The organism is Mesorhizobium sp. WSM4871, from assembly GCF_055811295.1.
The window spans coordinates 1-219,761 of the sequence record NZ_JBVVPU010000001.1; the positions used below are offsets into that span (position 1 = coordinate 1).

Sequence of the window (219,761 nt, forward strand, 5' to 3'; positions counted from 1 at the left end):
TGGCGTCCCTCCCCCCCCCTTTTCACGCCCTCAAAAATTTTTTAATCCGCGGCTTGCTTCTCCCCCCCCCCCCCCCGCGGGGGGGGGGGGGGGCCCCCCCCCCCCCCGGAGCGGGGGTTTCGTAGGGCGATGCCGTATGAAAACTTGAGACCGCGGCGCCAATCCCCCGGATCTCAAGCCGCCTCTCGCCGCCGCGCCAGACCCTCGCGGATACAAGCCGCAAACTCCATTGCGGCAGGCTCGACACCATGCTTCGGCAGATGCAAATTGATCGCGAAATTCGGCAGGGCCGGCAGCTTCGGATCGGGCAGGATGTCGAGGTCGGCAGGCACCGTGGAGGCCAGCCAGGTGGTGACGGCAAGGTCCGAGCGCACCGTCGCCGTCGTGGCGTCGATATTGCCATTCTCGAACACGGTGCGCCATTCAAATCCGTTCTCGTCGAGCGCCGAAATCACCGCAGGGCGGAAGGCGCAAGTGTCGGCCACCATCGACACCGGCAACGGGCGCTTGGCGCGCGCGACGCCGCCCTTGGCGCCGACCCAGACGAGACGGTCGACCAACAGGCATTCGCCGGCGGACGGACCGACCCGCTCCTCGATCACGGCAAGGTCCATGGTTCCTGCGGCGAGTGCTGCTGCGAGCTCCGGCGAGGACGCGCAGATCAGTGAAATCTCCACTTGCGGATAGGTCTCGGCATAGGTCTTCAGCACCGGCGCCAAAAGGGTGCCGACGAGATCGTAGGGCACGCCGATCCGAACCTCGCCCGCAACCGCGTTGCCGTTCATCTCGGTCCAGATCTCGTCATTCAGCGCGAGCAGGCGCTTGGCCTTGCCTAGCAGCCGTTCGCCGGCGCGCGTCAATCGCAAGCCGCGCCGGTCGCGCTCGAACAGGCCGCAGCCCAAAACCTCCTCCAGCCGCTTGATCTGCTGGCTGACCGCGCCTTGCGTCAGGTGCAGCGCGTTCGCCGCCGCCGTCATGCTCGCCTTGTCGGCGACGGTGACAAAGGTTCGGATGAGGGCGGTGTCGAGATTGCGGATCATGCTGGCATTATAGATGCTAATGCCAAGCATATCAAACATTGCATTTACTGATGCCAATCGACGCCTACCATGGGGCTTCCGACAAAGGATGCCCCATGCTCCAGCCCATCCTGCCGCTCATCCTGTTCGCCTTCGTGGCCACCGCCACGCCCGGCATCGCCACGACCTTGTCCACCGCTTCGGGTGCGCAATTCGGCTTTCGCCGCTCCGTTCCGCTGATGGCCGGCAGTGCTGTCGGCCTTGCCACGGTGACCGGCGCTGCCGCCGCCGGGCTCGCCGGTCTGCTGCTTGCCATGCCCTCGCTGCAGCTGGCGATGAAGATCATCGGCTCGCTCTATCTCGTCTGGCTGGCGCTCAAGATCGGCCGCGCCGGGCCACCCAATCTCGATGTGACGATAGCCAAACCCAGAAGCTTCTTCGGCGGCGCCGGCATCCAGTGGATGAACCCGAAGGGGTGGGCTATGGGATTGGGTGCCGCGGCCTCGTTCGCCGCGCTGGCCGACGGGCCAGGACAACTTGCGCTGCTGCTCGGCTCGACCTTCGGCCTCACGGCAGCCGTGTCGCTGTCCATCTGGTGCGTGGCAGGCATGCTCTTGGCAAGGCTGCTCAAGACCGAATGGCAATGGCGCACCCTCAACATCGCACTGGCGCTCGCGCTGACCGCCTCGATCATTCCAATGTGGCGGACGGCGTAAAGCACAGACCTGGTTCCTCTCCCCACAGAGCGGGGCGAGGAACCCAAATCCTGCAGGGCAGGCGCTATCCTACCCTCAAGCCGCGTAGCGAGCCGCGGGCTTGTCGGCGTGCAGGCTGCCGTAGAAGCCCTGCCGGGCACTAAGGAACGCGTCCAGCTTGGCCGCATCGGCAAGCCCTGGCGCGGTGACGGCTTCGCCCTTGGCAAGGCCGACAAGCGCGGCATCGACCAGGTCATCGGCCGTCATGATGATTTCTTTGGGAAGCTTGTCGATATCGCTGCCCGCAAGTTCCCAGAAATCGGTCCGGGTCGCGCCCGGCAGCACGACCTGGGCCTTCACCCCGGTGCCGGCGACTTCGCGTTGCAGGGCCTCGGTGAAGTTGACGACATAGGCCTTGGTGCCGCTGTAGATGCCGCCGAACGAGGTGTCGAAGGCGAGCACCGAGGCGATGTTGACGATGGCGCCGCTCTTGCGCGCGATCAGGCCTGGCAGAACGGCGCGCGTCAGCCGCGTCAAGGCGACGATATTGACCTTGATCATCCGCTCGGCGAGGTCGGCGTCGGCTGTCGCCACCACTTGCGCCCCGCCGATGCCGGCATTGTTGACCAGCAGCGTGATGCTCTCGTCGGCCGATATCGCCTGCTCGACACGGCGGACATCATTGTCGGCGGCGAGATCGGCGCTGAGGATGCTGACCTTGCTTTTGTAGGCATGGCGCAGCTTTTCAGCCAATTCCTCGAGCCGGTCGGCGCGGCGCGCCACCAGCACCAGATCATAGCCCTGCCCTGCCAGCCGGTCCGCATAGACCGCACCGATGCCCGACGAGGCGCCAGTGACCACTGCCGTGCCCTTGTTGTCCTGTCTGCTCATTGTCTTGTTCCTTCATCTCGACCTTGGCTAGAGGTGCGGCGGGCAATGCCCTTACCTGTCTCAAGCCGTCATATTCTATTTAGTGGCATATGCCACTTTACGGGAAGTAGGTATATGCCACTATCTTGTCAATCGGACTGTCGAAGATTATTTCTGGGCAGAGTTAGCGAACACCGTTCGCCTCCAAGGAAGCGCGCCATGACCCAAACCGCCCTGCCCGGCCTGACCCTTTGCAACTACGCCTCGCTGCGTCGTTCGACACGAAAGCTCGGCCAGTTCTATGACGATATGATTGCCCCCTCGGGCCTCAAAGCCACGCAGCAGGGCCTGCTCTACCAGATCCATATCGGCGACGAGCCGGCGATGGGCGCCATTGCCGCCGCCTTGATCATGGACCTGTCGGCGCTCGGCCACACGCTGAAGCCGCTGATCCGCGACGGCTATGTCGAGACCTTTGCCGACAAGGACGACCGCCGCATCAAGCGCGTGCGGCTGACGCCGCAAGGCCTGATCAAGCTCGATGAAGCGATGAAATTGTGGAGCCTCGCCCAGCAGCGTTTCGAGGCGATGGTCGGCAACGACGAGGCGGCAAGGCTGCGCGCGGCGCTGGATGACATCGCCGCGCTGGATTTCGACATACCACCGGCCGCGCCATCGAAATGAGGCATCGGTCAGCGACTGGTCTTGGACCCTACTCCGCCGGCATGGCGACCGGCCGGGCCAGCATGCGTCCAGCCAGCACGACGCCCAATCCCACGATCGGGAACGCCGCCGCGACCAGCCCGAGATCGGCCGGCGCACCGAAGCGCAGCACCGCGCCGCCGACCACCGCGCCCAGCGCCACGCCGAGATAGAGCGCCGAAGCGTTGAGCGACAGCACGATCGGTGCGGCGTCGGGCGCGAGCTTGATGATGCGGCTGGCCTGCGCCGGCGGGAAGGCCCAGCCGACGATGCCCCACGGCACCATCATCGCCATCAGTGCCGGCCCGGCAATATGGTGCGGCAGGAATGTCGGGATGACCGAAAGCATGACCAGCATCGCGGCGCTGAGCGCCAGCGACCAGCTGACGGTGCGCGTCGCGCCAAAACGGTCGGCGGCCTGCCCGCCGGCAATGTTGCCGATAACGGCGCCGACACCAAAGGCCAGAAGCATGCCGGGCAGCGCGATCGCGCTCAAACCGCCGCCTTCGATGGCCAGCGGCGCGACAAAGGCAAAGACGGTGAAGGCGCCGGTAAGCGCCAGCAACGTGGTCAGGAGGATCGAGGGGACGCCGGGACGCAGTGCTGCTGCCAGCCGGCGCTTCAGCGGCAGCCTGGTGCCGACGATGCCGCGCGGCAGCCGGTACCACAGGATGGCGCCGGCGAGCGCGCCGAGCCCGGCAATGGCAAAGAACGTGCCGCGCCAGCCGGCGATCGCAGCGACAAGCGCGCCGAGCGGCGCGCCGACCGCCACCGCCACCGTGGTGCCGCCGACAACGACCGCTATGGCGCGGGCCCGGTGATGATCATCGACCAGCGCCACGGCGGTTCCTTGCGCGGTTGCCGCGAACAGGCCTGACGACAGCGCCATGACGATGCGCGCGATCAGCAGCACTTCGAATGAGGAACTCAACGCCGCCACCAGATTGCCGAGCACGAAGAACACCAGCGTCCACAGGATGACGCGGCGCCGGTCCCATTCGCCGGTCAGCGTCGCCAGGATCGGCGTGCCGACCGCATAGGCGAGCGCGAAGGCTGTGATCAGCGAGCCGGCGAGCGGAATGGAGATGCCGGCGTCCGCCGCGATATCCGGCAGCAGGCTGGAGATGACGAAGCCTTCGGTCGAAATCGTGAACGATCCGAGCGCAAGCCAGAAAAGGCGCTTGTCCATGGCGAAACCCTTAGTTCAAAAGTTATTGAACAATTGGACATAACAGGGCATGATGTCAATGAAGCCAGGGCAAAATAACTGAACCCTGCTGACAGCCCTGTGTCAGGACGGGCCGGAGAGCAGCATCAACGCCGGGTACCGGCGGAGGAGGAGACACGTTGAAATCGGCGCCGATTGTGCTTAATTCCTGGGCATGACCTTGCCCCATCCCAACGCCGACCAGATCAGCCTGCCGATCGTGCTTGCCGTGCTCGGCGATCCGACCAGGCTCGCCATCGTGCGCTATCTCGCCAGCAAGGAAGGCGTGCCGCTGAATTGCAGCCAGTTCCTCGATCTCGGCTCGAAGACCAATCTCAGTTATCACCTCGCCAAATTGCGCGAGGCCGGCGTCACCCGCGCCGAAGTGGTCGGCACCAGCCGCCTGATCACGCTGCGCCGCGACGATCTCGACGCTCGCTTCCCCGGCCTGCTCGACAGCGTGATTGCCGCTGCCACTGAGGATACCGCGCTGCCAATGGTCGGCGGCCACGAGGTCGAAGTGCCGGCCTAGCCGTGCAGGACTTGGGTTCCTCTCCCCCAACAATCGCATATGGGCAGCGGAGGCTTTCGCTCTACGAATACCCCCACTCCTAACCCTCCCCACAAGGGGGAGGGAGATTCTGGTAGACGCAGAACTTGGCAAATTACCGAAGTCCGACGCCAATATGATCGATTAGGCGCGCGGCAGCATTCCCTCCCCCTTGTGGGGAGGGTTAGGGTGGGGGTCCATCTGCGCAAGAATCAATATGTTGTCCCCTGCCCACAAGGTGGGGAAAGAACCTCACAACCGGAGCCTCCCATGCGCATCGCCGTCCTCGCCGACATCCACGGCAATGTGCTGGCGCTTGACGCTGTGCTCGACGATCTCAAGCACCGCGGCGCCGATCTCGTCGTCAATCTTGGCGATTGCGTTTCCGGTCCGCTGTGGCCGCGCGAAACCATGCAGCGGCTCGAAGCGCTCGACCTGCCGACGGTGCGCGGCAACCACGACCGCCGCGTCGCCGTCGACCCGGCCGACGGCCGGATGTGGCCATCCGACCGCTACGCGCAGGAGCGGCTGACGGCGGCGCAGCGCGAGGCGCTGTTTGCGCTTCCTCTCACCCTAGAGGTCGCGCCCGGCGTCATCGCCTTCCATGCACGTCCCGACCATGACGAAAAATACCTGGCCGACGCGATCTCGGACGGCCAGCTGGTGCGCGCGCCGCTGGCCGCCATCAAGCGACGGCTGAAGGGGCTCGACCCCTCTTGCCGCATCGTACTGTGCGGCCACAGCCATCGCGCCGAGCTGATCCGCATTCCCGACGGGCCTGTCATCTTCAACCCCGGCAGCATCGGCTGCCCCGCCTATTACGACGATACGCCACCGGCGCATGTCTCCGAGCAAGGCTCCCCGCATGCGCGCTATGGCATCGTCGAACTCGGCGAACACCGCGACCGCTTCGATTCCATCGCCGTCGACTACGATCACGAGGCGGCCGCGCGACAGGCCGAACAGGCGGGAAGGCCCGAATGGGCCCACGCGCTGCGCACCGGGTTAATGCCGGGTTGAGCGAAGCTCATACCCCATGCTGAGCGAAGCTCATGCCCCCGTTGAGCTTGCTCATACCCCCACTGAACTAGGTCCGTTTGCTCATGCCGTGGCCATATTTTCCGACTTACATGGCGCCATGTCGTCCCTTATAAATCGCTCGGCATGCGGCAGCACTTCCGTGCCTCGCCGCGCCTTCCATAATACAATCGCCCACGGCCAGGTGATGAGGCGCAAACCTACGCTCCCAACAATACTGCTGCTTACCGCGCTTTTGATGGCAATGCTGCCGACGGCGCTGCCGGCCGGAGCGCAGGAGGCTGAAGTCGTCTCCATCGTGACGGGTCTGGCCCCGGACGATCTCTTGAACATCCGCGCCAAACCCTCGCCAGGCGGCAAGATCCAGACCCGCCTGCCCAATGGGTCGAGCCTTAACAATCTCGGCTGCAACGACGTCAACGGTCATCAATGGTGCAAGGTCGCGGTGACCGAGAACCCGCAAATGATTGGATGGGCTCCCGCGCGCTACCTCAGTTCGACCAATCCCCAGCCAGTCACAGACATGGAAACGACCGGTGAAGGCGCGACTGTCTCTGCCGAGGCCGCAAACCCCGAGCCGGCCGCGCCCCTGCCCGACCTGACGGAACGCCTGGGCGGCACCGAAACCCCGCCGACTCCGGCCGAGGCAATCGGCAAGGCCGCCATCGAGGATGCTTACCGGCTCGCGCTTGCGGGCAACGGTGATCCGTCGACCGGCGAGACGGATGGGCAGGCGCCCACGGCGGACGCCGTCCAGAATTTCGCGGCCAATGCGGCGGCGCCGGCCGACGCACAAACGGTTGCGCGGCTGCAGCCACCGGGGCCGCCAGCCGCTGGCGCCAAAAACAGGATTCCCTGCGCGCGCTATGTCGGCCAGCCGATGACAAGTTGTGACGCCGATGTCGAGCGCCAGGGCGACAAAGCCGCCGTCACCGTGACCTGGCCCGACGGCGGCACGCGCGTCATCAGCTTCGCCGCCGGCCTGCCGGCCAAGTCCGATGCACCAGGCGAGTTCCGCTTCACCCGCGAAGGCACCCTGAACATGATCCGCGTCGGCGTTTCCGAACGGTTTGAGATTCCTGACGCTTTGGCGACCGGAGGTTAGGTAGATTCGAAACGCCGGAGGGACAGCACCCCCCTCTGTCCTGCCGGACATCTCCCCCTCAAGGGGGGAGATCAGCGCTTCGGCCTCTCGCCTTTTCTCCGCCGTTGAAAGTGGCGAAAGCAGTCGTGATATCCGATCTCCCCCCTTGAGGGGGAGATGCCCGGCAGGGCAGAGGGGGGCGCGACGGAACGAGGCGCCTGTTCACTTGACACGCAGCCCCGCACAACCCGCATTTTAGGGGGTTACATCCAGCAAAACTCTTCCCTATAAGGCCCTCCTAGCCTGATACCAGAATCGCGAGCACAACCGGCCGGGTCTTCCCGTCCGGTTTTTCGTGCAAGCCGCCTGCCGAACGGACCCTCGATATGCCAAGACGCACCGACATCAAGTCGATCCTGATCATCGGGGCCGGCCCCATCGTCATCGGCCAGGCCTGCGAGTTCGACTATTCCGGCACCCAGGCCTGCAAGGCGCTGAAGGAAGAGGGTTTCCGCGTCATCCTGGTCAATTCCAACCCGGCCACCATCATGACCGACCCGGAACTGGCCGACGCCACCTATATCGAGCCGATCACGCCCGAAGTCGTGGCCAAGATCATCGCCAAGGAGCGGCCGGACGCGCTGCTGCCGACCATGGGCGGCCAGACGGCGCTGAACACCGCGCTTTCGCTGCGCCGCATGGGCGTGCTCGAACGTTACAATGTCGAGATGATCGGCGCCGACGCCACGGCCATCGACAAGGCCGAGGACCGCGCGCTGTTTCGCGAGGCGATGAAGAAGATCGGCCTGGAAACGCCGAAGTCGATGCTGGCCAACGCCACCGACGTCAAGAACGCCGACCGCAAGACGCATGAGGCAGAGCGCGCCGCACTGAAGGCCGAGAAGCCCGCCGATCTCGACGCCGCGCTCGACGCGCTGGAGACGCGCTGGAACCTCGGCGAAGGCGACCGCAAGCAGCGCTATATCAGCCATGGCATGGCGATCGCGGCGCAAGCGCTCGACCATGTCGGCCTGCCCGCCATCATCCGCCCGTCCTTCACCATGGGCGGCACCGGCGGCGGCATCGCCTACAACCGCGCCGAATTCTACGAGATCGTCCAGTCCGGCCTCGACGCCTCGCCGACCACCGAAGTGCTGATCGAGGAGAGCGTGCTCGGCTGGAAGGAGTATGAGATGGAGGTTGTCCGCGACAAGGCCGACAATTGCATCATCGTCTGCTCGATCGAGAACATCGATCCGATGGGCGTGCACACCGGCGATTCGATCACCGTCGCCCCTGCCCTGACCCTGACCGACAAAGAATACCAGATGATGCGCAACGCCTCGATCGCGGTGCTGCGCGAGATCGGCGTCGAGACCGGCGGCTCCAATGTGCAGTTCGCCGTCAACCCGGCCGACGGGCGCCTGGTGGTGATCGAGATGAACCCGCGCGTCTCGCGCTCGTCCGCGCTCGCCTCCAAAGCGACCGGCTTCCCCATCGCCAAGATCGCCGCGAAGCTCGCCGTCGGCTACACGCTGGACGAGCTGGAGAACGACATCACCGGCGGCGCGACGCCGGCCTCGTTCGAGCCGAGCATCGACTATGTCGTGACCAAGATCCCGCGCTTTGCCTTCGAGAAATTCCCCGGCGCCGAACCGGTGCTGACGACGGCGATGAAGTCGGTCGGCGAAGTCATGGCCATCGGCCGCACCTTCCAGGAATCGCTGCAGAAGGCTTTGCGTGGGCTGGAAACCGGCCTGACGGGTCTGGACGAGATCGAAATCCCGGGCCTCGGCCACGGCAGCGCGCCGGCCAGCCATGTCGACGACCGCAACGCCATCCGCGCCGCATTGGGCACGCCGACGCCCGATCGGCTGCGCATGGTGGCGCAGGCGATCCGCATGGGCACCTCGCTGGAAGACGTGCACGCCATGTGCAAGATCGACCCGTGGTTCCTCGAACAGATCGCCGGCATCCTCGCCATGGAAGCCCGCATCCGCGAGCACGGCATCCCCGAGGACGCCGCCAATCTGCGCATGCTGAAGGCGATGGGTTTCTCCGACGCCCGCCTCGCCTCATTGACGAAGACCGACGCCGAAGTGATTCAGAAGACTCGCGAAAAGCTCGACGTTCATCCGGTTTACAAGCGCATCGACACCTGCGCCGCCGAGTTCGCCTCGCCCACCGCCTACATGTACTCGACATACGAGGTGCCGTTCGCCGGCGCGCTCGCCAACGAGGCGCAGGTCTCGTCGCGCAAGAAGGTCGTCATCCTCGGCGGCGGCCCCAACCGCATCGGCCAGGGCATCGAGTTCGACTATTGCTGCTGCCACGCGGCGTTCGCGCTGCGCGACGCCGGCTATGAAGCCATCATGGTCAACTGTAACCCCGAAACGGTCTCGACCGACTACGACACCTCCGACCGGCTCTATTTCGAGCCGCTCACGGCGGAGGACGTGCTGGAGATCCTGCGCGCCGAACAGGCGTCGGGCGAGCTGGTCGGCGTCATTGTCCAGTTCGGCGGCCAGACGCCGCTGAAGCTGGCGGATGCGCTGGAGAAGGCCGGCATCCCGATCCTCGGCACCTCGCCCGACATGATCGATCTCGCCGAGGACCGCGACCGCTTCCAGAAGCTGCTGCACAAGCTGAACCTCAGCCAGCCGAAGAACGGCATCGCCTATTCGGTCGAGCAGGCCCGCCTCGTCGCCGGCGAGCTCGGCTTCCCGCTGGTGGTGCGCCCCTCCTATGTGCTGGGCGGCCGCGCCATGCAGATCATCCACGACGAGGGCATGCTGCAGACCTATCTGCTCGACACCGTGCCCGGCCTGGTGCCGGAGGACATCAAGCAGAAATACCCCAACGACAAGACCGGCCAGATCAACACGCTGCTGGGCAAGAACCCGCTGCTGTTCGACACCTATCTCTCGGGCGCCATCGAGGTCGATGTCGATTGCCTGTGCGACGGCAAGTCGACCTTCGTCTCCGGCATTCTGGAACACATCGAGGAGGCCGGCATCCATTCGGGCGACAGTGCCTGCTCGCTGCCGGTGCACTCGCTGCCTTCCGAACTGGTCGACGAGCTGGAGCGCCAGACGGCGGCCCTTGCCCGCGCGCTCAATGTCGGCGGCCTGATGAACGTGCAATACGCGATCAAGGACGGCACGGTCTATGTGCTGGAGGTCAATCCGCGCGCGTCGCGCACCGTGCCCTTCGTCGCCAAGACCATCGGCCGTCCGATTGCCAAGATCGCCGCCCGCATCATGGCCGGCGAGAGCCTGGAAGACGCCTTCGCCCATTACGGCGCCATGCCCGACCCACGCAACCCCGGCCACATCGCGGTCAAGGAAGCCGTCTTCCCCTTCGCCCGCTTCCCCGGCGTCGACATCCTGCTCGGCCCGGAAATGCGCTCGACCGGCGAGGTCATGGGCCTCGACCGCGATTTCGCGCTCGCCTTCGCCAAGAGCCAGCTAGGGGCGGGTGTTGATCTCCCCCGCGCGGGCACGCTGTTCGTCTCGGTGCGCGACGAGGACAAGAAGGGCATATTGCCGGCGGTCAAACGCCTCGCCGGCCAGGGCTTCAAGGTGCTGGCGACATCAGGCACCCAGCGCTTCCTCGCCGAAAACGGCGTCGTCGCCGAAAAAATCAACAAGGTGCTGGAAGGCCGTCCCCACATCGAAGACGCCATCCGCAACCGCCAGGTGCAGATCGTCTTCAACACGACTGATGGCCAGAAGGCGGTGTCGGACTCGAAGTCGCTGCGCCGGGCGACGCTGATGCAGAAAGTGCCGTATTACACGACGCTTTCAGGCGCGGCGGCGGTGGCGGAGGCGATTGCGGCGCTGCGGGCGGGGAGTTTGGAAGTGAGGCCGCTGCAGGAGTATTTTGCGTGAGGAGATTAGCTAGTCCCCTATTGTAGGCGATGGCTAGGAGACCACAGGGAGGCAATCGCGCAAACGCGCCGATGTTGTACACCCTACTACGAGTTTATCGAGTGCTGTCTTGGCGGGCACGATTCTGAGACCGAGGCTTGGTGCTGGAAAAATCATGTTGACTACCAGTTCAAGACCACGTCATTAATAAGACATGATCCACATATCTTCGCATCGAACAAGTCAATGTTGAAGTATATCGCCTTAAGAAATTTTCGCGCGCACCGGGATCATCGATTCGAATTTAGACGTATTAATCTATTTATCGGAACAAATAATTCCGGAAAATCATCAATTTTAAGCGCAATAAATTTGATAGCTCAGACCTATCTAGCAAGTCGGGGAAACTCAAGCCCCCTTGTTCTAAATGGGCCATACGAGGAGCTTGGAACATTTCAAGATGTCGTTCATGGAAATAACGTAAGAACTCCTATAGGATTCGACATTGGGATCGATCGCTACGATATATCTTTCGACGTTAAATTTCGTCTTCAAAGGCGAGAACTGGAAATATCCCGGTTTACGCTGCATGAAGACCGGCAAGAGATATTTTCCTACCAGATAAGAGCCGATAAATCTGAAGTAAAACTTCAAAAACGCCCAATTGAAACGATCTTGGGCATAAAGGGAATACGAAGGCCTCATTTCATTGGCTTTTGGCCTTATCACCCAGAGCTTACTCCATTTTTTTCACATAAAGATTACCCGAAGGAATCCGCAACGATAATTGAAAAGGTATCGCGCGCTCTGCGCAGAGCCGACATGAGGCTTCGTGACTCCTTGAGACATTTTGACTCCCTCAGTCCGTTTCGCGCTCAACCACAACGAACATACCTGTACACCGGAGAAACCCCCAATGAGATTGGCCGCACCGGGTCAAACGGGATTAGCCTTCTAGTTAATGACACAGGCAGACGCGGCGCACTCAGGATAGGTATCGAAGATGAAATTTCAAATTGGTTGCGTGTAAATAAGATAGCTTCACACATCCGCGTGAAGAATTTAACTACACGCCACTTTGAGGTTTGCATCGTAGATTTCAAAGGAAAAGAACACAATATATGCGACGTTGGATTTGGATGCAGCCAAGTCCTTCCTGTATTGGTGGGAGGGTTGAACCTTTTTGGCGGGGTCGACCCGAGACGTAGACGCTCTCCTATTTTTGTAGTTCAAGAGCCGGAGATACACCTTCACCCTAATGCCCAGGCATCTCTGGGTTCATTTTTTGTTGGGTTGGCCAAATCGGGAGGCCAGCAATTCATCGAAACCCATAGTGACAATTTGGTCCTTCGGGTGGCTCGCCATGTTGCATTAGGAGAAATCTCCCCCTCTGACGTGAAGATTTTCTTCGTAGAGGATAACGAGGGAAATAAGATAATAACGGATTTGGATGTAAGGGCAGATGGGGTATTTAAACCTGATTGGCCAGGCGGCTTCTTTCCCCAGCGACAGATGGAATCCCTTCAACTTGCTAAGGCTAGGATGAACGTCGGGAAATCCGATTCTGACTTGCAACTTAGATTTACATATCCGGACTAAAATGCCAGTGTTTGTGGACGCCAATTGCTTCAAAGGTTACTTCGACGCATTCATCGAAGACCGGGAAGACGCCTATTTTGAAGCGTTTTCGTTGATAGAACAGAACGGGTGGATCGCACTCGACAAGGGAGGTTTGTTCGAGCAAGAGTGGCGGTCTTGTACAGGCGGATCTTCCAACATAGCTGCTGGGGATCTGATTGGCGACATGCTTGCTAAGGATATAATTAGAATTATTGAATTTAAGAAGGATTCGGCAGTTGGAAAATCCTTGCGGCTTGATGGCCTGAATGCGAAGGACCGAAGGATAGTAGAGTTTGCGGTCTCTTCCGGTCTCTATTCGGTCGTAAGCCACGATGTAGACCTATTTGATCCAGAATCAAAAGGATGTAACGCTAAGAAACGCCACAGGATAGTTCATGAAAGAAAGGGAAAGTTCTGCAAATTAGCTCAAAAGAAATACGGCGTTATAATTACTTGCTGCTTAAATTTTCATAAATTTGTGATAAATGAGAGGTCGCTGGCTGGCTAACGTATTCGGCCAATGGCGATTATCTATCGGTTGGTGCAATTTTTAACGTTCATCGCTCTATTTTTTTAAATTATTTTGAATATCAAATTAAGCGACTGGTTGATTTTCCTCCACGAGCACTAGGCAGACTATTTCACCCAACCGCCACGCATTCGATCTCGATATTGTTCATGACAATCTCCATGTGGTTGCGCCGAGCTTATCTGCCGGCCTGGAAAGGCCAGTGCCGACGCTCGCCTTGGTCAGAGAAAACCAATAAACCGTCCGGCGAACAGCACACACATCCACAACACCAAGGAAAGCCCCGCCAGCATGGTCGCGCCTCCACCGGCCGGCTCCTCACCGGCCTTTGCGCGGCACAATCGAATAAACGCGAGGAAGTTGCCCCCAGCGAGAACGATCAGCCCCATCTTGGCAAGGAAAACCGGCATCGCCGCATACTCCCTCGCCCTTACCGAAAACAGCAGCGCCCCAGTGACAAGCGCCCCAGTGAACGCGCCCAACGCCACGCGGCGCAGCAGCGCGACGAACGCCGCCTGCGGCAGCGCGCGGAAGGCGCCGATCACCCGGAGGTCCATTAGCATGACGCTAGTCAGCAGCGCGCCGATCGATAGGATGTGCAGCGCGTTGACGATGGGGTAGGCGACGAAGGAGGCCTTCAGCCCCTTGACGAGAGCCAGTTGCTCGATGCCGGCCAGCAGCCCGTCCATTCAGGCCGGCGGCACGCGGTCGGGATAGACATCGTAGGTCTTGCCGCCGACGATGACGCGCACTGCCTTCATGCGCTTTTCCTTCTCGTCGAGCGAGCGGTTGCCGATCGCGGTCACCTCGTCGCCGACCTTGGCCACCTCCTCGGTGAAGCCGGCGGCGATCGTACGCGACGGCGGCGCCATCTCCACCCGCCAGGCCTCGCCCTCCGCGTCGACATCCAGCGTGGCGTGCGGATTGCCAATGTAGATGGCCGTGATCTTGCCCCGGAGTTCGAAGAACCCGTCCTCGGTCCACGACCAGCCGTGATGGGCGTAAGCCGCGGTGCCGGCGGCAAGCATCACCGCCGCTGCCAGCGCGGCGCTCCGCATCCCGTTGAAAGGCGACTGCATCGCTCGTCTCCTCGGTTCATCCCGCCATTCGAGACTAGGTCACGGCGCGGCAACGTCAAATCACATCGGTGCGAAGGCGGCGGTCATGGCCCTTGCGTACCGTTTGCCCAGGCGCCGCCCGATCGATCGCCGACAGGGCAATCGCGTCAGGTTTGCGCTGCCCCTCATTGCCCTGCCGGGCATTTCTCCCCGTATAGGGACGGGGAGAAAGACGCCCGCACCGAGGATTTCGCCAATCTCCAGCGTTGCGGAATAGGTGCCGAGGTTGCGGTCAGCCCCTTCTCCCCGTCACTATACGGGGAGAAGGTGCCGGCAGGCGGATGAGGGGCAGCACCGACATCGACAATTGGCCAGTCGAGCGCCAGCTTTTGTCTGAAGCGATTGCCCTGCGGAATGAACGCTCCGGTCTTGCTTATGACGTATATGCACGCCATGTTCGGCACCCGCTCTTCCACCGGATGAAGGCCGCAGACTCAAACCCCCGAACGAGGCAGACCATGAGCAGCATGAGAGACCGTCAGGAAGGCTTCGAAAAGAAGTTCGCCATGGACGAGGAAACCAAGTTCAAGGCCATGGCGCGCCGCAACAAGCTGCTCGGCTTGTGGGCCGCCGAAAAGCTCGGCAAATCAGGTGCCGACGCTGACGCCTATGCCAAGGAGGTGGTGCGTTCGGACTTCGAAGAGGCCGGCGACGACGATGTGTTCCGCAAGGTGCGCGCCGATTTCGACGCGGCCGGCGTCGCCCTCACCGATATTCAGATTCGCGGCGCCATGGCCGAACTCCTGATAACAGCGGTCGAGCAGATCAAGACGGGCTGAGCACCGCTCGGTCCGACAGAAGCTGTCGACCCGCTTAGCCGTGGCTGGCGGCCAGATCCTTCGCGTGCTTCTCGTGCATCCGCAGGGTCGGCAGCGTCTTCTTGGCAAATTCCTTCAGCGCCGGGTCGTCGCCCGACTGCGCATAGGTGGAAAACAGCGCCACCGCCTGCTTGTGCGCCTCATTTTGCATGAGGATGTATTTGGCCTGGAACTCATCGCCGTCCAACGCCTTGAGCTGGTCGAGCATGGCCTGGTCCTTCGGCAACAGGGCCGGGCCGCTGGGCGCCACCGAGGCCGTGGTCTGGCTGAGGCTCAGCGCCGCCTTGAAGTCCTCGGCGGCCTGGGTGTGGTCCTTGATCATAAGTGCTGCAAAATCCTTCACATCGGCGGCGACATCCTTGCCCTGCGCCAGCTTGCTGCTTTCGATCTCGAACTGGCCGGCGCTGGCGACAGTCCTGGAAAAGGTCGCGGTGTCGACCTTGCTGTCGGCCGGCGCCGGAAGCTCGGCCGGCTGGGAGTTGGACTGAGCAAAAACCGGCGGCGTCGTGGCAAGCAGGGCAGCGATGGCGATGGCAAGATACGGTTTCATCGGAAACTCCGGGTTTTAGGGGTTCGGAGTTTCAACGCGCTGCCAGCGGCGAGGTTGCCCCCTCACCCGGATAGCCAACCGAATTGCGAAGAGCAATTCGGGGCAATCCGACCCTCTCCCCGAGGGGAGAGGAGGTCGCCGGCGTTGATGCCGGCCTCTTCTCCCCAGCGGGGAGAAGGTGGCCGCGAAGCGGCCGAATGAGGGGGCCTACGCGATCGCCAATCGGCCGAAACTACTGCGCCGCCGGTACCGGGCAACTGGTATCGCCCTCCTGGCAGTTGAGGTAGCCCTCGAAATCCTTCAGCCTGCTGTTGGTGAGTTGCTCCCGACAGCCGGCGACGACCATCGGATACATGCTGCCGGCATCGGCCGGCGGGCCGCCCTGGAAATTGCATTCGGCGTCGCGAAAAGCGACCCAGGCGCGCTGCGCGCCGACCAGCAGCTTCTTTGACGCCGCATCGTCCTTCAGCCGGCCCTCGATCTGCTTGTAGGCGTCGTTGAGCTTCTTGTCGGCCGCGGCGAACGACTTGCCGGCGCATTCGTTCATGGTCGCCTGATCCATCGCATTGGCGCAGTCGTCGGCCGCCCGCGCCGCATTCGTGAACAGCGGAACGGCGAGGATCAAGGTGGCGAGGCCGGTTTTGCAAAGCCGCATCGTATTTCTCCGATTTTCGAGAGCCCCCGCTGTAACAAAGCTTAACGATGGGGCGAACACAGGCAAGATGCGGCTTGTCGCCTTGGTGGACAGTTCCTTTCAACTCCGACGAGCGCGAAGCGGGGAAACTTCCTGCCGCATTCTTCGTTCAGGTCTATAGGTCCATGTCAGGGGGGAAACCATGCGCGAAGCCGACAACGACGAAATCGACCTGTGCTGCCCGCAGATCGTTGCCGACAATGCCGCCAGGGGCCTTAGGCTGCGCGGCATATTTGGCCGCGGCGGCACCGAGGTCGGCGTGGCGCGGGCCACCCAGCTCAAGAACCGCGACAAGCTTTCGCCTTCCACGATCCGGCGCATGGTCAGTTACTTCGCCCGCCACGAGGTCGACAAGAAGGGCCGCAACTACGGCAATGAGGCAAACCCGTCGGCCGGCTATATCGCCTGGCTTTTATGGGGCGGCGACGAAGGCCGCGCCTGGGCGCTCGACCTCAAGCAGAAGATCGGCAACGCGCCCGATATTTGAACGGCGTGCCCGATCTTTGAACGCGTGAATGACATTTGAACGACAGACACACAGGTTGGTCCGGGCAAACAGCGAGATACGAACAGGAAGATACAAGGTGGCGGATCCCGAACCCCGCCTCGGGAGAACCCCCCGCAAACTCTCGGGACCCGCCGTGGAGTGTGGCTGACACATGCCGGTGCAGCCCCTCCGACACCTTCCGCTCGTAACCCCGACCGACCGGCGTGGCAGGGTGTTAGCATTTGCCCTTGGCGATCTATGTGAAGCGGCTCACAAAGGATGCACTTTCCGCTGCGTCAGGGCGAGAAACGACTTGGGCCGAGCTAACCTTCCCAGGCAACCTCGAACATGCCCAGCCGTTCGTAGAGCCTGACGGCGGCGGGGTTCTCGACCGTATTGGTCTTGAGATCGACATGCGCGGCGCCGCGCTCGTGAAATTCGGCGAAGGCGTGCCACATCAGCGCCTCGGCGATGCCCCGGCCGCGCGCTTCGGGATGAACGGCAAGATCCCTAACGAAAGCACTCGTCCAGCACAACGCCGCGCCCACCAGCCGGCCTTTGCCGTTGATGACCAGGAAGCACAGAGCGGGATCGAATTCCGCGTCGCCCGAGATGCGCGGCCACCATTCGTCGAACGGCCCATCGGCGCCGTCGTCGAACACCTCGGTCAAAAGCGCGTGCAAGGCCGGTGCATCGGCGGGTTCGAAGCAGCGCATGATGAAGCCTTCCGGCCAGCGCGGCGGAACCAGCGTCTCGTCGAGGATCTTGCGCAGCCTGATGTCGTTTGGCGCCGGCGGGCGCGGCTCAGGCATATTATTCTATGCCTGTCGCGCAAAAGCATGCACTCGGGCTTGAACCGAGGGTGCGCAGCGGTTTTGCGATAACGACATGCATCAAGACAAGAACCTGAAGCGCAGCATCGACCCGTCCAAACGCGACGCGCTTTCAGGCATCGGGTTGCAGGCGACGCCGGCTGCGGTCGCGGCCGAGGCCGGTTTCCTCCAGCATGCCCTTGCGCTTGGCGTCGTAATAATAGCCGGTCTGGTAGAGCCGGTCGGCGCGCTTGGCGTTGCCATCGGACACCAGCCAGGCGCCGCGCAGATATTTCACCGCGTATTTCAAATTGGTCTCGGCATCGAACAGTCCGCGCGCCGGCCCGATATAGCCCATGCCGCGCGCCGTCGCGTGCTTGATCTGCATCAGCCCCCAATGACCGCGATTATAGGCTTTCGGGTTGAACGTGCTCTCGCGGTTGACGACATGGCGCACCAGGTCGACCGGCACCTGGTAAAGCGCGGCATATTTCTCGATCAGCCGCTCGATCTCGGCGCGCGGTCCGCTCGCGGGTGCTTCCGGCGAACCGACAGGGGCCAGGACGGCGGGATTCTGCGGCACGACATAGGCCACCTGCTGAACCCCCGGCATGCCGGCTTTCCCGGCGGTCGCCGGCACGACAAGCCCGGCGGTGGTGTAGACCGGCGCATTGACCGGCATGGCGGCGGCCTTGCTGGTCATGACGGCAGGCATGGCTGCGGCCCCTGGTGTCGACCCGGCGAAAGCCGCAGTGGGCTCGACTGGAGACGCGGCGGGATCGGCCAACAGCGCGGCCGTCTGAACCGGTTTGTTGCCTGAAGGCTCGGGCAGAACCGAAACCGTGTCCGGCAGCGCCAGCGCGAAACCTGCGTCGGCGCCGGCGGCAGCGGCCGGTTCGGTGAAGGAAGGCGCGGGCTTGACCTGCGAGGTCGACGTGCAGCCGGCCAGGGCGGCCGCCGCAACGACCACGCCGATCGCGATGAGATTGAATTTTGCTGGCAAGCCGCGCTCGGGTCCGGTTCGGTTGTTAAGAAATCCCTTACACCAGCGATTCCTGGGCCGCAATCGGGGCGGGCCGGTGGTTTTCGGGTGGCGGGACTCAGGTCCCGATGCCATATTGTTCTGGATATGTACCTGTTTTTCGTCGTTTTGCCTGGAGAACATGCCATGGAAACCCCCACTTCGATCACCGCCGGCCACGCAGTGTTAGAAACAGTGATCGGCTTCATGGGCATTGCCTGGAGCGAAGCCGGGCTGATCAGGCTTTGCCTGCCCGAACGCAGTCGCGAAGCGGTGGAGCGCCGGCTGCTGCGCCATCCCGGCGTTTCGCCCTCCACCGTCCAGCCGCCTTGGGTTGTCGAACTGATCGCCTCGATCAAGGCCTATGCATCAGGCGAAGACGTCGATTTCTCCGGCGTGCCGGTCGATCTCGCCGGCATCGACGATTTCCGCCTCGCCATCTATGACGCCGCCCGCAAGCTCGCCTTTGGCGAGACCACCACCTATGGCGAACTGGCCAAAAGCGCCGGCCATGCCGGGCTGGCGCGGGAAACGGGCGCCGCGCTTGGCGCCAACCCGGTGCCGCTGGTCATTCCGTGCCACCGCATTCTTGCCGCCGGCGGCAAGATCGGCGGTTTTTCCGCCCCCGGCGGCTCGACCACCAAGGAAAAGATGCTGGCAATGGAAGGCGTGCGCGTCGGCCCGCCGCCGTCGGCGCAGGTGTCGTTCGGTTTCTGATCGGGCGCCTTAGATTAGTTGTGCCTGAGGATGCGGCGGCGGAAATGCCGGTCGAAATCCGGCCGCTTGCACGTGTAGACGGGGCAGGATTTCGCATCGGCGCTCGGCACATAGGCCCGCGCCCTCACCTCGCCCATGTTGCAGAAGCGCTCGTCCCGCACATAACGGTCGTAGAGCGCCAGGCCCGGCACGCGCGGCGACTGGTAGCGCAGGATCACCGCACCCTGCCGCGCGATCGTCGCCCGCACCCTGTCGCAGCTCATGCGGGTCGGATCATAGCGCGAGATCGCCTGCGCCTCGGCGGCTATAAGCGTTAGGCAGGCGGCAAGCAGAACAGTTTTCATGGTTCCTCTCCCAAAACCGAACCGGCGCCCGAAGGTATGTTGCCCCCTTCCCGACGCGCAATTCCTCAACGCTTTCATGCGATTGGGGCGGCCGTTGGGCGGCGCCGCGTCAGCGCCATTCTCACGAAGACTTGTTTTTCGCGCAAAACCAGCCTATATGCGTTCCATTGATATTTCGGCCGATCGATCCGGGCCTCGCGATATTCGCGTTTGCTGACGTCTATCTCCAAAATCTCGATGCACACCGGCTGGACTTCGGTCTGGTCAAACTAAAGCAAATGTGAAGGACTATCGAAATGGCAACTGGTACGGTCAAGTGGTTCAATTCCACCAAGGGCTTCGGCTTCATCCAGCCTGACGCGGGCGGCGCGGACGTTTTCGTCCACATCTCCGCAGTCGAGCGCGCTGGACTGTCGACCCTGGTCGAAGGCCAGAAGATCAACTTCGAGATTGAGCAGGACCGCCGCACTGGCAAGTCGTCCGCTGGGTCTCTGAGCAAGGCAGCCTGATTTTGAAAATGGCGCGCGCCGGGCGAGAGCTCGGGGCGCGCGGCAAGTCACGGATGTACTGACGGTCGCGCGAAAAGCGCGCCGGAGCGGAAAGAACCCGACCAGCCGAAGCAGCAGATTGCTGACGGCCCGGCCAAAACGCTCCAGTCAGGCTACCAAGCATGGGAAGGCGGGATTTTGTCCCGCCTTTTTGTTTGCCTGGATTTCAAACGCTCACAATTGGCGAAACCCAGCAATTCAGCGTCCTTCTCCCCGTCTCTATACGGGGAGAAGATGGCGGCAGCCAGATGAGGGGCGGCGCCAGCTTTTCAGGGTAGCTATCGAGAGGTAGTTCTGAGGTGTCGCGCTGCCCCTCATCGCCCTACCGGGCACTTCTCCCCGTATAGTGACGGGGAGAAGGAAGCTGTGTCACAGCTTTCGCCAATCGCCGACGTCACCTACCCCACCCACTCCATCGGCACATGCCCCGGATCGGCCTCGACCCTTTTCAGCCAGGCCGCCACCGCCGGATAGGCGTCGAGCTGGAAGCCGCCCATCTCGGCCGTATGCGTATAGGCGTAGAGCGCGATATCGGCGACGCTCAGCGCCGCACCGGCGAAGAACATATTGCCTTCCAGATATTTGTTCATCACGCCGAGCGCCTTGTTGCCGCGCTCCAGCGTTACCGCCAGCCGTTCGGGTGTCGCATCCTTGGCCCGCTCTGGAAAGGTAAGCAGCGCCTTGCGCACCGCGATGTAGGGCTCGTGGCTGTATTGCTCGAAGAACAGCCATTGATAGGCCAGCCCGCGCTCGTATTTGTCGGTCGGCAGGAAGCGCGTGCCTTCGGCGAGATAGAGCAGGATGGCGTTGGATTCGGCGAGCCGCCTGCCGTCGTCGAGTTCCAGCAGCGGCACCATGGCATTGGGGTTCTTGGCGAGATAATCGGGCTTGCGCGTCTCGCCGGTATGCGAACTCACCTCGACATTGGTGAAGGCCATGCCCAGCTTCGCCATCAAAAGGCGCGGCTTGTAGCAATTGCCGCTGTCGATCATTCCATAGAGTATGGTCATTTTGTTCCCCTGCGGCCACTCCGACGCAATTATCGTCGCAGCCGCGGTCCGATCCAGTGATTTGTTTTGGCGCGACCATCAGCGCCGCTGATGCATCACCCAAACAACGGGATGACCTTGTTATCCATGCCGAGCAGCCTGTCGATGGACAGCGGCTCCTCGTCGAAGACCGTGCCGGCCAATGCCGGCCGCCCCAGATGAAAACCCTGCAAGAGATCGACGCCGCCATCGAGGGCCACGCGCAGATGGGTGGCCCGCTCGATCCCTTCGACCAGCACCTTGGTGCCGCGGTCGTGCAACGCCGAAACCAGCGGCCGGAAAAATCGTTCGGCGGCGGCATGGCGGCAGAATTCCGCGAACCATGCGCCGTCGATCTTGACGATATCGGGCTGGACCAGTGCGACCCGCTCCTCCGTCGAATGCCCGGTACCGAAATCGTCGATGGCGATGCGGACGCCGTCGCGCCGCATCTCGCGCACCAGGCTGACGAGCAGCGCGTCGTCGGCCGCCTGTTCGGTGATCTCGCAGACCAGCATGCCCGGATGCAGGCCGAAATCGGCGAGATGCCTGGTCATCAGCCTGATCTCGGCCAGCGCCCGCCCGGGATGATCGTTGATCAGCGGATTGTAGTTGAAGAACAGATCGAGCCCGTCGACGCCGATGTTGCGGAAGTTCCTGAGGTGCAGCACCCGGCACATCGTTTCGACGAACAGTCGATCGGCCGCGGGCAGGCTTTCAAAAAACACCGGTGGCGCAACCGGCCTGCCGGCACGGTGCGGCTCGATCAGGCCTTCGACCGCAACGGCCTGCAAAAACCTGCCGCGCGGCGCGAAAATCGGCTGATAGGCGCTCCTCAGCCGGAATGCGCCATAGACGCCATATTCGATCCCGACCTCGTCGGCAAAGATCGCCTCGCCGACATTGCGCCGCCTGTCGGGCCGCCCTGTCACTGCGCCACCCGGCGCCCGAAAGCCCGCGCCGGCCGCGGCGAAGACCGCACGGGCGCAGGCGCCGCTCCGACAGTGGCGACAGCCGCAGGCGTCTGACTGTCCTTGCCGAAGACACGAAAGCTGGTCGGCGCCAGTTCGGGACGCGCCAGCGTGAACCCCTGCACCATCGAGGCGCCCGACTTCTCGGCCAGTTCAAGCTGCCAGCCCTCCTCGATGCCCTCGAATACGGTGCGGATGCCTTGTTCCTCGAAGCTTGCAACCATCGACGTCAGCAGCGCGAAACCCGCGCCGGACTCCATCAACTGCGTGATCCACCGAGCATCGAATTTGACGATATCCGGTTTGAGCTCCTTGACGCGGCTGATGTCGGATTCGTCGGCGCCATAATCGTCGACAGCGATGCGAAAACCGTTGGCCCTGAGCGCTTCGACGAAATTGTAGAGGGTTTCCTGCGACGCCGATTTCTGCTCGGTCACCTCGCATACGACGCGGTGCGGATCGATGCCCGCTTCGTGCAGCACCAGCCGCATCTCGCGCAGCGCCTTGTCGACGATGCCGCGGTCGGTGAAAACCGACGGGTCGAAATTGATGAAGATGGACGCCTCCTGCGGCAGGCAGGCACCGGCGTTCAAGAGGTGCAGCGTCCTTGTCAGCGCCTCGATATGCAGGCGGTCGGCCGCCGGGCACGTGCTGAAAAAGCTCATCGGCGGCTGCGGCTCGCCATCGCGAGACGGCCGGATCAGCCCCTCGAAGGCAACGACCGAAAGCTTGCCCTCCGCGAAGGCAAAGATCGGCTGGAAGGCGCTTTGCAGCGTATAGATGCCCCAGACACCGCTGGCGGTGCCGTCATCATGGCGGATGATATGGGCAAGCCCGATGCTGCGCGACAAGGGTTCCTCGCTCCGCGAGACTGGCAAGATTGGATTGCGATCCTGCCACTCAAGGGTTTACCGGCCGTTGATGAATTTATTGTTGCCGAGGATTTGAGCACTGGCTCATCCGACTGCGCTTGCACTTCGGGGAATGATGCGACATGAGAAGCGCCGCGGCCATTCTCGGCCGCGCCGACGCTCTCTGGAGACACGCTACCATGGCCTTTCTTGCCGACGCCCTTTCCCGCGTAAAGCCTTCCGCAACCATCGCGGTGACGCAGAAAGCGCGCGAGCTGAAAAACGCCGGCCGTGACGTGATCGGGCTGGGCGCCGGCGAACCGGACTTCGATACTCCCGACAACATCAAGGAGGCCGCCATCGAGGCGATCCGGCGCGGCGAGACAAAATATCCGCCGGTTTCAGGCATCGTGCCGCTGCGCGAGGCGATCGCCAAGAAATTCAAGCGCGAGAACAATCTCGACTACCGGCCGGAGCAGACCATCGTCGGCACCGGCGGCAAGCAGATCCTGTTCAACGCCTTCATGGCGACGCTCAATCCAGGCGACGAGGTGATCATCCCGCGGCCCTACTGGGTCAGCTATCCCGAGATGGTGGCAATCTGCGGCGGCACCTCGGTCTTCGCCGATACCTCCATCGACAGCGGCTTCAAGCTGACGGCGGCGGCGCTGGAAAAGGCGATCACGCAGCGCACCAAATGGCTGTTGATGAACTCGCCGTCCAATCCGTCCGGCGCTGCCTACACCGGGGCGGAGCTCAAGAGCCTGGCCGACGTGCTTATAAAGCATCCGCATGTCTGGGTGCTGACCGACGACATGTACGAGCACCTGATCTATGGCGACTTCGTTTTCAAGACACTCGCCGAGGTCGAGCCCAGGCTCTACGAGCGCACGCTGACTATGAACGGCGTGTCGAAAGCCTATGCGATGACCGGCTGGCGCATTGGCTATGCGGCTGGCCCGGTGCCGCTGATCAAGGCGATGGACATGATCCAGGGCCAGCAGACCTCCGGCGCCTGCACCATCGCCCAATGGGCGTCGGTCGAGGCGCTGAATGGTCCACAGGATTTCGTCGCCAGGAACAAGGCGATCTTCCAGGCCAGGCGCGATCTTGTCGTGTCGATGCTCAACCAGGCGCGCGGCATTTCCTGCCCCTCGCCGGAGGGCGCTTTCTACGTCTATCCGTCCTGCGCCCAGTTGATCGGCAAGAAGACCAAAGCCGGCAAGGTGATCGACAACGACGAGACCTTCTGCTCGGAACTGCTCGAGGCCGAGGGCGTCGCGGTCGTGTTCGGCTCGGCCTTCGGCCTCGGCCCCAACTTCCGCATCTCCTACGCCACGTCGGAGGCGTTGCTCGAAGAGGCCTGTACGCGGATCCAGCGCTTTACGGCGTCGCTGACCTGATCGATACAAAATGAAAATCCGGCCGCCCGGCCGGATTTTTTATATCTGTTCAAGAAGGCTCAACCGCCATACTGCGCGTCGGTCACCTGCTCCAGCCAGTCGGCGTGGACGCCGTCGAGCGCCTCTTGCATGGCGATATGCGCCATTGCCGATTTCGGACCGGCGCCATGCCAGTGCTTTTCATCCGCTGCGAACGAGATCACGTCGCCAGCCCTGATCTCCCGTATCGGTTCGCCCCAGCTTTGCGCGAGGCCGGCGCCTGATATGACATAGAGCGTCTGGCCGAGCGGATGCGTGTGCCAGTGGGTCCGCGCACCGGGCTCGAAACTGACCATCACGGCCCTGAGCCGCGCCGGCGCTTCCTTCTCGATGATCGGCGTCTGCAACACACGGCCGGTGAAATATTTCTCCGGCGCAAGTATGGTCGGCACGCTGCCGCAGGCAATGATCTTCATCGTCGATAATCCTCAGGCTGACGGCAGTTTCGTCCGATACCCGCCATGGCGCAACCGGCTGTTCAAGCCCGCATCCAGAGGCTTCGCCAATCACGGTTGAGGCGCGGCCAGAACAGGCCTGTGCGTGCGCGGTAGGCCTCATAGGCGCCGGCCAGCGCCGTGCGCGAAAACTTCCTCTCTTCGTCCAGCGCGGCGATCGTGTAGATCGCGACGATCCCGGCGACGGGCACCACCGCCCAGATCGACCAGGTCGCGATGCCCCATCCGATCCAGAAGATGATGTAGGAGGCATAGAACGGGTGGCGGACATAGAAGTAAGGCCCGTCGGTCACCAGACTGTCGGGATTGTCGGCATCGAACGCGAAGCGCAGCCGCGCTTTGCGGGAAATGACAATCGCCCACCAGAACAGGGCCGCGCTTGCCAGTTCGATGGCGAGCCCGCCGAGCTTCGCCGCCACCGGCTGCCGTTCGATCCACAGGATTGCCAGAAAGAACACCGCCACACCGATCACCACGGCGGAAATGATCATCGCGCCTGGAGGCATGGTCGGCGACTGGAAATGGGCGCGCATGGACCAGGCATATTGGCCGAGCGTCGCGATGCTGCTGATCGAGACAAGAAGATCGAGCACGCCTTCCATCATCGCAATCCCTGATTATCGCATCGGCCTCGAAAAATCAGAAGCGATTTCGCAAGGCGCGATGCGCGGATTCTAAAGTGCCGGAGCGGATTTTTTACAATGGATGCATGTCGCTCAAGCCGTGGATTCGTTCATCATACCCTGTTGCCGCGGAGAAATCCTTTCTTAACCACAAACCTAAACAAGATAGTGACTGTGGGATGCGATGTTGGCCATCGGGCAATCTGAGGGTCTAATCCAGCATGGTCGTTTCCCAACGGACGGTCCGCACCGAGCAAGCGGATTTGCGCCTCAGCCAGTCGTCGGGCTCCGGCCTTCCCATTGTGTTGATCCATGGCTCGGGCAGTTCGCGGGCCGTGTTCGCCCGCCAGTTCGACAGCCCCCTGGCTGTGGCCCACCGCTTGATCGCCTTCGATCTGCCCGGCCATGGCGAATCGTCCGACGCCCGCGATCCGGCAAACGCCTATACGATTTCCGGCCTTGCCCAATCGGCGGCTCAGCTCCTCGACATCATGGGGATCGGCCGCGCCGTCGTCTTCGGCTGGTCGCTTGGCGGGCATGTCGCCATCGAGCTCGCGAGTTTTCACCAGGCGGTCGCCGGGCTGATGCTGACCGGCGCGCCACCGGTATCGAAAGGGCCGTTCGGCATGCTGCGTGGCTTCCATGCCCATTGGGACATGCTGCTGGCGTCCAAGAAGACCTACTCCGAACGCGATGCCGAGCGCTTCGAAACGCTATGCTTCGGCGACACTGCCGATCCATCGTTCCGCCAGACCATCCTGCGCACCGACGGCCGGTTGCGCGCTGCTATGACGCGCGGCATGTTCACCGGCAAAGGCGCCGACCAGAAGCAGGTGGTCGAGCAGGCCGCATTTCCAGTCGCGATCGTCAACGGCGAGAACGACCCGTTCGTCCGCCTCGGCTATTTCGAAACCTTGGCCTACGCTTCGCTGTGGGAGCATTGCCACGTTGTCCCCGGCGCCGGGCATGCTCCTTTCTGGGAGCGTCCGGACCTGTTCAATCCGCTGCTGGCGCGCTTTGTCGAGACAGTGGCGATGCGGGGCGCGGACGAGACCACGCTGGCGCCGCGCCGGACGAAGGCCGGCTGATTTCTCGCCGAAGCACTTTAGCCGCCTGCATCCGCGGATGCAGGGTCAGGACGCGTCGAGTCCTCCCTCAAATCCCTCTTCCTCAAACCCCCTTCCCTCAAATCCCTTGCCCTCCCGGCTAACCCGTGGGACGATGCGCTCGGGTAGGTGGCGAACTAAAAAAGCCCCGCCCGCGACGGTCGACAGGCCGGCCGCCGCTCCCAGGGAAACGCCTGAGTGGAGGTCAGTCATGGGAACTCGCGCCGGAGGACGACGCACGGGACCGAAATGCATTGCCATAGTCGGTCCCTTCGCAAGCGGTAAGACGACACTTCTCGAAGCAATACTCGCCCGCACGGGCGCCATTCCCCGCCAGAATCCCGTTTCGTCGGGAAGCACCGTTTCCGATCATTCGCCCGAGGCGCGCGCCCACGCCATGAGTGTCGAGGCCACCGTCGCCACCACCGAATTCATGGGCGAGCAGCTCACCTTCGTCGATTGTCCCGGCTCCATCGAATTCTCCTTCGAGGCCGAGCCGGTGCTGGCCGCCTGCGACATCGCCGTGGTCGTCGCCGAAGCCGACGAAAAGAAAATCCCTGCCCTGCAGCTCATCATGCGCAAACTCGACGATCTTGGCGTGCCGCGTATCCTGTTCCTGAACAAGGTCGACAAGGCGATAGCAGGCGTGCGCGACACGCTGAAGATGCTGCAGCCGGCAAGCTCGATGCCTTTGCTGCTGCGCCAGATTCCGCTGCGCAAGAACGGCGTCGTCATCGGCTCGATCGATCTCGCGCTGGAGCGCGCCTACATCTATCGCGAATATGCCGAGAGCGAAGTCGCCGAGATTCCGGGTGACGACAAGGCACGCGAACTGGAGGCACGCTTCTCCATGCTGGAGACGCTCGCCGACCATGACGACCAGTTGATGGAACAGCTTCTCGAAGAGATCGAGCCGCCGAAGGACGCGATCTTCGACGACCTTGCCGCCGACCTGCGCACCGGCGCGGTGACGCCGGTGCTGATCGGCACCGCCGAGAAGGGCAATGGCGTTCTGCGCCTGTTGAAGACGATCCGCCATGACGCACCCGACATGGAGGCAACCCGCAAGCGTCTCGGCGCGCCCGATGGCAATGCCACCGTGGTCCAGGTGATGAAGACCATCCACACCCCGCATGGCGGCAAGCTGTCGGTCTCGCGCATCCTCTCCGGACAGCTCGCCGACGCCTCCGAGCTTTACCTCTCGAATGGCGACACGACAAAAGTGTCCGGCATCTACAGAATGCTCGGCAAGGACCAGACCAAGCTCACCGTGGCCAAGGCCGGCGACACGGTGGCGCTCGGCAAGTTGGACGACGTCAAGACCGGCCAGACACTGAGCTCGGCCAAGGGCGGCATCAGGCCGCTGGTGGCGCTGACGCCGCCGCAACCGGTCTTCGCGTTCGCGCTGCGGCCGAAGGAACGCAAGGATGAGGTCAAGATGTCGGCAGCCATCCAGCGTCTTGCCGAGGAAGATCCCTCGCTCAGCCTGCGCCACAATCAGGATTCGGCCGAGACGGTGCTGTCGGGCCATGGCGAGATGCATCTGCGCGTCGTACGCGAGCGGCTGGAAGGCAAGAACCAGATCCCGGTCGAGGGCCATACGCCGGCCGTGCCCTATCGCGAGACGATCCGCAAATCGGCGCAGCAACGCGGCCGCCACAAGAAGCAGTCGGGCGGCCATGGCCAGTTCGGCGACGTGGTGATCGAGATCAAGCCGCTGCCGCGCGGCTCCGGCTTTCAGTTCACCGACACCATCACCGGCGGCGTCGTGCCGAAGACCTATATCCAGTCGGTCGAGACCGGCGTGCGCGACTATCTGAAGTCGGGCCCGCTCGGCTTCCCCGTGGTCGATGTCGCCGTCAACCTGTCCGACGGCTCCTACCATGCGGTGGATTCGTCGGACATGGCGTTTCAGATGGCGGCGAAGCTGGCGATGAAGGAGGGCATGGCCGCCTGCTCGCCAGTGCTTCTGGAGCCGATCATGAAAGTCGAGATCGTCACGCCCTCCGATGCGACTTCGAGGATCATTGCGCTCATCCCGCAACGGCGCGGCCAGATCCTCGGCTATGACGCGAGGCCCGATTGGCCGGGATGGGACGTTGTCGAGGCGACCATGCCGCAGGCAGAGATCGGCGACCTGATCATCGAGCTGCGTTCGGCTACCGCGGGCGTCGCCAGCTATCGCGCCGCCTTCGACCATATGGCCGAACTCACCGGCCGCCTGGCCGATGAGGCGATGAATGCCAACGGCAAGGCCGCCTGACACTTAATGCATGTCGCGCAAAACTGTGCAGCGGTTTTGCGATGACGACATGCATGAAAACAAGGATTTAAATTAAGCGTGTCGGGCATCAAATCGTACCCGAGCATAAGAAAGCGGCGTCCGGGTGATCCGGACGCCGCTCTCTTGCGGACCGTCTTCGTGGGAGGCGAAACGGCAGGTCCGCCGCACATGCCGCCAGCGCCTGATGGCGTCGACGGTGGAATTGGTTCGGACGCGGTAGCCGCCTGAGCCCGGATCGCCCGAGTGATGCCCCCATCTCCCGCACGACCACACCGCGTCCTACGATCTGCTTACCCGATACCGGGTGTCTGCAACATGTTACCTGGGGTTACATGTCACCGTTACGCGACAATTTCGGTCGGTTTTTCGGAGCACTGCAGATTTTGGGCAACAAAAAAGCCGGATCAACGAAGATCCGGCTGAGTTTGATTGGAAGTGCCTGTTAAGGCTAACCTCCAGAGGGGAACACTCGAGGGCGCTAATGGGAGGAGAACGCGCCCAGGAGATGAACTATATATCTGCTCATCATGCCCAAGAAACAAGCATCTATTTTGCAACACTCGCATGCAAAAAGAGGTAGGCTGTGGTTTAACCCATTCCTGGGGCTCGTAGGACCAGCGGAATCGTCGAAATGTAACGTGTCGCGAGCTAGAATGGCAGCGGGAGAAGCGAATCGGACTTGATTCCCGCCGAAAACGCGGAAAACTCTGAATGACGTGGAATCGGGCAGTCCGCGTTCATTTTTACGGCAATCCGGCAAGGAGGCATTCGTGCGGACAGCTTCGGCGATCGCCGGCAGCGCGCTGTTCTTCATTGCAGCACCCGGCGTGGTTGCGGGACTGGTGCCCTGGCTGCTGACCGCCCGTTATCGCCCGCCATGGTCGACCGTGCCCGGCTTCGTGCCGGTCGGCTGGGTCGTGATCGTCGCTGCCGCGGCCTTGCTGCTGCATGCTTTTGCCCGTTTTGCCCTGGAGGGCCTGGGCACGCCGGCCCCCGTAGCGCCAACCGAAAGACTGGTCGTCGGCGGCATCTACCGCCATGTTCGCAATCCGATGTATGTGGCGGTGCTGTCGATAATCCTCGGCCAGGCACTGCTGTTTTCGAGTTGGGCTCTCGTCGCTTACGCCGTCATTGCCGCCGCCGCCATGGTCTCATTCGCCAGGCTTCATGAGGAGCCGACGCTGGCCCGCCGCTACGGCGCCGAGTACGAGGCCTACCGGCGCGCCGTGCCCAGCTGGCTGCCCCGCCTGACACCGTGGCGCGGGTAAGCCGGGAGTTGCGCCGATTCAGGGTGCGTTGAGATTTATATCAGGTCGGCATCGCCTGAACATCGACACGCCTTTAGAACGACCAGCTTCGTGCCTTGGCAATAATGAAATCGCGAAAAACATGCAGCTTCGCCTGGTTCTTCATCGCATCGGGATAGGCGAAGTAGGTGTCGAAGGACGGCACTTCGGTCTCCGGCAGCAATTGCACCAGGCCTGAATCCTTGGAGATGACATAGTCGGGAAGCATGGCGATGCCGGCGCCGCCCTGCACCGCGCGCTTGATCGACAAGATGTCGTTGATCTGCAGCGTCGGTACCCTTTGCCCGCCTTCGAAATCACCGACCGTCTCCAGCCAGTTCAATTCCGACAGATGTGCCGGCACCGGCACGCCGAAGGTGACGATGCGATGGCTCTTCAGCTCGGAGATCGACGCCGGCTTGCCAAATTTGTTGATATAGGACGGTGCCGCGTAGAGATGGAAATGCACCGTGAAAAGCCGGCGTTGGATAAGGTCCGGCTGCTGCGGCTGGCGCAGCCGGATGGCGCAATCGGCCTGGCGCATGGTCAGGTCGAGCTCCTCGTTCGCCAGGATGAGCTGCAGGCTGACCTCGGGATAGAGCTCGATGAATTCCTGCACGCGTTCGGTCAGCCAGCCGGCGCCCAGCCCCACCGTGGTCGTCACCCTGAGCACACCCGAAGGCCTGTCCTTGGTCTCGGTCAGCCGCGACTTGATCGTCTCCAGCTTCATCAGCACGTCATGCGCCGTGCGAAACAGCATCTCGCCCTGCTCGGTCAGCACCAGGCCGCGGGCGTGACGGTTGAACAGCGGCACGCCGACGTCATGTTCAAGCGCACTGACCTGCCGCGAGATCGCCGATTGCGACAAATGCAGGGTCTCGGCCGCATGGGTGAACGACCCAGCTTCCGCCGCAGCGTGAAACACCCGCAGCTTGTCCCAGTCCAGCGCCATGATTCCCCTCGTGCTTTCTTTGGCGTCTGCCCGTTCTTAGCGTCTGCCCCGCTCTTAGCGTTTGGAAGTAAAATCAGGCTTTTGAACGGCTTTTCTCAGCCGCCTCTTGAACTTTTACTCCGCGGCTTCGCGGTGAACCTCTATACCGGCGAGATATTTTTCCGCCTCGAGCGCGGCCATGCAGCCAAGCCCTGCGGCGGTCACCGCCTGGCGGTAGATGTCGTCGGTCACGTCGCCGGCGGCGAACACGCCCGGCACATCGGTACGGGTCGAATCCGGCGCCGTCCACAGATAGCCATTCGGCTTCTGCTTCAGCTTGCCGGCGAACAGCTCGACCGCCGGCGCATGGCCGATCGCCACGAACACGCCATCGACCTTGAGATGCGTCACCTCGCCGGTCGCCGCATTGCGCAGCGTCAGCCCTTCGACCGACGGCGGCAGCGGCATCTTGCCGGGCTGGCCGGTGATCTCGTCGACGATGGTGTCCCAGATGACGCGGACATTGTCCTTCTTGAACAGCCGCTCGCGCAGGATGCGCTCGGCGCGGAAATCGCTGCGCCGGTGAATGACCGTCACGCTCTTGACCAGGTTGGAAAGGTAGAGCGCCTCCTCCACCGCCGAATTGCCGCCGCCGATCACCGCGACATCCTTGCCGCGATAGAAGAAACCGTCGCAGGTAGCGCAGGCCGACACACCGAAGCCCATGAAGGTCTGTTCGCTCGGAATCCCCAGCCATTTCGCCTGCGCGCCGGTGGCGATGATCAAGGCGTCAGCGGTATAAAGGGTGCCGGAATCGCCCTTCGCGCGGAACGGCCGTACATTGAGGTCGACCTCGGTGATGATGTCGTTGATGATGTCGGTGCCGACATGCTCGGCCTGTTTCAGCATTTGTTCCATCAGCCACGGACCCTGGATCGGATCGGCAAAGCCCGGATAATTTTCGACATCGGTGGTGATCATCAACTGGCCACCCTGCTGCAGGCCGGCGACCAGCATTGGCTTCAGCATGGCCCGGGCGGCGTAGATCGCTGCCGTATAGCCGGCCGGGCCGGAGCCGATGATGAGAACGGGTGCGTGCTTGGTAGTCATGGCAGGGCTTTCACAACAACCGGACGCAATCCGGCACAGGGAGCGATATCGCGCCTAATCTAGGTGTTGCGGACGACGCCAGCAAGACGAGCTGCGCTTCGTCCCCGGAAAGCTTCGGCGCCAACAGGCGATCCATGAACATCTTGCGCGGTGACTGTCAGAAAATCGCCGATTGAAGCGAGACGCGTAAGTCGTTTAATTGCAAAATCACGAAAGATTCTTGCGCGAAGCGCCGAAGGGTATCCATGCCGCTCAAAGCCGATCTCGACGCCATCGACTGGAAGATCCTGCGCGAGCTTCAACAGGACGGGCGCATGACCAATGTCGAACTGTCCAGCCGCGTCGGCATTTCGGCGCCGCCATGCCTGCGCCGCGTCAGGCGGCTTGAAGAGGCCGGCATCATCCGCGGCTATCGCGCGCTGCTCAATGCGCCGGCGCTTGGCATGGACGTCGTCGCCTTCTGCCTTATCGGCCTGCATCACCAGGCCGACGCCGAGCTCAAGACCTTCGCCGAACGCACGCGCGGTTGGCCGATCGTGCGCGACGCCTGGATGGTGTCGGGCGAATCCGACTTCCTGCTGCATTGCGTGGCAAGCGACCTCGGCGCCTTCCAGACCTTCGTCATCGAGGAACTGGCCTCGGCGCCGAATGTCGACACGGTGCGCACCGCGCTGACCATCCGCCGGGTCAAGGATGAAGGTCTGGTGGCGTTTCCGGCTTGAGTGCAATGCCCAAAGCAAGAACGCTCAAAACCACCAGAAAACAATGACCTATGGTGAAAGCCTGACTCTATCTGACCAGACCGGCCTACAGCACCTCGACCGCCGCCAGCAGGCCGGCCAGGTCGCCGCGATTGCGCAGGCGCATGGTGCTGAATCCGCCTTGACTGGACGCCTCGCCGTCGACCAGCCAGCCTTGCGACAGGCCAGCGCGCCGCCCCGCCTCCATATCCGCCAGTTTGTCGCCAACGATGAGCGAGCGCTTGAGATCGAGGCCGAGGCGCTTTGCCGCCTCAAGCAGCATACCTGGATTGGGCTTGCGCATCGGGTGGTCGGCGATCGCCAGCGCCCCTGTGCCGGCCTCGTGATAAGCGCAGGCGACAACCATATCGACAAACCCGTTGCTGCCCCGCAGCAAGTCGAGCACGCGAGCGTTGACAGCAGCGAAAACGTCCCAGCCGAAATAGCCGCGCGCGATGCCGGACTGGTTGGTCACCACGACGATCGGAATTCCGGCCCTATTGGCGGCAGCGATCGCTGGCGCGATATCTTCGCGCAGGACGATATCAGCCGGATCGCTGGGATAGTCGGTATCGACATTGATGGTGCCGTCCCGGTCGAGGAAGAGTGCCGGCCTGCCGACTGGAAAAATTCTGTCGCCAATCCGCTCGACCCATAGGCCCGGTTCCTCGAGCGGGTGGCGGCTCGACGCCTCGGCCGCGCCCATGTCAGCCATCGCTGAGCCGCGCTTCGACCATTTCGCACAGATGATGATAGAGGCACAGATGCCCCTGCTGGATGATCGGCGTCGACGTCGAAGGCACGTTGAGCAGGATGTCGGAAAGCGGCTTGAGCTTGCCGCCGGTATCGCCTGTCAGACTGATCACCGTCATGTCCATCATGCGCGCCTGTTCGGCGGCGGCCAGGATGCTCGGTGAATTGCCGCTGGTCGAGATGGCGAGCAGCACGGCACCCGCCGCGCCATGCGCCTCGACCTGGCGCGAAAACACCGTATCGAAGCCGTAGTCGTTGCCCCAGGCGGTCAGCACCGCCGCATTGGCCGGCAGCGCGATGACGTTATAGGCCTTGCGCTCCTTCAGGAAACGGCCGACGAGTTCGCCGGCAATGTGGATGGCGTCGCTGGCGGAGCCGCCATTGCCGCAGATCAGCAGCGCCTTCCCAGACGAGAGTGCGGCGACGACAGCGGTCACAGCCCGCTCCATCTCGCCGGTGAGGTCACGCTCGACCATCGCATTGATCGCGGCCGCCGAGCGGACCAGATAATCGTTCAGTTCGGACATGAAACCCTCAGTTGGTGGCGCGCAATTTGCCGATGGTGCCGGTCGTGCTCTTGCCGGCGACGAGGTCGACCAGCACCACCCGCCCGCCGGCCTTCTGCACCACATCGGCGCCAACCACGGTGTCGACGGTATAGTCCGCACCCTTGACCAATATGTCGGGCAGCAAAGCCTCGATCAGGGCGAGTGGTGTGTCCTCCTCGAAGACGACGACGGCATCGACCGAGGCAAGCGCGGCCAGCACGCAGGCGCGGTCATGCTCATCGTTGACCGGACGCCCCGGCCCCTTCAGCCGGCGCACCGAGGCGTCGCTGTTGAGGCCCAGAACCAGCCGGTCGCACTGGCTGCGCGCGGCGTGCAACAGACTGACATGGCCGGCATGAAGGATGTCGAAGCAGCCATTGGTGAAGCCAACGGAAAGCCCCTCGTTCTTCCACGTCGCCGCCAGCCTTGCGGCGGCGGCGGCATCGAGGATCGCGCTGTGATGGGCGACCGGTCCGTGCGAGCGAAACAGCGCGCCGGTCAGTTCCTCGACCGTCAACCGCGCGGTACCGCGCTTTCCCACCACCACGCCGCCGGCCGCATTAGCGAGGGAAGCGGCCATGACGCGGTCGGCGCCTGCCGCAAGCGCCAACGCAAACGTCGCGATGACGGTGTCGCCGGCGCCGGACACGTCGAACACTTCGCGTGCCTGCGTGGCGATGTGCCGGGCATCTTCCGCCCCGACGACGCTCATGCCCTTCTCGCTGCGCGTCGCGACGACGAAGTCGAAGCCATGCGCCGAGATCAGCTCACGCGCCGCAGCGACGATCTCGTCGTCGGCGAAAACCACACGTCCGACCGCTTCGCCGAGCTCCTTGCGATTGGGCGTGATCGCCGTCGCCCCGGCATAGCGCGCATAGTCACGCCCCTTCGGATCGACCAGAACCGGCTTGCCCGCCTCACGGCAGATCGAGATCAGCTCGCCAGCGACGCCATCGAGCAATATGCCCTTGCCGTAATCCGACAGGATGACGATGTCGGCTTGCGCAAGCGCTGCGCGGAAATGCCGGATCAGCATCGCTCGCTCCGCGTCGCCCAACGGCTTGATTTCCTCCTCGTCGAAACGCAGCACCTGCTGGTTGAGCGCGCTGAAGCGGCTTTTCGACGAGGTCATGCGTTCGTGGTCCCGCGCGAGGCCATCGGTCCCGACGCCCAGTTCTCCCAGCATGCCTATCAGATTGCTGCCCGCATGGTCGTCGCCGATCACCGAAACCGGTATGGCGGCAGCGCCGAGCGAAACGATGTTGGAGACGACATTGCCGGCGCCGCCCATCGCCAGCATCTCGCCACGCCCATGCAGCACGGGGATCGGCGCTTCGGGTGAAATCCGCTCGATCACGCCGTTGACGAAACGGTCGAGGATGAAGTCGCCGACCACCAGCACGGTGACGTCGCCGAACCGCGAAATGGCGCGGTGTAAGGGTTCGGGAGAAGGCGGATTGTGCTTGATCATGTCATTTGCAACGCGCGGGAAAAGCCGATCTCAATGCTCTTGGAACCAGTCTCCGAGAAAATGAACCGGCTGGCCGGTCTTTTGTGGCGAAGCCGATATACCCCAATTCGCGCCAGCGCAACGGCGGCGCGCTTTGTCAACTTTTCTGCAAGGCGACGTGCACGCCGAGCCCGACCAGCACTGCGCCTCCGGCCCGCTGCAACAGGCGCTGCGCGCGGCTCGAACGCCGCAAGCGGCCGAGAACGGCGCCCGCCAGGAACACACAGACGATATCGGCGGAAGAGAACATCAGGTTGACGATGGTTCCAAGCACGACGAATTGCAGCCAGATCGGGAGTGCGGCCGATGCATCGATGAATTGCGGCAGGAAGGCCATGAAGAAGATCGCCGTCTTGGGGTTGAGCACCTCGACGGCGATGCTCTCGAAAAAGGCGCGGCGCGCCGATTTCTGCTCGATCGCGGGCAGTGCCGCGTCGCCGTCCGTCCGCTTGCGGAACAGGGAGACGCCGAGCCAGATCAGGTAGAGCGCGCCGATGAGCTTGACCGCCATGTAGAGCGGCGGCACGGCGTGGAACAGCACGGACAGCCCGGCAGCGGCCGCAAAGACATGCACATAGCCGCCAAGATGAATGCCGAACGCCGCCGTCAGCCCGGACCAGCGCCCACGCGCCATGGTCTGCGCGGCGGCGTAAAGCATGGCCGGACCAGGAATATAGGCGAAAATCGCGGTGGTGGCGAAGAAGGCGATAAGCAGTTCGGTCGACGGCATTTGCCTTGCTCCTCGGCGATTCCGGTTGCAGGCGGTTCAGTCCGCGCGCGGGATGGCTTTGGTCCGGCCTGTACGGACAGCTGCAATAAAAGCCGACATGACTTTCTTGTGGAATGACGAACTGAATGCGCCGATGCGCGAACCGGGTTCGAAGTAGGCTGAAGATTCCAGGATATCGTGGTTATATTCGTCGACTATGACCCAAAGGGGGATAGGGTCAAGCCCGGCGCGGTGACGTTCAATTTCCGGAACGCCAACAGCGACGCGATCGCGGCCCGGCGGCTTGGAGGTGATTGCTAGGATAAAGAGGTTCGTGCTGCCGGCTTTCCCCGGAAGGACGGCCACGAAGGCGACCGGTCGCGACTTGCGTCCTTCGGTCTCGCCGCCTCCATGTTGGCGATACCACAGATACGGATATCGCCAGACGTCGGCGGTATTGGGTTTAATCACGATCCAACTCGGCAGCGTATTCTTCAAGCATCTCGACATGTTCGGATGGGGCGTCCTTAGCCGCGTAGGCCCGGCGGCTATCATTGGCGAATTGAGCCTCGTAGGTCTCGATGCTCATCAGGACATATCTAGGCTTGTTGTGACGAGTGATGGAGACGGGCTGCTGGCTGGCAGCCGCAAGCACATCTCCAAGATTCTGTTTCAGATCGGTCGATGGATAGTGTTTCATGGCCACTCCGTTTTGTACATAATAGACAAAACAGACAAAATAGACAAGCGAGGAACGGCGACACAGAGCAATCGCCTGCTTTGTCGACAGCCCGGCTGGCCTCCCTTATAAGGACCGGAATCGCAAGCAGCCAGAGGCCTTCATGATCATCGTCACAGGCGGCGCCGGCATGATCGGCTCCAATATCGTCGCTGCGCTCAACGCCGAAGGCCTTAGCGACATTCTTGTCGTCGACGATCTCACCGACGGCCGCAAGATCGCCAACCTCGCCGATCTCCAGATCGCCGACTATCTCGACAAGGATGATTTCCTGGCCCGCCTGGAGGCGGGAGACCTGGGTCGCATCGAAGCCGTCTTCCACCAGGGCGCCTGCTCGACCACCACGGAGTGGAACGGCAAGTTCATGATGGAGGTGAACTACACCTTCTCGAAACGGCTGCTGCATGCCTGCCTGGCGCTGCGCGTGCCCTTCCTCTACGCCTCCTCCGCCTCCGTCTATGGCGGCGGCGCCGCGTTTCGCGAGGAACCGGAGCTTGAGCGGCCGCTCAACGTCTATGCCTATTCCAAGAAGCTGTTCGACGACTATGTCAGGCGCACCGTCTTCGATACCGATCATTCGCAGGTGGCAGGCCTGCGCTATTTCAACGTCTACGGACCGCGCGAGGCGCATAAGGGCGCGATGGCCTCGGTCGCCTACCATCTGTTCAACCAGGTCGAGCAAGGCCAGAACCCGAAGCTGTTCGGCGCCTATGACGGTTACGGCCCCGGCGAGCAGAGCCGCGACTTCATCCATGTCGGCGATGTCGCCGACGTCAATCTGTGGCTGTGGAAGCGCGGCTCGAGCGGCATCTTCAATTGCGGCACCGGCCGCGCCCAGCCTTTCCGCACCATCGCCGAAACGGTGATCGACACGCTGGGCCAGGGACAGATCGAATTCGTCGACTTCCCCGACCACCTCAAGGGCAGCTACCAGAGTTTCACGCAAGCTGATATGTCCCGGTTGCGCGCAGCCGGCTACAACGGCCAATTTCGCACAGTGGAAACCGGCGTCAGAGACTATGTCGAATGGCTGAAAGCCCAACGATCCTCGTGATCGGCCCACGCTGGGTGGGCGACATGGTGATGGCGCAGTGCCTGTTTTCGGCGCTGAGAGAGCTTCACCCGAACGCCGCGATCGACGTGCTGGCGCCGGCATGGGCGGCACCGCTGGTCGCACGCATGCCCGAGATACGCCAGCAGATCGACCTGCCGCTGAAATCCGGCGCGCTGGAGTTCCGCATCCGCCACCGCTTCGGCAGGTTGCTGCGCGGTCGCTACGATATCGCCTATGTCATGCCGGGAAGCTGGAAATCGGCGCTGATCCCGTATTTTGCCCGCATTCCGCGCCGTGTCGGCAACTTGCGCGAAATGCGCTACGGCCTGCTGACCGACATCGTGCCATTGCCCGACGCCGTGAAGCGGCGCACGGCACAGGCCTATTTCAACCTAGCCCAGGGGGGTACATTCCGCGCTCCGAGGCTAACCGTCGACGCAGCCAACCAGGCGGCATTGCTGACCCAATTCGGGTTGGAAGCAAAGAAATTCGCAGCACTGGTGCCCGGCGCCGAATTCGGTCCAGCCAAGCGCTGGCCGAGCGAACACTATGCCGGCCTTGCCCGTGATTTCATGGGCAGAGGTTTCAAGGTCGCGCTGTTCGGCTCGAAGAACGACGCCGGCGTGACGGCGGAAATCGCCGCGCTTGCGCCAGGCGTTGTCGATCTCGCCGGCAAGACGCGGCTGGAAGACGCCATCGACCTGATATCAGCCGCCAGGCTCGCCGTGTCGAACGACAGCGGGCTGATGCATGTCGCCGCCGCTGTCGGCACGCCGATCGTCGCGGTCTACGGCTCGACCTCGCCCGACAACACGCCGCCGCTCACCGAGCGTCGCGAACTTGTCTGGCTCGGCCTGTCCTGTTCGCCGTGCCACAAGAAAGTCTGCCCGCTCGGCCATCTCAACTGCCTGAAGACGCTTGAGGTCGCACGGGTCACGGCGGCGGCGGACCGGTTGCTGGAAATGCCGGCCGCCGCATGAAGGTGCTGATCGTCAAGACGTCCTCGATGGGCGATGTCATCCACACCTTTCCGGCCGTCGAGGATGCGCGCCGCAATCGGCCCGAAATCTCGTTCGACTGGTGCGTGGAAGAGGCTTTTGCCGGCATCGTCGCCTTGCACCCGGCGATCGGCAACATTCACACAGTGGCGATCCGGCGCTGGCGCAAGAACTTGCTCGGCCGCGACACCTGGCGCGAGGCGGCGGGCTTGCGACGCGCCTTGCGAGCCGGCCGCTATGACCTCGTCATCGATGCGCAAGGCCTGCTGAAATCGGCTCTGGTGGCGAAACAGGCAGCAGCGCCCGTTGCCGGCTTCGACCGGACGAGCGCGCGCGAACCGAAGGCCGCCCTGTTTTATGATCGCCGCTACGCCGTGCCGCGCGACCTGCACGCCATAGAGCGCACAAGGCGGCTGTTCGGGCTGGCGCTCGGCTACCAGCCTGATCTTTCCAACCTCGATTCCGGCATAGCGCCGCCAGCCGGAGGTCTGCCTCGCGTCGAAGGCAAAACCGCCTTCCTGCTGCATGGCACCAGCCGCGAGGACAAGAAATGGCCGGTCGGCGACTGGATCGAGACCGCCCGGCTCTTGGTCGAAAAAGGGATTACACCGATCACCACCTGGTCGAACCAGGCTGAAAAGGCGGTCGCCGAAGCGATCGCCAAGGCCGTTCCGCGGACCGAACTGGTGCCGAAATCACCGCTTGCCGAGATCGCCGCGCTGATCGGCCGGTCAACGCTGGTGATCGGCGCCGACACCGGCCTCACCCATCTGGCCAGCGCCTTCGGCCTGCCGACCGTCGCCGTGTTCCTGGCGACCGAACCCGGCCTGACCGGCCCGCGCGGGCCGTTCTCATCGACGCTTCTGGCCCAGCCGGGCGGACGCATTGCGCCGGCGGAAGTAATGGCAAAAGCCGAGAGATTGCTGTCGCTCAAATCGCAGGCCGCGACGTAGGGACTTTTCAGAATTCGCTCTGGCGAGTCGAATAGCGTGGGCTTCGAGAACCGGAGCGGAGCGGACATTTGGGTCCGTGAGCACCGAAAGCGCAGAAGGCTGCGCTAGTCGGCCGCCAGAGTAGAATTATCAAAAGTCCCTAGATGAACTGCACCTGGACGATCTCATATCCCCTTGCACCGCCGGGCGCGTTGACTTCGATCGCGTCGCCGACTTCCTTGCCGATCAGCGCGCGCGCGATCGGCGAGGAGATCGAGATGCGGCCGGACTTCACGTCCGCTTCCTGGTCGCCGACGATCTGGTAGGTCTTCTTCTCTTCCGTGTCCTCGTCGACCAGCACAACCGTGGCGCCGAACTTGACCTTGTCGCCGCTGAGCTTGGTGACGTCGATCACCTCGGCCCGCGCGATCAGGTCCTCGAGTTCGTTGACGCGGCCTTCATTGAGGCTCTGCGCCTCTTTCGCCGCGTGGTATTCGGCATTTTCGGACAGGTCGCCATGCGAGCGCGCTTCGGAGATCGCCTCGATGATGCGCGGGCGCTCTTCCTGCTGACGCCAACGCAGTTCTTCCTTCAATGACGCGAACCCCTCGCCTGTCATCGGGACCTTGTTCATGATGCCTGACCTTTCCTGCCGCCACCCCCGCATTTTCGGGGATAACCTTGTCGATGGGTAAAAAAGAAAACGGTCCGGCAGCCTCGGGCTAACGGAACCGTTTCACCACAATTTCCCAAGATATAGCAATCTTTGCGCGGTTTTCACGTCCAAAAAGTCGGTTTTCAAAAATTCTCCGCCCTTTCTGGAAATGCCGTAGCGGCAGACGACAAAAACCGGCCGTGATCGCTCGCGGCCGGTTGAGGAGTATCGGGGATAGATCAGCTCCTCATGAAATGGTCGATCTGCTCGGACAGCATGCCGTATTCGCGCGATCCCTTGCCGGTGCGCTTTTCGATCTCGCGGAGCTGTTCCTGGGCGCCGGCGAGGTCGCCGATCTGCAGATGCGCTTCGCCGAGATATTCGCGCACCAGCGTGTAATCGGGATCGATGCGCAGCGCTTCCTCGTAATAGCCGAGGCCGACGATGACGCGGCCGGAATGGCGATGCGAATAACCGAGGTAGTTGAGGATGCGCGGATCCTGCTTGTTGGCGGCCAGGCTGAGCACGGCGATCGCCTCGTCATAGCGCCCGGCCATCGCCAGGTCGTGGCCCGCCTCATAGATATTGTCGTCGTCCAGCATACTCTGTTGTGGCGGCGCACATTTCTGCTTCTTCTTGTCCCAAACCTCACCCTTCTTGCATTTCGTGGTCTGGCCACCTCCACCACCTTCACCGGCCGAAAACGCCGGAGCCACAAACAGCGGCAGGGCGGCAACCGCCAGAACCTGGATCAGCAATCGTCTGCGCATCGAAGCCTCCTTGAGAAGAACAATGCCACATTAACGCCGGGCGAAAGCCGTTTCATCCCGCAAATGCCAGAAACCGACACTCAACCGCCCGCTCTTCGATCTTCGATCCAAGCAGAATGCGCGCAGGTCCGCCGGAATTTGCCAAAGATAAAGGCTGCAAGCCGAACGTGACGTGACGCGCGCTGCAAATTCGCTATCATCCGGCAAACGGAGCATGCGGAGAAAGGCCAGTGCAGCAGCGCCTTGAAAAGGAGTGGGAGCTTTCGATCGGTCCCGATACCGTGCGCCTATTCATTCTCAAGGCAAAGGCGCTGAGCGCCGCCGTCAACGAAGATTATGCCGACGGCGCCGAGCACGAGATAGAACTCGACGGGCAGGCGCACGACAACCACCATCATGACGGCCTGGCCGAGGAAAGCTCGGAAAACCTCACCGAGGAAGAACTGCGCGAACTGATCAACGACCTCAATGTGGACGAGGCGGCCGAACTCGTGGCACTCGCCTGGGTCGGCCGCGGCGACTATGACGCTTCCGAATGGGCGGACGCGTTGGCGGCCGCGCGCGAGCGCGCCAACAAGCGCACCGCCAAATATCTGCTCGGCATGCCGCTGCTCGCCGACTGGCTGGAGGAAGGACTGGAAGCCATCGGTGCGTAAGAGACCGTTTCGAAATTCGCTCTGGCGAGTCATATGATGGTGGTTTCGGAGAACCGGCCTACGCCGGCCGTAGCCTTCATAGGGCGAAGGCACCTATGAGTGCTTCGGCCGGCGAAGGCCGGAGCGCAGCGGACATTTGGGTCCGTGAGCACCGGAAGCGCAGAAAACGCCATCAGATGGCCGCCGGAGCAGAATTTCCAAACGGTCTCTAACGCTGCCGTCACTCATCGTGATCGGCCCACACGCTCATTTCGGGCAACTTCCCCGGTCGCCCGCCGTTAGGGACGGATGGCGGCGCTGACCCTTTTGAGATTGGCCGGATTGAGCAGTGCAGCGCTGCCTTTGGCCGTGGCAACGCTGCTTGCCGGTACGGCCCTGGCCAAGTCGCCGAAATTGCCTGAAACCGCACCTGTCCCGGTGCTCAATCAAACACAGCCTGCCCAAAAAGACGCGCCGGCCAATGTGCCGGTACCTGAGCCCCGCCCCGCCGACACGCCAAAGCCCGGCCGGCCCGCGACAAACGAACCCGAGCCACCGGCGAACGCTCCAAAGCCAACCGAAAAGCCGGGCCCGATCGAGAAGCCGGCTGAAGCGGAGCCCGAGGCACAACCGCCCACCATCGCCCCGCAACCACCAGAGAAGCCGGCCGAGGCGCAAGAAAAGCAAGACAAAAAAATGCTGCCCGATCCGCGTTCGGCCGACGTGCCTGAGGAAAGAATGCCGGACGACGAGCTTGCCTGTCGGCGGCGGCTGAAATCGATGGGTGTCGACTTCGAGGAACACAAGCCTGAGCACAATCTCGAAATCGGCTGTTCGATCCCCTATCCGATCACGCTGAAAACGCTCGGGACATCGATCGCCATCGGCCCGGAGACCGAGCTCAACTGCGAGATGGCCGAGGCGGCCGCGCGCTTTGCCGCCGATGTCATCCAGCCGGCGGCCAAGGCGGAATTCGGCGCTGACCTCAAATCGATCAGCCAGGCATCAGCCTTTGTCTGCCGGCCGCGCCATGCCGGAGGAAAATTGTCCGAACACGCCTTCGGCAACGCGCTCGACATATCAAGCTTCACGCTTTCGGACGGCAAGAAGATCGAAATTGGCCCGGCGCCGCCGGAGAAGGACGCGAAATTCCTCAATGCCGTGCGCAAGGCGGCCTGCGGGCCGTTCAAGACCGTGCTTGGCCCGGGCGCCGATCCCGACCATGCGCTGCATTTCCATCTCGACCTGGAACCGCGCCGCAACGGCGGCACGTTCTGTCAGTGAGCGATGCCGCAATTCGGCCGCAGGCGTGAACGCCGCCGCTGAGTTTTCCTTTACCCTTGATCGTTAAAATGCCTGACATCTGGGAACAGGACTCCGCCGATGGCCGGGACATTTCGCGCCGTGTTTTTCGCCGCCGCGCGCCAATCGAAACGTGCCGCGATGACGGTCGCCGGGCTTGCCCTTGTCGCGGTTTCGGCCTGCAATACCGGCAGCGTGCTGTCGCTGCAGCCGGCCGTCGATGTCGGCTCGCAGACGGCCGCCGTGCCGCAATATTCCGGCATGCAGAGGCTTGTCCCCTCCAATCCCGAGATGATGACGGCCGCCTACCCGCGCATGGACGATCCGATGTCACAGCCTGAGCAGATGCCGGCCAGCGAGACCGACTGCCGTAGGGAATTGCAGCGTCTCGGCGTCGTCTATACCGATCTGGCACCCATCCATGAAGGCCAGTGCGGCATCGACTATCCGGTCAAGGTCTCCGCCATCGGCAGCATCCAGATGAAACCGGCCGCGACGCTGACCTGCGACATGGCCGCCACATTCGCCGGCTGGACGAAGCACGAACTCGTCCCGTCGGCGCGCTGGCGCTATTTCTCCGGCGTCAAGACTATCCACCAGGGCTCGAGCTATTCCTGCCGCCGGATCGCCGGCGAAGGCGTCTTGTCCGAGCACGGCAAGGGCAATGCCCTCGACGTCATGAGCATCGAGCTCAACAATGGCGACGATATCGATGTGCGCAAACCCGGACTGTTCGCCTTCCGAACGCGCGGCTTCCTCAACAATGTGCGCGCCGACGGCTGCCAGTATTTCACCACCGTGCTCGGCCCCGGCTACAATTACGACCACCGCAACCATTTCCATTTCGACATCAAGAACCGCAGGAACGGCTACCGCGCCTGCCGCTAAGGCGTGCCGGACCCAAAAGTGGATGGATGCCCCTGCCCAAGGTCTGCTGCGCCGCGTAAGGTGACGCCATATCGCTGGGGCGGCAATCATGGGCCAACGAAGCCTTAAACGACGTGCAACGACCTGGCTGGTGGCGTTCCTGGCCTTCTATCTCGCCTTCGCCTATTTCGCCGCGCCTGAGTTCTGGACGTTTCGAGACCGCAACTTCCGCTCGCACAGCTTCGAGATGGTGACGCACACGCCGCAAGGCATTCCGGGCGACCCGATCAATGTCGGCCTTGTCGGCACCGAAAAGGAACTCGTCCACGCCTTCGCCGTTGCCGGCTGGGACACCGCCGACGCCATTACGCTGAAGACCGCGATCGAGATCGGCGAAAGCGTGCTGTTTGGCCGTCCCTATCCCGACGCGCCGGTCAGCCGTCTGCTGTTCGAAGGCCGCGCCCAGGATCTGGCCTTCGAAAAACCGGTCGGCAACAGCGCCGACCGGCGTCATCACGTCCGCTTCTGGCATACCGATACGACCGGCGACGATGGCCGGCCGCTGTGGCTGGGTTCAGCAAGCTTCGACCGCGGCGTCGGCCTTAGCCACGACACCGGCGCGATCACCCACCATATCGGTCCCGACATCGACGCCGAGCGCGACTTCCTGATCCACGACCTTACCGCCGCCGGCATGCTGATCTCGACCAGCGACATCCCTGGCATCGGCGCGACCAGGACCGGACGCAACGGCGGCGGCGATCCCTATTTCACCGACGGCAAGGCGGTGATCGGCGTGCTCAGGCAATTGCCCTAGGCGCGATCGTCGGCGAAGATTGGACACAGGCTTTTCTAAAACCACGCCGCAATGCTATTGACCCCTCATGCTTTACGCTGAAATCGCTATCGTGGTCGTCCTCATCTGCGTGAACGGCCTTCTGGCAATGTCCGAACTTGCCATCGTCTCGTCGCGGCCCGCCCGCCTCAAGGCGATGATCGACCGCAACGTCACAGGTGCCGGCCGCGCCCTGGCGCTCGGCTCCAATCCAGGCAAATTCCTGTCGTCGGTGCAGATCGGCATCACCCTGGTCGGCGTTCTGTCCGGCGCCGTTTCAGGCGCCACGCTCGGCGAACGGCTGTCCGTGTTCCTGGCGTCGACCGGCATCCGCGAAAGCGTCGCCGACCCGCTTGGCGTCGGCATCGTCGTCGCCGTTATCACCTACTTCTCGCTGATCGTCGGCGAACTTGTGCCCAAGCAGATCGCGCTGCGCGATCCCGAACGCGTCGCCGCCAAGGTCGCTCCGGCGATGACCATCCTCGCCACCGTAGCCGCGCCCCTGGTCTTCCTGCTCGACATTTCCGGCCGCGCCATCCTGTGGCTGCTTGGCCAGCGCGGCGAAAGCGAGGAGAAGGTCACCGACGAAGAGATCAAGATGCTGGTCGCCGAGGCTGAGCATCACGGCACCATCGAATCCGACGAGCGGCGTATGATCGCCGGCGTCATGCGGCTCGGCGACCGCGCCGTGCGCGCGGTGATGACGCCGCGCACCGAGGTCGATTGGATCAATTTGCAGTCCGACGATGCTGCGATCCGCAGGCTGTTGATGGAGACCCAGCATTCGCGCCTTCCGGCCGGCGATGGCGGCGTCGACGCCATGATCGGCGTCGTCCAGACCCGCGACGTGCTGGCTGCCATGCTTGGCGGTCGCGCGCTCGACCCGCGCAGGCATGTGCGCGCCGCCCCCATCGTTCATGATCAGGCCGACGCGCTGGATGTGCTTTCGAAACTCAAGGAATCCGACGTGCCGATGGCGCTGGTGCACGACGAATACGGCCATTTCGAAGGCATCGTCACGCCCGCCGACATACTTGAAGCCATCACCGGCGTCTTCCGCGCGGATCTCGACGCCGGCGACGATGAAAACGCCGTCAAGCGCGAGGATGGCTCATGGCTGCTCGCCGGCTACATGCAGGCTGACGAGATGGCGGATGTCCTTGGCATCGACCTGCCGGAGAACCGCGATTACGAGACCGTCGCCGGCTATGTGCTGTCGCACATGCACCATCTGCCGGCGACCGGCGAATGCGTCGACGCGCAAGGCTGGCGCTTCGAAGTGGTCGATCTCGACGGCCGCCGCATCGACAAGCTCATTGCCACGCGCCTGCCAAGCGGCCACCGCGAAGTCGTGCGGTGACTTTGCACGAGCCGCGCGATCAGCTGCGTCGTGCAAACGCGCTGATGCTGTCGAGCAGCGGCTGTTGGTCGCCGACCCAAAACCAGTGGTCGTCACCCTCGACCTCGATGAACCGCGCGCCCGGGATCTGGGCCGCGAGGAAGCGCCCCGCCTCGACGCGCACGGCGCGGTCTCCGGAGCGGTGCAGAACCATCGTCCGGGCCGAAACCTTTGCAAGCAGATGACGCACATCGGTATCACGCAGCGCTTCGAGCAGGCCTGCGACAGCGCCGGGGCTGGAGGCTGCCCTGAGCAGTCCGGCCCACCAGTTCTGCGCCTGACGGTCGCCGGCGAGGCTCGGCGCGAAGGTTCCGATTTCCGCCGGGCCACCCCAGCCGGCGATCAGCCGTTGCGTCCACAGCTCGTATTGCGCGACGGTCAGGGCGAAAGGATAGTCGGGCGCGTGGCTGCCTTTGGCCAGGGATCCCCACAGAACAAGGCCGCTCAGGCGATCGGGGTGATCCGCGGCAAAACGGATGCAGCCCGGCCCGCCCTCTGACGCGCCGATAAGCAGGGCTCGGCGGCTGCCGGCCGCATTCATGACCGCCAGAATATCCTGCGCCGTCGCTTCGACGGTGGGGCGGGCGCCGACGCGGTCGGAAAGCCCCATGCCGCGCCGGTCGAAGAGGATCAGGCGGCCCAGGCGCGAAACCGCCGATATCCAGGCGCGGCAGCGTCTGTCTTCCCAGACGCGCTCGACATGCGAAATGAACCCCGGGACAAGCACGATGTCCAGCGGGCCGCTGCCAGCGGTCTGGAACGCGATGTGGATGCCGTCCACTTCGACGTAGCGCGTTCTGGGCACGTCCAAAGTGGCTAGCTTGGTTGGCTCACCCAAGGCAAGCGTGGTGGGATCAGGCTCTACACCGAGTTCCTCTCGCAGCAGCCGGACGCAAGCTTCGATCTGGCGCTCTGCCGCCGCCCTGTCCCCAGCCGCCAGATGGGCACGGATCAGGTGACGGTGTGCGCTTTCGCTCAAAGGGTCCAGCCCCGCCAGGCGTGTCGCATGCACGACCGCGGCGCGAGGCTCCCCGCCGGCGATCTTTGCTTCGACCAGCCGCTCCAGTGCCTGCACCAGTCGGCTGCGCAAAGCTTCGCGCCTGAAAAACACCCATTCCTCGAATTCCGGACAGTCCGGCAGTGAGAAGCCTGCGAGATAGTCGCCCTTGTAGATGTCGACTGCCGCGTCGAGAGGACCGACATCGCAGGCATGCTCGAAGGCCCGGGAGTCGACTTCGACGGCGAGCGCCAAGTGTAGACTAAGCGATGCTCCGGTGGCGGCGATGACCTCGCTGCCGAACGCGATGCGGATTTTATACAATGTGCGCCGAAGGCGCGCCCGTGCGGCTTCCTCGTCGGTTTCGGGCCATAGAAGCGTGGCGGCGACCTCGCGCGCCACGGGCCGGCCGGCTTCGGCGAGGTAGATGAGGAGCGCTGCCGCCTTGCGCAAGCCGAGTTCCACCCGCTTCCCGTTCTGACGGAACTCCGGAAAACCCAGAAATTGGAACTCCAATCGTTCCATCGGTCCGTTTGCGGCCGAGCGGGGACGTTGAGGGGACGCCGGCCTTTTATCTACCCCACGACGTCGGGCCGATCGGGCCCGATAGGAACACTCCCTTGGAGCGAGAAATGCCACTGGTCAATACTCCCACCCGCCATCGCGCTTCCGAGGCTGTTGCCGAGGATGGCGTCCCTGTCGCCCACAACGACTACCCAGGTCACGGCGAGCCGCTCTTGGTCTCGGCGGTCGGCGCATTGCTGCGCCCTGCCGGTGCTCCGAACACGGGGCAAGGAGGCTGAGCCATGTGCCAATCCTGTCTCTCCTGGTACGCACGCTGCATTGCTCCCTATCTCGTCCACGCCGGCTGTTCGGCCAACGCATTCGCGCACATGCGAAAGCGCATGATCCCGCGGGCAGAAGGCATAGTCGTCGAAGTCGGCTTCGGGTCCGGCCTGAACCTTCCCTACTACGACCCCGCCAGAGTAGAACGACTGGTCGGCATCGATCCCGACGGCACGATGCTCGGCCTGGCCGGACCGAAGAGCCGTTCCTTGCCGTTCGATGTCGAATGCCTCCGGGCCAGCGGCGAAAGCCTGCCCTTGACCGATGATTTCGCCGACACGGTCGTCGTCACCTATGCCTTCTGCACCATTCTGGATCCTGAAGCGGCGCTGACCGAAATCCGGCGCATACTGAGGCCAACGGGCCGGCTGATCTTCATCGAGCATGGCCAGGCCGAGGGGCCGCGTTGCCGCAGGTGGCAGGAGCGCCTGAACCGGCCGTGGGGATCGCTCGCTGGCGGCTGCCACCTCAACCGCGATCCGTTGCGCCTGATCCGCGGGGCGGGCTTCCACCTCGTTGAAGAAGAGCGCGGGCGGTTCCCGCTGCCCTTCTGGCAATTGGGAAGCCACTACGCTGGAGTCGCGGCACCCCCCACAAGTTGACGGCCTCCCCCGTCGAAACCTGCATTCCGAAAACAGACGGTCGCACATGCACCATCTACCGGTGCCCGGCGTGGGCCGGCAGAGGTTATTTGCCCTAAGACTTCATCTCAACGCGGATGCCATGCAGTGTCTTGCCTGAGGAGTTCAGCACACGACCTGCCGGCTGGGGCGCCATGTGGACGATGAGGCAGCCCTGACCATCCCAAGCCTGGATCGCCTGTATGACATCTCGATTGGGCGGCATCATGGTCCCATCCGGCGCGAAGTCATGGATCGGTCCTTCCACCTGATCGAATACGAAGACCGAAGGCCAGCGGTGGTGGTGCGTCGGCTCTTCTTCATCGGGCTCGAGGATCACTTCGAGTACGCGCAGCCGGTCGTTCTCAAACACGACCTTATGGTTGGCGGGAGCCGCGATCACAGCGTCAAGCTCAGGGTCCCATTGTGCCGGGTCGGTCTGGTCGATGATATCGGTGGTGATCGCCATGGTGTCCTCCATTGATTACAGCGACGGCCTCGGCGCCGATGTGCGAGGGTCGCGCAGCTCCGAATCCGGCGGCTTTCAGGCCGCCGGCACCGATTGAATTACACCTTGCGCGCAGAACAGCTGCCCGTCCGCCAGCCGTGCGTAATTGTGGACGACCTCGTTCTCGTGATCCTGAATCTGAACGATGAAGTTGCCGCTCTGCTCGATCCAGCTCATGATGAACAGGCCAGGACGGACGCCTGTCAGATCGCTCTGAACCACCTCGTCGATCTCGGTGGCACCGATCGTAGCCTGCACGCGCAATTCCGTCAGCGACAGGACCGTCAGCCTCGGCACGAACGAGCCGAACGCGCAATCGAAAGTCTTTCCGACGAGCGAGGTCGGAGCACCATTGGTCGCAGCCATCCTAATCCTCCTTCATGAATATTTATGATTTGGCGAACATTTCCAGCGTCAGGCAATACCTTCGCAAATACCGCGAAAATCTGCATATTTGCCGTTTTGGAGCGCTCCAAAGATAAATTCCGACTTTTTACGCGCAGAGTCAAGAAAAAACTTGGAGCGCTCCAAAAAATTGTCTAACTGAGGGAAATGTATGTTTCCAAGATGCCAACCCTCGCTGACGTCGGCCGGCTCGCAGGGGTCTCTCGCGGCACTGTTTCCAACGTATTCAACCATCCGGACCTAGTGCGGGCCGACGTGCGCCGGCGCGTCGAGGCTGCGGCCCGCCAGCTTGGGTACGATGGACCCGACCCAAGAGGGCGAGTACTACGTGACGGCAAGTTCAATGCCATCGGTTTCATGCCGCCAGGGGCGTACGCCATTGCCGACGTCATCAGAAGCCCATACACGCGGGAACTGGTGCTTGGCGTGTCGATTGCATGCGATGCGGCCGGAGCGACACTGAGCCTGATCAATGGTAGAGACGAAACGCGTATCTCCAGCATAAGAGAGGCGCTGGTCGACGGCTTCATCCTGGGCCACAGCGCAGACATCGATCTGATCACATCGGCGCAGCGTCGGCGCTTGCCTTTTGTCATCCTGGAAAGCGACGCCGGTCCGGATGTCAATTCGATCCGAATCGACGGCAGGAGCGGTGCGTTGGCGGCTGTCAGGCACCTGGCTGCGCTTGGACATCGGCGTTTTGCGATCCTATCCGTCCGGCGCACATCCGGACCCCCGATCATCCATCTTCCAGGCAGCGGCAAGGGCGCTATTAGCGCGGGATTTCAGCTCGACCACGAAAGGCTCCTGGGCTTCGCCCAAGGCCTGGCGGAGGTCAATCTACCGATCGACGATGTCCCGATAATCGAGACTACTCCGGGAGAACCCTCCGCCGGAGCTGTCGTGCTCGATCGAGTTCCGGAAGCAACGGCAATTCTGACCATGTCGGACTGGCAAGCAATCACCGTGATCGATGAAGCAACTCGTCGTGGCATAAACATACCCGAGCAGCTGTCGGTGGTGGGTTTCGATGGCACCGCTGAATCTGCTCGCACCACGCCCCCCCTCACGACCGTAGCGCAGGATATCGCCGGGAAGGGGCGGCTTGCCGCCGACATGGTGTTCGCGAACGCAGCCCCGAAGCAAATCGTCATGCCAGTCGAATTGGTGGTCCGTGGCTCGACTGCCCGACCGCGTCGCTAAACCTCCTCCTTGGCACGGAAGGCGAAACGCTTCGTAATCCGCTTGAACATGACCTACGAGGCCGCTGCGATAACAAAGCTGCGCCAGCCACCGAATGACGAGATATCGGAGGCGTCTGTCAGGCCAGCGGCTTCGACCAGAAAACCCTTGGCCGCGCTGCCGTCCTCCAACTCGATCGTGCCAATGCCAAGCGGCGGCGGAATGGCCGCAACGAAACGGCCGAACGCGTCGGCACAAAGCCTCCAGACCTCGACTTCGACCGCGGTGCCGCCATCGCCAACCCGGATCAGGCCGGGTTTGGGCACCGACTGACCCGCCAGTGCGTAAAGCTTGTAGGATGCGACGGTCTTGGTGGCGCGCAGGAATTGCGCGCCAAGTTGATTGAGCTGGCCGTTGAGCGGCATTCCCGACAGATGCGCCCCGACCACCACCAGGTCGAACATCCCGTCGCAGGGCGGCAGGGTGGCGGGCGGCAGGCCGGGCTGCGACCAGCCGGTGGCGCCGAGCGAAAGGCCGCTCGCCGCATGCAGGTCGCGGGCGAGCGCCGCCGTCAGCGCATCGCGGCCGGCCGGCGCCAGCAAGGTGACGCTCATCGGCAGGCCGTCACCGCGCCTGCCGCTCGGTACGGCGATGCCGCACATGTCGAGCAGGTTGACGAAGTTGGTGTAGGTGCCGAGCCGGCTGTTGGTCTCGACCGGGTCGGCGAGCACGGCCGCGGTGGTGTAATGTGTCGGCGCGGTCGGCACGCAGAACAGGTCGACCGAGGCAATGACCGGGGCGAGCTTCGCCTTGTAGGCCTGCAAGGCATAGAGGCCGCGAAAGGCGTCCGCTGCCGACAGGTTCCTGGCGCCGCCGATGATTTTCCGCGTTACCGGATGCAGGGCCGCTTCATTGGCCTCCATGAAATCGCGGATCGCCGCATAGCGCTCGGCCACCCAGGCGCCCTCGTAGAGAAGATTGGCGGTGGCATAGAAATCGCCGAAGGGGGCTTCGACCAGCCGACAGCCGAGCCGCGACAGCATGGCAAGCGAGGCCTCGAAGCCGGCCTGCATCGCCGCATCGCCGAAGAACTTCAGGTCGGCCTTTGCCGGGATACCGACGCTCAGCACCGGCGGGCGGGCGGCGAGCGGCTGGACGGCGATGTCGCGCGAATAGGGATCGGCCGCGTCGCGCGCCGCAGCGACGGAGAATACCCTGTAGGCGTCGTCGACGGTCAGCGCGAACACCGAGACGCAGTCGAGCGTTCGGCAGGCCGGCACGACGCCGGCGGCCGACAGCGCGCCGACCGTCGGCTTCAGCCCGACGATGTTGTTGAGGCCGGCGGGAATGCGGCCGGAGCCGGCGGTGTCGGTGCCGAGCGCGAAGGAGACGATGCCGCGCGCCGTCGCCACCGCCGAACCGGAGGAAGAGCCGCCCGGCACCAGTTCGGGATCGATGGCGTTGCGCGGGATCGGCCAGGGCGTGCGCACGCCGACGAGGCCGGTGGCGAACTGGTCGAGATTGGTCTTGCCGACGACCAGCGCGCCTGCCGCCCTCAGCCGCGCCACCACGGTAGCGTCCTTGTCGGGCCAGTAGGTGTATTCGGCGCAGCCCGCCGTCGTCGGCATGCCGGCGACGTCGATGTTGTCCTTGGCGGCGAAGGGAATGCCCCAGAGTGGCCTGGCGACGGGATCGAACTGGCCGAGGTCCGCGGCCGCAGCCAGCAGTGCGGCCTTGTCGGCCAGATAGATGAAGATGCCGGGATCGTCGGCGGCCGCGAGGCGTGCATAGACGGCGTCGATCACCTCTGCGACGCCGGTGCCAGCCTGAAAGGCGCCATGCAGGCTGCCGATGTCGAAGTGGATGTCGCTCATTTGGCCTCCCCCAGAATGATCACCGGCAGGTCCCACTGGATCAGCACGACGCAGCCGTCTTTCGTCCACACCGAATGCTCGGTCCCGACGGGGTTCAGGACGACACTGCCAGCCGGATAGTCGCCGTTCTCGTCGCTCTGGGTGCCGTCTAGCACGACGATGGTCTCCAGCCCGGCATGGCGGTGGCGTGGCACACCGGCGCCGGGCCGGTAGCTGAGGATGGCGACCGACGGCTCGACCGGCCCGCCCTTCAGCAGCCAGTGCACACTGATACCATCGCGGAACGGCTCGAATACGAGATCGCGCCAGCCGTCGTCGAGCAGGCCGGCAAAACTCAGATTAGGCATTGGCAATTCCCTCGAGCACCTGGTCGGTGGTCGCCGTCCAGCCGACGATGGCGCCCTGCGCCCTTATCATGGCGATCGCCGCCGCCTTGAACTCGGGGAAATAGCTTTCCGTCGCGTCCTCGGCGAGCAGGCAATCATAGCCGCGGTCGTTGGCCTCGCGCATCGTCGTCTGCACGCAGACTTCGGTCGTCACCCCGGCAAATACCAGCTGCTGCGCGCCCAGTTTCTTGAGGTCGTCCCCAAAGCTTGTGGCGTAGAAAGCGCCCTTGCCGGGCTTCTCGATGACGATCTCGCCGGGCAGCGGCGCAAGCTCGTCGAGGATCGCCGTGCCCGGCTCGCCGGCGATCAGCACGCGGCCCATCGGGCCGGCGTCACCGATGCGGATCGACGGATTGCCGCGATTACGCTTGGCCGGCGGCAGGTCCGAAAGGTCGGGCCTGTGGCATTCCATGGTGTGGATCACCGGCAGTCCGGCGGCGCGGAAGCCTTCGATCAGTCTCTTCACCGTCGGCACGATTGCCACCACCCGGCTGACGTCGTTGCCGAGGCTGGCGCCGAAGCCGCCGGGCTCGGCGAAATCGCGCTGCATGTCGATGACGACCAGCGCCATGGTCGGCAGCTTGAAGGCGAATGGAAATGGCTGCGCTGCGATTTCAACCATCAATGATGTCCCGCCATGTGCTCACCGATGGTCTGCACACTCGCCAGCGCGATCGGCGTCTCGTAGACGAGCGCGCCGTCGGACATGACGAAGATGCGGTCGGAGAGCTCGAGCAGTTCGTCCAGATCCTCCGACATCAGGAGCACAGCCGCGCCGGCATTGCGCGCCTTCATGATGCGGGTGCGGATTTCGGCCACGGCCGAAAAGTCGAGGCCGAAGCACGGGTTGGAGACGATCAGAAGGTCGACCTCGCCGGTCAGTTCGCGGGCAAGCACGGCGCGTTGCACATTGCCGCCCGACAGCGAGGCGATCGGCGAGGAGAGCGATGCGGTCTTGACCTTGAACTGCTCGACCAGCCTGGCGCTGAACGCGCGGATGGCGCCAGCGCTGATCCAGTTCACCGGCTTGCCGTTGCCGTCGATGTCGAAGGTACGGAAGGAGATGTTCTCGGCCACCGTCATCTTCGGCGCGCAGGCGTTCTTCAGCGGCTCCTCGGGGATGAGGCGGACATTGAGCGCGCGCGCCTCGGCGCGCGTCGCCGCATAGGCGGTGCCGCGCACCATGACTTCGCCGGTATCGCGCGGGCGCTGCCCGGCCAGCACTTCCAGGAACTCCTTCTGGCCGTTGCCGGAAATGCCGGCGATGCCGACGATCTCGCCCGAGCGCACGCCAAGATCCTCGATCCGGATCGACTTCAGCCCGGTGCGGTCCGGTGCTTTCAATGCTTTCACCTTGAGCACGATCTCGGCGTCGAGCTTTGGCTCGGCACGGCTGTCGAGCGCCGCGATCGGCTGGTCGCCGATCATCATCGCCGCCATCGCCTTGTGGTCGAGATCGGTAACACGGCCGGTTCCCGTAAGCTTGCCCTTGCGCAGCACGCTGACATCGTCGGCGAACGCCGTCACCTCGTGGAACTTGTGCGAGATCATCAGCACGGTGAGGTCGCCCGCCCTGGTCATGGCGCGCACCAAGCCAAGCACTTCCTGTGCCTCGCCGGGGGTGAGCACCGAAGTCGGCTCGTCCAGCACCAGGAAGGAGCGGCCAAGATAGAGCTGCTTGACGATCTCCAGCTTCTGCTTTTCGCCGGCGGCAAGCTCGGCCACCTTGACATCGAGCGGCAGCTTGAACGGCATCCGCTCCATGAATTGGGCAAGGCCGGAGCGTTCCTTGCGCCAGTCGATGACGCCGGGCACCTTCTCGCGCGAAATGACCAGGTTCTCGGCGCCGGTCAGCGACGGCACGAGGGTAAAATGCTGGTAGACCATGCCGAGGCCGAGCGCCGAGGCATCCTTGGGGCTGGCGATCGTAACCTCGCGGCCGTCGACCAGCATGTCGCCGGAAGTCGGGTGATAAAAGCCCATCATGCATTTGACCAGCGTCGACTTGCCGGCGCCGTTCTCGCCGAGCAGCGCGTGGAAGGAGCCGGCCGGCACCTTGACCGAGACATCGTCGAGCGCGGTGAAGGCGCCAAAGCGCATGGTCATGCCGATGGCCTCGACGCCGACCGCCTTGCTGTTGGTGGTTGCGCTCATCGCGGTATCCTCACGGCAGCTGGGCAACGAGCGCGGCGGCGTTCGACACCGCGCCGAACACGCCGCCTTGCATCTTGATCATCTTGATGGCGGCGAGATGATTGCCGTAGTCGGTGGCGCCGCAGCAATCCTCCAGCATCACGCATTCGAAGCCGCGGTCGTTGGCCTCGCGCATCGTGGTGTGGACGCAGACATCGGTGGTGATGCCGGTGAGCACGATGTTTTCGATGCCGCGCTGGTTGAGGATCAGGTCAAGGTCGGTGGCGCAGAACGAGCCCTTGCCCGGCTTGTCGATGATCGGTTCGCCCTCGGCCGGATAGAGGTCGGGGATGATGTCCCAGCCCGGCTCGCCGCGCACCAGGATGCGCCCGCAAGGACCGGGATCGCCGATGCCGGCATTGATGCGGCGCGAGCGCCAGCGCTTGTTGGCCGGCAGGTCGGCGAGGTCGGGCCGGTGGCCCTCGCGGGTGTGGATGATGGTGTAGCCCTTGGCGCGCATCGCCGACAGCACCGACTTGATCGGCTCGATCGGGGCGCGCACCAGCGACAGATCGTAGCCCATATGGTCGACATAGCCGCCCGGCCCGCAGAAATCGGTCTGCATGTCGATTATGATCAGCGCCGTGTTGTCGGGCCTCAGATCACCATTGTAGGGCCAAGGATAGGGTTCGGCGTCGATGTAGCGCTGGGCGATCCCGGCTCTGGCGTTCATGGCAAACTCCGGTTCATTTGGTGATCGACAACTCGCCCGGCGCGCCGGCGAGCGAACGGCTGGGCGAGGAGGTGGCGATCATGATGATCAGGGTGAGAATGTAAGGGGCGGCGTAGAAGAGATAGTACCCTTGCGTGACGCCGACCGATTGCAGCGCAGGGCCGAGCGCGCCGGCGCCGCCGAACAGAAGGGCTGCGGCAAAGCAGCCGAGCGGGTTCCAGCGGGCGAAGATGACCAGCGCCACCGCCATCAGCCCCTGCCCCGACGAGATGCCTTCGGTCCAGCTGCCGGGATAATAGAGCGACAGATAAGCGCCGCCGATGCCGGCCAGCGCGCCGCCGAGGCCGATGGCGATGAGACGCACCGTGTCCGGGTTGAGACCCATGGCGCGCGCTGCATCGGAACTGTCGCCGACGACGCGCACGATGAGGCCGGCGCGGGTGTTGCGGAAGGCCCACCACAGGAATACCGCCAGTGCCGCGCCGATCAGGAACAGCACGTTGACGTCGAGTGCGGCTTGCACCTGCGGAATGTCCGACCAGGCGCCGAGGGGAATGGCCGGCAGGTCGGGCGCGGAAGGCTGGATGAACGGCTTGCCGAAGAAGAAGGCGAGGCCCGAGCCGAACAGCATCAGCGCAATGCCGATGGCGATGTCGTTGACCCCGCGGAATTTGCAGATCCAGCCGTGGAACAGGCCGAAGCAGAGCCCGGCGATGGCTGCGGCGACGAGGCCGAGCCAGGGCGAGCCGGTCATCACCGCCACCGCATAGGCGGTCATGGCGCCGAACACCAGCGTGCCTTCGAGACCGAGGTTGATGCGCCCCGAACGCTCCGTGATGGCTTCGCCGAGCGAGACGAAGATGAAGGGGGTGGAAACGCGGATGGCGCCGCCGAGGATGGCGAGCGGCACGCCCCAGAGGCCGATCCCGGTGGCGTCCATCAGCTGCTCCTTTGCCATAGGTCCGGATTGAAGGCCTTGAAGCGGCCGTAAAAGGTTTCGCTGAACAGGATGACGATGAACAGCATGCCCTGCAGCACCAGCACGGTGGCGTCGGGCAGGTCCATGCGGCGCTGGATCAGCCCGCCGGAGGCATCGATGCCGCCAAGCAGGAAGGCGACCGGAATGATGGCCAGCGGATTGTGCCGCGCGAGGAAGGCGACGAGGATGCCGGTATAGCCATAGCCGGCGGCGAGCGAGGCGTTGGCGCTGCCCTGCACCGCCGCGACCTCCAGCATGCCGGCCAGGCCGGCGAAGGCGCCAGCCAGCCCGGTGAAGCCGACGATCAGCGAACCGACGGCAAGCCCCTGCACCTGGGCGGCCCTGACATTGCCGCCGGCGATGCGGGCGGCAAAGCCCCAGCGGGTCTTTTCGATCAGCACCCAGGACAGCACGCAGGCGACGACACCGACGGCCAGGCCCCAATGCACCTCCATGCCCGGCATGTTGCCGATGCGGTAGATATCGGCCAGCGGCTGGGTCGAGGGCTTGTTGAGCGAGGCCGGATCGCGCAGCGGCCCTTCGACCAGCTGGTTCATCAGGGCAATCGCGATATAGGCCATCAGCAGGCTGGAGATGGTCTCGTTGACGGCGCGGTAATGGCGGAGCGCGCCGACGGCACCGATCCAGATGCCGCCGGCGGCCATGCCCGCCACGCCCATGACGAGAACCACAATGAAGAAGGGAGCGCCGGTGAGCGCCACCCCGACGGCAGCGGCGGCGACGCCACCCAGCACGATGGCGCCCTCGCCGCCGATGACGACGAGGCCGAGCCGGGCCGGCAGCGCCACGCAGAGCGCTGCCAGCAGCAGGGGAGAGGCGCGCGACAGCGAGTTCTGGACCGAGAACCATGAGCCGAAGCCGCCGCGCCACATCGTTTCATAGAGCTGGACCGGCGACTTGCCGACAGCCAGGATGAACAGGCTGAACAGGGCCATGCCGACGACCAGCGCCGCCAGCGGAATGACGACGGCCTCGGCGCGCCGGGCGATCCATTCCAGCGCGGCCGGATAACCCCTGGCGCCGAATGTCGCCGGCGCGCCGGCCCCTGCCACCGTGTCTGTCATGTTGCCGCCTCCGTCCGGTTCAGGCGGTCGAGCCGACGACGCCCTCGACGAGATAATCCATGCTTTCGAGCTCGATGGCGGTCTCGGCGAAGGTCTGGCCTTCGGTCGCGATGACGGTGCCCTTGTTGCTCTTCAGCGGACCCTTAATGACGGAGAAGCCACCCTTCATCATTTCGGCCAGCGTGGCGTCGAACTGCTTGCGGGCCGGCTCGGAGACAGCGGGGCCGAGCGGGCTCATCTTGACGAAGCCGTCGGCCAGTCCGCCGCGGGTGAAATTGGGCAGAGGCGTTCCGGCGACGAGGTCGTCGACGAACATCTTGTAGACCTTGGCCCAGTTCCACTCGGCGCCGGTCAGGTATTTCTCGGGCGCCAGCGGGCTCTGGTTGGCATGGTAGCCGCACACGAAGGCGCCACGGCCGGCGGCCGTCTCGACCACGACCTTGGGGCTGTCGACATGACAGGTGACGACATCGATGCCTTGATCGACCAGCGCGTTGGTGGCTTCCGCCTCCTTGACCGCCAGCGACCATTCGCCGGTGAAGATCACCTGGCAGGTGATCGTCGGGTCGACCGAACGCGCGCCAAGCAGGAAGGAGTTGATGTTGAGCAACACCTGCGGGATCGGCTTGGCGGCGATAAAGCCGAGCTTCTTGGTTTTGCTGGTATGGCCGGCGACGACGCCGTTGAGGTATTGGCCCATGCCGATATAGCCGAAATAGGAACCGGCATTCATCGGATGCTTGTCCTTGTTCCACATGCCGCCACAATGGCGGAACTGCACGTCGGGGAATTTCGCGCACATGGCCAGCATGTGCGGATCGAAATAGCCGAATGAGGTCGGGAAAATCAGCGAGGCGCCGTCGAGATTGATCATCGATTCCATCGTCTTCTGGACGTCGACCGTCTCGGGCACGTTCTCCTCTTCGACAATGGAGATGCCCTCCATGCCCTTCAGCGCCGCGGCGCCTTCGGCATGCGCCTGGTTGTAGCCATAGTCGTCCTTCGGCCCGACATAGATAAAGCCGACGGTGGTGGCGGCAGCAAAAGCCCTTGTGATGGGAAAGGATGCCGAGGCCAGCCCAAGTGCGGCTCCGGCGGCGGAGGTCTTGAGCAATTGGCGGCGGCTAAGCATGAATCTGTCGGTCATCTCTTATGCTCCCCTATGGACCCTTTTCCAGGTCGGTTAACGCCTTCTCGAAAAAGTGCATGCAATCGCTGTGCCAATTCCAAAACATAAATTTATCAAATGAAATCAATCATAGATTCAAAAGCATCTGCTCATGTATCAGGCAATTGCATGCACTTTTTGCCTCGAAAACAGCCAGTTTGACAGGCAGATTAAAATAGAGGCATAGAGTGGTATATCGAGTCGACAGGCCTTGTGCGCTGACTGACTCTACAGAAGACCGGACGGAGGAGATTTGTCGGGGAAGCGCAGCTTGATCAGGTCGGGCACGACCGTGGATCAGATGGTGAGGGCGATCGGCGACCGGATCGTCACCGGTTTCCTGCGCCCCGGCGAAAAGCTCGACGAGACCTCGCTCGCCGCCCGCTTCGACGTGTCACGAACCCCGGTCCGGGAGGCGCTCGGCCAGCTCAGCGCCATGGGCCTGGTCGAAAGGCGACCGAACCGGGGCGCCATCGTCGCCGTGGTGACGCAAGAGCATCTCGCCTCGATGTTCGAGAGCATGGCCGAACTGGAGGCGATCTGCGCCCGCTTCTCGGCCGAGCGCATGACCAGCGGCGAACGCCGCTCGCTCGAGATCGAGCATCAGGCCTCGGCGCGGCTGGTGCGGCTGCGCGCCGAGGAGGACTACGAGTATTTCAACACCGAGTTCCACACCCGGCTCTATCGCGGCGCCCACAACGCCCATATCTACGAAATGACCGTGATGACACGGAGCCGGCTGGCGCCGTTCCGCCGCGCGCAATTCATGCTGCCGGGACGGCTCGCCAAATCCTGGCAGGAGCACGACGCGATCGTTACGGCAATCATGCGGGGCGATGGCAATGCTGCCGGCAAGGCCGCGCGGGACCACGTTTCCATCGTCAGCGAGGCGAGCGCCGTCTTTGCGGCCGGCGACCAGCCGAAAGTCGCAAACACGCTGCCGGTCACCGCCGGGTGACAGGGACTTCAGCTGGTTCGGCGAAGCGCCTGGCCCAAGAGCGAGAGTTATTGCCAAGCGCGCAAAATGGACGGGACGATCGGCTCAGGGCACTACCAAGGCACCAGCACGCCCTTGCCCAACGCGAGCGCGGTGAGCGCTGCCGCCGTCGTCAGGCAACGCCGGTTGGCCTCGGCCTCGAAGGGCGGCGCAAGCGCCGCCCCACATCCCTTGGGAGGACAATTCAAACAGGCGATCAGGCCGCCCTGGCTTCCTCGGCGATCGCATCGGCCTTGCGCGCTGCCTTCAGCACCTTGGCCCACCAGGCGACATCGTTGACCAGCGCGGTGGCAGCTTGGTTCAGATGCTCGATCTCTTCGAGCTTCTTCTCACCCTGGCGGACGGCAAGGAAATCGCCCCAGGCGATATGGACGGCCGACTTGACCGGCGCCATCTGCAACTCGACGGCGTAAAGGCGCAGCTGTTCGACGGCGCGCGAGCCACCGACGCTGCCATAGCCGACGAAGCCGGCCGGCTTCTTGTTCCATTCGTTGGCGGCGTAGTCGATGGCGTTCTTCAGCACGGCGGTCGGGCCGTGATTGTACTCGGCGGCGGTGAAGATGAAGCCGTCGAACTCGGCGACCTTCTTCTGCCAGCGCTGCGCCACTTCGTTCTGCGACGGCGCCCAGGCGGAGGATGCGACCTCGTCGAAGAACGGCAGCGGCCAGTCGCGCAAATCGACGACTTCGACGTCGATATCGGCATGCGACCTGGCGATCTTGGCGATCCACTCGGTGGGGACGTCGGCGAAGCGCGCGGCGCGCGTCGAACCGACGACAATGGCGATTTTGGGCTTGGACATAGAGGGGCTCTCCTTGCGGGAAATTGTGGTATCGTTTGGATACCGGCGCTATATGAGATACCGCAAACTTGAAGTGCAAGGAGGCACGTTTTTGTTACTGAGGCACCCGCATGTCACCGAGGACTGCCGCGCCATCTCGGAAATCCTGCAGCGCGTCGGCGACAAATGGACTGTTCTGGTCGTCGGCAAGCTCGGCGACGGGCCGCTGCGCTTCAACGAATTGCGCGCCGCCGTCGGCGGCATTTCGCAAAAGATGCTGACTACCACCTTACGCGGGCTGGAGCGCGACGGCTTCGTCACGCGCACGGTGTTTCCGACCATCCCGCCACGCGTCGACTACGAGTTGACCGATCTCGGCCGCGAATTGCTGGTGCCGGTCGCCGCACTCGGCGAATGGGCGCGCAGGAACACCGCGCGTGTCAAGGCGGCGCGGGCGAAGTTCGACGGCATGCACGCCTGAAACCCTTGCAATGGAAGGGTTTTCGCGCCGCGCAGCGTCGGCGTATCCTACGGCTGCATCGGCATCCCGGCCCGCGGACGGCTTCCGATCCGCGTCGATCTCGGCGCCTGATCGACCGCCTTGCCGTCGATGGCGCAGCCCGCCCCTTCACCGCAATTGCGCGCAGTCGTCGCCCCGGTGCCGCACGCCGCCAAAGCGCAGTTTCCACACCTGGCCGCCTGTCTCCCGAGCGTGTGGTTTTCGAAGGCGCAGCCGGCTTCCGCCCTGCCCTGTTTGACCTCCGTATAGGCGGTTGCGGCCAACAGGCAGAACAGGGCTGCAAGCGCGCCCGCCAAAGCGCCGTTCAGCAATCGTTGACGCATTGTCTTCCCCCCTGCCCCGCCGGACATGGTCATGGAAATGTGCAAACGGGACTGTGAAAAGCTTCACGCGGAATCGACCTGCGGGATCCGTGTCGGTCCTGCCGGCGATGTCGAAACTGGAAATCTGGCCGGTCAACCTTCCGCCGGAACCGCCTTCGGCTTGCCTTCGCCGTCCAGCGCCACCATGACGAAATCGGCATGAGTGACCTTTTCCATCAGATCGGAGAGATAGCGTTGCGCCCAGGCCTCGACCTTGAGCGTCATCGAGGTGCGGCCGACGCGTTCGACATGGGTGTAGATGCACAGCGTGTCGCCGATCTGTCATCGCCTTGGCGAACGACATCTCCTTCACCGCCGCCGTCACCACCCGGCCCTTGGCGCGCTCGGCGGCGCGGATGCCGCAGGCAAGGTCCATCTGCGCCATCACCCAGCCGCCAAAAATGTCGCCCGCCGCATTGGCATCGGATGGCATCGCCAGGGTTCTCAGCGTAAGGTCGCCGATCGGCCGCCCTTCAGCGTAGTGCACCATGCGAAAATCCCCGAGATCGATGGATCGATCTCGTATCGTTACGGCACCCATGCGTCAACGCGGACCGGCAAGTGCTAGACTGCGCAGAGTTGGTTGAAGACATGAAACTTACCTCTCGCCCTCTGACATCGGATCTTTGGCCCGCACTCGAAGACCTGTTCAGTGAGAGCGCCGTCTGCAGTCGCTGTTGGTGTATGTACGGACGTATCGGCAGTTCTTATCGAAAGCGACCAGGTGAGGAAAACAAGGCCGCGTTCCGGCAAGCCGTCGAGCATGGTCCGCCTCCAGGCGTGCTTGCTCTCTACGGCGAGACTGCGGTCGGCTGGTGCCGGGTGACACCACGGGATGCCGTGCCCTGGCTCGATCGGCTGTGGCAGCTCAAGCGTGTGGATGACGCGCCGGTCTGGTCGTTGTCCTGCCTCTACGTGCGAAAGGGATATCGCCGGCAGGGCGTCACGTCTCATTTGATCGCAGCGGGGCTGGAGACGGCAAGGCGCGCAAACGCCCCTGCGCTTGAGGCCTATCCTTTTGACGCCGATGTGTCGCCGAGCGCTTCCGGCAGTGGATACGCCTCCACCTTCGCCCGCGCCGGGTTCAGGGTCGTCGCTCGCAGGATGCCAGCCCGCCCGATCATGCGTTATGATTTCAAGCAAAATGCTGACGATGACGTATGATGCCCGGACCGCTTGTCAACGAAGGCAAAGGCCGCTTCGGACGGGATACCTGGTGCAAACGAAGGCCGGTCGCTTTTTTCACAAGCCATGCCGGATGGTCCGGCGACGCGGCGCAGGCCCCAAGTCTAGGGTAGAGCCAGATTTCCGGAGCCCGCCGCATCCATCATGCAGACCTATGACTTCATCATCGTCGGCTCCGGCTCGGCCGGCTCGGTCTTGGCCGACAAACTGTCGGCCTCCGGCCGCTTCTCCGTCCTGGTGCTGGAGGCCGGCGGCACCGACCGCCGCTTCTACGTGCAGATGCCGCTCGGCTACGGCAAGACTTTCTTCGATCCGGCGGTCAACTGGAACTACAAGGCCGAGCCGGACCCCGGCCTTGGCGGCAATGCCGACCACTGGCCGCGTGGCAAATTGCTTGGCGGCTCGAGCTCGATCAACGCCATGGTGTGGATCAGGGGGGCGCGCGAGGATTTCGACGCCTGGGCGGCCGCCGGCAATCCCGGCTGGGGCTACGACGATCTGCTGCCCGCCTTCAAGGCGCTGGAAGACAATGAAGCCGGCGCCGACCGCTGGCGCGGCGCCGGCGGGCCGCTGCACATCACCGACTGCTCGAATTCAGTCCATCCGCTGACCAGGCGCTATCTTGCCGCTGGTCAGCAAGCCGGACTGCCGCTCAATCCCGATTTCAACGGCGCCTCGCAGGAAGGCGTCGGCGTCTACCAGATCTCCACTAGGAACGGCCGCCGCATGTCGGCCGCCCGCGCTTTCCTGCGCCCGGCGATGAAGCGCAAAAACGTCCGCGTCGAGATGAATGCGCTGGCGACCCGGATCCTGTTCGAGGGCAAGCGCGCCGTCGGCGTCGAATATCTGCAGAACGGCGAGACAAGAACCGCCCGCGCCGGACGCGAAGTGATCCTGTCCTGCGGTTCGGTCAACTCGCCGCAACTGCTGCAACTGTCCGGCATCGGACCGTCGGCGCTGCTCAAGGGGCTGGGCATTCCGATCGTTGATGCCAACGAGAATGTCGGGGCAAACCTGCAGGACCATGTCGGCATCAACTATACATTCAAGGGCAGGCTGCCGACGCTCAACCAGATCCTGCGCCCATGGTGGGGCAAGTTGCTGGTCGGCATGCAATACATCCTCATGCGCTCCGGCCCATTGTCGCTGTCGATGAACAATGCCGGCGGCTTCTTCCGCACCGACCCGGCCGCCAGCCGGCCCAACATGCAGCTCTATTTCCAGGCCTTCTCGACCGTCATTCCGAAAAGCGGCGAGCGCCCGATCCTGACGCCGGATCCCTGGCCGGGCTTTTCCATCGGCCTGTCCAATTGCCGCCCGTCGAGCCGTGGCGAGATCATGATCCGCTCCAGCAACCCGCGCGACTATCCCAGGATCACGGCCAACGCGTACTCAACGAACGCCGATGTCGACGAGATGCTGGCGGCGGTGAAATTCGTGCGCAAAATCGCCTCGATGCCTGATATGGCCGAAATCATCGAGGGAGAGGTTCTGCCGGGTCCCTCGATCCAGTCCGACGCCGACCTGATCGCCGATTTCAGGAAGCGCTCGGGCACGGTCTACCACCCGGTCTCGACCTGCCGCATGGGGCCGGACCCTTCGCGCGCCGTCGTCGATCCGCGTCTGAAAGTGCACGGCCTCGAAGGTTTGCGCGTCATCGACGCCTCGATCTTTCCCGACAACATCACCGGCAACACCAACGCCGCCTCGATCATGACCGGATGGAAGGGCGCCGAACTGGTTCTGGAGGACCAAAAATGAAAATCACCGACGTCAAGACCTGGGTTGTCGGCAACCCGCCGCCGGGCATCGGCGGCAAGTATTTCATCTTCGTCAAGCTCACCACCGATGGCGGCGTCGCCGGCTATGGCGAAGCCTACAACGCCACCTTCTCCGGCCACGTCACCGCGAAAATGATCGAGGACATGGCCGAGCGCTACCTCATCGGCCGCGACCCCCACGATATCGAGAGCTTCTTCCGCCGCGCCTATTCCTCCGGCTTTACCCAGCGCCCCGACGTTTCCGGCATGGGCTGCTTCTCCGCGCTCGAAATCGCCTGCTGGGATATCATCGGCAAGGAGGCCGACAAGCCGGTATACAAGCTGCTCGGCGGCCAGGTGCACGAGACGCTACGCTCCTACACCTACCTTTATCCGCACACCGGCAGCGTCCACTCCGAGGACGCGCCGGACGGCAGGAACGTCTACAATGACCCTGAGATGGCCGCGGCCTGCGCGCTCGAATATGTCGAGCAGGGTTTCAATGCCGTGAAGCTCGACCCGGCTGGCCCCTACACCGCCTTCGACGGCCACCAGCCGCGGCTCATCGACATCGATGTCTCCACCCGCATGGTCAAGGCGATCCGCGAAGCAGTCGGAAACAGGGCGGACATCCTGTTTGGCACCCATGGCCAGTTCACCGCGTCGGGCGCGCTGCGCCTGGCGCGCGCCATCGAACCCTACGATCCCTTGTGGTTCGAGGAGCCGGTACCGCCAGACATGCCCGAAGTGATGGCGCAGGTCGCCCGCGCGACCTCGATCCCGATCGCCACCGGTGAGCGGCTGACGACCAAGTTCGAGTTCGCCCGTGTCATCGAGAACCGCGCCGCGACCATCCTGCAGCCGGACCTCGGACGCTCCGGCGGCATTCTCGAAACCAAGAAGATCGCCGCCATGGCCGAGGCCTACCACATCCAGGTCGCGCCGCACTGCTATTGCGGGCCGATCGTCGGCGCCGCCAACATCCAGCTCGCGGTGACGCTGCCCAACTTCCTCATCCTGGAATCCCTCAAGCAGTGGGACGGTTTCCACGAGAAGCTTCTGAAGAAGAAGATCGAGTGGCAGGACGGCAATGTCATCCCGTCGAAGGAGCCCGGCCTTGGCGTCGAGCTCGACGAGGCCGTCTGCGAGGCGCATCCCTGGACCGGCAAGGACCTGCATCTGCAGATGATGCAGACGCCGTTGATGCCGTGAGCGAACGCTACGCCTTCATCGGCCTTGGCCATCTCGGCGGCAACCTTGCCGCCAGCCTGGTCCGCAACGGCTTTGCCGTCACCGTCTTCGATCGCGACCCTGCCGCCGTCGAACGACTGGTGGCGCTCGGCGCCACCGCCGCGAACAGCCCCGCCGAAGCCGCGGCGCGGGCCGGCGACGCCATAACCTGCCTGCCCTCGCCCAAGGTCAGCGAAGCGGTGCTGGCCGGCCCCGGCGGATTGCTGGAGGGCCTGCCCAAGGGCGGCGCCTGGATCGAAATGTCGACCAACGGCCGCGACGAGATTATCCGTCTGGCCGCTCTCGCTTCGGCAAAAGGTATCGAGACATTGGAATGTCCGGTCACCGGCGGCGTGCATCTGGCCGCGGTCGGAAAAATCACCGCGTTGGTCGGTGGCGATGCCGCCCTCTACGAACGCCACCGCCCGGCCATCGAAGCGATGTGCGAAAAATCGTTCCTGATGGGTCCGGTCGGCTCGGCGGCGGTGATCAAGGTGATCACCAACATGCTGGCCTTCATCCATCTCGTCGCCGCCGGCGAAGCTCTGATGCTGGCCAGGCGGGGCGGGCTCGACCTCGCCCAGTCCTATCACGCGATCGCCGCCTCCTCCGGCAACAGCTTCGTCCACGAGACCGAAAGCCAGCTCGTGCTGAACGGCTCCTACGATATCGGCTTCACCATGGACCTGGCGCTGAAAGACCTCGGCTTCGCGCTTCGTATGGGCGAGGATTTCGGCGTGCCGCTCGATCTGGCGTCACGCGTCAACGCGATCTTTGAGCAGGGCAAGACCGCCTATGGCGGCGGCGCCTGGTCAACCCAGATCGTCAAACTGCTGGAAGATGCAGTCGGAACGGAGCTGCGCGCGCCCGGTTTCCCGGCAAAACTGGAAATCTGACGTTACGGAATTATCAAGCGATTTCAGTGGATTGAATGGGCCGCTGGAATCACGGCCACAACGACCTGAATCAATCTCTCAACGCGTTGAATCAACATCTGAGCGTCAGCGCGCCCGGCAGGATTTCGAATGTCGCCGGTATGCGCCCTGGCGACTCACCGTCGATGTCGACCAGCGCGCCGTTCTTATCCACATCGCCGAGCGGTTCGACAACCACTTTCTTGCCGCGCAGGATGGTGATCGACGGATGGTTGCGATGCCGCCCGCCATAGAGCAGGCGGATGTCCCAGATCAGCTTCAGCTTGCCGGCAGCGCGCAGAATGACGATGTCGAACTGACCGTCGTCAAGCTCCGCATCCGGTGCGATCATCATGCCGCCGCCGAAGAATTTTCCGTTGGCCACCGCCACCAGCGCCATGCGCGCCTCAACCGGGGCGCCGTCATCGACGGTGATCCTGACGTCCTGGAACCGGTAGCGCATGAATTCCCAAACGGTGCGCCAGTAGAACAGCGCCTTGGCCGAAACCTTGCCCTTGCGCTTGTCGGCATTGACCGCGCGGTCGGTGGCGCCTGAAAGGCCGAGGCTGGCGATGTTGATGAAATGGCGGCTGGCCAGCGCGCCATGGTCGTCGATATAGCAGATGCGCCCGGCATCGACCTTGCGGGGCTCGGCGCCGGCGATGCGCTTCAGCGTCAGGTCGACTTCACCGGAGAGGCCGAGCCCACGGGCGAAATCGATGCCGGTGCCGCAAGGCAAAACACCGAGCGCGGCCGTCCGGCCGTGCTCCTGAAAGGCCTGCAGCAGTCCGTCGGCCGTTTCGCTGGCCGTGCCGTCGCCGCCCGCCGCGATCACCAGCTCGAAACCGCTGGCCGCGAGATCGAGCGCCAGCCTTTCGGCATCGCCTTCGGCTTGCGTCTCGCGTAGTTCGAAATCGCCGAAATGCTTTTTCAGCAAGCCACTGACCTCGGGCCAATGCTGTTTCAGCCGGCCGCCACCTGCAATCGGATTGAGCACCACCCCGACCTTCAAGCAACCTCCCCCAAAGGACATCGAGGGCGACTCCCAGAATCCTTTGCCGGCATTGAAGCCCGCAGCGGCCGGCGGAGCAAGCGCCGAATATTTGACGATGCTCATTCGCCCTGGATGCCCTCGCCGCACTCCCGGAGTCGGGTCCGGTCGCGAAAAACGCAATGGTCCCCGATAATCCCGCTATCCACAGGCTCGGGCCGGTTCCCCAAGACACTTATCCGGCGTACATTGAACCCATCTCAGGCGGCTACCGATCGCCACGCCGAAAGGCAAAGCGGAACGGCGGATTTCCTGAGGCCCGTACGGCCCGAAACGAGAGCAGGCTTGCCTGTTGGAGGGACGGATGCCGAGACCTACGGGGCCGCGGAAAGCGTGCGAACGCCAACGGCGGACCGATGCTGCCATGAAGGACGGCAAAAACCTTCGATGGCGCGCTGGACGAAGCTCGCAAGGGTGAAGACCGGCGTGGTCCCGAACGGACGCTGCTCTCGGGCAGCGGACTGGCAGGACCGTCAAAATCAAGGCCGGCATGGCGCGACGTCTTTACGGAAGTTGCTGCCGCGACCGTGTCCTGATCTGACAGGGAGGCGCTGGGAGAAATCCCGGCGCCGACTGTCTTTGGCCGGGCACCCACGACCTGGCATCCCCCACAATTTTTACGGTCTTTTTGGCTGGGGCTGCAACTGGCGGCAAAATCAGCTAACGTTTAGCGTCACTTGGAGGGGGATACTTCATGACGTTGATCCAGAAGCTTGCCGTTGCCTACGCCTTCCTGTTCTTCGGCGTTGTCGCCATCGGCTACATACCGGCGTTCAACGACGACAATGGCAATCTGTTCGGACTGTTCTCGCTGCAATGGTATGACGATCTTCTGCACGCCTTTTCCGGCGTCTGGGCGCTGGCCGCCGCCTTGATCTCGCATCGCCAGACGGTGTTCTATTTCAAACTGTTCGGCTCGGTCTATCTGTTCGACGGGCTGCTCGGCCTGATCACCGGTTCCGGCTGCCTCGACGCCGGCATCTTCATCAATGGCTTCCGCTCCCTGAACGACGTTGAATTCCCGGCCCGTTTCTTCGCCAACCTGCCGCACCTCGTCATCGGCGGCTTTGCCGTCTATGTCGGCTTCCGGCTGTCGAAGCGCGTGTACGATCATTTCGCCACGGCCTGAGCGGCCATGTTCCTGCTCCGCTGGCTGAAACGCATCATCAAGATGATCCTCTGGCTGGTCGTCATCGTCGTGCTCATCCCGATCGTCGGGCTGTCCTATGGTTTCCTGACCACGCCGTCGCTCGACAGCGCACCTCTGCCGGGCGTCGCCGACGGTGCCCCGCCCAAGCCGTTGGCCGACAAGGTGCGCGCCGAAATCCCCGGTTATCAATGGCCGAAGGAATCGACCTTCCTCACCTATCCGGAATGGGCGATCGTCTACGCCGCCCGCGACTATGCCGGCTTCGTCGACAAGAACCAGCCGAGCGGCTTTCCCTATTGGTCCTATATCGGCCGCTTCTGGCAGGACTACGCGATGGTCATCCGCGCCAGCTCCGACTACAAGTTCAACCTCGCCAACCACCAGATGCTGGTGATCATCGGCACCAGCCATACGATCGAGCATGCAATCCAATGGGCCTATGAGAACACGGTCGGCCGCATCACCGAGGCGACATCAGGCAAGCGGACCGCCGCCGACATCTACCAGGCCAAGGTGGCGGCCGAGTATGCAGGCTTTCTCGATCAGGTGCCGTGGTATCAATTCCCCTATGCCGAAAAGCGCGCCGGCCTGTTTGCCGTCGAGCCGGCGCCGGATGATGGCGCCATCCGCACCAGCGAACGCAAGCTCGCCTTCGGCCTCGCCGATACCATCAAGCAGTTCTATGCCGACCTGATCAGCCAGGCGGTCGCCGCCACGTCCGACCCGGCCATGCTCGATATCCATGTCTGGGCCAAGGGCCCGGTCGGCGAAGCGACACGCAACGAGCCGGACACCTTGCTCGAGCGCGACTATGGCGCCGACGGCACGATCTTCGTCACCAGGCGCTACCAGGTGTTCACCGACATGATCCCACGTCTGATCGACAAGGGCATCTCCTTCGCCGAGATCGGCGGCAATGACGAGATCATGGTCACCATGCTTTCCAATGACGAGGTCACCGTTCCCGATGGCGCCCGCACGCTGTTCAGCTATCAGATCCCGGCGGAGCCGGCCACGCGCCGCACCGGGCTGACCGTCGCCGTGCGCAAGCTGCACATCGTGCTGCCGGCGCTGATGAAGGCAGGCGCCAGGCTGGAGCATGTCTACGACTACTGAGGTTTTTCGGTCACAGTCGCCATTCCGTGAAACGTTGCGTAACACTTCGCCTTGCACATTCCGTGATCGCGGCCAAATCCTGCCTTTTTCTACCCCGACTGGTAAGGGTGAAACCCGAAGGGATAATGCCGTGATCAAGACCGCCCTTGTCGCCATGACCATCGTCGGCTGCGACTGCGACGCCAAGCTTTGCGAATATATCGGCGAGACGCCGGCCAAGTGGTCGACCGTCGCCGAATGCGAAGCGGCGATGAAAAGCCAGATGCTGCACGAGCGCAATTTCAATTACCCGCTGGTCTCCGGCATCTGCCGCGCGAAAGGCTCGTCGCCCGCCTCGCAATTGGCCGCGACGGCCTCGCGCCCGGAACTGAAACCCGCCAGCCGGACCGTTCAACCCGAAAGCCCGCTGCCGCCGGAATTGAGCCACCGGCCGAGCGTCCCGGTCGGCTCGCCGACGACGGCCATGGAGGCCGCCGCCGCCCGGCCCGTCGCCTATGAACAGATGGTCGATGCCGGCGTGCTCTATCGCACGAAGAATGGCTATGCCGTGATCAAGACCGATCTTGGCCGCGCAGCCTCGGCGACCGTCGACATGGCCAAACGCTCCGCCAACTGGCTGGCGGCGAAAATGCCGAGCGGCTTGTAAGCTATCAGGCGATCCCGCTCAGCGCCTTCAGTGCCCGGTAAAAGGTCGAGGAGAACAGCTCGGCCGGATCGTATTGCCGCTTCTTCGCCAGGAAGTCAGGCAGCTCCGGATAGGACGCAAGCAGCTGCTTGCCGGTGTAATGCAGCTGGTAGGGCAGGAAGAACCGCCCGCCATGCCTGATCGTCAGGTCGATCAGCGCCCGCGTCAGCTCGCGCATCCTGGCATTGCCGTCTGCATCCGTCGGCTGGTTGATGTAGAGCACCAGCGAATAGGCCAGCTCCGGCGCATAGTTCAGCGCCACATCTTCCCCATGCACGATCCGCACCGAGGCATTGAGCACCGGCAGGCTCTGGTTGCGCAGGATTTCGCGCGCCTCGGCGATGAACGGATTGTAGGCCCCGCGCGGGATGAAATATTCGTGCAATATGTCGGTTTCGCCCAGCAGGCCGTTGAACAGATAGGGCACCGAATCGTGCATCGGATTGTTGCGCGTGACGAGGCAGGCCTCGCCTTCGGCCATTGCCGCCGTGCGCGCCACCGTGCAGCTCTCGAATTTCGGCTCCAGCGTCTTTTCGGCGAACCATTTCAGCTCCTGGAACAGGCCGCCCCATTTCGCCATGTTCATGATCACCCGCTTCAGGCCGACGCCGTCGGGTTCGCCGATATCGGGCTGGTCGGCCGGCGGCTGGGCGGCGACCTCATCGTAACGGTAGACGATCATGTCCTCGAGGAAATTGCCCGGCGCCGTCGACAGATGCCCATAAAACAGACCGATCGTCCTGTTTGGTTCCAGCACCTCGGCGAAGAACGTCGGAAAGTCGTCCGATTTGATGATCTCGCGCGAGGTCCGGTAGACGGCGTTGTCGACTATATCCAGCGTCGCCTCCAGCACCACGCCGAACAGGCCGTAGCCGCCGACGACATGGCGGAACAATTCGGCATTTTCGCTCAGGGAGCAGGTCGTCACCGAACCGTCGGCCAGCATCACCCGCATCGAGCGGATCGAACCGGCCACCGAGCCGGCTTGATGGTCCATGCCATGCGCATTGACCGACAGCGAGCCGCCGACCGAAAAGATGTCGGTCGACTGCATCGCCTTCACCGCGAAGCGCGGATGCAGCAGGTTCTGGATATCGTGCCAGCAAGCGCCGGGCTGTAGGGTCATCCTCCTGGCCGCCGCATCGACGCTGACCCTGTTGAACTTCCTGAGGTTGAGCACCAGCGCATTGTCGTCGAAGGCGTGACCACCCATCGAATGGCGCACCGCGGCGACCGAGACTTTCAGCCCGTTGGCGCGAGCGAAGGCCAGCGCCCTGGCGATGTCGTCCTCCTGGCGCACCTCGACCACGCCATAGATTGGCGTCATCGACAGGCCGCTGGCATCGTTGATTGCGCCGCCCTTGGCGGACCATGGCAGCGACGGGTCGAAGGCCGGTGCGGTGTTCAGGGGTTTCAGCGGCAGGGAGATACCGTCTATATCGGCGATGCGCCCTGCATTCTTCTGTCCCGACGGCCCGCGCGCCAGCCGCGCCACCGTCGTCCCGCCCCACAGCACGGCGCCACCGACGACCGCCGCACCCAGCAGCAGCCGCCGCGGCAGGCGAAACCCCTCGCGTTGCTCGACCATCATGTACCCCCGCCCCATCGATAGCGCGAGGCTTCGGCAAAAACCATAGCGGCGCGTGGCGGAACCGGACTACGGCTGCGGCATCAATGATGCATTTTTGTGGTTGCAATATCAAAAGACTTCGCGTTATAGTTGAAATATCTAACGAAATGCGCGACGATGTCGGCTGTTATAAGGTTCCCATCCCATGAAGCATATATTCCGCGCGATATTGTCCCTGATGCTAGCGCTTGCTCCGATATCGGCCGAAGCGCAGGACTCTACTCAGAATGACGACGGCGTCGTCGCAGTGGCGCCTGACGATCCGGATATGGCGGCGGCGACTGCGCAGGCGCGCGCCAGCCTGGATGAATTCCTGGCATTATCCCAGACACCGCCACCTGGAACGGACACATTCAAACTGAAGGTGATGATTAAGGACGGAAACGTGACCGAACATTTCTGGGTCATCCCGTTCCAGCGGACCGAAACCGGATTCGGGGGGATATTGGCCAACGAGCCACAGGCTGTACACAACGTCGTGGCCGGCCAGTATATCGAATTCAACCGGCACGATATTTCCGATTGGGGGTACACCAGAAACGGCCATCAGGTTGGCAGTTTCACCGTTTGCGTGATGTTCAAGTCGATGTCGAAGCAAGAAGTCGACTATATGCGTAGCCAACGCGGCTTCGATTGCTGACCGTCCAGCCGGATTAGGGTGTGTTGAGATTCAGGTCAGGACGAGCCGAAAATGGTGGTTTTCGAGAACCGGCCTACGCCGGCCGTAGCCTTCATAGAACGGAGCCGCCTATGAGGGCTTCGGCCGGCGAAGGCCGGAGCGGAGCGGACATTTGGGTCCGTGAGCACCGGAGGCGCAGAAAATCGCCGTTTGCAGGCCGGCCTCACCTGAATATCAACACACCTTAGCCCGGCTCGTCCCTCGCCCCGATCTTGCGCACCAGCGCCGCCGTCGCCAGCATTGCGCCGATATCCGATATCATCGGCGCGACATGCGTCTGGTAATCGAGCGGCACCGAAATATCGGGCAGCTCGAAGAAATTCTTCGGCTGCGGCAGGAGCAGGAAACCGTCGCTGCCGTTGAGCGCGACGCGCGCCGGTTCGTCGGGCCATGTTTCGCCGAGCCATTTCAGCGCCTGCGCCAGCCGGCCGCTCACCAGCGGCTGGGCCGCCTGCGCATTGTCGGTGCGGAATTCGTAAGCGGCATCGAGTTCCGGCACGCCGCATGACAGTTCCTCCATCTTGCTGGCGAACATGCCGCGGAAAAAGCCGACGACCACATTGGCCCGGCGCGTCGCCACCAATATGCCGGGAAACGGCGCGATGGTCTCGAAGGCGACGATGACGCCCTTGAACGCGGTCGACGAACCCTTGCCCGTCCCTTCCCTCAATTCCGTCTCATAAAGCTCGAACGGAAACCCGTCATAGCGGCCGGAGACGATGTCGTCGAAAACCTGCCGGTTGAAGGAACCGACCACCCCGCGCGGCAGCCGGTCGAAGGAATTCGGCGTCACACCATGCTGGTAGCGCATCTCCGCGATGAAGCCGAAGATGATCGGCAGCAGCCTGTCGCGAAACGTTTGCTGCAATCTGCTCGCCGGCTTGATCGCCTGGAAATAGAGCAGGATCGCCGCCGCGAAACCCGCGACATAGAGGAACACATGCGGCGTCGAGACCCATTGCTCATTGGGATCGGCGATCTTGTTGAAGAGCCAGGCCACGAGCACCACGAACGCCAGCACCAAGCCGATGAACAGCGGCACCCGCCACCGGACCTGCCTGTAGGCCGAAGTTCTCTCGGCTTCATAGGCATCGAGATTTCTTTTGATGGCGGCGATGTCAGCCTCACCAGGCATGAAATCCGCTGTTTCCATCGCCACCCCCACCCGCCGAAAGCCTGCCTGTGCCTCGGCATGATAGCCACTTTTGCGGGAAAGTCGCCAGCGGGGTGGGCAGTCTCACTTTGCGGGAGAAGGAAAGATCGCGCTCAACCGGCCTTCGACCTTGCCGCGCATTCGACCTTCCAGCGCCTCGACCGCAACCAGCCGCTCGTGGTCGCCAGCCCGCAGCCGCATGAATGCGTGCAGCCGGTAGGCGACGATCGCCCCGCGCGTGCCTGCGTCGGTGCTGACATCGACGACAAGAATCGCACCGATGCGGCCGGGCCATGGCTGGCGCGAAAAGGCGGTGCCGAGAAAATCACCGAGCCCATAGGCTACGACCGCCTTGCCGATCCGCTCGACCGGCTGCACGACATGGGCATGGTGGCCGGCGATCAGCCCGACGCCGTGTCCGGCCAGCCGCCTGGCCAGCGCCCGCGTATCCGGTCTGGGGAAATGCCGGAACTCCCAATCCCAATGCGGCACCGCGCAGAGGAGATCGAGGCCGTCAGCGGCATCGGGCGGCCACCGTGCCGGATCGGCTTGCATCGAGACGCGGCTCGCGAACGAAGTCGCTCCGGCGTTACGCCACAGCGTGAAAGCGGCAAGGCCGATGCTGAGCGGCCCGATCGCAATGCGCTCGACCAGGCGCTTCGCCGCGGTCCCAATGGGGCGAATGCCGAGCCGCTCCAGCGCCGCAAGCGTTTCATCGAAGCCCGCTATACCCTGATCGAGCAAATGGTTGTTGGCGAGCGACAGCACCAGCCTTTCACGCGCTATGCCGACGGCCGCCAGCGCCTCGGCGAGAAACCGCTCGGTCATCGCATGATGGGTGCCAAGCCGCGTGCCCATCGCGGCGCTTGGCCGCTCCACGACGGGGCTTTCGCAATTGCCGATCACCAGATTGGCGGAACCGAGCAATGCCGCAATCGCTGGATCGCAGTTCGGCGCACTGCCATTGGCCACCGCCGAGATATCGCCGACGAAGGCCAGCCGGATTGTTTGCGCCGGCGGCGGCTCGATCAAGGTCGCGGCCGCCGGCGCAAAGCCTTCTCGATCGCCGCCAAGCGAAGGCCGAAGGAAGCGCGGCAGCCACGACAATTTGTAGGAAAGCGGATAGTTCGACACGCGACGTCCAATTGTTTGCCTTGTGTAGACTGTCTGCCGGACGGGTTGAAGCGTGTCCGCGTATATCAGGCAGTGAAACCGTGGACGCATTCCCTGGCATCGGGCGCGGCGCACCAAATGCGTGTATGGTCCATCAGAGATAGTGCAGCGGAGGAACGAGATGATACGAATTGCAGGCCTGGTGGCGTCGGCCCTCATCCTGTTCCTGCCACTGTCTTATGCGTCGGCCGCGACGCCGGAAGCGGGAGCCACTCTGTTCGCCGCGAAAACCGTGGCGGAACGCAATACCGCACTGGCAACGCTGGAAGCGGCGGCACCCGCTGATCCGGCAGCCGCCTACGCCGCCGGCGCCGGAGAATTCTTCACAGCGCTGGAGATCCTGGCGAGCGGCCTGCACCGCCATGGTTTCGAGAGCCCGCAATCCCTGATGCTGCCGTTGATGCGGCTGCCCGTGCCGGACAATCCCAATCCCCAGCCGCTGACTTACGAGCAATTCCGCACCATCCTGGTCGGCTTCCGCGACCGGCTGGAAAAATCCGCCGCGACGCTCGGTTCCGTGCCCGCCGGCGCCGATATCGGCATGGAGGTCGACCTCACCCGCCTCGGCATCGATCTCAACGAGGACGGCGCCATTGCGCCTGATGAAAGCGCCACCGCGATTATGGCGGCCCTGGCGCGAGGCAGCATCACGACGGGCGATACCGCACCCACGCTCGTCTTCCGTTTCGACCGCGCTGACGGCTACTGGCTGCAGGGCTATGCCGAGTTCCTGATGGCGCAGGCGGATTTCTGGCTGGCGCATGATTTCAGGACCATGTTCGACGGCTCCTTCCATATGCTGTTCCCGCGCGCCAAGCTGCCTCTGCAGGACACGCTCGTCCCGCCCGACGGCGGCATGAGCAGCAGCATCCTTTCCTCCGAATGGCGGATCGCCGACTTCATCTCGCTGGTGCATCTGGTCAACTGGCCGGTCGTCGAGCCGGAACGCCGGCAGGCGGCGCGCCGCCATCTCATGGAGATGATCCGGCTGTCGCGCGAGGACTGGAAGGCGATCCGCGCCGAGACCGACAATGATCGCGAATGGCTGCCCGGGCCGCAGCAGAAGGGCGCCAGCCCGCTCACCGGCCTCGATGTCGGCGAGGAGCAAGTGCAGGCCTGGCTGGCCGCGCTTGCTATGGCCGAGGACCTGCTTGAAGGCCGCGCCTTGCTGCCGCATTTCCGCATCGCCGACAAGGGCATCAACATGAAGCGCTTCTTCGACGAGCCGAAACCCTTCGACCTCGTGCTGTCGATCACCGGCCCGGCCATCGCGCCCTATCTCGAAAGCGGCAGGATGCTGACCAGCAGGGAGTTCGACCAGATCCAGCGCCAGTTCGGCGGCGCCGGATTCTTGACCTTCGCACTGTGGTTCAATTGACCGCTACGACACGCAGAACGGTTTAGAAAATCGCACCCTGATAGAGTACCGTCTCCGCCTCGTCCGGCGCAAAACGGCGCGCCAGCGTGCGCAAGGCGCTGTGAACGCCGTCGCGATCGATGTTGCAGCTTCTGAGATGCCGCACCGCCAGCGTCGGATCGAAAGCGCTGCGGCCATGCATGACGCGCTGATTGTCGAAAACCAGCACCTCGCCCGGCTGAAGCTGATGCTGGAACTGGTTTTGCGGATCGCAGATCAGCCGCGTCAGCTCGGCCAGCGCTTCGATCAGCCCGTCGATCTCGTCTTCAGGTGCAGTCTGCGGCGCAAGGCAGCGGTCATTGTAGCGGATGCCGGTCACCTGCCCGGTGGCATCGAGACTGATGACATGCGCCTCGGCGCTGAAGAACACCTCGCCGGCATGTTCGCGGTGGAAGGTCACGCCATGCCGCGTCAGCAACTTGAACAGCTTTGGCGTCCCAGTCCGCATCAGCTCGGCGACATGGAAGCCGTCGACCATCAGCGATGTACCACCGGCGCCGGCGCCGGTCCTGATGGCGTGGAAGAAGATGAAGCCTGGCGGCGAGTAGCGGAACGGCTCGTCCGTGTGCGGGATCTGCGCACGTGCCGTCTCACCCGCGACGCGCGCATCCGGCCGCGAAATCAGGTCGAACACCTTGCCATAGCTGGTCTCGCGGATTGGTCCGTAGCGGCCGGCCACGCGCGCCGTCGCTTCCGTTTCGGCGGGAACCCCGGTCAGCATGGCGATGCCATGGTCGCGCAGTGCGCGCAGCGAGTGAAACAACGTCTCGTCGTCCTCGACCACTGCATCGAAGGCAAAGCGGCCGAGGCGCGCGCCGAGATCGCTGTCCCATAGATCGGGCTGGAAACGGACTACTCCGCTCCCGGCACGATCTGCCAGGAACCGGGCAGCGTAGCGCGAAACATGGCCGTCTTCCCAGGTGACGGTCACTTCGCTAGCCGAGGCGTCGATCGAGGTGGGGCGGATCCCCGCGGGAACATCGGCCGGCGTCAACCACCTCTTGCCGGACGCGGTGTCGCCGCAAGCCTCGCACTCGCAGGCCAGCCGCAGCCAACGGCTGGAAAGCCGCGCCGCCTTGCCTCCGTCGAAATCGAGTGCGACGCGGTCGCCCTCGGCACGCATGGCGCGGAACGGTCGTGGATCGGAACTGGATTGCTTCGGGGTATCGAGCATGGTCGCCTCCTGGTTGGACTCGGAGTTGAACACTCCTCAATAATCGTAGCGGGCTGAAACTCTCGGAATCAAACGAGTTCCCTTCGAGTTATTTTGAGGTAATCTCAATCCATGACGACGCTGAGAGACCTTCCGCTATCGGCGCTGCGGGCGCTTGCGGCGGCGGCTCGGACCGGCAGCCTGACTCGCGCCGCCGAGGAGCTGGGCGTGACCCCCGGCGCGGTCGGCCATCAGCTTCGGCAGCTCGAGGACAGGCTGGGCGTCAAGCTGGTCCGGCGCGCCGGCAACGGTATCGTCCTGACGCGCGCCGCCGAAAGCGCGCTGCCCGACATTGACCGGGGCTTCGACGCGCTGGCCTCCGGCATGCGGCGGCTGCGCTTCGAGCGGCAGGCCGAGACCTTCACCATCTGCGCCGACCCATCGTTCGCCTCGCTGTGGCTCGCTCCGCGCCTCGACAAGGTACGCACGGCGCTTGCCGGGCTCGATGTCCGCATCGTCGCCTCGATCACTCTCGATGTGATGCTGGAAGAAGGCGTCGACCTTGCCATCAGCTACCGCAAGGCCTCCGCACAGGACCTCGCTTCGGTCGATCTGTTCACCGAACGGGTGATCCCGGCCTGCGCGCCGGCACTGATCCAGGGCATTGCCAGGCTGGACGCGGCGGACGCGCTCGACAGGCTGCCGCTGCTGCATATCGACCCGACGATGGGCGACGATGTCTATCCGGCCTGGCGGCACTGGTTCGCCGCCGCTGGACGGCAGCCGAAGGGCATCGACCAAGGTCCGCGCTTCGGACTGACGATCGTCGCGGCGCAGGCGGCCATTGCAGGCATGGGCGCGTTGCTGGCCAGCGAATTGGTTTTGCGCCGGCACCTGGAGCCCGGCCATCTCGTCGAGATCGCGCGCGACGTGCCGGCGTTGACGATCAAGCGCCGCCTCGTCTGGCCGCTGCACGGCCCGAAGGCACGCCGCGCGGCAGCCGTCGCCACCGGGCTTGCTGCGACCGCAGGGTTGGGGATCGACGGGGCATTGCCGCGGTGAAAGCAGCCGAGCGCGGTCCGACGGCGACATCGCTCCTGACAGCCTTCTGTCAGCAGCTTCGCCTGGCACTGTGCCCCTCTTCACTCCGCTCTTTCCATTTTGGCCGATACTTCCCATATTTGGGTCATGGCCAAACCCTCCGATAAGAAGACGCCCTCGCCGGCGCGTGATATCAGCGCTTCGCCGCCCAAGCGGCGCAGCCCGCTGACCGATTTCCTCGATGCGTCGGAGCCGCTGCACAAGGGCGGCTTTGCCGAAGCGCCGCAAGCGGAATTGTCCGGCACGCCGCTGACCGGCTCGATCGCCGACTGGGCCGAGCAGATCGAACAGGAAGCGGAGAAGGAAGGGCGGAGAATCTCCCCCCTTGAGGGGGAGATGTCGCCGAAGGGGACAGAGGGGGTCGGTAAAGGCAGCGCGCGGCACAAGGAAACGTCGAACCCGGCCGAACCGACCCCACCCGGCGGCTCAGCCGCCACCCTCCCCTCGAGGGGGAGGGAAGGCGCCAAGGCGAAAAAGATTCCCGAACGCTCCGCCTCCCCCGGCCGCACCGCACGCGGCACTTCGATGGGTGGCGCGGCCTCGGCAAGGGAGAGGACCGCGGCCGGCCTCAATCCGGTTGCCGGCCTCGACATTTCTCTCGAAGACGCCGAGACCATGACCTCCAGCGGCGTCACCGCCACTGTGGCCGCGTTGTCGGCGTTGATCGAATCCGGCAATCCGCTGCACAAGGACGGCGTGCTGTGGACGCCGCACCGCCCTGCCCGCCCGGAGAAATCCGAAGGCGGCATCGCCATCAAGATGGTCTCGGATTTCGAGCCGGCCGGCGACCAGCCGACGGCGATCAAGGATCTGGTCGAAGGCGTCAACGACAACGACCGCACCCAGGTGCTGCTTGGCGTCACCGGCTCCGGCAAGACCTTCACCATGGCCAAGGTGATCGAGGAGACGCAGCGCCCTGCCTTGATCCTCGCTCCCAACAAGACGCTGGCCGCGCAGCTCTATTCCGAGTTCAAGAAATTCTTCCCGGAAAACGCCGTGGAGTATTTCGTCTCCTACTACGACTACTATCAGCCGGAGGCCTACGTTCCGCGCACCGACACTTTCATCGAGAAGGAATCCTCGATCAACGAGCAGATCGACCGCATGCGCCACTCGGCGACGCGCTCGCTGCTCGAGCGCGACGACGTCATCATCGTCGCCTCGGTGTCCTGCATCTACGGTATCGGTTCGGTCGAGACCTATACGGCGATGACGTTCCAAATGCAGATCGGCGACCGGCTCGACCAGCGTGCGCTGCTCGCCGACCTCGTCGCCCAGCAATACAAGCGCCAGGACGTCAACTTCGTCCGCGGCTCGTTCCGCGTGCGCGGCGACACGATCGAGATCTTCCCGGCCCACCTTGAAGACCGCGCCTGGCGCATCTCGATGTTCGGCGACGAGATCGAGTCGATCACCGAGTTCGACCCCCTGACCGGACAGAAGACCGGCGAGTTGAAAAGCGTCAAGATCTACGCCAATTCGCACTATGTGACGCCGCGCCCGACCTTGAATCAAGCCATCAAGTCGATCAAGGAAGAACTGAGGCACCGGTTGCAAGAGCTTGAAAAGGCTGGCCGTCTTCTGGAAGCGCAGCGGCTGGAACAGCGCTGCCGCTTCGACCTGGAGATGCTGGAAGCCACTGGCTCCTGCGCCGGCATCGAGAACTATTCACGCTATCTCACCGGTCGCCAGCCCGGCGATCCGCCGCCGACACTGTTCGAATATATTCCCGACAACGCGCTGGTCTTCATCGACGAAAGCCACGTCACCGTGCCGCAGATCGGCGGCATGTACCGAGGCGACTTCCGCCGCAAGGCGACGCTGGCGGAGTACGGATTCCGCCTACCCTCCTGCATGGACAACCGTCCCTTGCGTTTCGAGGAGTGGGACGCCATGCGCCCGCTTTCCGTCGCGGTTTCGGCGACACCCGGCGGCTGGGAGATGGAGCAGTCCGGCGGCGTCTTCGCCGAGCAGGTCATTCGCCCGACCGGCCTCATCGATCCGCCGGTCGAGGTGCGTCCGGCCAAGAGCCAGGTCGACGATGTCGTCGGCGAGATCCGCGAGACCACCAAGGCCGGCTACCGCACGCTGGTGACCGTGCTGACCAAGCGCATGGCCGAGGACCTGACGGAGTATCTGCACGAGCAAGGCATCCGCGTCCGCTACATGCATTCCGACATTGACACGCTGGAGCGCATCGAGATCCTGCGCGACCTGCGTCTCGGCGCCTTCGACGTGCTGGTCGGCATCAACCTTTTGCGCGAGGGTCTCGACATTCCCGAATGCGGCTTCGTCGCCATTCTCGACGCCGACAAGGAAGGTTTCCTGCGCTCGGAAACCTCGCTGATCCAGACCATCGGCCGCGCCGCCCGCAACGTCGACGGCAAGGTCATTCTCTATGCCGACCAGGTCACCGGCTCGATGGAACGGGCGATGGCCGAGACCAACCGCCGCCGCGAAAAGCAGATGGAATGGAACGCGGCCAACGGCATCACTCCGGAATCGGTCAAGTCGCGCATCTCCGATATTCTCGATTCGGTCTACGAGAAGGACCACGTCCGCGCCGACATCTCGCAGTTCACCGACAGCGCCGGCGCGATGATGGGCAACAATCTGAAGGCCCATCTCGATGCGATGGAGAAGCAGATGCGCGACGCCGCCGCCAATCTCGATTTCGAGAAGGCGGCCCGCATCCGCGATGAGATCAAGCGGCTGCGCGAAATGGAACTGTCCATCTCGGAAGACCCATTGGCCAAATACGCCGACATGGAAAGCCCCGTCTCTGGCCGCGAAAAGGGCAAGCACAACAAGGGCGTGGCCAAGCATCGTACATCGGAGGAACAGGAGCGTTTCCGCAAGCTCGACGAGGCACGTGCCGCCGAAGAGGCCGCCAAGGCTGCCCGGCCCAATCTCTTCCGCAAGCCGGAGCTCGACGAAATGGGCGCCGACGGCGCCATCCCGGTGAAGAAGCCGCTGTTCGCCAAGCCGTCGCTGGACGATATGGGCCCTGGCACCGACATGCCGACGCCGTCAGGCGCGGTGTCCCGTTCGCTGTTCAAGAAACAGTCGGCGCAGGAGGCGCATGGCTCGGATTTCGGTATACCGGGTGAGCCGACCAAGCCGCTGTTCAAGAAGAATTCGCTCGACGAGATGACCGTGCGCCGCACGGAGAAGCCGATCGAGGGAAAGGTGCCGGCGAAGCCACAGCCGATCTCCCCCCTTGTGGGGGAGATGCCAAGTGGTGGCAAAGAGGGCAGGACAGAGGGGCGCGCGAAGGATCGCAACGATTCCGCCAAGCCAATCGTTCGCCAGCGCGCCGGCATCGGCTCTTACGAGGATCCGGGCGACGCCCGCCGCGAAAAGCGCCGGCCCGGTAAGACCGGTCGGCCGGGGCGGTAGAGCCCTAACGAAGCGACGTCGGGGCCACGACAGCGCAGAACCCTTGAGACGTCAGCGGGACAGCACCCCCCTCTGTCCTGCCGGACATCTCCCCCGCAAGGGGGGAGATTGGCAGCTTCAACGCTTCGCGTACTTTTGCGGCGGTGAAGATTGGCGAAAGCGAGCATGACGGCCAATCTCCCCCCTTGCGGGGGAGATGTCCGGCAGGACAGAGGGGGGTGGGAAGGATCGCGGCGGATTTCGTTCTGCACTGTTGCATCCCGAACCGCTGCGCTCCCCTTGCCACCAACCCCTCCCCTGGTGTAGCCAATTCCCCACCTCAACGTCTTGAAGGAGGGCTGCGTGACTTTCGACCACCACCGTCAGCGCGGCCCTGTCTGTGCCCTGCGAGCTAGCTTGCAGGGCTGACCAGGGACGGTCCGGGTTTCTCCCGCTTCGATTTTTTGGTCTGCCCTTCGTGGTGCCGCTAGCCTGATGGCCAGCACGCGCACCGTCAAAGTGCATTGAGCCGGCCTCCGGCAAGACCAGAGAAACCCCACATGGCCCTGATCAGCCTCAAATCCCTAGGCGTCACCATGAGTGCGCCGCTCTTTTCCAATCTCGACCTCACCATCGGCGCCGGCGACCGTCTCGGCATCGTCGCCGCCAACGGCCGCGGCAAGTCGACCTTGCTCAAATGCCTGACCGGCGAGATCGAGCCGACCACCGGCGACATCACCCGCACGCGCGGTTTGCGCATCGGCCAGGTCGAGCAATCCGTTCCGCCTGCCCTCTTCGATCGTACCTTTTATCAGGTGGTTGCCGAAGCCCTGCCGGCCGAGCAGGCCGAAAGCGAACTGTGGCGTGTCGACGTGGTTCTGGATTCTCTCGACGTGCCCGAACCCATGCGCGAGCGGCCGATGTGCCCTGAGCGGCGGCTGGCAAAGGCTGGCGCTGATCGCTCGTGTCTGGGTCACCGACCCCGACGTGCTGCTGCTCGATGAGCCGACCAACCATCTCGATCTCGCCAAAATCAGCCAGCTTGAGACCTGGCTGAACACACTGCCGCGCGAGGTGCCGGTGGTGATCGCCAGCCATGACCGGGCCTTCCTCGACGCCACCACCAACCGCACGCTGTTCCTGCGCCCGGAGCAATCGCCGGCATTTGCCCTGCCCTATTCCAAGGCAAGGCAGGCGCTCGACGAAGTCGATGCCTCGACCGAGCGCAAATTCCAACGCGACATGAAGGTGGCACAGCAATTGCGCCGGCAGGCGGCCAAGCTCAACAATATCGGCATCAATTCGGGCAGCGACCTGCTGACGGTCAAGACCAGGCAGCTCAACCAGCGCGCCGAACGCCTGGAAGATGCGGCAGCACCTGCGCATCGCGAGAAAACGGCGGGCGCGATAAAGCTCGCCAATCGCGGCACCCATGCCAAGGTGCTGATCACGCTCGATGATGCGGCGGTCGAGACACCCGACGGCACGCTGCTGTTCAGGACCGGCAAGCGCCATATCTGCCAGGGCGACCGCATCGTCCTGCTCGGCCGCAACGGCGTCGGCAAGTCGCGCTTCGTCACCCTGATCCGGAATGCCATCGCCGAACCGGAAACCGTGCAGAGCGTCAAGGTGACGCCGTCGACAGTGCTTGGCTACAGCGACCAGGCCCTGTCCGGGATGAGCGGCGACGACACGCCGCTGGCGATGGTCTCGCGAAAATTCGACGTCGGCGAACAGCGTGCCCGCTCGCTGCTGGCGGGCGCAGGCGTCAGCATCGACATGCAGGAGCGCAGGATCGGCGTTCTGTCGGGCGGGCAGAAGGCGCGCCTGATGATGCTGGCGCTCAGGCTCGCCAATCCCAACTTCTACCTGCTCGACGAGCCGACCAACCATCTCGACATCGACGGCCAGGAAGCGCTGGAAGCCGAACTGCTGGCGCATCAGGCAAGCTGCGTGCTGGCCTCGCACGACCGCTCCTTCATCAGGGCGATCGGCAACCGCATCTGGCTGATCGAGAAGCGGCGGCTGACCGAAATCGACAGCCCGGAAGACTTCTTTCGGGAGGTGGCGGAAACGGTGGGTTGAGGGGTTGGCGGCTGGATGTCTTTTCGTATCACGTTGTGAGACGTTTCCTTGATTTCCGAAACGTATCATGCAATGGTACGTCCGTCGGGGACAGCAGATGATCCGTTCGTTCAAGGACAAGACCAGCGAGGCGGTTTCGAAAGGCAAGGCTCCGAAAGGCTTCCCCTCTGATCTTGTTCGTTCGGCTCAGCGCAAGTTGTTCATGATCGACAACGCCGCCGAGCTGGCGGATTTGAAGACGCCGCCCGGCAACAGGCTTGAATCGCTGAAAGGCAATCGTGCCGGTCAGCATTCGATCCGCATTAACGACCAGTTTCGCGTCTGCTTTCGCTGGGTCGACGGGCAAGCAGAAGATGTCGAAATCACCGACTACCATTGAAAGAAAAACGCCCCATTACTTTCGTAGGTCTCAAAATGCTTGACATCAACCCACCCATCCATCCCGGAGAAGTCCTCCGCGAGGAGTATCTTGTACCGCTTGGCCTGAAGCCTTACACGCTGGCCAAAAAGCTGCATGTTCCGCGCACGCGCATCGAGCGTCTTGCCAGCGAGACAACACCGATAACTCCCGACACCGCGTTGCGCCTCGCGAAGTTCTTTGGAACCACACCGCAGTTCTGGATGAATATGCAGACGAGCTATGACTTGGCTGTGGAGGGAGAAGCCAAGAAGGCCGATCTCGAAACGATCGGACCGCTGGATGCTGCCTAAGCCAGGCGGCGCCAGCAACAACGGCCTCGAGCCGCCTGTCGGTGTTGCGGCAAAAAAATTCGTGCGATCTGTCGGATCATGACCGCACGCCACGTCCTTGGGACGCCGACACGATGATGCCGGCTTCAACCAGGGAGAGTGCATCATGTCAATTCTGTCATCCATGGGCCGCATCGCGACCCGTTACTCGGCGACCCGCGCCCGTTACCGCAGCGAGCGCGCGCTGCTTTCACTGCCGATCGAATTGCGCAAGGACATAGGCTGGCCCGAAATCCTCGACGCGCAAAACGAACGTCGCCTTGCCATGGCAACCGCGTTGACCAAGGTAATATGAAGGCGACCACCGGCCCGCGGCCGGAGCGTTTGATCGTGGCGTTCGAAAAAAATCCGGCGGCCATGTAGGATTGCCGCCGCCTCGTTCGTCCTTTGGTTGGCAAGGCCAACCAAACCCAAAGAGGAGCAAGACATGAACGATCAGCCCCAAACCCAGCCCGCGGCGAAAGTCCTCGGCGGCTTGACGCCCTATCTTCAGCTGGATGGCGCCTTCAAGGCCGCCGAATTCTATCAAAAGGCCTTTGGCGCGGAGCAGGTCTTCTTCTACCCGCCGGACGAGCAGGGCCGCACCATGCACATCCACCTGCACATCAACGGCTCGACGCTGATGATCTCCGACTTCTACCCTGAGCACGGCATGTCCGCCGTGAAGCCGCAGGGCTACACAATGCAGCTTCACCTCGGCAGCGACGATATCGACGCCTGGTGGCAGCGCGCTGTCGATGCCGGCTGCGAGGTCGTCATGCCGCTGCAGGTGATGTTCTGGGGCGACCAGTGGGGCAACATGCGCGATCCCTTCGGTGTTGAGTGGGCGATGAACGCGCCTGTGAAGAAAGCCTGAGGAGGAGACCAAAATGTCCTATGTCGATGGGTTCGTGCTTGCCGTGCCCAAGGCAAATCTCGATGCCTACAAGAAAATGGCGCAAATGGCCGGCATCGTCTGGAAAGAGCATGGCGCGCTCGCCTATGTCGAATGCATCGGCGACGACGTGCCCTATGGCGAGGTCACCTCGTTCCCGCGCGCCGTGCAGGCCAAGGATGACGAGATCGTCGTCTTTTCGTGGGTCGTCTATGAATCGCGGGAAAGCCGCGATGCGGTGATGGCCAAGGTGATGGCCGACCCGCGCCTGAATGGAGACCTATCGACGATGCCGTTCGACGGCAAGCGCATGATCTTCGGCGGCTTCCAGCCCTTCATGGAGCTTTGACCCATCGCTTCGTCATCCTATGGCAGAGCAAGGAGCGAAGCGACGCGGCGCAGACCATGGGATCCATGCCGTGACCTAGAGGCGTTGCAACGGCGGAGAATTCTGCGCCGCTGCGTCCTTCGATCGAGGGCACGGAATGGATCCCAGGGTCTTCGCGACGGAGCTGCGCTCCTGCTTCGCCCTGGGATGACGAAGCTGAGATGCTTCGGCCAGTGACCAGCATGTCAATCGAGCCTGTCCAGCAGCGGCTTGAGCCGCTCGCCATAGCGTTTCCACAGATCGACCGAGCCCTGGTACATCGGCTGGCGCACCTGCGCGGCCGAGGCCGTACGCACAGGTCGGTCGGTTTCGTGGAACGACAGCACCCTATCGTCCCAGGGCAGGCCGAGATGGGCGATCAATGCCCGCGACTGCCCTTGCTGGTCGGCGACGAAATCCTCGTAGCGCACATCGTGCACGACACCGGGCAGCACGCTGCGCCAATGCGCCATGATGTCGGTGTAGAGATTGTGGAAGTCGGCGAGCTCGCCGAGATCGTAGCCGTAGCGGTGGCTGTCGCCGCGGAAATGCACCTTGTAGATCGACAGGCAGGTCGCCGCCGCATCGCGGGCGCAATGGATGATCCTGGCCTTCGGCAGCATCATGTGGATGAAGCCGACAAGCAGAAAGTTGCCCGGCATCTTGTCGGTGACATGGCGGACATGCGGATAGCGGGCGTGCAGCGTGTCGAGATAGGCCTGCCCGGCCTCGGCAAAATCCGCGTCGGCCACATCGGATACCCCCCAGGGAAAGCCACCCGGCATGGTCGACGGAAACTGCTTGCCGACCACCGTCTTCAAGATACTGAGCTCGCCCGCGCCATAGACCTGGGGATGGCTGGCGATGATCTGCTCGACCAGCGTCGTGCCCGAACGCGGCATGCCGACGACAAAGATCGGCGCGTCGTCGGCGATTGAACTCGGTCGGTGCTTTTCGAAGAAGCCAGCGTCGAACACCGACTTCATCGCATCGAATTCGGCCCGCGTCCTCACCGGATCATAGTCGATGCCCTTGCGGCGGATGGCATTGCCTTCGGCGAAATAGTCAAAGGCTCGTGGATAATCTTTCAGATCGTCATTGGCCTTGCCGAGGCCGAAGGAGAGCTGCATGCGCGCCAGGCTGTCCTGCGGCGCCTTGGCATGCTGTGCTTCCATGCCGGCAAGCTCAGCGTCGCGCTCCTTCTGGCGCTTGACCTGCGTCAGCATCAGCCAGGCTCGGGCCATGCCGGGATTGACTGCCAGCGCCTGGCGGAAAAGATCGGTCGCTTCATCGAGCTTGCCCTTTTCCATCAGCCCGACGCCCAGCCCGTGCAGCAGGTCGGCATCCTTCGGCCGGATCGTCAGCGCCTCGTGGAACACGGCGAGCGCCTCGTCGAGCCGCCCGGCCTCCTGCAGCGTTTCGGCAAGCCCGATGCGGGCGCGGACATGGAACGGGTTGCGGCCGATCGTGCCGCGATAGATCTCTTCGGCCTCCTCGAACTGGCCGAGCTGCTTCAGCGACGAGCCGAGATTGTCGCGCGCCGCGAGCTGGTCCGGCCGGATATCCACCGCGCCGCGGAAGAAATCGACGGCCGCAGCTATGCGGCCGAGATCGCGCATCACCGTTCCGAGATTGTTGAGGAAATCGGGATTGGTCGGCTGCAACTGCACCGACTGTTCGAGAAGATCCATCCCCTCGGCGCTGCGCCCGGTCTGATGCAGCAGCAATCCGAGGAAGTGCGCAGCGGCGGCGTGATTGGCCTTGCGCGCCAGCACCTGCCGGTAAATCGCCTCGGCTTCTTGCCGGCGTCCGGCCTGGTGCAGTTGCAGCGCCTGCTGCACATACTGGTCGAAACCTGGCGGTGGCCGGCCTCCAGTGCCAGACCTCGCGCCCGCGCCCGCCGCTCTTCTTTGATCTCTGTTGATGGGAAACCTGCCGTGTTTGTGCGCCTGTGGCGATCTAGGCCATCGGCGCGGCAGGTTCAAGGGTTTGCGGGCAAGCCTACCGGAAATCTGCCTGGGTCAGCACATACATGTTCTTGCGACCATGCGAATAAGCTTCCCGCGCGACATCCTGGATCGAGGAGCGCTTCGCGTCGAACGCGCTGAGATATTCGGCTTCCGCCCCGGTCGTGGCCGGACCTGCCGCCGAAAGCGCGGCAACCTCGACGAAGAAGGGCACTTCGAACATGCCGTCATGGCCGGTGAAACGAATACGCTTCGCCGCCGCGTCATAGGAGCGGCTGGGATTGGGGAAATTGAGCGTCATCATCGACCTCCTTGGCGGACGTCAGATCAGCCGGTTGCTTTCGGCAAGCTGGCGCGCCCGCCGCAGCGTGCCGTCGGTGTCGGCGATCTTTCGCCGTGCCGCTTCATCGCTTCTTATCGTCAACCGTGCCGACATGAGTTTTGGGAACTTGACCATCGCCTTGATTTTTACGGCCGGACCATCAGGTGTTTTCATGACTCTCATGGATTTTTGTCCTTTCCGTGAAAAATAAGTCCAAGCGCCAGAATAGTTATCCTAGCGATCTGAATAAGAAATTTTTGATATTGTTTTTACTTTAGAAGAATTCCTGAAAATTTATATAGGGCAAATTTCCGAATTAGTCGAATTTTCCCGGGAACTTTCTTGAATAAAACACAATTTTGGATTAACGGTATAAGATCGTTTTTTGGGTCAAGCTTGGCATCTCGCGGCGTCAGAGGTTTCGACCCGACAGACTCAATCCAAATCGCCGACACCATAATTGCCAATTCAAGGCGCGTGGGCGCATTTGTTTCCAGCGTGGCAGAGCGGAACCGCTTTCCCCAAGACGCCCAGGATAGAAACGTCGAGACGCAAAATGTCTAGTCGCACCACCCATTCCATCGCGCATTTCGAGGCACCTTTCGTGCTCGGCGGGCTGGAAGGAAGATTGCCGGCGGGAGACTACGACATCGACCACGACGAAGAGCTGATCGACGGCATGTCGTGGCCTGCCTGGCGCCGCGTCGCCACCTTCATCCATCTGCCGGCAAGGACGGTGAAAAGCGCGACCAGCCAGCTTGTCGCCATCGACTACGCCGAACTCGAAACCGCGCTGAGACTCGATAGGGAGAACGCCGCATGATCCGCTTCCAGCAGAATGCGCGCCCGCGCACCGACACGCCGGCGCATCTTTTCACAATTGGCCAGACAGTCCGCATGAAGAGCCGTACCGGCCTTGTCCAGAAGGCTGCGGAACTGTTCCAGATCAAGAGCAAGCTGCCGGTCAAGGACGGCTCGCCGCAATACCGCATCCGCAGCGACCAGGAGACCCATGAGCGGGTGACCACGGAAGACAATCTCGAAGCGGCCGACAATCCGGTCACTTGAGCCAGCACAGCAGGATTGCGGCGCCGCAACATGGAGGCAGCTTGAACTTCGTCGTCGAGTTCTATCGTTCGCGCAACGCCGACGAAGCGATGCTCGACAGGGTGCCGCTCGAAGCACCGAACCTGCGTGCCGCCCTGCACGGCGCCAGCGCGCTGTTCCACACGCTGGCGATGCCGCAAATCCCCGACCGTCTGCGCATTTCCGATGAGGACGGCAGTGAGCTCTACGCCGGGCCAGCGGATGGGACGTATTCGACGCTGGGTGAGTAACACTGCGCTCACCCGACCACGACGCGGATCGCATTAAAGGTCACGTAACGTCGAAGCCATATAAAGGTACGCTGGAACGAGTCTCGGTGCCCGTTCGGCGGGATTGCGCGTGAACCCGGCAGGTCATCGCCGGCCGAAGGCAGGAGGCGCATATGGACAGGCCGCGCATCATCGTGACCGCGGTGGTGTTGGCCTTGCTCGGCGCCATCGTGCCCATCGTGGCGATGTTCCACTTTTCGTGGGTCCTGGCGGTTCAGGAAGAACACGACCGCCTGGCGCTGTTCGCCAATCGCGCGATCGCCAGAGCCGACATATCCCTCAGGGATGCGACCGGCGCGCTGCGCGAGATCGACCGCTTCACCGGCGACCGCTGCTCGGTTGGCCATATCGCCCGCATGCGGCAACTCATCATCAACACGCGCTCGATCGAGGAGATGGGCTATTTCGAAAATGGCCTGCTCAAATGCACGTCCTGGGGGCTGACCGAAGGAAGGGTCGCGCAAACCGCTCCGGATTTCATCACGCGGGACGGCGTTGCCGTCACGGCTCGCATGCAGCCCCTGGCCAACCGGGACCATCCGCTGATGGCGCTACGCTACAAGGACTACAATGTCCTTGTCGATCCCATGCGCTTTGTCGACGTCGTCGTCGACCCCGACATTCAGCTCGCTTTGGCGACGAACAAGGGCGTCCTGCTCGGCACGCTGAATGGGCCCGACTCCGCCCGCATCGGCAAGATCATCGCCGGCACCGGCAAGGGCCTGGAGGACGGCCATCTGTTCGCCACCGCACGCGGGGCAGACTGGATCGCCGTCGCAACCGAACCGGAAAGCCAGATCGTGGACAGTGTGCGCAGACAGCGATTGCTGCTGCTTCCGCTCGGCGCTTTTATCGCCGCGTTCGCCATCGGCACGGTCGTCTGGCTGTCGCGACGGCGGCTGTCGCCGCTGAGGGAATTGCAGATCGCCGTACGCAAGCGCGAATTCATCGTCCACTATCAGCCGATCGTCGAACTCAGGACCGGCAGATGCATCGGAGCGGAAGCTCTGGTGCGCTGGAGGCGCCCGGACGGCTCGCTGGTGCGGCCCGATCTCTTCATCCCGCTGGCCGAAGAGAGCGGCCTGATCGCGGCGATCACGGACCAGGTGGTAGCCCAGGTGGTTCTTGACCTGAACCGGCTCCTCGTGGCCAATCGTTCCCTCCACATCGCGATCAATCTCGGTCCCGCCGACGTCGAAACGGCAAGGAACCTTCCCGTCATCGAAAAGGCCCTGCAGCACACGGGAATTCGGCCTCGGCAGATCTGGCTGGAGGCGACGGAGCGCGGTTTCGTCAATATCGATTCAGCGCGCTCGACCCTCATCCGCGCTCGCGAGCTTGGTCATGCGGTGGCGATCGACGACTTCGGCACCGGCTATTCCAGCCTCTCGCATCTCGAAGGACTGCCGCTCGATGCGCTGAAGATCGACAAGTCCTTCATCGACACGATCGCCACGAATTCCGCCACCAGTTCCGTCACGCCGCATATCATCGACATGGCCAAGACGTTGAAGCTGAAGATCGTTGCCGAAGGCGTCGAGACGCAGGCGCAGGCCGATTATCTGCTGGAGCACGAGGTCGACTATGGCCAAGGCTGGCTGTTTGCCAAGCCGATGCCCGCGGCCGAGTTCATCGCCTATTGCCGCAAGATGGAACAGTCGGCGTAGAGCCAGCCACAAGGGTGCCCAGCCGATAGATGGGCAAGCCCTATCTCCAGATGGGCAAGCCCTATCTCCCCCAGCACGGGGGAGATAGGAGAGCCGTGCCCTCAGCAGGGGCCGTTGTCGACCACCCGGTAGTCGGCGGCGCGGGCCTCGCATGCATTGGGGAAGGTGCGCAGTTCGCCACGGCGGCGGGCGCAGACCGGGGCATATTCGCGCGTGCAGAATGTCTGCTCTTCGCCACCGCCACCACCACCGTCGCGGCACTGGCCGTCGCGGATGATGCGGTATCCGGCCCGCTCCGCAAGGCAGGCATTGGCAAAGGTCTGGCGGTCGCCGCCGCGCCGGGCGCAGACCGGGTCATACTGTTTGGTGCAGAATTGCGGTCCAGGCCTTGGCGGATGGTACCCCGGTCCTTCATCCACCACCACTGCGGTACAGGCTGCAAGAACGGCCGACAACAACAGTACGGCAAAACCCTGCCGCGAAAAGATTGCCGCAAGAAATCTCATGACCATACCTCCCTCGAGCCCCCGCTCCGCGCGCAAAACGCGCTCCGCTCTGGCGCATGACGCCGAAAATCTATCTTTTTCGGAAAGGAACATGCGCAAAAATCAAACTGCCAGCAGCGATCCTCGCCATTCCGCCGACAAATGCAATCCCCGTTTTTGGGCGGCTCCCGGAAACATCCGACACGTCGCGGATGCCGCCTGGACAGCTTTTCTGGACCATGCGTGGTCGGGTTCTGGCCGATGACCGCGCAAACACCCGGGTCTATCGATGCCATGCGTCGGGTCGCCGTCTGGGCGGCCCGCGGCGCTATCTTGCAACCATCACGTTTCCGTGCGATAAATTTTGTGTTCGGGCATTTGCGACCCGGAGAGCGGAACGTTTTGGACGACCTTTCCCCGATACTGTGAATCTCTGACGGCCCCGTTTTTCGGCGGGGGGTTTGACCATGCGCCAATGCATGACTGCCGAAAGCAACCACCGGGACTTGCCCACGGCGCCAGGCGGCGGGCAAACCACAAGACTGACACGGGTGAAGGAGTTTCCCCAATGGCCCAGACCGGCACCGTTAAATTCTTCAACGCTACCAAAGGCTTCGGCTTCATCACGCCAGACGGCGGCGCCAAGGACGTGTTCGTCCATATCTCGGCGATCGAGGCTTCGGGCCTGCGCACTCTCGTCGACGGCCAGAAGGTCACTTTCGACGTCGAGCCCGACCGCATGGGCAAGGGTCCGAAGGCGGTCAATCTCCGCGCGGCCTGAGCCGTCGGACGTCGCAACTCCGTTCGGACACGCGAAACGTCCATGAGCCTCTCCACGGGCTACGCCGGCTTCCAGAGCCGGATCCGAGTTTTCGAAGGCGCGACGGTCACCGTCGCGCCTTTTTCATATCGGGGACGGCAAGTTTCATATCGAGGACGGCGAGCCAAAATGCCCGCGAAAACTTTCTCTTGCCGATAGCGCTAAAATAAAGGACAAATTTCCAACCGGGCATTTGCCGGCCCGAGACTTGACTTGATGGGATCAAAGGAGCTTCCCATGCCGCAGACCGGCACCGTCAAATTCTTCAATCATGCCAAGGGCTTCGGCTTCATCACGCCGGATGATGGCGCAAAGGATGTCTTCGTCCATATTTCGGCCGTGCAGGCGTCGGGTCTTCCCGGTCTTGAGGATGGGCAGAAAGTGACATTCGACACCGAGCCGGACAAGCGCGGCAAGGGTCCGAAAGCCGTTAACCTGTCGGTCGGCTGAGCCGGCTCAAGACAGCCTAACGGCTCCCGCGCTAGAGGCTCGCTCCGCATGAGCGCGCGATATTTGTCGTCCGTGCCGCGGCCGATCGCCTGATTTCGGCCCGCCAACTTCGTTCAGCCCCCGTTCAGCCACGGTCTCCTATTAATCTTCGGTAAAGCCGGACCGCATCCCCACTGCCGGGCCGGCACGAAGGAGATCGACATGAACCGAATTTTCAAGACTGCCATCCTGTCCGCCGCCGTCGTAGCGACCACGTTGGCGACGTTGCCTGCGGCCAGCGCCGGTGATTGGCGTCACCAGCGCCACTATCGTAGCCATGGCCATGGCGATGCTGTCGCCGCTGGCGTCCTCGGCCTCGCGGCCGGCGCCCTGATCGGCGGCGCGCTCAGCAATCCGCAGCCCCGCTACTACGATCCCGGCTATGACGATTATGGTCGCTATCCGCGGCCGGCCCCGGTGCGCCGCTACTATGTGGAACCGCGGGTCGCCTACAATGAAGGCTACGCCGAGCCATGGACCCGTGGCTGGTACGAATACTGTTCGGATCGCTACCGGAGCTTCAACGCCCGCACGGGCACGTTCACCGGCTATGACGGCGAACAGCATTTCTGCACCGCAAACTGAGGCATGTCGCCCAAAAGTGCACAGCGGTTTTGGGATAACGACATGCACAACGACAAAGCCTTGAGACGCGAAGCGCCTCAAGGCTTCCCTGCCCCAAACAAAAGCGCTGACCGCAAGGCCAGCGCTTTTTTGTGTCCGGCTCTCCAACCAAGTTGGCCCGCCAGGGTGTGTTGAGATTCAGGTCAGGCTGAGTCGAAAATGGTGGGTTCCGAGAACCGGCCTACGCCGGCCGTAGCCTTCATAGCACGGAGGCGCCTATGAGGGCTTCGGCCGGCGAAGGCCGGAGCGGAGCGTACTTAAAGTACGTGAGCACCGGAAGCGCAGGAAGCCGCCGTTTGCAGGCCGGCCTCACCTGAATATCGGCACACCCTAGACCAGGAACGGGTTGCTCCGCCGCTCCTCGCCGAAGCGGCCGCCAGGCCCATGGCCGCAGATGAAGCCGATGTCGTCGCCAAGCGGCAAAAGCTTGTTTTTGATCGAGGCAATCAGTGCGGCATGGTCACCGCCCGGCAGGTCGGTTCGCCCGATGGAGCCGCGAAACAGGACATCGCCGACATGGGCGAATTTGGCCGCGCGGTTGTAGTAGACGACATGGCCCGGCGCGTGACCGGGGCAATGGAAGACCTCAAACGCGTGCTGGCCGAACGAGACGGTGTCGCCCTCGTTGAGAAAACGGTCGGGCACGCAATTGCGGACGGCATCGGTGATGCCGTAAAGTTTCGCCTGGCTCTCGAGATTGGCGAGCAGCGGACGGTCGGCCTCATGCGGGCCGACAATCTCTACCCCGAGCGCCTCCTTCAGTTCCATTGCACCACCCGCATGATCGATATGGCCATGGGTGATCCAGATCGCGCCGGCGGTGATGGCATTCTCCTTCAGCACTGCCAGCACCTTGTCGATGTCGCCGCCCGGATCGACGACGACGCCTTGTTTGTCGTCCATGTCGAAGAGGATGGTGCAGTTTTGCTGGAAGGGCGTGACCGGCACGATACCGGCATTGAGTTGACCCATGATCGTCCTTTCGCGGTGGCGTCCATGATGTAGTGCATGTCGCGCAAAAGTGTGCAGCGGTTTTGCGATTACGACATGTATAAAAACTAGAGCCTGAAGCGTGTCGCGTGAATTTCGTTCAAGCGGTGTGCTTTAGGGACACAAGTGACTGGCGCCCACCGTCATGACAAACCGGGCTGAAATGGAAATGGGCGGCCGAAGCCGCCCATTGAAAGCCCGAAACCGCCAAGCTTATTTCTTCATCGCATTCATGACCGCGCCGATGATGCCGGTCAGAATGGCGCCGCCACCGGCACCGCCGATGATGTTCTGCAGATTGAGCGCGCTGCCCAATCCGTCCGTCGCCGCTGCTGCCGCTGCCGGGTCGACTGCGCCGCCGCCGAGCAGGCTACCGAGGATGGCCGCGCCGCCGACGCCGCCAACGGCGCCACCAAGGATCTTGGGAAGCTGACCCATCGCCGCCGTCTTGATCGCCGCGCCCACCGCCTGACCACCGATGATACCCGTAATCACCTGAATAATGATCGGAAGAAGCGTGTTCATGTCCATAGTACCAGTCCCTCCATAGCTGCCAGCCTCCCGGGCCGACAGCATCATGAGACGCCGAATTGGACGAAAGTCAAATGCAGAAGTGCTTAAATAAAAGAGGCGGCCCGAAAACCGCCCCTACTTGTAAAAAAAGCTGTGACTTTCGTTATTCTGCGGCGATCGCATGCTTGGGTTGAACGGCAGCAGAATAGTCATTCATCAGCGTCTTGGCAATTTCGCCAACCTCGAATCGGTACGGACCGATCTCCGAAACCGGCGTCACCTCGGCTGCCGTCCCGGTCAGGAAACACTGCTCGAAGCCTTCCAGCTCTTCCGGCATGATGGCGCGCTCGATCACCTCGAGGCCGCGATCCCCGGCAAGGCCGACGACCGTACGACGGGTGATGCCGTCGAGGAAGCAATCGGGCTTCGGCGTGTGGATCTTGCCGTCCTTGACGAAGAAGATATTGGCGCCCGTTGCTTCGGCGACTTGCCCGCGCCAATCGAGCATCATGGCGTCGGCATAGCCCTTGGCTTCGGCGGCATGCTTGGACATGGTGCAGATCATGTAGAGACCGGCGGCTTTAGACTTCGACGGCGCGGTGCGCGGATCGGGGCGGCGCCACTCCGCCACATCGAGACGGATGCCTTTCAGCTTCTGCGCGGGGTCGAAATAGCTCGGCCACTGCCAGATGGCGATGGCGCAGTTGATGCGGCTGTTCTGCGCCGAAACCCCCATCTGTTCGCTGCCGCGCCAGGCGATCGGCCGCACATAGGCGTCCTGGAACCCTTGCTTCTTCAGCAGCGTGCGGCAGGCGTCGTCGATCTCGGCAACCGAATAGGGAATCTTGAAGCCGAGGAGGCGTGCCGATTCATGCAGGCGCTCGCTATGCTCGGTCAGCTTGAAAATCTCGCCGCCATAGGCGCGCTCGCCCTCGAACACCGCGCTGGCATAGTGCAGACCATGGGTCAGGACGTGGATCTTGGCGTCGGCCCATTTGACGAACTCGCCGTTGATCCAGATAAAGCCATCCATTTGGTCGAAAGGAACGGATGCCATGATAACCTCCCGCGGGCGACGGCCCGCATATCATTGTGTCGTTGCGTTTTTCGTGTCGGCCGCGCCGGGCGGCCCCATTTCTCAAAGCATAGAGTGCCTCGAAGCGTAAGCGGATATTTGAGGTCTGGCAAACTCAGGAAGTTCCGGAAAAACGGACCTCCCTTGCCTTTTCGTTCGCAATCCGCCGAAAAGCTTGTCAAAAATTACCATCGCCGGAAAATTACGTCAATAGTACTGACATAATTTCCTGTTTCCATCGGAGAAATGATGACGGATCGCAGCCACCCAGCCGGAAAACCGATAAGGACGGCGATCGCCGACGAGGACGGCATCGACTTCGCCATCATCGAATTGTTCTTCTTCGCCTATCGCGATTTCACCTCGGATCCTGACCAGATCCTCGCCGATTACGGGTTCGGCCGCGCTCATCACCGGGTCCTGCATTTCGTCAACCGCAGGCCGGGTCTGACGGTTGCCGAATTGCTCGATGTCTTGAAGATCACCAAGCAGAGCCTGGCGCGCGTGCTCAAGCAATTGATCGACACCGACCATGTCGTGCAATTGCAGGGTCCGCGCGACCGCCGGCAGCGCGAACTTTACCCCACCGCAAAGGGCCGCGCCCTGGCGCTGGCGCTGGCGCGGCCACAGTCGCGCCGCATCCGTGCTGCATTGGAAGATTCCGGAGCCAGCGAGCGCGCCTTGATCGAACGCTTCCTGGAGGCGATGGTCAATCCGGAACTAAGGGCGCAGATCGACATTGTGCCCGCAAAAATGTCAGGGAAAAGCCATGGAGACCATTGAAAAGGTTGATCAGCCGGCAGCACCGGACGACGATGCACCGCATCTGCTGGTGGTCGATGACGACACCCGTATCCGCAATCTTCTCAAGCAATATCTGACCGAGAACGGCTTTCGCGTCACCGTTGCCGGAAATTCCGGCGAGGCGCGGCGCAAGCTCGCCGGCCTCGATTTCGATCTGCTCGTGCTCGATGTCATGATGCCGGGCGAAACCGGCGTCGACCTTACCAAGGCGCTCAGAGCCGAAAAGAACGTGCCGATCCTCATGCTTACCGCGCTGTCGGAAACCGACAGCCGCATCACCGGGCTTGAGGCGGGCGCCGACGACTATCTGCCGAAGCCGTTCGATCCGCGCGAATTGATCCTGCGCATCAACAACATCCTGCGCCGCGGTGGCCCGGCGACGACGCCGAAGGTCGAGCAACTGGTCTTCGGCCCTTACACGTTCCAGATCGCCCGGCGGGAGCTCAAGCGCGGCGGCGAGGCCCTCAAGCTGACCGACCGCGAACAGGAGATCCTGGCGATCTTCGCGGCGCGAGCAGGCGAGACGATCCCGCGCCATGAACTTGTCGGCGATGATTCCGAAGTTGGCGAGCGCACGATCGACGTGCAGATCAACCGGCTGCGCCGCAAGATCGAACGCGACCCGTCCAATCCGGTCTGGCTGCAGACCGTGCGCGGTATTGGGTATCGGCTCAGCGTGGAATAGCCGTTCGTCGGGTATGCGTTATCAATAGCTTACGGGTAAAATTGTCAAACCAATGAGTTTGGTTTGACAATTTTTGTTCCCGCTCCGTGCTCGGCGATAGCATTCATCGCCTCGTGCGCCAGGCGTATCTGGTCGACCGCCTCGGTGTAGCGAACGATCTCATGGTTCCGGTCTATCGAGTTGCATCACCGCTGATCATTGGCATTGAAGAATCACTGACCGATATGGTCCTAAGGCGGGCTTATCGCGAAGAGGAGTCATCATCCGGTTGGCAGTCTCGCCGATAATGGCAACCGGCCGTGCGCCTGATGGAAGTGAGAGGTTCACCGCTGACGGCGTCAGATTTGCAACAAGGACACGGACATCGTCCTCACGACGATATCCTATGGCGGCTACGCCTGCGTGGTCGACCGAAATCTGGTAACGCTCAGCTCCAGCTGCTGCCGCCAGTTCAGCGTGCACTGCCTGGATAGGACGACGAGCTCCCGTCGGACCGAGCAAACCGAACCAACCGGTCGGGGACGCGATTGCAAGATGATCGACGCCCGCTGCAGAAGCCTGTGCCGCGGCGCCGACAGCAAAGGCCGCTCCGAATAAGGCGCCGTGCCGGGGGTCCTCGCCTGCAGCGGCCATTCGCACACGGGCAGGATTTGGAGCCACGCTCTGTCCGTAGGGATTGTGGCGCATGCCGATCGTGCAGGGTCCGAGCCAGATCGGCTTTCCCGGGCACAGGCGTCGCGCCGTGGCGACGACGGAGGGATAGACGCTCAGCGTCTCCATGACCGACAGATCGTCGGCCGCGTGCACGACGGCGGCATTGCCGAAGAAAATGAAATCAGCCTCGCCCGTCGGCGGATTGCGATTGAACTCGGTGAACAGGGACGGCGTGCCGGCGCCGATGGCGGCGGCGATCCCGCTCGCCCGGAGAGCAGTCACCAGATCGCTGATCGGGCGTTCGCCCGGAGGCACCAAATTGGAGGATCGTGTCTTGAACTCGCGTCGTGGCGAAACCAGCACGGCGCCAGGTTCGATTTCCGACGATCGGATCGCGTCGGCAACGGCCTTCGCTTCGATGCCGGGATCGATGGCGTCCAGGATTACCTCAATCGCGAGGCGCGCGCCTGTCGCGGCGGCAAGGCTGGCAGCCCTGCGCAAGACTTCCGCGTCATGGCCGCGCGCGCTGTCGAAGCGAATGATGACATCCTGCGCGGCACCGAGCAGCGCCGCGCCAGCCAGCGCCGATGGCAGATCGTCCGGATCGAGGAACAAGGCCATGGACGGCATCCGCCCGACTGGCCCGCCAAGCGTCAGGGTAGCGGTTCCGGCGATTTCAGGTCGGCTCACCAAGGCCTCGGCTTCGATGGAAACCGTGATGCGCTGGATGTCTTTTGCTCCCTTGGCGATGACATAGGGCCGCGGCTTCGACAGCGGACGGACATAGGTCTTGAAGGAGGCGTCGGTCCAGTTGCGTTGGTCTTCCATCTCGAAGGCGTCGCCTTCCATGGCGACGGTGCAGGTGATGCCGGGTGCCGGCTCATGCGTCAGCGCGTTGATGTCGAAGGCCGGCTGGTCGGGGCTGATCGCATCGGGAAAGACCGTCTCCTCGATCCGCCCGTCGCTATGTCGGATAATCAGCCGTCCGCCCGCGGCCTCCGAGGGATGCAGCACGACGAAACCGGTGCGATTGGTCGGGAAGTCGCTGAGCGCCACTCCTTCCGCCTCCAAAGTCAGCGCGCCGGACGCTTTGCCTGTTATCTTCATCCGGTAGGAGAAGCTGCCCTGCGGCCCGGCGCAGAGCCCGTCATAGGCGACCTCGAACGCCCCCTGGTCTTGCTCTATCGTGAGGTTCGTGAGCTCGGCCTTGTAGGTTCCCCATGAGGCATCGCGCGCCAGGTAGTTTATCGCGCGCACCACTTCGACGCCGGCGAAGGAGATCGTACGCAGATTGCCGTCTTCGAGGATCGCGGTCAGCGGTCCGGCGGTGAGCGTCCGGCGCTCGGCAACCGGCTCGTCGGTACCGAACAGGTCGAGGGTGGCGGCTTGCCCGCTCACATCGGTTCCCTGATCTTGGCGTTTTCCTGCACGGAATAGGCGAGCACAGTCTTGCTGATCACGAGTTCGCGCGAGCGTTGATCGAACTGGCGGAAATGCTCCGAGCCAAGATGGAGATCGAAGGCCGCGCGATCCTTATAGATTTCATAGAGGAAGACCTGCCTTGGACTTGCCGCATCCGCTGGTGTCAGCACATCGAAGCGCAGACAGTCCGGCTCCAGCTTTACGGAAAGAGCTGCGTTCTCGGCGACCAGCCGATGGAATTCTGAGAATGCCCCTTCAAGCAATTCGAACGCAACGGTGATCGCAAAGGCAGTGGCGCCCAAGCCTTCCTTTGCTCGTTTCGACGCCTTATCCGGACCCGATGTCATTGCGCCCTCCGGTCACTTGAGACAGCGGCGGCGCTTGCCTTCCGCTGCGCCGGAACAATCGCCCGGTGTTCTTCTGCCGCGCGGTATGCGGCGTCAACCAGTGCGTATGTCCTGAGATTGTCACTTCCCGAGGTCTCGGCGGACACGCCCCGCCGGAGACAGCCGAGAAAATGGCGGCAGGCAACGAACGCGCCCTCCTGGGTGACATGCCAGCGATCGCTGGTCCATGAGCGCAGCGGAGAGCCAATGTCTTCCTCGGTCGTTGCTCCATTGCTGGTAACCCGCATGCGCGAGCCAGGAAGAACGATGATCGACCCGTTGTCGCCTTCGATCTCCACCAGCGTTTCGGGGAACGGATCGGGGTCGCGTCTCGCCTCATATGTGCACTCGACGACGCTGACAGCGCCGCTGCGATGGCGCAGAAGCATCGTGGCTGTGTCCTCGGCCCGCACCTTGGGATTGCGGCGCTGCATTTCACAGGAGATGCGTTCGACTTCGCCCAGGAAGAAACGTGCGAGGTCGAGCACGTGGATGCCCACATCGGCGATCGCCAAACGTTCCTCGTCATAGAAATAGGGTTGCGTGCGATAAACATCGAAACCGGTGCGAAACATTATCCGAGCCCAACTCGGCGTGCCGATGGCGCCACTGTCAATGACACGGCGCACATGCCGCATTGGCGTCTGGAAGCGGAAATTTTCATGCACCGCCAACCACACTCCAGCCTTTTCGGCTGCGTCGACGATGGCGACGCAATCCTCCCAGGCTGGAGCAAAGGGCTTTTGCACTATGGCGGCGACGCCTTTGCCTATCGCCAACTCGCAAAGCGCCCGGTGCGTGTCGTGGCGGGTCACGATATCGACCGCATCGAGCCGCTCGGTCCCGAGCATGGTTGCGGCATCCGTATAGGAAGTAACGCCGAAAGTTCGACCGGCTGCTTGTGCCTTGCCTGGATCGACATCACAGACCGCGGCAAGCACGGCGCCTTCGCCGACAAGGTCTTCCCACGCATGCAGGTGGTTCTGTGCGTAGAAGCCGCAGCCGATGACCCCGATGCGGATCCCCCTCGCCATTTTCTATCCCGCAACGATCGGCGTTCTGAGAATGCCAATGCCCTCGGCTTCGATCTCGACGACATCGCCGGCCTTCATGAAGGTCGGCGGCTTCTGGAAGATGCCGACGCCAGCCGGCGTTCCCGTCGATACAATGTCACCGGGTTCGAGCGGGATGTATTGCGACAGGAAGGATATCAGCAGCGGCAGTGAAAACAGCCAGTCCGAGGTGCTGCCGTCCTGCAGCGTCTTGCCGTTCAGCCGCGTCTTCAGCGAAACATTGTCGGGATGCGGCATCGCGTCTGATGTGACGATGCAGGGGCCGATCGGTGCGAAGCCGGCAAAATTCTTGCCGATGGTGATCTGGTTGTCCTTGAACTGCACGTCGCGAGCCGAAATGTCGTTGAGCAGCGTATAGCCGAAGATCGCCGACATAACGTCTGCCTCATCCGCCTTATGCAGCTTCTGGCCGATGACGGCCGAGAACTCCACCTCGTAATCCATCTGCTCGGTTCTATCCGGCTTTTCGACCGGCTCGTCGGGTCCGACCACCGAGGTCGGCAGTTTGGTGAAGAAGAACGGCTCGGTCGGCATTTTCGCGTTCGGGTTCTCCTCGGCATGGCCCTTGTAGTTGATGCCGGAGCACAGCACCTTGCCCGGCCGGATCGGGGCTTCCAGCCTCACATCGGCGAGCGCGTAGCGCGGCGCCTTGGCTAAGCCAGCGCGGATGCGGCCAAGCATCTCTTTGCCGCCGAGCACGACCTCCATGACGCTCTGCGCAAGGCCGGCCTCGGTCAGGCAGGCGATTTGGTCGCCGTCGAGCACGCCGGCGTGGTGATCATGGCCTCCCTTGGGGTGGGAGAAGGTAACGAGCTTCATCTAGTCCTCCGAAACGAATACGGCCTTGTGCAAAGCCGTTGGATTGTCTGCGAGCTTCTGGAAGACGCCGGGTGCTTCGCCGAGCGCGAAGGAACTTGCAATCTTCGGATAGTGGATCTTGCCGGAGGCGAGCAGTTCAAGCGCCTCGGGAAAACAGTCGACCGAGGCGCGCGAACCAAGGATCGTCACCTCCTTGCGGGTGAAATCGAGGCCGGGGAAGGTGACGCCCTGGCCCTTCTTGACCAGGCCGAGAATGACGATACGTCCGCCGGCCGCGACGAGATCGATCGTTTGTTCCATCGCCGGCGCAGCGCCCGTGGCCTCCATGACCACCGGCATGCCTTCCCCATTGGTAAGTTCCATGGCGCGTTCGACCAGACCGGCTCCGCCTGCGACTGGTATCGCGCCGAGGTCGGCCGCGGTGGTCAAGCGCTCTGCTGACAGGTCCGTGGCGTAGACCTTTGCGCCATGCGCGCGCGCCACTTCGACGATGGCCAGTCCGATCGGCCCGGCGCCGAGCACCAGTATCGTGTCCTGCGCGCTGACCATGCCACGGCGGCAGCCCTGCACGCCAATGGCCACCGGCTCCGCGAATGCCGCCTCGAAGTCGGTCAGCCCATCCGGCACGACATTGAGGTTTCCGGCCGGAGCCGTTACGAAGTCGGCGAAGCCGCCCTCGCGATGCACGCCGACAATGGCCAGATTGGCGCAGCAATTGCGCTTGCCGACCCTGCAGGGATAACAGCGGCCGCAGCCGATGAACGGGTCGACAACGACGCGGGTGCCGATCGGCGGTCCACTGCTGCCGGGACCATAAGCTTCGACCACTCCAGATATCTCGTGGCAGCCGATCCGGGGATAGCTCACATAGGGGTTCTTGCCGGTGTAGATGTAGAGGTCGCCGGCGCAAAGCCCGGCAGCCTTGACGCGGACCAACACCTCTCCCGGCTGCGGCTCCGGCTTCGCCGCTTCGGCCATGCGGATCGAAAACGGCGCGTCGAAGATCGCTGCACGCATCGATCAGGCCGCCTTGGCAGGGCGCACGACCTTGCCGTCGCCGTCGAATTCGATCCAGTCGCCGGCGCGCAGCAGATAGGGGTCGGCGATCGCCTCGCCGCGCGCCCTGGCCTGCCGGTGGTGCTCCATATATTCGGCGACGTCCTTGTCGCCGTCGAGCTTGATGTAGTGGCAGGGCAGCACGGTCTCGAGGCCAAGCCATTGCGTGGCGAGAACGCCCTCGTAAGGGCTCATCTCGCCGGTCAGCATTTCGCCAGGCATTGGGTTGAGATGCAGGATCTCCTGCGGATTGGCGATGCCGATACAACCAACATTGGGCTTATAGAGCTCGGCCTGCAGCTTGAGGTCCGAGAAGATCGCGGTGTCGCCATAGTGGTAGAAGCGCAGATTGTCGTCGGCATAGACGATGAAGGCCATCGGCACGCCGGAAATGAAGGAATTGTCCTTCAGCCTGATCTGCGACCAGTGATGGCATTCGAGCGGCTGGATTTCTATACCCGCCACCTTGACGCGAATGCCCCAGGTCGTGGCGCGGATCTGGTTGGCCGGAATGCCGCGATCCATCAGCCAGGCCTTCACCTCGCCGCCGCAAACGACCGGGCAGCCATATTTCCACGCGATCTTGTCGGTGTCGCCGAGATGATCGAAGGCGGCGTGGCTGACGATGACCAGATCGACGTGATCGAATTCGGTCGACCTTGTGGCCGCGCCCGGATTCTGGTCGAGGAACGGATCGCACAGGATGCGCAAGCCGTCGCGCGTCAGGATCTCGTAAGCGGCGACGCCGTGAAAGCGCATGCGGGTGGTGGGGTGACGTGCCATTTTATGTCCTTGGCCATTTTGTGTGACTGGCCATCCGGCGGCGAGGGAGAGCGCGCCGCCGGAGGCTGCCTGGACCTTGGAATCAAGACTGAGCCTTGAACCAGGGCTTCGGCATGGTGCGGCCTATTTTACATTCAGCGCGGTCAGCACCTTGTCGACATTGTCCTTGGTGATCAGGATGACGCCGGTGTCGAGCGAATCCGGGATCGGGCGGCCGCCATCCTTCGAGGTGAGACCGGCCGACTTCAGCGTGTTGTGGTTATAGTCGTGCAGCAGCTTGACTGCGTAGTAGATGAACAGCTCGCGGTTCTGCACGACAATGCCGTCGACCCAGCCCTCCTTGGCCGACTTGAAGAAATCGGGCGTCTGCTCCATCGCGGTCACCTTGATATCGCCGGGATTCTTGCCGGCTTCCCGCAGCGCGGTGACGATGCCGGCGCCGGATTCGGAATCGAAACCTGCAAGACCGGCAATATCGGGATTGGCAGCCAGGATCGCCGCGGTCACCTGCGCCGCCTTCTGCGCGTCGCCGCCATCGTCCTCATTGGCGACGATGGTGTATTTGCCGCCGCCATTGGCCTCGATATAGGCTTTGAAGCCGGCCACTGCCTCGCGCATATTGCCGGCGTTGATGATCGACATCGACGCGAGCTTGCCGCCATTCGGCAGCATTTCCATCAGCTTCTTGGCCTGGGCGACGCCGACCTGCGTCCAGTTCGTGCCGATATAGGCAAGGCGGCCGGAGTCCGGTAGGTCGCCGTCATCGACCACGGTCGGCACGCCCTGTTCCATGCATTTCTTGACCGATTCGGTCAGCGACGGATCCCAGCCGCCGACCACCGAGACGCCGCTTGGCTTTTGCGCGCAGACCTGGTCGACGGCGGAGATGAAGCCCGGCACGTCGAAATCGGTCGGTCCGGCGACGATCACCTTGACGCCGAGCTCCTCGGCGATCCGCTTCATGCCGACATAGTCATATTGCACGAACAGCGGCAAATTGGCCTTGTTGGAGATCCAGTAATAGGTCTCCTTGGCATCGGCCGGCCCGAAGGATGATTCCTGCGCGCTAACCGGAAAAGTCTGCAGCAATGCCGTGGCGGCAAGCGCTGCGCCGGAGAGTATCGCTTTCACTATCGATTTCATGCCCGTTTCCTCCTGATGTTTTTGTCGTTCCAGTCTTCTGAAATCCAGTCTCCTGCATGCCGTCCGGTTGTTTGGACGCCTCCTCCCGCCCTCGCCTGAGATCAGGCGCGGCCGCTGGTCTTGAAACGATCGAGCGAGACGGCAAACAGCAGGACCAGGCCCACCACCAGCCCTTGCCAAAACACGCCGATCGCATTGATGATCATGGCGTTCTCGATCAGCGCGATGAACAGCACGCCGAGAATGCCGCCAAGGATCGTGCCCTCGCCGCCCTTCAGGCTCGCACCTCCGAGCACCGTGGCGGTGATGACCTTGAGCTCGATGCCAACGCCGGCATTGACGACGGCGCTGTTGAGACGAGCCGCGCCCAGCACGCCGGCGAGGCCCGCCAGCGCCCCCATGATGACGAAGCCGATCAGGATCAGCCGATCGACGCGGATGCCCGAAAGCTGGGCGGCGCGCGGATTGCCGCCGATGAAATAGAACTGCCGGAAGAAGCGCGTCCGCGCCACCAGCCAGCCGCCGACGAGCACCAGCACCAGCATTGCCCAGAACGGCGACTGGATCCTGAACAGCGGGTCGGCGGCGCGGCCATAGGCAGCGAAGGCGTCGCTGATCGGGGTGACGCCGGTGCCGGCGGTGACATAGGTCAGGCTGCGATAGATGGTGAGCGTGCCGAGAGTGGCGATCAGCGCATTGATGCCGATGCGCGTCACGATCAAGCCGTTGACCAGGCCGCACAATGCGCCGACCAGGATGCCGACAAGGACAGCGCTCTCTGCCGGCCAGCCCCACCATCCCGCCACGACGCCAGCCCAGACGCCGGAGAAGGCCAGCGTCGAGCCGACCGACAGGTCGAACGTGCCGCCGATCATCAGCAGCATCATGCCGCAGACGAGCATCCCGACCGGCGCCAGGTTGAGCAGCACGGCCCGCATGTTGGAGGCGGTCGGGAAATTGTTCGGGTAGACAATGCTCATCGCCAGCGCCAGCGCGACGACGAGCACGAAGAGCGTCAGTTCCCTGGAATCGGCAAGGCGCCGCACGACGCGCACCAAGAGGTTCTCTCGCCGGCGCTCGACAGTTTCTGCCAGGGGTTGCGTGATCTGCATCGCCATCATGCCTCTGCCATATCTGCCTGGTTGCGAACCTCGGCCACCGAGGCCGTGTATCTTGTGGCCAGCCGCAGCACCTGTTCCTCGCTCGCCCCGTCGCCCGGCAGTTCGCCGACCGTCCGGCCTTCCGCCATCACGACGATGCGATCGGCAAGCGCCAGCACCTCCGGCAGGTCCGAGGACACGACGAGCAGGGCGACGCCCTTGTCGGCGAGCGCCCTGAGAAGCCGGTAGATCTCGGAGCGCGCGCCGACATCGACGCCGCGTGTCGGCTCGTCGACGATCAGAAGGCGCGGCTCCATCGCCAGCCATTTGGCGAGAAGCACTTTCTGCTGATTGCCGCCGGAGAGATTGCCGACGATCTGGTGAACGTTCGGCGTCGCGATGCGCAGTTCGTCGACGAAATTCCTGGCCAGGGCCTCGGCCTTGCGGTTGGAAAAATTCGCACCCGACGAGACCCTGGACAGAACCGTCGCGGCGACATTGTTGACGATGTCCATGCCGAGGAACAGGCCGGCCGCCTTGCGGTCTTCCGGCACCATGCCGATGCCGGCATGCTTGCCGTCCCATGGGCCTTTCGGATCGATCGGCTTGCCGCCGATGCGGACCGAGCCGCCGTGCCGGCGGCGGGCACCGAAGATCGCCTCGCAGAACTCACTGCGGCCCGACCCGATGAGACCGGCAAGGCAGACGATCTCGCCGGCCCGAACGGTGATCGACGCCGAGCGCACCAAAGGCGGCGCGTCGACGTTTTGGGCCTGGAGCACGACATCACCGATTTTCCGTCCCGCGGGGGAGCGCGAGAAATGCACGTCGCGTCCGACCATCAGGCGGATCAGTTCGTCGGTCGAGGTCTCGGCGACCCGGCGTGTCCCGGCGAGCCTGCCGTCCTTGAGCACTGTTACAGAATGGCAAAGCGCGAATATCTCGGCGAGCCGATGCGAGACATAGATCACCGAAACGCCGTTGCCGGCCAGGCGGCGCACCACGTCGAACAGTTTTTCGGTTTCGGTCAGGGTGAGCGCCGCCGTCGGCTCGTCGAGGATGAGGATCCTGAGGTCCCGCGACAGCGCCTTGGCGATCTCGACGATCTGGGCCTGCGCCGGCGACAGCGCCGACACTTTCAGCGCCGGGTCGATGGCAACGCCAAGCTGCGCAATCAACGCTTTTGCCTGCTCGCGCATGGCGCGGACGTTCACCTGGCCAAGCCATTGCGTCGGCTGGCGGCCGGCGAAGATGTTCTCGGCGACCGAAAGCTGCGGCACCAGCGAGCCTTCCTGATGCACGATGCCGATGCCGAGATCGCCGGCGGCTTTTTCGTCCAGCGTGCCGATCTCGGCGCGGTCGACCAGCACCGTGCCTTGATCCCGCGAATAGACGCCGGCGACGATCTTGCCGAGGGTCGACTTGCCGGCACCGTTTTCGCCAAGCAATGCACGGATCTCACCGCCGTCGACGCTCATGGAGACATCGTCCAGCGCCCGCACGCCGGGGAAGAACTTGGAAAGGCCGTTGATTTCGAGCCGCGGCGCCATGGCCCGTTATGCCTTGGCCTGGAGATAGTGGGCCTGCTTGGCCTGAATCATCCAGACCATGGCTTCGTTGACGGGCGTTGCCACACCGGTGCGCTTGCCCGCGTCGACGATCGCTCCGTTGATCACCTCGATCTCGGTCTGCCGCTTGGCCTCGACATCCTGCAGCATCGACGCCTTGCCGCCGATCGCTTTCTCCAGCAGCCCGGTGATGGCGGCCCAGCGCTCATCATAATCGAGCGCGATGCCTTGCGCCTTCGCCACCGCCACGACCTCTTTGAGGATGGCGGCCATCAGGTGCTTGGTGCCGTCGAAGGCGACAAGCTCGTGCGACATGAACTGCAGCAATCCGGCGACCGGCAGCGTGCAGGCGTTCAGCGCCAGCTTTTTCCAGACTTCGTCCAGGATCCTGTCTGAGCGCGTCGTTTCGATCTCAGCCGCGCGGAACGCCTCGATCACCTTGCCGAGGCGCTCGGTCGGCTTGCCCGTGAGTTCGCCGATATAGGTCATGCCGGATCCCGGATGCTTGACCCGGCCCGGCGCCAGCAACGTACCGCCATGGTAGGTCAGGCCCACCAGCACGCGGTCTTCGCCGACGATCGAGGCGATGCGGGGCGCGTTGCCCCAGCCGTTCTGCAGGCTGAGCACGGCCGTCTCACCGGCAATCATCGGTGCGGCGGCGCGCACGGCGGCCTCGGTGTGATAACATTTGACGAAATTGATGATGAGATCGACCGGGCCGATGCTCGCCGGATCATCGCTTGCCGGCACCCTGATCACCGGCTGCGAACCATCCTTCTCCTCGATGGTCAGCCCGTTGTCGTTGATTGCCGTCACCGCCGCCTTGGAGACGTCGATCAAAGTCACGTCGTTGCCGGCGCGGGCCAGATAGCCCCCGAATATCCCGCCCATGGCTCCGCCGCCGCCCAGAATGGCGATTTTCATGCATCTTCCTCCCTGGGTGGCCGCAAACCGTTCGCGACCGCCATCATCGTCCCCAAGCGTGTTGATTTGCAGGCTTTGGAGCATGCCCCAAACCGGCACGGTCAATGCTCCAGGAGCTCAACCACATCTTCCCGCTTTTCAACCTTGTGATTTCAGCATTGCAAGCTGTTGCATAGTTGTCAAGCATGATGGTATGAAAGGTCTATGGTCGACCCACTTGTCATAGAACGAAAGAAGCTCTTCGAGCACGTTGCCACGCATCTCGAAGGGCAGATCCTCTCAGGCAAACTGAAGCCCGGAGACCAATTGCCGCCCGAACGCGACTTGCAGTCGCGCTTCGGCGTCGGGCGTCCGGCCATCCGAGAGGCCCTGATCGCATTGCAGAAGGCCGGCCTTGTCGAACTCACCAATGGCGCCCGCGCCAAGGTGCTGATGCCGACCGCCAGCCACATCTTCACCGGCATGGCGCCTGCCGTCAGGCAGATGCTGTCGACCGAGGAGGGGCAGCGCTCCTTTCAGGGCGCTCGCATGTTTTTCGAAGTCGGCCTCGCCCGCGAGGCAGCCCGCACGGCGACGCCCTCGGACCTGGAAGCGCTAGGCGAGGCGCTGGAAGCCAATCGTTTGGCAATCGGCGATCGTGACCGCTTCACCAGCACCGACATTGCTTTCCATTTCGAGTTGGCGCGCATCGCCCGCAATCTCGTCTTCGTCGCCCTGCATGACCAAATTTCGGAATGGCTCAAGGAGCAACGCATTGTCACGCTTGCCGCCGATGGCCAGGAGCAGACGGCGTATGAGGCACACCACGCCATCTACGACGGGATTGTCGCGCGCGATGCCGACCGGGCCGAAAAGGCGATGCGTGAGCATCTGGATCAGCTGACGACGATGTTCTGGCGCCAGCGGGCAAGTGACCAGAAAGCAGATGATCATAAAATGGGCGACCACGACGCATGAAGATCGGCGTCATCGGCGACGATTTCACCGGCTCCGGTGACATCGCCAACACGCTCGCCAAAGCAGGCGCGCGGACTGTCCAGTATGTCGGCACGCCGATTGGAAAACTGGCGGATGGAAGCATCGAAGCTGCGGTGATCGCACTCAAAACGCGCTCTGTTACGGCCGACGATGCCGTGGCTCAATCTCTGACAGCCTGCCGCTGGCTGGTTGCCAACGGCGCGGAGCAGATCGTCTTCAAGTATTGCTCGACCTTCGATTCGACGCCTGAAGGCAATATCGGACCCGTGGCCGAAGCGCTGCTGGCGGAACTGGACGCGCCGCTGGCACTTGTCTGTCCTGCTTTTCCCGCCAACGGTCGCATGCTCTATAACGGACACCTCTTTGTTGGCGACCGACTGCTCAGCGAGTCGGGCATGGAAAACCATCCTCTGACGCCGATGACCGATCCCGACATCAGGCGGTGGCTTTCACATCAGACACGGCTCAAGGTGGGACATCTTGCGCTGCAAAGCTTGCGGTCGGGTGACGCGGAAGCGGCCTTGAGACTTGCCAAACGCGACGGCGAAAAACTGATCGTCGCCGACGCGATCTCGAACGACGACCTGATGGCATTGGGCCGGATAGCCAAGACCCATCGGCTGGTCACCGGTGGCTCCGGTATTGCCATGGCCCTGCCTGGCAATTTCGGCATCCGCCCCGTAGTCGAAGGCCGACTGCAGTTCGATGGGGTTTGCGGTCCCGCATTTATTCTCTCCGGCAGCTGCTCGTCGGCGACACGCACGCAAATTGCCGCCTATTGCAGATGCCATCCCTCGATGCGTCTTGACGCCGAGGACGCACTCGACCCGGATGCTTTCGTCGCCAGCTGCCTTCATTTCCTGATCACCCATAAGGGCTCTGGCCCACTGGTCTACTCAACGGCAGAGCCTTCCGAAGTGTCGGCGTCACAGGCTCGGCACGGGCGCGAGCGGTTGGCAGCACTGTTCGAGACCATTTTCGCTGAACTCGCGGTAAAGGCGGTGATTGCTGGCTTCCGGCGTGTGATCGTTGCTGGTGGAGAGACCTCCGGCGCTGTCGCCTCGGCGTTCGGAGCGTCGGCGCTTGAAGTCGGTCCGGAGATCGACGCTGGGGTGCCGGTGCTCGTTCTCGACGGTGAGCCGAGGCTGGCCTTCGCGCTGAAATCAGGCAATTTCGGTGCATGCGATTTTTTCGAACGCGCGCTCCATGCTCTGAAAGGTGACGCCTCATGACCCTGGAAGAACAACAACTTCGCGACGAGTTCTGCCGTTGGGGCGAATCCCTCTTCATGCGTGGCTATACGGCCGGCTCGTCGGGCAATCTGTCGGCTCGGCTTGCCGACGGTTTCCTGGTCACGCCAACCAATTCCTGCCTGGGGTATCTCGAACCCGGCAGGCTGTCGAAGCTGGATACCCAAGGCATGGCCGTGTCCGGCGATGCCCCGACCAAGGAGATACCCTTCCACATGGCATTCTATGAGGCGCGGCCGCAGGCGGCAGGTGTCGTGCATCTTCACTCGACCTATGCCACGGCACTTTCGTGTCTCGAAGACACCGACCAGGATGACACCATCCCGCCGATTACGCCGTATGTGGTGATGCGCGTCGGGCGGGTGCCGCTTCTGCCCTACACCCATCCAGGGTCGGCTGACGTTAGGCCGTTGGTTTTAGCCAAGGCACAGAATCATGCTGCCGTCCTGCTGGCCAATCATGGGCCAGTGGTTTCCGGGCGCAGTTTCCACGATGCCGTCTTTGCCGCGGAGGAGTTGGAGGAAACGGCAAAACTGGTGTTCCTGACTAAGCGGCTACGTGTGCGACGACTGGATGAACGGGTGGTCGCGGAGCTGCAACAACGTCGACAAAGGTGAATGTCTATGTTGGCTCTTGCACGGGTCATTCGGGCCCAGGTGGGCTGCTCAGAGCAACGTCATCGTTGCCGGCGAGCCACCGCACCATGTTCGCCATCAGCTTGCCGTAGAACGGCCACCCGAGAAAATCCTGCGAGAGCCAGTGCGGGCCGATGTCGGTCGCCCAGGCGATTGTGCGGCCTCGGCCACGGTTGTGAACGGCAAGGAGCGGCCAGTCGGTGCCGCGATGGTGGGAAGTCGCGAGAAGCCGGGACGAACCGTCGCTCCTGAAATCCAGCTTGTTCATGCCGAGGATCGGCGGCAAAGGCACCTCCACCCCGGCAAAGATCGGGTGGGAGGACTGCAGGATGGACGCCTGCAATCCTTGCGGCACCTCCATGCCCGGAAAACGGAAAACAGCGCACCGGCAGCACGTCTTCAACCGGGGTGTCGTGAAACCGCGCCGTCCCGAACATGCCCTGAAAGCCCATATAGCCGCCGGCCAACATCAGCCCGCCGCCGTTTTCGATGTAGGCTTTTAGCACCTCGAGGCGGTTAACGCCAACACGCCCAGCGCGTGCATCAGGCGTGACCAGCAATGTCAGTGCGCCCACATCGGAAATCACTACCGCCTGATACCGGGCGAGCGTATCGAGGTCACAGGGAAACTCCGCGGCGCAGCGCTCGCCTCCGATGACAGAGATGCCCTCTATGGCCAGTGCGGCGTTGAAGGCCGTCGCACCATTTGTCGAGGTCGCGCTTGTCAGCACATCGCCGCCGGCAGCGACCGAGGTGGTAGCCGCGAAGGTTTCACCTGCAAGCAACATGTTCATCTTCGCACCTGCACCAATCGGTCGAGCGCAATCGCTGCGTTGGCTGGCGGCTTAGTCATGTGCAGGTGGCCATCGGAACAGCGCCATGCGGCCACGCTCATGTTATCGTCCTCGTCTTCGTCGCGATCAGGCTCAATGATGCGCGCATCGCAGGGCTCTTGGTCGACCTCGATCTTCCAGCTCTGAAGGGACTTCTGAGTGATGTCAGTTACCTCAGGCAAATTGCTGGTGAGATAGGGCAGGCCCAATTCGGCGGCCGCCTCCGGCGTCCCCGGTTCATTAACCCAACCCATGACGTAGCAGATGTCGATGTCGAGCTGCCGGTCAGGACCGGTAGCTGTTTCGATACGCTCGATGAGCTTGGGATACAGTCGCTTTCTCTCCGGCCAAGTTGCTAGGTTAGCGGTTTTTCACCTTCGGTTCCGTTGGCCCAATGCCCAAAGCCCTACGTCGAATGACCTCGTCTTGCGGCCATCCGGCACAACAGGCTTCGCAAGCAGCGCCCTCGGCCCAGACATTCGCCGCTATTTTCTCGTCGTCAATCGGTTCTGCGTCGTCGGGAAATCCTGCGATCACGCGACCGGTCGCTTTTGGCGGGACGTTATCCGCATCGATCATGAGGACAATGCGCCTGGAGTAACGATCGGGCATCATCTCGGCTTTGTTTGGCGCGGGTTCGGACGTCGCTATTGTCCTTGAAGATGGCATCTCAATCCGGTCGCACGTAGGGGTCAAAATCACAACCGCTCAAGTCGGATATCTAGGGAACCTGTCGACTGAAGCCTTCCTTGCCGCGATCGTTACATCGCCGTAGTTGTCGCCTGCTGTCTAGCCAGCATGGTGCTAAATCGCGTAAAGAACGCGGTCCGATATCCCCCGATCGCGTCGGACTGCCTTGAACCGATGGCGCCAGCAGTCGGTTCGCTTGACCCGTTTCGCCATTTCCGATGGAGCGCTGCAGGAAAAACGTGATCAACGGATCCGCTACGATCAGGTGCGTAACACGATGGGTCAGTATATTGGTCTTACTGAAACTTGCACGCAACCAACCAGCACCAGCCGGCGATCGTTCCATCGATGTTCAACGGCCGGCGCTGGTATCGAGCGGCACGATTCCCTGACGTGAATCTTCACCTGTAAGTTTGAGAAAATTGCGACGTGAGCCTACATGTTCATTTAGCGAGTCAGGGCCAGTCTCAAGCGAAACGCGAGTTGTTGGGTTTGACAATACGGGAATTAATCCTTTGTTATCAACGACAGTTATGGCCACGTTTGACAGCCTAACCACTTGAACACAAACGACTGTTCCAGAACGGCTCAGCGTGGAATAGACTGCCGCAATGCATGTCGCCCAAAAGTGCAAAGCGGTTTTGGGACAACGACATGCATCAAACGGAAAATGCATGTCGCCCAAAAGTGCAAAGCGGTTTTGGGACAACGACATGCGTAAAGTCAACAATTGCATGCGCGGCACTGCGCTTGCGGGCCCCTTGTTGAGTGGCCCGCGGATGAGCAAAAGGGCGAATGGCGACCACGGATCTGGAAAAGCCGGGAGATGACGGCTTGAGCGCCCGCACCGTGCGGGTGCTCAAGGCCATGCCGCGCGCCTGGAACCGGTTTTGGCGGTACGTCGCGCTTTATATGCCCAAGCGGCTCTATGCCCGCTCGCTGATCATCGTCATTGCACCGATGATCCTGCTGCAGTCTGTCGTCGCCTTTGTCTTCATGGAACGCCACTGGCAGACCGTTACCCAGCGCCTGTCGCAGGCCACGATCAGCGACATTGCCGCGATCATCGATCTGATCGAAACCTATCCGCACGACGCCGATTATGCCAACATCATCCGCATCGCTCAGGACCGCATGCAGTTGAAGGTCGACCTGCTGCCGCCCGACCCGTTGCCGCCGCCGGGCCCAAAACCTTTTTTCTCGATCCTCGATGAAATCCTCTCCTCCGAGATCACCCGCCAGATAAACCGTCCGTTCTGGATAGACACGGTCGGCAATTCCAACATCGTCGAGGTCCGCGTCCAGCTCGAGGGCAAGGTGCTGCGCGTTTTCGTGCGCCGCAGCCAGGCCTATGCGTCGAACACCCACATTTTCCTGATCTGGATGGTCGGCACGTCGCTGGTGCTGCTGATGATCGCCATCCCCTTCCTGCGCAACCAGATCCGGCCGATCCTGAACCTGGCCGAGGCCGCCGAGAGCTTCGGCAAGGGCCGGCCTATGCCGCGCGATTTCCGTCCGCGCGGCGCCGAGGAGGTGCGCCGTGCCGGCTTTGCCTTCATCCAGATGCGCGAGCGCATCGAACGCCAGCTCGAGCAGCGCACCGCCATGCTGACCGGCGTCAGCCACGATCTCAGAACCATCCTCACCCGCTTCAAGCTGCAGCTTGCGCTGACCGGGACCAAGGCCGACACCGAGGCGCTCGGCCAGGACATCGACGACATGCAGTCGATGCTGGAAGGCTACCTCGCCTTTGCCCGCGGCGAAGCGACGGAGGACACCGGCCGTTTCGACCTTGAGGCCTATTTCGAGAAGCTTGGCGAAGAGGCCACGCTGCGCGAGCGCAAACTGTCGACCACGCTTGCCGGCGATCCGCACGTGCAGGTGCGGCCCCGCGCCTTCGCCCGGTTGCTGTCCAATGTCGTCGGCAATGCCTTCCGCTATGCCAAGACGGTGGAGATCAAAGCCGACCATGGTCGCGGCTCGCTGCTCGTCACCATCGACGATGACGGGCCGGGCATCCCGGCTCAGAAGCGCGAGGAGGTTTTCAAGCCTTTCGTGCGGCTTGACGAGGCCCGCAACCTCGACGCCAGCGGCACCGGGCTCGGCCTCGCCATCGCACGCGACATTGTCCGCAGCCATGGCGGCGACATCATGCTGGACGACAGCCCGCTCGGCGGCTTGCGTGCCGTCATCAAGGTACCGGCCTGACCTGCATTCGGCATTCCCAAGTGCGCCCGCAGGCTATCCATTCATCGGCCCGTCATGAAACCATGCTGAAGAGCGCGCATGAAGCGCGCGACCTCTATCGATTCGGCCCCTCGGCATCGATTCGACCCCGTGCCCGCCAGGGTGCGCTGGAGCGAGGTGCGCTGGAGCGAAGCGAGAGCCGCGGCCCGGTCGCCATTCAGGCATCGCGGCAAGGCAACCGACGACTTCCTGGGCAAAGGACCGCCATGCGCATCCTGATGGTCACCGACGCCTGGCGCCCACAAGTAAACGGCGTCGTCCACACGCTGGAGCGGCTGTCCGAGACCCTGAAATCCTTCGACGTCGAAGCGGACTTCCTGACCCCGAACATTTTCCGCACCTTGCCCTTGCCGACCTATCCCGACATCAGGCTGGCGCTGACGACGCCGGGCCATGTCGCGCGGCTGATTGCCGAGCGCAAGGCGGATCATATCCACATCGTCACCGAAGGCCCGCTCGGCATCATGGCGCGGCGCTACTGCCGCAACACGGGCCGGCCGTTCACGACGAGCTATCACACGCGCTTTCCCGAATATCTGAGCGCGCGCTTGCCCGTGCCGGAAGCCTGGGCCTATCGCTGGCTTCGCGATTTCCACAATTCCGGGCAAGGCACGCTTGTCGCCACCCAGTCGCTGGCCGACGACCTCGCCGCACGCGGCTTCACCAAGCTCAGGCCATGGACGCGCGGCGTCGACACCGACCATTTCCGGCCGGACAAGCGGAAGGATCTGGGTCTCAAGGGACCGATCTTCCTCTGCGTCGGCCGCGTCGCGATCGAAAAGAATTTGAGCGCATTCCTCGACCTCGAATTGCCGGGCAGCAAGGTCATCGTCGGCGAAGGCCCGGAACTGGCCAGGCTCAAGGCGAAATATCCGCAGGCCCATTTCCTCGGCCATCGCCCCAACGACGAACTGGCCGAAATCTATGCCTCGGCCGATGTCTTCGTCTTCCCCAGCCGCACCGACACCTTCGGCAACGTCATCATCGAGGCGCTGGCCAGCGGCACGCCGGTCGCCGCCTATCCGGTGACCGGCCCGATCGACATTGTCGGCGACGGCGTTGGCGGCGCGGTGGCTGACGATTTGCGGCAGGCCGCACTTGCCGCCCTTCACCTCGACCGCGCCGAGGCACGCCAGCGCGCGATGCGCTACAGCTGGAAAGCCTGCGCGGAAATGTTTCTGGACACGGTCGAGGAAGCACTGGGCACGACGCGCAAGCTGACACCACCTGTCATCATCCGCGGGCGAAGCGGCGGCGAAGCCGGCGCGCAGACCCGTGGATGAGGAAGCTAGAACAGGCGGCCGCCGTCCGGCACCTTGCGCTCTATGGCGCCTAGCACGACAGCGCCCTCTTCGTCGGGAAAGCCAAGCGTCAGCACTTCCGACATGAACGGCCCGATTTGCCGCGGCGGGAAATTGACCACCGCGAACACCTGCCGGCCGATTAGCGTCTCTGGCGCATAATATTTGGTAATCTGCGCCGACGATTTCTTGACCCCGATGTGGGCGCCAAAATCGATCTTCAGCTTGAATGCCGGCTTGCGCGCTTCGGGGAACGGCTCGGCCTCGACGATCGTGCCGGCGCGGATATCGACACGGTCGAAATCGGCGAAGCTGATCTGGGGCTTGCGCTGGTTGCTGGAACTCATCGAGGATCAGGCGTTTCCGTAGGTCTCGAAGAGGACGCCGGCCAGCGCATCCTTGGCCGAGGTTCCCGACCAGACGACGAACTGGAAGGACTGGAAATAGCACTCGCAGGCCTCCAGCGCCGACGACAGCAGCACCTCGACCTGCTGGCTCGACGGCTCGACTCCGCCCGCAAGCAGCAGCGATTGGCGGAACATGATCGCGCCTTCCTGCTCCCAGAGGTCGAAATGGCCAAACAGCATCTGCTCGTTAATCAGCGACAAGAGCCGCATCACTTCGAGCGCACGGGCCTCCGGCACCTTGATGTCGAAGGCGCAGGCCAGATGCAGCGCCTCGAAATCCTCCATCCAGGAGAATGAGACGTGATAGTCGGTCCAGCTTCCGGCAACCGAGATCGAAATCTCGTCGTCGCCGGCCCGCTCGAAGGACCAGTCATTGTTGTGAGCCACCTGCTCGATGACATCCACCGGATGGATTTCGCGGGAAAATTCGAGTTCGAGAAGTTCCATGAAATGCTTCCTGTCGTTCCCTCGCATCGGCCCGAAAATCGGAACCGATTTTCGGAAAGCACGATGCGAACGTTCAAAAGTTCTAGAGCGTACTTTGTGCGTCCAAGTGGACCCACGTCGCTCTAGGGAGCGCCACACGCTCCGTGGGCACACACGACGAACAATCCTGTCTAGAACTCGGACGGCCAGGACTTCTCAACGCAAAGACCCCTGACCGGACCCCACCGCCCGGCGCATGACCCTGCTCCGAATCATGCAACAAATTCAGTCTATTGATCGGGAGTCGCGTGACCAGCCCAATTTTTCGCACTGCGTCATCAGCATGTGGATAGGCACTGTCACAAAGATTCACGCAATGCCGGTAAGCGATTCACGGCAAAGCACTTTTTGCGATTGCGCTTTGTGGAAAAGTTTAACGAATATTTTTTGGTTATTTTTTCGGACGCGGCTTGGCCGCGGTCGCAGGCGTCGCCTGTCCGGTCAATTCGGCCAGTTTGGCCTCGAGTGCTTCGATGCGGGCAGCGAGGCGGGTGTTCTCTTCCCTGGCCTTCGCCGCCATATCGCGGGCAGCCTCGAACTCCTCGCGCTGCACTACTTCCATGGAGTTGAGAATGCGCTCGGCCTGCCCCCTGAAGGCGGTTTCCACTTCGCGCCGCACCCCTTGCGCCGCACCCGCGGCGTCGGTCATCAGCTTGGCGAATTCATCGAGAATGCGGTTCGGTCCGGTCGACATGGCAAATCCTCGCTTGCTGGAATTGACGTAGTGGCGCACGGCACGGAATGCAAGAACGTTGAAACCCGTGGCATCCGCAGCCCATTCAATTTCGGTGCGCTAAGCTAGCGCGCCAAGTCAATGAGAAGCGCCTCGCCGTCCTCGATGCGGCCATCGCCAAAGGCATTTCGGATGCCGATGCCGGCCGGGTCAAGCCCGGCGACGAGGCTCTGGACCGGCTCGAGGCCAAATACGACGCTATGGCAGAGAACACCAAGTGAAGCGGCTGGTCTTCACAGGCCAGTCGCCTATTGTGGTGTTTTCGTCGCGACTGGCGTCAAGCACGAGTCGCTCTCAGTCAGGGTCACCCAATGGCAACGCCCCCGCGCAGACCGACAAATCCGATGGCAGCTGCCGAAGCTGCCTTCAAGCCGATCAAGAAACCGGCAGCCCCAATTCGCGAACCCTCGGCCGCGCCCAATGTCAGAGAGCTCGTTTCGATTAGGATCGATCGAGCCGTGCTGGACCATTTCCAGGAAGATGGTCCGGGCTGGCAGGACAGGATCAACGACGCTCTAAGGCAAATGGTCGACGGCAAGCGTCAGGGTTGAGCCCCTCCGTCCGTGGCGATGAAGGCAACCATCAACTTGCCTTGACCCTGCCAAAACCCTGCCGCATGGTCCGCGCCCGAACGCGATGGCTACCCGGAGATCCTTGTTGAGCCAACATCTTATGCTGCCGCTGGCCGCCCTGCCCTTCCCCAATATCGACCCGGTCATTGTCCAGATCGGGCCGTTGGCGGTGCATTGGTATGGCGTCGGCTACATCGTCGGCATTCTCTTTGCCTGGTGGTATGCCAAGCGGCTCGTCACCGACAAAAGGCTCTGGCCCGACGGCACCTTGCCGATGAAGCCCGAGGATCTCGACGACTTCATCGTCTGGGCGGCCATTGGCGTGGTGCTGGGCGGACGCACCGGCTACGTGCTGTTTTACGATCTGCCGCGCTACATTGCGCACCCGCTGGATATCTTTGCCGTCTGGCAGGGCGGCATGTCGTTTCACGGCGGCCTGCTCGGCGTCATTCTCGCCATGACGTTGTTCTCCTGGTCGCGCGGCATCCGCGCATGGTCGCTGTTCGACGTGGTGGCGGCCGGCGTCCCTGTCGGCCTCGGCCTTGTCCGCGTCGCAAATTTCATCAACTCCGAACTGTGGGGCAGGCCGACCGACGTGCCCTGGGCCGTCGAATTCCCCAATGGCGGCCCATTTTCGCGCCATCCGAGCCAGCTCTACGAGGCGCTGCTTGAAGGCCTGGTGCTGTTCCTGGTCCTGCGCGTCCTCACCCATTCCAGGCTCAAGCTGAAGACGCCGCGCTTCGTCGGCGGCGCCTTCATTTGCGGCTACGGTCTGTCGCGCATCTTCGTTGAATTCTTCCGCGAGCCCGATCAGCAGCTCGGCTATCTCCTCGGTACCAACTGGCTGACCATGGGCATGGTGCTGTCGCTACCGATGGTCCTTGCCGGCATCTGGGCTATGGCCACCGCTAAACCGGTGACACAGCCACAACCGGCATGACGCGGCTTAAAACCCGCATCGCCGAGCTGATCGATGCGGTAGGCCCCATTCCCGTCAGCGAATACATGGCGCTTTGCCTGTTCGACCCCGAGGACGGTTACTACACGACGCGCGAGCCTTTCGGCGCCGCCGGCGACTTCGTCACCGCACCGGAGATCAGCCAGATGTTCGGCGAGCTGGTCGCCATCTGGCTCTACGAGGCCTGGCGGGCGACGGGCCGGCCGCTGCCGGTCACCATCGCCGAGATCGGCCCCGGCCGTGGCACGCTGATGAAAGACATGCTGCGCACCTTTTCGCGGCTCGACGCGACGCTGACCGCCGGCGCCTCCTTCGCCATGATCGAGACCAGCCCACGGCTGACGGGAATCCAGCGGCAGACGCTTGCCGGCACATCGGTCACGATCGATTGGCATGAAACCATCGACACGCTGCCGCGGACCCCGCTTCTCATCGTCGGCAACGAATTGTTCGACGCGGTGCCCATCCGCCAGTTCGTTCGCGCCGGCGCGGACTGGCGCGAACGGGTGATCGGGCTCGACGACGCCGGCGGGTTGCGTTTTTTCGCCGGCGCCAGTTCGGTCGATCCGACGCTGCTGCCGGACGATGCCGAAGAGGCCCCGCAAGGCGCGATCGCCGAGATCGCGCCGGCCCGCACCGCCTTGATGGCGACCATCTCCGAGCGCATATCCAGCCGTGGCGGCGCCGGGCTATTCCCTGACTATGGCCATCTCCGGCCAGGGATTGGCGACACCTTGCAGGCCCTGCGCCGGCACGATCACGAAGATGTGCTGGCCAATCCCGGCGAGGCCGATCTTACCTCCCATGTCGATTTCGCCGCCCTCGCCGCCATTGTCCGGGCGCATGGCCTTGATGCCTATCTCGCCACGCAAGGCGAATTCCTGGTGAGGATGGGGCTTCTCGAACGCGCCGGCCGGCTCGGCGCCAATGCCGATGAGGCGGCCCGCGAAAAGATCGCGGGCGAGGTCGAACGCCTCGCCGGGCCGCAAGCCATGGGCGAACTCTTCAAGGTGATGGCCATCCTTCCCGCCGGCGTCGCGGTTCCACCATTTCCACCGGCGGATTGACTTTTCACTGTCTCGTCTCCCACTCTCCCGACGGTTGCCCTTCTTTTGACTGCCGCTTGACGAAATCGCCCGCACGGACAACAACGCCCGCATGTTGAATCAGACCAAACCGGATCCTGTTCGGTCGCCCTCGCTGGAAAAGGCGCGGGCGCAAGGCATTCGCCACGGCTATTTCACACGCATCGGCGGCGTCTCCAGCGGTATCTATCAAGGTCTTAACATCGGCACCGGCTCGAGCGACGACCAGACGCTGGTAGCCGAGAACCGTCGCCGCGTCGCTGACTGGATGGGCGTGCCCGCCAGCCATCTTTCGACCGCCCACCAGGTCCACTCGCCCGATGTCGTCGTCGCCCGGGAGCCCTTTTCCGGCGAGCGGCCAAGGGCCGACGCCCTTGTCACCGACCGGCCGGGTATCGCCATCGGCGCCTCGACCGCCGATTGCGGACCGGTCCTGTTCGCCGATGCCGAGGCGCGCATCATCGGCGCCGCGCACGCTGGCTGGAAGGGCGCCTTCACGGGCGTGCTGGAAAACACCATTGCCGCGATGGAAGGCCTCGGCGCCCGGCGCGAGCGCATCGTTGCGGTTCTCGGCCCTTCCATCGGCCCCTTGAATTACGAAGTTGGACCGGAATTCATCGCCCGCTTCATCGAGGCCGATGCCGGCAATGCCGGCTATTTCGCGCCCTCGGCGAAATCGGGACATGCAATGTTCGACCTCAATCGCTACACGGTCGATCGGCTCGCCAAGGCCGGCGTGATCGCCGAGGGGCTCGACCGCTGCACCTATGGCGAGGAGGATCTGTTCTATTCCTACCGGCGCACCACGCATCGCAAGGAACCGGATTACGGGCGACAGATTTCAGCAATTGTTTTGGAGAAAGAGTAATGGCGTTGCATTTCGAACGCTCGGAATTTGACGCGCGGCGCGACCGGCTGATGATCGAACTCGCCGAGAAGAAGCTCGACGCCGTCCTGTTGTTCGCGCAGGAGAGCATGTACTGGCTGACCGGCTACGACACGTTCGGTTTCTGCTTCTTCCAGTGCCTGGTGGTGAAGGCCGACGGTTCGATGGTCCTGCTCACCCGCTCGGCCGATCTGCGCCAGGCGCGCCACACCTCCATCATCGACAATATCGTGCTGTGGACGGATCGCGACGGCGCCAATCCGGCGATCGACCTGCGCAATCTGCTCAACGATCTCGACCTGCTCGGCGCCCGCATCGGCGTCGAATACGACACCCACGGCCTGACGGCCTACAATGGCCGGCGCCTCGACGAGCAATTGCAAACCTTTGGCCAGATCGCCGACGCGTCGGGCATCGTCAGCCGGCTGCGCCTGTTCAAGAGCCCGGCCGAAATCGCCAAGGCGGAGAAGGCGGCAAATCTCGCCGACGACGCGCTGGATGCTGCCTTGCCGCTGATCAAGCAGGGCGGCGACGAAGCCTTGATCCTTGCCGCAATGCAGGGCGCTGTCTTCACCGGCGGCGGTGATTATCCGGCCAACGAGTTCATCATCGGCTCCGGCGTGGACGCGCTGCTTTGCCGCTACAAGGCAGGACGCCGCAAACTGACCAAGAACGACCAGTTGACGCTCGAATGGGCCGGCGTCTTCCACCACTACCATGCCCCGATGATGCGCACCGTGCTGACCGGCAAGGCGTCGAAGCGTCACCAGGAGCTTTTCGATGCCGCGCGCGCGGCACTTTTAGCCGTCGAAAAGGCGATGACGCCGGGAAATATCTTCGGCGACGTGTTCGACGCCCATGCGCGCACGCTGGAAGCCCACAACCTGACCAAGCACAGGCTGAACGCCTGCGGCTATTCGGTCGGCGCCCGCTTCACCCCGTCCTGGATGGACATGCCGATGTTTTATCAGGGCAATCCCGAACCGATCGCCCCCAACATGACGCTGTTCGCCCACATGATCATCATGGATTCGGAAACGGAGACCGCGATGACGCTTGGCCGCACCTATCTGACCACTGAATCGCAGCCGAAGCCGCTGTCCCGCCATGATCTCGACTTGATCGTGCGGTGAATCCATAATGCATAATGGGGGCGGTCATCGGAGTTTCAGGCAAATGAGACGATCGCATGTGACGACCGTGTCATTGCTCGCGGCGCTGGCGCTGGCCGCGTGCACCAATGCCAAGGACGTTCTCGAGCCCTCGGCCATCGCTCCGCAATCGACACAGTCCGTGGCCGGAGCCGGCACGACGCCCGCTGCAACTGCCGCGCAGTCTTCCGCAACGGCACAGCCCCCTGCGCCAGCCGCCTCGGCGCAAGCCGCGGCATCGGCCGTACCGTCCGCCAAGAGCGCCTCCGCCATCGCGCGGACCCGGCTGCAGGTGGCGCCGATCGTCGGCGCTTCGGTGGAGGCGGCGACGCCGCTGACCGCTGAGCTCCAGACGCGCGCCAAGCAACGCGGCATCACGCTTGCCGGCAGCACCGACCAGGCCGCCACCCACGTGCTGAAGGGCTATTTCTCGACAATGTCGGAAGGCAAGGACACCACCGTCATCTATGTCTGGGACGTCTATGACCCCTCGGGAAACCGGCTGCACCGCATCAACGGCCAGCAGAAGGCGCCCTCCGCCAGCGGCGCCGAAGGCTGGGCGGCGGTCGCGCCGGCGACCATGCAGTCGATCGCCGACCAGACGATCGACCAGTTCGCCGCTTGGCTTGGCGGGCAAGCGGGCTGACGGGGTGCCGGCTTTGACGGCTGTAGACGTTTATTGAGATTAGCCGGCGGATTCCCGATCACGACGCTTGCAATACCGGCACGGGCCGCTAAAAGCCCGACTAAGAGGCTCAAGCGAGTCTGTCAGGGTCTCTCCATCCTTCGCCAGGAACGGTGCATGAAGCTCTTCGCGGGCAATTCCAACAGGGTGCTGGCCGAAGGGGTCGCCCGCTATCTCAACATTCCCCTGGGCAAGGCCAGCGTCAGACGCTTCGCCGATCAGGAAATCTTCGTCGAGATCCAGGAGAATGTGCGTGGCGAGGATGTCTTCATCCTGCAGTCCACCTCGTTCCCGACCAACGATCACCTGATGGAATTGCTCATCATGATCGATGCCTTCATGCGTTCCTCGGCCAAGCGCATCACGGCGGTCATTCCCTATTTCGGCTATGCCAGGCAGGACCGCCGCGCCTCCGGCCGCACGCCGATCTCGGCCAAGCTGGTCGCCAACATGATCACCCGGGCGGGCGTCGATCGCGTGTTGACGCTCGACCTCCATGCCGGTCAGATCCAGGGCTTTTTCGACATCCCGACCGACAATCTGTTCTCCGTGCCGGTCATGGCCCGCGACGTGAAGGCGAAATACAAGCAGCTTGGCAATGTCGTCGTCGTTTCGCCCGACATCGGCGGCGTGGTGCGGGCCCGCGCGTTGGCCAAGCGCTTCGACGCGCAACTCGCCATCGTCGACAAGCGCCGCGAACGTCCCGGCGAATCCGAAGTCATGAACATCATCGGCGCGGTTGCCGGCAAGGATTGCCTGTTGATCGACGACATCGTCGATTCCGGCGGCACGCTGTGCAATGCCGCCGATGCGCTGCTGGCCAATGGCGCTACCAGCGTCACCGCCTACATCACCCATGGCGTGTTGTCGGGCGGCGCCGTTGCCCGCATCAGCGGCTCGAAGCTGCAGGAACTGGTCATCACCGATTCCATCCAGCCGACGCAAGGCGTGCTCGACGCCCCCAACATCCGCGTCATCTCCATCGCCGACCTGATGGGCGAGGCGATCTCGCGCACCGCGACCGAGGAATCGGTATCGAGCCTGTTCGACTAATGCATGTCGCGCAAAAGTGTGTAGCGGTTTTGCGATGACGACATGCATGAAAACAAGAACTTAAAGCGCGTCGCATGAATCCGTTCAAGCGCGACGCGCTTTAAGCCGCCGCGCTCCTGCTCGGACCGCTTAGTCGCTTCATGCCTTCTCCGGCATCACGCGCGCCGCGCATATAGCCGCGCGGTGAGGCCCCCAGCATGCGCTTGAACATGGTGATGAAGGCCGGCACGCTGTCATAGCCGAGATCGAGCGCCACCCTGGTGATCGGCTCCCCATCGGCCAGCCGCGGCAATGCCGCGAACAGGCAGGCCTGCTGGCGCCAGGTCGACAGCGACAGCCCGGTCTGGCGGTGGAAGGCGCGGGTAAACGAGCGCCGGCTCATGCCGACGGCATCGGCCCATTCGTCGATCGTCGCATGCGGCGAAGGTGCCGCAACAAAGCGCCGGCACAGAGCCGCAAGCCTTGGATCCGAAGGAAAAGGCAGGCCGAGCGGCCGTTCCGGCAGGTTCGGGATCTCATGCAGCAACAGGTTCATGATCAGCCCGCCGCGCCCCTCCAGCTCGGCGCCTTGCGGCAGCTTTTCCGATTCCACGATCAGGCTGTGCATCAGGGCGGTGATGCCGACGACCCGCAAGCCGTCCGGCAATCCGGCAATGGCATCTGGCATGACATAGACCGAGCGCATGCTGACATCGCCCAGCATCTCGACGGAATGCTCGATGCCGGCGGGGATCCACATCGCGTGGTCGGGTGGCACCATCCAGCGCCCATGCCGCGTCGTCACCAGCACGACGCCGATAAGCGCATGCAGCAGCTGGCTGCGGCTATGGCGGTGCTGGGGCACGTGATAGCCGTCGGGATATTCGGTCGGCAGCGCCACCGCCGGCCCGACGGCCTCTTCCAGCCACTGCCAGCGGGACTGGTGCAGACGTCCGAGTTCGGCGACGTCACCTCTAGAAATTTCCCTGCCATGTGGCATTGGATGTGGCCCACTTGCGAAGCTATTGGACCAAACCACGAAAGAAGTCGTTTGGCAACCGTCCTATAAGGCTGCCTGCGGTTCGCCGCCAGAAAGACCTCGGAGCATTGCCTTGACCGACACCACAGCCACCACCGCCGCTACGCCAGCGACGGGCAGCCATACTTCGGCGCAAGCGACGGCCTTCACCGTCATCCTTGCGGTGAGCTTCTGCCACTGCGTCAACGATATCATGCAGTCGCTGCTGTCGGCCATCTACCCGCTGCTGAAGGACAATTACGGCCTCGATTTCTGGCAGATCGGCCTGTTGACCTTCACCTTCCAGGTGACGGCCTCGCTGCTGCAACCGGTCATCGGCGCAATCACCGACAAGCGGCCGATGCCCTATTCGCTGCCCTATGGCATGGCGTCCTCGTTGATCGGCCTGATCGTGCTCGCCCATGCCGGGCACTATTGGCTGCTGCTGCTCGGCGCATCGCTGATCGGCATCGGTTCGGCGATCTTCCATCCGGAATCCTCGCGCATCGCCCGCTTCGCCTCAGGCGGACGCTTCGGCCTGGCGCAGTCGCTGTTTCAGGTCGGCGGCAATTTCGGCCAGGCCATGGGGCCGCTGCTGGCGGCCTTCATCGTCGTGCCTTTCGGTCAGACCAGCATATCCTGGTTCGCCGTCGGCTCGCTGATCGGCATCATCGTGCTCTGGCAGGTCGGCGGCTGGTATAGCCGGCTGCGCGCTTCGCTCGCCAACCGCAAGGCGGCAAGCTTCGTCTCGCCCTTCCCTCGCCGCAAAGTCATGTGGGCATTGGCGGTGCTGACGCTGCTGGTGCTGACCAAGAACGCCTACATCGCCAGCCTCTCCAGCTACTACACCTTCTACGCCATCCACAAATTCGGCGTTTCGGTGCAGATGTCGCAGGTCATGCTGTTCCTGTTCCTCGGCGCGTCGGCGCTGGGCATCCTGCTCGGCGGCCCGTTCGGCGACCGCTATGGACAGAAGGCGATGATCTGGTTCTCGATCGTCGGCGTGCTGCCCTTCACGCTGGCCCTGCCCTACGCCAATTTCGAATGGACGATGGTGCTGACGGTGCTGATTGGGCTGATCCTGTCCTCGGCCTTCTCCAACATCGTCGTCTTTGCCCAGGAACTGGTGCCCGGCCGCGTCGGCATGATCGCCGGCATCTTCTTCGGCTTCGCCTTCGGCATGGGCGGCATCGCCGCTGCGGTGCTCGGCGTCGTCGCCGACATGAAGGGCATCGATTTCGTCTTCCAGGTTTGCTCGTATTTGCCGCTCCTCGGCCTGCTGACGGTGTTCCTGCCCAACATGAAGGAAGCCAGGGAGGCGCAGGCGGCGACTGGCTAGAATCAGTTCATCTTCCGGAATTGATACGAGGGCGCGGCAGTTGCCGCGTCCTCGCCGATTCTTTCATCATACGCCGGGTGAAAAGCCTGTTATGAGATAGTCGTCAACGAAGGCTTGGGGCCTTCGACGTCTCTGGAGAATGATATGCGCAAGATCGTGTTGGCCGTCTTGGGTGTGCTTCTTGTTACCTTGCCGGCTACGGCACGCATCGTTCCTTTTCCACCGAGCTTCAAGACGCAGTCCGTCAAAACCAACGGCACCAGCCTCTATGTGCGCGTCGGCGGAAAGGGGCCGGCCGTTGTGCTGCTGCACGGCTTTGCCGATACCGGAGACATGTGGGGCGCGGCAGCGGCGGCACTTGCGAAGGACCATACCGTCATCGTGCCGGACCTGCGCGGCATGGGTCTGTCCGCCCACCCGGAAACGGGCTACACCAAGAAGAACCAGGCCGTCGACATTGCCGGCGTGATGGACGCGCTGAAGATCGACAAGGCCGATTTGGTCACGCACGACATCGGCAACATGGTCGGCTATGCGCTTGCCGCGCAATATCCCAAGCGCATCACCAAATGGGTCATAATCGATGCGCCGCTGCCCGGCATCGGCGACTGGGAAAAGATCAAGCAAAGCCCTCTGCTTTGGCACTTCAACTTCCGCGGTCCGGATATGGAGCGGCTGGTCGCGGGCCGTGAGCGCATCTATCTCGACCGCTTCTACAACGAATTGTCGGCCGACCCCAAGAAGATCGACGAGGCAACGCGCGAGCACTACGCCAAGCTCTATGCCCGCCCGCATGCGATGCATGACGCTTTCGAGCAGTTCAAGGCCTTTGACCAGGACGCGATCGACAACCAGGCGATGCTCGCCGCCGGCGGCAAACTGACCATGCCGGTGCTGGCAGTTGGCGGTGAAAAATCCGCCGGCACCACGCAGGCCGATATTCTGCGGCTTGTTGCGACCGATGTCGCGGGCGGCATCGTGCCCGACTCCGGTCACTGGATCATGGAGGAAAACCCCGACGCCACCGTCAAGCTGATCACCGGTTTTCTCGCCGAATAGGCACTGCCCCGCAGGCATTTCGATGAAAAGCATAAAGGCACCCGCCTGACGGCGGATGCCTCCGTCTATCCAAGTGGTCGATCTTAGGCCCTGAAGAAGGCCAGCAGGTCGGCATTGATGACATCGGCATGGGTGGTCGCCATGCCATGCGGGAAGCCCTTGTAGACCTTGAGCTCGCCCTTCTTGAGCAGCTTGACCGACAGCAGCGCCGAATCGGCGATCGGAACGATCTGGTCGTCGTCGCCATGCATGACCAGCACCGGCACGTCGATTGCCTTCAGGTCGTCGGTGAAGTCGGTTTCCGAGAACGCCTTGATGCAATCATAATGCGCCTTGGTGCCGCCCATCATGCCCTGGCGCCACCAATTCTCGACGACCGCCTGCGAGACTTCGGCGCCGGGACGGTTGAAGCCGTAGAACGGGCCGGCCGCGACATCATGGAAGAACTGCGCGCGGTTGGCGGCCTGGGCGGAGCGGAAGCCGTCGAACACCTCGATCGGCAGGCCGCCGGGATTGGCCGGCGTCTTCAGCATGATCGGCGGCACCGCGCCGATCAGCACCGCCTTGGCGACACGGCCGCCTGAACCGTACTTCGCGACATAGCGCGCCACTTCGCCGCCACCGGTCGAATGGCCGACATGGATGGCGTCCTTGAGATCGAGGTGCGCCGCAAGTTCTGCGACATCGGCGGCATAGGTGTCCATCTCGTTGCCGGTATCGGTCTGTGTCGAGCGGCCGTGGCCGCGGCGATCATGGGCAATGACACGGTAGCCTTTCGACAGGAAGAACAGCATCTGGGCGTCCCAGTCGTCGCTGCTCAGCGGCCAGCCGTGATGGAAGACGATGGGCTGGCCGCTTCCCCAATCCTTGTAGAAAATCTCGGTTCCGTCCTTGGTGGTGATCGTGCTGCTGCCGGGCTTGGTCATCTCAATCTCCATTGATTTTTCCCGCGATAATCAGTATCGCGATAACAATACGACTAGCGCAAACTGGAACCCTTGTCCACAAAAATATATATCGCGATATTATTTTTCGTGGTACATATTGGAATGCTCAGTCGGCAAAAGGAATGCATCGTGCCTCTTCCCTTGGACAATCAGCTCTGTTTTACGCTCTACGCCACCAGCATGGCGATCAATCGCACCTACAAGCCGATGCTGGACGAGATGGGGATCACCTATCCGCAATATCTCGTGCTGAATGCGCTGGGAGAGGCCGACGGCATGTCGGTCGGGGCGATCGCGCACAGGCTTGCGCTGGAATCGAGCACCATCACGCCACTGGTGAAGCGCATGGAACAGGCAGGGCTGGTCACCCGCCAGCGCAGCCAGACCGACGAGCGCCAGGTACAGGTCGACCTGACCGCCGCCGGGCGCGCGCTGCTTGTCCAGTGCAACTGTCTGAACGAGACCCTGATCGAGCGCTCGGGCATGACGCTGGCACAGATTGATGCCCTGAACAGACAGGTCCAGGCGTTGCGCGACGCCTTGAGCAGCAATTAGGATTAGCCCTGCCCGCAATGACGCCTGGCTCTAATCCTTGCCGGCCAGCCAGCGCACGATGTTGCCCATCAGCTTGCCGTAAAGCGGCCAGCCGAGAAATTCCTGCGATAGCCAGTGCGGGCCGATATCGGTCGCCCAAGCGACGGTGCGGCCGCGGCCCTGCTCACGAACTGCAAGCAGCGGCCAGTCTGTGCCCCGATAGTGGCAGGTCGCCAGAAGCTGGGACGAGCCGTCGCGCCTGAAATCCAGCTTGTTCATGCCGAGGATCGGCGGCAGCGGACCCGCGACACCGGCAAGGATCGGATGCGACGACAGCAGGATCGACGGCTGCAGGCCTTGCGGCACTTCCAACCCGTCCGAGAATGGCAGGCACCGCACGGGCAGCACGTCTTCGACAGGCGTGTCATGGAACCGTGCCGTCCCGAACATGCCCTGAAACCCCATATAGCCGCCGGCCAGCATCAGCCCACCGCCGCCTTCGACATAGGTTTTGAGCACCTCAAGGCGGTTGACGCCGATGCGCCCTGCGCGGGCCTCCGGTGTCACCAGCAAGGTCAGCGCACCGACATCGGAGATCACCACCGCCTGATATTCAGCAAGCGCATCGAGGTCATAGGGAAATTCGGCCACACAGCGATCGCCACCGATCTGCGTCACCGCGATGCCCTCGGCGGCGAGCGCGGCGTTGAAAGCCGTCGCCCCGTTCACCCACGCAGCACTTGTCAGCACGTCGCCGCCAGCAGCGACCGAAGTCGTCGCCGCGAAGGTTTCGCCTGCCAGCAAGAGTTTCATCGTCGCCTTCGCACTGTTCGATCCAAAAACAAGGTTGGAAGGCGGCGCCGGCAGGAACCGGCACCGCCCAAGTCTAAAGGATCAGAACTTGAATTCGGCCAAGTTTTCCGGCGTCACGATCTTGGCCGGGCCAAGGATCAGTTCGCCGCTGGCCCCTATCGTGTATTCGCCGAGCCTGCCTGCCGTGAACTTCTCACCTTCCTTGCCGGTGATCTTGCATTGCGCGAGCGCCTGGGCAGCCTGATAGGTAAGATAGCCAAGATCGGTGACGTTCCACCAGATATCCTGGGCAGCGCCGTCCTTGATGTATTTCGAGATCAAAGTGGCCGGGGCCAGGCCGGTCAGCTTGACCTTGCCGATCATGCCGGCTTCCTCGAGTGCACGGGCGGCTGCCGGCAGGCCAATGCCGGCCGGAACGATGATCACCTTGAGATCCGGAAACGCCTGCACCAGCGCCAATGCCTGCTGCTGGTTGATCTGTTCGCTCTCTTCGCCATAGGCGACCTGCACCAGCTTCATCTTGGCGAATTTCGGCTCGGCCGCCATTCTCGCCTTCATGAAGTCGATCCAGGCGTTCTGGTTGGTGGCCGTCGGCGTCGACGACAGAATCGCGAATTCGCCTTCACCGCCGCTGAGATTGAATGCACTTTCCAGCATCATTTCGGCGAGGCTGTCGCCCTTAACTTGATTCACGAATACCGCGCGGGCGTCGGCCGCCACATCGGAGTCATACGAGATCACCCGGACACCCTGCTGGACAGCACGCTTCAGCGCAGGCGCAACAGCATTGGCGTCGTTGCCGGCAATTGCGATGACCCCGACCTTCTGCGACACGAGGCTGTTGATGAATTCGATCTGTGCCTCGGCCGTCGCCTGCGATGGGGCGACCTGCGTAGCGGTGCCGCCAATTTCCTTTGCCGCCTCTTCGGCGCCGCCAAAAGCCACCTTGAAGTAGGGATCGGTATCGAGCTTCGGCAGGAAGCCAACCGTTACCGGTTCCTTGGCGCATTCCTGGCTGAAGGCGAGCGCGGTCGGCGCGAGCAGGACCGCGGATGCGAGCAGGGCTAGTCTAAACGCTTTCATTGTATACTCCTCCGTCAAAGAATTCGGGCTTGAAGGAAGGGGCCCGAGATCACCCCTTGGTTTCGCGCAAAGCACGCGATCTTGAGAGCCGCTCCTCCAGGGAGCGCCAGCAATTGGAGATCAGCAGCGAGCCGATCAGAAGCAGGCCGATGATCATGCCTTGCGCGTCGCCGCCGATCTGGTTGAGCGCCAGCACATTGCGGATGATAGCGATCAGGAGCAGAGCCAGCATGACGCCGGTAAGCCGCCCCTTGCCGCCAAAGACGCTGACGCCGCCGAGCAGTACGATGGTGATGACGTCGAGCTCCATACCGAGCGCATTGTTGGCGCGGGCATTGGAAAGGCGTGCGGTGTAAACGATGCCGGCGATGGCCGCGACGATGCCCGAGAGGACGAACAGCTTCAGCACCATTTTGCGTGTGTCGATACCGGAATAACGGGCCACTTCCGGGCTGCCGCCCTGCGCATAGATGCGCTTGCCGGTCGGCGTCTTCTGCAGCACGACGGCAAAGATCGGCGCCAGCACCACGAAAGGGATGATGGTCCACGGTATCTGCGTGCCGGGCAGATTGTTGATACCGAAATCGACGACCGCCGGCGGCAGTATGTTGACCGACCCGGTGCCGAGCAGGATGTAGCCAATGCCGCGATAGAGCGCCATCGTGCCGAGCGTCACCACCAGCGACTGCAGCCCCAGGCCCGAGACCAGATAGCCGTTGAAGGCGCCGAGCAGCCCGCCGGCGACGAGCGTCAGCGGAATGGCCGCCAGCGTCGGCACGCCGGCCTGGACGAGCAAACCAAAGACCACGGATGTCAGCGCCAACGTCGAGGCGATCGACAGGTCGATCTCGCGGGTGATGATGAGCAGCGTCATCGGCAGGATCAGCAGCGCCTTTTCCGAGGCGCTCGCGGCCAGCTGCGATAGATTGAAGCCGGAGACGAAATTCGGCACGAAGACCGCCGCATAGAGGAATATGGCCAGACAGGAGATCGCCAGCAGTAGATCCCAGAAGTCGATCGAACGAAGGAACTTCCTCATCTCGCCCTTGCCTGCCTTGCCTGCTCCGCGCGCCGCACGATGAAGGTGTCGATGCCGATGGCGACCAGGATCACCAAACCGTAGACGCCCTGCAGCCAGAGCGGATCGACACGCACCAGCGTCAGCCCGTTCTTGATAACCAGCAAAGTGAGCGCGCCAAGGATGATGCCGAGCAGCGTGCCCGAACCGCCGCGGATGGCAACGCCACCGACCACCGCCGAGGCGATGACCGTGAGTTCGAAGCCGAGCGCAACACGAGCATCGATGGTGGCGTAGCGGGATGCCCAGAGCGCGCCGCACAGGCCGCCGAGCAGGCCGGCCATGCCAAATGCCAGAAGGATGCGCCGATCGACGGGGATGCCGATGAGCCGTGCGCCATCCGGATTGGAGCCGGTGGCAAACAGCTCGCGCCCAACGGCCGTGCGATAGAGCAGCAAATAGCCGGCGCACAGGATGACAATGGCGATGACGACGATCAGCGGCACACCGGCGATCTTCAGACCGGTCATGTCGAGCCAGGCCTGCGTGACCTCGTCGGCGCTGATCTGGTCGCCGGCCGCCCAGATCGAGTTGAAGCCGCGAAAAATTGACATCGAGGCCAGGGTGACGACGATGGCCGGGATCTTTCCCCTGGTGACGACGAGGCCGTTGAGCAACCCGGCAAGCCCGCCGACCGCGCAAGCAGTGATAAGCCCGATACCAATGTCGAGACCCGGATAGGCCTGAACCATGCTGGCCGCCATATAGGCGGAAAGACCGATCACCGCGGCGATCGACAGATCGATGTTGCGGGTGATCAGAACCAGCATCTGGGCGAGAGCCGCGACTATCAGAAGGGCCGCGTCCATCGACACGGCGGTGAGGTTTGCCGCACTCACCATGCGCGGGTTGACGATGGTGACCGGAATGGCGACGGCCAGCATGGCCGCAAGCAGGCCGAACTCGCGACGCTTCAGGAGATCGAACGGTCCTTTTGCCTTTTCTTCCTGGGCGGCGCGCTGTATCTGCAAGGCTTGGCCGGCGCGTTCATCGGTCTTGGTCGCCGCTTCCAGAACTTTTTCCTGGGTGGCTTGCCCGCGTGCGAACTCGGCGGTCTGGTGGCCTTCGCGCAGGACAACGATGCGGTCGCACATGCCGATCAGTTCGGGCATTTCGGACGAGATCAGCAGGATTGCCATGCCTTGCGCGGCAAGGTCGGCGATCATCGCATGCACTTCCGCCTTGGTGCCGACATCGATGCCTTGCGTGGGCTCGTCGAGAATGAGGACGCGGGGCTCGGTGCGCAGCCATTTGGCCAACACCACCTTCTGCTGGTTGCCGCCGGACAATTCCTTGACCGGTTGCCCGTAGCCGGCAAAGCGCAATTTCATGCGCTTAAGCCAGTCCGCCACCAGATCGATGGCGCGATCGGTGCCGTAGAGACCGCGAGGCGCGGCCTTGTCGAGGACCGGCAGCACCGCATTGTCGAGGATGGAGAAATCCATCACCAGGCTCTGGCCCATACGGTCTTCCGAGACATAGGCAATGCGCGCATCCATGGCGTCGCGCGCCGAGGCAAACTGCACCGGCCTGCCGTCGATCAAGATTTCTCCGGCGTCCGGCCGGTCGATGCCGAACAGCACGCGCGCGATCTCGGTCCGCCCGCTGCCGACCAGACCGCCAAGCCCCAGCACCTCTCCGGCGTGAAGCTTGAGGTTGATGCCGGTAAAGCCGCCGGCGCGCGAAAGTCCCTTCGCCTCCAGCACCAGCGCGCCGGAAGCGTGGCGCCGTTCAGGATAGAGATCGGTAACTTCACGTCCGACCATCATGCTGATGGCAGCGGCGCGGCCAAGCTCGGCCTTCGGCTTGACGCCGATCAGGCGGCCGTCGCGCAGCACCGCGATGCGGTCGGCGATGCGAAAGATTTCATCCATGCGGTGGCCGACGAACATCATCGCCACGCCGTGCAGCCTGAGATCGGCAACGACGCTGAACAGCCGCTCGACCTCGCGCTGCGACAGTGCGGCGGTCGGTTCGTCCATGATCAGCACGCGCGCATCCAGCGACAACGCACGGGCGATCTCGACCAGTTGCTGTTCGGAGGTGCGCAGTGTTCCCAGCCGCGTTGCCGCCGGCACGTCGAGACCGACGGTCGCCAGCACTCTGCGCGCGCCCGCCAGCATGGCGGCATTATCGATGCCGCCGAAGCGGTCGCGCGGCATGTGGCCGAGATAGATGTTCTCCGCCACCGAAAGATCGGGAAACAGGCCGGGATGCTGGTGCATGACCGCAATGCCGGCGGCTTGCGCGTCATGCGGCGAGTGGAAGACCGCCGGCTTGCCGTCAACCTCGACGTGACCACTGGTGGGGGAATGCACGCCGGCCAAAAGCTTCACGCAGGTGCTCTTGCCGGCACCGTTTTCGCCAAGCAGGGCCAGCACCTCACCGGAGCGCAATTCGAAGGACGCGTCCTTGAGCGCAATCGTGCCGCCGAAAGCCTTCGTCGCCTGGACTATAGCAACGGGAACAGCCCGCACCACCGCGGCGGCGGGGGCTTCGCTTTGGGCGCCCGAGTGCAGCACGTCTCCTCCCGGTCTGGTTATTTTTTTAATTTGCTATATTAAATAGCTCAAAGACGCAACGGCAAAATTGACTTCCATGGTTCCGGCGCGCACTGTCGCCGCCAACACAGGCACCGCAGGGTGTCCTCGGTCGCAGGACGATTTATGGCCTTGCGGCGGAACGGCGACATTTGGGAGATGCGGGATTTGTCAGGTAAAGGCAGCAATTCTGTCAAAGTTCGGCATTACAATGAGCGTTTCGTGCTCGACGCCATTCGTCGCCTGAAGGAAGCGTCCAAGTCCGATCTGGCGCGCGCGGCCAGCCTGACGCCTGCAGCGGTCGCTGCCATCGTCGACGGCCTGGAGTCGTCCGGTTTCGTAAAGCAAGTGGGGAAAAGGTTCGGACAGCGCGGTTCGCCGTCCACGCTTTACCGGCTGACACCGGAACGCATCTACAGCGTCGGCATCAAGATCGGCCGGCGTGCGCTCGAAGCCGTTCTGGTCGACTTCGCCGGTGAAATCCGAGCGCGCGAATCGCATGAATACCGCTTCCCCGATCCTGACATGGTGTTGAAGGCCGGCAACATGTCGCTGGCCACCTTCGAAAAACTGGTCGACGGGCTTGGCGACGCCAGCATCGTCGGCGTCGGCATTGCCTCGCCCTATTTCCTCGGCGGCTGGAGCGAGGAACTCGGCTTTCCCGACGATCTCGGCAGCCGCTGGGAAGCGATCGACCTGACGACATGCTTTGCCACACCGCCCAAGACGCCGGTATTCGTCGAAAACGACGCCACGTCGGCGGCACTGGCCGAACTCGTCCAGGGTGCCGGCGCCCGCTTCCGCGACTTCATGCACATCTCGATCGACACCTTCGTCGGCGGCGGCCTCGTGCAAGGCGGCAAGGTCCATACCGGCCCGCACGGCAACAGCGCAGCACTCGGGCCCTTGCCGGTGTCGCCCTCAAGCCTCGATTCGGTGGCGGCCAAGCCGGCGCGCTACCAGAGCCTGCTGCATCGCGCCTCGATCTATGTGCTGGTCAATCATTTGAGGTCACGCGGCGTGGTGATCAACCGGGTGCGGGAGCTCGACCCGCTGCCGCCGGAAGCACGGGCGCCATTGTTCGAATGGATCGACGATTGTGCAAGCGCGCTCGTCGAAGCGATTATCGCCATCACCTCCATCATCGACATCGAGGCCATCGTTCTCGACAGCATCCTGCCGCGGCAGATCCACCTCGAACTGCTGGCCAGAGTGCAGACCCAGTTCAACCAGATCAGCGCCATCGGAATCGTGGCGCCGGAGATCGTGCCCGGGCAATTCGGCCCCGAAGCCTCCTCGATCGGCGCCGCCATGTTGCCGTTCTCTGCGCTGCTGGCGCCCGACAGCGGCGTGCTCATGATCGGCAAGGACCGGACGAAACTGCTGAGCGCGCTGTCCACGCTGGCCGGCACCAAAGGCAACGGATCATCCGCCGACAGTGTCCCGGCCTGAGGCACAATGCGGCACGCTGGACGCAACCTATGGCCACCCTTGCACCCTTTCCCGCCTTCGGCTATAGAGCCGCCACCCGCGTAGACACCCTTGGAGGCAACGCGGCGGAAGGCTGCCTTCCCCTTGTGATCCCGAACAAAGGTCCGCTTGCTTATGCGGCTGCCGGCTTTCGGATATCCAGGCCCGGCGGCTTTCGACGTTTACGGCCCAGCCACGCTGGCCGTGAGCGCTCCAGAACAACGCGAAAGGAAATGCCATGAGCCACGATACTTACGAGCTCAAGGCCGAAGCGCGCGAACAGGTCGGTAAGGGGTCCGCCCGTGCAGTTCGCCGCAACGGTAAAGTGCCTGCAGTGATTTACGGCGACAAGCAGCCTCCCCTGGCGATTGCGCTGACCTACAAGGACATCTACTACAAGATCCATGGCGGCGGGTTCCTGACCACGATCGCCACGATCGATGTCGACGGCAAGAAGATCCAGGTCCTGCCCAAGGACTTCCAGCTCGACCCGGTCAAGGATTTCCCGGTCCATGTCGACTTCCTGCGCATCGGCAAGGACACCGAGGTCAATGTCGACGTGCCCGTCCACTTCATCAATGAGGACAAGTCGCCCGGCATCAAGCGCGGCGGCGTGCTCAACATCGTGCGTCACGAAGTCGAGTTCCACTGCCCGGCCAATGCGATCCCGGAATTCATCACCGTCGATCTCACCGGCGCCGATATCGGCGATTCGATCCACATCTCGGCGGTCAAGCTGCCGGCCGGCGTCAAGCCGGTCATCTCCGATCGCGACTTCACCATCGCGACCGTTGCCGGCTCGTCGGCGATGAAGCCGGAGACCGAAGAGACGGCCGAGGCGGCGGCACCCGAAGCGGCACCTGCCGCCGAAGAGAAGTAACTTCTTTCCGCCCGGAGGTGACGATGCTGCTGTTTGCAGGCCTCGGCAATCCGGGCGCGAAACACGCCAACAACCGGCACAATGTCGGCTTCATGGCGGCGGACGCGATTGCCCGCCGCCATTCCTTTTCGCCCTGGTCGAAGAAATTCCAGGGCCTGATCGCCGAAGGCACGCTTGCAGGCGAAAAGATCATCCTGATCAAGCCGCAGACCTTCATGAACCTGTCCGGCCAGGCGGTCGGCGAAGCACTGCGCTTCTACAAGCTCGCTCCGTCGGCACTCACCGTCTTCTATGACGAGATCGACCTTGCCGAGCGCAAGCTCCGCGTCAAGACCGGTGGCGGCTCCGGCGGCCACAATGGCATCCGTTCGATCGACGACCATGTCGGCAACGCCTATCGCCGCGTGCGCATCGGCATTGGCCATCCCGGCGTCAAGGAACTCGTGCATGGTCATGTGCTGGGCGATTTCGCCAAGGCCGACCGTGAATGGCTGGAGTTGATGCTCGATGCCATCGCCGCCAATGCCGAACTGATCGTCAGGGGGGACGAGCACGGCTTCATGAACAAGGTCAGCGTTGCCGTCCAGGGCAAGGCAGCGCCCGAAAAAGCCGGATCGAAGCAGGAAGGCCCGAAGCAGGAAGGCCCGAAACAGCAGAGCCACATCCGCCAGGCGCGACCGCAGCAGCCGGTGGCCAAGCTTCCCGAAACCGGCCCCATGGCCGCCATGCTGAAGAAGCTGTTCGGCGGCAAGGGCTAGGCCTCGCCCCTGATCGTGGCCGCGGGGCTTGACGTTCGTTACCCCTATCGCCCATAGCCCTCATCAAACTTCGATTTCCCGATAGGACCGGACAAAATGGGTTTCAAATGCGGCATCGTTGGCTTGCCCAACGTCGGCAAGTCAACGCTTTTCAACGCGCTGACCAGGACGGCCGCGGCGCAGGCCGCCAACTATCCCTTCTGCACCATCGAACCGAACACCGGCGAGGTGGCGGTGCCCGATCCGCGCCTGCAGAAGATCGCCGCCATCGGCAAGTCGAAGGAGATCATCCCAACCCGCATCTCCTTCGTCGACATCGCCGGCCTGGTGCGAGGCGCCTCGAAGGGCGAAGGGCTGGGCAATCAGTTCCTCGCCAACATTCGCGAGGTCGACGCCATCGTCCATGTGCTGCGCTGCTTCGAGGATGACGACATCACCCATGTCGAGGGCCGTATCGATCCCGTCGCCGACGCCGAGACGGTTGAAACGGAGCTGATGCTCGCCGACCTCGACAGCCTCGAACGCCGCATCGTGCAGTTCCGCAAGCGCGCGTCCGGCAAGGACAAGGAAGCGACCACCGTGCTGCCGATGATGGAGGCCGCACTTGAGCTTCTGCAGGCGGGCAAACCGACCCGCATCCTGCTCAAGGGGATTTCCGCCGAAGACCTGCGCATCCTGCAGGGACTGAACCTTCTGACCTCGCATCCCGTGCTCTATGTCTGCAATGTCGCCGAGGCCGACGCTGCCACCGGCAACGAGCACACCAGGGCGGTGGAAAAGATGGCCGCCGCCCAAGGCGCCCGCACGGTCGCCATCTCGGCTGCGATCGAGGCCGAGGTCGCCCAGCTCTCCGACGAGGAGGAGATGGAATTCCTGTCCTCGCTCGGGCTGGATGAGCCCGGCCTGAACAAGGTCATCCGCGCCGGCTACGAGCTTCTGCAGCTGATCACCTATTTCACCGTGGGCCCGAAGGAGACGCGCGCCTGGACCGTGCACAAGGGCGCCAAGGCGCCGCAGGCGGCCGGCGTCATCCACACCGATTTCGAGCGCGGCTTCATCCGCGCCCAGACCATCGCCTACAATGACTTCGTCACGCTGGGCGGCGAAGTGGCGGCCAAAGAGGCTGGCAAGGCGCGCGACGAAGGCAAGGAGTATGTCGTCCAGGACGGCGACATCATGCTGTTCAAGTTTAACACGTGACGCATTGAACCTCATTTGCTTGGAAGCGTCCCGCCTACCTGATCGCAGGGACCTTTGCGCAAACATCACGAACGAACGTACGGTAAACACCAAAAGCGCACGGGACAAAAAACGTCAGCAGGCATTACAAAAATTACATCGCGCACCACATATAGGCTAGCAGAACGTCTGCGAAGCAGTTAACGTTCAATAGGCAAACGCATCCGTTCGGAAGCAGCGCCGAAGCCATCATTGAATAATACAATGAGACACGCGCTGCGTTCCCTACCGGGAACGGTAGCGAACGTTAACTATTTCGTAGGTAAACTAGCACTGCCACAAGGGAGAACCGCAATGGCCGAACGCAAATCAGCTCTTAAACGGGCGCCAGAGCGCCCGGAACTCCAAGCGAAGCTTGAACGCGCCAAAACGATTGTTCTGACCGATGATCAACTCCAAGAACAGCGGGCCAGCTTTGCGTATGGGAATGCACCCAAAGGCTCGCGGATAACAAAAGAGTCGGCCTTGCGCGCGACAAAACACATGCGCGTTTCTGAGCCGCGAGCGGCATAACTAAAGGGAGCCCGGCCTAGCCGGGCTTTTTCTCATGCTCGTATTAGAACATGAAGATCAGGAATTGTACGACCGGGTACAGGAGCAAAACCTGATCCGACAGTACGATCTCATGACCAACTGCATAGAGATAGGCCTGAAGCAAGGGCCAACGGCCTTTGACAAGTACATGCTGTGGGCTCTCAACGCCGTAGCAGTGACGAATATTTCCGCCTTTGGTGGACGCTTTCGTGAGGAGCCTATCTATGTGGGTGACCACAAGCCGCCACATTTTAGAGAAGTGCGAGACTGGATGGATCGCTTTATCTCTAATGTTCATGAGAACTGGTACATTTGGACGCCAACGGAGTTGGCGGCTTATGGGCTCTGGCGCTTAAACTGGATCCACCCTTTCATTGAAGGAAACGGGCGAACAGCTCGAGCTGCGTGCTACTATCTTCTTTGCGTTCGCAACGGATCACTTCTCCCAGGTCGAAAGACCCTCCCGGAGAGGATCCGCGAAAACCGCGACGGCTACGAAAAAGCACTGATAGCAGCTGACGAAGCGTGGGAAGCTGGGCATCTCGATTTCACCGAGATGGAGGATTATCTCGCCGGTCTGGTTCAAGCTCAGCTTGACGATGACGGCCTTCCCTACAACGGCTAACAGAGCCACTTCTACCTGCCTTCCGCATCGCTTGACTGCCCCTGGCGACGGGTCTAAGGGGGCGTCTGCACCGGCCGGGCTTCGTCCATATGCCTGTCCCCGCCCGCATCCAAAACGACGCGTCGCTACGAACGAAAACCTCTTTGGCCCCAGCAAGGGAGACCGGCGATGATCAAGGCCTTCGTCGTGGAGAATGATCGCCTGCGCGTCGTCGACGATCTCCTGGCAAGCGGCGACAGGGTGGTCTGGGCCGATCTCCTCAGCCCGACAAAGGAAGAAGAGGCGACGATCGAAACCTGGCTCGGCGTCGCCATTCCGACGCGCGAGGAGATGGAGGAGATCGAGATTTCCAGCCGCCTCTATGTCGAGGACGGCGCCTATTTCATGACCGCCACGCTGCCCGCCCAGACCGAGGTCGACGATCCGCTGATGTCGCCGGTCACCTTTGTCTTGGCTGGCAACAGGCTGGTCACCGTGCGGTATCACGAGCCCAAGGCCTTCACGACCTTTCCGCTGCGCGCCGAGAAGGTGGCGACCGGGTGCAACAGCAGCGACACCATCCTGATCGGCCTGCTGGAGGCGATCGTCGATCGCCTGGCCGACATTCTGGAACGCGCCGGCCGCGACATCGAGTCGATCTCGCGCGATATCTTCGAGGCGAGCTCGACCAAGGTTTCCAAGCGCAATCGCGATTTCCAGGAGCTGCTGAAGGCCATCGGCCGCAAGGAGGACATCGCCTCCTCGATCCGCGACAGCCTGATTTCACTGCAGCGCCTCGCCGGCTTCCTCGCCCATGCCTCGACGCAGACCAAGATGAGCAAGGACATCCGGGCGCGCATCAAGACCTTGTCGCGCGACGTGCTGTCTCTGGCCGACCACGCCACCTTCCTGTCGCAGAAGATCTCCTTCCTGCTCGACGCGACACTCGGCATGATTTCGATCGAGCAGAACGCCATCATCAAGATCTTCTCCGTCGCCGCCGTCATCTTCCTGCCGCCGACGCTGGTCGCCTCGATCTACGGCATGAACTTCAATGTCATGCCCGAACTGACCTGGAGCTTCGGCTACCCCTTCGCCATCGGCTTGATGATCCTGTCGGCGATCCTGCCGTTCTGGTATTTCCGCCGCCGCGGCTGGCTCTGAGCAAGGCTTGGCTCACCAGAAATCACTTGACCAAAGCCTGTCCGGCCTGCATCCGGGAACGCCGATCCGTGGATCGTACAATCTTGAACCGGATTCCAGACCATGACCGGAAAGACTTGGGCCACCGAAAAGACCTGGGCCTATGAGGATTTCGTCGAAGGCGTGTCGCTCGACCTCGGTACCAAGCTGGTAAGCGCTGCCGAGATCATCGAATTCGCCACCGAATTCGATGCGCAGCCGATGCATCTCGACGAGGCGGCGGGCAAGGCCAGCATTCTTGGCGGACTGGCGGCCTCCGGCTGGCACACCTGCGCGATGTTCATGCGCATGCTGTGCGACGCCTTCCTGCTCGATTCGACCTGTCAGGGCGCCCCTGGGGTCGACCTGGTCCGGTGGAAGAAACCGGTTCTTGCCGGCGACATCCTGAGCGGCAACACCACCGTCCTTGCCAAGCGCTTGTCGAAGTCCAAGCCCCAGCTCGGCCTTGTCACCATGCGTAGCGAGCTTTTCAACCAGCGCGGCGAAAGCGTTTTCGATCTCGAAAACACCGTCATGTTCCTCGCGCGCGATGCCGCACAGGGCCGCTCATGACATTGGACGAGTTCTTCTGCATCGGCGTCACCATCACGCTCGGCTCGCATACGTTCGAACCCGAGGCGATCAAGGCGTTCGCCCGCAAATACGATCCGCAGGTCTTCCATCTCGACGAGGCGGCGGCGAGGAGGAGCGTGTTCGGCGGCCTGTGCGCATCGGGCTGGCACACCGCCGCCACCTGGATGAAACTGAACCTTGCGACGCTCATGGTGACCGAGAAGGATTGGACCGGCCCCGGGCCCTTGCCTGAATTCGGCCCTTCGCCCGGCTTCAAGAACCTCAAATGGCTGAAACCCGTCTATGCCGGGGAAACCGTCACCTTCACCCGCACGGCGCTCGGCCATCGTCCGATGGTCTCGCGGCCGGGCTGGCGGCTGCTCTCGCTACGCTGCGAGGCCTTCGATTCGACCGGCGACAAGGTCCTCGAGTTCGACAGCGCCGTGCTGGTGAAAGTGGGGTAAGCGGAGTTTTTCCCTCCCCCTGTGGGCGCGCCCAACAGGGGAAGAGGAAGAGTTGCACCTCTCAATGCCCTTCAAACCCGATCAGCGTTCTGACCGGCACGCCGAGCGCCTCGAGTTTCTCGCGGCCGCCGAGATCCGGCAGGTCGATGACGAAGCAGGCGGCGAGGATGTCGGCGCCGATTTGCCTGAGCAGCTTGACCGCCGCTTCCGCCGTGCCGCCGGTGGCGATCAGGTCGTCGACGAGGATCACCTTCTCGCCCGGAGAGACGCCGTCTTTGTGCATCTCCATCTCGTCCAGCCCGTATTCGAGGCTGTAGGCGACGCGCACCGTGTCGAACGGCAGCTTGCCCTTCTTGCGGATCGGCACGAAGCCGGCCGAAAGTTGATGGGCGATAGCACCGCCCAGGATGAAGCCCCGCGCCTCGATGCCGGCGATCTTGTCGATCTTCAGTCCGGCATAGGGATGCACCAGTTCGTCGATGGCGCGGCGGAAGGCGCGCGCATTGCCCAGAAGCGTGGTGATGTCGCGAAACAATATGCCCGGCTTGGGGTAGTCGGGAATGGTACGGATGGCGGAGAGCAGCGTCTCTTCGAGGGAGGATTTCATGGTTCGCACTCCACGCTGGCGCGTTTGCTGCCTCGCTGCGAAGAGCGAGACCCGTTGCTTGCTCGGACGTCCGCCCGTTTCAAGCGAGATTACCTGAAACGCAGATTTTCGCGCGTCAATTGTTCGATCGAAGTGCAACCCATCAGCTTCATGCCCCGCTCGATCTCGACACGCATCTGTTCGAGCGCGCGTTCGACGCCCGCCTGCCCGGCCGCCGCCAGCGGGAAGAGATAGTAGCGGCCGACACCGACGGCCTTGGCACCGAGCGAGAGCGCCTTCAGCACATGCGTGCCGCGCTGCACGCCGCCATCCATGATGACATCGATTCGGTCGCCGACGGCGTCGACAATCTCGGCAAGCTGGTCGAAGGCCGCCCGCGAGCCGTCCAGTTGCCGGCCGCCATGATTCGACAGGACAATGCCGCTGCAGCCGATCTCGACCGCACGCTTGGCATCCTCCACCGACATAATGCCCTTGAGGCAGAACGGACCAGACCAGAGCCTGACCATTTCGGCAACGTCGTCCCACGTCATCGACGGATCGAGCATTTCGGTGAAGTAGCGGCTGATCGACATGGTTCCGCCGCCCATGTCGACGTGCTCGTCCAGTTGCGGCAGCTTGAAGCCCTCATGCGTGAAATAGTTCAACGCCCAGCCCGGCTTGAGGGCGAACTGTAGCATTCCGGCCAGGTTGAGCTTGAAGGGAATGGCAAAACCCGTGCGCTTGTCGCGCTCGCGATTGCCGCCGGTGATGCTGTCGACGGTCAGCATCATCACTTCGACGCCAATGTCCTTTGCGCGTTGCATCATCGCTCGGTTGAGGCCGCGATCCCGATGGAAATAGAACTGATAGACTTGTGGTCCACTGCTGATCTGGCGCGCCTCCTCGAGGCTGACGGTACCAAGCGAGGAAACACCGAACATCGTCCCGTATTTGGCAGCGGCCTTGGCAACCGCGCGCTCTCCCTGATGGTGAAACAGGCGCTGCAAGGCGGTCGGCGAGCAATAGACGGGCATCGCCAATTTCTGGCCCATGACCGTCACCGACATGTCGATCTCGCTGACGCCGCGCAAGACGTTGGGAACCAGATCGCAAGTTTCGAAGCTTTCGGTGTTGCGGCGATAGGTGACCTCATCGTCCGCCGCACCGTCAATGTAGTTGAAGATCGGCCCCGGCAACCGCCGTTGCGCCATGCGCCGGAAATCGGAAAAATTGTGGCAATCCTGCAGCCGCATCAGCGAATTCCAAAGGCCATGGCGTCGACAATCCCTTCGTCGCCGTTCGTGCGTCGAATATCAATCACGTAGCTCCGTGCCAACGGACTATTTACGAAGCTGCCCTTGCTGATCACGGCCAATAGCAAAAGGGCGCCTCTCGGCGCCCCTGCCTTTCGGTGCGTCTGGACCGCTCAGTGCGCCACGCCGGCCCACACCTTGCGCTTCGTCAGATAGACCAGCGCACCGAAGAGCAACAGGAACACCAGCACGCGAAAGCCGGTCTTCTTGCGGTCTTCCAGATGCGGCTCGGCCGCCCACATCAGGAAGGCCGAGACGTCGCGGGAATACTGGTCGACCGTCTGCGGCGAGCCGTCATCATAGGTCACCTGGCCGTCAGAGAGCGGCTTGGGCATCTTCAGCGACACGCCGGACAAGAAGTACGGATTGTAGTGCGTGCCCTCCGGTATCACCATGCCCGCCGGCGGCGTCTCGTCATAGCCGGTCAGCAGCGAATGGATATAGTCGGGACCGCCTTGCGCATACTGTGTGAAGATGTCGAAGACGAAGCGCGGAAAGCCGCGCTCGACACCGCGCGCCTTGGCCAGCAGCGACATATCGGGCGGGGCGGCGCCGCCATTGGCCGAGGCTGCGGCCTCTTCGTTGGGGAACGGCGCCGGGAAATGGTCGGACGGCTTGCCCGGGCGATCGAACATGTCGCCGGCATCATTGGGACCATCGTTGATCGTGTACTCGGCCGCCAGCGCCTTGACCTGCGCCTCCGAATAGCCAAGGTCCTCCAGCGTGCGGAACGCCACCAGATTCATCGAATGGCAGGCAGCGCAGACTTCCTTGTAGACTTTCAGCCCGCGCTGCAACTGTGCCTTGTCGTAGGTGCCGAAAGGTCCGGCGAAGCTCCAGTCCATTTCCTTCGGCTCATCGATCGGGAAATGCGTCGGCGCGGCCGCGTTGTGTGCCTCCTCCGCGGCGATTGCCGCTGTGCCCGCAAAGACCAGGCCGAGCAACGCCAGCGAGGTGAGAATCTTCTTCATGCCAAATCCCCTTGAGATTCTCACGCTCAGCCCTTGGTTTCCGGCGCGGCCGTAGCCCCCGCGGGATGGTGACCGCCACCCTTGTTCTTTTCGAGCACCGCCTCGGTGATCGAATTAGGCAAGCGCCGCGGCGTCTCGATCAGGCCGAGCACCGGCAGTGCAACCAGGAAGAAGGCGAAGTAGAACAGCGTCGCCATCTGCGCCATGAACACATAGCTGCCTTCGGCCGGCTGTGAGCCCAGCCATCCCAGCAGGATGGCATCGGCCACGAACAGCCAGAAGAACAGCTTGTACCAGGGCCGGTAGACCGCCGAGCGCACCTTCGAGGTGTCGAGCCAGGGCACCAGGAACAGCATGACGATGGCGCCAAACATCGCGAGCACGCCACCGAGCTTGGAGTCGATCGGCCCGATATTGAAGGTGATGGCGCGCAGGATGGCATAGAAGGGCAGGAAGTACCATTCCGGCACGATATGGGCGGGCGTCTTCAGCGGATTGGCGACCGTGTAATTGTCCGGATGGCCGAGATAGTTCGGCAGGTAGAAGACGAAATAGGCAAAGACGAACAGGAAGACGATCATGCCGAACGCGTCCTTGATGGTCGCGTAAGGGGTGAAGGCGACGGTGTCGGTCTTCGACTTGACCTCAATGCCGGTCGGGTTCGACTGGCCGACCACATGCAGCGCCCAGACATGCAGCACGACGACGCCGGCGATCATGAACGGCAAGAGATAGTGGAGCGCAAAGAAGCGGTTCAGCGTCGGGTTGTCGACGGCGAAGCCGCCGAGCAAGAGCTGCTGGATCCAGTCGCCGACCAGCGGGATGGCGCTGAAGAAGCCGGTGATGACGGTGGCGCCCCAGAAGCTCATCTGGCCCCAGGGCAGCACATAGCCCATGAAGCCGGTCGCCATCATCAGGAGGTAGATGATGCAGCCGAGGATCCACAAGAGCTCGCGCGGTGCCTTGTAGGAGCCGTAATAGAGGCCGCGGAAGATGTGGATATAGACGGCGACGAAGAAGAACGAGGCGCCGTTCGAATGCAGGTAGCGCAAGAGCCAGCCCGAATTCACGTCGCGCATGATCTTCTCGACCGAATCGAAGGCGAGAATGCTGTCCGGCGTGTAGTGCATGGCCAGCACGATGCCGGTCAGGATCTGCGCCACCAGCATGATCGACAGGATGCCGCCGAAGGTCCAGGCATAGTTGAGGTTGCGCGGCACCGGATAGGCGACGAAGCTGTCATAGACCAACCGCGGCAGCGGCATGCGGGCGTCGAACCAGCGTTCGATACCGGTCTTGGGCGTATAGGTCGAGTGTCCCTCGCTCATCGAAATGTCCCCTAGCCTCAGCCGATACGGATCTTGGTGTCGGAAATGAACTGGAACACCGGCACCAGCATGTTCTCCGGCGCCGGCCCCTTCCGGATGCGGCCGGCGGTATCGTAAACCGAACCGTGGCATGGGCAGAACCAGCCGCCGAACTCGCCTTCCTGGCCGAGCGGAATGCAGCCGAGATGGGTGCAGACCTGGACCATCACCATCCAGGCTTCCTTGCCCGGCGTCGTGCGGTTGGCGTCGGTCGCCGGCGCGTCGGCCGGCAGATTTTCATTGCGGGCGATCGGGTCCTTGAGGTCGGCCAGATTGACCGCCTCGCCGTCCTTCATCTCCTGTTCGGTGCGGTTGCGCACGACCACCGGCTTGCCGCGCCATTTCACGACAAGCGACATGCCCGGCGTCAGTGAGGCGACGTCGACCTCGACCGAGGCCAGCGCCAGCGTCGAGGCGTCCGGGCGCATCTGGTCGATGAACGGCCATGCGACGGCGCCCGCGCCGACCACTGCGGCCATGCCGGTGGCGACGTAGAGAAAATCGCGACGGTTGGGATCGTGGATTTCGGTTGCGCTCACGGGTGCCTGATCCTTTCGCCTCTTCGATGCCGGTGGCCGAGCCTTGTTCCCCGCTCGTTTACGCCAACCCGACAGCGCATGGCGAACAGGCTAGCGAATTCCTCCGGCATTTGGACTTCGGTTTATGCGTGAAGCCCGTTTTTGTCCAGACGGGTGAAGGCACAAGGGCAGATTGTCGCGGGCGTCCTGCGCAGACATAAATTTGACCCCCGAACACGAATGTAGCAATATATCTACATCTTCTCGACAAAGGTGCCGAAATGAACATCGGGGCGAGGACGATCACCACCATTTCGAGCCGTGAATTCAATCAGGATACGGCTCGCGCCAAGCGCGCCGCCAGGAACGGCCCGGTCTTCATCACCGACCGTGGCAAGCCTTCCCATGTGCTGATGTCGGTGGAGGAGTATGCGAAATTGAAAGGCCCCGAGGGCGGGCCGGAGAAATTCAAAAGCCTTGCGGACCTTCTGGCGGATGATCGGCCGGAGGCGGATTTTGATTTCGACATCCCGGAACTCAAGAGCGTGTCCCTGCGGCCTCCCGAGTTCGACTGATGTACCTGCTCGATACGAACGTCATCTCCGAACTTAGGCGGAGAGACCGATGCGACCCGAACGTTCGCATTTGGGCAGAAAGTCGAAATCCGGCCGAGTTTTACGTTTCGGCCGTCAGCATTCTCGAGGCTCAGATCGGCGCGCTCAGAGCAGAACGAAAAGACATGGGGAAAGCAGCCGTTCTGCGCGCCTGGATCGACGGAATGATTGCCGAGATCGCAGAGCGCGTACTCCCCGTGGATCTTGCCGTGGCGCTGCGCTGCGCGCCTCTCCACGTTCCGGATCCTCGGCCTGACCGCGACGCCTACATCGCCGCCACCGCGCTGGTCAACAACATGACGGTCGTGACCCGCAATACGAAGGATTTCGAAGGCACCGGAGTGAAACTATTCAATCCCTGGATACCGGTGGCGAGTTAGATGGCCATGGCGCATGTCATCAACCCTGACCGCTGGGCGAACGCGCCCGACCGCTGGCAAGGCGAACTGGAGTGTGGTGCCTGGGGCTCCAACTGCTGCCTGATCTTCAACTACCTGCCCGGCATCGGCGGCGGCCCGCGCCTGCACCAGCATCCTTACAGCGAGATCTTCATCATCCGCGCCGGCACCGGCCTGTTCACCGTCGGCGATCAGGAAATCGAGGCCACCGCCGGCCAGATCCTGATCGTGCCGCCCAACACGCCGCACAAATTCACCAATCTGGGGCCCGGTCCGCTCGAAACCGCCGATATCCACGAGAACGGCAGCTTCATCACCGAATGGCTTGAGTAGACCATGATGGCGAACCGAAGGTCCGCGGCGAGAAGTGGAGCCGGTTTTCGAAAAGATCATGGTCAAACAAAAAGACAAATCTACTTCGCGCCGAGCCTGGCAAGCACGGCTTTCGGGATATCGTATTCGCGGATCACCGCGTCGTGCCTGCGAAGGCCGCACAGTTCGCGCTGGATGAAATAGCCGTGGACGGCCTCGGCCGCCTCCCTGAGCAGCCGGGGCCGCTGCTCGTCGCCGCCGTTTTCGCGCAACCTCGTCAGCGTTTCCTCGACGCGCTGGCCGGCGCGCCCGAGTGCCGCCGCCTTTTCGGCGAGGATTTCGTGGCCGAGCAGGTCGAGCGCGCTCTCCTGCACGCCCGTACGTCCAAAATTCGAAGGCATCCGGTTCGACATGGCTTGTCTTACTCCGCCGGTCTCGTCTCTTCCAGGGCGCTTTCCTCGTTGAACAGGAAGCCGCCGGATTGCCGCTTCCACAGCCGCGCATAGAGCCCGTCCCGCGCCACCAGTTCGTCATGCGTGCCCTGTTCGACGATGCGGCCGCCATCGAGCACCACCAGGCGATCGAGCGCCGCGATGGTCGACAGCCGGTGCGCGATGGCGATAACCGTCTTGTTCTCCATCAGCCTTGCCAGATTCTCCTGGATGGCCGCCTCGATGTCTGAATCGAGCGCCGAGGTCGCCTCGTCGAGGATCAGGATCGGCGCGTCCTTGAGGAAGACGCGGGCGATCGCCACGCGCTGGCGTTGGCCGCCCGAGAGCTTGACGCCGCGCTCGCCGACAAAGGCCTCGTAGCCCTGCCGGTCGCGATTGTCGCGCAAGGTCAGGATGAACTCGTGCGCCTCGGCCTTCTTCGCCGCCGCGATCACTTGCGCCTCGGTCGCGTCAGGCATGCCGAGCTTGATGTTGTCGCGCAGCGAGCGGTGGAACAATGCTGTATCCTGGCTGACGACACCGATATTGGCGCGCAGCGAGTTCTGCGTCACCTTCGAGATGTCCTGGCCGTCGATAAGTATCGTCCCGCCCTCGAGGTCATAGAGCCGCAGGATCAGGTTGGCGAGCGTCGTCTTGCCGGCGCCGGACGGTCCGACCAGCCCGACCTTTTCGCCCGGCCGCACCACGAGATCGATGCCATTGAGCACGCCGAAACCCTTGCCGTAGTGAAACTCGACATTTTTCACCTCGATCCGTCCGCCGGCTACGACCAGCTCTTTCGCGTCGGGCGCGTCGATCAGGCCGAGCGGCTGCGAGATCAGCGCCTTGGAGTTCTCCAACACGCCGAGATTCCTCAGGATGCCGTTGAGCTGCATCATCAAACGGCCGAGCAGCATGTTGAGCCGCAGCACCAGTGACAGCGTGAAGGCGACCGCGCCGACGGTGATCGAGCCTTCGACCCAGAGGTAGACGGCAAAACAGGCTATAGCAGTGATCATGATGCCCGACAGCGTCGTCAGCGCCATGCGCACGCCGGTCAGCCGGCGGGTGAACGGGCGAAGCGCGTCGAGATAGATGTCGAAACCGCTCCTGAGGTAGCGGTCGTCGCCATCGGCGGAGAACAGTTTCAGCGTCTGCACGTTCGAATAGGAATCGACGATGCGGCCGGTGATCATCGAACCGGCCTCGGCCGTTTCTTCGGCATGCTTACGGATCTCCGGCACATAGAGCCTGGCTAGGACGCCAAAGGCGGTGATCCAGATCACCACCAGGGCCGCCAACCTCAGATCGAGACCGGCGACCAGCGCCAGCGTCGTCACCGTATAGACGATCATGAACCAGACGACCTCGATGAAACTTTCCATCAGGTCGCCGGTCGCCTGTCCCGCCTGCCAGACCTTGGTGGCGATGCGGCCGGCGAAGTCGTTCTGGAAGAAAGCGTAGGACTGGCGCGAGACATGGCGGTGCGCCTGCCAGCGCACCAGATTGTAGAAGCCCGGCGTGATCGTCTGCTCGTCGACCAGCGCCGACAATCCGACGACGATGGTGCGGATGACCAGCACCACGGCTGCCATGAAAACCAGTTCGGGACCGGCGGCGGTCCACAGGGCGTGCCAGCTGCGTTCGGGAAGCTGGTCGAGTATGTCGACCAGCCTCCCGACGAAATAGAACAGTCCGGCTTCGACCAGCGGTGCGATGCCACCGATCACCAGCATGGCGAAGAAGGCGAATTTCGCCTGCCCGACATAGTGCCAGAGGAAGCCGCCGACGCTGAGGGGTGGCCGAAGATTCGCGGGCTCCAGGAATGGATAGACCCAGTTCTCGAACCAGCGGTAGACGGCAGTCATCATGCGGCGGCCATCATTCTGCGGCTTGACCCTTGGCAAGGGCATCGTTGGCGGCGGGGGCCGGACCGTCGTCGAGCAGGAAGCCGCCCGACTGACGTTGCCAGAGCTGCGCGTAGAGGCCGCCGCTGGCGACGAGTTCCTCATGCGAACCTTCCTCGATGACATGGCCCTTGTCCATGACGACGAGCCGGTCCATCGCCGCGATGGTCGACAGCCGGTGGGCAATGGCGATGACGGTCTTGCCTTGCATGAGCTTGTAAAGGTTCTCCTGGATGGCCGCCTCGGCCTCTGAATCGAGCGCGGACGTCGCCTCGTCGAGAATGAGGATCGGTGCGTCCTTCAGCATAACACGGGCGATGGCGATGCGTTGCCGCTGGCCGCCGGACAATTTGACGCCGCGGTCGCCGACATGAGCATCGAAACCCTTGCGGCCAGTAGCGTCGACAAGTGCCGATATGAAATCCAGCGCCTCGGCGCGGCGTGCCGCCTCGACAAGCTTCTCCTCGCTGGCGTCAGGCCGGCCGTAAAGGATGTTCTCGCGCACCGAGCGATGCAGCAGCGAGGTGTCCTGCGTGACCATGCCGATCTGGGCGCGCAGCGAATCCTGCGTCACCGAGGCGATCTCCTGGCCGTCGATCAGGATCCGGCCAGCTTCCAGGTCGTAGAAGCGCAGCAGCAGATTGACCAGCGTCGATTTGCCGGCGCCCGAACGGCCGACGATACCGACCTTTTCGCCGGGCTTCACCGTCAGCGACAGGGCCTCGATCACGCCCTTCTGCTTGCCATAGTGGAAGCGGATGTCCTCGAAGCGGATCTCGCCCTTGGTGACGGCAATGTCCTTGGCGCCGGGCCTGTCCTCGACCAGGCGCGGCAGCGAGATCGAACCGATACCGTCCTGGACCGTGCCGATGTTCTCGAACAGTCCGGACATCTCCCACATGATCCACTGCGACATGCCCCACAGCCTGAGCACCAGGCCGATGACGACTGCGACGGCGCCGATCGTCACCGCCTGACCGAGCCACAGCCACAGCGAGATCGCGGTGACCGAAAACAGGAGCAGCGAGTTGAGGACGTAGAGCAGGCCGTAAAGCACCGTCACCAGCCGCATCGACCGGTAGACCGTATCGAGGAAGCCCGCCATGCCTTCCCTGGCGAAGGACGCCTCGCGCCGCGCATGGCTGAACAGCTTGACCGTCTGGATGTTGGAGTAGCTGTCGACGACGCGGCCGGTCATGGTCGAGCGCGCATTGGCCTGCTCCTCGCCGACCTTGCCCAGCCGCGGGATGAAGAAGCGCAACAGCCCGATATAACCGGCAAGCCAGACGGCGAGCGGCGTCGCCAGCCGCCAGTCGGCCGAGCCGACGATGACCAGCATGCCGAGGAAATAGACGACGACATAGTTGAGCACGTCGATGAGCTTGATGACGCATTCGCGCACGGCGAGCGCCGTCTGCATCAGCTTGGTGGCGATGCGTCCGGCGAACTCGTCCTGGTAGAAGGTCATCGACTGCTTGAGCAGATAGCGATGCACCTGCCAGCGGATGCGCATCGGATAATTGCCCATCAGCGTCTGCTGATTGAGGAGCGAATGGAACCAGACGGTCGCCGGCAGTGCGAAGACCACGATGAAGGCCATGCCGGCGAGCTTCCAGCCCTCGGTCTGCAGGAACGTCTCGCGGTTCTGCGCCGACAGCCAGTCGACGATCCGGCCGAGGAAGCCGAACATCCACACCTCGGCCAGGGCGATAGCCGTCACCAGCACCGCATCGAGAATGATGTAGGGCCAGGCGCCGCGCGTATAGTGCACGCAGAAGGCGACCAGCGTCTTTGGGGGCTCGACCGGTTCCTCGGCAGGGAACGGATCGAGCCTTTTTTCAAACCAGCGGAACATTGTCTTGGTACTCATATGTCTGTTTTTGCGCTCACGCGGCGCGGGAATGGGTAGCGTCCCTGGATCGCATGGCGCCAAGGACCGACGGCCCGGAATCGCCCGGGCCATCGGTCCTGCTTCGCGCAATATAGGGTGTCGCGGACTTTTCGCCGACAGGCTCGTTTGACGATCCTGACGGCGCGGTGTCAACGACCCGGATCTTCGCGCCCGGCCTGATCAGCCTGATGATGCGGCGCACCAGCGAAGGACGACTGTGATCAGGAACCGCGCGCGAGAAGTCGACATCGGGCAGCATGCCGCGATGCGGACGCCGGCGCGTCTCGGCGTGGACAGCCGACGAATAGGTTTCGCCGATCAGCAGCGCCCAAGTCGCCATCTTGCGCTCGTGCAGGCTTCTTGAACCGGGTATTTTATAGGGATCGAACATTGGTCCGTCCTCCATGTGAAGATGCGATAAAAAGGGTGAAGCAAGCTCGACCGCCGGCATTCGGCCAAAGGCAGGGATAACGTCGGCGCGCATTGCGTCGGTCAGGACACGATGGCTAGCATCGGTCCGGATACGTTCAGGTGGGGCGCTCAGCCCCTTTTGCAGTTTGAAAAACATCGCAGGATTCCTTCGAGGGCCGAAAACTGGGTTCGGCGGGAATCGGTGCGATCAAATCTTAAAGTATCAGGAGAATCGTCGTGCCGAAACCGCCGTGGGGCGTACTAGGCCCCGAGAGGGGCGCTGGTTGTGCATGGTCATCATGAATTCCCCCTCCATCGGTTTGGGTTGACAATGAAGCTGACATACCCGACTTCGCAGAAAATGGCCACCCGCAGGTCCAGGAATTTCCAAAACCGCGAAATCCCTGTGGCGGATCTGCCACTTATCAGAGCGCCGCGCGTCCAGTGGACGCGCAAAGGACGCTCTGACACCTTGGATTGGTGCATGGTCCTTTCCGAAAACCGAAACCGGTTTTCGGGGCCATGCACTAGGAAGACGCGGAAATGAACGACCGTCTCCGCATCGCGCTCTACCAGCCGGATATCGCCGGCAATACCGGAACAATCCTGCGCTTCGCCGCCTGCCTCGGGCTCGATGTCGACATCATCGAACCGACCGGCTTCCCGATCTCCGATCGCTCGCTGAAACGGGCCGGCATGGATTATCTCGAAATGGCGCGGCTTTCCCGGCATGTCGACTGGCAGGCCTTCGAAAACTGGCGCAGAAGCGAAGCGCGGCGGCTGGTGCTGCTGTCGACCAAAGCCGCGACCGCCTACACGGACTTCGCCTTTGCGGCCAGCGACATAATCTTGTTCGGCCGCGAATCCGCAGGTGTGCCGGATTCTGTCCACGAGGCGGCTGATGCGCGATTGACGATCCCGATGCAGCCCGGCGCGCGCAGCATCAATGTCGCGCTTTCCGTCGCCATGGTGGCTGGCGAGGCGATCCGGCAGCTCCGATAGGATTCGCCGGCCATCAGCGGACGTGGCGGCCACGGCCGCTTTCTGGCCCCCGGCTGCTTCCCGGCCAATGACCGCGCCCTCTCTTGTCATTTTCACCCAGGCGCACATCGCCTTCTCCTGCGGTTTGCATATCCAGGGTTTCTTGGTTACAAGCTCAACTTAACTTGAGGTCAAGCGGAAAATTCGAATGGCTCCGGTAACGGAATTGACGGTCGGTCAAGTGGCGCAGCGCAGCGGGGTGGCGGTATCGGCGTTGCATTTCTACGAGACGCGCGGGCTGATCCGCAGCCACCGCACGCCAGGCAATCAGCGCCGCTATGGCCGCGACGTGCTGAGACGCGTGGCGATCATCAGGATCGCGCAGGAGGTTGGCATCTCGCTGGCCGAGATCGGTGCAGCGCTTCAATCCCTGCCCGAAGGCCGCACGCCGACGCGCGAGGATTGGTATCTGCTTTCAACGGCTTGGCGCGATGGGCTCGATCAAAAGATCAGCCAGTTGAAGAAGCTGCGCGACGGGCTGACCGACTGCATCGGCTGCGGCTGCATGTCGATCGACAAATGCCCGCTCAGGAACAAGGACGACCGGCTGGCAAGGGAAGGCACCGGGGCAAGGCGGCTGCTTGTCGCGCGCTAGCGCCTGTCGCCCAAAAGTGCGCAGCGGTTTTGGGATAACGACATTCGCCAACAACTTGAAGCGAGTCGCGGAACGCGGCGCGCTTCAATCCGCAGCCGGTAGCCGTCTGATAGTGAATTCGATGACGTCGCCCGGCCGTTCGAACCAACTCTCGATCTCGGTCCAGTAGGCCTGCTTGGGAAAGCGCTCGAACCATTCTTGCGCCTTGAGGCGCGCATCGGGGCGCGGCAGCACGAAGGTCTCGCGCAGGAAACCGTCGCGCGGCATGCGCTCGCGCTCGGCGCGCGAACGATCGAGCCTTTTCTTCAGCCCATCCAGCGGCGGTCTTGCCGGGGTGCGCACGAAAGAACTCCTTGCCCCTTGATCAGACTTGACGCTTCCACCCAAGAGATTAGGGATCGCGCCCGGAAAAGGCTAGTGGTCCGATTCCAACATTCGCCTCCCATGTCCACAAGCGCCGTTGCGAATGTTGGAATCACACGGACCACTGGCAAGTTTATGTTTCTAGTGGAGTTTTCGAATTTGACATTTGCATCGTGCCCTGTGCCATGCGGTGTGCAAATGTCAAATTCACTCCACTAGGTCTTTTGTCGGCTGCAACTGGAGACAGCATTTGGAACGACCTGAAATACCCGTGGGGCTGCCGGCCGACATAGAACAGAAGAAGATGAAGGCCAGGCTGTGGTTCGAGACGCTGCGCGAGCGCATTTGTGCAGCCTTCGAGCAGGTCGAGCAGGATCTGCAGGGACCGCTGGCCTCATGGTCGCCCGGCCGTTTCGCGAAGACGCCGTGGGAGCGCGACGAAGGCCGCGGCGGCGGCGGCACCATGTCGATGATGCATGGCCGTGTCTTCGAGAAGGTCGGCGTCCACACCTCGACCGTCCATGGCGAATTCTCGCCGGAATTCAGGAAGCAGATGCCGGGCGCCGAGGAAGACCCCAGCTTCTGGGCGAGCGGCATTTCGCTGATCGCCCATCCCTGGAACCCCAACGTGCCCGCGGTCCACATGAACACGCGCATGGTCGTCACCTCGCGCCATTGGTTCGGCGGCGGCGCCGACCTGACGCCGGTGCTCGACCGCCGCCGTGTCCAGGACGACCCCGATACACTGGCCTTCCATCGGGCCATGCAATTCGCCTGCGAGAAGAATGCCGGCGTCGCCGATTACGCGAAATTCAAGGCCTGGTGCGACGAGTATTTCTTCTTGCCGCATCGCAACGAGCCGCGCGGCACCGGCGGCATTTTTTTCGACTGGCTGCATTCGGGCGAGGACAAGGGCGGCTGGGACGCCGACTTCAACTTCGTCCAGGATGTCGGGCGATCTTTTCTCGTCGTCTACGGACATCTCGTTCGCGCCAACTTCAACGACAACTGGACCGACGGCGACCGCGACGAGCAACTCATTCGCCGTGGCCGCTATGTCGAATTCAACTTGCTTCACGATCGCGGCACCATCTTCGGACTGAAGACCGGCGGCAATGTCGCGTCGATCCTGTCCAGCCTGCCGCCGGAAGTAAGGTGGCCGTAAAAAAATGGTGAGCGGAGCGTGAAACCGCATTCATGTCCCATTCGCCTGATTTTGGCGGGGAATGTGGCGCCGCGAATATCTTTTTCGTCTAATACACAATTGAAATATTTGGATTATTTGTCGTTTCCGGGCCGGGAAACGCCGGCGGTTCTCTCCTCCTCTGGAACCGCGACCCGACGCGACCGGACGGCCCATGATTGAGTGGGCACCTGCCCAAACGGGTGCCCTCATTTTCCAGGAGAGCATGCCATGCGCAAGCTTATTATGACGGCCGCGGCTGCCGCCGTTCTCGCCTCTGGTGGCGCCGCCTTCGCCGCGGTCAAACACATCACGGGCACGGTCAAGACCTATGATGGAACGGCCATGAGCCTTGTTCTGGATGACGGATCTACCTTTACGCTGCCCAAGACCTTCAAGGATCCTGGCCTGAAGGCCGGCGAAAAGGTCCGCGTTTCCTGGGACATGAGCGGCAAGCACAAAGTTGCCGAGGCAGTCAAGATCGTGAAGTGATGGCCTGACCGCCGAGCAAGACGTGGTCTTGTCTCCGAGAGCAAGACACAGTCTTGTCTCCGGGGTAGCGTAAGGGGGCGGAGCAGCGCTGCTCCGCCCTTTCTTACTGATCCTTCGGATGCCCGGCGCTGCCATGCAACTGAATCCGCCGAGATGTGTTATGCTAGTCCTTCAACGAGAAGGGAGAGAGCCAATGAAGGAATTTCAATGCGGGTCGCTCGTTCCCGGCTGCGAATGGCACACACGCGCCGATGAAGAAGCCGAAGTCATGCGCCGCGCCGTCGAGCATATGCGCGAGACGCATGGCGAAACGACCATCCGCGAGACGATGATCGAGGCGATCCGTTCGCGCATCCAGAAGGTCCGCGACGCGGCTTGACCCAGCTTAGATCTCAAGCGCTTTCGCGGCACGCTTGAGCAGCGCGCCGCGGTCGAGCGCAAAGCCGGACTCGACCCATTCCTTTTCGAGGTTTTTCAGGGTCTCGCCGAGTTTCGGTCCCGGCGACGCGCCAAGTGCCGTCAGATCGGCGCCCTTGAGCGGAAAGTCCGGCTTTTGCCATTTTCCGGCGTAGGCAAGCAGGCGCGAAAAGCCACCGGCTTCGAGCAGCGCGTCATTGTCCTCGACCGCACGTACCCGAGCGGAAGCGAGCGACAGCCGCAGACGATCGACAAAACCTTGCCGGCCGCCACGGTAGAGTTTCTTGGCGAGTTCCGCTTCGCTGATCCTCGGCTCGATGGCGCCCGTCTGCGCCCACACCCTCAGGCGCTCAGCCTCGCCGCCGGAGAATTTCAGCCGTTCGGCGAGCGTCTTCATGCGCTGGGCGTCCGGCGGCACGATCGCTTCCAGCCTGAGCAGTGGATCTGGCACCCAACCCAGATCCTTTTCGGTCCTGGTCAGTCCGTGAATGGCGTCGATGCCCCATTTCTCGCTCTCCGGCAGGACGCTGGTCAACACGCTGGCCTGGCGCATCCACAGCAAGGCGCGAGACGGATCCGGCGCCGACAGGAACTTCTTCAGTTCGGACCAGATGCGCTCGGCCGAAAGCTGGCCGAGCCCTTCCTTGAGCCGGGCGCAGGCCTTCAGCCCTTCGGCATCCGGCCGGCCGTCGCCATACCAGGCGAAGAAGCGGAAGAAGCGCAGGATGCGCAGATAATCCTCGCGGATGCGGGCTTCCGGATCGCCGATGAAGCGCAGCCGGCGCCCTTCGATGTCGGCGATGCCGCCGACCAGATCGATGACCGTGCCGTTGGCTTCGGCATAGAGCGCGTTGATGGTGAAATCCCGCCGCTCCGCGTCGGCCTTCCAGTCGCGCCCGAACGAAACCTTGGCGCGCCGCCCGTCGGTCTCGATGTCGGCGCGCAAAGTGGTGACTTCATAAGGTTTCCCCCCAGCGACGACTGTTATGGTGCCGTGCTCGATGCCGGTCGGCACCGCCTTGTAGCCCGCCGCCTCGGCCCGGCGGATGGTCTCAGCCGGCAGGCAGGTGGTGGCAATGTCGATGTCGGCAACCGACTGGCCGATGAGCGTGTTGCGCACCGCGCCGCCCGCGACACGCGCCTCCTCGCCGCCCTCCGCCAATATAGCCAGCAGGCGCTGCAGATGCTTGTCGCCGAGCCAGTCGGCCCTGCCCGCGAGGGACACGCGGCCGCTCACGGATAGAGCCTCTCATAGAGCGTGCGGATGATGCCGGCGGTGACGCCCCAGATGCGCTGGCCGCCGTAGGGCATCTCGTAGAAGAACCATTCGAGATCGTTCCACATGCGGCTGTCCCTGGTATGGTTGGCCGGGTCCATCAGGAAGCGCAGCGGCACTTCGAAGGCGGCGTCGACCTCGTCGGAATTCAGGGTCAGGGAAAATCCCGGCCGCACCATTGCCAGCACCGGAGCGATGCGATAGCCACTGCCGGCGACATAATCGGGCATGCGGCCGATGATCTCTATCCAGTCCTGGCCGATGCCGATCTCCTCGAAGGTCTCGCGCAGGGCCGCCGCTTCCGGGCTAGGATCGGTCGCATCGATCGTGCCGCCGGGAAAGGCCACCTGCCCCGAATGATTGCGCAGCTTTTCGGCACGCTTGGTAAGCAGAACCGTGGCGTCGCGACCGTGATCGACCACCGGGATCAGCACGGCGGCATCGCGCAGCGCCTTGACCTGCTTCATCCTGGGATGACCAGGGTTGAAGCGATGGTCGCCGAAATCGTCGGAGGCATGAGCTTGCGGCTGTGCCGCAACGCGGGCTCGAAAATCCTCGGCGGAAAACGGCGTTGGCGTCACCTGGTCCATCACGCGCTCAACCGATTGAGTTTTTCGGCCGACATGATCGGGTAGACCTCGCCCTTCGAGCGCACGGCGAACATCGTCCTGCCGCCGATCTCGATCTCTTCGCCATGTTCGACCAGCTCATACATCACCGGCCGCGCCACCAGCGCTTCCAGACGCCCGCGCACCAGAACATAGGGTTTCAGGCCGCCGGTCGCATCCTCGTCGACGAAGCGCAGTGGATTGCCCGGACCGGCCTCGACCACATCGCCGACATTGGTGCGGAAAGTGATGATCCGTCCATCGCCGCTGCCGGAAACATCCATCTCCACGGCAATGAAGGGCGCATCGACGACACGGATCCCGACCCTTTCCACCGGCGTTACCAGATAGGTCCTGCCGTCTTCGTCCTTGCGCAGCACCGAGGAAAAAAGCTGCACCAGCGGCATGCGGCCGATCGGCGTACCCAGGTAAAACCAGGTGCCGTCCTGCCTGATCTCCATGTCGAGATCGCCGCAGAAGGCCGGATTCCAGCGCTCCACCGGTGCCGGACCCTTGCCGGCGCGGGTCGCGCGGGAGACGAGCGCTTCCAGCCCCCGCGCCTCGGTGGCGGCCGTCAGACTGTCCTGGCGAAGATCGATGCGTTCCGTCATGGTCACGAAATAGTCACTGTTGTTGCGCTTGTCAGCCTAAGTCTGTGATTTAAGTTCAAAGAGGCACGCCACGCGAGGCCGAATCGCGGCATTCTGCGGCACTGTGAGGTGCAAGCCGGTATTTCCAACCAGAAGGATCGATGCTGCATGAGCGTGATGATCAAGGAAAGCCCGATCAGCGAAAAGGACATGATCGCCGATGCCGAGAAGGCGCTGGCCGACATTTCCAGGGTTCGCGATGGCGTTGGCCGCGTCATCTTCGGCCAGGAAAGTGTCGTCGAGCGCACGCTGGTGGCGCTTCTGGCCGGCGGCCACGCCCTGCTGGTCGGCGTGCCTGGCCTCGCCAAGACCAAGCTGGTCGAGACGCTGGGCATCGTGCTCGGCCTCGATTCGCGCCGTATCCAGTTCACGCCCGATCTGATGCCGTCCGACATTCTCGGCTCCGAGGTGATGGAGCAGGATGAATTCGGCAAGCGCTCCTTCCGCTTCATCTCCGGACCGATCTTCGCGCAGCTTTTGATGGCCGACGAGATTAACCGCGCCTCGCCGCGCACCCAGTCGGCGCTGCTGCAGTCGATGCAGGAATACCATGTCACCATCGCCGGCGCCCGCTATGACCTGCCGGCGCCCTTCCACGTGCTGGCGACGCAGAACCCGCTGGAGCAGGAAGGCACCTACCCGCTGCCAGAGGCGCAACTCGACCGTTTCCTGATGCAGGTGGACATCCTCTATCCCGATATCGAAGCGGAGCGCCGCATCCTGCTTGAGACCACCGGCGTCGAGGATGCGAAGGCGCAGAACGTGCTGGAGCCGGCACGGCTGAAGGAGATCCAGACCCTGATCCGCCGCATGCCGGTGCCGGAAAGCGTCGTCGAGGCGATCCTCAAGCTGGTACGCTCGGCGCGTCCCGGCCAGGGCGATGCCGAAACCGACAAGCATGTCGCCTGGGGCCCAGGTCCGCGCGCCAGTCAGGCGCTGACCCTGTGCGCCCGCGCCCGCGCCCTGTATGATGGACGGTTGGCGCCGTCGGTCGACGATATCAGGGCGCTGGCCGAGCCGGTGCTGCAACACCGCATGGCGCTGACCTTCGCGGCTCGCGCCGAAGGCACCACTGTGCGCGACGTGGTGGCGAAACTGGCAAAAGGCATCTGATGGGGCGCATAGGCGAGGTCCAGGCACCGGCTGCGACGCGCGACGCGCTCGCCCGTGGCCGGTTGCGGGCCTCGCTGGTGCCGGACCTGCTGGTCGAGGCGCGCCGCATCGTCAACACGGTGATCGCCGGCTGGCACGGCCGTCGCAAGCGCGGCATCGGTGAGAATTTCTGGCAGTTCCGGCCCTATGTCGAAGGTGATTCCTCGCGCATCGACTGGCGCCGCTCGGCCCGTGACGACCACACCTATGTGCGCGACCGCGAATGGGAAGCCGCCCATACGGTGTGGCTGTGGGCCGACCCTTCGCCGTCCATGCTCTACAAATCGACCGGGGCGACCGTCTCGAAGGAATCGCGCGCGCTGGTGCTGACGCTGGCCATGGCCGAGCTCCTGTCGCGCAGCGGCGAGCGCATCGCCTGGCCTGGCCTGACCGACCCGTTCACCGCCCGCAACGGCGCCGAGCGTATTGCCACCCAACTCGCCCATGCGCCCAACCTGCCGGCAAAGCCGGATCTTTCCGGCATCCGCCGCTTTTGTGACATTGTCCTCGTCAGCGATTTCCTCGATCCGGTCGAGGACACCATGGCCTGGCTCGACGTGCTCGCCCGCCATGGCGTGCGCGCCCATCTGATCGAAGTCGCCGACCCGGCCGAAGAGACCTTCCCCTATGCCGGCCGCACCGAATTCACCGATCCCGAGACCGGCGAAAAGCTGACCGCCGGCCGCGCCGAAACGCTGGGCGATGAATACCGCCTGCTCTACAGCGCCCGCCGCCAGGAGCTGGCCGGCTGGTGCAAGCGGCTTGGCTGGAGCTTCACCGTCAACCACACCGACCGCCTCGCCTCCGAGGCGCTGGTGCGCATCCACATGGCGATGACCGCTGATGGCGGTCATGCCAGGCTGACCGCCGATGGTGGTCGTGCCGGACTGACCGCCGACGGTCGTGCCGGGAGGATCGGCGCATGAGCTGGCTGCCGCTCTCCTTCGGCGCGCCCATGGTGCTGTGGGGCCTCCTGGCATTGCCGGTGATCTGGTGGCTGTTGCGGCTTACGCCGCCCAAGCCGCAGACCGAAACCTTCCCGCCGCTGAAGATCCTGGCCCGCGTGCTGAAGCGCGAGGAAACGCCGCATCAGAGCCCGTGGTGGCTGACGCTGCTCCGGCTGTTGATGGCGGCCCTGGTCGTCGCGGCCCTTGCCGAACCGGTCTTCAATCCACGCGAAAAATTGCCGGCCGAAGGCGCTGCGCTGGCGCTGGTCATCGACAATGACTGGGCCAGTGCCGCCGACTGGGGCAAGCGCGTCGCCACCGCCGAGCGGCTGATCGCCGATGCCGGATCCAATGGCGTGCCGGTCATCATCGCCTTCACCGCCGAAAAGCCGAATGCCGAGATCGGCCCCTTCGACGCCGCTGCCGCCCTCGACAGGCTGCGTGCGGCCAAGCCGCGACCGATCCCGACCGACCGTCCGGCCGTCTATGCCCGCGTCGCGGCGACCCTGGAGAGCTTGCCGGGCACCAGCGTTGCCGTACTCGCCGACGGTCTGGCGGCGAAAGGCGACGAGGCCGCCTTCAACACGCTTCTGTCGAAGAACGCGGCCCGTGTCGTCTGGGCCGTATCCGACCGGCTGACATTGACCGGGCTGACCGGCGCCGACAACCAGGTCGACGGCTTTGCGCTGACCGCGATCCGCGCGCCGGGCGACCCGGCGCCGGCGCAGGTGACCGCAGGCGCCTTTGACGACAAGGGCCGCCGCATCGCCGACGCGACCTTGACCTTCGCGCCGGGCGAGGCCACCGCCACCGGCACGATGGCCGTGCCGTTCGAACTGCGCAACGACTTCGCCTCGATCGCGCTCGACGGCGAGCGCCAGGCCGGCGCCGTGCGCGTGCTCGACGAGAATTCCAAGCGCCGCCGTGTAGGGCTCCTGTCGCAGGCCGAGGCCGATCAGGCGCAGCCGCTTCTGTCGCCGCTCTACTACATCAGACGCGCGTTGCAGCCCTTCGCCGATCTGGTCGAACCATCGAGCGCCGACCTTGCCGACGCCATCCCGCAGCTCCTCGACCAGAAGCCGGCGATGATCGTCATGGCCGATATCGGCACCATTCCCGAGCAGGCGCGGCAAAGGCTAGTCGAGTGGGTCGACAATGGCGGCACGCTGGTGCGCTTCGCCGGCTCGCGGCTGGCCGCCGCCGGCAACGACGACGACCTGCTGCCGGTCCGCTTGCGCACCGGTGAACGCTCGCTCGGGGGCGCGCTGTCATGGACGACCCCGCAGCCGGTCACGGAATTTCCGAAGACCGGCCCCTTCGCCGACCTTGCGCCGCCCGCCGAGGTGACCGTCACCAGGCAAGTCCTGGCTGAGCCGACGCCCGACATCGTCGAGCGCAGCTGGGCGACACTGGCCGACGGCACGCCGTTGGTGACCGGGCTGAAAAAGGGCAAGGGCACGCTGGTCCTGTTCCATGTCACGCCGGAAGCGACGTGGTCGAGCCTGCCGATCTCCGGCAGCTTCGTCGAGATGCTGCGACGCATCGTGCAACTGTCGCGCAACCAGGGCGCGGCGGTCGCCAATGCCGAGGCCGCGGCCACATCGCTGACGCCCTACCGCATGATATCGGCCGACGGCACACTGGTGCCGCCAACGCCCGATGCACGGCCGCTGGTGCCGGGCGCCGGACCACTGCCGGTGACGTTCGAAAACCCGCCCGGCCTCTACGGTTCCGAAACCGGCGTCTTTGCCCACAATCTGCTAAATGCCGAAAGCACCTTCGCACCGCTGGTCCGCCCCGAGATCACCGTGCCGGTCACCACCATTCAGTACGCCGTCGACGAATCGCACGATCTGAAAGGTCCGCTGGTGGCGGCGGCCCTGGCTCTGATGGTGCTCGACACGCTGGCGGTGTTCTGGATGGGCGGCCTGTTTTCGCGCCGGCCGCGCCGTACGCGGGCCGCGGCAACCGCGGGCGCCCTGCTGATTGCGCTCGGCGCCTTGCTCGGCCACCCCGACGTCGCCCGCGCCGACGATGCCAAACCTGGCGACAGCCAGGCGATCGAGGACATTTCGAAGACCCGGATCGCCTATGTGCTGACCGGCGAGCCGGGTGTCGATTCGATCAGCCGCGCCGGGCTCGAAGGCCTGACCCGCTTCCTGATCGAGAAGACAGCGCTCGAACCCGGCGCGCCGGCCGGCGTCGACATCTCCAGGGACGAACTGTCCTTCTATCCGCTAATCTACTGGCCGATCGACCCCACCGCCGCGATGCCGAGCGAGGCGGCGATCGCCCGCATCGACGCCTATATGCAGCAGGGCGGCACGGTTTTGTTCGACACGCGCGACCAGTTCGCCAATGGCATCGGCGCCGATTCGACCAGCCCGGCGACGGAGCGGCTGCGCGACATCCTCGGCAATCTCAACGTGCCACCACTGGAGCCGGTGCCATCGGACCACGTGCTGACCAAATCCTTCTACATCCTGCCCGAGTTTCCCGGCCGCTTCGCCGGCAGCCCGCTCTGGGTCGCGGCCTCGCTCGAAGCCAGCAACACCGAGAACCGCCCGGTGCGTACCGGCGACGGCGTCTCGCCGATCATGATCACCGCCAATGACTTCGCCGGCGCCTGGGCGGTCGACGAGAATGGCGACCCGCTTTTGCCGACCGTGCCGTCGGACCCGATGCAGCGCATCTATGCGCTGCGCGCCGGCGTCAACATCATGATGTACATGCTGACCGGCAACTACAAATCCGACCAGGTGCATGTGCCGGTGCTGCTCGAACGGCTGGGGCAGTAAGATGACGCTCTTTGTTGCGCTCCCTACGCGGATCAACCCTCCCCAAATGGGGGACGGTAAGACATGAACTGGTCGCTCTCCCTCGAACCGCTCATCTCCTGGCCGCTGCTCGTTGCCGTGCTGGCGCCGCTGTTGCTGCTGGCGCTGGTCGGCTTGTGGTTTCGCCAGCGCGGCTCGGTCTTCCGTTTCGCCGCCCTGCTCGCATTGGGCGCTGCCCTCATCAACCCGGTGTTCCTCGACGAGGAGCGCGAGGCTCTGAAGAGCGTCGTCGCCGTCATCGTCGACCGCAGCCAGAGCCAGGACATCGGCGAGCGCACCAGGCAGACCGACGAGGCGCTTGCCGGGCTTCAACAGCGCCTCGCCCGCTTCAAGCAGTTCGACGTGCGCGTCGTCGAGGCCGGGAAGTCGGAAGCCGCCGACGAGCGCACCGAAACCAGGCTGTTCACAGCACTTGAAGGCGCTTTCCGCGACGTGCCGCCTTCGCGCATCGGCGGCTCCATCATGATCACCGACGGCGAGGTGCACGATGCGCCGGCCGGCGCCCCCGACTTCAACGCTCCGCTGCACGCGCTGATCACCGGCAACGACCACGAGAAGGATCGCCGCATCCGCTTCGAGAACGCGCCGCGCTTCGGCCTGGTCGGCAAGCCGCTCGACATGACCTATCGCGTCATCGCCACCGGTAACCAGGCCGGCCAGGTCGATGTCCGCGTCTCGGTCAATGGCGAGCAGGTTGCGGTCGAGCAAGCCACCATCGGCCAGGCCATGCCGTTGCAGGTGACCATCCCCGGCGCCGGCCGCAACATCATCGAACTCGCCATCGACCCCGAGCCGGGTGAACTGACCGACACCAACAACCGCGCCATCGCACTGGTCGACGGTATCCGCGAGAATTTGCGTGTGCTGCTCGTCTCCGGCGAGCCGCATGCCGGCGAGCGCACCTGGCGCAACCTCCTGAAATCCGACGCATCGGTCGATCTCGTTCACTTCACCATTCTGCGGCCGCCGGAAAAGCAGGACGGCACGCCGATCAATGAATTGTCGCTGATCGCCTTTCCGACGCGCGAACTTTTCGTCGAGAGGATCAAGGATTTCGACCTGATCATCTTCGACCGCTATCAGCACCGCGACGTGCTGCCGATCCTCTACTACGACTACATCGCCGAATATGTCGAAAAGGGCGGCGCGTTGCTGATCGCTGCCGGACCTGAATATGCCGGCGAAAGCTCCATTGCCCGCACGCCTCTAATGGCGGCGCTGCCGGCGATGCCGACCGGTGAGGTCGTCGACAAGGCCTTTTATCCGCGCCTCACCGACCTTGGCCAGCGCCATCCGGTGACGCGCGGGCTCGACGGCTCGGCAACCGACCCGCCGCACTGGAGCCGCTGGTTCCGCACCATCGGCGTCGAGAACCCGGAGGGCGAAGTGGTGATGAAGGGCGCCGACAACCGGCCGCTGCTTTTGCTCGACCGCAAAGGCGAAGGCCGCGTCGGCATGCTTCTGTCCGATCAGGGCTGGCTGTGGGCACGCGGCTACGAGGGCGGCGGCCCGCACGTCCAGCTCTACCGGCGCATCGCCCACTGGCTGATGAAGGAGCCTGAACTTGAGGAGGAGCGGCTGACCGCCGAAGGCCGCGGCATGGTGCTGGAAATCCGCCGCCAGACGATGAGCGACGACCCCGGCTCGGCGCAGGTCATCACGCCCTCCGGCAAGGCGCTGATCGTCAAGCTCGAAAAATCCGAGCCCGGCGTTTTCCTCGGCAGCATCGAAACCAACGAGATCGGCCTCTATCAGGTCGGCAACGGCAATTTGACCGCGCTTGCCCATGTCGGCCCGGTCAACGCGCCGGAATTCTCCGACGTCATCTCCACCGAGAACCGGCTGAAAGCGCCGGCGGAAGCCACCGGCGGCAGCGTGCGCCGGCTGGCTCAGCCATCGACGCTCGGCGGTCTCGCCAGCGGCGTGACGCTGCCTTCGATCGTCCCGGTCCGCTCCTCGGGCGCGGCGGCCGGCAACGACTGGATCGGCTTGCGCACCACCGACGACAGCGTGCTGAAGGCCGTCTCGCGTGTGCCGCTGTTCGGCGGCTTCCTCGGCCTCGGCCTGCTGCTGCTGGCCATGGGCTCGATGTGGTACCGCGAGGGAAGATAGCGCTCCCTTACTCTTCCGGCTCCGTCGTGAACATCAGCGGATAACCCTTGGCCTTGCCGGCATCGGTCGCCCGCGCCGCCTTGGTCTCGGCGACATCCCTGGTGAAGACGGCGACGACACAGACGCCGCGCTGGTGCGCGGTGATCATCACCCGCCGCGCCTGGTCTTCACTCAGCTTGAACTCACCCTTCAGCACCGTCACCACGAATTCGCGTGGGGTGAAATCGTCATTGACCAGGATGACCTTGTACAGCTTCGGCCGTTCGGTCTTCGGTTGCGTCTTGGTTCGGGGTTTTGTCGTGATTTCAGGCATCGGAACCGGCAGTTGCGTGCGAGAACGTCGCTGTCACTCTGGCATGGGCGAAAGCGATCGTCCATTTTGAACGACGCAAACCGCCCCTCCCGGCGGGGCGCGGCCATTCACAAGTCCGTGGGCTTTGTGGGAACTATCAGCCGCGGTTCAACGGCCCTGACGACCGAAGCTCCGGCGAACCGGAAATTGCCGCGCGGTCGGGACGGGCAAGGCGCTTTTTCTGGGCTCGGCCGCATCCGTCCGCCGTTCCAGCCAGGCAGCGACCGGCCACGCGACAAAGCAGATCAGCACCGTACTGGTGAGCACGATGAGCAGCACGGTCTGCCAGGCGGTGATGTAGTCCCAATCGGTGGAAATCGCTGGCGCGAACAAAGCCGGCTCAATGCGCCCGCTGGCCGGATCTGGGACCGGGCTGGCGGTCAACTGGATCAGCACCTTGGCCAAGGCGGTAACCACCAGCCCGCCAATGACCATCGAGCGCAGAATGGACGAAAGCCGCTTGTTCATGCGGATGTCCTACCGGGCCGGCATTGCGATCGGGTTAAAATCAACGGTTGCTAATGAACCGGTGCGGAGGGCCGGGGCTCGTCTCGGACCTTGGCTCCTCGCAAAAAAAGACGACCGCTCCAGGCAATTTGCAACTGGAGCGGTCCTCTCTCAAAAGATGGTCGGCCGAAATCAGGCCTTCGGAGCCGCCTTCGGAGCAACCTTCTTGTGCTTCTTGACCTTCTTGACGGTCTTCTTGGCAGAGACCTTCTTCGGGGCTGCCTTCATTGGCGTAGCAGTCGTGGTCGTCGCAGCCGCGGTCGTGGCAGCAGCGTTGGCGCTGGTCGTGCCGAGGACCGGCATCGAGAAGGCGAGCGCGATGGCGAGACCGAGGGCGGAGAGGAGGGACTTTTTCATGGCTTCACTTCCTTTTTGTTGCAGATCGAATTTGAGCGTCACTGAACGGGGTCGATCGGTGTCACTCCAAGCAGCTTCAAAGCGTTTGCGAGCATCCGGATTCCCTGTGCCTGTTTCTTGTTGGCGCAGTACCGGTTTCCCTTTCTTTGAAGTGCCTTCGCCGCGGCGACCTGCGTTGCCGTGGCATGGGTTTCGAGGGCTTGGTCGAATTGACGGCTCAGATCGCTGCAACGCTCGCTGCGGGTGATGGCCGCCTTTGTATTGGCCACCTTTGCATCGGCCACCTTTGCATCGGATTGTTCGACCACGGCCGTGACGAGCGAAATGCCGAGCAACGCACCCATCAGGCTGATCGAGAACCTTTGCATTGGTTTGTCCGTAATCCCGTAACGCGTGTCGCAGCCGGTAACCTGACCGCCACGGCACCACTTATGCCCTTGATTTTTTTCGGGAGTTTTTCCGAACTGTAGAATTTTGTTTCTGGATTGTTTCCGGCAGTCCGCCCCAAGCCCCATTATCGCCACTGGCCAACATCTGGCCTGAATTCTATCGTGAGGGTGGGATGGGCAAACGTCGGTTTCGGCCGCAATGACGACAGGGTTCCAGTGAAATCCGACGCACACATACTGATCGTCGACGACGACAAGGGCATCCGCGACCTGCTTCAGGAGTTTTTCCAGAAGCGGGGGCTGCACACCTCCGTCGCCGCCGACGGCACCGAGATGGAAACCATCCTGCGCCGGGCCCAGGTGGACCTTATCGTTCTCGACGTCATGCTGCCCGGAAAGAGCGGGCTGGAACTCTGCCGCGAACTTCGCGCCAATTATGCGACACCCATCATCATGCTGACCGCGGTGAACGAGACGACCGACCGGGTGGTCGGGTTGGAGATGGGCGCCGACGACTATGTGCCCAAACCCTTCGATCCGCGCGAGCTGCTGGCGCGGATCCGCGCCGTGCTGAGGCGCAACGGCGCCGCCGAGCCGCGCCGGCCTAGCTCGAAACAGATCTATCATTTCGCCGGCTGGACGATGGACTGTTCGCGCCGCCGGCTGATGGCACCGGGCGACGTCAGGGTCGAGCTGACGATGGCCGAGTTCAACCTGTTGCAGACTTTCGTCAGGAGCGCGCAGCGCGTGCTGAGCCGCGAGCAGCTCATCGAACTGTCGGGCGGCGACAGCGGCTACAGCTTCGACCGCAGCGTCGACATTCTGGTCAGCCGGCTGCGCCGCAAGATGGAGGACGACCCGAAAACGCCGAAGCTGATCCTGACGGTGCGCAGCGGCGGCTACCAGTTCCTGCCCGAAACGACCTCCGAATGAGACGCATCTTGCCGCAAACCCTGCCGGTCTGGGTTCTGCTCATCGTCATTGCCGGCCTGCTGATCAGCCAGGTCGCGACCCTCTACATCGTCTCGCGCGACCGCGCCGCCGCCAATGATGTGGTCGATCTCTACCGGCTCAACGACCGTGCCTTCTCGCTTGTCCAGCTGATGCATGACGCGGCGCCCGAAGAGCGCAAGTCCATCGCGTCGGGCCTGTCCAACGCAACCTATGCGCTCACCGTATCGGACACGCCCGCCGTCACCTCGTCGATCGCCGGCGATGACGAACTGGCCGAACTGGAAGACATATTGGTCGGGCGGCTGTCCAAATTCGGTGTCACCGATGCACGGGTCCGGCGCGACCCGGCGACGCGCGAAGCCGACGATGCCGGAGGCCAGGTCGAGCGTCGCGATATCGGCCAGGTCGAGCGCGACCTCCTGGTGCTGGCGGCCGATTTCGCCCAGAGTGAAAAGCTGACTGCCTCGCTGCGCTTTGCCGACGGCCAATGGCTGAACTTCACCGAGCCGAACACGCCGGTCGGCCCGATATTGAGCGTCGACAGCCTGCCTCTCTATGCCCTGATCGCCGGGCTGGTGGTGATCTCTTCAATCTGGTCGCTGCGCCGGCTGACCGCGCCCTACCGGACGATGGAAACCGCGGTGAAGCGGATCGGCTACGACCTCAAGAGCCCGCCGATCGCCGAGACCGGCAGCCGCGAGGTCCGTACCGCCGCCAGGGCGGTCAATGCCATGCAGGCAAGGCTGCGCGACTATGTCGAGGATCGCGAACATCTAGCCGCGGCGCTGGCGCATGATTTGCGCACGCCGCTGACCAGGATGCGGCTGCGCCTCGAACTGCTGAGGAAATCGACCGCGCGCGAGGCGCTGGCGCACGACCTTGCCGACATTGAAGAGATTGCCAGCTCCGTCATCGACTTCGCCACTTTCGAGGTGACCGAGGAAAAGAGTGAGAGGATCGATTTCTGGTCGCTGGTGGAATCGATCGCCGACGGCTTCGAGCAGGTTTCGTTCGACAATGAGGACACGCGCTCGCGCGGCCTGATCTGCATCGCGCGCCCGGTCGCGCTGCGGCGCTGCGTCACCAATCTCGTCCAGAACGCCGTCACTTACGGCAAGAAGGCGCATCTCAGCCTGCAACAATCAGGCAAGATCATCACGCTGGCGATCCGCGACGAGGGGCCAGGCATACCGCAGGCCGAGCTCGACGCCGTGTTCGGCTCGTTCGTGCGCCTGGAACAGTCGCGCAACCGCCAGACGGGCGGCCTTGGCCTCGGCCTGACCATCGCCCGCAACATCGCCCGCGCCGCCGGCGGCGAGGTCAGCCTGTCCAATCATCCTGGCGGCGGCCTGCTGACCGAGCTGAGATTGCCGCTGGCGGCGTAGGCCGAACTGGTGGAATACTACCTGCGCAAAACCGCGCTCAGCACGTCCCTGATGCCGATGGCGCCGACGAAGCGCGACTGGTCGTCGAACAGCGCCACCGGCGCCGTCTGCGAGCGGTGCATGGCCAGCATCACCGTCTTCAGCGAGGTGCCGGGGTTGGCCCAGAACACCTGGGCGGCCTCTTCCGGCTGGCCCTCGACATCGGCGCAGGAGACCCACACCGCCGGCTTGCCGTCGCGTTCTGCCGCCGCCACCAGCCCGTGCTCGTCGATCTTGAAGCGCGTCGTCTTGCGCCGGTCGAGCCACACCCAGCCATCCTTGCCGTGTTCGAGGTCGCGGCGGTCGCGCATTACGTTCCACGCCGTCAGGACGGAGAGCGGATTCACATTGGCGATGAAGTCGCGCACATAATCGTTGGCGGGCCTGAGCACGATGTCTTCCGGCGCGCCGGTCTGCACGATGCGCCCGCCCTCCATGATGGTGATGTGGCTGCCGATCTTCAGCGCCTCCTCGAGGTCGTGGCTGACGAAGATGATGGTCTTCTTCAGCTCGGCCTGAAGCTGCAGCAATTCGTCCTGCAGCTTGGTGCGGATCAGCGGATCGAGCGCCGAGAACGGCTCGTCCATCAACAGGATCGGCGCTTCGGTGGCAAAGGCGCGCGCCAGCCCGACACGCTGCTGCATGCCGCCGGAAAGCTCATGGGCGTATTTCTTCGCCCACTGATCGAGATTGACCAGCTTAAGCTGGCGCTGCACGCGCTCCTTGCGCTCGGCTTCCGGCATGCCGGCGAGTTCGAGACCGAGCCCGACATTCTCCTCCACCGTGCGCCACGGCAAAAGGCCGAACTGCTGGAAGACCATCGCCACCTGCTTTTGCCGCAGTCTTCTCAACGTCGCCTCGTCGCAGGTGACGACATCGACCGTGCCGTCGCCGTCCTTGACCAGAACCTGGCCGCGCGAAACCACGTTCAGCCGGTTGACGGCCCTGAGCAGCGTCGACTTGCCCGAGCCGGACAGGCCCATGAGCACGGAGATCTCGCCCTCATGCACGGTGAGGCTGGCGCCTGCGCAACCCAGCACATTGCCGGTCTTTTCGAGGATCTCGGCGCGGGTGGCGCCGCTGTCGATGAGCGCCAGCGACCCGGCCTGGTCGGCGCCGAAGACGATATCGACATTCCTGAAATCGACGGCGACGGTCATTTCTTGCCTCCAACGCCAATACGGGTCATCCGGTCGAGCACGATGGCGAGCACGACGATGGCCAGGCCGGCCTCGAGCCCGAGGTCGATCCTGCGCGAGCCGAGCGCCCGGTTGATTTCGGTGCCGAGGCCGCCCGCGCCGATCAGGGCGGCGAACACCACCATCGACAGCGACAGCATGATCGACTGCGTGAGCCCCGCCATGATGGTGGGCAGCGCAGAAGGCAGTTCGACCTTCCACAGCAGCTGTCTTTTGGTGGCACCGAAGGCCTCACCGGCCTCGACGATCGATTTCGGCACCGAAGTGACGCCGAGATGGGTGAGCCGGACCGAGGTCGGGATGACGAAGATGATGGTGACGATGAGGCCGGGCGCGTTGCCGAGCCCGAACAGGGTCAGCACCGGGATCAGGTAGACGAAGGTCGGCAGCGTCTGCATCAGGTCGAGCACCGGCAGCATGAAGCGGTAGACCTTCGGCTTGTGCGCGGCCCAGATGCCGAGCGGCACGCCGATGGCCATCGAGGCGGCGGCGGCGGCAACCACCAGCACCAGCGTCTCCACCGTCTGTTTCCAGAGGTTCTGGTTGAGGATGAACAGCAGGCCGAGGAAGACGGCGAGCGCCAGGCCCTTCGAGCGCTGCAGGAAATAGGCTAGCATAGCGATCAGAGCGATGAGCAGGACAGGCGGCAGCAGCAGTAGCCCGTCGACGATGCCGTCGAGCAGGACGTTGAGGCTGTTCGAAAAAGCCCTGAAGACGGTGTTGAAATTGTCGGTAAGGAAACCGAAGAAGGCCTTTCCCCAGGCTCCTATGGGGATCTTGTAACTGACCAGGAATTTGGAAATCGGATCCATCTCGCCCCTCTTCGCCGAGTGCCGCCCTTGCCGGACGGTCATCTTGTCACAGGCTATGAAAAAGGGCAGCCTTTTCTACAGCGGCTGCCCTTCTTGATCCGGTCATGCCGGATGCAGAGTCGGCTCAGCTTCCGAGCGCGGTCTTCACGGCCGCAGCCGCATCGCCGCCATCGAAAGTGGTCACGCCGGCAATCCAGGGGGTGACCGCGTCCGGGTTTTTCTTCAACCAGTCGGTCGCGACCGTGTTGGCGTCGCCACCCTTGAGGATGGCGTCCATCATCTCGCCTTCCATGTCCAGGTTGAACTTCAAATTGGCGATGAACTTGCCGGCATTCGGGCATTCGGTCATGTAGCCCTTGCGCACATTGGTGCTGACGGTGGCGGCGCCGAAGCCGCTGTCGCCCATGCCGTCGAGGTAGGTTATCTTCATGGCGCCCATCACCGGATGCGGCGTCCAGCCGAGGAAGGCGATCCATTCATTGTTCTTCATCGACTGCTCGGCCTGGGTGAGCATGCCGGCCTCCGAGGATTCGACCAGTTCAAAGCCTTCGAGATTGTCGGCCGGGTTCTTGATCATGTCGAGGATGATCCGGTTGCCGTCATTGCCGGCCTCGATGCCGTAGATCTTGCCGTCGAACTTGTCCTTGAACTTGCCGAGGTCGGTCAGCGTCTTGACGCCGGCATCCGCCACATAGGTCGGCACGACGATGCCGTAACCGGCGCCGCTGAGGTTTTCGCTGACGGTCTCGACCGAGCCGTCGGCGGTGTAGTCCTTGATGTCGTTGGTCATCGACGGCATCCAGTTGCCGAGGAAGACGTCAAGGTCCTTGTTCTTCAGCGACGCATAGGTCACCGGCACCGAAAGCTGAATCACCTGCGGCTCGTAGCCGAGCGCGGTGAGCAGCACCGAGGCGACGCCGGTCGTCGCCTGGATGTCGGTCCAGCCGACATCGGAAAGACGTACCGCCTTGCAGCTTTCCGGATCGCTGGCGAAAGCGGCACTGGTGGACAGGAAAGCCGCCAGGCCAAGACCGGCGACGAAGGAATTCATGCGCGACATGTTTATTTCTCCCATTTCGATTCTTTGACAAAGCGGATTTCTTGCGCCCACCTTTGTTTTATCAGCCAAACACCATTCTGGTGCAGTTTCAAGCACTAAGACAATCACGATCAACGGCGCTGGCTGGCCGATCAGCGACACGCTTGCCGCATTTTAGGCAGGGTTTCTCCGATGGATTGCTCTTTTCCGGTGGAATGCAGGGACGCCCCCTCCCCGCGCCAGGACAAGTCGGCTTAAAAGGGCGGCATGGCCAAGCTTTACTTCCACTATGCGACGATGAATGCCGGCAAGACGACGATGCTCCTGCAGGCCTCGTACAATTACCGTGAGCGCGGCATGAAGACGATGCTGTTCGTCGCCGGCCATTACCGCAAGGGCGATACCGGGCTGATCTCGTCGCGCATCGGCCTGGAGACCGAAGCCGAGATGTTCCGCGATGGCGACGATCTGTTCGCTCGCGTCGCCGAGCATAATGACCATACGAGGGTGCATTGCGTCTTCGTCGACGAGGCGCAATTCCTTGAGGAGGAGCAGGTGTGGCAGCTAGCCCGCATCACCGACCGGTTGAACATCCCGGTCATGTGCTACGGCCTGCGCACCGATTTCCAGGGCAGGCTGTTTTCCGGTTCGAGCGCGCTGCTCGCCATCGCGGACGAATTGCGCGAGGTGCGCACCATCTGCCGCTGCGGCCGCAAGGCAACGATGGTGGTGCGCCTCGGCCCGGACGGCAAGGTGGCAAGGCAGGGCGAACAGGTGGCGATCGGCAAGGACGTCTATGTCTCGCTCTGCCGCCGCCATTGGGAAGAGGAAATGGGCCGCGCCGCGCCCGGCGACTTCATCGGTTTCACCAAGGGCTGAAAGCCTGACCGCTACCTATTCCGGTTTCATTCGTCTCCGATTACGATGCGTGCGGGGGCGGCATGAAAATTCTGCAATTCACGGTCGATTGTCCGTTTCCGCCGGTCTCCGGCGGCGAGATCCGGAACGCCGCCAATGCGCGGGCGCTGGCAACACTGGGCGAGGTCCTGACCGTGAGCTTCACCGGCGCGCCGGCGCCCGCGACGCCGCCAAATATCCGGCACCGGATCATCGAGGCGGCCCGTGGCCGCGGCCCCTGGCACAGACGCAGCCCGCACCCGACCGTGCATATAGTCCCGGCCGATGAACTGACCGAAGCAGCCTCGATCTGGAAAGCGTTCGCGCCCGACCTCGTGGTGATCGAAGACATCGCGCTTTCGCAATTGCTGGCGCTGGCGCATGAGCACGGCGGACAGACCGTCATCGATCTGCACAATGTCGATTCGCGCACGGTGGCGGAACGCATCGGATCGCTGTACCTGTGGCAGCGCTGGTGGCGCTTTCGCCAGCACCGCCGCAAGATCGTCCAGGCACGCGAAGCGGATATCTTGGCCGCAAGCACTGCCGACCAGGTCTGGGTCTGCTCGGAAGCGGACCGGGCGACGCTGCTGGCGCTGGGACCGGCCGGCAGCGGCAAGCCGCCGGGCAACAAGATGATCGACATCAAGGTGATCGCCAATCCCATCCCCGACGAAACAGTGCTCTCCCTGCCGATTGCCACCCGGCGCTACGAAGAGCTCCGCCTCTGCTTCATCGGCCATCTCGGCTATTTCCCCAACATCGACGCGGTCAAGCAGATCGGCCGCGAGATGGCGCCGCGCCTGGCGGCATCCGGTCAGCCATGGTCGATCATCGTAGCCGGCAGGAATGCGCGCGATATCGTGCGCCATGTCTGCGCAACGCACGGGCTGCATCTCATCGAAAACCCGCCGCAGGTGCCGGATCTGCTTGGCCGTGCCGGTTATGCGCCGATGCCGCTCAGGTTCGGCGGTGGAACCCGCATCAAGGTGCTGGAAGCGATGGCCGCGGGACTGGTCGTCTGCGCAACGGAAAAGGCTGTCGAGGGGCTCGGGCTCGAAGCCGGCACGCACTTCCTGTCCGGCCGCGACACCGGCGAGCTGGCCGCGAAGATCACGGCACTCGCCGCGGAGCCGCAACGGGCCGCCGCGATGGCCGACGCCGGCCGGGCCTTCGTACGCGACAGGCATTCACTGGCCGCGATCGAACAGACGATCCAGCAGGCCGTCAAAGGTCTACCGGGTTGAGCCTGTCTACCGCAATCCCGCCATCATGCGGCGTTTGTTAAGGGCCTCGGCCTAACTAGGTCTTCAGCCAGAACTTGTCGGGATCAGCGATGTTTCGAGCCATTTCGTCCGCCGGTGTCTTTCTCCTTGCCGGCATTCTTGCCGCGCATGCCGGCGGCGACGCCGCACTCGGCAAGAAGGTCTTCAACCGGTGCCTGGCCTGCCACGAGGCAGCGACCGACCGCGACAAGGTCGGCCCGCATCTGATGGGCGTCGTCGGCCGCACCGCCGGCACGGCGCAGAGCTTCCTCAGCCGCTATTCGCAGGCGATGAAGGATGCGGGCGCCGCCGGCATGGTCTGGGACGAGGCGAACCTTGCCGAATATCTGCGCGCGCCACGGCAAAAGGTCCCCGGCAACAAGATGGGCTTCACCGGCCTGACCAGCGACGACGATATCGCCAATGTCATTGCCTATCTCAAGGCCGATCCCAAGCCCTGATCCGTCCTGAGACACGCGATGGTCGCCTTTGACGATCAAGCAATCGCCGGCCCACTACTTTGAATTTCCTGACGTCTTGTCTCTTGCGCCTTCCCTTCCCCCCATGCCGCACATATATTCGCGGCGGGTTGCGACACGAAACTGATGCCGAAGCGGGAGGCCTCCATGGCGACATTGCAGAATTTCGATGCCGAAATTGCCAAGACCAAGCAGGTCGTGCAGGACATGCGCACCAAGATCGAGCAATCCGGCACCGTGCTCGACACGCTCGCCAAGGCCGACAAGAAGATCGGCGACGCCGATTTCGACATCGAGAATGCCCGCATCGAGGATGTGCTGAAGCAGCAGAAGGTGATGGAAGGCAACATCGCCGACCTGATCATCGGGCTGGAGGACGCCACCAACGTCTTCGGCGCTGAATTCGAGAGCATGAAGAACTACACCGGCTGGGAGAACTTCATCGGCATCTTTTCCAGCCAGAGCAAGCAGCGCATGCGCACCGACCGTGTCCGCAACATGTCGCTGGCCGGCAATCTGCAGGAGCTGTTGGCGAAATCCGACACCATCGTTGGCATCCTCAAGGCGCAGAAGGACGTTCTCGACCAGCGCTACAAGACCTCCGAGGCCAGCCTCGCGCAGGTGATCGAGCGCCGCAAGACCACCATGTCCAATCTCGAGGCCGTCCAGAAGCGCATCGAGGAATTGAACCCGATGCTGCTCGATATCGAGAACAAGATCGCCGCCTCGACCAGTCAGAAGGAGCGCACGCAGCTTGAAGGCGAGCGCTCGAAAATGGCTACGGAATACAATGAGAAGCAGGCCAAGGAGCAGGAGCTGCTGGCCGAGAGCCAGACGCTGGAACGCTATACCTCGATGTTCCAGACCTTCGTCGATTCGCTCAACAACCAGATCGCGGCGCAGTCGACGCTGATCAACAAGCTGACCATCGATACCGAGCAGCGCATCGTGCTCTACAAGGCGCTGGAAGATTCGCTGAAGACCGCCGCCCAGCAGGACGTCGCGCACAAGATCAACACGCTGGGCAGCCAGGTCGACAACACCGCCGAAGAAACCATGGCCGGCATCGGGGCTGCCTCGCAGAAGCACATTGGCGATCTCCTCGAAATGCACGAGAAGAATATGGTGGCGACCGCCGACATCCAGCGCCGCAAGAAGCTCGCCGACGATGCCTTCGCCCGCCGCTTCGACGACGTGATGAAGAAGCACAATTCGGCCAACTACGTGCAGTCGTAATTGCTGCACGCGGATCGCACTCTAAGGCTGGCTGCATGACCCCCGAAAACGAAGCCGCGGCGCGCTATTTCTCGGCGATCACGGCGGCGCTCAGCGGCCTCGAAGTGTTCATGCGCGACGACCGCTCGCCGCTCTACCGGCACGGCATCGTCGCCAGGATCGTCGCCGAATACATTGCGCGGCTCGACAAGTCCTTTTCCTGCTGGCGCAACCGGCTGGGTTTCATGGACACGTTCCGCATTTCGCGTGCCGAAAGCGGCTTTCCGGTCTTCCAGAACCTGCTCGAGCTGGAGAATGACCGTCGCCAGGCCGATGCGCGGCTTGCCAACATCCCGCTGGCCGGCGAGTTGCGCGAGGAAATGGCCGACTTCATCCTGCGCCACAAGGAATTCCCCGCAGCGCTGCAGAAGTCGATGGCGGAACGGCTCTATCTTGAGGACGTGAAGAGCGAGACCACCTTCGGCCCGTTTACATTGGCGCAGACAGCCAAGGTCTCGGTCAATCCGAAAACGGGGCGGCCCTATTATCTCGTCCATTGGGCTGCCTTCGACGGCAGCGCCAACCTGCCGCTGGTCTACATGGTGACGGTCGAGGATTCCTCCGAGACGATGATCCGCCAACTCGTCGACGACACCGGCAAGCTCAACGACAAGGTGGACATCCCACTGCCGGTCGACGGCCTGCTCAACCCCGAGCTTGCCCATCGCTTCGACGACTTCACCGAAAAGAACTCGGCCTATACGCTGTCGCCGGCGACAATCGCCGTCAATCTCGACAAGGATTTCGAACCGCTCCACCCCAAGCAGCTGCGCCGTGTCGTGCTCGGCCCCTTCTATTCGGCGGGGATCACCGACAACAATTCGACGGTCACCGAGGTGCTGGCCAAGGTGCGCAAGCCGGAAAACGCCTGGCTGCTTACCTGGACCATCCAGGAAGTCTATTCGAAAGCCGAGAAACCCGGTCGCAAGGGCCTGTTTTCGAGCGAGAAGACGACGCAGGAATTCTTCATCAACACCGACGATCTGGAGGCCGCACGCCAGGGCGTGTCGAGCTACGAGAACCATGCGCTGATCCCGCACGAGGCCTATCAGGCGCTCTACGCCGCCGGCGAGGCGCAGAAGATCTTTTCCGGCTACAAGGTCCACATCCTGTCGAAGGGACAGGTCATCAGCGACGTCTGACCGTCGAACCGCGGAGCATCCTTCATGGACACCGGCCTGACCACGATTTCGGAAGCGGCAATCGAAAAGCACCGCGCCACCGCGCAGAGCTTCATCACCCGCATCGTCGTGCTGGAGGATCCGTCGCGCGAATCCGGCACCGCGCTGGCCGGCACCAACCGCCGCTTCGTCTCGACCGTCTCGGTCGGCTCGGTACGGCGCACGCGCGAGGTCGAACTCACCAAGACCGTCGCCGCCGTCCACCCCGACGACCAGTTGCTGAGCATCGCGCAGCATACGCTTTTGTTTCGCGCCCGGCGCGGCGCTGCCATAGCGCTGGCCATATCGGACGTCTTCGCCGAAGGTTCCGACCTCGAAAGTCTGCAGGCGAAAAACGCCCGCGCCCCGCTCGAAGGCGACGAAGCCGCCACTTTCAAGAGACTTCTGTCGGCCTCGGCCTATATTGCCGCCTTCAGCCTCGCTTCCTATCTGTTCCAGCTCATCGACAGCGACGGCGAAGCGCCCAACGATACATCCGAGCCGGACTTCCTGTTCGACACGCCGCAGGATGCGGTGAAGTCGATCCTGGCCGGCCTCGACAGAGCGATTGCGGGCGCCAAGGACGACGCCGATCTGATGACGCGCGCGCGTGCCTTTGCCCGCGTCGCCATCGACGGCCTTTTGGCGCGAAAGAGCCGTTTCGACGGCATCGGCCCGTTCGAAAACGCCCATATCCGCATCGACATCGACGACTTCACCCTCGACGGCTTCGACGTGGCGCCCGGCAAGCGTTCGAAACCGCTGGTGATGACCTTCAAGAAACCGGAAGAGGTCGTGGGCAACCACATCGCCAAATACCAGTCGGTCAAGCTCGCCAAGATGCTGATGGCCTATGATTTCGAGCGCGAGCTGAACCCGTTCGTCGAGCTTGGCGGCTTCCTCTTCACCTTCATCGGCGACGGCGCGCCCGGCACCGGCAAGACGACGCTGATCCAGATGATCGCCGGCCTCGTCAGCGGCTACTGCCAGGTCGCCGGCTATCCCTTCGCCTACGAGAATTTCGGCGTCGACCAGATCTCCTCCTACCAGGGCAAGTCGGGTCAGAATTGCCGCCAGTTCATCAACAACGTGCTGAACCCGCGCGTCATCGGCTTCGGCACCATCGACGACATCGACCAGGTGGCGGCGCGCCGATCCGACGACCGCGCCTCGGCCGGCCAGCAGGAAATCACCGGTGTCCTGATGGACGCCTTTGCCGGTGCGTCGACGGTCGTGCGCGGCAACTGTTCCTTCGGCATGTTTTCCAACTATCCCGAAAACGTCGACGATGCGCTGCGCCAGCGCGCCGGCGCCCGCTGGCTGGTCGACGGGCCGCAGAGCCGCGACGACTACATCGACATCTTCGTCCTGCTCGCCGGCAAGAACCACAAGATCCCGCTCGGCGACCACAAGCTCTATGCCGCCCAGGAAATCCAGCGCGCCGTGATGGAAGCCTATGAGGAGCACGAGAAGCCCAGGGAAGACGGGCTGATGAAGGTCTATGAGCGCTACATGAAGGAAAATGGCGCGCCGAAGTCGATGGCCGATATCGGCACCTATCTGCACATGATCAAGGACGCCGAGCCGCGTTTCACCGGCCGCGCCATCAAGAACGTCACCGATGCGATCAAGATGCGCGCCATGGACATCGAACTGCCGGACGAGTGGTTCGAGAAGCCGGAAGCCTTCATGCACAAGGGCTATGACGATAAGAAAGCGATGATCGAGGAACTGCGCGGGCCGTTCTCAATGGACATGGTCATGCAGGAGATCAACCGCTACGCCGATAGCGAGTTCCGCTACTCCGACAAGTCCGACGATGCCGCGGTGACCAAGATGATTCGCGACACCCGTCTGCGCGACCGCGCGCTGCGCGAAATCGAGGAGATGAAGAAGAAGGGAAGCTGGAATGCGTAATTTGCGCCAGCGCCCCCTTCTCCCCGTGAACGGGGAGAAGGAATAGTGAGCAAGAAACCCGACCTTTTGCGCGACAACGAGTTGATCTATGGCCGGCTGCTGACGATCGACGAGCCGCACCTCATCCAGCGCTACAACAAGGCGCTTGCTGCCTTCGGCCTGAAGCCGACCAGGCTCAAGAGCTTCGACATCGACCGCACCGGCTTTTCGCCTGAAGTGGCCGAGGAATGCGGCGACTATGGCTATCTCGACCCCAATGAGGTCAACCGCCGCTTCATCATCCTGACGCCGTCGCAGATCGACCTGCCGGTGGTGCACACCGCCTTTTCCAACACCTCGCAACTGATGTTCGAGTTCATGTCGAAGAACCAGCGCGCCATCGACGCGCTGACCATCAAGGATGTCATCTATGGCGAGATCGAGGACTCGGTCCCCAAGGTCAACGACATCGAGGATCTGCTGTCGATCAACCAGGTCGAGTTCAAGGTGCTGTCGGCCGAGGACGTGCTGGGCAAGGCGGCCGAACTCGGCAAGCTCGTCGACCGGCTGAAACAGGAGCCGGAGGCCTGGCGCGACGATGCCATGCTCACCCGCATGGTCGAGCTGGCCAAGATCTGCGGCGACATCCGCGAGAACGCGCTGGTGCCCGACCAGGTGATCTTCCGCCACAACGCCTACTGGACCAGCCATTTCGGCGGGCTCTATGTGTTCGTCGATCCGGACATGACCACTGTCATCAGCGACCCAGCCGCACCCGGTTTCCGCCGCTCGCGGCCATGGCAAGTGAGCTATCTCTCAATCAACGATGCCGACAAGGTGTTCAAATTCCTTGCCGCGACCGGCCGCATCGAACTGCCCCGCGCCTCATGGATCGAAACCTCGGGCTATCTCGAACATCGCGCAGAAATGGTGGTGCGGGCGCTGATCCGCGATACCGAGCCCGACCGCAACCTGAGCGACGTCGACAAGGTCTGGCTGCAGACATGGATCCACGGCCACACCGATCTGATCACCAAGGACGGCAATTTTCCCTTCCTCAACGCCGCCAAGCGCGAAATCGCCCATCTCGGCCACCTCAAGATCGAGGACGTGTTCCCGCAGCAGCGTTTCCTGGTGGTCCGGGCCAAGCCCGACCATCCCGACGCCTGGCTGACCAACCAGCTGATCTCCGACTTCGTGCCGCAGGACTTCGTTTCGCGCTACGTCTTCAACAAGCCGGGCTTCTACAAGGACTTCGACGGCTACACCGACGCCTGGCGATCGCATGTTGTGGACGTTTTGAAAACCACATATCTGAAAGACAAGGTGGCGTTTCGCACACGCCTCTACGGCCTGACTGATTGAATTGAACGTTTGACAGACTGAGGGGTGACATCGCTATGCTTGACCCGATCGTGAACTTCTTCACCTGGATTTTCCAGTGGATCGGCCGCGGCATCGGTGTCGTCATCGGTGTGATCCTGTGGCCGTTCCTATGGGCCGGACGCTGGTACACGCAGCGCGGCTGGATCCTGAAGGCGGTGCTCGGCCTGGCCCTGGCGGTGCTAATCGGCCTCTATGCCAACTTCTTCTACGCCACCCAGTGGTGGAACAATTTCAACCCGAGCTACCCCAACACCTATACGTTCGAGAAGCGCAACATCTCGGCCGGCGAGCAGACGACGGCCGGCGCCGGCACCGACACCGCCAGAACCTGCGGAAACTCGGGTATAGCCCAGGTGGCGGCCGATCTGACCGACTTTAACGTCAACCAGAATGCCTGGGTCTCGTCGATGATCCTTTACAAGCTCGGCCTGTTCGGCATCGACTGGGATCACACGCCGTGGATGGACAACAAGGCTTCGTTCCAGCGTGGCATCAACCAGGCGGTCCGGCGCACGGCGACCGAGCTTGCCGACAATCTCGGCCGCGTCCGCACCACATCGCAGATCGACGCCGACCTGCAGGAGGCGCGCGGCAATCTGCAGTTCGATGAAGAGACCTGGTATTTCGGCATCAGTCCGTTCGGCCCCAAGACACCGACGCCGAGCTATTATCGCGATGCGGTGCGCAAACTGCGCGCCTTCAATGCCCGGCTGGCGACCTGCCAGGCAACGTTCGATGCCCGCGCCGACAATCTGAAGCAGTATATCGACCGCATCGCCAGCGACATCGGCTCGACCTCGGCCATCCTCAAGGAGCGCGCCGAAAACCACAACAATGGCTGGTTCGACTTCCGCGCCGACGACCGCTACTGGTTCGCGTATGGCCAGCTTTATGCCTATTACGGCCTGATGAAGGGCGCCCAGGCCGACTTCGAGGACGTGATCAAGGAAAAGCACCTGCAGAATCTGTGGGACACTATGGACGCCCAGTTCGTCTCGGCGCTGAAGATCCAACCCTTCATCATCGCCAATGGCCGCGAGGACGGCTGGCTGTTGCCGACACATCTGACGACGATGGGGTTTTACATCCTGCGGGTGCGTTCCAATATGGTCGAGATCAGCAACGTGCTCGCGCAGTAGCACGTTTGCCCATGGCGACGGCGATGGCGAATTTGCGCCGTCGCCTCTGTCGCATTCCGTGCATTGTGCGGCTGTTTTGAGACGGCAGGACGGCGCGTCCTCTGGCTTCTATACGGCGCGACAATCGGGCGCTAAGACCCGACATAAAGGTCGGCCCGAGAGTGGAAGCACTTTCTTCATAGGAAATATAGTTGCATGGAAGTTGACGCCGCGGCAGCGACAGGGTTAGAACAAGCCCCCACGCGCCTGCGGGCCGTTTCGAACATCCATCAGTGATCGAACCCGTCCCCTCCACCGTCCAATCCAGAGGAAAGCCGTCATGGCCGAAGTGAAGTCCGACATCGAGATCGCGCGCGCCGCCAAGAAGAAGCAGATCCAGGAGATCGGCCAGAAGATCGGCATCCCGACCGAACACCTGCTGCCCTATGGCCACGACAAGGCCAAGATCTCCGCCGAATTCATCAAGTCGGTGAAGGGCAACAAGGACGGCAAGCTGATCCTCGTCACCGCCATCAATCCGACGCCCGCCGGCGAAGGCAAGACGACGACGACGGTGGGCCTCGGCGACGGTTTGAACCGCATCGGCAAAAAAGCCATCGTCTGCATCCGCGAAGCCTCGCTCGGGCCGAATTTCGGCGTCAAGGGTGGTGCGGCCGGCGGCGGCTATGCCCAGGTCGTGCCGATGGAGGACATGAACCTCCACTTCACCGGCGATTTCCACGCCATCACCACCGCGCACAATCTTCTGTCGGCGTTGATCGACAACCACATCTACTGGGGCAACGAGCTCGGCATCGACACCCGCCGCGTCGTCTGGCGCCGCGTCATGGACATGAACGACCGGGCGCTGCGCGAGATCATCTGTTCGCTCGGCGGCGTCGCCAACGGTTTTCCACGTGAAGGCGGCTTCGACATCACCGTCGCTTCCGAAGTCATGGCGATCCTGTGCCTCGCCACCGACCTGAAGGACCTGGAGAAGCGCCTCGGCGACATCATAGTCGCCTATCGCCGCGACAAGTCGCCGGTCTATGCCCGCGACCTCAAGGCTGACGGCGCCATGGCCGTGCTGCTCAAGGACGCCATGCAGCCCAACCTCGTGCAGACGCTGGAGAACAACCCGGCCTTCGTCCATGGCGGCCCCTTCGCCAACATCGCCCATGGCTGCAACTCGGTCGTCGCCACCACGACGGCGCTGAAACTCGCCGACTACGTCGTTACCGAGGCCGGCTTCGGCGCCGATCTCGGCGCCGAAAAGTTCTTCGACATCAAGTGCCGCAAGGCCGGCCTCAAGCCGGCAGCGGCAGTCATCGTCGCCACCGTGCGCGCCATGAAGATGAATGGCGGCGTCAAGAAGGAAGACCTCGGCAAGGAGAACGTCGAGGCGGTGAAGAAGGGCTGCGCCAATCTCGGCCGCCACATCGAGAACATCAGGCAGTTCGGCGTGCCGGCGGTGGTCGCCATCAACCATTTCTATTCCGACACCGACGCCGAGATCCAGGCGATGAAGGACTACGTCGCCTCGATGGGCGAAGAAGCGATTCTGTGCAAGCATTGGGCCAAGGGCTCGGCTGGCATCGAGGACCTCGCCAACAAGGTGGTCGCGCTGGCCGAATCCGGCGCGTCGCAGTTTGCGCCGCTCTATCCCGACGCCATGCCGCTGTTCGAGAAGATCAACACGATCGTCCAGCGCATCTATCGCGGTTCCGAAGCGATCGCCGACAAATCGGTGCGCGACCAGCTCAGGGCCTGGGAAGAGGCCGGCTACGGCAACCTGCCGGTCTGCATGGCCAAGACCCAGTACTCCTTCTCGACCGACCCGAACCTGCGCGGCGCGCCTACCGGCCATACCGTGCCGGTGCGCGAGGTCAGGCTGTCGGCAGGCGCCGGCTTCGTCGTCATCATCTGCGGCGAGGTCATGACCATGCCCGGCCTGCCCAAGGCGCCGTCCTCGGAAAAGATCTTCCTCAATGAAGCGGGCCAGATCGAGGGTCTGTTCTAAAGCATCCAAACCACAGACTGCTAGAGCATGATGCCGAAAAGTGTGAAGCGGTTTTCGGACGACATCATGCTCTATCTCTTTGATTTAGAATCAGATTCAGACTTCAGGTCGACTTGACCTGAAATCATCCGGCTCTAAGGGCGCCGTATCACCCGGCGCCCATTCCGGTTCAGGATCTTCCCACGAATCGACGGCGCAGCCGATGGATGCTGTCGCCTTTGAGACGGGCTTCGGGCAGCCCCACTTCCTGTCGGCATAGGTCTGTCGGTGCAAATGAGGTCAGAGGGCAAGGGCGCCGCAACGATGCGACGCCCTTGATGTTCGAGGTGATCAGGTCACATCGTCCGCTGATGGCGCGCGCTTGCGGCCATTGACCATCGCGCGGACAAGGTTCTCATGATGGCGCAGACCCGCCAGCACTACGCCTCCAACGTGGAGTCCGACGAGCACCAACAGGCTGTTGCCCAGTATCTCGTGTACATCCTCCAGCCACTCCACGCCCCACCAGGCGTCAGTGGTCTGCATCCAACCGGTAAGCGCAATTGCCGCCACGCAAAGCAGCAACGCCAGCACCATGGCGCCACCAGCGGGGTTGTGGCCGAGATAGCGTCTCTCGCGATTGCGCATCACGTCGGCAAGATACTTGGTGACGGCGCCAGGGCTGCGCACGAACTGCCGGAAGCGTGCATATTTCGATCCGGCCAATCCGGCGATCAGTCGCGAGGCGATCAGGCCTCCCGCACAGTAGCCGGCCAGCTCATGCACTTTCATGATTTCCCCGGAGGACAGCCATGCCACCGCAACGCACAGGGCCAACGACCAGTGAAAGAGGCGGATGTACGGGCTCCAGACCTTGACCGAGGTTTCTCGTGTCGAAACGGTGGCGTTCATGATGATCAGCCGTCGTCGGAATCGGCGCCGACCGATCCGAGCGTCTTGGGATTGAACACGGCCTCCAGCCTCTTGCCGTTGGCGTCGAGCGCCTTGGCTTCGTAGCAGCCGTTTTCCGTCTTGATGCTGCGAACCTTCCAGCCCTGACTTTCAAGCTTCTTTTGCAGCGCTTCGCGCGGCTGCCACTGGTCGGTTGGCACATTGCATGTGTCGTCGGCGAAGGCCGGGCCGACAACGGCCAGGACCAATGCGGTCAGGATCAAAGTCTTCATGTCGCTTCTCCATCGGCCAATTCCGATGCCTCTGACCCTGACCGGGAAACCTGACAGCAGCCTGAACGCGGCTCACGCCGCCCAAATGCCGCAGTTGGCTTGCATTCAGGCTACTGTCAGCCTCGTGCCGTATAGCGCTGGTCACCAGTTGGCGGAGACAAAATGCGGGTTCTGTTGATCGAAGATGATCAGGTGCTGGGCGAGGCGGTGCGCGATCATGTCGCCGCCGACAGCCATGCCGTGGACTGGAGCAGCACCCTCGCTGAGGCTCGCGATCACCTTGATGTTGCATCCTATGAGCTGTTGCTGCTCGATCTGCATCTGCCTGACGGCAAGGGCCTCGAGTTCCTGAAGACGCTTCGCCGTGAAGGCAGCGATACGCCGGTTATTATCCTGACCGCGCGCGACCAGCTCTCCGATCGGATAGAGGGACTGAATTCCGGAGCCGACGACTATCTGGTCAAGCCATTTGATCTCGGCGAATTGTCCGCGCGCCTCGCCGCGGTCGCGCGCCGCTACGCTGGAAGTCCCAATCCCCTGATCCGTATCGGACCGGTCGAAATCGACCAGGCCGCTCGCCGTGTTGTCGTGGACGGCACGGAAACCATGCTGACGGCACGCGAATGGGCGGTGCTGGAGCAGTTCCTGCGCCGGCCCGGCGTAACAGTTGGCAAAGGCCAGATCGAGGACGCGCTTTATGCCTTCGGTTCCGAGATCGAGAGCAACACCGTCGAGGTCTATGTGAGCCGCTTGCGCAGGAAGATCGGGCGCGAGGCGATCGCGACCGTGAGAGGGCTGGGCTACCGGCTGGCATCCCAATGAGAGCGCTCGACAGCCTTGTCGGCCGGGTCGTCCTGTCGCTGATTGCGCTTACGGTCGCATTCGGATTGGTTGCCGCGGCTACCGGCAGCTACACTATGCATCGCGAAATCAACGAAGCCATGGACAGCTCGATGCGGGAGGCCGCGCGCAGGCTGCTGCCGCTTGTCATCGACGACCTTTTCGCGCGCGACACATTGCAGTCGCCGAGAAGGCTGGCGGAAGCCGTTTCCGAAGACGATGGTGGCCGGCTGGTCTTCCAGGTGCGTGATGGCCACGGGCGCATCCTCATGGGCTCCCACAGCGCCCCGGTCGAACCGCTGACAGCCAGGCTGGTACAGGGATTCACGGAAGAAGCCGGTTGGCGCATCTACACCGAACCGGCAGTCAGCGGCTCGGTTTTCGTCCAGGTTGCCGAACTCGATGCACGTCGCAATGAGGAAACAATCGAGGCCGCTATCGGTTTCCTGGTGCCGATGATCATCCTTATCCCGCTGAGTGCGATCGTCGCCTGGCTGACCATGGCACGTTCGCTCAAGCCGATTGCTTCGCTGCGCAGGGAGATCAGCGCCCGGCACGGTGACAACCTCGCTTCCATTCGAACCGAGGAATTCCCTGCCGAGCTTGCCGCCATCGCCAAGTCGGTCAACAGTCTGATGCAGCGCCTTCACATGGCGCTCGATGCCGAAAAGGAATTCACTGCGAATGCGGCTCACGAGTTGCGCACGCCAATTGCCGGCGCGCTGGCACAGACCGAGCGCATGATAGCCGAAGCGGCGAATGAGGCGGCAAGGAAGCGGCCACGCCAGATCAAGGCAGCCCTGTCCGGCCTCGCCAGCGTGTCCGAAAAGCTGATGCAACTGGCGCGCGCCGACGCCGGCATAGCGGTTGCCGCCAAGCCTCTCGATCTCGCCACGGTCGCGGCTTTGGTGGTCGCGGACTTCGAACAGCACGGCGAGAGCAAAGGCCGCATCCGCCTCGAAGCGCCGGCAAAAGGCACGGCGTTTGCCACAATCGACGCCGATGCATTGGCCATTGTCCTGCGCAATCTTGTCGAGAATGCCTTGCGGCACGGTGCAAAGAGCGGCACGGTGCTCGTACGCGTCGGCGATGATGCCAGGCTGAGCGTGATCAACACGGGTCCGGTCGTTCCAGCCCCGGGCGGCCTGGTCAAGCGGTTCGAGCGCGGCGCAACGCGCGCCGAAGGCTCGGGTCTCGGGTTGGCGATTGTCGCCCGGATCCTGCAGCAGACGGGAGCAACGCTTGTTCTGAATTCACCGGCGACCAACCGGCCGGACGGTTTCGAGGCGACGATCCAGTTTCCCGCCGCATGACCGTCAACCGCGCCCGGCCGGCCGGGCCGGGTTGCCGACCACGGTCGTGTTCGCGGCTACATCGCGCGTCACCACGCTACCGGCGCCGACGATTGCCCCCTCGCCGATGCTGACGCCAGCGAGGATGATGGCGCTGCCGCCGATCCAGGCATTATCGCCGATCTCGACCGGCCTGGCGATTTCCAGACCTGCCTGCCGACCCGCGACCTCCTTGTGATGCTCGGCGCAATAGATCTGCACGCTGGGGCCGAGCAACGTCCGCTTGCCGATGCGGACCGTTGCCGTATCGAGGATGGTGCAGCCGGCGTTGAGAAAGACGCTGTCGCCGAGGAAGATGTTAAAGCCATAGGCGCAATGGAACGGCGCCTCGATGCGGGCGCCCTCGCCCACCGCGCCGAGCAGCGATTTCAAGGCGGGTCCGATGTTGCCGCGGCGGCCAGGCGGCAGGCTGTTATGCTCGAACACCGCATCGCGCGCGATGACACGCAACGCCTCCAGTTCGTCATCGAGGCATGTGTACCACTCGCCGGCCGCCATTTTTGTACGTTCGCTTCCAGCCATGGCGGTGCCTCCTGTCTCGAGATCGTTCCAAAGCACAGTCGATCCAAACTGGAAAGCACCAGCGTCGCCACTGGTCAAATGCCAAGCCTATGCTAGCCTGCGCTTGCCGGACTGGTCCTGGCCCGGTGATCGAGGGGATCAATCATGCTGTACATTCTCGCACTGCTGATCGGCGTCATTGCCGGCCTGCGCGCCATGACCGCACCTGCAGCGGTCGCCTGGGGCGCCTATCTCGGCTGGCTGCCAGTTGCCGGCACCTGGGCCAGTTTCATGAGCCATTGGGCCGCCGTCGGCATCTTCACCATCCTGGCCATCGTAGAGCTGGTCACAGACCAGTTGCCGTCGACGCCGAGCCGGAAAGTGCCGCAGCAGTTCGGCGCGCGCATCATCCTGGGCGCCTTCACCGGCGCGGTCATCGGCGCGACCGGCGGCGCCACCATCGGTGGGCTCATCGCCGGCGCCATCGGCGCGGTCATCGGCACTTATGGTGGCGCCGAAGTGCGTGGCCGGCTTGCTGCCGCTTTCGGCAAGGACCCGCCCGCCGCCTTCATCGAGGACGCCGTGGCGATCATCGGCGGCCTGCTGATCGTGGCGGCCGTGGCATGACGGCCAAAACTTTCGACGCCATCGTCATCGGCGCCGGACAGGCCGGCACTCCCCTCGCCGGCCGTCTGAACACGGCCGGCATGAGCGTAGCGCTGATCGAACGAAAACTGGTCGGCGGCACCTGCGTCAACACCGGCTGCATGCCGACCAAGGCCATGGTGGCGAGCGCCTATGCGGCACACCTTGCCCGCCGCGCCGCCGACTATGGCGTGACGCTCTCCGGTTCGGTCGGCGTCGACTATCACGCCATCAAGGCGCGCAAGGACAAGGTTTCGAACGACGCCCGCGGCAATCTCGAAAGCTGGATTGCCGGCATGGACAAGTGCACTCTCTATCGCGGCCACGCACGTTTCGTTACCGCCAACACCGTCCGCGTCGGCGACGACCTTTTGACCGCCGAGAAGATCTTCCTCAACACTGGCGGCCGCGCCTCGGTGCCTGACCTGCCCGGCATCCACGACATCGACTACCTGACCAATTCGTCGATGATGGATCTCGACGTGCTGCCACGCCATCTGGTGGTGGTCGGCGGCAGCTACATCGCCCTCGAATTCGCGCAGATGTTCCGCCGCTTCGGCTCGGAGGTCACGGTGATCGAAAAGAGCCCGCGGCTGATCGGCCGCGAGGACGAGGACGTATCCGACGCCATTCTGTCCATCCTCGAAAACGAAGACATCGCGGTGCATGTCGGCGCCGACGAGATAGCGTTCGCCAGACGAGGCAACGAGATCGCCGTGACCTTCTCCGCCGACAAGCCGCCTGCCATAGGCTCGCATGTGCTGCTGGCCCTGGGCCGGACGCCCAACACCGATGATCTCGGCCTCGACAAGGCCGGTATCGAGGTCGACAAACGCGGTTTTGTTGTCGTCGATGACCAGTTGCGCACCAATGTGCCTGGCATCTGGGCAATGGGCGATTGCAACGGCAGAGGCGCCTTCACTCACACCTCCTACAATGACTATGAGATCGTCGCCGCCAATCTGCTCGACAACGACCCACGCAAGGTCAGCGATCGCATCGAGGCGTATGCGCTCTATATCGACCCGCCGCTCGGCCGCTGCGGCATGACCGAGACGGCGGTGAGAAAGTCGGGCCGTCGCGCACTGGTCGGCCAGCGGCCGATGACCCGCGTCGGTCGCGCCGTCGAAAAAGGCGAGACGCAAGGCTTCATGAAGATCCTGGTCGACGCCGACAGCAGGGAGATTCTCGGCTGCTCGGTGCTCGGGCCGGGAGGCGACGAGGCGGTGCACTGCGTGCTCGACCTTATGTATGCCAAGGCGCCGGTCGACACGCTGGCGCGGGCCATGCATATCCACCCGAACGTCTCGGAGCTTCTGCCCACCATCGCCCAGGAGCTGAAGCCGCTGGCATAGGCCGCGCTCGCGAACTGCTCTCCGCTTTCTGCATTGCTGCGATGCAGCAATCGCGCTTGTGCGGCCGCCCTATCTCCAGGCAGTCTGGGGCTTGAACCGATTCAGTCCGGACGCCCCATGCCCTTGCCGATCCTAGCGCTCGCCATTGCGTCCTTCTGCATCGGCACCACCGAATTCGTCATCATGGGCCTGCTGCCGGAGGTCGCCGCCGATCTCGGCGTTTCCATTCCCTCGGCCGGCCTTCTGGTCACCGGCTATGCGCTGGGTGTCGTCTTCGGTGCGCCGGTGATCGCGTTGGCCACCGCCCATCTGCCGCGCAAGCCGGTGCTGGTCGGACTGGCCTCGCTGTTCGTCATCGGCAATCTTTTCTGCGCCATCGCACCCAACTACTGGCTGCTGATGGCCGCCCGTGTCTTCACCGCCTTTGGCCATGGCGCCTTCTTCGGCATCGGCTCGGTTGTTGCCGCGAGCCTCGTGCCACGCAACAAGCGGGCGAGCGCCATCGCGCTGATGTTTGCCGGGCTGACGCTCTCCAACATCCTCGGCGTTCCCGGCGGCACCGCGCTTGGCGAGGCCTTCGGCTGGCGCGCCACTTTCGTGGCCGTCGTCGGTATCGGCCTCATCTCGGTTGCGGCCATCGCCTGGCTGGTGCCATCAAATGTCGCTGAATCGAGCGGCGGCGGCCTGCTCGGTGAAGTGCGCGTGCTCGGCAAGCTGCAGGTGTGGCTCTCCATGCTGATCTCGGCGCTGGCTTCCGCCAGCCTGTTTGCCGTCTTCACCTACATCAAGCCCTACCTCACCGACGTATCCGGCCTTTCAACGGGGGCGGTCACCTGGGTACTGCTCTTATTCGGCGGCGGCATGACCATCGGCAACATCATCGGCGGCAGGCTGGCCGACTGGAAACTGATGCCGACGGTGATCGGCACGCTGTTGATGCTGGCGTTGCTATTGCTCGCCTTCGCCCAATTCGGCGCCGTCGCAGTGGCAGCCATCTCCATGGTTTTCCTGTGGGGCCTGCTCATCTTCGTCGTCGTGCCGCCATTGCAGATCCGCGTTGTCGAGGCGGCGTCAGAGGCGCCGAACCTTGCCGCCACGCTGAACCAGGGCGCCTTCAATGTCGGCAATGCGGGCGGCGCCTGGATCGGCGGGCTGGCGCTCTCCTTCGGCGTATCCTATGCCAATCTTCCGCTGGTCGGCGCGGCACTCGCGCTGCTGGCCGTCGTCGTCGCGGTGATGTCGCAGACGATGGATCGGCCTGCGCCTGTCGTCTCTCTCGGGGCGCCTGCGGAATAGCCCTTGCGCCCATAGCGCGGCAGGCTGGACCAATCGACATCGGCACCTCCGATGGGCATGTCTTCTCGCTCTTGATGGAGCAAATCATGCAGAAATCGATCGAGCGCATCGCCGGTGACAGCGAAGGCGTTTCCTACGAATTCCCGGTCTTCCGCTTCGAAGGCAGCGACAAGGCAGCTCCCTCTGCCTATCTGCAAGCCGCCCTTCACGCCGGCGAACTGCCGGGCGTGGTCGCCATCGATGCACTGATGCCGATACTGGCCAAGGCCGAGGCTGAAGGCCGCATCCAGGGCGACGTCACCATCGTGCCCCAGGCCAATCCGGTCGGCCGCGCCCAGTATCATTTCGGCGAGCATCAGGGCCGCTTCCATCTGGGCACCCGCAACAATTTCAACCGCGGCTTTCCACTGCTGGCGGCGCCCGACACCAAATTGCTGCCGAACACAGCGCTCGGCACGGCCGACCAGCGGCTGAAAACGCGGCTATTGCAGCTTTCGATCGGCCACGACATCGTGCTCGACCTGCATTGCGACGACGAGGGCCTCGCCTATCTCTACGTCCACACCAGCCTGTGGCCTGATATGGCGGATTGCGCGGCCGCCATGGGCGTCGACGCGGTGGTGTTGTGGGATGAGGACACGGACGGCACCTTCGAAGGCGCCTCGATCATGCCCTATCAGAACGCTCCCGCCGATGTGCCGCGCTTCGACCGGCGCGTCGCCACCACGGTCGAATATCGCGGCATACTCGATGTCGACGGCGCCCTGGCCGCCTCCGATGCCGAGGGGCTCTATCGGCTGCTGGTGGCGCGCGGCGCGATCGTCGATACGGCGCTGCCCGCGCCCGGTCCTTTCACCGGTGCTGTCGCGCCGCTCGAAAATATCGACATGATGCCTGCGCCCCGGGCCGGCGCGGTACTCTACGACGTAAAGCCCGGCGACCGCGTGACCAAAGGCGCACGCCTCGCCACCATCGTCCATGCCCCGGGCGAAGCCGACGGCCGCACCGAGGTGTTCGCGCCGCAAGCGGGTCTCATACTGACCCGGCGATCGCGGCGTATCATCCGCTCCGGCGAAGACCTGCTGAAGCTGGTCGGCGATAGCAAGAGCGCCGACGCCAGGTCGGGAACGCTGGAGGATTGAGGGCTCAGGCCCTCCACTGAATCCAGTTGCGCGGCCGTTCATTCGCCGCTATGGGACTCTCATGAACATGCGTTCGATCAAGACCGTTTGGTGGTGGGCTCGCTGACAGCGGCCTGTTCGAACGCGTTCGCGTGAAAATAGAGGGTGGCCGCAACGGAATGTCCGGGCGGCCATTTGTTTTTTACGCCATTTCCGGGTCCGTTGCCCCAAGAAGCTGAACAGCAAGACGCTGATGGAGACGGCAATGACGACGCAAATTCTCGAAAACGGGGCGGAGCGCTTTGACACCGCGGGTGGCGTAACCATCACCCGCGAGCGCCACGACCGGCCCTATGAAGGCGCGATCGACGCCTATGTCGACGGGCTGAATGCGCGCCGCGGTGCCGTGTTTTCCTCGAATTACGAATATCCCGGCCGCTACACGCGCTGGGACACCGCCATCATCGACCCGCCGCTGGTGATCTCGGCGCGTGGCCGTGCCATGCGTATTGAGGCGCTGAACAGCCGTGGCCAGGTGCTTTTGCCTGTCATCGGCAAGGCGCTTGCCGGCCTTGCCGAGGTGACGATCGCCGAGACGTCGAAGAAGCTGATCCGCCTCGACGTGGCGAAGCCCGGCCGCGTCTTCACCGAGGAAGAACGCAGCCGCGTCCCCTCGGTGTTTACGGTCCTGCGCGCCCTCACCGCTCTGTTCAAGACGGAGGAAGACGCCAATCTTGGCCTTTACGGCGCCTTCGGCTACGATCTCGCCTTCCAGTTCGATCCGGTCGACTACAAGCTCGAGCGCAAAGAGAGCCAGCGCGACCTGGTGTTGTTCCTGCCCGATGAGATCCTCGTCGTCGACCATTATTCGACCAAGGCCTGGACCGACCGCTACGACTATTCCGGCGAGGGATTTTCGACGGAGGGCCTGCCGCGCGACGCCGTCGTCGATCCGTTCCAGACCGCCGACCGCATCCCGCCGCGGGGCGACCACGAGCCCGGCGAATATGCCGATCTGGTGCGCAAGGCGATGGAGAGCTTCAAGCGCGGCGACCTGTTCGAAGTGGTGCCCGGCCAGATGTTCTACGAACGCTGCGAGACCCAGCCCTCCGACATCTCCCGCAAGCTGAAGTCGATCAACCCTTCGCCCTATTCCTTTTTCATCAATCTCGGTGAAGGCGAATATCTGATCGGCGCCTCGCCCGAAATGTTCGTGCGCGTCAACGGCCGCCGCGTCGAGACCTGCCCGATCTCGGGCACGATCAAGCGCGGCGACGACGCTATTTCCGATAGTGAGCAGATCCTGAAACTGCTCAATTCGAAGAAGGACGAATCCGAACTGACCATGTGCTCGGATGTCGACCGCAACGACAAGTCCAGGGTCTGTGAGCCCGGCTCGGTGCGCGTCATCGGCCGCCGCCAGATCGAGATGTATTCGCGCCTGATCCACACCGTCGACCATATCGAGGGGCGGCTGCGCGAAGGCATGGACGCCTTCGACGCGTTCCTGTCGCATGCCTGGGCGGTCACCGTCACCGGCGCGCCGAAATTGTGGGCCATGCGCTTCATCGAGCAGAACGAGAAGAGCCCGCGCGCCTGGTATGGCGGGGCGATCGGCATGGTCAATTTCAACGGCGACATGAACACCGGCCTGACGCTGCGCACCATCCGCATCAAGGACGGCATCGCCGAGGTGCGCGCCGGCGCCACGCTGCTCTTCGACAGCATCCCCGAGGAAGAAGAAGCCGAAACCGAATTGAAGGCATCCGCCATGCTCTCCGCCATCCGCGACGCCAAATCAGGCAATGCCGCCAGCACCGAGCGCAGCACCGCGCGCGTCGGCGACGGCGTCAACATCCTGCTCGTCGACCACGAGGACAGCTTTGTCCACACGCTCGCCAATTATTTCCGCCAGACCGGCGCCAATGTCTCGACCGTGCGCACGCCGGTACCGGACGAGGTCTTCGACCGGCTGAAGCCCAATCTGGTCGTGCTGTCTCCCGGCCCCGGCACGCCCAAGGACTTCGACTGCGCCGCCACCATCAAGCGGGCCCGGGCGCGCGAGCTGCCGATCTTCGGCGTCTGCCTCGGCCTGCAGGCGCTGGCCGAGGCCTATGGCGGCGAGTTGCGGCAACTGCATGTGCCGATGCACGGCAAGCCGTCGCGCATCCGCGTTTCGAAGCCGGGCATCATCTTCTCCGGCCTGCCTAAGGAGGTGACGGTCGGCCGCTATCACTCGATCTTCGCCGACCCGGTGCGCCTGCCCGACGGCTTCATCGTCACGGCCGAGACGGAGGACGGCGTCATCATGGCGTTCGAACATCGCAAGGAGCCGATCGCCGCGGTGCAGTTCCACCCCGAGTCGATCATGACGCTCGGCCACAATGCCGGCATGCGCATCATCGAGAACATCGTTGCGCACCTGCCGCGCAAGGCCCGGGAAAAGGCCGCCTAGGACTACGGATGAACGCGGCTTCCCCAGTCATCGCAGCAGACGCAAAAGCCGCCGCCAGGCGCAAGGTCGCCAGCCTTGCCTTCTGGTCAATCGTCGTCGCCTGCCTGGTGCTCGGCCTGAAACTGGCGGCCTGGTATGTCACCGGCTCCGTGGCGCTGTATTCGGACGCGCTGGAATCGATCGTCAACGTCATTGCCTCGGCCGCCGCCTACTGGGCGATCCGGGTCAGCTACAAGCCGGCCGACCAGGATCATCCCTTCGGCCATCACAAGGCCGAGTATTTCTCGGCCGTTCTGGAAGGCGTGCTGATCGTGCTGGCGGCACTGTTGATCCTCAACGAGGTCTGGTGGTCCTGGCGCCATCCCGCCCCGCTCGAACAACCCTGGACCGGCCTTGCCATCAATGGCATCGCGACGGTCATCAACGCCTTCTGGGCCTGGACGCTGATCCGAGCTGGTCGCGCCGAGAAATCGCCGGCGCTGGTCGCCGATGGCAGGCATATCATGACCGACGTGGTGACGTCGGTCGGCGTCTTCGCCGGCCTGGTCGGCGTCGTGCTGACCGGCTGGCAGATTCTCGACCCGGCACTTGCCGTCATCGTCGCGCTCAACATCCTATGGCAGGGCTGGCACGTCATCGGCTCGTCGATGAACGGGTTGATGGACCGCGCCGTCGACACGGCCGAACACATGCGCATCCGCGACCTCATCTCGGCCAATTGCAAGGGCGCGCTGGAAGTCCATGATCTGAAGACGCGCATTGCCGGCCGCGCCACCTTCATCGAATTCCATCTGGTCGTCGATGCCGACATGTCGGTGGGCGCCAGCCACGTCATCTGCGACCGCATCGAGGACGCGCTGAAGGCGGAAATCCCCTCGGTCCGCGTCACCATCCATGTCGAGCCGGACGACGAGGCGAAGCTACCCAAGGGCACGACGGCCGTGCCGTTTGCGTAGAGCGATTCACGACGTCTCTGCCGGCCGCTCCAAAACTGCCTCGACGAAGTCGTCGTCAAGCGGCCTGATCACATGATCGAGCCACGCCCAATCCTGCACGAGCGGCTCAAGGATGACCGCTCGACCTTGGCGGCGGATCGAAACTTCCTCGGTTTCGAAACGAAATTCCTTGGGCAAACGCACTGCTTGCGAGCGGCCTGACCAGAACACCTTTGCCTTATTCATTGCGCTATCTCCTCAATGAGAATGTTTCAAATCTCACGGCGCGCAGGCGGATTGCGGCATCGGCTCCAGGCGATAGACCTTGTCGTCGGACATGGTCTTGCCGTCGGCCGCCTTCGAGCACAAATCGACGATCGGCAGGCTGTTATTGGGATTGGCCAGCATCATCGTGCCGTAGACGCCGCGGCGCAGGTAGATCTCCTTGGCGCCGATATCGCAGGAAAAGGCGCTCATCTTCGCGCTTGGCGTACAGCGCCACTGGTCCGCTTCGCCTTCGCAGCTATAGATCTGCGTCACCTCAGCCGATTTCTGTCGCGTGGTGACGGACACGGCAATGTCGGCGCCGCTAGGCCAATTGGCCGGATCGCCGCCCTTGGCGAAGGAGGCGAGCTCCACCGGCCCCCGGAAAACCCGGATGGTCCGGGTGGACTGATCGGGATGCGAGGCAAGATGCGCAGTATCGTAGTCGCGCCCGTAGCAGAAGGGCTGGTCCGGCTTCAGCCGCTCGCGCAGCGGCAGGCCCAGTGCCGGGTCGACAGGATCGATGCGCGCGAACTCGGCCTTGCAGGTCTCTGTCGGCATGCGGTCCAGCCGGAAGCCGTCGTCCTCGGTGCCAAGCGCCTGCCTGGCATATTCCTTTTCGCCCAGTTCGTCCTCGGCGCCGACATCGAGATAGAGGTCGCGGCCCACGTCGGAGACGATCAGCCGGCCTTTTTCATCGACCTTGAGCGTTGCCATGGTCCGGTCGCATTCCATGCCGCAGTGAATTTCGCCCGATTGCGGATCGTCCTTGCCGCACCAGCCGCCGACCCATTCGGGCTTCTTGGCGTCGCGCACCGTCGTCGCCATGAAGCCGGTGTAGTCGGACGGACCACTGCTCGGCTCCTCGTTCGGATGGCTGACCGGGTCATGGCCGTAGTGGAAGAAAATCCGTCCCACCTTCTGGTTCGGATGGGCCTTGAGATGAGCCGCATCGTAGACACGCCCGAAACAGGCATCCTTGCCGTCAGGGCTGAGTTCGGAGAGCTTGAGCGCATCCTCGGCGAAGGCCGCACCGGCCAGTGTCGCGAGCAGGGCAGCACCCAATCCGGCGCCCAAAATGGTCTGCAACGTCATAGGACCCTCCTCGCCCGACAGGACGTGTCTGCAATTTATGCTAGGATAGAGGTGGAGGCCACGCAATTTGCGGCCCACGATTGGAGGATGAAACCATGCGACGCCGCGACATGTTCCGCGTGGGTCTGGCCGGAACCGCTGGCCTTTTCGGGCTGCGCCAGGTCAAGGCGGCGGCCGTGGAAGAGGAAAGGCCAAAGGCCGCGTATCACCTCAGCGATCTCGACAAGGTCGGCTTCGTGCTCGGCAACATCAAGAACCACTATGACGGCACCGGTGGCAAAGTCGATATCGTGCTGGTCGTGCATGGACCGGCACTCGCCGCTTTCAAATCGAAGAGCGCATCCGCCGCGATTTCCAGCCGTTTTTCGGGTCTGGTCCGCGACGGACTTTCCCCGCATGCCTGCGCCAACACCATGCAAGGCATGGATATTGCGCTCTCGGACCTGCTCGACGGCTTCCACGCCGCCGAAACCGGCGGTGTCGTCAAGCTCGCGGAACTGCAACGCCAGGGCTACGCCTATCTCCGGCCTTGAAGGGCTTGAACACAGAGGCGGCAAGGGCCTACGAAGGACGGGCAGAATCCGGAGGATAGACGTGCCAGGCACCGTGACCGCCCCAATCATTCCCGGCCTGGCCATCCCCGATCTCGCCGGGAAGGCAGTGCTGGTCACCGGTGCGTCGACTGGCATCGGGGCAGCACTCGCGCTGGCCTATGCCGCGCAGAAATGCCTTGTGGCGCTCCATTACAATTCGAGCAGGCAAGCGGCTGAAAAGCTTGGCCGGACAATCCAGGACGGCGGCGGGAAGGTGTTCCTCGTCCAGGGCGATTTCTCGGTCCCCGCCGATGTCGAGCGCGTGGTCGAGGATAGTGCGCAACATCTCGGCCGGCTCGACGGGCTGGTCAACAATGCCGGCGGCATGCTCGGCCGCGTGCCCTATGCCGAGCTGACCGAGGCGCATTACGACGCGGTGATGGACCTCAACGCACGGTCCGTGCTCACCGCCTCGCGCAAGGCGATCCCATGGCTGAAGCGCCAGGGCGGCTTCATCGTCAACACCTCATCGATCGCCGCGCGCAATGGCGCCGGCGGCGGCGCCGGCCTCTATGGCTCGTCCAAGGCCTTCGTCTCCAATGTGACGCGCGGCATGGCCAAGGAACTGATCGGCTTTGGCATCCGCGTCAACGCCGTGGCGCCCGGCACCATCGCGACGGCCTTCCATGAGCGCTATTCGACCGACGAGCAGATGAAGGGCATGGTGGCCACCATCCCTCAGGGACGCGCCGGCACGCCGCAGGATTGCGTCGGCGCCTATCTGTTCCTCTCCTCCGATCTGCTGAGCGGCTACATCACCGGCCAGGTGATCGAGGTGAATGGCGGACAGTTGATGCCTTGATGCGCGATCTGCATACTTCAGTCGCGAAATCCAAATGGAGACAAAGGCGATGTATGGACTGATCGGCAAGATGCGGGCGGCGCGCGGCCAACGTGACGCGGTCATGGACGTTCTGCGCGCCAGCACCGGCGCCCTGCCCGGCTGTCTGAGCTACATCATCGCCACCGACCCGGCCGACGCCGACGCGATCTGGGTGACCGAGGTGTGGACCGATCAAGCAAGCCACAAGGCATCCCTGCAACTGCCGGAAGTCCAGGCGGCGATTACCAAGGCGCGCCCCTTCATCGCCGGCTTCGAATTCCAGGTCGAAACTCACCCCGTCGGCGGTTTCGGCCTGACCGACGGCAAAACCGGCTGACGGTCGGGGGCGGGCCGACGGCAAGACACCAGCCGTTTGCACGCCTATGCGCGCATTACGACGATTGCAAACAACCAGGGCTACGGCACTTGCGTTATACTACCGCTGCCTCTCACCTGCGAACGTCGCATGGTCGGATGCCCGTACAGCTCGACATCGCCGCTGCCGGAAATCGAGACATCCGCATCCGCCTGTGCGGTAATTTGCGCGTCGCCGCTGCCGCGAATCTCGATCCGTGCGGATTGCGCGACCAGGTTTTTGAGCAGCCCTGAGCCCGAACCGGAGATATCCAGGCCGACCGTCTGTGCCACGCCAGTGGCGGCGACACTGCCGCTTCCCCGGATGCTCAGCCGCAGCTCAGGCTGATTGATCTGCGACAGAGCAAGATCTCCGCTGCCGAGCACTTTCCATTCTGAAATCGCCGGTCCCGACAGGCTGACATCGAGCCGGGACGCAAACCAGCCCGGCTCGCAATCGAGACTGAGCCTGCCGCCTTCCATCCGCACATGGTCAAGCAGGGCTGAGTCACCGCTCACGACCGCCTCGGCCTTGTCTCCCGGCTGGTAGTGGACCGAAGCCGGCAGATCGATCGTCAGACTGTCGCCGGCGCTGAAGGGCAAGGTAACCTCTTGTCTGGTAGAGGTGGCCGCTCCGCAGGTGGACTGCCCAGCAATCCACCACCCTCCGGCATTGGCCCAACCTGGCCCGGAAAGTCCGATGCCCAGAGCCAGAAAGACGACGGCGCCGATCAGTCCCGTCGTTGCGATGAATGCCAGTTTTCCAGTCATTGTCCGTTTCCTTCAACGTGATGACGAATTGCTCGAGCTTGGCAACGCTCAAACCCGGTCATGGTCCGGTTGAGCCAGACGGGAATGCAGCCGGGCATAACGCCCGAGCCCGCGTATCCCGGCGCCCAGCGCCAGCAGCAACAAGGCGCCGCCACCGAGGAAGAAGCTTGCCAGCCCAGCGCCGATGAACAGATGGCCTAAAGTCACCGTGATTGTGCCACCGATGTCGAACAGCAGTGTGGTGAGAATGATCTTGATGCCGAGTGCGCCGATGGCCACGAGCGCGATGCCGAGGCCAAGCGCAAGGACGATCGCGGTGATCAGCAGCGGCAGCAGGAAGACGATGTCGACGAAGGCAAGCCCGGCAAGCGCCAGCATCGCCGCCAACATGTTCGACACGCTCCAATGGGCCTCGAAACGACGCAAGCCTGCCTCGGCCCGCAACTCGCGGGCAAGCCTGGCCGGGTCGCCCAAGGCAGCCGCGACCTCGGCTTCGCCACGACCCGACGCGTCGGACTCGGCGAAATGGGCTGAGTAGTCGCCAACGATGTCCTCGATCTCCCGAGCCGGCAGACCAGCTAACCCCAGTCTCAGTGTGCGCAAGAAAGCATCCCTGGTCATGGCAAATCCTCAAGAAGTTTATCGACTGCGCCCGCGAAGGAGCGCCAGTCGCGGCGGTAGGCTTCGAAAGCCTGCTGGCCGAGCGGCGTGAGCCGGTAATATTTACGCGGCGGCCCGCTGCTGGACTCGACGATGCGGGTGGCGACCAGACCGTCATTCTGCATCCGGCGCATCAGCGGATAGATCGTACCCTCCCCCATGCTCACCGCGGCGACAAGCGTGCTGGCAATTTCATAACCGTAGCTTTCACCTCGCGACAGCACGGCCAGGACGCACAGATCCAGGGCGCCTTTTCGCAATTGCACTTGGATTGAGTCGGTCATGCAAGCCTCGAATTCGAGATGTGTATATAGCACGCTACCTGTTTATGCAAGGTAGTGAATTCTGGTGCAGCGCTCACGCAATCCTGGTGCGGTACCCGCTTGTCGCAGAATCCCAAAACCCGCGACGAGCGAGCCTTGGAATTTCTCTGCTAACGGGCTTCGCAATCTTCCTGCATGGGTCTAAGAGCGAATATGGATTTCTCGCCAGACCAACCGCCCGTCGAGCGCATGGCGCGAATGCACAAGGGCTGGCAGTGGCTGGTCCTCCTGGTGCTCTCGATCCTTTTCGCCGGCGCGCTGGAACTCGCCGCCTTGCCGGCGGCGCTGCTGATCGGCCCTATGCTGGCGGCGATCGTGGCCGGCACCAATGGCGCCACGGTGCGCGTCCCGCGCCCCCTGTTCGGCTCCGCGCAGGCGATCGTCGGCTGCCTTGTCGCCAGTTCGATCTCGGCCGACATCTTTGCGGTCTTCTACAGGGAATGGCCACTCTTCCTGGGCGTGGTGATGGCGACCGTCGCGGCCTCCAGCCTGCTCGGCTGGCTGATCAGCCGCTGGCGCATCCTGCCCGGCACCACCGCCGTTTGGGGTTCGTCGCCGGGCGCGGCCACCGCCATGGTGCTGATGGCCGGCGCTTTCGGCGCAGATCAACGCCTCGTCGCCTTCATGCAGTATCTGCGCGTCATCTTCGTCTCGATGACGGCTGCCCTGATCGCACGCATGTGGGTCGACACATCGGGTATCGAGATCCCGCCCATCATCTGGTTTCCACCGATCGAGCCGCAAGCCTTCGCCGCCACCATCGGCATCGCGCTCGTCGGCGGCCTGATGGGAAAGCTGTTCAGGCTGCCATCGCCTTTCTTTCTCGGCACCTTCATCTTCGGCGCAGTGATTCACCTCGGCCTCGGCGTGCCGATGCAATTGCCGAACTGGCTGCTGGCCCTCAGTTACGCGATGGTGGGATGGTCGATCGGACTGAACTTCACCCGCCCGATCCTGCGTCACGCGGCGCGGGCGCTGCCGCAGATCGTCGGCTCCATCATCGTGCTGATCGCCTTTTGCGGCGGTCTCGGCTTCATGATCAGCCATTTGCTCGGCGTCGATCCGCTGACCGCCTATCTGGCGACCAGCCCCGGCGGCATGGACAGTGTCGCCATCATCGCCGCCGCAGCGCAGAACGTCGACATCTCCTTCGTCATGGCGCTGCAGTCGGCCCGGTTCCTGGTCGTTCTGCTGGTCGGGCCGAGCGTGGCGCGCCTGGTGGCAAGGAGCCTGAAGGAATGACCCGCACGACACGTTCCGCGCGCACCGTTACGGTGCGGACCGTCAGGCGATCACCAAGCTCGAAATGCGATCGCCGTCCAGCGTGAAGGTCATGTCGCCCTCACCATTGAAGCCATTGCCCTTCACGGCAATGCGGGCCTGATAGGTGCCGCCGACCGGTGCGACGCGGACGATGCTGAGATGGGATTGCACGCCGATATTGTCCGACTGGTTCCAGCGCGCGATCTCATCGCGCCCCCTGAACGACCGGCCCCAGTCGCTCAGAAAAGCGTCGGCCGTGAAATTATCCAGAAAGGCTTCGATATCGCCGGCATTGGTGGCCTCGACAAAGCGGCGGATGGGATTGGGCGTGGTCATTCGTCTGTGCGCTAAGGTGTGTTGAGATTCAGGTCAGGCCGAGTCGAAAACGAAAGTTTCCGAGAACCGGAGCGGAGCGTACTTGAAGTACGTGAGCACCGGAAGCGCAGGAAACTTTCGTTTGCAGGCCGGCATCACCTGAATATCGACACACCTTAATCCAGCCTGTGCATCAGGTCGTCATCCAGCCAGCGGGCGAAGAAATAGACCAGTTGCTTGTGCCACCATGGCCAGTCATGGCTGACATCGCCTCCCCAATAATCGACCCAGGCGGGAATGGACTTTTCGCGCAGCACCTGTTCCAGCGCCCGCGTCTCGACCAGCATCCGTTCTTCCCATGCCCCCTGCCCGCAACAGAAGATCAGCCTCAGCGCCTTTAGCCGGCCGAGCAGTTTCTGGTCGACGATGCTGGGCAGGTAGTCGAGCGGCGAGTTGAAGAAGATGTTGCCGTCGAGCGCCTCCCCGAAGAAGTCGCGGGTCGAATAGACGCCCGACAGCGCAATCACACCGCTGCCCAGTTCCGGAAAGCGGAAGACGAAGTTCGAGGCATGGTAGCCGCCCATCGAACAGCCTGAAAACAAGGGCTTCAGGCTGCGCCCGCCATTGGCCTCGGTCGCCGTGGAGAGAAGTTCCGGGAGCGCCTCTTCGCGCACATAGCGGAAATAGGCCTCGTGGCGGGCGATGCGCTCGGCCGGGTCGGCATGCTTGGCGAAGAAGGATTCCGAATCGATGCTGTCGAGGGTGAAAAGCTGGATGCGGCCGGTGTCGATGAACTCCGAAAGCGCTGCGACCCCACCGGACTCCTCGAACTGGTAGAACCGTCCTTGCGAGGTCGGGAACACCACCACCGGCCGGCCGGCATGGCCGTAGCGCTTGTATTCCATGTCGCGGCCAAGGTTGCGGGCAAAACCCTTGTGATAAGAGATGTCCATCGGCCTTACGCCCTTTCCGCGTGGATGTAGCCAACCGCCTGGCGCAGCGCCTGGGCGTCTTTGGAGCGCATCTGATAGGCGTAGTGTCCCATGGCGCGGCTGAAAACCTCTTCGATGGCCTGATGGTGGACGATCTTGTCGCCATGAGCGGCTAGCACGTCGGCATGGCTATGCAAATAGTCGAGGTGCCGCTTGCGGCTGGCATAGGCGGTGAAGTACTCGCCCTTGTAGGGCCCGCCGGCGGCATCCCTGACCACCATTTCGGCCCACGCCGCATAGACGTCGATGTCGAACGTGTAGTTGATGGCGTCGGTCATCCAGGCGCCGGGCGGCCGCATGTTGACCTCCAGCGCGATAATGCGGTCGTCCTTGGTCTCGAACAGCTCGATATGGAAGAAGCGCTCGCGCACGTCGAATGCCCGCAGGATCTTCCGGCCCGCCTCTTCCACCGCCGGACTGATCTCGGGAAAGCAGGTATAGCTCATATGGCGGTCGCGGTTGACCACCTCCATGACGCTCTGGTCGTAGCGGTGGCTGGCGGCAAGCACCACCTCGCCGTCGCGGTTGACCAGCCCGTCGAAGGTCACCACCAGCCCCTCGATGAACTGCTCCATGACGAAGCTGACATCTTCCGGCTTGTCCTTGAAAAATTGGTCGAGTTCCCTCGTATTGGAAATCTTGAATGTGTTCGAGGCGCCGGAGCCGGAATCCGGCTTGACCACCACGGGATAGCCGACACGGCGGATGAAGGTCATGGCGCCGGCCCGGTCGGAGCATTTGCGCTGCGGTATGGTCTCGACGCCGCTCTTGCGGAAGAAGGCGCGCATGCGGCTCTTGCGCTTCAAATTCTTGACGAAATCGAGTTTGGTGCCAAAGATGTTGAAGTCGGTGCGGATGTTGGCTTCCAACTCCAGCCAATGCTCGTTGAGCGACTCGAAGCGGTCGATGCGGCCCCATTTGTGGATGAAATGGCCCATCGCCCGGAACACCGGATCGTAGTCTTCCATGTCGGCGACGCGGTAATATTCCGACAACGCCGTCTTCAGTTTTCCGTTCAGCGCTTCATAGGGCGCGTCGCCGATGCCGAGCACGGTCGCGCCGGCCTTCTTCAGCCGGTCGCAGAAATCGGCGCCGTTGGCGGGAAAATGCGGTGAGAAGAACACGAAGTTCATGGACGGCCTCCCCGGCGTCGCTGTATTGTTAAGTGCATGCGCCCAAAGTGCGAAGCGGTTTTGGGACAACGATACGCACCGAACAAAGTTTGGCGCATTTGCACCGTGTGGGGAAGAGCGAGCGCTCCGCGCCGTCAGGCAACCCACTTGCCTCCCACAGCCTGCTCCTGTATGAGAGCCGCCATGAACACGCGCGTTCCCTTCGTTGCTTCCCGTCGGACCGGCTTTGCCGGCGAGACCGTGCGCGCGCTTGCTTCGACCCTGCTGCTTCTCGGCCTTATTGGCGATCGCCGGGTTCGCTGAAGGAGCGCCCGGCGGTCGAACCGCCGCTCACGCGCACGCTCCTTGGCCAGTCAAATTGGCAAGTCACATCAAGCGAACGAAACTTTGGTAAGGCGCCGCTCGGCACCAATTCCGTCTGAAGGCGGATCCGCGAGCCGCCGGGAGAAACGATGATGAACGCACGAGAAGATGTCCGCGATGGCGGGGAACCCATGGCAAAGGACGCTGCCCAGGGCATGCCAGAGGCAGCCCGGGGCATGCCGGACGCTGCCCGCAAATATCAGCCCTATCCGACCGTTGGCCTCACCGATCGCACCTGGCCTTCGAAAATCATCGACAAGGCTCCGATCTGGTGCTCGGTCGACCTGCGCGACGGCAACCAGGCGCTGATCGACCCGATGGGCCACGAGCGCAAGGCGCGCATGTTCGGCCTGCTGCTCGACATGGGTTTCAAGGAGATCGAGATCGGTTTTCCCTCGGCCTCGCAGACCGACTTCGACTTCGCCCGCTGGTGCATCGAGGAAGGCAATGTGCCGGCCGATGTCTCGCTGCAGGTGCTGGTGCAGTGCCGGCCGGAACTGATCACCCGCACCTTCGAGGCGCTGAAGGGCGCCACCAACCCGATCGTGCATTTCTACAACTCGACCAGCGAATTGCAGCGCCGCGTCGTCTTCGAGAAGGACGTTGCCGGCATCAAGCGCATCGCTACCGACGCGGCCAAGATGATCACCGACATGGCGGCCAAGGCCGGCGGCGGTTATCGGTTCGAATACTCGCCTGAGAGCTTTACCGGCACCGAGCTCGAAGTGGCGCTGGAAATCTGCAATGCCGTCACCGAGATCGTGAGGCCGACCGCGGACAACAAGCTGATCATCAACCTGCCGTCCACGGTCGAGATGTCGACGCCCAACATCTATGCCGACCGCATCGAATGGATGTGCCGTAACCTGGATATCAGAGAGAACCTGCTCATTTCATTGCACCCGCACAATGATCGCGGCACCGGCATCGCCACCACCGAGCTCGGCCTGATGGCAGGCGCCGATCGCGTCGAAGGCACTCTGTTCGGCAATGGCGAGCGCACCGGCAATGTCGATATCGTCACCCTGGCGCTCAACATGTATACGCAAGGCGTCGATCCCGAACTCGATTGCTCCGACATCAACCGGATGAAGGACGTCTACGAATATTCAAACCAGTTGAAGATCCCGGAGCGCCATCCCTATGTCGGCGAGCTCGTCTACACCGCCTTTTCCGGCTCGCATCAGGATGCCATCAACAAGGGCATGAAGGCGCTGCGCAAGGCCAACACGCCGCACTGGGAAGTGCCCTATCTGCCGATCGATCCTGCCGATGTCGGCCGCAACTACGAGGCGATCATCCGCATCAATTCGCAATCCGGCAAGGGCGGCATCGCCTATGTGCTGCAGGCGGACTACGGCCTCCATTTGCCGCGCAACCTGCAGATCGAATTCAGCCAGGCAATCCAGGCGATCACCGATGCCGAAGGCAAGGAGGTGCCGGTCAAGCGCATCCACGAGCGCTTTCTCGACACCTATATCGACCAGCCCGGCGCGCGGCTGAAATTCCTGGACCATCAGACCTATCCGGATACCGAAACCAAGGGCCGGCGCGTGGTGGAGGCGGTCATCCTCGACGGGGGCAAGGAAGTGACGATATCCGGCTCCGGCACCGGCCCGATCGACGGTTTCGTCGATGCGCTGTCGCGCCATATCGGCGTCGAGATGTCGGTGCTCGACTATTCCGAGCATTCCATGCAGCGCGGCTCCAATGCCTCGGCCATTTCCTATGTCGAGATGGAACATCCAGGCGGCAAGCTGTTCGGCGCCGGCATCAACACCAACATCGTGGCCGCTTCATTGGAAGCCGTGGTTTCCGCTGCCAACCGCATCATCGGCCGCAAGGCGGGCTGAAAAACCCCGACAAGAGCAAGATGAGCCCGAATGGGAACATCTTGCTCCAATCTCAACGCCATTAACCACCGGGGGATTATCCGGTGGGGTACGCGATCGCATAATGGATGCATGCTTGTGTGGCAGTGTAGGCGCTATATGATCGCGCGCATAACCTGTGCCGACTTCGAAAGGATCGACACTTGCAGCATGCCACGCCTGCCGCCCCCGCAGTGCGCGAGACGTTGGAGCGATTGCTAGCCAGCGAGACGTTCGGGCGATCCGAGCGCGCGCGTAAATTGCTTCGCTACCTGGTCGAACGCGAGCAGGCAGGCGAAGCCGACAAGCTCAAGGGCTTTTCCATCGCGATGGATGTTTTCGGCAAGGACGGCGATTTCGATCCGTCGACCGATGCCGTGGTGCGGGTCCAGGCAGGCAGGCTGCGCGAGCTTCTTCAGCACTACTTCGCCAATGAGGGCATTGCAGAACCGATCCGCATCGCCATTCCGCGTGGCGGCTATGTCCCATCCTATGAACTCAACGCGATCCGTCTCCTCGTCGAGCCCGAGCCGGCGGAACATGTCGAGACGGTCGCCACCGTGCCGGAACCGCTCGAAGGCGCCGGCATGGTCGCGCGCCCTGCATCGTTCATGTCCTCTGTCGTCCCCGAGCCGGGACACGCGCTGCGGCGCCATCTCCAGTTCTTCTGGGCGGCGATCGCTCTGGTCATCGTCATGCTGGGCGTGTTGATCCTTCGTCAGGGAAGCAGCGCATTGCTGGCCGGAGGCGATGCCGCATCGACGGTCGAGAATGCGGTGGCGACCGGCAGCATCGCGCCATTGCCTCCGATCGAAGCCCTTCCGCTCGTCTACATTGCCGTGAAAGCCAACAGCGCCGAGGCGCGGCGCGTCGCCGCGTCGTTGCGCGCCGGCCTCAGCGGTTTCGATACAGTCAACTTCATCGGTCGCGATGCCGACAGCCCACCCGATCCGGTCGCGGACGCAACCAGTTTCATATTCGATGTCTTGCCGGGACCGACGACGGGCGATGTCACTCTCGAGTTGCAAAGCGTGGCGACCGGGCGGGTCCTGCTGTCGCGCAACCTCCTTGCCGCGGACAACACCCCCTCCGCCGTCGAGGATAGTGTCGCCGACATTTTGAGCTCGGCCGTTCCGGCCTCGGGCACGATCTACAACTACATCGAACAGAGCGGCATTCAGAACGGCCTGACGGAATGTCTGCGGCTCAACGACAAATACTATCTCGACCAGAGCGCCAGGACCCATGAGGCTGCGTATCGTTGTCTCGAAAACCTGGCCAATCTGGATGCGAAGTCGTCGCTCGTCTATTCCGAGCTTGCCTCCTTGCACCTCGAGGCGGTCACCGATCACTACGCCTATCCCCCCGGCGCAACAATTGAACAGGCGATGTTGTTTGCCCATCGCGCCGCACAGATGGGACCGACCAGCCCCTATGCGCACCGCGCCTACGGCTACCTCTACGCGCGCCTCGGCAACTCGGATGAATCGATCCGCTGGATGCGCAAGGCCCACGAGCTCAATCCTTATGACCTCAGCATGGCGGCGGCCTACGGCTACGTGCTGATCTTCGCCGGCAAGTACAGCCAGGGCACGCCAATTCTTGCTCACGCCGTCGAAATCTCCAGCGCTCATCCGACATGGTGGGACTACGGGCTTTTCGTCGGTGCGTTCATGCTGGGCGACATGAACAGGGCCACGATCGCCAGCGATGCGCTGCGGCCGACGGCGACGAAATCGCACTATCTGGCCGCGCGGCTGATCGCGGCGAAGGCCGCCGGCCGCGATCAACTGGCGCTAAATCTCGCGGACGAACTGGCCGCCAAGTTCCCGAAATTCGCGGCCGATCCGCGCGCGACATTCGCCGACAGACGATATCCCGCCGATCTGACCGACCGGCTGGTCGAGGCCCTGCATGCCGCCGGGATCGGCAGCGGTAGCTGACCATTTCCAGACTGGCGCCTGATCGCGAAGATTTTATTGGCCGTGGCTCTGGACAAAGAGCAATCCAGCCACGATTTCAGATCCGTTGTCCCGCCCGTCTTGCAATGCACCATAAATTTTCATGATTTCATCCCTTTACGCTGTCGAACGGGGCACCGGCTCGGAGACGATCGTCTTCCTGCATGGCTTCGGCGGTTGCCACGATGATTGGCGCGAGGTGATTTCGACACTGGCACCTGGAGCACGCACGCTGGCCTATGATCTCCCGGGCCACGGGCTGTCGCTCGATTTCCCCGAGGGCGGTTCGGCCAAGACGGCCGCCCGCGCCCTTCTTGTCGATCTCGGCGCGCGCACAATCAGCAGAGTGCATCTCGTCGGTCATTCGATGGGCGGGGCGGTAGCGGTGCTGATGGCATTGGCCGAGCCCGAAAAAATAGCGTCGCTCACACTTCTGGCCCCGGGCGGCTTTGGCACGGAGATCAACGGGCCGCTGTTGCGCCGCCATGCCGCTGCTGCCGACAGAAACGAAATTCGTGCCTGCCTCGCCGCCATGTCCGGACCGCAAAGTCCGCCCTCGGAGCGTATCGTGGATGTCCATGGCGATATGCGCGCGCGTCCTGGCCAGTTGCAGAAACTGGTCGAGATGGCGGCTGCCATGACCAGGGATGATCGGCAAGGTGTCATCCCGCGCGAACGGCTCGAGACGCTGACGATGCCGGTGATGGTGGTTTGGGGAACCGACGACACGGTGCTGCCCTTTACTCAGGCCGACGGCTTGCCGGCGCATTTTCACCTGCACCATGTGCTGGAGACCGGCCATATGCTGGTCGAGGAGGCGCCCGGCCTGGTCGCGGAGATAATTCGCCGCAACATGAAACGTCGCAGCCGCCGTCTTCGGCCAAAATTCGCCGCCGCGGCCAACTGATCCCTTCACTGCAAAGATTTGCGGCCGCCTGGACGCGTCAGGCAACCTTCGGCACCTACGCGAAGGCCGGTCCAGCGTGCAATTTGCCGGCGATTGTGTTAACTCGCTGTTAACCAACCACGAGGCAGACGCCGATGAAGGACGCAGGCGAGAACATCACCCAGATCGATCAGTCGCGAAGATTGTCCGATGCCATTCGCGACGTGAAAAACGCCTTCGCCGACCGCGACGACGTCGTGGTCGACATGCGCGAGGCGCATCGCATGCGGCTCGACTTGCTTGCCGCCGAACTCGCACCCGTCTTTGCCGACGTGCCCGCCGACATGGACAATTTCGACTTCGCCGTATCGTCCGGGCTGCAGCCACGTCTGTGGATCGACGCCGTCAGCCACATCGCCATGGGACGCGACCGCCGCACCTATCGTTTCCTCCGGGATACGCGCATCGGTCGTGTGGTGCTCGCCGAATCGACCGACATGAAACCCATAGCCGACCAGGTGACGCGCTACGTGGCGGAGCGCGTCGTTGAACGCCAGAGAATGCTGGAAGGTGGCGTCGAGCAGGCTATCGCCGGCCTGAAACGCGCTGCCGTGGCGGAAGCCGAGCCACCGTTGCAGGCCGCCCCGCGCGGCAAGGCCTGGTCGGCCTTCCTCTCCGGCCTTGGATTGATCGTGGCGGGCGCCCTGGTCGGGCTGGTTGTCTCGGTCATATTGTTCTGGGACCGCATCGTTGCGATGGGATGGGGCTTCAAGCCATAGCTTCGGCGTTCGCGCCAAGCTCCAGCGTCTCCAGGTCGGATGGCGCTATGGCTGGTCCGGTCAGGCCGCGCCGTGTCAGCTTGATGCGCCAATTGCCTTTTTCGCCATCGATATCGAGCAGATTGTACTGTGCGGCCGGGCGCCTGCCGCCGGGCGACTGTCCCGCGGCAGCCACGCCGACCACGGGAATCCTGCTGCCTCGCCCGCCGATGAAGAACAGCGACGGCTCATGCGAATGGCCGTGCAGGATGAGTTCGGCGCCATGCTTGTGAACGACCTTGTTGAAGCGGGCGATGCCGAACAGCCGCTTGGGCTGTGACACCGCGCCGCGCACCGGCGGGTGGTGGATCATGATCACCCGGAACAGCCCGCGCCTGGCGGTCGCATCGAGAATACCGCGCAGCCTTTCGGCCTGGCCTTCCAGAAAGAAGCCGTTGGCCATGAACGGAGCCGTGGCACGCGCCGTCGTGACACCGATCAGCGCGATGTCGCCGCGCACGCGCAGATAGGGAAAGGCATTGCGGTCGACAGGCGAATTGACGCCGTCGCCGGTCATCCACGCTGCCCATGACCGGCAGGCCTTGTCGAAGGCGCCCGGCACATAGGCGTCGTGGTTGCCGGGTACGACCGACACGTCATCCGGCGAACCCAGCGTCTCCAGCCAATGCTTGGCCATCTCGATCTCACCGTCGAGCGCCAGGTTGACCAGATCGCCGGTGACGGCGATGTGACCGGCACCACTGGCCTGCATGTCGGTGACGATCGTGTCGATGACGGCATCGTGCATGTGGCGGCGGCGGTTGCGCTGCCAGTTGACGTAGCCGACCACGCGCTTGGAGGCGAGATCGCGATAGGTTACATCGGGGAGCGGTCCCAGGTGGATATCGGAAATATGCGCGAGCCTGAACATCCTTCCTTCATAAGCGACGCGCGTCCCGCTTTCCACCCACGGTTTCGTGGTTGATGAAGCGGTCCGATCCGCAACAGGCCTTTCGCCAGACCGGCTGGCCGGGTTTCAGGGCAAGGCTGTTCCACCTGTACTTCGTGCTGCGGCGGCCAATGACGCTCGGCGTGCGCGGCCTGGTCCACGATCGCGCCTCCAATTCCGTCTTTCTCATCCGCCACACCTATGTCCCGGGCTGGCAGCTTCCGGGCGGCGGCGTGGAGCTCGGCGAGACGCTGGTTGAAGCGCTTGTGCGCGAACTCGCCGAGGAGGGCAACATTGCGCTCAGCGCGCCGCCGCTGCTGAAGTCGATGCATTTCAACCACAGGGCCAGCCGCCGCGATCACGTCGGCCTGTATCTGATCGAAGAGTTCAGCCAGACCGCGCCAAAGCTGCCGGACCATGAGATCGCCGAAGCCGGTTTCTTCCCGCTCGACCGCCTGCCCCAGGGAACCACGCCGGCCACGTTGCGGCGCATCGCCGAGATTTTTGGCGGCGAACAGCCGTCGCCCTACTGGTAGATCACGCCGCCTTCCTGAACCGCGCGCGATCATGCGGCGCGCCATGGTCGAGCTCCGGTCCGACCGGCACGATCCGCGCCGGATTGATGGTTTCATGGCTGCCGTAGTAGTGCGCCTTGATGTGGTGCAGGTTCACCGTGCCCGAGACGCCGTGCACCTGATAGAGGTCGCGCAGATAGTTCGACAGGTTCGGATAGTCGGCGATGCGGCGCAGATTGCACTTGAAATGGCCGACATAGACCGGATCGAAGCGGACCAGCGTCGTGAACAGCCGCCAGTCGGCCTCGGTGATGCGGTCGCCGGCGAGGTATCGCTGTTGCGACAGGCGGTCCTCCAGCGTGTCGAGCGCCGAGAACAGGTCGCCAAACGCCTCCTCATAGGCTGCTTGCGTGGTGGCGAAGCCGGCGCGATAGACGCCGTTGTTGATTGAGGGATAGACCAGCGCATTGATCTTGTCGATCTCGCCGCGCAACGCCTGCGGATAGAAATCGAGGCTGGCGTCGCCCCATGCGTCGAACGCGGAATTGAGCATCCGGATGATTTCAGAGGATTCGTTGGAAACGATGGCCTGCTCTTTTTTGTCCCACAGCACCGGCACCGTCACCCGGCCGGAATAGGCTGGATCGGCCCTGGTATAGATCTGATGCAGGAAATCGAGGCCGTAGAGCGTGTCGCCGGTGGCGCCGTCCTCGGCCAGGAAAGTCCAGCCATCCGCGCCCATGAAGTGATGGACGACCGAGACGGAAATCGCGTCCTTGAGCCGCTTCAGCTCGCGAAAGATAAGCGTCCGGTGCGCCCAGGGACAGGCAAGCGAGACATAGAGATGGTAGCGGCCGGGCTCGGCCTTGAAACCACGCTGGCGGCCCTCGGCCGGCGCGCCGTCGCGAGTGACCCAGTCGCGCCATTGCGACTGCGCCCGCACGAACCTGCCGCCACTGCCCGCGGTGTCGTAACCGCGATCATGCCACCTGCCCTCGACCAGCAATCCCATGCGAAATCTCCTTGCGTCCTCAACAGCCATTTAGGCGCAAGGCGGCACCGCCGAAGCCGTCATGTGCTGAACAGACCGTCACCTGGGCGAAGCGGTGGACGAAAACGGCGGATTGCGGCGGCCGAAAATTGATGCTAGCGGACAATCCGCATGTTCCACTTTGCTTTGATCCGGTCCGACCGACGACGAAAGGGCGCCCGCGCTTGATGCAGCGCTGACTGGCGAACGCTGCCGTTTGCAGCAAACCTTTCCCCGTACCGGAACGCAAAGACCATGAGCCTTGCCGACGTGAGATACCTGCCGGAAACTCCGGCGCATGACCCCGAAATCGAAGCCATCAACGACGAGGCCTTCGGGCCCGGCCGTTTCGTGCTGGCCGCCTACAAGATCCGCGAGGGCGGCCCGCATGAGCGGGCGCTGTCCTTTGTCGCCGTCGATGACAATACCGTCGTCGCCTCGGTGCGCATGACGCGCATCGCCGCCGGCGCCGGTCGTGCGCTGATGCTCGGGCCGCTCGCGGTGCGGCCAGCCTTCAAGAATCTCGGCATCGGCCGCCGGCTGGTGGCGATCGCATTGGAGGCCGCCACCAAGGCCGGCATGGCAGCCGTCATGCTTGTCGGAGACGAGCCTTATTATGGCCCGCTTGGCTTCAAGAGAATCCCGCGCGGGCAGATCTCCATGCCGCGCCCGGTCGATCTCGACCGGCTTTTAGCACATGAGATCGTGCCTGGCGCGGTGGCAAGGCTGGCGGGGGAGGTCTGCCATGCCGATCAGGCGAAGATCGCTGAGCCCATCGCCGTGATGGCATGATGCGCTTTAGGCGGAGGACACCGAGATGAACCCGAACGGCCAGATTGCGATCGTCACCGGAGGCGGATCCGGCCTTGGCGAGGCGACGGCGCGAGCGCTGGCCGCGAAGGGCGCCAGCGTTGCCATCCTCGACCTCGACATCGAGCGGGCGGCGAAGGTAGCGGCCGACATTGGCGGCCTCGCTATCCAATGCGATGTGAGCAGCGCCGACAGTGGCGCTGCTTCCGTCGCGGAGGTGGCAGGAAAGCTCGGCGAGCCGCGCATCCTGGTCAACTGCGCCGGCATCGCCATTGGCATCAAGACGATCGGCAAGGATGGTCCGCATCCGCTCGACCAGTACCGCAAGGTGATCGAGGTCAATTTGATCGGCACCTTCAACATGATCCGCCTCGTCGCCGACCGGGCTGCCAAACTCGAACCGTTGCAAGGCGGCGAGCGTGGCGTCATCGTCAATACGGCATCGGTCGCCGCCTATGACGGTCAGATCGGCCAGGCAGCCTATTCCGCTTCCAAGGGTGGTGTCGTCGGCATGACGCTGCCTGTGGCGCGGGACCTTGCCCGCTCAGGCATCCGCGTCTGCACCATCGCGCCCGGCATCTTCAAGACGCCGATGATGGCCGGCATGCCGCAGGAGGTGCAGGATTCGCTGGGCGCCGCGGTGCCCTTCCCGTCTCGTCTGGGCGAACCTTCCGAATATGCGGCACTTGCGCTGCACATCGTCGAAAACCAGATGCTGAACGGCGAGACCATCCGCCTCGACGGCGCCATCCGCATGGCGCCGAAATAGTACCGCTCTTGTCAAATCAGGCCTTGTCGTCCGATAAGTGGATCATGAAAATCAACTTGTCGCGGTGAGCACCTTGGACGACCGGAAGAAGGACGTGATCCGTGAGACGGACGCCGAGGCGATCAGGCTGGCCAAGACGCTGATCCGCGGCGCGCGCTTCGGTGCGCTTGCGGTGATCGAGCCCGGAACCGGTTCGCCGCTGGCCAGCAGGGTTGGCGTGGCGACCGACATCGACGGCACGCCGCTGATCCTCGTCTCGACGCTGTCCGCCCATACTGGCGCGATCCTTGCCGACCCGCGCTGTTCTCTGCTCGTGGGCCAACCCGGCAAGGGCGATCCGCTGGCGCACCCGCGCATCACCCTGGTTTGCCGGGCAGTGCCGCTCGAGCGCGGATCAGGCGCACATGCCCGCGCCGAACGGCGCTACCTCAATCGCAACCCCAAGGCAAAGCTCTATGCCGGGCTTGGCGACTTCTCGATCTTCCGTCTCGACCTCGAGCGAGCCAGTCTGAATGGCGGCTTCGGCAAGGCATATTCGCTCAACCGTGCCGACCTTGTCGCCACCGCACCCCTCGTCGACGAGCTCGCCGCCGCCGAACAATCCGCCCTCGACCACATGAATGCCGACCATCGCGGTGCAATTGCCATCTATGCCAGCCATTTCGCCAAGGCCGCGGGCGACGATTGGATCGTCACCGGCTTCGACGCCGATGGCATGGATCTGGCGTCGGGCGACGATGTCTGCCGGATCTTCTTTCCCGAGCCGTTGCAGGCCGCGCGGGATCTGCGCCATGTCTTGGTCGACATGGCAAAGATCGGTCGAGCGGCGAATTAGACACAGCTTCACAGTTAATCGAGTAGGGTCGAAAGCAAGCCTTGAGATTTGAGCGAAATGTTCTACCTTTCGCGCTAGCGTTGAATCGCCAACGCATATTCAGTGAGTCTATGGAATCAGATGCTACTGCCCCCATAGCGTCGGATGAGCAGGAAGGCATGGGGGATCGATGGTCTCGACAAAACTAATCGCCAACGCCGAATCGGCGGCCACGTTTCTGACGTTGATGGGCAACGAGAAACGGCTGTTGATCATGAGCTATTTGGCTGACGGTGAAATGTCGGTCGGCGCCATCGCCGAGAAGGTCCTGCTCAGCCAATCCGCCCTGTCGCAGCATCTGGCTAAATTGCGGGCGCTCGATCTGGTCGAGACCCGCCGCGACCGCCAGATGATCTACTATTCCTGCAAATCAGAGGCCGTGCGCGAACTTCTTACCATGCTGGACGGGATTTTCGGCGAAGGCGAGCTGTCGCAGATGGCCTATCGCCTGCGCCGCGCCGGGACTTGACCTGAAAGTCCGACCGTTCCTGCGTCGCTGATGTTTTTAGAGCGACGTGCGTCCGCTGGACGCACTAAGTACGCTCCAAGACAACGTGCGCTCTAAGACTGGGACAGAGTGCGCGTCTCAAGACTTTGAGGCCTCGCTTCGTGCTTTCCGAAAATCGATTCCGATTTTCCGGCCGATGCGAGTCCGCCGAGGAACGTATGGACCCTATCCGCATCGATGACCCGCTGGACCCGCGCGTCTCTGCCTATCTGGACATACGCGAGCGCGATCTTGCCGGCCGGCAAGGCCGCTTCGTTGCCGAGGGCAAGGTCGTATTGGACATGCTGCTCTCAACCGGGCGCTTCAAGGCCGAATCGGTGCTGGTGCTCGAAAACCGGCTGGCCGGTCTTGACGAAATCCTGCGCAAGGCGCCCGTGGACCTGCCGGTCTACGTCACGGCCGGCGAGATCATGGACAGGATTGCCGGCTTCCACATGCATCGCGGCATATTGGCGATCGGCCGCAAGGCCACGGCACAACCCGCGGAGGCCCTACTTGACGCTCTGCCGGCCCGCGCGCTGATCGTCGTGCTGGTCGGCATCGCCAATCATGACAATATCGGCTCCGTCTTTCGCAACGCCGCTGCCTTCGGCGCCGATGCCGTGTTTCTGGACGCGACCTGCTGCGATCCGCTGTACCGCAAGGCGATCCGCGTCTCCGTCGGCGCCGCGCTGAAAGTGCCCTTCGCCACCTTCGCCGATACCGTCGGCTTCATTGCCGCGCTCGACCGGCAAGGCTTCGACCAGTTCGCTCTGTCACCGCGCGGGCAAGCCGAAATCCGTGATGCAACAAGGGCAGAGCGGCTGGCGCTTTATCTCGGCACCGAGGGCGAAGGCCTGCCCGGGAGCCTGCTTGACCGTCTGCGGACTGTACGGATCGACATGGCCGAGGGGTTCGATAGCCTGAATGTCGCTGCGGCGTCAGCCATCGCGCTGCATCATTTTTCCGCAAGCAGGAGATGAACCGCGGAAGGCGGCCTCCATCTTGTCTGGCTTCAATTCGTCAAAGCGGCCTTCTGCAATGCTCGTACGCGGTCGGCAAGGCTGCGTTCGCCGCTTGCCGACTGCTTGGATGCGGCAAGCACCTTGGTGATCGGCGACTCCGGCCCGTCGAGCCGCGCCGTCAGGGCGACGACTTGCGCCGCCAGATCGCTCATCTGTTCGCGCAATGCCGCGCTGGCGTTGCGCGCATCGTTCCCGCCCTCTGACCTGACGGATTCGAAGGCGGCAAGGTCGGTCTTCAGCCGCTTGTTC

Annotated in this window: 229 protein-coding genes and 3 pseudogenes (1 of these 232 running past the window's edge); 126 read left to right on the plus strand and 106 right to left on the minus strand. The window is 63.1% G+C overall.

Annotated elements, in window-relative coordinates; translation table 11 throughout:
* Positions 1–173 precede the first annotated feature (173 nt).
* Positions 174–1,079, minus strand: a complete 906-nt coding sequence (locus AC0L2H_RS00005; RefSeq protein WP_473588276.1) for a LysR family transcriptional regulator — start codon at positions 1,077–1,079, stop codon at positions 174–176.
* A 56-nt stretch (positions 1,080–1,135) separates the two neighbouring features.
* On the opposite strand from AC0L2H_RS00005, the gene AC0L2H_RS00010 reads away from it, so the two are divergent.
* Positions 1,136–1,735: a LysE family translocator gene (locus AC0L2H_RS00010; protein WP_473588277.1), complete on the plus strand. Its 600-nt coding sequence runs from the start codon at positions 1,136–1,138 to the stop codon at positions 1,733–1,735.
* Between the two features lie 75 nt (positions 1,736–1,810).
* On the opposite strand, the gene AC0L2H_RS00015 is transcribed toward AC0L2H_RS00010, so the two are convergent.
* Entirely contained in the window at positions 1,811–2,605 is a 795-nt protein-coding gene (locus AC0L2H_RS00015) for an SDR family NAD(P)-dependent oxidoreductase (protein ID WP_473588278.1), read from the minus strand.
* Positions 2,606–2,803: 198 nt separating this feature from the next.
* Between AC0L2H_RS00015 and AC0L2H_RS00020 the strand changes: the two genes are divergently transcribed.
* Positions 2,804–3,268, plus strand: a complete 465-nt coding sequence (locus AC0L2H_RS00020; protein ID WP_473588279.1) for a MarR family winged helix-turn-helix transcriptional regulator — start codon at positions 2,804–2,806, stop codon at positions 3,266–3,268.
* Between the two features lie 28 nt (positions 3,269–3,296).
* Here AC0L2H_RS00020 and AC0L2H_RS00025 read toward each other — a convergent pair whose 3' ends face one another.
* Complete coding sequence (locus tag AC0L2H_RS00025; RefSeq protein WP_473588280.1) at positions 3,297–4,475, minus strand: MFS transporter; 1,179 nt, start codon at positions 4,473–4,475, stop codon at positions 3,297–3,299.
* A 193-nt stretch (positions 4,476–4,668) separates the two neighbouring features.
* Between AC0L2H_RS00025 and AC0L2H_RS00030 the strand changes: the two genes are divergently transcribed.
* From AC0L2H_RS00030 to AC0L2H_RS00055, 6 genes are all read left to right on the plus strand, one after another.
* Complete coding sequence (locus AC0L2H_RS00030; RefSeq protein ID WP_473588281.1) at positions 4,669–5,025, plus strand: ArsR/SmtB family transcription factor; 357 nt, start codon at positions 4,669–4,671, stop codon at positions 5,023–5,025.
* 288 nt (positions 5,026–5,313) lie between these two features.
* Positions 5,314–6,063, plus strand: coding sequence for a metallophosphoesterase family protein (locus AC0L2H_RS00035; protein ID WP_473588282.1), 750 nt, complete (start codon positions 5,314–5,316; stop codon positions 6,061–6,063).
* Positions 6,064–6,268: 205 nt separating this feature from the next.
* Positions 6,269–7,186, plus strand: coding sequence for an SH3 domain-containing protein (locus tag AC0L2H_RS00040; RefSeq protein WP_473588283.1), 918 nt, complete (start codon positions 6,269–6,271; stop codon positions 7,184–7,186).
* A gap of 365 nt (positions 7,187–7,551) precedes the next feature.
* Complete coding sequence (gene carB / locus AC0L2H_RS00045) at positions 7,552–11,055, plus strand: carbamoyl-phosphate synthase large subunit (RefSeq protein ID WP_473588284.1); 3,504 nt, start codon at positions 7,552–7,554, stop codon at positions 11,053–11,055.
* 225 nt (positions 11,056–11,280) lie between these two features.
* A complete protein-coding gene (locus AC0L2H_RS00050) occupies positions 11,281–12,633 on the plus strand; it encodes an AAA family ATPase (RefSeq protein WP_473588285.1) in 1,353 nt (450 codons plus the stop codon).
* Between the two features lies 1 nt (position 12,634).
* Positions 12,635–13,162, plus strand: a complete 528-nt coding sequence (locus AC0L2H_RS00055; protein ID WP_473588286.1) for a hypothetical protein — start codon at positions 12,635–12,637, stop codon at positions 13,160–13,162.
* Positions 13,163–13,404: 242 nt separating this feature from the next.
* Here AC0L2H_RS00055 and AC0L2H_RS00060 read toward each other — a convergent pair whose 3' ends face one another.
* Positions 13,405–13,872, minus strand: a complete 468-nt coding sequence (locus AC0L2H_RS00060) for a hypothetical protein (protein ID WP_473588287.1) — start codon at positions 13,870–13,872, stop codon at positions 13,405–13,407.
* Positions 13,873–14,262, minus strand: a complete 390-nt coding sequence (locus AC0L2H_RS00065; protein WP_473588288.1) for a DUF6152 family protein — start codon at positions 14,260–14,262, stop codon at positions 13,873–13,875.
* 497 nt (positions 14,263–14,759) lie between these two features.
* Between AC0L2H_RS00065 and AC0L2H_RS00070 the strand changes: the two genes are divergently transcribed.
* Positions 14,760–15,080, plus strand: coding sequence for a DUF1476 domain-containing protein (locus AC0L2H_RS00070; RefSeq protein WP_473588289.1), 321 nt, complete (start codon positions 14,760–14,762; stop codon positions 15,078–15,080).
* Between the two features lie 34 nt (positions 15,081–15,114).
* On the opposite strand, the gene AC0L2H_RS00075 is transcribed toward AC0L2H_RS00070, so the two are convergent.
* Complete coding sequence (locus tag AC0L2H_RS00075; RefSeq protein ID WP_473588290.1) at positions 15,115–15,669, minus strand: DUF4142 domain-containing protein; 555 nt, start codon at positions 15,667–15,669, stop codon at positions 15,115–15,117.
* Positions 15,670–15,901: 232 nt separating this feature from the next.
* On the minus strand, positions 15,902–16,324 hold the full coding sequence (locus AC0L2H_RS00080; RefSeq protein WP_473588291.1) for a lysozyme inhibitor LprI family protein: 423 nt from the start codon (positions 16,322–16,324) through the stop codon (positions 15,902–15,904).
* Between the two features lie 181 nt (positions 16,325–16,505).
* On the opposite strand from AC0L2H_RS00080, the gene AC0L2H_RS00085 reads away from it, so the two are divergent.
* Positions 16,506–16,850, plus strand: coding sequence for a hypothetical protein (locus tag AC0L2H_RS00085; protein WP_473588292.1), 345 nt, complete (start codon positions 16,506–16,508; stop codon positions 16,848–16,850).
* A 323-nt stretch (positions 16,851–17,173) separates the two neighbouring features.
* On the opposite strand, the gene AC0L2H_RS00090 is transcribed toward AC0L2H_RS00085, so the two are convergent.
* Both AC0L2H_RS00090 and AC0L2H_RS00095 read right to left on the minus strand, forming a co-directional pair.
* Positions 17,174–17,662 (minus strand): GNAT family N-acetyltransferase, encoded by a 489-nt coding sequence (locus AC0L2H_RS00090; RefSeq protein WP_473588293.1) that lies wholly within the window; start codon positions 17,660–17,662, stop codon positions 17,174–17,176.
* A gap of 133 nt (positions 17,663–17,795) precedes the next feature.
* Positions 17,796–18,665: a transglycosylase SLT domain-containing protein gene (locus AC0L2H_RS00095; RefSeq protein WP_473588294.1), complete on the minus strand. Its 870-nt coding sequence runs from the start codon at positions 18,663–18,665 to the stop codon at positions 17,796–17,798.
* Positions 18,666–18,830: 165 nt separating this feature from the next.
* Here AC0L2H_RS00095 and AC0L2H_RS00100 point away from each other — a divergent pair, with 165 nt between their 5' ends.
* Complete coding sequence (locus AC0L2H_RS00100) at positions 18,831–19,400, plus strand: methylated-DNA--[protein]-cysteine S-methyltransferase (protein ID WP_473588295.1); 570 nt, start codon at positions 18,831–18,833, stop codon at positions 19,398–19,400.
* Positions 19,401–19,414: 14 nt separating this feature from the next.
* Here the strand turns inward: AC0L2H_RS00100 and AC0L2H_RS00105 are convergent, their stop codons facing one another.
* The gene (locus AC0L2H_RS00105) at positions 19,415–19,744 is read right to left on the minus strand and encodes a hypothetical protein (RefSeq protein ID WP_097572848.1); all 330 of its coding nucleotides are present in this window, start codon (positions 19,742–19,744) and stop codon (positions 19,415–19,417) included.
* A 296-nt stretch (positions 19,745–20,040) separates the two neighbouring features.
* On the opposite strand from AC0L2H_RS00105, the gene AC0L2H_RS00110 reads away from it, so the two are divergent.
* Complete coding sequence (locus AC0L2H_RS00110; RefSeq protein WP_006338270.1) at positions 20,041–20,253, plus strand: cold-shock protein; 213 nt, start codon at positions 20,041–20,043, stop codon at positions 20,251–20,253.
* Positions 20,254–20,690: 437 nt separating this feature from the next.
* Here AC0L2H_RS00110 and AC0L2H_RS00115 read toward each other — a convergent pair whose 3' ends face one another.
* From AC0L2H_RS00115 to AC0L2H_RS00125, 3 genes are all read right to left on the minus strand, one after another.
* Positions 20,691–21,302: a glutathione S-transferase family protein gene (locus AC0L2H_RS00115; RefSeq protein ID WP_473588296.1), complete on the minus strand. Its 612-nt coding sequence runs from the start codon at positions 21,300–21,302 to the stop codon at positions 20,691–20,693.
* 95 nt (positions 21,303–21,397) lie between these two features.
* The gene (locus AC0L2H_RS00120; RefSeq protein ID WP_473588297.1) at positions 21,398–22,252 is read right to left on the minus strand and encodes an EAL domain-containing protein; all 855 of its coding nucleotides are present in this window, start codon (positions 22,250–22,252) and stop codon (positions 21,398–21,400) included.
* Entirely contained in the window at positions 22,249–23,142 is an 894-nt protein-coding gene (locus AC0L2H_RS00125; protein WP_473588298.1) for an EAL domain-containing protein, read from the minus strand. The genes AC0L2H_RS00120 and AC0L2H_RS00125 overlap by 4 nt, the downstream gene beginning before the upstream one ends.
* A 200-nt stretch (positions 23,143–23,342) precedes the next feature.
* Here AC0L2H_RS00125 and AC0L2H_RS00130 point away from each other — a divergent pair, with 200 nt between their 5' ends.
* Positions 23,343–24,545, plus strand: coding sequence for a pyridoxal phosphate-dependent aminotransferase (locus AC0L2H_RS00130; protein WP_473588299.1), 1,203 nt, complete (start codon positions 23,343–23,345; stop codon positions 24,543–24,545).
* 59 nt (positions 24,546–24,604) lie between these two features.
* On the opposite strand, the gene AC0L2H_RS00135 is transcribed toward AC0L2H_RS00130, so the two are convergent.
* Both AC0L2H_RS00135 and AC0L2H_RS00140 read right to left on the minus strand, forming a co-directional pair.
* Positions 24,605–25,000, minus strand: coding sequence for a (R)-mandelonitrile lyase (locus AC0L2H_RS00135; protein WP_473588300.1), 396 nt, complete (start codon positions 24,998–25,000; stop codon positions 24,605–24,607).
* A 62-nt stretch (positions 25,001–25,062) separates the two neighbouring features.
* Positions 25,063–25,641 carry a methyltransferase family protein gene (locus AC0L2H_RS00140; protein ID WP_473588301.1) on the minus strand — a complete coding sequence of 193 codons (579 nt, stop codon included), beginning with the start codon at positions 25,639–25,641 and terminating at the stop codon, positions 25,063–25,065.
* Between the two features lie 242 nt (positions 25,642–25,883).
* Between AC0L2H_RS00140 and AC0L2H_RS00145 the strand changes: the two genes are divergently transcribed.
* From AC0L2H_RS00145 to AC0L2H_RS00155, 3 genes are all read left to right on the plus strand, one after another.
* Positions 25,884–26,750, plus strand: a complete 867-nt coding sequence (locus tag AC0L2H_RS00145; RefSeq protein ID WP_473588302.1) for an alpha/beta fold hydrolase — start codon at positions 25,884–25,886, stop codon at positions 26,748–26,750.
* Between the two features lie 229 nt (positions 26,751–26,979).
* Positions 26,980–29,031 carry an elongation factor G gene (locus tag AC0L2H_RS00150; protein WP_473588303.1) on the plus strand — a complete coding sequence of 684 codons (2,052 nt, stop codon included), beginning with the start codon at positions 26,980–26,982 and terminating at the stop codon, positions 29,029–29,031.
* A gap of 791 nt (positions 29,032–29,822) precedes the next feature.
* A complete protein-coding gene (locus AC0L2H_RS00155; RefSeq protein ID WP_473588304.1) occupies positions 29,823–30,320 on the plus strand; it encodes a methyltransferase family protein in 498 nt (165 codons plus the stop codon).
* Positions 30,321–30,393: 73 nt separating this feature from the next.
* On the opposite strand, the gene AC0L2H_RS00160 is transcribed toward AC0L2H_RS00155, so the two are convergent.
* Both AC0L2H_RS00160 and trxB read right to left on the minus strand, forming a co-directional pair.
* The gene (locus tag AC0L2H_RS00160; protein WP_097572801.1) at positions 30,394–31,290 is read right to left on the minus strand and encodes a LysR family transcriptional regulator; all 897 of its coding nucleotides are present in this window, start codon (positions 31,288–31,290) and stop codon (positions 30,394–30,396) included.
* 114 nt (positions 31,291–31,404) lie between these two features.
* A complete protein-coding gene (gene trxB / locus AC0L2H_RS00165) occupies positions 31,405–32,379 on the minus strand; it encodes a thioredoxin-disulfide reductase (RefSeq protein WP_473588305.1) in 975 nt (324 codons plus the stop codon).
* Between the two features lie 245 nt (positions 32,380–32,624).
* Here trxB and AC0L2H_RS00170 point away from each other — a divergent pair, with 245 nt between their 5' ends.
* Positions 32,625–33,101 (plus strand): Lrp/AsnC family transcriptional regulator, encoded by a 477-nt coding sequence (locus AC0L2H_RS00170; protein WP_008877604.1) that lies wholly within the window; start codon positions 32,625–32,627, stop codon positions 33,099–33,101.
* A gap of 85 nt (positions 33,102–33,186) precedes the next feature.
* On the opposite strand, the gene AC0L2H_RS00175 is transcribed toward AC0L2H_RS00170, so the two are convergent.
* From AC0L2H_RS00175 to AC0L2H_RS00200, 6 genes are all read right to left on the minus strand, one after another.
* Positions 33,187–33,825, minus strand: a complete 639-nt coding sequence (locus AC0L2H_RS00175) for an HAD-IIIA family hydrolase (RefSeq protein ID WP_473588857.1) — start codon at positions 33,823–33,825, stop codon at positions 33,187–33,189.
* Between the two features lies 1 nt (position 33,826).
* Complete coding sequence (locus AC0L2H_RS00180; RefSeq protein ID WP_473588306.1) at positions 33,827–34,399, minus strand: D-sedoheptulose-7-phosphate isomerase; 573 nt, start codon at positions 34,397–34,399, stop codon at positions 33,827–33,829.
* 7 nt (positions 34,400–34,406) lie between these two features.
* Positions 34,407–35,891 carry a D-glycero-beta-D-manno-heptose-7-phosphate kinase gene (gene rfaE1 / locus AC0L2H_RS00185; protein WP_473588307.1) on the minus strand — a complete coding sequence of 495 codons (1,485 nt, stop codon included), beginning with the start codon at positions 35,889–35,891 and terminating at the stop codon, positions 34,407–34,409.
* Between the two features lie 136 nt (positions 35,892–36,027).
* Positions 36,028–36,660 carry a LysE family translocator gene (locus AC0L2H_RS00190; protein ID WP_473588308.1) on the minus strand — a complete coding sequence of 211 codons (633 nt, stop codon included), beginning with the start codon at positions 36,658–36,660 and terminating at the stop codon, positions 36,028–36,030.
* 36 nt (positions 36,661–36,696) lie between these two features.
* Positions 36,697–37,137: a hypothetical protein gene (locus AC0L2H_RS00195; RefSeq protein WP_473588309.1), complete on the minus strand. Its 441-nt coding sequence runs from the start codon at positions 37,135–37,137 to the stop codon at positions 36,697–36,699.
* Positions 37,103–37,339, minus strand: coding sequence for a type II toxin-antitoxin system Phd/YefM family antitoxin (locus AC0L2H_RS00200; protein WP_473588310.1), 237 nt, complete (start codon positions 37,337–37,339; stop codon positions 37,103–37,105). The genes AC0L2H_RS00195 and AC0L2H_RS00200 overlap by 35 nt, the downstream gene beginning before the upstream one ends.
* A gap of 142 nt (positions 37,340–37,481) precedes the next feature.
* On the opposite strand from AC0L2H_RS00200, the gene rfaD reads away from it, so the two are divergent.
* Genes rfaD through waaC form a run of 3 tightly spaced genes read left to right on the plus strand, consistent with a single transcriptional unit; the run spans position 37,482 to position 40,383 of the window.
* Positions 37,482–38,432, plus strand: coding sequence for an ADP-glyceromanno-heptose 6-epimerase (rfaD, locus tag AC0L2H_RS00205; protein ID WP_473588311.1), 951 nt, complete (start codon positions 37,482–37,484; stop codon positions 38,430–38,432).
* The gene (gene waaF / locus AC0L2H_RS00210; protein ID WP_473588312.1) at positions 38,405–39,412 is read left to right on the plus strand and encodes a lipopolysaccharide heptosyltransferase II; all 1,008 of its coding nucleotides are present in this window, start codon (positions 38,405–38,407) and stop codon (positions 39,410–39,412) included. Before rfaD ends, waaF begins: the two co-directional genes overlap by 28 nt.
* Complete coding sequence (gene waaC / locus AC0L2H_RS00215) at positions 39,409–40,383, plus strand: lipopolysaccharide heptosyltransferase I (RefSeq protein WP_473588313.1); 975 nt, start codon at positions 39,409–39,411, stop codon at positions 40,381–40,383. Before waaF ends, waaC begins: the two co-directional genes overlap by 4 nt.
* A gap of 139 nt (positions 40,384–40,522) precedes the next feature.
* On the opposite strand, the gene greA is transcribed toward waaC, so the two are convergent.
* Both greA and AC0L2H_RS00225 read right to left on the minus strand, forming a co-directional pair.
* The gene (gene greA / locus AC0L2H_RS00220; protein ID WP_008877613.1) at positions 40,523–40,996 is read right to left on the minus strand and encodes a transcription elongation factor GreA; all 474 of its coding nucleotides are present in this window, start codon (positions 40,994–40,996) and stop codon (positions 40,523–40,525) included.
* Positions 40,997–41,256: 260 nt separating this feature from the next.
* Positions 41,257–41,787 carry a tetratricopeptide repeat protein gene (locus tag AC0L2H_RS00225; protein ID WP_473588314.1) on the minus strand — a complete coding sequence of 177 codons (531 nt, stop codon included), beginning with the start codon at positions 41,785–41,787 and terminating at the stop codon, positions 41,257–41,259.
* A 230-nt stretch (positions 41,788–42,017) separates the two neighbouring features.
* Between AC0L2H_RS00225 and AC0L2H_RS00230 the strand changes: the two genes are divergently transcribed.
* From AC0L2H_RS00230 to AC0L2H_RS00250, 5 genes are all read left to right on the plus strand, one after another.
* The gene (locus AC0L2H_RS00230; RefSeq protein WP_107649816.1) at positions 42,018–42,443 is read left to right on the plus strand and encodes a DUF3775 domain-containing protein; all 426 of its coding nucleotides are present in this window, start codon (positions 42,018–42,020) and stop codon (positions 42,441–42,443) included.
* Positions 42,444–42,731: 288 nt separating this feature from the next.
* Entirely contained in the window at positions 42,732–43,706 is a 975-nt protein-coding gene (locus tag AC0L2H_RS00235; protein ID WP_473588315.1) for an extensin-like domain-containing protein, read from the plus strand.
* A gap of 99 nt (positions 43,707–43,805) precedes the next feature.
* Positions 43,806–44,612 (plus strand): extensin-like domain-containing protein, encoded by an 807-nt coding sequence (locus AC0L2H_RS00240; RefSeq protein ID WP_473588316.1) that lies wholly within the window; start codon positions 43,806–43,808, stop codon positions 44,610–44,612.
* 88 nt (positions 44,613–44,700) lie between these two features.
* On the plus strand, positions 44,701–45,408 hold the full coding sequence (locus tag AC0L2H_RS00245) for an LssY C-terminal domain-containing protein (RefSeq protein WP_473588317.1): 708 nt from the start codon (positions 44,701–44,703) through the stop codon (positions 45,406–45,408).
* A 67-nt stretch (positions 45,409–45,475) separates the two neighbouring features.
* On the plus strand, positions 45,476–46,786 hold the full coding sequence (locus tag AC0L2H_RS00250; RefSeq protein WP_473588318.1) for a hemolysin family protein: 1,311 nt from the start codon (positions 45,476–45,478) through the stop codon (positions 46,784–46,786).
* Positions 46,787–46,805: 19 nt separating this feature from the next.
* On the opposite strand, the gene AC0L2H_RS00255 is transcribed toward AC0L2H_RS00250, so the two are convergent.
* Positions 46,806–48,347 (minus strand): bifunctional AfsR/SARP family transcriptional regulator/alpha/beta hydrolase, encoded by a 1,542-nt coding sequence (locus AC0L2H_RS00255; protein ID WP_473588319.1) that lies wholly within the window; start codon positions 48,345–48,347, stop codon positions 46,806–46,808.
* A 107-nt stretch (positions 48,348–48,454) separates the two neighbouring features.
* On the opposite strand from AC0L2H_RS00255, the gene AC0L2H_RS00260 reads away from it, so the two are divergent.
* Both AC0L2H_RS00260 and AC0L2H_RS00265 read left to right on the plus strand, forming a co-directional pair.
* Positions 48,455–48,625, plus strand: a complete 171-nt coding sequence (locus tag AC0L2H_RS00260; protein ID WP_473588320.1) for a hypothetical protein — start codon at positions 48,455–48,457, stop codon at positions 48,623–48,625.
* 3 nt (positions 48,626–48,628) lie between these two features.
* Positions 48,629–49,270, plus strand: coding sequence for a class I SAM-dependent methyltransferase (locus AC0L2H_RS00265; protein WP_473588321.1), 642 nt, complete (start codon positions 48,629–48,631; stop codon positions 49,268–49,270).
* Between the two features lie 94 nt (positions 49,271–49,364).
* Here AC0L2H_RS00265 and AC0L2H_RS00270 read toward each other — a convergent pair whose 3' ends face one another.
* Complete coding sequence (locus tag AC0L2H_RS00270; protein ID WP_473588322.1) at positions 49,365–49,757, minus strand: hypothetical protein; 393 nt, start codon at positions 49,755–49,757, stop codon at positions 49,365–49,367.
* A 75-nt stretch (positions 49,758–49,832) separates the two neighbouring features.
* Positions 49,833–50,162, minus strand: coding sequence for a MoaF-related domain-containing protein (locus tag AC0L2H_RS00275; RefSeq protein WP_473588323.1), 330 nt, complete (start codon positions 50,160–50,162; stop codon positions 49,833–49,835).
* 186 nt (positions 50,163–50,348) lie between these two features.
* Between AC0L2H_RS00275 and AC0L2H_RS00280 the strand changes: the two genes are divergently transcribed.
* A complete protein-coding gene (locus AC0L2H_RS00280) occupies positions 50,349–51,404 on the plus strand; it encodes a LacI family DNA-binding transcriptional regulator (protein ID WP_473588324.1) in 1,056 nt (351 codons plus the stop codon).
* 53 nt (positions 51,405–51,457) lie between these two features.
* On the opposite strand, the gene atzF is transcribed toward AC0L2H_RS00280, so the two are convergent.
* From atzF to AC0L2H_RS00320, 8 genes are read right to left on the minus strand one after another with little or no spacing between them, the layout of a single operon-like run.
* A complete protein-coding gene (atzF, locus tag AC0L2H_RS00285; RefSeq protein WP_473588325.1) occupies positions 51,458–53,257 on the minus strand; it encodes an allophanate hydrolase in 1,800 nt (599 codons plus the stop codon).
* Positions 53,254–53,604 (minus strand): cupin domain-containing protein, encoded by a 351-nt coding sequence (locus AC0L2H_RS00290; protein ID WP_473588326.1) that lies wholly within the window; start codon positions 53,602–53,604, stop codon positions 53,254–53,256. The genes atzF and AC0L2H_RS00290 overlap by 4 nt, the downstream gene beginning before the upstream one ends.
* A complete protein-coding gene (locus AC0L2H_RS00295) occupies positions 53,597–54,265 on the minus strand; it encodes a cysteine hydrolase family protein (protein ID WP_473588327.1) in 669 nt (222 codons plus the stop codon). Before AC0L2H_RS00295 ends, AC0L2H_RS00290 begins: the two co-directional genes overlap by 8 nt.
* Complete coding sequence (locus tag AC0L2H_RS00300; protein ID WP_473588328.1) at positions 54,265–55,797, minus strand: ABC transporter ATP-binding protein; 1,533 nt, start codon at positions 55,795–55,797, stop codon at positions 54,265–54,267. The genes AC0L2H_RS00295 and AC0L2H_RS00300 overlap by 1 nt, the downstream gene beginning before the upstream one ends.
* Positions 55,798–55,807: 10 nt before the next feature.
* Positions 55,808–56,509: a biuret amidohydrolase gene (biuH, locus tag AC0L2H_RS00305; RefSeq protein WP_473588329.1), complete on the minus strand. Its 702-nt coding sequence runs from the start codon at positions 56,507–56,509 to the stop codon at positions 55,808–55,810.
* Positions 56,510–56,522: 13 nt separating this feature from the next.
* Positions 56,523–57,449, minus strand: a complete 927-nt coding sequence (locus AC0L2H_RS00310) for an ABC transporter permease (protein ID WP_473588330.1) — start codon at positions 57,447–57,449, stop codon at positions 56,523–56,525.
* A complete protein-coding gene (locus AC0L2H_RS00315; RefSeq protein ID WP_473588331.1) occupies positions 57,449–58,573 on the minus strand; it encodes an ABC transporter permease in 1,125 nt (374 codons plus the stop codon). The genes AC0L2H_RS00310 and AC0L2H_RS00315 overlap by 1 nt, the downstream gene beginning before the upstream one ends.
* A 19-nt stretch (positions 58,574–58,592) precedes the next feature.
* Positions 58,593–59,720, minus strand: a complete 1,128-nt coding sequence (locus tag AC0L2H_RS00320) for a BMP family ABC transporter substrate-binding protein (RefSeq protein WP_473588332.1) — start codon at positions 59,718–59,720, stop codon at positions 58,593–58,595.
* 292 nt (positions 59,721–60,012) lie between these two features.
* Between AC0L2H_RS00320 and AC0L2H_RS00325 the strand changes: the two genes are divergently transcribed.
* Positions 60,013–60,699, plus strand: coding sequence for a GntR family transcriptional regulator (locus AC0L2H_RS00325; protein WP_473588333.1), 687 nt, complete (start codon positions 60,013–60,015; stop codon positions 60,697–60,699).
* A gap of 235 nt (positions 60,700–60,934) precedes the next feature.
* Here AC0L2H_RS00325 and AC0L2H_RS00330 read toward each other — a convergent pair whose 3' ends face one another.
* Entirely contained in the window at positions 60,935–61,540 is a 606-nt protein-coding gene (locus tag AC0L2H_RS00330; RefSeq protein ID WP_473588334.1) for an NADPH-dependent FMN reductase, read from the minus strand.
* 91 nt (positions 61,541–61,631) lie between these two features.
* Here AC0L2H_RS00330 and AC0L2H_RS00335 point away from each other — a divergent pair, with 91 nt between their 5' ends.
* A complete protein-coding gene (locus tag AC0L2H_RS00335; protein WP_473588335.1) occupies positions 61,632–62,000 on the plus strand; it encodes a winged helix-turn-helix transcriptional regulator in 369 nt (122 codons plus the stop codon).
* 47 nt (positions 62,001–62,047) lie between these two features.
* On the opposite strand, the gene AC0L2H_RS00340 is transcribed toward AC0L2H_RS00335, so the two are convergent.
* Complete coding sequence (locus AC0L2H_RS00340) at positions 62,048–62,362, minus strand: hypothetical protein (protein ID WP_473588336.1); 315 nt, start codon at positions 62,360–62,362, stop codon at positions 62,048–62,050.
* Positions 62,363–62,494: 132 nt separating this feature from the next.
* Positions 62,495–62,891: pseudogene (locus AC0L2H_RS00345) on the minus strand (acyl-CoA thioesterase).
* Positions 62,892–62,992: 101 nt separating this feature from the next.
* On the opposite strand from AC0L2H_RS00345, the gene AC0L2H_RS00350 reads away from it, so the two are divergent.
* The 4 genes from AC0L2H_RS00350 (at position 62,993) to AC0L2H_RS00365 (ending at position 67,472) form a co-directional block, all read left to right on the plus strand.
* Positions 62,993–63,565 (plus strand): GNAT family N-acetyltransferase, encoded by a 573-nt coding sequence (locus tag AC0L2H_RS00350; protein ID WP_473588337.1) that lies wholly within the window; start codon positions 62,993–62,995, stop codon positions 63,563–63,565.
* 165 nt (positions 63,566–63,730) lie between these two features.
* A complete protein-coding gene (locus AC0L2H_RS00355; RefSeq protein ID WP_473588338.1) occupies positions 63,731–65,347 on the plus strand; it encodes a GMC family oxidoreductase in 1,617 nt (538 codons plus the stop codon).
* Positions 65,344–66,558, plus strand: coding sequence for a mandelate racemase/muconate lactonizing enzyme family protein (locus tag AC0L2H_RS00360; protein WP_473588339.1), 1,215 nt, complete (start codon positions 65,344–65,346; stop codon positions 66,556–66,558). Before AC0L2H_RS00355 ends, AC0L2H_RS00360 begins: the two co-directional genes overlap by 4 nt.
* The gene (locus AC0L2H_RS00365; protein ID WP_473588340.1) at positions 66,555–67,472 is read left to right on the plus strand and encodes an NAD(P)-dependent oxidoreductase; all 918 of its coding nucleotides are present in this window, start codon (positions 66,555–66,557) and stop codon (positions 67,470–67,472) included. Before AC0L2H_RS00360 ends, AC0L2H_RS00365 begins: the two co-directional genes overlap by 4 nt.
* Before the next feature lie 91 nt (positions 67,473–67,563).
* Here AC0L2H_RS00365 and AC0L2H_RS00370 read toward each other — a convergent pair whose 3' ends face one another.
* Positions 67,564–68,502, minus strand: coding sequence for a diacylglycerol/lipid kinase family protein (locus AC0L2H_RS00370; protein ID WP_473588341.1), 939 nt, complete (start codon positions 68,500–68,502; stop codon positions 67,564–67,566).
* A gap of 733 nt (positions 68,503–69,235) precedes the next feature.
* Here AC0L2H_RS00370 and AC0L2H_RS00375 point away from each other — a divergent pair.
* The 3 genes from AC0L2H_RS00375 (at position 69,236) to AC0L2H_RS00385 (ending at position 71,453) form a co-directional block, all read left to right on the plus strand.
* Positions 69,236–69,670, plus strand: a complete 435-nt coding sequence (locus AC0L2H_RS00375) for a hypothetical protein (RefSeq protein WP_473588342.1) — start codon at positions 69,236–69,238, stop codon at positions 69,668–69,670.
* A 6-nt stretch (positions 69,671–69,676) separates the two neighbouring features.
* Positions 69,677–70,807 (plus strand): hypothetical protein, encoded by a 1,131-nt coding sequence (locus tag AC0L2H_RS00380; RefSeq protein ID WP_473588343.1) that lies wholly within the window; start codon positions 69,677–69,679, stop codon positions 70,805–70,807.
* Positions 70,808–70,937: 130 nt separating this feature from the next.
* Positions 70,938–71,453 carry a hypothetical protein gene (locus AC0L2H_RS00385; RefSeq protein WP_473588344.1) on the plus strand — a complete coding sequence of 172 codons (516 nt, stop codon included), beginning with the start codon at positions 70,938–70,940 and terminating at the stop codon, positions 71,451–71,453.
* Positions 71,454–71,457: 4 nt separating this feature from the next.
* On the opposite strand, the gene AC0L2H_RS00390 is transcribed toward AC0L2H_RS00385, so the two are convergent.
* Entirely contained in the window at positions 71,458–73,083 is a 1,626-nt protein-coding gene (locus AC0L2H_RS00390; protein ID WP_473588346.1) for an FAD-binding oxidoreductase, read from the minus strand.
* A gap of 184 nt (positions 73,084–73,267) precedes the next feature.
* On the opposite strand from AC0L2H_RS00390, the gene AC0L2H_RS00395 reads away from it, so the two are divergent.
* A complete protein-coding gene (locus AC0L2H_RS00395) occupies positions 73,268–73,762 on the plus strand; it encodes a YegJ family protein (RefSeq protein WP_473588347.1) in 495 nt (164 codons plus the stop codon).
* 223 nt (positions 73,763–73,985) lie between these two features.
* Here AC0L2H_RS00395 and AC0L2H_RS00400 read toward each other — a convergent pair whose 3' ends face one another.
* Both AC0L2H_RS00400 and AC0L2H_RS00405 read right to left on the minus strand, forming a co-directional pair.
* A complete protein-coding gene (locus AC0L2H_RS00400) occupies positions 73,986–74,954 on the minus strand; it encodes a hypothetical protein (RefSeq protein ID WP_473588348.1) in 969 nt (322 codons plus the stop codon).
* Positions 74,955–75,038: 84 nt separating this feature from the next.
* On the minus strand, positions 75,039–76,088 hold the full coding sequence (locus tag AC0L2H_RS00405; protein ID WP_473588349.1) for a CapA family protein: 1,050 nt from the start codon (positions 76,086–76,088) through the stop codon (positions 75,039–75,041).
* Between the two features lie 160 nt (positions 76,089–76,248).
* On the opposite strand from AC0L2H_RS00405, the gene AC0L2H_RS00410 reads away from it, so the two are divergent.
* A complete protein-coding gene (locus tag AC0L2H_RS00410; protein ID WP_473588350.1) occupies positions 76,249–77,505 on the plus strand; it encodes a hypothetical protein in 1,257 nt (418 codons plus the stop codon).
* A 22-nt stretch (positions 77,506–77,527) separates the two neighbouring features.
* On the opposite strand, the gene AC0L2H_RS00415 is transcribed toward AC0L2H_RS00410, so the two are convergent.
* Positions 77,528–78,718 (minus strand): clavaminate synthase family protein, encoded by a 1,191-nt coding sequence (locus tag AC0L2H_RS00415; RefSeq protein ID WP_473588351.1) that lies wholly within the window; start codon positions 78,716–78,718, stop codon positions 77,528–77,530.
* A 111-nt stretch (positions 78,719–78,829) separates the two neighbouring features.
* Between AC0L2H_RS00415 and AC0L2H_RS00420 the strand changes: the two genes are divergently transcribed.
* The 8 genes and pseudogenes from AC0L2H_RS00420 (at position 78,830) to AC0L2H_RS00455 (ending at position 87,234) form a co-directional block, all read left to right on the plus strand.
* Positions 78,830–79,759, plus strand: a complete 930-nt coding sequence (locus tag AC0L2H_RS00420) for a LysR substrate-binding domain-containing protein (protein ID WP_473588352.1) — start codon at positions 78,830–78,832, stop codon at positions 79,757–79,759.
* A gap of 126 nt (positions 79,760–79,885) precedes the next feature.
* Positions 79,886–83,197 (plus strand): excinuclease ABC subunit UvrB, encoded by a 3,312-nt coding sequence (uvrB, locus tag AC0L2H_RS00425; RefSeq protein ID WP_473588353.1) that lies wholly within the window; start codon positions 79,886–79,888, stop codon positions 83,195–83,197.
* 539 nt (positions 83,198–83,736) lie between these two features.
* Positions 83,737–85,261 (plus strand): annotated as a pseudogene (locus tag AC0L2H_RS00430) (ABC-F family ATP-binding cassette domain-containing protein).
* A gap of 97 nt (positions 85,262–85,358) precedes the next feature.
* Complete coding sequence (locus AC0L2H_RS00435) at positions 85,359–85,640, plus strand: type II toxin-antitoxin system RelE/ParE family toxin (protein WP_473588354.1); 282 nt, start codon at positions 85,359–85,361, stop codon at positions 85,638–85,640.
* Positions 85,641–85,675: 35 nt separating this feature from the next.
* Positions 85,676–85,972 carry a HigA family addiction module antitoxin gene (locus AC0L2H_RS00440; protein WP_473588355.1) on the plus strand — a complete coding sequence of 99 codons (297 nt, stop codon included), beginning with the start codon at positions 85,676–85,678 and terminating at the stop codon, positions 85,970–85,972.
* A gap of 145 nt (positions 85,973–86,117) precedes the next feature.
* Positions 86,118–86,306: a hypothetical protein gene (locus AC0L2H_RS00445; RefSeq protein ID WP_473588356.1), complete on the plus strand. Its 189-nt coding sequence runs from the start codon at positions 86,118–86,120 to the stop codon at positions 86,304–86,306.
* A gap of 132 nt (positions 86,307–86,438) precedes the next feature.
* Positions 86,439–86,867 (plus strand): VOC family protein, encoded by a 429-nt coding sequence (locus AC0L2H_RS00450; RefSeq protein WP_107649785.1) that lies wholly within the window; start codon positions 86,439–86,441, stop codon positions 86,865–86,867.
* A 13-nt stretch (positions 86,868–86,880) separates the two neighbouring features.
* Positions 86,881–87,234: a DUF1428 domain-containing protein gene (locus tag AC0L2H_RS00455; RefSeq protein ID WP_107649784.1), complete on the plus strand. Its 354-nt coding sequence runs from the start codon at positions 86,881–86,883 to the stop codon at positions 87,232–87,234.
* Positions 87,235–87,458: 224 nt separating this feature from the next.
* Here AC0L2H_RS00455 and AC0L2H_RS00460 read toward each other — a convergent pair whose 3' ends face one another.
* Together AC0L2H_RS00460 and AC0L2H_RS00465 are read right to left on the minus strand one after the other, a co-directional pair.
* Entirely contained in the window at positions 87,459–89,093 is a 1,635-nt protein-coding gene (locus AC0L2H_RS00460; protein ID WP_473588357.1) for a tetratricopeptide repeat-containing sulfotransferase family protein, read from the minus strand.
* 160 nt (positions 89,094–89,253) lie between these two features.
* The gene (locus AC0L2H_RS00465) at positions 89,254–89,520 is read right to left on the minus strand and encodes a DUF1488 family protein (RefSeq protein ID WP_473588358.1); all 267 of its coding nucleotides are present in this window, start codon (positions 89,518–89,520) and stop codon (positions 89,254–89,256) included.
* Between AC0L2H_RS00465 and AC0L2H_RS00470 the strand changes: the two genes are divergently transcribed.
* The 5 genes from AC0L2H_RS00470 (at position 89,510) to AC0L2H_RS00490 (ending at position 92,584) form a co-directional block, all read left to right on the plus strand.
* On the plus strand, positions 89,510–89,752 hold the full coding sequence (locus tag AC0L2H_RS00470) for a hypothetical protein (protein ID WP_473588359.1): 243 nt from the start codon (positions 89,510–89,512) through the stop codon (positions 89,750–89,752). The genes AC0L2H_RS00465 and AC0L2H_RS00470 overlap by 11 nt on opposite strands.
* A gap of 345 nt (positions 89,753–90,097) precedes the next feature.
* Complete coding sequence (locus AC0L2H_RS00475; protein ID WP_473588360.1) at positions 90,098–90,364, plus strand: hypothetical protein; 267 nt, start codon at positions 90,098–90,100, stop codon at positions 90,362–90,364.
* Positions 90,361–90,609, plus strand: coding sequence for a hypothetical protein (locus AC0L2H_RS00480; protein WP_473588361.1), 249 nt, complete (start codon positions 90,361–90,363; stop codon positions 90,607–90,609). Before AC0L2H_RS00475 ends, AC0L2H_RS00480 begins: the two co-directional genes overlap by 4 nt.
* A 41-nt stretch (positions 90,610–90,650) precedes the next feature.
* Entirely contained in the window at positions 90,651–90,878 is a 228-nt protein-coding gene (locus tag AC0L2H_RS00485; RefSeq protein ID WP_473588362.1) for a hypothetical protein, read from the plus strand.
* A 152-nt stretch (positions 90,879–91,030) separates the two neighbouring features.
* A complete protein-coding gene (locus AC0L2H_RS00490; protein ID WP_473588363.1) occupies positions 91,031–92,584 on the plus strand; it encodes an EAL domain-containing protein in 1,554 nt (517 codons plus the stop codon).
* A 101-nt stretch (positions 92,585–92,685) separates the two neighbouring features.
* Here AC0L2H_RS00490 and AC0L2H_RS00495 read toward each other — a convergent pair whose 3' ends face one another.
* Positions 92,686–93,090 carry a Kazal-type serine protease inhibitor family protein gene (locus AC0L2H_RS00495; protein WP_473588364.1) on the minus strand — a complete coding sequence of 135 codons (405 nt, stop codon included), beginning with the start codon at positions 93,088–93,090 and terminating at the stop codon, positions 92,686–92,688.
* A gap of 547 nt (positions 93,091–93,637) precedes the next feature.
* Here AC0L2H_RS00495 and AC0L2H_RS00500 point away from each other — a divergent pair.
* From AC0L2H_RS00500 to AC0L2H_RS00510, 3 genes are all read left to right on the plus strand, one after another.
* Positions 93,638–93,850 carry a cold-shock protein gene (locus AC0L2H_RS00500; RefSeq protein ID WP_006202520.1) on the plus strand — a complete coding sequence of 71 codons (213 nt, stop codon included), beginning with the start codon at positions 93,638–93,640 and terminating at the stop codon, positions 93,848–93,850.
* 276 nt (positions 93,851–94,126) lie between these two features.
* Positions 94,127–94,339 carry a cold-shock protein gene (locus AC0L2H_RS00505; RefSeq protein ID WP_008877668.1) on the plus strand — a complete coding sequence of 71 codons (213 nt, stop codon included), beginning with the start codon at positions 94,127–94,129 and terminating at the stop codon, positions 94,337–94,339.
* Positions 94,340–94,540: 201 nt separating this feature from the next.
* Positions 94,541–94,963 (plus strand): BA14K family protein, encoded by a 423-nt coding sequence (locus AC0L2H_RS00510; RefSeq protein ID WP_473588365.1) that lies wholly within the window; start codon positions 94,541–94,543, stop codon positions 94,961–94,963.
* A 369-nt stretch (positions 94,964–95,332) separates the two neighbouring features.
* Here AC0L2H_RS00510 and AC0L2H_RS00515 read toward each other — a convergent pair whose 3' ends face one another.
* The 3 genes from AC0L2H_RS00515 to AC0L2H_RS00525 form a co-directional block, all read right to left on the minus strand.
* Complete coding sequence (locus AC0L2H_RS00515; RefSeq protein WP_473588366.1) at positions 95,333–95,974, minus strand: MBL fold metallo-hydrolase; 642 nt, start codon at positions 95,972–95,974, stop codon at positions 95,333–95,335.
* A 231-nt stretch (positions 95,975–96,205) separates the two neighbouring features.
* The gene (locus AC0L2H_RS00520; RefSeq protein WP_473588367.1) at positions 96,206–96,523 is read right to left on the minus strand and encodes a hypothetical protein; all 318 of its coding nucleotides are present in this window, start codon (positions 96,521–96,523) and stop codon (positions 96,206–96,208) included.
* Positions 96,524–96,668: 145 nt separating this feature from the next.
* Entirely contained in the window at positions 96,669–97,562 is an 894-nt protein-coding gene (locus AC0L2H_RS00525; protein ID WP_473588368.1) for a branched-chain amino acid aminotransferase, read from the minus strand.
* Positions 97,563–97,829: 267 nt separating this feature from the next.
* Between AC0L2H_RS00525 and AC0L2H_RS00530 the strand changes: the two genes are divergently transcribed.
* Together AC0L2H_RS00530 and AC0L2H_RS00535 are read left to right on the plus strand one after the other, a co-directional pair.
* Positions 97,830–98,363: a MarR family winged helix-turn-helix transcriptional regulator gene (locus AC0L2H_RS00530; protein ID WP_473588369.1), complete on the plus strand. Its 534-nt coding sequence runs from the start codon at positions 97,830–97,832 to the stop codon at positions 98,361–98,363.
* Positions 98,350–99,069, plus strand: coding sequence for a response regulator (locus AC0L2H_RS00535; protein ID WP_107649772.1), 720 nt, complete (start codon positions 98,350–98,352; stop codon positions 99,067–99,069). The genes AC0L2H_RS00530 and AC0L2H_RS00535 overlap by 14 nt, the downstream gene beginning before the upstream one ends.
* A gap of 195 nt (positions 99,070–99,264) precedes the next feature.
* Here AC0L2H_RS00535 and AC0L2H_RS00540 read toward each other — a convergent pair whose 3' ends face one another.
* The 10 genes from AC0L2H_RS00540 to AC0L2H_RS00585 form a co-directional block, all read right to left on the minus strand.
* Positions 99,265–101,121: a D-apionate lactonase family protein gene (locus tag AC0L2H_RS00540; protein WP_473588370.1), complete on the minus strand. Its 1,857-nt coding sequence runs from the start codon at positions 101,119–101,121 to the stop codon at positions 99,265–99,267.
* Positions 101,118–101,492, minus strand: a complete 375-nt coding sequence (locus AC0L2H_RS00545) for a putative quinol monooxygenase (protein WP_107648267.1) — start codon at positions 101,490–101,492, stop codon at positions 101,118–101,120. The genes AC0L2H_RS00540 and AC0L2H_RS00545 overlap by 4 nt, the downstream gene beginning before the upstream one ends.
* Complete coding sequence (locus tag AC0L2H_RS00550) at positions 101,489–102,565, minus strand: Gfo/Idh/MocA family protein (protein ID WP_473588371.1); 1,077 nt, start codon at positions 102,563–102,565, stop codon at positions 101,489–101,491. The genes AC0L2H_RS00545 and AC0L2H_RS00550 overlap by 4 nt, the downstream gene beginning before the upstream one ends.
* A gap of 3 nt (positions 102,566–102,568) precedes the next feature.
* Positions 102,569–103,423: a fumarylacetoacetate hydrolase family protein gene (locus tag AC0L2H_RS00555; protein WP_473588372.1), complete on the minus strand. Its 855-nt coding sequence runs from the start codon at positions 103,421–103,423 to the stop codon at positions 102,569–102,571.
* Positions 103,424–104,440, minus strand: a complete 1,017-nt coding sequence (locus AC0L2H_RS00560) for a zinc-binding alcohol dehydrogenase family protein (protein WP_473588373.1) — start codon at positions 104,438–104,440, stop codon at positions 103,424–103,426. It abuts the gene before it with no gap.
* A gap of 3 nt (positions 104,441–104,443) precedes the next feature.
* Positions 104,444–105,262, minus strand: a complete 819-nt coding sequence (locus tag AC0L2H_RS00565; RefSeq protein WP_473588374.1) for an MBL fold metallo-hydrolase — start codon at positions 105,260–105,262, stop codon at positions 104,444–104,446.
* 123 nt (positions 105,263–105,385) lie between these two features.
* Positions 105,386–106,405: a substrate-binding domain-containing protein gene (locus tag AC0L2H_RS00570; RefSeq protein ID WP_107648262.1), complete on the minus strand. Its 1,020-nt coding sequence runs from the start codon at positions 106,403–106,405 to the stop codon at positions 105,386–105,388.
* 101 nt (positions 106,406–106,506) lie between these two features.
* Positions 106,507–107,523, minus strand: a complete 1,017-nt coding sequence (locus tag AC0L2H_RS00575) for an ABC transporter permease (protein WP_473588375.1) — start codon at positions 107,521–107,523, stop codon at positions 106,507–106,509.
* The gene (locus tag AC0L2H_RS00580) at positions 107,523–109,055 is read right to left on the minus strand and encodes a sugar ABC transporter ATP-binding protein (RefSeq protein ID WP_473588376.1); all 1,533 of its coding nucleotides are present in this window, start codon (positions 109,053–109,055) and stop codon (positions 107,523–107,525) included. The genes AC0L2H_RS00575 and AC0L2H_RS00580 overlap by 1 nt, the downstream gene beginning before the upstream one ends.
* Before the next feature lie 6 nt (positions 109,056–109,061).
* A complete protein-coding gene (locus AC0L2H_RS00585) occupies positions 109,062–109,997 on the minus strand; it encodes a ketopantoate reductase family protein (RefSeq protein ID WP_473588377.1) in 936 nt (311 codons plus the stop codon).
* Between the two features lie 204 nt (positions 109,998–110,201).
* Here AC0L2H_RS00585 and AC0L2H_RS00590 point away from each other — a divergent pair, with 204 nt between their 5' ends.
* The 3 genes from AC0L2H_RS00590 to otnC are packed head-to-tail and all read left to right on the plus strand — an operon-like array spanning position 110,202 to position 112,842.
* Positions 110,202–110,954, plus strand: a complete 753-nt coding sequence (locus AC0L2H_RS00590; RefSeq protein WP_473588378.1) for an FCD domain-containing protein — start codon at positions 110,202–110,204, stop codon at positions 110,952–110,954.
* Positions 110,951–112,207 (plus strand): 3-oxo-tetronate kinase, encoded by a 1,257-nt coding sequence (gene otnK / locus AC0L2H_RS00595; RefSeq protein WP_473588379.1) that lies wholly within the window; start codon positions 110,951–110,953, stop codon positions 112,205–112,207. The genes AC0L2H_RS00590 and otnK overlap by 4 nt, the downstream gene beginning before the upstream one ends.
* A complete protein-coding gene (gene otnC, locus AC0L2H_RS00600; RefSeq protein ID WP_473588380.1) occupies positions 112,204–112,842 on the plus strand; it encodes a 3-oxo-tetronate 4-phosphate decarboxylase in 639 nt (212 codons plus the stop codon). Before otnK ends, otnC begins: the two co-directional genes overlap by 4 nt.
* Positions 112,843–112,867: 25 nt before the next feature.
* Here the strand turns inward: otnC and AC0L2H_RS00605 are convergent, their stop codons facing one another.
* From AC0L2H_RS00605 to AC0L2H_RS00615, 3 genes and pseudogenes are all read right to left on the minus strand, one after another.
* Positions 112,868–113,221: a glutamine amidotransferase gene (locus AC0L2H_RS00605; protein WP_473588858.1), complete on the minus strand. Its 354-nt coding sequence runs from the start codon at positions 113,219–113,221 to the stop codon at positions 112,868–112,870.
* Positions 113,222–113,285: 64 nt separating this feature from the next.
* A pseudogene (locus tag AC0L2H_RS00610) lies at positions 113,286–113,654 on the minus strand (glutamine amidotransferase); the annotation flags it as partial.
* The gene (locus tag AC0L2H_RS00615; protein WP_473588381.1) at positions 113,651–113,947 is read right to left on the minus strand and encodes a hypothetical protein; all 297 of its coding nucleotides are present in this window, start codon (positions 113,945–113,947) and stop codon (positions 113,651–113,653) included. The gene AC0L2H_RS00615 and the pseudogene AC0L2H_RS00610, both read right to left, overlap by 4 nt.
* 1,231 nt (positions 113,948–115,178) lie before the next feature.
* Between AC0L2H_RS00615 and AC0L2H_RS00620 the strand changes: the two genes are divergently transcribed.
* Together AC0L2H_RS00620 and AC0L2H_RS00625 are read left to right on the plus strand one after the other, a co-directional pair.
* Positions 115,179–116,591: an ATP-binding protein gene (locus tag AC0L2H_RS00620; RefSeq protein ID WP_473588382.1), complete on the plus strand. Its 1,413-nt coding sequence runs from the start codon at positions 115,179–115,181 to the stop codon at positions 116,589–116,591.
* Positions 116,592–116,836: 245 nt separating this feature from the next.
* Entirely contained in the window at positions 116,837–117,913 is a 1,077-nt protein-coding gene (locus AC0L2H_RS00625; protein WP_473588383.1) for a glycosyltransferase family 4 protein, read from the plus strand.
* A gap of 5 nt (positions 117,914–117,918) precedes the next feature.
* On the opposite strand, the gene AC0L2H_RS00630 is transcribed toward AC0L2H_RS00625, so the two are convergent.
* From AC0L2H_RS00630 to AC0L2H_RS00640, 3 genes are all read right to left on the minus strand, one after another.
* Positions 117,919–118,278, minus strand: a complete 360-nt coding sequence (locus AC0L2H_RS00630; RefSeq protein WP_473588384.1) for a tRNA-binding protein — start codon at positions 118,276–118,278, stop codon at positions 117,919–117,921.
* A gap of 6 nt (positions 118,279–118,284) precedes the next feature.
* Positions 118,285–118,785 (minus strand): type III secretion system chaperone family protein, encoded by a 501-nt coding sequence (locus AC0L2H_RS00635; protein ID WP_006338495.1) that lies wholly within the window; start codon positions 118,783–118,785, stop codon positions 118,285–118,287.
* Positions 118,786–119,215: 430 nt separating this feature from the next.
* Positions 119,216–119,518: an accessory factor UbiK family protein gene (locus AC0L2H_RS00640; RefSeq protein WP_473588385.1), complete on the minus strand. Its 303-nt coding sequence runs from the start codon at positions 119,516–119,518 to the stop codon at positions 119,216–119,218.
* A 350-nt stretch (positions 119,519–119,868) separates the two neighbouring features.
* On the opposite strand from AC0L2H_RS00640, the gene AC0L2H_RS00645 reads away from it, so the two are divergent.
* The 7 genes from AC0L2H_RS00645 (at position 119,869) to AC0L2H_RS00675 (ending at position 125,947) form a co-directional block, all read left to right on the plus strand.
* Positions 119,869–120,108, plus strand: a complete 240-nt coding sequence (locus AC0L2H_RS00645) for a BrnA antitoxin family protein (protein WP_006338500.1) — start codon at positions 119,869–119,871, stop codon at positions 120,106–120,108.
* Positions 120,109–120,229: 121 nt separating this feature from the next.
* The gene (gene lgt / locus AC0L2H_RS00650; RefSeq protein WP_473588859.1) at positions 120,230–121,069 is read left to right on the plus strand and encodes a prolipoprotein diacylglyceryl transferase; all 840 of its coding nucleotides are present in this window, start codon (positions 120,230–120,232) and stop codon (positions 121,067–121,069) included.
* Positions 121,066–122,154 carry a class I SAM-dependent methyltransferase gene (locus AC0L2H_RS00655; protein WP_473588386.1) on the plus strand — a complete coding sequence of 363 codons (1,089 nt, stop codon included), beginning with the start codon at positions 121,066–121,068 and terminating at the stop codon, positions 122,152–122,154. Before lgt ends, AC0L2H_RS00655 begins: the two co-directional genes overlap by 4 nt.
* Before the next feature lie 91 nt (positions 122,155–122,245).
* Positions 122,246–123,040 (plus strand): peptidoglycan editing factor PgeF, encoded by a 795-nt coding sequence (gene pgeF, locus AC0L2H_RS00660; RefSeq protein WP_473588387.1) that lies wholly within the window; start codon positions 122,246–122,248, stop codon positions 123,038–123,040.
* A complete protein-coding gene (locus AC0L2H_RS00665; RefSeq protein ID WP_473588388.1) occupies positions 123,040–124,191 on the plus strand; it encodes a M24 family metallopeptidase in 1,152 nt (383 codons plus the stop codon). Before pgeF ends, AC0L2H_RS00665 begins: the two co-directional genes overlap by 1 nt.
* Positions 124,192–124,234: 43 nt before the next feature.
* On the plus strand, positions 124,235–124,855 hold the full coding sequence (locus AC0L2H_RS00670; RefSeq protein WP_473588389.1) for a hypothetical protein: 621 nt from the start codon (positions 124,235–124,237) through the stop codon (positions 124,853–124,855).
* A 156-nt stretch (positions 124,856–125,011) separates the two neighbouring features.
* The gene (locus tag AC0L2H_RS00675; protein WP_473588390.1) at positions 125,012–125,947 is read left to right on the plus strand and encodes a ribose-phosphate pyrophosphokinase; all 936 of its coding nucleotides are present in this window, start codon (positions 125,012–125,014) and stop codon (positions 125,945–125,947) included.
* 100 nt (positions 125,948–126,047) lie between these two features.
* On the opposite strand, the gene AC0L2H_RS00680 is transcribed toward AC0L2H_RS00675, so the two are convergent.
* Positions 126,048–126,926 (minus strand): AraC family transcriptional regulator, encoded by an 879-nt coding sequence (locus tag AC0L2H_RS00680; protein ID WP_473588391.1) that lies wholly within the window; start codon positions 126,924–126,926, stop codon positions 126,048–126,050.
* Between the two features lie 112 nt (positions 126,927–127,038).
* Between AC0L2H_RS00680 and AC0L2H_RS00685 the strand changes: the two genes are divergently transcribed.
* Both AC0L2H_RS00685 and AC0L2H_RS00690 read left to right on the plus strand, forming a co-directional pair.
* Positions 127,039–128,283: an MFS transporter gene (locus tag AC0L2H_RS00685; RefSeq protein ID WP_473588392.1), complete on the plus strand. Its 1,245-nt coding sequence runs from the start codon at positions 127,039–127,041 to the stop codon at positions 128,281–128,283.
* 144 nt (positions 128,284–128,427) lie between these two features.
* A complete protein-coding gene (locus AC0L2H_RS00690) occupies positions 128,428–129,342 on the plus strand; it encodes an alpha/beta fold hydrolase (protein ID WP_473588393.1) in 915 nt (304 codons plus the stop codon).
* Between the two features lie 83 nt (positions 129,343–129,425).
* Here AC0L2H_RS00690 and AC0L2H_RS00695 read toward each other — a convergent pair whose 3' ends face one another.
* Positions 129,426–130,268 carry an alpha/beta fold hydrolase gene (locus tag AC0L2H_RS00695; RefSeq protein WP_473588394.1) on the minus strand — a complete coding sequence of 281 codons (843 nt, stop codon included), beginning with the start codon at positions 130,266–130,268 and terminating at the stop codon, positions 129,426–129,428.
* A gap of 150 nt (positions 130,269–130,418) precedes the next feature.
* Here AC0L2H_RS00695 and AC0L2H_RS00700 point away from each other — a divergent pair, with 150 nt between their 5' ends.
* On the plus strand, positions 130,419–130,844 hold the full coding sequence (locus tag AC0L2H_RS00700) for a MarR family winged helix-turn-helix transcriptional regulator (RefSeq protein ID WP_473588395.1): 426 nt from the start codon (positions 130,419–130,421) through the stop codon (positions 130,842–130,844).
* A gap of 30 nt (positions 130,845–130,874) precedes the next feature.
* Here AC0L2H_RS00700 and AC0L2H_RS00705 read toward each other — a convergent pair whose 3' ends face one another.
* The 4 genes from AC0L2H_RS00705 to AC0L2H_RS00720 form a co-directional block, all read right to left on the minus strand.
* On the minus strand, positions 130,875–131,636 hold the full coding sequence (locus AC0L2H_RS00705; RefSeq protein WP_473588396.1) for a glutamine amidotransferase: 762 nt from the start codon (positions 131,634–131,636) through the stop codon (positions 130,875–130,877).
* 81 nt (positions 131,637–131,717) lie between these two features.
* Positions 131,718–132,719, minus strand: a complete 1,002-nt coding sequence (locus tag AC0L2H_RS00710; protein WP_473588397.1) for a rhamnose ABC transporter substrate-binding protein — start codon at positions 132,717–132,719, stop codon at positions 131,718–131,720.
* Between the two features lie 49 nt (positions 132,720–132,768).
* On the minus strand, positions 132,769–133,758 hold the full coding sequence (locus AC0L2H_RS00715; RefSeq protein ID WP_473588398.1) for an ABC transporter permease: 990 nt from the start codon (positions 133,756–133,758) through the stop codon (positions 132,769–132,771).
* A complete protein-coding gene (locus AC0L2H_RS00720; RefSeq protein ID WP_473588399.1) occupies positions 133,755–136,319 on the minus strand; it encodes an ATP-binding cassette domain-containing protein in 2,565 nt (854 codons plus the stop codon). The genes AC0L2H_RS00715 and AC0L2H_RS00720 overlap by 4 nt, the downstream gene beginning before the upstream one ends.
* A gap of 240 nt (positions 136,320–136,559) precedes the next feature.
* On the opposite strand from AC0L2H_RS00720, the gene AC0L2H_RS00725 reads away from it, so the two are divergent.
* From AC0L2H_RS00725 to AC0L2H_RS00765, 9 genes are all read left to right on the plus strand, one after another.
* Positions 136,560–137,789 (plus strand): ROK family transcriptional regulator, encoded by a 1,230-nt coding sequence (locus AC0L2H_RS00725; protein WP_473588400.1) that lies wholly within the window; start codon positions 136,560–136,562, stop codon positions 137,787–137,789.
* Positions 137,790–138,045: 256 nt separating this feature from the next.
* Positions 138,046–138,687, plus strand: coding sequence for a 50S ribosomal protein L25/general stress protein Ctc (locus tag AC0L2H_RS00730; protein ID WP_097572325.1), 642 nt, complete (start codon positions 138,046–138,048; stop codon positions 138,685–138,687).
* A 23-nt stretch (positions 138,688–138,710) separates the two neighbouring features.
* Positions 138,711–139,445 (plus strand): aminoacyl-tRNA hydrolase, encoded by a 735-nt coding sequence (pth, locus tag AC0L2H_RS00735; RefSeq protein WP_473588401.1) that lies wholly within the window; start codon positions 138,711–138,713, stop codon positions 139,443–139,445.
* Positions 139,446–139,541: 96 nt separating this feature from the next.
* Entirely contained in the window at positions 139,542–140,645 is a 1,104-nt protein-coding gene (gene ychF / locus AC0L2H_RS00740; RefSeq protein WP_473588402.1) for a redox-regulated ATPase YchF, read from the plus strand.
* 333 nt (positions 140,646–140,978) lie between these two features.
* Complete coding sequence (locus AC0L2H_RS00745) at positions 140,979–141,197, plus strand: hypothetical protein (protein ID WP_473588403.1); 219 nt, start codon at positions 140,979–140,981, stop codon at positions 141,195–141,197.
* Positions 141,198–141,231: 34 nt separating this feature from the next.
* Positions 141,232–141,843, plus strand: a complete 612-nt coding sequence (locus AC0L2H_RS00750) for a Fic family protein (protein WP_473588404.1) — start codon at positions 141,232–141,234, stop codon at positions 141,841–141,843.
* 168 nt (positions 141,844–142,011) lie between these two features.
* The gene (gene corA, locus AC0L2H_RS00755; protein ID WP_473588405.1) at positions 142,012–142,986 is read left to right on the plus strand and encodes a magnesium/cobalt transporter CorA; all 975 of its coding nucleotides are present in this window, start codon (positions 142,012–142,014) and stop codon (positions 142,984–142,986) included.
* Between the two features lie 102 nt (positions 142,987–143,088).
* Positions 143,089–143,577: a MaoC family dehydratase gene (locus tag AC0L2H_RS00760; protein WP_473588406.1), complete on the plus strand. Its 489-nt coding sequence runs from the start codon at positions 143,089–143,091 to the stop codon at positions 143,575–143,577.
* The gene (locus tag AC0L2H_RS00765) at positions 143,574–144,041 is read left to right on the plus strand and encodes a MaoC family dehydratase (protein ID WP_473588407.1); all 468 of its coding nucleotides are present in this window, start codon (positions 143,574–143,576) and stop codon (positions 144,039–144,041) included. Before AC0L2H_RS00760 ends, AC0L2H_RS00765 begins: the two co-directional genes overlap by 4 nt.
* Before the next feature lie 61 nt (positions 144,042–144,102).
* Here AC0L2H_RS00765 and AC0L2H_RS00770 read toward each other — a convergent pair whose 3' ends face one another.
* The 5 genes from AC0L2H_RS00770 to petA form a co-directional block, all read right to left on the minus strand.
* Entirely contained in the window at positions 144,103–144,648 is a 546-nt protein-coding gene (locus tag AC0L2H_RS00770) for an adenine phosphoribosyltransferase (protein ID WP_473588408.1), read from the minus strand.
* Between the two features lie 89 nt (positions 144,649–144,737).
* The gene (locus AC0L2H_RS00775; protein WP_473588409.1) at positions 144,738–145,883 is read right to left on the minus strand and encodes an alpha-hydroxy acid oxidase; all 1,146 of its coding nucleotides are present in this window, start codon (positions 145,881–145,883) and stop codon (positions 144,738–144,740) included.
* 173 nt (positions 145,884–146,056) lie between these two features.
* Entirely contained in the window at positions 146,057–146,914 is an 858-nt protein-coding gene (locus AC0L2H_RS00780) for a cytochrome c1 (RefSeq protein WP_107649754.1), read from the minus strand.
* Positions 146,915–146,940: 26 nt separating this feature from the next.
* Complete coding sequence (locus tag AC0L2H_RS00785) at positions 146,941–148,242, minus strand: cytochrome b (protein ID WP_473588410.1); 1,302 nt, start codon at positions 148,240–148,242, stop codon at positions 146,941–146,943.
* Positions 148,243–148,259: 17 nt separating this feature from the next.
* Positions 148,260–148,820, minus strand: coding sequence for a ubiquinol-cytochrome c reductase iron-sulfur subunit (gene petA / locus AC0L2H_RS00790; RefSeq protein ID WP_097572335.1), 561 nt, complete (start codon positions 148,818–148,820; stop codon positions 148,260–148,262).
* Positions 148,821–149,080: 260 nt separating this feature from the next.
* Here petA and AC0L2H_RS00795 point away from each other — a divergent pair, with 260 nt between their 5' ends.
* From AC0L2H_RS00795 to AC0L2H_RS00805, 3 genes are read left to right on the plus strand one after another with little or no spacing between them, the layout of a single operon-like run.
* A complete protein-coding gene (locus AC0L2H_RS00795; protein ID WP_473588411.1) occupies positions 149,081–149,374 on the plus strand; it encodes a type II toxin-antitoxin system Phd/YefM family antitoxin in 294 nt (97 codons plus the stop codon).
* Complete coding sequence (locus AC0L2H_RS00800) at positions 149,374–149,793, plus strand: PIN domain-containing protein (protein ID WP_473588412.1); 420 nt, start codon at positions 149,374–149,376, stop codon at positions 149,791–149,793. The genes AC0L2H_RS00795 and AC0L2H_RS00800 overlap by 1 nt, the downstream gene beginning before the upstream one ends.
* A gap of 6 nt (positions 149,794–149,799) precedes the next feature.
* Complete coding sequence (locus AC0L2H_RS00805) at positions 149,800–150,144, plus strand: cupin domain-containing protein (RefSeq protein WP_473588860.1); 345 nt, start codon at positions 149,800–149,802, stop codon at positions 150,142–150,144.
* Positions 150,145–150,224: 80 nt separating this feature from the next.
* Here the strand turns inward: AC0L2H_RS00805 and AC0L2H_RS00810 are convergent, their stop codons facing one another.
* Genes AC0L2H_RS00810 through AC0L2H_RS00825 form a run of 4 tightly spaced genes read right to left on the minus strand, consistent with a single transcriptional unit; the run spans position 150,225 to position 154,743 of the window.
* Complete coding sequence (locus tag AC0L2H_RS00810; protein WP_473588413.1) at positions 150,225–150,536, minus strand: DUF6665 family protein; 312 nt, start codon at positions 150,534–150,536, stop codon at positions 150,225–150,227.
* A gap of 8 nt (positions 150,537–150,544) precedes the next feature.
* Positions 150,545–152,425, minus strand: coding sequence for an ABC transporter ATP-binding protein (locus AC0L2H_RS00815; protein ID WP_473588414.1), 1,881 nt, complete (start codon positions 152,423–152,425; stop codon positions 150,545–150,547).
* Positions 152,426–152,435: 10 nt separating this feature from the next.
* Positions 152,436–154,316 (minus strand): ABC transporter ATP-binding protein, encoded by a 1,881-nt coding sequence (locus AC0L2H_RS00820; RefSeq protein ID WP_473588861.1) that lies wholly within the window; start codon positions 154,314–154,316, stop codon positions 152,436–152,438.
* 31 nt (positions 154,317–154,347) lie between these two features.
* Positions 154,348–154,743: a hypothetical protein gene (locus tag AC0L2H_RS00825; protein WP_473588415.1), complete on the minus strand. Its 396-nt coding sequence runs from the start codon at positions 154,741–154,743 to the stop codon at positions 154,348–154,350.
* A gap of 563 nt (positions 154,744–155,306) precedes the next feature.
* On the opposite strand from AC0L2H_RS00825, the gene AC0L2H_RS00830 reads away from it, so the two are divergent.
* Together AC0L2H_RS00830 and soxR are read left to right on the plus strand one after the other, a co-directional pair.
* A complete protein-coding gene (locus tag AC0L2H_RS00830) occupies positions 155,307–155,765 on the plus strand; it encodes a tRNA (cytidine(34)-2'-O)-methyltransferase (protein ID WP_473588416.1) in 459 nt (152 codons plus the stop codon).
* Between the two features lie 187 nt (positions 155,766–155,952).
* Positions 155,953–156,399, plus strand: a complete 447-nt coding sequence (soxR, locus tag AC0L2H_RS00835) for a redox-sensitive transcriptional activator SoxR (RefSeq protein ID WP_473588417.1) — start codon at positions 155,953–155,955, stop codon at positions 156,397–156,399.
* A gap of 84 nt (positions 156,400–156,483) precedes the next feature.
* Here soxR and AC0L2H_RS00840 read toward each other — a convergent pair whose 3' ends face one another.
* Positions 156,484–156,741 carry a hypothetical protein gene (locus tag AC0L2H_RS00840; RefSeq protein ID WP_008877705.1) on the minus strand — a complete coding sequence of 86 codons (258 nt, stop codon included), beginning with the start codon at positions 156,739–156,741 and terminating at the stop codon, positions 156,484–156,486.
* A 325-nt stretch (positions 156,742–157,066) separates the two neighbouring features.
* Between AC0L2H_RS00840 and hemF the strand changes: the two genes are divergently transcribed.
* From hemF to AC0L2H_RS00855, 3 genes are all read left to right on the plus strand, one after another.
* Entirely contained in the window at positions 157,067–157,927 is an 861-nt protein-coding gene (gene hemF, locus AC0L2H_RS00845; RefSeq protein WP_473588862.1) for an oxygen-dependent coproporphyrinogen oxidase, read from the plus strand.
* Between the two features lie 249 nt (positions 157,928–158,176).
* Positions 158,177–158,437 (plus strand): DUF1344 domain-containing protein, encoded by a 261-nt coding sequence (locus tag AC0L2H_RS00850; RefSeq protein ID WP_107649744.1) that lies wholly within the window; start codon positions 158,177–158,179, stop codon positions 158,435–158,437.
* Between the two features lie 193 nt (positions 158,438–158,630).
* Entirely contained in the window at positions 158,631–158,816 is a 186-nt protein-coding gene (locus AC0L2H_RS00855; RefSeq protein ID WP_097572344.1) for a DUF1059 domain-containing protein, read from the plus strand.
* A gap of 6 nt (positions 158,817–158,822) precedes the next feature.
* On the opposite strand, the gene AC0L2H_RS00860 is transcribed toward AC0L2H_RS00855, so the two are convergent.
* Genes AC0L2H_RS00860 through AC0L2H_RS00870 form a run of 3 tightly spaced genes read right to left on the minus strand, consistent with a single transcriptional unit; the run spans position 158,823 to position 161,349 of the window.
* On the minus strand, positions 158,823–160,091 hold the full coding sequence (locus AC0L2H_RS00860) for a CCA tRNA nucleotidyltransferase (protein ID WP_473588418.1): 1,269 nt from the start codon (positions 160,089–160,091) through the stop codon (positions 158,823–158,825).
* Positions 160,088–160,720, minus strand: a complete 633-nt coding sequence (locus AC0L2H_RS00865) for a CoA pyrophosphatase (protein WP_473588419.1) — start codon at positions 160,718–160,720, stop codon at positions 160,088–160,090. The genes AC0L2H_RS00860 and AC0L2H_RS00865 overlap by 4 nt, the downstream gene beginning before the upstream one ends.
* On the minus strand, positions 160,720–161,349 hold the full coding sequence (locus AC0L2H_RS00870) for a DUF1285 domain-containing protein (RefSeq protein WP_473588863.1): 630 nt from the start codon (positions 161,347–161,349) through the stop codon (positions 160,720–160,722). Before AC0L2H_RS00870 ends, AC0L2H_RS00865 begins: the two co-directional genes overlap by 1 nt.
* A gap of 147 nt (positions 161,350–161,496) precedes the next feature.
* Between AC0L2H_RS00870 and AC0L2H_RS00875 the strand changes: the two genes are divergently transcribed.
* From AC0L2H_RS00875 to AC0L2H_RS00890, 4 genes are all read left to right on the plus strand, one after another.
* A complete protein-coding gene (locus tag AC0L2H_RS00875; RefSeq protein WP_473588420.1) occupies positions 161,497–162,501 on the plus strand; it encodes an AAA family ATPase in 1,005 nt (334 codons plus the stop codon).
* Positions 162,501–163,466, plus strand: a complete 966-nt coding sequence (locus tag AC0L2H_RS00880; protein ID WP_473588421.1) for a DUF58 domain-containing protein — start codon at positions 162,501–162,503, stop codon at positions 163,464–163,466. Before AC0L2H_RS00875 ends, AC0L2H_RS00880 begins: the two co-directional genes overlap by 1 nt.
* Positions 163,463–166,285 (plus strand): DUF4159 domain-containing protein, encoded by a 2,823-nt coding sequence (locus tag AC0L2H_RS00885; protein ID WP_473588422.1) that lies wholly within the window; start codon positions 163,463–163,465, stop codon positions 166,283–166,285. Before AC0L2H_RS00880 ends, AC0L2H_RS00885 begins: the two co-directional genes overlap by 4 nt.
* 63 nt (positions 166,286–166,348) lie before the next feature.
* Positions 166,349–168,436 carry a hypothetical protein gene (locus tag AC0L2H_RS00890; protein WP_473588423.1) on the plus strand — a complete coding sequence of 696 codons (2,088 nt, stop codon included), beginning with the start codon at positions 166,349–166,351 and terminating at the stop codon, positions 168,434–168,436.
* A 7-nt stretch (positions 168,437–168,443) separates the two neighbouring features.
* On the opposite strand, the gene clpS is transcribed toward AC0L2H_RS00890, so the two are convergent.
* From clpS to AC0L2H_RS00910, 4 genes are all read right to left on the minus strand, one after another.
* Positions 168,444–168,749 carry an ATP-dependent Clp protease adapter ClpS gene (gene clpS, locus AC0L2H_RS00895; protein WP_008877717.1) on the minus strand — a complete coding sequence of 102 codons (306 nt, stop codon included), beginning with the start codon at positions 168,747–168,749 and terminating at the stop codon, positions 168,444–168,446.
* A gap of 147 nt (positions 168,750–168,896) precedes the next feature.
* The gene (locus tag AC0L2H_RS00900; protein ID WP_473588424.1) at positions 168,897–169,256 is read right to left on the minus strand and encodes a hypothetical protein; all 360 of its coding nucleotides are present in this window, start codon (positions 169,254–169,256) and stop codon (positions 168,897–168,899) included.
* 171 nt (positions 169,257–169,427) lie between these two features.
* On the minus strand, positions 169,428–169,652 hold the full coding sequence (locus AC0L2H_RS00905; protein WP_473588425.1) for a hypothetical protein: 225 nt from the start codon (positions 169,650–169,652) through the stop codon (positions 169,428–169,430).
* A gap of 38 nt (positions 169,653–169,690) precedes the next feature.
* Positions 169,691–170,020 (minus strand): hypothetical protein, encoded by a 330-nt coding sequence (locus AC0L2H_RS00910; protein ID WP_473588426.1) that lies wholly within the window; start codon positions 170,018–170,020, stop codon positions 169,691–169,693.
* 237 nt (positions 170,021–170,257) lie between these two features.
* On the opposite strand from AC0L2H_RS00910, the gene AC0L2H_RS00915 reads away from it, so the two are divergent.
* Positions 170,258–170,974, plus strand: a complete 717-nt coding sequence (locus tag AC0L2H_RS00915) for a response regulator (protein ID WP_473588427.1) — start codon at positions 170,258–170,260, stop codon at positions 170,972–170,974.
* Positions 170,971–172,380 (plus strand): ATP-binding protein, encoded by a 1,410-nt coding sequence (locus AC0L2H_RS00920; RefSeq protein ID WP_473588428.1) that lies wholly within the window; start codon positions 170,971–170,973, stop codon positions 172,378–172,380. Before AC0L2H_RS00915 ends, AC0L2H_RS00920 begins: the two co-directional genes overlap by 4 nt.
* Positions 172,381–172,397: 17 nt before the next feature.
* Here the strand turns inward: AC0L2H_RS00920 and choV are convergent, their stop codons facing one another.
* From choV to AC0L2H_RS00935, 3 genes are all read right to left on the minus strand, one after another.
* Positions 172,398–173,579 (minus strand): choline ABC transporter ATP-binding protein, encoded by a 1,182-nt coding sequence (gene choV, locus AC0L2H_RS00925; RefSeq protein WP_473588429.1) that lies wholly within the window; start codon positions 173,577–173,579, stop codon positions 172,398–172,400.
* Entirely contained in the window at positions 173,576–174,430 is an 855-nt protein-coding gene (gene choW, locus AC0L2H_RS00930) for a choline ABC transporter permease subunit (RefSeq protein ID WP_473588430.1), read from the minus strand. Before choW ends, choV begins: the two co-directional genes overlap by 4 nt.
* Before the next feature lie 124 nt (positions 174,431–174,554).
* Positions 174,555–175,490 carry a choline ABC transporter substrate-binding protein gene (locus AC0L2H_RS00935; RefSeq protein WP_473588431.1) on the minus strand — a complete coding sequence of 312 codons (936 nt, stop codon included), beginning with the start codon at positions 175,488–175,490 and terminating at the stop codon, positions 174,555–174,557.
* A gap of 246 nt (positions 175,491–175,736) precedes the next feature.
* Here AC0L2H_RS00935 and AC0L2H_RS00940 point away from each other — a divergent pair, with 246 nt between their 5' ends.
* From AC0L2H_RS00940 to AC0L2H_RS00980, 9 genes are all read left to right on the plus strand, one after another.
* Entirely contained in the window at positions 175,737–176,348 is a 612-nt protein-coding gene (locus tag AC0L2H_RS00940) for a thymidine kinase (RefSeq protein WP_473588432.1), read from the plus strand.
* Between the two features lie 62 nt (positions 176,349–176,410).
* On the plus strand, positions 176,411–177,613 hold the full coding sequence (locus tag AC0L2H_RS00945; protein WP_473588433.1) for a glycosyltransferase: 1,203 nt from the start codon (positions 176,411–176,413) through the stop codon (positions 177,611–177,613).
* An 89-nt stretch (positions 177,614–177,702) separates the two neighbouring features.
* Positions 177,703–178,092, plus strand: coding sequence for a c-type cytochrome (locus AC0L2H_RS00950; protein ID WP_473588434.1), 390 nt, complete (start codon positions 177,703–177,705; stop codon positions 178,090–178,092).
* Between the two features lie 165 nt (positions 178,093–178,257).
* Positions 178,258–179,346 carry a hypothetical protein gene (locus AC0L2H_RS00955; protein ID WP_473588435.1) on the plus strand — a complete coding sequence of 363 codons (1,089 nt, stop codon included), beginning with the start codon at positions 178,258–178,260 and terminating at the stop codon, positions 179,344–179,346.
* 35 nt (positions 179,347–179,381) lie between these two features.
* The gene (locus tag AC0L2H_RS00960) at positions 179,382–180,527 is read left to right on the plus strand and encodes a hypothetical protein (protein ID WP_473588436.1); all 1,146 of its coding nucleotides are present in this window, start codon (positions 179,382–179,384) and stop codon (positions 180,525–180,527) included.
* 24 nt (positions 180,528–180,551) lie between these two features.
* Complete coding sequence (locus tag AC0L2H_RS00965) at positions 180,552–182,462, plus strand: AAA family ATPase (RefSeq protein ID WP_473588437.1); 1,911 nt, start codon at positions 180,552–180,554, stop codon at positions 182,460–182,462.
* Between the two features lie 45 nt (positions 182,463–182,507).
* Entirely contained in the window at positions 182,508–183,806 is a 1,299-nt protein-coding gene (locus tag AC0L2H_RS00970) for a DUF6638 family protein (protein WP_473588438.1), read from the plus strand.
* A 35-nt stretch (positions 183,807–183,841) separates the two neighbouring features.
* Positions 183,842–184,966: a DUF2333 family protein gene (locus AC0L2H_RS00975; protein WP_473588439.1), complete on the plus strand. Its 1,125-nt coding sequence runs from the start codon at positions 183,842–183,844 to the stop codon at positions 184,964–184,966.
* Between the two features lie 319 nt (positions 184,967–185,285).
* Complete coding sequence (locus AC0L2H_RS00980; protein WP_473588440.1) at positions 185,286–186,965, plus strand: formate--tetrahydrofolate ligase; 1,680 nt, start codon at positions 185,286–185,288, stop codon at positions 186,963–186,965.
* Between the two features lie 330 nt (positions 186,966–187,295).
* Here the strand turns inward: AC0L2H_RS00980 and AC0L2H_RS00985 are convergent, their stop codons facing one another.
* Together AC0L2H_RS00985 and AC0L2H_RS00990 are read right to left on the minus strand one after the other, a co-directional pair.
* Positions 187,296–187,856 carry a cytochrome b/b6 domain-containing protein gene (locus AC0L2H_RS00985; protein ID WP_473588441.1) on the minus strand — a complete coding sequence of 187 codons (561 nt, stop codon included), beginning with the start codon at positions 187,854–187,856 and terminating at the stop codon, positions 187,296–187,298.
* A 5-nt stretch (positions 187,857–187,861) separates the two neighbouring features.
* Entirely contained in the window at positions 187,862–188,128 is a 267-nt protein-coding gene (locus tag AC0L2H_RS00990) for a PepSY domain-containing protein (protein ID WP_473588442.1), read from the minus strand.
* A gap of 162 nt (positions 188,129–188,290) precedes the next feature.
* Between AC0L2H_RS00990 and AC0L2H_RS00995 the strand changes: the two genes are divergently transcribed.
* Both AC0L2H_RS00995 and AC0L2H_RS01000 read left to right on the plus strand, forming a co-directional pair.
* Complete coding sequence (locus AC0L2H_RS00995) at positions 188,291–188,950, plus strand: response regulator (protein ID WP_473588443.1); 660 nt, start codon at positions 188,291–188,293, stop codon at positions 188,948–188,950.
* The gene (locus AC0L2H_RS01000; protein ID WP_473588444.1) at positions 188,947–190,281 is read left to right on the plus strand and encodes a sensor histidine kinase; all 1,335 of its coding nucleotides are present in this window, start codon (positions 188,947–188,949) and stop codon (positions 190,279–190,281) included. Before AC0L2H_RS00995 ends, AC0L2H_RS01000 begins: the two co-directional genes overlap by 4 nt.
* 3 nt (positions 190,282–190,284) lie before the next feature.
* On the opposite strand, the gene AC0L2H_RS01005 is transcribed toward AC0L2H_RS01000, so the two are convergent.
* Entirely contained in the window at positions 190,285–190,842 is a 558-nt protein-coding gene (locus AC0L2H_RS01005; protein ID WP_473588445.1) for a sugar O-acetyltransferase, read from the minus strand.
* 144 nt (positions 190,843–190,986) lie between these two features.
* Between AC0L2H_RS01005 and AC0L2H_RS01010 the strand changes: the two genes are divergently transcribed.
* From AC0L2H_RS01010 to AC0L2H_RS01035, 6 genes are all read left to right on the plus strand, one after another.
* A complete protein-coding gene (locus AC0L2H_RS01010) occupies positions 190,987–191,448 on the plus strand; it encodes a DUF4126 domain-containing protein (protein WP_107649719.1) in 462 nt (153 codons plus the stop codon).
* Positions 191,445–192,821, plus strand: coding sequence for an FAD-containing oxidoreductase (locus tag AC0L2H_RS01015; RefSeq protein WP_473588446.1), 1,377 nt, complete (start codon positions 191,445–191,447; stop codon positions 192,819–192,821). Before AC0L2H_RS01010 ends, AC0L2H_RS01015 begins: the two co-directional genes overlap by 4 nt.
* A 117-nt stretch (positions 192,822–192,938) precedes the next feature.
* Complete coding sequence (locus AC0L2H_RS01020) at positions 192,939–194,117, plus strand: MFS transporter (RefSeq protein WP_473588447.1); 1,179 nt, start codon at positions 192,939–192,941, stop codon at positions 194,115–194,117.
* An 86-nt stretch (positions 194,118–194,203) separates the two neighbouring features.
* Positions 194,204–195,259, plus strand: coding sequence for a M14 family metallopeptidase (locus tag AC0L2H_RS01025; protein WP_473588448.1), 1,056 nt, complete (start codon positions 194,204–194,206; stop codon positions 195,257–195,259).
* Positions 195,260–195,503: 244 nt separating this feature from the next.
* Positions 195,504–197,693 (plus strand): anthranilate synthase, encoded by a 2,190-nt coding sequence (locus tag AC0L2H_RS01030; RefSeq protein ID WP_473588449.1) that lies wholly within the window; start codon positions 195,504–195,506, stop codon positions 197,691–197,693.
* 8 nt (positions 197,694–197,701) lie between these two features.
* Positions 197,702–198,649, plus strand: a complete 948-nt coding sequence (locus AC0L2H_RS01035; RefSeq protein ID WP_473588450.1) for a cation diffusion facilitator family transporter — start codon at positions 197,702–197,704, stop codon at positions 198,647–198,649.
* A gap of 6 nt (positions 198,650–198,655) precedes the next feature.
* On the opposite strand, the gene AC0L2H_RS01040 is transcribed toward AC0L2H_RS01035, so the two are convergent.
* Together AC0L2H_RS01040 and AC0L2H_RS01045 are read right to left on the minus strand one after the other, a co-directional pair.
* Positions 198,656–198,874, minus strand: a complete 219-nt coding sequence (locus AC0L2H_RS01040) for an antitoxin (protein WP_473588451.1) — start codon at positions 198,872–198,874, stop codon at positions 198,656–198,658.
* A 33-nt stretch (positions 198,875–198,907) separates the two neighbouring features.
* Positions 198,908–199,987, minus strand: coding sequence for a hypothetical protein (locus AC0L2H_RS01045; RefSeq protein WP_473588452.1), 1,080 nt, complete (start codon positions 199,985–199,987; stop codon positions 198,908–198,910).
* A 95-nt stretch (positions 199,988–200,082) separates the two neighbouring features.
* Between AC0L2H_RS01045 and AC0L2H_RS01050 the strand changes: the two genes are divergently transcribed.
* The 3 genes from AC0L2H_RS01050 to AC0L2H_RS01060 all read left to right on the plus strand — a co-directional run bounded on the left by AC0L2H_RS01050 (position 200,083) and on the right by AC0L2H_RS01060 (position 201,740).
* Positions 200,083–200,520 carry a DsrE family protein gene (locus AC0L2H_RS01050; RefSeq protein ID WP_473588453.1) on the plus strand — a complete coding sequence of 146 codons (438 nt, stop codon included), beginning with the start codon at positions 200,083–200,085 and terminating at the stop codon, positions 200,518–200,520.
* A gap of 61 nt (positions 200,521–200,581) precedes the next feature.
* Positions 200,582–201,382 carry an SDR family NAD(P)-dependent oxidoreductase gene (locus AC0L2H_RS01055; protein WP_473588454.1) on the plus strand — a complete coding sequence of 267 codons (801 nt, stop codon included), beginning with the start codon at positions 200,582–200,584 and terminating at the stop codon, positions 201,380–201,382.
* A 49-nt stretch (positions 201,383–201,431) separates the two neighbouring features.
* Positions 201,432–201,740, plus strand: coding sequence for a putative quinol monooxygenase (locus tag AC0L2H_RS01060; RefSeq protein WP_097572418.1), 309 nt, complete (start codon positions 201,432–201,434; stop codon positions 201,738–201,740).
* An 80-nt stretch (positions 201,741–201,820) separates the two neighbouring features.
* On the opposite strand, the gene AC0L2H_RS01065 is transcribed toward AC0L2H_RS01060, so the two are convergent.
* From AC0L2H_RS01065 to AC0L2H_RS01075, 3 genes are read right to left on the minus strand one after another with little or no spacing between them, the layout of a single operon-like run.
* Positions 201,821–202,528 (minus strand): GIN domain-containing protein, encoded by a 708-nt coding sequence (locus AC0L2H_RS01065; RefSeq protein ID WP_473588455.1) that lies wholly within the window; start codon positions 202,526–202,528, stop codon positions 201,821–201,823.
* Positions 202,529–202,576: 48 nt separating this feature from the next.
* Complete coding sequence (locus AC0L2H_RS01070) at positions 202,577–203,149, minus strand: DUF1700 domain-containing protein (protein WP_473588456.1); 573 nt, start codon at positions 203,147–203,149, stop codon at positions 202,577–202,579.
* A complete protein-coding gene (locus AC0L2H_RS01075) occupies positions 203,146–203,472 on the minus strand; it encodes a PadR family transcriptional regulator (RefSeq protein ID WP_473588457.1) in 327 nt (108 codons plus the stop codon). Before AC0L2H_RS01075 ends, AC0L2H_RS01070 begins: the two co-directional genes overlap by 4 nt.
* 192 nt (positions 203,473–203,664) lie before the next feature.
* Between AC0L2H_RS01075 and AC0L2H_RS01080 the strand changes: the two genes are divergently transcribed.
* Entirely contained in the window at positions 203,665–204,753 is a 1,089-nt protein-coding gene (locus tag AC0L2H_RS01080; protein WP_473588458.1) for an AbrB family transcriptional regulator, read from the plus strand.
* Positions 204,754–204,795: 42 nt separating this feature from the next.
* Here AC0L2H_RS01080 and AC0L2H_RS01085 read toward each other — a convergent pair whose 3' ends face one another.
* The 3 genes from AC0L2H_RS01085 to AC0L2H_RS01095 all read right to left on the minus strand — a co-directional run bounded on the left by AC0L2H_RS01085 (position 204,796) and on the right by AC0L2H_RS01095 (position 207,214).
* Positions 204,796–205,110, minus strand: coding sequence for a nuclear transport factor 2 family protein (locus tag AC0L2H_RS01085; protein WP_473588459.1), 315 nt, complete (start codon positions 205,108–205,110; stop codon positions 204,796–204,798).
* Positions 205,111–205,265: 155 nt separating this feature from the next.
* Complete coding sequence (locus AC0L2H_RS01090) at positions 205,266–206,042, minus strand: esterase family protein (protein WP_473588460.1); 777 nt, start codon at positions 206,040–206,042, stop codon at positions 205,266–205,268.
* Between the two features lie 5 nt (positions 206,043–206,047).
* Positions 206,048–207,214 carry an ATP-grasp domain-containing protein gene (locus AC0L2H_RS01095; RefSeq protein ID WP_473588461.1) on the minus strand — a complete coding sequence of 389 codons (1,167 nt, stop codon included), beginning with the start codon at positions 207,212–207,214 and terminating at the stop codon, positions 206,048–206,050.
* A 539-nt stretch (positions 207,215–207,753) separates the two neighbouring features.
* Here AC0L2H_RS01095 and leuA point away from each other — a divergent pair.
* From leuA to AC0L2H_RS01115, 4 genes are all read left to right on the plus strand, one after another.
* Entirely contained in the window at positions 207,754–209,430 is a 1,677-nt protein-coding gene (gene leuA, locus AC0L2H_RS01100; protein ID WP_473588864.1) for a 2-isopropylmalate synthase, read from the plus strand.
* A 182-nt stretch (positions 209,431–209,612) separates the two neighbouring features.
* Positions 209,613–211,391 (plus strand): tetratricopeptide repeat protein, encoded by a 1,779-nt coding sequence (locus tag AC0L2H_RS01105; protein WP_473588462.1) that lies wholly within the window; start codon positions 209,613–209,615, stop codon positions 211,389–211,391.
* A 121-nt stretch (positions 211,392–211,512) separates the two neighbouring features.
* Positions 211,513–212,316 carry an alpha/beta fold hydrolase gene (locus AC0L2H_RS01110; RefSeq protein ID WP_473588463.1) on the plus strand — a complete coding sequence of 268 codons (804 nt, stop codon included), beginning with the start codon at positions 211,513–211,515 and terminating at the stop codon, positions 212,314–212,316.
* Positions 212,317–212,450: 134 nt separating this feature from the next.
* The gene (locus AC0L2H_RS01115) at positions 212,451–213,074 is read left to right on the plus strand and encodes a hypothetical protein (protein WP_473588464.1); all 624 of its coding nucleotides are present in this window, start codon (positions 212,451–212,453) and stop codon (positions 213,072–213,074) included.
* Here AC0L2H_RS01115 and AC0L2H_RS01120 read toward each other — a convergent pair.
* Positions 213,064–213,984: a metallophosphoesterase family protein gene (locus tag AC0L2H_RS01120; protein ID WP_473588465.1), complete on the minus strand. Its 921-nt coding sequence runs from the start codon at positions 213,982–213,984 to the stop codon at positions 213,064–213,066. The two genes, AC0L2H_RS01115 and AC0L2H_RS01120, sit on opposite strands and share 11 nt — an antisense overlap.
* 53 nt (positions 213,985–214,037) lie before the next feature.
* On the opposite strand from AC0L2H_RS01120, the gene AC0L2H_RS01125 reads away from it, so the two are divergent.
* Positions 214,038–214,538, plus strand: a complete 501-nt coding sequence (locus AC0L2H_RS01125) for an NUDIX domain-containing protein (RefSeq protein WP_473588466.1) — start codon at positions 214,038–214,040, stop codon at positions 214,536–214,538.
* A 1-nt stretch (position 214,539) separates the two neighbouring features.
* Here AC0L2H_RS01125 and AC0L2H_RS01130 read toward each other — a convergent pair whose 3' ends face one another.
* Positions 214,540–215,529 (minus strand): glutathione S-transferase family protein, encoded by a 990-nt coding sequence (locus tag AC0L2H_RS01130; protein ID WP_473588467.1) that lies wholly within the window; start codon positions 215,527–215,529, stop codon positions 214,540–214,542.
* Between the two features lie 273 nt (positions 215,530–215,802).
* Here AC0L2H_RS01130 and AC0L2H_RS01135 point away from each other — a divergent pair, with 273 nt between their 5' ends.
* The 5 genes from AC0L2H_RS01135 (at position 215,803) to AC0L2H_RS01155 (ending at position 219,470) form a co-directional block, all read left to right on the plus strand.
* Positions 215,803–216,339, plus strand: a complete 537-nt coding sequence (locus AC0L2H_RS01135; RefSeq protein WP_473588468.1) for a GNAT family N-acetyltransferase — start codon at positions 215,803–215,805, stop codon at positions 216,337–216,339.
* A gap of 25 nt (positions 216,340–216,364) precedes the next feature.
* Positions 216,365–217,126, plus strand: coding sequence for a 3-hydroxyacyl-CoA dehydrogenase (locus tag AC0L2H_RS01140; protein ID WP_473588469.1), 762 nt, complete (start codon positions 216,365–216,367; stop codon positions 217,124–217,126).
* Positions 217,127–217,199: 73 nt separating this feature from the next.
* Complete coding sequence (locus AC0L2H_RS01145) at positions 217,200–217,961, plus strand: HugZ family pyridoxamine 5'-phosphate oxidase (RefSeq protein ID WP_473588470.1); 762 nt, start codon at positions 217,200–217,202, stop codon at positions 217,959–217,961.
* Between the two features lie 169 nt (positions 217,962–218,130).
* On the plus strand, positions 218,131–218,469 hold the full coding sequence (locus AC0L2H_RS01150; protein WP_263782617.1) for an ArsR/SmtB family transcription factor: 339 nt from the start codon (positions 218,131–218,133) through the stop codon (positions 218,467–218,469).
* A 197-nt stretch (positions 218,470–218,666) separates the two neighbouring features.
* Complete coding sequence (locus tag AC0L2H_RS01155; protein ID WP_473588471.1) at positions 218,667–219,470, plus strand: TrmH family RNA methyltransferase; 804 nt, start codon at positions 218,667–218,669, stop codon at positions 219,468–219,470.
* A 32-nt stretch (positions 219,471–219,502) separates the two neighbouring features.
* Here the strand turns inward: AC0L2H_RS01155 and AC0L2H_RS01160 are convergent, their stop codons facing one another.
* Positions 219,503–219,761 carry the final stretch of a coiled-coil domain-containing protein gene (locus tag AC0L2H_RS01160; RefSeq protein WP_473588472.1) on the minus strand. 899 nt of this gene lie beyond the right edge of the window, so the window shows 259 of its 1,158 coding nt (coding positions 900–1,158); its start codon lies off the right edge, out of view; the stop codon is at positions 219,503–219,505.

Excerpts from the sequence above, each read along its gene's own strand:
- AC0L2H_RS00010 (WP_473588277.1), top strand. The coding sequence starts at position 1,136 with ATGCTCCAGCCCATCCTGCCGCTCATCCTGTTCGCCTTCGTGGCCACC.
- AC0L2H_RS00765 (WP_473588407.1), top strand. The coding sequence starts at position 143,574 with ATGACATTGGACGAGTTCTTCTGCATCGGCGTCACCATCACGCTCGGC.
- AC0L2H_RS00085 (WP_473588292.1), top strand. The coding sequence starts at position 16,506 with ATGCGCGAAGCCGACAACGACGAAATCGACCTGTGCTGCCCGCAGATC.
- AC0L2H_RS00465 (WP_473588358.1), bottom strand. The coding sequence starts at position 89,520 with ATGACGCTCAATTTCCCCAATCCCAGCCGCTCCTATGACGCGGCGGCG.
- corA (WP_473588405.1), top strand. The coding sequence starts at position 142,012 with ATGATCAAGGCCTTCGTCGTGGAGAATGATCGCCTGCGCGTCGTCGAC.
- AC0L2H_RS00450 (WP_107649785.1), top strand. The coding sequence starts at position 86,439 with ATGAACGATCAGCCCCAAACCCAGCCCGCGGCGAAAGTCCTCGGCGGC.
- AC0L2H_RS00255 (WP_473588319.1), bottom strand. The coding sequence starts at position 48,347 with ATGGAACGATTGGAGTTCCAATTTCTGGGTTTTCCGGAGTTCCGTCAG.
- AC0L2H_RS00565 (WP_473588374.1), bottom strand. The coding sequence starts at position 105,262 with ATGGCACGTCACCCCACCACCCGCATGCGCTTTCACGGCGTCGCCGCT.
- AC0L2H_RS01035 (WP_473588450.1), top strand. The coding sequence starts at position 197,702 with ATGAACGCGGCTTCCCCAGTCATCGCAGCAGACGCAAAAGCCGCCGCC.
- otnC (WP_473588380.1), top strand. The coding sequence starts at position 112,204 with ATGACCCTGGAAGAACAACAACTTCGCGACGAGTTCTGCCGTTGGGGC.
- AC0L2H_RS00560 (WP_473588373.1), bottom strand. The coding sequence starts at position 104,440 with ATGCGTGCAGCGATCTTCGACGCGCCGTTTTCGATCCGCATGGCCGAA.
- AC0L2H_RS00710 (WP_473588397.1), bottom strand. The coding sequence starts at position 132,719 with ATGAAAGCGTTTAGACTAGCCCTGCTCGCATCCGCGGTCCTGCTCGCG.
- AC0L2H_RS01135 (WP_473588468.1), top strand. The coding sequence starts at position 215,803 with ATGAGCCTTGCCGACGTGAGATACCTGCCGGAAACTCCGGCGCATGAC.
- AC0L2H_RS00975 (WP_473588439.1), top strand. The coding sequence starts at position 183,842 with ATGCTTGACCCGATCGTGAACTTCTTCACCTGGATTTTCCAGTGGATC.
- AC0L2H_RS00300 (WP_473588328.1), bottom strand. The coding sequence starts at position 55,797 with ATGAGCGCAACCACCAACAGCAAGGCGGTCGGCGTCGAGGCCATCGGC.
- AC0L2H_RS00280 (WP_473588324.1), top strand. The coding sequence starts at position 50,349 with ATGTATGTTTCCAAGATGCCAACCCTCGCTGACGTCGGCCGGCTCGCA.
- AC0L2H_RS01095 (WP_473588461.1), bottom strand. The coding sequence starts at position 207,214 with ATGAACTTCGTGTTCTTCTCACCGCATTTTCCCGCCAACGGCGCCGAT.
- AC0L2H_RS00805 (WP_473588860.1), top strand. The coding sequence starts at position 149,800 with ATGGCGCATGTCATCAACCCTGACCGCTGGGCGAACGCGCCCGACCGC.
- AC0L2H_RS00340 (WP_473588336.1), bottom strand. The coding sequence starts at position 62,362 with ATGCGTCAACGATTGCTGAACGGCGCTTTGGCGGGCGCGCTTGCAGCC.
- AC0L2H_RS01070 (WP_473588456.1), bottom strand. The coding sequence starts at position 203,149 with ATGACCAGGGATGCTTTCTTGCGCACACTGAGACTGGGGTTAGCTGGT.
- AC0L2H_RS00645 (WP_006338500.1), top strand. The coding sequence starts at position 119,869 with ATGGCAACGCCCCCGCGCAGACCGACAAATCCGATGGCAGCTGCCGAA.
- AC0L2H_RS00980 (WP_473588440.1), top strand. The coding sequence starts at position 185,286 with ATGGCCGAAGTGAAGTCCGACATCGAGATCGCGCGCGCCGCCAAGAAG.
- AC0L2H_RS00175 (WP_473588857.1), bottom strand. The coding sequence starts at position 33,825 with ATGGGCGCGGCCGAGGCGTCGAGCCGCCACCCGCTCGAGGAACCGGGC.
- AC0L2H_RS00745 (WP_473588403.1), top strand. The coding sequence starts at position 140,979 with ATGGCCGAACGCAAATCAGCTCTTAAACGGGCGCCAGAGCGCCCGGAA.
- AC0L2H_RS00180 (WP_473588306.1), bottom strand. The coding sequence starts at position 34,399 with ATGTCCGAACTGAACGATTATCTGGTCCGCTCGGCGGCCGCGATCAAT.
- pgeF (WP_473588387.1), top strand. The coding sequence starts at position 122,246 with ATGTTGAATCAGACCAAACCGGATCCTGTTCGGTCGCCCTCGCTGGAA.
- AC0L2H_RS01150 (WP_263782617.1), top strand. The coding sequence starts at position 218,131 with ATGGTCTCGACAAAACTAATCGCCAACGCCGAATCGGCGGCCACGTTT.
- AC0L2H_RS00310 (WP_473588330.1), bottom strand. The coding sequence starts at position 57,449 with ATGGACGCCACCGGGATCGGCCTCTGGGGCGTGCCGCTCGCCATCCTC.
- AC0L2H_RS00910 (WP_473588426.1), bottom strand. The coding sequence starts at position 170,020 with ATGCAAAGGTTCTCGATCAGCCTGATGGGTGCGTTGCTCGGCATTTCG.
- AC0L2H_RS00070 (WP_473588289.1), top strand. The coding sequence starts at position 14,760 with ATGAGCAGCATGAGAGACCGTCAGGAAGGCTTCGAAAAGAAGTTCGCC.
- AC0L2H_RS01080 (WP_473588458.1), top strand. The coding sequence starts at position 203,665 with ATGGATTTCTCGCCAGACCAACCGCCCGTCGAGCGCATGGCGCGAATG.
- AC0L2H_RS00935 (WP_473588431.1), bottom strand. The coding sequence starts at position 175,490 with ATGTCGCGCATGAATTCCTTCGTCGCCGGTCTTGGCCTGGCGGCTTTC.
- AC0L2H_RS00115 (WP_473588296.1), bottom strand. The coding sequence starts at position 21,302 with ATGACCATACTCTATGGAATGATCGACAGCGGCAATTGCTACAAGCCG.
- AC0L2H_RS00455 (WP_107649784.1), top strand. The coding sequence starts at position 86,881 with ATGTCCTATGTCGATGGGTTCGTGCTTGCCGTGCCCAAGGCAAATCTC.
- AC0L2H_RS00810 (WP_473588413.1), bottom strand. The coding sequence starts at position 150,536 with ATGTCGAACCGGATGCCTTCGAATTTTGGACGTACGGGCGTGCAGGAG.
- AC0L2H_RS00105 (WP_097572848.1), bottom strand. The coding sequence starts at position 19,744 with ATGAAAACTGTTCTGCTTGCCGCCTGCCTAACGCTTATAGCCGCCGAG.
- AC0L2H_RS00020 (WP_473588279.1), top strand. The coding sequence starts at position 2,804 with ATGACCCAAACCGCCCTGCCCGGCCTGACCCTTTGCAACTACGCCTCG.
- AC0L2H_RS00390 (WP_473588346.1), bottom strand. The coding sequence starts at position 73,083 with ATGATGGTCGAGCAACGCGAGGGGTTTCGCCTGCCGCGGCGGCTGCTG.
- AC0L2H_RS00320 (WP_473588332.1), bottom strand. The coding sequence starts at position 59,720 with ATGACCGACAGATTCATGCTTAGCCGCCGCCAATTGCTCAAGACCTCC.
- AC0L2H_RS00665 (WP_473588388.1), top strand. The coding sequence starts at position 123,040 with ATGGCGTTGCATTTCGAACGCTCGGAATTTGACGCGCGGCGCGACCGG.
- AC0L2H_RS01115 (WP_473588464.1), top strand. The coding sequence starts at position 212,451 with ATGAAGGACGCAGGCGAGAACATCACCCAGATCGATCAGTCGCGAAGA.
- AC0L2H_RS00440 (WP_473588355.1), top strand. The coding sequence starts at position 85,676 with ATGCTTGACATCAACCCACCCATCCATCCCGGAGAAGTCCTCCGCGAG.
- AC0L2H_RS00525 (WP_473588368.1), bottom strand. The coding sequence starts at position 97,562 with ATGGCATCCGTTCCTTTCGACCAAATGGATGGCTTTATCTGGATCAAC.
- AC0L2H_RS00145 (WP_473588302.1), top strand. The coding sequence starts at position 25,884 with ATGGTCGTTTCCCAACGGACGGTCCGCACCGAGCAAGCGGATTTGCGC.
- AC0L2H_RS00865 (WP_473588419.1), bottom strand. The coding sequence starts at position 160,720 with ATGGACCAGGTGACGCCAACGCCGTTTTCCGCCGAGGATTTTCGAGCC.
- AC0L2H_RS00985 (WP_473588441.1), bottom strand. The coding sequence starts at position 187,856 with ATGAACGCCACCGTTTCGACACGAGAAACCTCGGTCAAGGTCTGGAGC.
- AC0L2H_RS00670 (WP_473588389.1), top strand. The coding sequence starts at position 124,235 with ATGAGACGATCGCATGTGACGACCGTGTCATTGCTCGCGGCGCTGGCG.
- AC0L2H_RS00590 (WP_473588378.1), top strand. The coding sequence starts at position 110,202 with ATGGTCGACCCACTTGTCATAGAACGAAAGAAGCTCTTCGAGCACGTT.
- AC0L2H_RS00080 (WP_473588291.1), bottom strand. The coding sequence starts at position 16,324 with ATGCGGCTTTGCAAAACCGGCCTCGCCACCTTGATCCTCGCCGTTCCG.
- AC0L2H_RS01075 (WP_473588457.1), bottom strand. The coding sequence starts at position 203,472 with ATGACCGACTCAATCCAAGTGCAATTGCGAAAAGGCGCCCTGGATCTG.
- AC0L2H_RS00265 (WP_473588321.1), top strand. The coding sequence starts at position 48,629 with ATGTGCCAATCCTGTCTCTCCTGGTACGCACGCTGCATTGCTCCCTAT.
- AC0L2H_RS00510 (WP_473588365.1), top strand. The coding sequence starts at position 94,541 with ATGAACCGAATTTTCAAGACTGCCATCCTGTCCGCCGCCGTCGTAGCG.
- AC0L2H_RS01025 (WP_473588448.1), top strand. The coding sequence starts at position 194,204 with ATGCAGAAATCGATCGAGCGCATCGCCGGTGACAGCGAAGGCGTTTCC.
- hemF (WP_473588862.1), top strand. The coding sequence starts at position 157,067 with ATGAAGGCCAGGCTGTGGTTCGAGACGCTGCGCGAGCGCATTTGTGCA.
- AC0L2H_RS00475 (WP_473588360.1), top strand. The coding sequence starts at position 90,098 with ATGTCTAGTCGCACCACCCATTCCATCGCGCATTTCGAGGCACCTTTC.
- AC0L2H_RS00770 (WP_473588408.1), bottom strand. The coding sequence starts at position 144,648 with ATGAAATCCTCCCTCGAAGAGACGCTGCTCTCCGCCATCCGTACCATT.
- AC0L2H_RS00515 (WP_473588366.1), bottom strand. The coding sequence starts at position 95,974 with ATGGGTCAACTCAATGCCGGTATCGTGCCGGTCACGCCCTTCCAGCAA.
- AC0L2H_RS00065 (WP_473588288.1), bottom strand. The coding sequence starts at position 14,262 with ATGCAGTCGCCTTTCAACGGGATGCGGAGCGCCGCGCTGGCAGCGGCG.
- AC0L2H_RS01005 (WP_473588445.1), bottom strand. The coding sequence starts at position 190,842 with ATGGCTGGAAGCGAACGTACAAAAATGGCGGCCGGCGAGTGGTACACA.
- AC0L2H_RS00750 (WP_473588404.1), top strand. The coding sequence starts at position 141,232 with ATGCTCGTATTAGAACATGAAGATCAGGAATTGTACGACCGGGTACAG.
- AC0L2H_RS00785 (WP_473588410.1), bottom strand. The coding sequence starts at position 148,242 with ATGAGCGAGGGACACTCGACCTATACGCCCAAGACCGGTATCGAACGC.
- AC0L2H_RS00005 (WP_473588276.1), bottom strand. The coding sequence starts at position 1,079 with ATGTTTGATATGCTTGGCATTAGCATCTATAATGCCAGCATGATCCGC.
- AC0L2H_RS00885 (WP_473588422.1), top strand. The coding sequence starts at position 163,463 with ATGAGCTGGCTGCCGCTCTCCTTCGGCGCGCCCATGGTGCTGTGGGGC.
- AC0L2H_RS00190 (WP_473588308.1), bottom strand. The coding sequence starts at position 36,660 with ATGCCGTCGACCGAACTGCTTATCGCCTTCTTCGCCACCACCGCGATT.
- AC0L2H_RS00920 (WP_473588428.1), top strand. The coding sequence starts at position 170,971 with ATGAGACGCATCTTGCCGCAAACCCTGCCGGTCTGGGTTCTGCTCATC.
- AC0L2H_RS00110 (WP_006338270.1), top strand. The coding sequence starts at position 20,041 with ATGGCAACTGGTACGGTCAAGTGGTTCAATTCCACCAAGGGCTTCGGC.
- waaF (WP_473588312.1), top strand. The coding sequence starts at position 38,405 with ATGGCTGAAAGCCCAACGATCCTCGTGATCGGCCCACGCTGGGTGGGC.
- AC0L2H_RS00625 (WP_473588383.1), top strand. The coding sequence starts at position 116,837 with ATGCGCATCCTGATGGTCACCGACGCCTGGCGCCCACAAGTAAACGGC.
- AC0L2H_RS01020 (WP_473588447.1), top strand. The coding sequence starts at position 192,939 with ATGCCCTTGCCGATCCTAGCGCTCGCCATTGCGTCCTTCTGCATCGGC.
- AC0L2H_RS00445 (WP_473588356.1), top strand. The coding sequence starts at position 86,118 with ATGTCAATTCTGTCATCCATGGGCCGCATCGCGACCCGTTACTCGGCG.
- AC0L2H_RS00350 (WP_473588337.1), top strand. The coding sequence starts at position 62,993 with ATGAAACTTACCTCTCGCCCTCTGACATCGGATCTTTGGCCCGCACTC.
- AC0L2H_RS01085 (WP_473588459.1), bottom strand. The coding sequence starts at position 205,110 with ATGACCACGCCCAATCCCATCCGCCGCTTTGTCGAGGCCACCAATGCC.
- AC0L2H_RS00715 (WP_473588398.1), bottom strand. The coding sequence starts at position 133,758 with ATGAGGAAGTTCCTTCGTTCGATCGACTTCTGGGATCTACTGCTGGCG.
- lgt (WP_473588859.1), top strand. The coding sequence starts at position 120,230 with ATGCTGCCGCTGGCCGCCCTGCCCTTCCCCAATATCGACCCGGTCATT.
- AC0L2H_RS00035 (WP_473588282.1), top strand. The coding sequence starts at position 5,314 with ATGCGCATCGCCGTCCTCGCCGACATCCACGGCAATGTGCTGGCGCTT.
- AC0L2H_RS00585 (WP_473588377.1), bottom strand. The coding sequence starts at position 109,997 with ATGAAAATCGCCATTCTGGGCGGCGGCGGAGCCATGGGCGGGATATTC.
- AC0L2H_RS00075 (WP_473588290.1), bottom strand. The coding sequence starts at position 15,669 with ATGAAACCGTATCTTGCCATCGCCATCGCTGCCCTGCTTGCCACGACG.
- AC0L2H_RS00055 (WP_473588286.1), top strand. The coding sequence starts at position 12,635 with ATGCCAGTGTTTGTGGACGCCAATTGCTTCAAAGGTTACTTCGACGCA.
- AC0L2H_RS01110 (WP_473588463.1), top strand. The coding sequence starts at position 211,513 with ATGATTTCATCCCTTTACGCTGTCGAACGGGGCACCGGCTCGGAGACG.
- AC0L2H_RS00290 (WP_473588326.1), bottom strand. The coding sequence starts at position 53,604 with ATGCCTAATCTGAGTTTTGCCGGCCTGCTCGACGACGGCTGGCGCGAT.
- AC0L2H_RS00275 (WP_473588323.1), bottom strand. The coding sequence starts at position 50,162 with ATGGCTGCGACCAATGGTGCTCCGACCTCGCTCGTCGGAAAGACTTTC.
- AC0L2H_RS00870 (WP_473588863.1), bottom strand. The coding sequence starts at position 161,349 with ATGACGGAACGCATCGATCTTCGCCAGGACAGTCTGACGGCCGCCACC.
- AC0L2H_RS00825 (WP_473588415.1), bottom strand. The coding sequence starts at position 154,743 with ATGTTCGATCCCTATAAAATACCCGGTTCAAGAAGCCTGCACGAGCGC.
- AC0L2H_RS00990 (WP_473588442.1), bottom strand. The coding sequence starts at position 188,128 with ATGAAGACTTTGATCCTGACCGCATTGGTCCTGGCCGTTGTCGGCCCG.
- AC0L2H_RS00875 (WP_473588420.1), top strand. The coding sequence starts at position 161,497 with ATGAGCGTGATGATCAAGGAAAGCCCGATCAGCGAAAAGGACATGATC.
- AC0L2H_RS00415 (WP_473588351.1), bottom strand. The coding sequence starts at position 78,718 with ATGCTCGATACCCCGAAGCAATCCAGTTCCGATCCACGACCGTTCCGC.
- AC0L2H_RS01125 (WP_473588466.1), top strand. The coding sequence starts at position 214,038 with ATGAAGCGGTCCGATCCGCAACAGGCCTTTCGCCAGACCGGCTGGCCG.
- ychF (WP_473588402.1), top strand. The coding sequence starts at position 139,542 with ATGGGTTTCAAATGCGGCATCGTTGGCTTGCCCAACGTCGGCAAGTCA.
- rfaD (WP_473588311.1), top strand. The coding sequence starts at position 37,482 with ATGATCATCGTCACAGGCGGCGCCGGCATGATCGGCTCCAATATCGTC.
- rfaE1 (WP_473588307.1), bottom strand. The coding sequence starts at position 35,891 with ATGATCAAGCACAATCCGCCTTCTCCCGAACCCTTACACCGCGCCATT.
- AC0L2H_RS00375 (WP_473588342.1), top strand. The coding sequence starts at position 69,236 with ATGACGTTGATCCAGAAGCTTGCCGTTGCCTACGCCTTCCTGTTCTTC.
- AC0L2H_RS01030 (WP_473588449.1), top strand. The coding sequence starts at position 195,504 with ATGACGACGCAAATTCTCGAAAACGGGGCGGAGCGCTTTGACACCGCG.
- AC0L2H_RS00490 (WP_473588363.1), top strand. The coding sequence starts at position 91,031 with ATGGACAGGCCGCGCATCATCGTGACCGCGGTGGTGTTGGCCTTGCTC.
- AC0L2H_RS00240 (WP_473588316.1), top strand. The coding sequence starts at position 43,806 with ATGGCCGGGACATTTCGCGCCGTGTTTTTCGCCGCCGCGCGCCAATCG.
- AC0L2H_RS01000 (WP_473588444.1), top strand. The coding sequence starts at position 188,947 with ATGAGAGCGCTCGACAGCCTTGTCGGCCGGGTCGTCCTGTCGCTGATT.
- AC0L2H_RS00880 (WP_473588421.1), top strand. The coding sequence starts at position 162,501 with ATGGGGCGCATAGGCGAGGTCCAGGCACCGGCTGCGACGCGCGACGCG.
- AC0L2H_RS00820 (WP_473588861.1), bottom strand. The coding sequence starts at position 154,316 with ATGTTCCGCTGGTTTGAAAAAAGGCTCGATCCGTTCCCTGCCGAGGAA.
- AC0L2H_RS00695 (WP_473588394.1), bottom strand. The coding sequence starts at position 130,268 with ATGACCAAGCCCGGCAGCAGCACGATCACCACCAAGGACGGAACCGAG.
- AC0L2H_RS00995 (WP_473588443.1), top strand. The coding sequence starts at position 188,291 with ATGCGGGTTCTGTTGATCGAAGATGATCAGGTGCTGGGCGAGGCGGTG.
- AC0L2H_RS01010 (WP_107649719.1), top strand. The coding sequence starts at position 190,987 with ATGCTGTACATTCTCGCACTGCTGATCGGCGTCATTGCCGGCCTGCGC.
- AC0L2H_RS00410 (WP_473588350.1), top strand. The coding sequence starts at position 76,249 with ATGATACGAATTGCAGGCCTGGTGGCGTCGGCCCTCATCCTGTTCCTG.
- AC0L2H_RS00730 (WP_097572325.1), top strand. The coding sequence starts at position 138,046 with ATGAGCCACGATACTTACGAGCTCAAGGCCGAAGCGCGCGAACAGGTC.
- AC0L2H_RS00830 (WP_473588416.1), top strand. The coding sequence starts at position 155,307 with ATGAACGACCGTCTCCGCATCGCGCTCTACCAGCCGGATATCGCCGGC.
- AC0L2H_RS00555 (WP_473588372.1), bottom strand. The coding sequence starts at position 103,423 with ATGAAGCTCGTTACCTTCTCCCACCCCAAGGGAGGCCATGATCACCAC.
- AC0L2H_RS00520 (WP_473588367.1), bottom strand. The coding sequence starts at position 96,523 with ATGGACATGAACACGCTTCTTCCGATCATTATTCAGGTGATTACGGGT.
- pth (WP_473588401.1), top strand. The coding sequence starts at position 138,711 with ATGCTGCTGTTTGCAGGCCTCGGCAATCCGGGCGCGAAACACGCCAAC.
- AC0L2H_RS00060 (WP_473588287.1), bottom strand. The coding sequence starts at position 13,872 with ATGGACGGGCTGCTGGCCGGCATCGAGCAACTGGCTCTCGTCAAGGGG.
- AC0L2H_RS00480 (WP_473588361.1), top strand. The coding sequence starts at position 90,361 with ATGATCCGCTTCCAGCAGAATGCGCGCCCGCGCACCGACACGCCGGCG.
- AC0L2H_RS00530 (WP_473588369.1), top strand. The coding sequence starts at position 97,830 with ATGACGGATCGCAGCCACCCAGCCGGAAAACCGATAAGGACGGCGATC.
- AC0L2H_RS00545 (WP_107648267.1), bottom strand. The coding sequence starts at position 101,492 with ATGACATCGGGTCCGGATAAGGCGTCGAAACGAGCAAAGGAAGGCTTG.
- greA (WP_008877613.1), bottom strand. The coding sequence starts at position 40,996 with ATGAACAAGGTCCCGATGACAGGCGAGGGGTTCGCGTCATTGAAGGAA.
- choV (WP_473588429.1), bottom strand. The coding sequence starts at position 173,579 with ATGACCGTCGCCGTCGATTTCAGGAATGTCGATATCGTCTTCGGCGCC.
- AC0L2H_RS00780 (WP_107649754.1), bottom strand. The coding sequence starts at position 146,914 with ATGAAGAAGATTCTCACCTCGCTGGCGTTGCTCGGCCTGGTCTTTGCG.
- AC0L2H_RS01015 (WP_473588446.1), top strand. The coding sequence starts at position 191,445 with ATGACGGCCAAAACTTTCGACGCCATCGTCATCGGCGCCGGACAGGCC.
- AC0L2H_RS00420 (WP_473588352.1), top strand. The coding sequence starts at position 78,830 with ATGACGACGCTGAGAGACCTTCCGCTATCGGCGCTGCGGGCGCTTGCG.
- AC0L2H_RS00360 (WP_473588339.1), top strand. The coding sequence starts at position 65,344 with ATGAAAATCACCGACGTCAAGACCTGGGTTGTCGGCAACCCGCCGCCG.
- AC0L2H_RS00795 (WP_473588411.1), top strand. The coding sequence starts at position 149,081 with ATGAACATCGGGGCGAGGACGATCACCACCATTTCGAGCCGTGAATTC.
- AC0L2H_RS00150 (WP_473588303.1), top strand. The coding sequence starts at position 26,980 with ATGGGAACTCGCGCCGGAGGACGACGCACGGGACCGAAATGCATTGCC.
- AC0L2H_RS00900 (WP_473588424.1), bottom strand. The coding sequence starts at position 169,256 with ATGAACAAGCGGCTTTCGTCCATTCTGCGCTCGATGGTCATTGGCGGG.
- clpS (WP_008877717.1), bottom strand. The coding sequence starts at position 168,749 with ATGCCTGAAATCACGACAAAACCCCGAACCAAGACGCAACCGAAGACC.
- AC0L2H_RS00575 (WP_473588375.1), bottom strand. The coding sequence starts at position 107,523 with ATGGCGATGCAGATCACGCAACCCCTGGCAGAAACTGTCGAGCGCCGG.
- AC0L2H_RS00015 (WP_473588278.1), bottom strand. The coding sequence starts at position 2,605 with ATGAGCAGACAGGACAACAAGGGCACGGCAGTGGTCACTGGCGCCTCG.
- AC0L2H_RS00605 (WP_473588858.1), bottom strand. The coding sequence starts at position 113,221 with ATGGAGGTGCCGCAAGGATTGCAGGCGTCCATCCTGCAGTCCTCCCAC.
- AC0L2H_RS00960 (WP_473588436.1), top strand. The coding sequence starts at position 179,382 with ATGACCCCCGAAAACGAAGCCGCGGCGCGCTATTTCTCGGCGATCACG.
- AC0L2H_RS00140 (WP_473588301.1), bottom strand. The coding sequence starts at position 25,641 with ATGGAAGGCGTGCTCGATCTTCTTGTCTCGATCAGCAGCATCGCGACG.
- AC0L2H_RS00855 (WP_097572344.1), top strand. The coding sequence starts at position 158,631 with ATGAAGGAATTTCAATGCGGGTCGCTCGTTCCCGGCTGCGAATGGCAC.
- biuH (WP_473588329.1), bottom strand. The coding sequence starts at position 56,509 with ATGAACGCCAGAGCCGGGATCGCCCAGCGCTACATCGACGCCGAACCC.
- AC0L2H_RS00245 (WP_473588317.1), top strand. The coding sequence starts at position 44,701 with ATGGGCCAACGAAGCCTTAAACGACGTGCAACGACCTGGCTGGTGGCG.
- AC0L2H_RS01130 (WP_473588467.1), bottom strand. The coding sequence starts at position 215,529 with ATGGGATTGCTGGTCGAGGGCAGGTGGCATGATCGCGGTTACGACACC.
- AC0L2H_RS01090 (WP_473588460.1), bottom strand. The coding sequence starts at position 206,042 with ATGGACATCTCTTATCACAAGGGTTTTGCCCGCAACCTTGGCCGCGAC.
- AC0L2H_RS00690 (WP_473588393.1), top strand. The coding sequence starts at position 128,428 with ATGCGCAAGATCGTGTTGGCCGTCTTGGGTGTGCTTCTTGTTACCTTG.
- AC0L2H_RS00315 (WP_473588331.1), bottom strand. The coding sequence starts at position 58,573 with ATGACAGACACGGTGGCAGGGGCCGGCGCGCCGGCGACATTCGGCGCC.
- AC0L2H_RS00400 (WP_473588348.1), bottom strand. The coding sequence starts at position 74,954 with ATGGAAACAGCGGATTTCATGCCTGGTGAGGCTGACATCGCCGCCATC.
- soxR (WP_473588417.1), top strand. The coding sequence starts at position 155,953 with ATGGCTCCGGTAACGGAATTGACGGTCGGTCAAGTGGCGCAGCGCAGC.
- AC0L2H_RS00130 (WP_473588299.1), top strand. The coding sequence starts at position 23,343 with ATGGCCTTTCTTGCCGACGCCCTTTCCCGCGTAAAGCCTTCCGCAACC.
- AC0L2H_RS00495 (WP_473588364.1), bottom strand. The coding sequence starts at position 93,090 with ATGAGATTTCTTGCGGCAATCTTTTCGCGGCAGGGTTTTGCCGTACTG.
- AC0L2H_RS00295 (WP_473588327.1), bottom strand. The coding sequence starts at position 54,265 with ATGGTTGAAATCGCAGCGCAGCCATTTCCATTCGCCTTCAAGCTGCCG.
- AC0L2H_RS01050 (WP_473588453.1), top strand. The coding sequence starts at position 200,083 with ATGCGACGCCGCGACATGTTCCGCGTGGGTCTGGCCGGAACCGCTGGC.
- AC0L2H_RS00550 (WP_473588371.1), bottom strand. The coding sequence starts at position 102,565 with ATGGCGAGGGGGATCCGCATCGGGGTCATCGGCTGCGGCTTCTACGCA.
- otnK (WP_473588379.1), top strand. The coding sequence starts at position 110,951 with ATGAAGATCGGCGTCATCGGCGACGATTTCACCGGCTCCGGTGACATC.
- AC0L2H_RS00620 (WP_473588382.1), top strand. The coding sequence starts at position 115,179 with ATGGCGACCACGGATCTGGAAAAGCCGGGAGATGACGGCTTGAGCGCC.
- waaC (WP_473588313.1), top strand. The coding sequence starts at position 39,409 with ATGAAGGTGCTGATCGTCAAGACGTCCTCGATGGGCGATGTCATCCAC.
- AC0L2H_RS01120 (WP_473588465.1), bottom strand. The coding sequence starts at position 213,984 with ATGTTCAGGCTCGCGCATATTTCCGATATCCACCTGGGACCGCTCCCC.
- AC0L2H_RS00945 (WP_473588433.1), top strand. The coding sequence starts at position 176,411 with ATGAAAATTCTGCAATTCACGGTCGATTGTCCGTTTCCGCCGGTCTCC.
- AC0L2H_RS00800 (WP_473588412.1), top strand. The coding sequence starts at position 149,374 with ATGTACCTGCTCGATACGAACGTCATCTCCGAACTTAGGCGGAGAGAC.
- AC0L2H_RS01040 (WP_473588451.1), bottom strand. The coding sequence starts at position 198,874 with ATGAATAAGGCAAAGGTGTTCTGGTCAGGCCGCTCGCAAGCAGTGCGT.
- atzF (WP_473588325.1), bottom strand. The coding sequence starts at position 53,257 with ATGAGCGACATCCACTTCGACATCGGCAGCCTGCATGGCGCCTTTCAG.
- AC0L2H_RS00330 (WP_473588334.1), bottom strand. The coding sequence starts at position 61,540 with ATGTCCAAGCCCAAAATCGCCATTGTCGTCGGTTCGACGCGCGCCGCG.
- AC0L2H_RS00380 (WP_473588343.1), top strand. The coding sequence starts at position 69,677 with ATGTTCCTGCTCCGCTGGCTGAAACGCATCATCAAGATGATCCTCTGG.
- AC0L2H_RS00570 (WP_107648262.1), bottom strand. The coding sequence starts at position 106,405 with ATGAAATCGATAGTGAAAGCGATACTCTCCGGCGCAGCGCTTGCCGCC.
- AC0L2H_RS00395 (WP_473588347.1), top strand. The coding sequence starts at position 73,268 with ATGAAGCATATATTCCGCGCGATATTGTCCCTGATGCTAGCGCTTGCT.
- AC0L2H_RS00635 (WP_006338495.1), bottom strand. The coding sequence starts at position 118,785 with ATGGAACTTCTCGAACTCGAATTTTCCCGCGAAATCCATCCGGTGGAT.
- AC0L2H_RS00160 (WP_097572801.1), bottom strand. The coding sequence starts at position 31,290 with ATGGCGCTGGACTGGGACAAGCTGCGGGTGTTTCACGCTGCGGCGGAA.
- choW (WP_473588430.1), bottom strand. The coding sequence starts at position 174,430 with ATGGATCCGATTTCCAAATTCCTGGTCAGTTACAAGATCCCCATAGGA.
- AC0L2H_RS00355 (WP_473588338.1), top strand. The coding sequence starts at position 63,731 with ATGCAGACCTATGACTTCATCATCGTCGGCTCCGGCTCGGCCGGCTCG.
- AC0L2H_RS00170 (WP_008877604.1), top strand. The coding sequence starts at position 32,625 with ATGCCGCTCAAAGCCGATCTCGACGCCATCGACTGGAAGATCCTGCGC.
- AC0L2H_RS00815 (WP_473588414.1), bottom strand. The coding sequence starts at position 152,425 with ATGATGACTGCCGTCTACCGCTGGTTCGAGAACTGGGTCTATCCATTC.
- AC0L2H_RS00025 (WP_473588280.1), bottom strand. The coding sequence starts at position 4,475 with ATGGACAAGCGCCTTTTCTGGCTTGCGCTCGGATCGTTCACGATTTCG.
- AC0L2H_RS00225 (WP_473588314.1), bottom strand. The coding sequence starts at position 41,787 with ATGCGCAGACGATTGCTGATCCAGGTTCTGGCGGTTGCCGCCCTGCCG.
- AC0L2H_RS00850 (WP_107649744.1), top strand. The coding sequence starts at position 158,177 with ATGCGCAAGCTTATTATGACGGCCGCGGCTGCCGCCGTTCTCGCCTCT.
- AC0L2H_RS01060 (WP_097572418.1), top strand. The coding sequence starts at position 201,432 with ATGTATGGACTGATCGGCAAGATGCGGGCGGCGCGCGGCCAACGTGAC.
- AC0L2H_RS00090 (WP_473588293.1), bottom strand. The coding sequence starts at position 17,662 with ATGCCTGAGCCGCGCCCGCCGGCGCCAAACGACATCAGGCTGCGCAAG.
- AC0L2H_RS00940 (WP_473588432.1), top strand. The coding sequence starts at position 175,737 with ATGGCCAAGCTTTACTTCCACTATGCGACGATGAATGCCGGCAAGACG.
- AC0L2H_RS00100 (WP_473588295.1), top strand. The coding sequence starts at position 18,831 with ATGGAAACCCCCACTTCGATCACCGCCGGCCACGCAGTGTTAGAAACA.
- AC0L2H_RS00905 (WP_473588425.1), bottom strand. The coding sequence starts at position 169,652 with ATGAAAAAGTCCCTCCTCTCCGCCCTCGGTCTCGCCATCGCGCTCGCC.
- AC0L2H_RS00950 (WP_473588434.1), top strand. The coding sequence starts at position 177,703 with ATGTTTCGAGCCATTTCGTCCGCCGGTGTCTTTCTCCTTGCCGGCATT.
- AC0L2H_RS00630 (WP_473588384.1), bottom strand. The coding sequence starts at position 118,278 with ATGAGTTCCAGCAACCAGCGCAAGCCCCAGATCAGCTTCGCCGATTTC.
- AC0L2H_RS00705 (WP_473588396.1), bottom strand. The coding sequence starts at position 131,636 with ATGAAACTCTTGCTGGCAGGCGAAACCTTCGCGGCGACGACTTCGGTC.
- AC0L2H_RS00250 (WP_473588318.1), top strand. The coding sequence starts at position 45,476 with ATGCTTTACGCTGAAATCGCTATCGTGGTCGTCCTCATCTGCGTGAAC.
- uvrB (WP_473588353.1), top strand. The coding sequence starts at position 79,886 with ATGGCCAAACCCTCCGATAAGAAGACGCCCTCGCCGGCGCGTGATATC.
- AC0L2H_RS00580 (WP_473588376.1), bottom strand. The coding sequence starts at position 109,055 with ATGGCGCCGCGGCTCGAAATCAACGGCCTTTCCAAGTTCTTCCCCGGC.
- AC0L2H_RS00500 (WP_006202520.1), top strand. The coding sequence starts at position 93,638 with ATGGCCCAGACCGGCACCGTTAAATTCTTCAACGCTACCAAAGGCTTC.
- AC0L2H_RS00050 (WP_473588285.1), top strand. The coding sequence starts at position 11,281 with ATGTTGAAGTATATCGCCTTAAGAAATTTTCGCGCGCACCGGGATCAT.
- AC0L2H_RS00775 (WP_473588409.1), bottom strand. The coding sequence starts at position 145,883 with ATGCGGCTGCAGGATTGCCACAATTTTTCCGATTTCCGGCGCATGGCG.
- AC0L2H_RS00260 (WP_473588320.1), top strand. The coding sequence starts at position 48,455 with ATGCCACTGGTCAATACTCCCACCCGCCATCGCGCTTCCGAGGCTGTT.
- AC0L2H_RS00535 (WP_107649772.1), top strand. The coding sequence starts at position 98,350 with ATGGAGACCATTGAAAAGGTTGATCAGCCGGCAGCACCGGACGACGAT.
- AC0L2H_RS00760 (WP_473588406.1), top strand. The coding sequence starts at position 143,089 with ATGACCGGAAAGACTTGGGCCACCGAAAAGACCTGGGCCTATGAGGAT.
- AC0L2H_RS00270 (WP_473588322.1), bottom strand. The coding sequence starts at position 49,757 with ATGGCGATCACCACCGATATCATCGACCAGACCGACCCGGCACAATGG.
- AC0L2H_RS00655 (WP_473588386.1), top strand. The coding sequence starts at position 121,066 with ATGACGCGGCTTAAAACCCGCATCGCCGAGCTGATCGATGCGGTAGGC.
- AC0L2H_RS00135 (WP_473588300.1), bottom strand. The coding sequence starts at position 25,000 with ATGAAGATCATTGCCTGCGGCAGCGTGCCGACCATACTTGCGCCGGAG.
- AC0L2H_RS01045 (WP_473588452.1), bottom strand. The coding sequence starts at position 199,987 with ATGACGTTGCAGACCATTTTGGGCGCCGGATTGGGTGCTGCCCTGCTC.
- AC0L2H_RS00200 (WP_473588310.1), bottom strand. The coding sequence starts at position 37,339 with ATGAAACACTATCCATCGACCGATCTGAAACAGAATCTTGGAGATGTG.
- AC0L2H_RS00040 (WP_473588283.1), top strand. The coding sequence starts at position 6,269 with ATGAGGCGCAAACCTACGCTCCCAACAATACTGCTGCTTACCGCGCTT.
- AC0L2H_RS00640 (WP_473588385.1), bottom strand. The coding sequence starts at position 119,518 with ATGTCGACCGGACCGAACCGCATTCTCGATGAATTCGCCAAGCTGATG.
- AC0L2H_RS00955 (WP_473588435.1), top strand. The coding sequence starts at position 178,258 with ATGGCGACATTGCAGAATTTCGATGCCGAAATTGCCAAGACCAAGCAG.
- AC0L2H_RS00965 (WP_473588437.1), top strand. The coding sequence starts at position 180,552 with ATGGACACCGGCCTGACCACGATTTCGGAAGCGGCAATCGAAAAGCAC.
- carB (WP_473588284.1), top strand. The coding sequence starts at position 7,552 with ATGCCAAGACGCACCGACATCAAGTCGATCCTGATCATCGGGGCCGGC.
- AC0L2H_RS00680 (WP_473588391.1), bottom strand. The coding sequence starts at position 126,926 with ATGCCACATGGCAGGGAAATTTCTAGAGGTGACGTCGCCGAACTCGGA.
- AC0L2H_RS00235 (WP_473588315.1), top strand. The coding sequence starts at position 42,732 with ATGGCGGCGCTGACCCTTTTGAGATTGGCCGGATTGAGCAGTGCAGCG.
- AC0L2H_RS00435 (WP_473588354.1), top strand. The coding sequence starts at position 85,359 with ATGATCCGTTCGTTCAAGGACAAGACCAGCGAGGCGGTTTCGAAAGGC.
- AC0L2H_RS00890 (WP_473588423.1), top strand. The coding sequence starts at position 166,349 with ATGAACTGGTCGCTCTCCCTCGAACCGCTCATCTCCTGGCCGCTGCTC.
- AC0L2H_RS00030 (WP_473588281.1), top strand. The coding sequence starts at position 4,669 with ATGACCTTGCCCCATCCCAACGCCGACCAGATCAGCCTGCCGATCGTG.
- trxB (WP_473588305.1), bottom strand. The coding sequence starts at position 32,379 with ATGACTACCAAGCACGCACCCGTTCTCATCATCGGCTCCGGCCCGGCC.
- leuA (WP_473588864.1), top strand. The coding sequence starts at position 207,754 with ATGCCGGACGCTGCCCGCAAATATCAGCCCTATCCGACCGTTGGCCTC.
- AC0L2H_RS01065 (WP_473588455.1), bottom strand. The coding sequence starts at position 202,528 with ATGACTGGAAAACTGGCATTCATCGCAACGACGGGACTGATCGGCGCC.
- AC0L2H_RS00505 (WP_008877668.1), top strand. The coding sequence starts at position 94,127 with ATGCCGCAGACCGGCACCGTCAAATTCTTCAATCATGCCAAGGGCTTC.
- AC0L2H_RS00615 (WP_473588381.1), bottom strand. The coding sequence starts at position 113,947 with ATGGGTTGGGTTAATGAACCGGGGACGCCGGAGGCGGCCGCCGAATTG.
- AC0L2H_RS00675 (WP_473588390.1), top strand. The coding sequence starts at position 125,012 with ATGAAGCTCTTCGCGGGCAATTCCAACAGGGTGCTGGCCGAAGGGGTC.
- AC0L2H_RS01140 (WP_473588469.1), top strand. The coding sequence starts at position 216,365 with ATGAACCCGAACGGCCAGATTGCGATCGTCACCGGAGGCGGATCCGGC.
- AC0L2H_RS01155 (WP_473588471.1), top strand. The coding sequence starts at position 218,667 with ATGGACCCTATCCGCATCGATGACCCGCTGGACCCGCGCGTCTCTGCC.